Genomic DNA, 230,686 nt, shown 5'->3' with positions numbered 1-230,686 from the left:
AGAAAAAATAGATGCACTGACAGCACTAGGGGCAGAAGTTCGTCCCATCCCTGCTGTACCCTACAAAGACCCGAACAACTATGTCAAACTATCTGGCAGAGTGGCTGCTGAATTAGAAAATGCTATTTGGGCGAATCAGTTTGATAACTTAGCCAACCGCCGCGCCCACTACGAAACCACAGGGCCAGAAATTTGGACGCAGACAGATGGTAAAATAGATGCATGGACAGCTGCAATTGGTACTGGTGGTACTTTTGCTGGCGTGGCATTGTACTTAAAAGAACAAAATCCGGCGATTAAATGTGTTGTTGCCGATCCTCTGGGTAGTGGACTTTATAGCTATGTCAAAACCGGTAAAATTAACATACAAGGAAATTCCATCACCGAAGGCATAGGTAATAGTCGTGTCACAGCCAATATGGAAGGCGCACCTGCTGATGATGCTATCCAAATAGATGACAAAGAAGCTTTGCGGGTAGTTTACCAACTGCTGAGGAAAGATGGGCTATTAATGGGCGGTTCAACGGGTATTAATGTTGGGGCTGCTGTTGCCCTAGCGAAGCAGTTGGGACCAGGACATACCATTGTCACCATCTTATGTGATAGTGGTTCTCGTTATCAGTCGCGCATATTCAACCCGGAATGGCTAGCCTCAAAAGGACTTTCAATAGATTAGTTATGGGGAATTGGGCATCTCCAGAAAAGATTTAGAGACCACACAATTATACGCAGACCTAACCCCAATACAGTTCAGTTAAGCAATTTTTTCCTTCTCCCTCTTCTCTCTCTGTGTCGCGCCAGTTGCTTCAAGTCGGGGAACCCGCCCAACGCACTGGCTTCTCTGCGCCTCTGTGGTTCGTAAAAAAAACGACTTTGACAAAGAGTGCTAGCCTTAACTGAACCGTATTGGACCTAACCCACCTTCCCTACCAGGGAAACGTGAGTTCGATGAACCTCTCCCTCCCAGCCTCCCTCTGGGAAACGGAAAGGGAGGAGCAACGAAAAATTCAGCTTTTTGCTCCCCTCTCCGTGTCGGAGAGGGGCTGGGGGAGAGGTCAGCCCCAACTCTTGGAGACGCTACGCGAACGGGGAAGTCAAAAGTCAAAATTAAAAGGGAACAGGGAACGGGCAACAGGGAACAGGGAAATCCCCATAATTAAAATTAGGGGATTTGTACAAGGACGTATTTTTTCTTGCGCTACGCGTCCCCTTAAAAAATGTTTTTATTTCTTTCATAAATAAATTTAGTTGCTCTGTACCCTAAATCTTCTCCTGGCAAAGACGCTGCGCGAACGGAGCTAATTCTTGCACTGTTAAGAGTTCCCTCTTCCCTGTTCCCGCCCCTTCGGGGCTTGGTCAAATAAGACTTGTCGAACTCACGTCAGGGAAGGGGGGTTTTAAAGCTTCTCGACCCTAGCCTAACGGCAGGCTAACGCCAACGGGGAGAGGAATGGAAGCGGGATCTTTAACCTTTTATTTGTGGCATCTAGCTGGGACGTAGATATATATACTTTTTCTGTTGGCTTATCTTCTAGGAGGAAGCGCAAGAAGGAAAAAATCAGGGTTTGCTGAGGGAGTTCGTTGCAAAAACAGAAACCAGAACCGTAAACTTTGACCGCACCCATAAAATAAACTTAAAGTTTCAGCAAAGTTTCAGCAATATCCCTGATGACAATTAAATAATTTATTAATATTAGGGACTGGGTTCGGCAGGAATAGGGTTGTTAATAATCACAGATTGAGGCTAAACAATGATGGGGAGTGTAAAGTCTCAGTGGGTTTTTTGGTGCTTGCTAACAAAATTTACCCGTAACAGTTTAACTTTGCTGTTGAGTATGGTTTTGCTATCTGATGCAGTGGGGGCAACATCGAGAGGTACACCGTTGCAGATAGCACAACAGCCAGGAACAACGTCACAAGATGCAACTCGCGCTGCTGCGGAACGGGTTTATCAAGAGGGGATGCAGCTTGCTCAACAAGGTACAGCAGAATCACTGCGACAGGCGATCGCAAAATGGCAAGAAGCGCTGAAGCTTTGGCAACAAGTTGATGATAAAGGCTGGGAAGCCAGAACCCTCAACTATATTGGTAGAGTCTACGACGATTTAGGAGAAAAGCAAGAAGCGCTCAAATACTACAACCAAGCTTTACCCATAAGCCATGCAGTAGGGGACAGGGAAGGGGAAGCCACAAATCTCCACAATATTGGCAGAGTCTATGCTGATTTAGGAGAAAAGCAAGAAGCGCTCAAATACGACAACCAAGCTTTACTCATAAGCCGTGCAGTGGGGGACAGAAGAGGGGAAGCTATCACCCTCAACAATATTGGCACTGTCTATGCTGATTTAGGAGAAAAGCAAGAAGCGCTCAAATACTTCAACCAAGCTTTACCCATAAGCCATGCAGTGGGGGACAGAAGAGTGGAAGCTATCACCCTCAACAATATTGGCACTGTCTACAACGATTTAGGAGAAAAGCAAGAAGCGCTCAAATACTACAACCAAGCTTTACCCATACATCATGCAGTGGGAGACAGGAGAGAGGAAGCCAGAACCCTCAGCAATATTGGCGCTGTCTACAACGATTTAGGAGAAAAGCAAGAAGCGCTCAAATACTACAACCAAGCTTTACCCATACGTCATGCGGTGGGGGACAGAACAGGGGAAGCCGACACTCTCAACAATATTGGCGCTGTCTACAACGATTTAGGAGAAAAGCAAGAAGCACTCAAATACTTCAACCAAGCTTTACCCATACATCATGCAGTGGGAGACAGAACAGGGGAAGCTGTCACACTCAACAATATTGGCGCTGTCTACAACGATTTAGGAGAAAAGCAAGAAGCGCTCAAATACTTCAACCAAGCTTTACCCATACGCCGTGCAGTGGGTGACAAGGGAGGGGAAGCCGCCACACTCAATAATCTTGCCTTAGTCTACTCCTCATTAGGAGAAAAGCAAGAAGCGCTCAAATACTACAACCAAGCTTTACTCATAAGCCGTGCAGTGGGGGACAGGGGAGGAGAAGCTGTCACCCTCAGCAATATTGGCGCTGTCTACAACGATTTAGGAGAAAAGCAAGAAGCGCTCAAATACTACAACCAAGCTTTACCCATAAGCCGTGCAGTGGGGGACAGGAGAGGGGAAGCCACCACCCTCTATAACATGGCTTTCGTAGAACGCGATCGCGGCAACCTCCAACAAGCTCAAACATATATTCAAGCAGCTATTGAAATCGTTGAAGATTTACGCACCAAAATTGATAGTCAAGAACTGCGTACTTCCTATTTTGCCACTGTACAGGATTATTATCAGTTGTACATCGACCTGCTGATGCAGTTGCACAAAAAAGACCCATCTAAAGGATACGACGCTTTGGCACTGCACATTAGCGAGCGATCGCGTGCCAGGGTTCTTTTAGAACTCTTAACAGAAGCCAATGCCAAAATCCGTAAAGGCGTTGACCCCCAATTACTAGCAGAAGAACAAAACTTAGAGCAGCAACTTGATGCTAGAGATCAACTGCGTCAAGAGTTACTGAATAAAAAAGCACCCACAACCGCAATCCAAAACCTCGATAAGGAAATTGCCGACCTCCGTAGCCAATACCAAGAACTGCAAACCAAAATCCGTACAAGTAGCCCGAAATATGCAGCACTGAAATATCCCGAACCTCTGAAATTACCTCAAATTCAGCAACAACTCGATTCCGACACCCTGCTATTGCAATATTCTTTGGGTAAAGAACGCAGCTATCTTTGGGCTGTCACTCCTAATTCCATCAATAGCTACGAACTCCCTGGACGTGAAGCCATAGAAACATCGGCAGGAAAGTTCAAGGAAGTATTGAGAAAATGTCAAAAACCAGGTATTGACTGCCAGAACTTACCCCCAGAGCAAAAAGCCAAAGATTTTCAAGAAACTAGCCAAGCTGCAACTGAACTTAGCCAGCTGATCCTTGCGCCCGTTTCCGGAAAGTTGGGGAAAAAGCGTTTGGTAATTGTCGCAGATGGTGCATTGGAAGAAATTCCCTTTACAGCATTATCAGAACCAAATCAAATCTCTCAACTTGAAAAGTCGCCGCAGACGGGGAAATCTAATTATCAACCCCTTCTAGTTAACCACGAAATTGTAAATCTACCCTCCGTCACCGCGATCGCCACCCATAGGGAAGACTTGAACAAACGCCAAGCTGCACCCGAAATCCTAGCTGTTCTTGCTGACCCGGTATTTGCGGTTGATGACGACCGATTCACAGGTAAACCCCCAACTCTTGGCCCCGAACTCAACCTCGAACAGTCTAGTCTCCAACAATCCGCGAGAAATCTTAACCGTGCAGGATGGGGACGGCTACCAGGTACGCGCACAGAAGCCGAACAAATATTAAAACTTGTACCAGTCTCGGAAAGCTTACACGCTTTTGATTTTGATGCCAATTACAATCTAGCAACTAGTTCAAAACTCAAACAATATAGATTCATCCTCTTTGCAACACACGGTTTTGCTGACCCAATCAACCCAGAATCCTCAGGAATCGTACTTTCTCAGATAAACAAACAAGGCAAACCTAATCTTCCAAGTATCTTACGGCTGCGTGACATTTTTAACTTGGATTTGGGTGCAGATTTAGTTGTGCTGAGTGCTTGCGAAACGGGTTTAGGTAAAGATGTCCAAGGTGAAGGATTAGTAGGCTTGACACGAGGATTGATGTATGCAGGGGCAAAAAGTGCTGTGGTGTCTTTGTGGCAAGTCAATGACACCGCAACATCACAATTGATGCCCCAGTTTTACACAGCGATGTTGCAGCAAAAAGCATCTCCCATAACTGCCCTGCGTCAAGCACAACTCAAATTGTGGCAGCAATCAAACTGGCGAAACCCATACTATTGGGCAGCTTTCACGTTGCAAGGCGAGTGGAGATGAGCCGGGGAGTAGCAATCCCCATAGGACTTACGCAAAACTACACACGGTAGGGGCAATTCATGAACATTGGTGTCAACTTAAGCCTTGGCGAATGGAATTCGCGGCTACACAAACAAAGTCCACCTCCGTGGACTAATACAAAATCAAGAGTTCTTAACCCACGGAGGTGGGTTTTGCCTGTGTAGACAAGCCAGTGCGTTGGGCGGCTCCGCCGACTTGAAGCACCTGGCGCGCGGTTTCTAACCGCCCTTTTAACGTTATTACGGAGTCTTAATAGCAATGAATAGAAAATTTTTTGCCCTGTTGTTGACCGGATTTCTGATTTTCACAACTTTTAGCTATTGGTCATCAGTTCAAGCAGAAACACAGGTAAAACCACACCAAAGCATTACACCCAAATTCATCAGTTCCCAAAAACTCAAGCTAGAAGGTGATGGCAAACCTTTTATCCCTCCTGGTTTGGGACGGGGTGCCAAACCTGAGGAAAGCGACTCTAGAGGCATTCCTACAGGAATAGATAACCGTACCCCGATGTTGAGCCATAAATATCCTTGGTCGGCAATTGGTCGAATCAAAGGAACTACAGGCGATGGCAGTGGTTATTACTGCACGGGAACGTTAATTGCTGCTAATCTGGTTTTGACTAATGCTCACTGTGCTATTGACCCCGAAACAGGCAAATTAAGCACAAAAATCGAGTTTATGCCTAACGTCATCGATGGCCATTACCAAGACATAGCGGAAACCAAAGAAGTTTATTATGGAACAGATTTCAAGGAAAGTAAGGATCTTAGTCCTAATGATTGGGCAATTCTGAAAATTAACCAGCCTCTAGGTCGCAAATATGGTTATTTGGGATGGAAATCGATACCTTCTGCTACGCTGGTTCGCAAGGAAAAAGATTTCTTTTTCGTTGGCTATTCTGGAGATTTTCCTAACGACAATTATCAAAAATATTTCAGTGCCGGGCCGGGATGGACGGCAAGTTATCAGGCAGGATGCAGTATTGTCGGAGAAAAAGATGGTTTTTTATTACATGATTGCGCCACTGCTGCGGGTTCTTCCGGTAGCCCCATTGTTGGCGTAATTGGTGGCGACCCTTATATTGTGGCTCTGAATAATGGTGAAGCAAAAAATCTCCAGACTGGACAAGATATCATCAACTTTGCGGTGAAAATTTCTACCATTGAGGAGGCTACGCGGGGAAATTAGATTCGTAGATTCGTTGGTTGGGTTGAACAATAGCGAAACCCAACCTACACATTTATATTTTTTAGCCAAAACCTATAGCAGTTATCGTTTACGTGAGGTACACCCGTAGGGGCATGGCAATGCCGTGCCCCTACACCTCGTTATGTAACGTTGTACTGCATCTGAATGGGAACCGCTATACGCAGACTAAATTTCCTATATTATAAATAGTCAAAAATTTGACATTTCATGTATTTAGACCACAATTATGAGACCTAACACCCAGCCCCTTCCCTACAAGGGAAGGGGAGAAAATCAAAGCCTCTCTCCGCACTTCGTGCCGCTACGCGAACGTAGGAGAGAGGTCTATTTGTGGTTCATTTACCTGAAAATAGCTGTAAAAGCAGAGGAGCGCAAAGTTTGTCTGATTATTTCACTACGAACTTAGGCAAAGCTGTACTTAGTCATGGGTTAGTACTTACAAGCAACAAATGTCAAACATTACTCAACCATCAAACTTCCCGATAATAGACCAACCCTCTTCTGCTAAATGTGTGAGGGTTTGTCAAAATCGCACCTGTAAAAAGCAAGGTGCAGTCAAGGTTTTAGCAGCTTTTGCAGCTTTGCCAATCCCTGGCGTAACGGTAATGGCTAGCAGCTGTTTGGGACAATGTGGCAATGGACCGATGGTGCTGGTATTACCCGATATGGTTTGGTATAGTAGCGTTCAACCCGATGAGGTATCTCTACTGATAGAAAATCATTTGCTAGGTGGTCAAAGAGTCCAACAGATGCTCTATTATCGGTTTCATCCCCAGAAATCAAACTAAATTTTCAATGTCAATGTCTGCAATCTTGTTGACTGAAGCGAGGCATCCAATGAATATCCAACTGCTGCGTCAATCCTTGAAACACAAGTGGCTGAGTTACTACGAGCAAAATATTCCCTGGCTGGTAAAAATGCGAATTTGGGGCACTTATGATGGTTTGCGCCGTCCTTTGTCCGGTTTTATTTTGGCAACACTGTCTGTTTTGGAACCCCAGTTTGATGAAACACTTTCTTTTATGCTGGATCTGAATAACAATCCAGATAAAATAGTCGCCGCTTTAGGCCTCAACTTCAATCCTGATGAAGAGTTACGTTTAATAAAATCAGAGCATTCTATGGCTGCAAGCGAGTCGGCATATCAGAAGCATTGTGAGGATAAACTTATGTCATCGTTTGTAACTGCTAGCAAGATTGCACCTCACTCGAACTTGCCAGACTCTGACCAATCAGTGCCATCATTTACGGCAACTACTGAGGTAGCTCAGACACAGAAACCTAAGCTGTTAGTTGTATTTGGCACTAAAATTGCTCCAGATACTCCCGTAATAACTTCACACTCAGCCAAGATACCCTCCAGTTTACTAAGGGAACACAAACCAGTACAAACGCCCCTTGAACGCCTCTCTTCAGGAACATTACTGACAATGACCACTGAAGTTAACAGCAAAGCCAAAACTAAAACTATGCCATCTCTAGCATTAGCTACTGAGGTTTCTAGCAACAGCAAACCAATGCAATCGCCATCTGCGCGACTCCCTTTAGGCGCATTGTTGGCAATTACCACCGAGATTAACAGCAACGGCAAACCAGTGCGATCGCTAGCAATTACTACTGAGGTTAAAAGCAACGGCAAACATCCGAATATTCAACCACAAGACGTTAAAAGCAAAGTGAATTTACCAACCAGTAATGCCCGTAGTCTAGCTTCTTGGGTAGATGAATTTTGTTACGGCATGCGGGATAAAGAGGAAGATATTTTGATTTGAATTGCTTATGGGTAATCGTGAGAAACAAAGGGGATTTCGACTATTTCACCTTCAGTTTCTCCCACTTGGACTTTTAAGCCTACACCACCAGCTTTGGTGCGGATGTAACCTAGTCCAAAGTAACCATCAGCCGTTTCTGTATAACTGGTAAGTTTGCCGATCTTTTCATCTCCAAGAGCGATCGCACTTCCCACTTCCACAGGCGCACTGAGGCGAATACCCAAAAGGTGTTGTTTTACACCTTTATATGTATTTAACCGAGCAATGGTTTCTTGCCCAATATAGCAACCTTTAGTAAAAGAAATTGTTTGCCACAAACCAACTTCCAGAGGATTGTAATCATCTGTAAGTTCCGCATCTGGGGCGGGGCGGCCTTGTAAGATTCGCAAAGCATCCCAAGCGCGATCGCTCATCTCTACCGCCCCAGCTTCTAACAATTTATTCCACACCGTTTCTTTGTCAGTATAAGGGAAAGTAAAAGTGTATCCGGGAGCCGCTAACCCACTACCCACAGCAATCCGCACTCCTTCAGCCGGAGCGATTGTATATACTTTGTGACTACCGTAAGGTTGGCCGATGAGTTCGCCAATACCCAACTTTTCTAAAACAGCGTCACTTTCTGGGCCAATGAGGCTGAAGGTGTTGGTGTATTGGGTAATATCAGATAATTTCACCTTGTCGGCAGAAAAAATATATTTATCCAGCCATTCCATGAGAAACTGGCGGCGGTTAGGTGAAACCAGCAGAATTACCGCATCTTCTCGAACGTAGGCGGTTGCTAAATCAATTGTTCTGGCTGTGGAAGTCACAAAAACTGTATCACAACCTTGTCCTGGCTTGAGTATTTGGAAGTTGTTAGTACTTTGGTTGTGTAAGAAATTGAGGCGATCGTCGCCAGATACTTTGATGCGTCCCCAGGCGGTGCGATCGCATATTGCAACCCCAACTCTGGCGGCTTCGATAGCTGCTGCGTCTTGATCGTCAAGTGTAGATGTTGGCATGGTGATCAGAAGTTGCCCTGTTTCAATGTTGTCGCACTGAAAATCTTAGCAAATAAGGGTTTGCGGCTTCAATGCATCTCCGATTTTCTTCTAGCGTATAATCAAATCAAAAGAAAGCACCGAACAATAAAAACTTATGAAACGAACTTTTACTGCAAGTGTATGGCAGGAAGGTAACTGGTTTGTGGCACAGTGCTTGGAAATTGATATTGCTAGCCAGGGTGAGACTGAAACTGAGGCATTGGCTAATCTTGAGGAAGCTTTGTCACTACATTTTGAACCACCACTAGCTACTGTTCTTCCTCAAATTAAGACACTTCAGGTAGAAATAGGTGCCGCTTAAACGCCGTAGGCATCACTCTTTTTCCACCCCAGCTTGTTTACATCACTTAATCATGAAATCAGCGATCATTATAATGGTATCGAGCCTGAAGAAAATCAATTCGATTATCACTAACCATATAAACAATGCGGTCAGCTTCAGTTAGTCGGCGCGACCATAGGTTTGCATCCTGATATTTCAATTTTTCAGGTTTTCCAGTTCCAATGAAAGGATTGCGCCTGATTTCCTCAACTAGAGATAGTAGGCGGGTTGCAATTTTTTTATTTGTCTCTACCCAGTAGGTAAGGTCTTCGAGAAATTGGGAGTCGAATACCAGGTCACGTTCTGAAATCTCGTCTTGGGAAGATTCAGACTGTGGATTGTCCGAGTTGGATTTTTTACTCTTCTTCGACAAGACCAAACTCCTGGCGCAAATCGTCTATGGTTCGAGGCTGAAATGTACGGTCTTTCGCACGTTCTATGGCTGCTAAAAGACGTGCTGCATTTTCAGTTGATTGAAACAAATACGCTGTCTCTATGATGCTATTAAGTTCCGCAGTAGGAATTACGGCTACACTTTCAGCACCTTCACGATTAATAACTATAGGTTCACGGCTTTGAATTGCCTCTTCGTAAATTTTGTCAAAATTGTTGCAAGCTTCGCTGTAGTTTATCTGATGAGGCATTTTTTGTTCTTCAATTTATCTATTCTTCCATTTTGCTGTTTTTTCAACTTTAATGTGTTTGTGGCTAAAGGTATAAGGTGCGATCGCCTTTAGTGTGGCAGTGTAATCACTGAAGCAAATTTTTTCATTAGTAGTTTAAGCTGTACGTGCTTTAGCTAATCTTTTTCTCACATAATTATGTCCTCTGAACAGTTTCAAGCAGCGCATGACAGCATTTATAATGCTGGTACAGGTCTTTTACAGTATCTTCAGGAAATTCGCCAAGGCCGTCTCAGCGAAGGAGACGATACAAAAAGTTTGCAGAATGTTGAGGATGAGATCAACAAAGCCCTACACGCATTGAAAGAGCAGAAGTATCAAGTGGCTGTAATTGCAGCGATGAAAGCTGGTAAAAGTACCTTTTTGAATGCCGTGATTGGTGCTGATGTTCTGGCAAGTGAGACAGCAGCATGTACAATATGCCGTACAGATGTCCGACATATTCCATCCGGGCAAATTCCCAGACTTCTGGAATATCGAGATGGACAAAGACTACCTCTTGTTATTACTGAGGGTGAAGCTGGAGAGATTCAGCAAAAATTTCTGATGCGTACCCGTGAGATTCGAGAGAAAGGCAATCCTGATAAAACTATACGCTTTGAGATAGAACATTCTATTGAAGCTATTAGCAAACTTTCTTCCTTAGCTGGTTTCACTTTGGTTGACACTCCTGGCCCGAATGAATGGGAGTCTGGCAATTTCAACACAGCACTGAAACAAACTGCTCTGGAGGCGCTGCGAACTTGCAATGCAATTCTATTTGTTTTAAATTATGCCTCTTACAAAGATAATGCTATTTCAGATTTGTTTAAGGACATTATAGAAAATCGTAAAGAAATTTTATCCGAGAATACAGGTAAAATTTACTTCATACTTAACAAAGTAGATCAGAAAACAGAAAAAGACAGAGAAATTTCTGATGTTATAGAAGACTTGAAACGAGAGTTAACTAGCTTTGGTTTCTCAAATCCAATTATCTATCCTGCGAGTTCTAGACAAGGAGTTTTGGCGAAATTAATTCAACAAGGTAAGGCAACAGACAGTCAAATAAAAGACTTCAAAAAGTTTTTCAGTGCCAGGTATGCTATAGAAGATGAAGAAGGTAATCAAATTATACCTGCACCACATAAAATTGCGCCGCAAGCATTAAAAGATAGTGGCTTACTTACTATTCAAGAAACAGTGATTCAAACCATTACTCAAAATGCAGGTTGGAATCTTTTGAGTGATGTTTTGCTAAAAATTGAGAAAATGGCTAAAGCATCGGAAGATTCTCTTAATTTGCAGATTAATGGTTGGGAACTTGAAATGCATTCACTTAAAAATAAGGTAGAAGAATATCATATTAGAGCTGAATCAGCTAAAAAAAAGGTGAGAAATGTAAATGAATCAGTAAAGACACAAGAAAAGATATTAACCACTCAATTTAGCGAAGCGATGATCTCATTTGCTAGTGGTGCTAAGAACAAGATACAAGAGGAAATTGATCAAATTGCAAAGTCTAGTTCTGCCGAATACTCTAAATCTAACACTCCAGATATCACTGAACTGCTTCCACAGGCAAACATTCCCAGTAATAATATAAGTATGGGTATGACAGTACCTAATGCTATTCCTATCTTTGGTGGTTTTGCATTCTCTTTTGGAGTGCAGCGTCCTTTAGTAGAAGTATTAAGTAAAGTTAATCCAGCACAATTTAATAGCCACCGTTCTACTCAGTTTAAAATTGCTGATCCATACAAAATTAGAGTAGATACTGAAAAAGAGGCTCAAGAGATTGGTCGTACTATCAATGAGTTTTGTAGTCCACTTATTCAAAATTGGTGGATAGATACACAAGATCAGCTTGTCAGAAATGGAACTTTAATTAGAGAACAGTTAGTTAGGGAAATCCAAACAGATATTCAACAAATATCTAATGAACTATCTAAATATATTGGAGAATCCTTACAGGTTAAACTAAATATCAATTCTATTCAGTTTCCCACGTTTGAATTTAAAGGAATAGATGCACAAGTTAAACATCAGGTAGAAGTCTTTACAAGGACTGAAACGGAAACCAAGTACCGATCAGAACCTAAAACCGAAAAATCAGGTAGCCTATGTAAAGGTGATAAAACTTCCACAGAGGAAGTTCCATATCAAGCTACTATTCAAGTTGAAGATAAACGTTCTTTTTACGAAGTTGATTTGCGCGAAACAACCAAGCTAATCAAGCAGAAAATAGACACTCAGGTATCAGGAAGTCAAGTAGTTCTACAACGAATCATTCACAAGCAAGTTTTAGACGACTTTAAGAATGCGGAGCAACAGATCAATGACTACATCAAAAGATTTCAAGATGAGTTTGACCGCTTGTTGAAAGAACGGGAGACGAGAGAAGCCGAAGCTGAACAAATTCGTGAAACTCTTAATGTTCAAAAAGTCAAGCTGAATGAATACTTGAATGAAGTAACTGCTATTCGAGCATCCTTGGATAATTGGAAACCATTGCAAAGAATCAGATAGGCGATAGACCACTGCCCCATTCCAGATAGGCTGAAAATGCTTCATGTTACCTCATTAGCCCAAGCCGTTGGGTTTTGTTCGTATAGCCCCAGAATTCTATTCTGAGGGCTTCAACTTTCTGGTAATTTAGCAAACGCCTCTTCAACCAACTCCTTTGCCTTAGCATCCAAACCCAGCCAATCGACTTCACCGACTTCATCAATTAAACTAGTATCAATATCAGCAGCCTCCACCTGTGGGGTGTATTCAAGAAAACACACTTGATAACACAGTTCCCACAAATCGATACTCGCTTCTTGCTGTTGACGCTGCAAACGTAGATGATATCCTGGATGGGGCATCGGCAGACGAGCCAGAGTTCCTCTGATTTCATCTGCTTCTTGGGGCGTTGCAGTTTCCATTGCTTGCAATAGCTCAGTCACCAATGCTTTGATTTCATCAGTGGTGCTAGGCGGCCAAATCAGGACATCGTGATAAGTTCCCGTCCAAGAAGATTCATCAAGGGACTTGCGGATATTATCGATAACGCGAATGAAAGCAGGTTGCATGAGGATTTCAGCCTGCTGCCATGCAACTGAGTTGGTTATTTTAGGTGGCATTGGTAATAAACAGGGGCACTAAAAGAAAAATAAACAGTCTGCGTTTATTAAAAAGCTGCGTTTTTAATCTAAATCTTTTCTCAAGATAGCGGATTTCATTGAAGAAAATTTGGAGATATTTATTACCAGCTGGAAAATTAGGTAATAACTCTGGGGAGAGAATATGATAGGCAAGCTACTAGACCATCGTTACCAAGTAATTCGAGTCCTCGCAATGGGAGGATTTGGTCAAACCTACATTGCCCAAGATACTCGGCGTCCCGGCAACCCCATCTGCGTTGTCAAGCATCTTAAACCCGGAACTGACCCCAGAGTTTTTGATACTGCTAAACGTCTGTTCAACAGCGAAGCCGAAACTTTAGAAAAACTAGGCAACCATGACCAAATACCCAGGCTGCTAGCGTACTTTGACGAAAACCAAGAATTCTATTTAGTACAAGAATATATTGAAGGACATACCCTAGCTGAGGAACTTATACCTGGTAAGCGCTGGAATGAAAGCCAAGTAATTCAACTATTACAGGAAGTTCTAGAGATTCTCGAATTTGTCCATTGCCAAGGCGTGATTCACCGCGACATCAAACCGGATAATATCATCCGCCGCGCCTCAGATAATAAGTTAGTTTTAGTGGATTTTGGGGCAGTGAAGCAACTGCGTACACAGATGGTAACAGTGGGCGGACAACCCTCTGCTACAGTAGTTATTGGCACTCCTGGGTATATGCCCACAGAACAAGGGCAAGGTAAACCCCGTCCCAACAGCGATATCTATTCCCTTGGCATCATCGCCATTCAAGCATTAACAGGATTACAGCCAACAGAATTGCAAGAAGATCCCGAAACGGGGGAAATCATCTGGCGGCATTCAGTAACCGTGAACCCTCGATTGGCGGCAGTGTTGACGAAGATGGTGCGTTATCACTTCAAAGACCGTTACCAAAACGCCACAGAAGCACTGCAAGCGTGTAAAGACGCGATTAATCCTGTACCTGCACTTTCCACACCTCAAGAATCTGCCAAAAATTCCAGCTACCAAGCAACCAAATCCCAGCCTCAAGTATCTCGGCTGCAAACGGTTGCAGTTGCACCAGCAAATCCTGTCCCCGCTAAACCTGCGCCTAAAGACTCTAGTAAATCTGACCCATGGCCGCTATTAATTGCCATATTATTGGCGGGTGGTGCGGCTGCTTTGGTAGCAAATGTATATCCAAATGTCAAAAATTTAGCTGCTAATCTTACAGGTAAGGATACGTCCTTAGCAAACAAATGCTCGGCTGTTGTTGTCGGAAATTCTAATATTCGTTCTGAACCTAGTTCGATAAATTCTGATAATGTTTTGCAAACAGTTACCGATAACACCAATTTCGAGGTGACTGGCAAGCGGACAAAACGAGGTTGGATAGAAGTTAAACTTAAATCTGGTCGTTTGGCTTGGGCATCCTCAGATGTGATAATTAATAATCCAGAATGGGGTTCTTGCCTGCGCGAAAAGGGTATTGCAACTAAGATTGTAGATGATAGTAGCTTGATTGCGACTCGACCGACTCCCAAGCCACAACCAAAATTGAGGAATGTCACAACTCCATTACCAGAAAAGCCAAAGGGGTCAACTGACGATGCGGGGAAATCAGAGCGATCGCAACCTAGTGACAACAGTGCCAGTATTATAGAAAAAGCAAAAAAGAAGTATGATTCTGGGGATATAGTGGGAGCGATCGCACTTTTAAAATCAATTCCGGCAAATGCTGCTTCTGGTATTCAAGAGACAGGCAAAATGATTAACCAGTGGCAGCAAGATTGGGCTAAGGCGGAGGTGTTATCTAATGAGATCAACAAAGCAATAGATGATGGTAAATGGGATAAAGTTTTAGATTATAAAAACCATCCAGAAAAGTTGCCTAATACTCAATATTGGCGAAATAAAATAGAACCTTTATTTAAACAAGCAGCCGAAAATCTCGCAAAACAAGCACTAACTCAACTAGAAAATCAAGGTAATCAGAAGAGTACCCAACAGAAACTTCCTGATACTAAGCAACGTGCTACCAAAGAGAGTCCTAATGCCATAGAAACTCCTAAAAGCGGGTTTTAACAGTTACAGTTACGAGTTTAAAGGGCGCTTAGAAACCGCGTCTACACAGACAAAACCCACCTCCGTAGGTTTCAAACACTCAATTTTTCCTTAGTCCGTGGAGGCGGACGAGAGTTTGTGTAGCCGCAAATTCTATTCGCCCTGGCTCTAAGCTGATAATCATCTAAATTGAAATTAAATAAATAAACCTTGCAAAAAGCTTTGTTGATCATTGTGAAGTACTCCGGCTTGCTTCGCTGAAGCCGGAGCTTCAAAGATAACAACCATCATCGTTTCGCGTCTCATTCGTCGTTGCCACGTTGGGTATATCACTCTTGATATTCGGGACTAAACCCGATAATGGTCTTACACAGCGTTTCTGGTATTGCTACCTTTATCTTCTCAGGAAGAACCCGCGCAGCCGTCCGCCTTCGGCAGACAGTTTTATTACTTTTTCGTACACCCCTGTGTGGCTTATTTTTTACCGCAGGGCGTAACCATACGAACCAGTGACCGAGGTCTTTCCCCCTTTCTCTCGCTCTTAGTCTAGGCAAGCGTATTACCGCTACTGTGGCCGTTTGTTATATGAGTCGAGTGGGTGGGTCAACAACCATTTATATATTCCCATAGATATATCCACACTATAGACATATTTATGAAAACAAAGGAAGTACATATTCGTATATCAGAAAAGCGTTTCAACGAAGAGGCAGGGGGCAGGGGGCAGGGAGCGGGGGGGAATGACCCCTGACTCCTGCCGTGTAGCGGAGCGGAACATGGGTCTGAGTCCCCCACTTCTATTAAGTGGTTCTCGTTCAGGTGGGGTCGAATCCCCCTTTCTGTTCCTTCTCCCCTGCTAAGAGCTCCCTGCTCCCCTGCCTCTTTTTCAACAAACTAAAAAACCATGCCACTTTCAAGGAAAAAACAGTGACTCAAATGATTGAAGATTACATTGACAAATTGCCTAGCCACAAGATTGACGACTCCTTATCCCCACCCTATGAGTACATTGAGGGTGGGGACTTCCGCGATACGTTAAACCACAGATGCACACTGACGAATTATCTGTGTGCATCTGTGTTTATCTGTGGTTTGATTTCCCTATCCGTGCATTTCGTCGTATTCTTGGGCTTCAACTCGTCTTGCTTCCATCCGCGAAGCAGGCAGAAACTCAGCGCGACGGACTGGAACCAAGGGCGGCGTATTTCCTTGGTAAGGATGAATAACTTGTACAGTCCGGGCTGGACGCTGCCGTGGTGAGAATAAAGCCAATACCCCAGCGACGACAACACCACCACCAATGGTGAGAGTTGCGCCTCCCACAGCCCAAAGCATGGGTGAAGACCACCAAGAAGGATTTTGCGGTTGGAATGCTGCTGCTTTTTGTTGGTTATACTGCTGGGCTTGTTGCCACTGCTGCTGAGTATTGAAATTTTGGACTTGACCTTGGAGCTGTTGATTTTGCAACTTCAGTTGTTCGTTGTCGCTTTTTAAACGTTCCAACTGCATTTGCGTGTTCAGCTTCTCTACCTCTAAGCGCTGGTCAGTATTTGGGGCAGTCGGTGGCTGAATCTGACCGGGATACATTGGTTGCCCATAAGGCCCGTAAGGATACATTTGTGGCTGCATTCCTTGGGGCGCTACTACACCTGGGATTTGCGAAGCAACAGCAAAGTTAGGTTGTAGAGGGGTATTTGTTCCTTTGAGCAATACGAGAGCCGCCAGCCCAGCTACGGCGACCCCGCCGATAAACGCCATACTCTCACTCATCGCCTTTGCTCCTCAATTGCGACGTAACTATAATCATTTGTGACTGACTCACTCTCACACTCACATTCATAAATTTTGCCTACTTGATTTCACATAATACTCAAACTATAAGCGACTGTATCAGCTAGTTTTTTTACACCATGATATCTGATGTTAATATTCAAGACCATAATGGTCAAATTGTCTACCAAGGAAGGATGGAAAAACTACACTATTATACTTTTTTAATCTAGTTTACCCTTCTAATCAAGAGGAGTATCTGTGCTGGTCTTGGTAGTTTTGATGGCTGTCTTGAGACTTTGGCAAAATTGGGCGATCGCATTTAGTCCTTCTTCTGGGGTGCCTTGGGCTAATCGGTTCACAAAAGCACTACCCACGATTACTGCATCTGCGCCCCATTCCCTTACCTGACGGGCTTGTGCTGCTTCGGAGATGCCAAAGCCGACACCGATAGGTTTATCAGTAACACCACGAATTTGTTTGAGTAAATTGGACACGCGATTTTCCACTTGCGATCGCATTCCTGTTACCCCTGTCACAGTGATTAAATAAATAAATCCTTGGGAAGAACGAGCGATCGCTTCTATTCGTTCATCTGAACTGGTGGGAGCTACGAACAAGGTGAGATCAATTCCGATGGCGCTAGCTGGTTGCAGCAAGCTTGCTGCTTCTTCTAACGGTAAGTCTGGTACTACCAATCCCGCTACGCCCGCCGCCGCAATTTCCTGGAGAAATTTGTCAATTCCCCGGTGCAAAATTGGGTTGTAATAAGTAAATAGGACAATGGGCGATCGCAATTGGGGAGTAATCTCTTGCAGCATTTCTAGCACCTGCCCCAATTTGGTACCCCTTTGCAAGGCACGGGTAGCAGACGCTTGAATCACTGGCCCATCGGCCAAAGGATCGGAGTAGGGTATGCCCAGTTCTATAATGTCGGCTCCACTACGATCTAGAACCTGCAAAGCTTTTGCCGTTGTTTCTAAATCTGGATCGCCAGCAGTGATAAAAGGAATCAGAGCGCACTCACCATTGCGCCCAAGAGTTTCAAAGCAATCAGAAATCGCAGTCATTAGCATTAATCATTAATCATTGGTCATTGGTCATTAGTCGTTGGTAATTCGTAACTAACAAAGGACAAACGACAACTGACCAATGATAACTTTACACCTGAGATTGCTCTTCTTGTTCTATTTGGGCTTGAATTCGTGCCAATTCTTCGGGAGTAAGCTCATCTAGCCGCTTTTGCAGAAAGTCTTGCTCATACTGTTCCCTCTGTTCGTGGTAGGTCGTTTTTTTTCCCACCGCACGGAAAAAATAGGTGGCTAACCAGCCAACTAACCCACTGACTAGTAAGACTTGGCTCCATATACCAGCTTTCTGATTATCCAAACCGACTAGCTGCAATCCTATGTATGCCAAGCCACCGGCAGTAAAAACACCCAAGCCAATTCCAATAGCGTCAATCCGTCGCATGAGAGTTATGACCTACCAATATCGTTAAACTTGAATTTGTCGCCGTTGGGGTCGAAAATTTACAAACGGCGATAGAACCAACAAACCCGGAAAGAAGAAAAACACCAAAAAGTACATCAACATCCGCTCAATGGAGCTAGCGACATACCAACGCTGCTTCAGGTACAGCAAGATAGCAATGGGGATTACCAGAAGGTAAGCTCCAGCCAAAATCAGATACAGCAGGGCGACAATCATAAGTTTCAAGTCTTAAGCATCTGTTTTCCATCATAGGCTGAAGAGCCAAACTCAGAGAACTATAGTCATAATGCCTTCAACATAACCGCCCCAGAATTCCTCAGAACCCCTCACCACAAGCGGGGAAGGCCAGCTTTGGCGGGCTGGAGTACTTCTATTGTGGGGGTAATTCAACGGACATCATAAAAAAAGCTAATGTCATGCTATTATAAAAAGTCTACTAGCAATCAAATGCTCTAGTCAGACAAGATCGAAAACTTATCCAGATTGATTACGAGAAAACAAAAAAACTTCCAAATTTAGGAAGCGATCGCACAATCTAGAAAAATATTTTCAATCTAGTTGGACAAAAGACACAATTGATGGTGGAATAGATGAGGGGGGTATTTGCTACCTCTACAAAATAACTAGTTATAACTAGTTGCCAAACACCTGCGGGGGTGTGGCGGAATGGTAGACGCTACGGACTTAGATAACTGAGCCTTGAAGGAGAAATCCCTCAAGTGGAAGCTCTCAAACTCAGGGAAACCTAAATCTGGTGACAGACATGGCAATCCTGAGCCAAGCCGAAGAAAGTTCTGAGTGCTGAGTACTGAGTAAATTTAAAACTCTCAACTCCTAACTCATAACTCATAACTATTCGGAAGGTGCAGAGACCCGACGGGAGCTACCCTAACGTTAAGTCGAGGGTAAAGGGAGAGTCCAATTCTCAAAACCTGATCTGGTTATTATCATCAGGTAGCAGTGAAAGCTGCGGGAGAATGAAAATCCGTTGACCGTAAAAGGTCGTGTGGGTTCAAGTCCCTCCACCCCCACTAAAATTTGAAATACCGAAAGGTTTACAGATGTGACTTTACCCATAACTTTGCCGCAACGGTAAGCTTATGCTTCCAATAAAGGATGACAAGGTTATGGTTCCAAACGAATTTATTTTCGCGCTGCCCTTAAAGCAGCGCGAACTTGTTTGTCAGGAAAACATCCTGGTTTAGCCAATAGCCTTGAAGGGTAAAGTCTTTTTGCCAGAGTTCCAAGATCGCTCTTTAGTTAATTCAATGGTTCTCATACCTGGTGAATCTCTGAATGCAACTAATCAAGCTGCTTTAGCGGTCATGGATGCCCTGAAAAGCGATCGCCGTTTTGAAGTCATGATTATGATTAACTTGCCACTGGCATTAATTGGTGGGGTTATCTCTGTGGCGTTGAGTGGTGGTATTATTTCCGTTGCTTCGATGGTTGGTTTTATTACTTTATTTGGTGTAGCTACTCGCAACGGATTGCTGTTAGTCGATAACTATAATCATCGCCTCGCTGAGGGAATACCACAGTTCAATACAGTTCAGTTAATTTTTTCCTTCTCTCTCTTCTCTCTCTGTGTCGCGCCAGTTGCTTCAAGTCGGGGAACCCGCCCAACGCACTGGCTTCTCTGCGCCTCTGTGGTTCGTAAAAAAAAAACGACTTTGACAAAGAGTGCTAGCCTTAACTGAACCGTATTGCACTATAGTCAACGAAATTTCAATTGTTTAAACCCCTTATGATTTCGATAACTGAACCGAACTGTAATATAGATAGTTTGTCTATATTTATCTGTGGTTTGACAATCAGTGCATGAATTGTTGAATGAACAACAAAGAAAAATAAAAGTAGGTAAAGTTTATTATTACCTCACTACTGGACTTCTACCACACCACGAAACATATTCATTCCACAGGTGAATTGATATTGACCTGGTTGGGGAGGTGTAAATTCAATGGGAGTAACATGATTGAGAGCCAAATCTTGAGCAATATGAAAATCAGGTAACAACACTTTTTCCAAACAGCTACTAGGGTCGCTACGAAAGAAATTTAGCCGTACAGGTAGACCAGATTTCACAATTACACGAGCAGGTTCATAACCGCCATCTACATTAATTGTTAACTCCTGTATCCCTTGACCAAGATTAGCTTTTGCAGCTTTATTTTTACTCAATAGAAACCACCACAGTTCTAATCCAATTAATCCTAAACCGCCCAAAGTAACACCAATTTTTAATGCTAGTGGTTGCTCAATGCGGCGAAATTGATTGGTCTGCTCTGATGAATGTGTTGGCATTTCTGCTATTGCTACATTTGACGCAATACCAAACAGAAGCGCTAAAGCTGCAATGCTCCCAAAAATACTACTTTTGTTGAACATTTGCTAAATTCCTCCACGATTACTTGAGATATGTTTGGGTTTAAAGTTACGCAAGCGTAAGGCATTAGTCACAACAGAAACGGAACTAAAAGCCATCGCCCCACCTGCAATCATTGGGTTGAGTAACCAGCCAAAGATCGGAAACAAAACTCCAGCAGCAATGGGAATCCCAGCAACGTTGTAAATCAAGGCAAAGAAGAGATTTTGGCGGATATTCTGCATGGTGGCACGGCTCAATTGAATTGCAGTAACAATACCTTGCAAGTCTCCAGAGATCAGGGTAATATCGCTGGCTGCGATCGCCACATCTGTCCCTGTACCAATGGCAATACCCACGTTGGCTTGAGCCAGTGCTGGCGCATCATTGATGCCATCACCCACCATTGCGACAATTTTCCCCTCTGCTTGCAATGCCTGTATTTGAGACGCTTTTTGGTCTGGTCGAACTTCTGCAAAGACTCGTGTGATCCCAACTTCGCTAGCGATCGCTTCTGCTGTTTGGCGATTATCCCCTGTGAGCATAACTACCTCTAAACCTAACTTTTGTAACGTTCTCACAACTGCTACTGAAGAGGGTTTGAGTGCATCAGCAATTCCCATCAAGCCTTGAATTTGCCCATCCACAGCAATTAAAATAGCTGTCTTACCCGCAGCTTCCAGAGAGGCTTTACCCTCTTGGAGATTGTGAGTGTCGATATTTAATTCTGCCATCCAACGCTGAGTACCAATTTGTACCAAGTGGTCGGAAACAATGCCTTGAACACCACTTCCAGCGTTAGCCACGAAGTGGCTTGCCGTAGGCATCGCTGCAAATTTCTTAGCCTCTGTCAGTTCCACTTGCTGAGATTGGGCATACCTAACCACCGCTTCAGCAAGTGGATGTTCTGAATTTCTTTCTAGAGATGCTGCCAATTGCAAAAGTTTTAACTCGTTGCCATTAGCTGTGCCGTTAACTGTAACAAAGTCAGTAACAGTGGGTTTTCCCTGTGTTAAAGTTCCAGTTTTATCCAGTACAATGGTCTGGATTTTATGAGCGAGTTCTAAACTTTCAGCACCTTTAATTAAAATACCATTTTCTGCTCCCTTGCCGGTTCCTACCATGACTGAAGTTGGAGTAGCTAAACCCAAAGCACAGGGACAAGCGATAATTAGCACTCCGACTGTGGTGATTAGGGCTAACGTCAAGTTGCCCATGACGTTGAACCAAATAACGAAGGCTGCGATCGCAATCGCCATAACTACTGGTACAAACCATCCCGTTACTTGATCTGCTAAACGTTGAATTGGTGCTTTAGAGCCTTGAGCTTGTTGCACCATTTTGACGATTTGAGACAAAAAAGTGTCTTTACCAACGCGGGTTGCTCGGAATTGAAAGCTACCTGTTTTGTTAATTGTGGCTCCAATTACTTCATCCCCCGGTTGCTTTTTGACTGGCAAACTCTCACCAGTCACCATCGCTTCATCAACGTTAGAAGCACCCTCTATCACTTCTCCGTCAACCGGAATTTTTTCACCTGGGCGCACCAAAATTACATCACCAATTTGAACTTCCTGGATAGGAACATTAACTTCTTTCCCATCTCGGATTACTTTGGCATCTCTGGCTTGCAAACCGATGAGTTTACGGATAGCTTCAGAAGTTTGTCCCTTGGCGCGATTCTCAAATAGCCTGCCTAGCAGAATTAAGGTGGTAATTACTGCTGCTGCTTCATAATACACATCAGGCATCAATCCAGCAGACGTAAAAAATCCGGGAAAAACAGTAGCAAAGAGTGAATAAAAATACGCTGCACCAGTACCCATCGCAACCAAGGTATCCATCGTTGCTGTATGACGTTTAAAGGCTTTCCAGGCATTTTTGAAGAAGTCTGCACCGCACCAGAACAAAACAGCGCTTGCTAGTACCAATTGTACCCACGGATTATCTAACCATAATGCGCGAATCCCAGGCGGGTTTAGCCCTGTCATGGCAGAAATTGACCCTAGTAGAATCAAAGTGCTGAGGATTGCTCCTACAACAATTTTACGGGTAAGTCTGCGTAATTCTGCTTCACGGGCGTTTTTTTCAGCATCATCTTCTCCCGTAATCATTTCTTGTTCTTGGAGTGGGTAAGATGAGTATCCAGCAGCATCTATGGCGGCTTGGATTGTTTCTAGATTGGTGCGCTGGCGATCGTATTGAATAGTAGCCTGTTCAACGCCAAAGTTGACGTTACAATCATTCACCCCCGGAACAGAGCTAATTGCTTCTTCGATGTTGTTGGCACAGGAGGCACAACTCATGCCCCGAAGTTTAAGACTTAGAGTATCCATAGTTAAAATAATGGGATATGCCCCGCTTCTCTACGAGACGCTGCGCCTAGCTTGCTTAAGAGGAGGGGTAGGGACTAGTAGTCTGTCAAGCTAGTTTTGAGGGGTTCGTAGTTGCGCTTTAGCGCTAAAGCGCAACTACGAACTAAATTAATACCCCTCAATTTAAACTTGACGGACTACTAGTACGACACGGCGTAAAGAAAGCAACCATTTTAAATAGCCAGAAAGCCTACAAAATAAGCATTCTTTCTTTTTACTTTTGCCTTTTTACTTTTGCCTTCTTGTACTAGCCTAAAAATAAAGTACCAGTCAGATAATTGATATCAAGCAGAAAATCATAAATGATTGGTACATTATTAAATTCCCAGTCCCTTATCTGTTTGCAAGGGTTTCAGATGTTTAAAATGGTTGGCTTAGGCTATATCTTGCTCTACTTTTATTTGTCGATAGCTTTTAAGTAACAGAATAGCCAGCAGTAGTAATTGCTTCTTTAATAACTGTTTCAGAAGCATTTGTATCTACTAAGACGATTTTTGTTTTTGGATCTGCTTGAACTGTAGCAGTAGGATCAACTGTCTTAACTGCTTTAGTAATGGTGTCTCCACAAGCAGAACAAGCCATATTAGGAACTGTTATTTGGAGTGTCATAACGTTAGAAACCTTGAACTTAGATAAGAAAAAAATGGATTTAAGAAAATCAGCATTTGAAGGCTCAAATGCTTTACGGCTTTAACTAGCACGCTTCTTTGATTGCTGTTTCAGACGGCATAACTGTAAGTACACGAACCGCTACAGCTTGAGATTGTCTGAAATCTCTGACTTCATGAATTTATCATAGACTCTCTAGCTGGCTAGAGAGTCAAGGGATTTTGCAAAATTCTTTTTAATGAAGTCAAAAGTATCGCACTTTCAGCCATACCAGCCATCATTGTCGCCATTCGGTGATGGCGAGTCATTTGACGGAGGAATTCCTGATCATTTTCTAATTTAATTGTCAATGCAATACAATATACACCTAGAGGTGGGGAAGTAACAGTTTTCTTAGACTGCAACGACTATAATGCTGTAATTAAAGTTCAAGATACAGGCATTGGTATCCCGAAACACGAACTGACTCGAATTTTTGATCGCTTTTATCGGGTGAGTAGCGATCGCTCTCGTAACACTGGTGGTTATGGTTTGGGACTAGCCATTGTTCAAGCTATTGTTCAAGCATATCAAGGCAAATTAAATGTACAAAGTGAATTAGGTAAAGGCAGCACTTTTACAGTTCAATTACCTTTGGATGTTACTCCGTTTATGAAAGAAACAAACGCAGATGATTAGAGTTGGCTGTATTAAAGCGGTATTTTTAAGTATTAAGTATTATACGCACTGTATTAATACTGCATGTACAGCGCTTCCGGCTATTATGCAATACAGTTTTTCTCCTTGCCCTCTCCTATCAAAGCTTTCAGATTTGAGGATGTACCTCATAGCTGCCGGAAGTGCTGTATCTATCTTTAGACATAGAAAAATTTCATTCTGATTTCATTTTTTTGTGAAACGCTATGAATAGGGTGAACGGTAAGACATTTCAGACATTTATATACCTTCATTAATGACAAGTGATTGCTAAAAATATGTTAGCCAAGGGTAAAATTCTCTGGTTGAGGCTTTCCCGTCAGATGCTTCGACCCAGACGCTTGGCTTTCGTAGAAGCTTGCCTGATTGGTCTAGTTTCTGGGCTAGTGGCAGTTCTGTTAGGACAGGCAGTGGATTGGGCAGGCGCATTGCGAGTGCGTGTTTCTTACCTTTGGCCTGCCTACTTGGTGCTACCAGGTATTGGACTAGTAGGGGGACTTTTAGCTGGTTGGCTAGTAGAGCGTTTTGCACCGGAAGCATCAGGTAGTGGGATGTCTGAAGTGAAAGCGGTATTGGCTCGCGTACCAATGCCGTTAAATCTGCGAATTGCTTTGGTGAAGTTGATCAGCGCTACGTTAGTGTTGGGTTCGGGAATGCCTTTGGGACGGGAAGGGCCAACTGTCCAAATTGGGGCAGCTTTGGCAAATCAACTTAGTAACTGGGTACCGACTTCACCAGAGCATCGTCGCCAACTGATCGCCGCTGGAGCCGGGGCTGGTTTAGCTGCGGCTTTTAATGCACCCATTGCCGGTGTCCTTTTTGTAGTGGAAGAATTACTCCAAGATGTGTCAGGTATCACTCTTGGTACTGCGATTTTGGCTTCTTTCATCGCTTCAGTCATCTCCCGGCTCTATGGTAGCCACAACCTGGATCTAAATCATCTAAATTTAGGTCTTCCCGATACAACTTTCTTCGCTCAGGAAATCCCTTTCTACTTGATTTTGGGAGTGCTGGCGGGACTTCTAGGCATTCTATTTAATAAAGGTATTCTTGAGAGTCTAGCAATTAACCGCCGCCTGCTACATGTGAGTTTATCCTGGCGAATTGGAATCGCGGGGTTAGTCAGTGGTGTGGCGATCGCCTTTTTACCTGCTGCCTTTCGCGATCATGCTGGGCTGAGAGAAATTTTGCTTGCGGGTAATACTAACTGGTCGTTTGCCGCGATCGCTCTTTTAGTTCAGTTTACCCTAATTATTTTTACCTATGGCTCTGGAGCGCCAGGGGGTTTACTAGTTCCCACCTTAGTCTTAGGAGCTGCCCTTGGTTACTTAGTGGGTGCTGTCGAACACAGTTTACTGGGAATGAGTGCTGCGACAGTCTATGCTCATGTCGGCATGGCTGCCTTTTTTAGCGCCGTCTCCAAAGTACCAATTACAGCAGTTGTCATTGTATTTGAGATGACCACAGATTTCAATCTGGTGCTACCGCTAATGATTGCGTCTGTGGTTGCCTATTTAGTAGCAGAAAAAATTGACCATCGATCGCTCTACGACCTTCTACTAGAGTGGAAAGGGATTCACATCACCAAGGAGCCTAGCACAGAGGGACTTCTAGCACAACTGAGTGCCGTAGATGTGATGCAACGGCGTGTGGAAACTCTCTCTAGCCAAATGAGTACTGATGAAGCAGTACAGGCATTTTCCGACTCTCACCATCGCAACTTCCCAGTTTTAGAGAATGGTAAAGTTGTTGGTATTATCACTCAGAAAGATTTAGTTAATATTGCTTCGCAACAGTTAGGTGGAGATACGAGTATTAGCGAGATTATGACACCAGAGCCAGTGACAGTAACTCCCATAGCGACACTGGCTCATGTACTGCATATACTCAATCGTTATCACCTCAGCTGCTTGCCTGTTATAGAAGGTCGCAAGCTTATAGGAATTATTACTCGTAGTGATATTATCCGTGTAGAAGCAGAGCGACTGAGTGGTAATAGCGAACAAATAGAACGTAAATCAGCACCTTCTTATGTGGTTTACCAAACTCGCGCTCCAGCTACAGGCAAAGGAAGGTTGTTAGTACCACTTTCACATCCACAGACAGCCGAGACTTTACTAGAAATGGCAGTTGCGATCGCCAAAGATCGCAATTACGAACTAGAATGCCTACAAGTGATTATCGTTCCGTCTGGCCGTATCCCATCTGAAACACCAGTGGAAACTGCTAAAAGCCATCATCTTTTCCACATGGCAAGACTGTTAGGAGAGAATTGGCGGATTCCCGTTCACACCCAAATCCGAGTTGCCCATAATATTGCAGGGGCAATTTTGGAGACTGTCAAAGAACGACACATTGACTTGGTGCTGATGGGCTGGAAAGGCAGTACATCAACTCCTGGTAGAGTTTTTAGCCGAGTGGTGGATACCATAATTCGACAGGCAGGTTGTGATGTTATCTTGGCTAAATTAGATGATAAAAGATCCTTTGACCGTTGGTTGTTGCCAATGGCAGGCGGCCCTAACTCCAGCCAAGCAATTAAGTTATTACCTGCTCTGGCTTCTTTAAGTACATCACCTCAAATCAAGCTATGTCAGGTTTTCCAGCCTACTAACTCCATTCCTGACACAACATTACTAGATAAATCTGTTCACTTTCTCCAACGCCGAGTTAGTGGTAAAGTGATCGCTACTCCCGTTCGTGCCAATTCTGTTTCTGATGCTGTCCTGAAGTGCGCAGAACTTGATAATAGTGATGTGATTGTCCTGGGAGCTAGCCGTGAAAGTCTACTGCAACAAGCGATTCAAGGAAATATTGCCGAGAATATTTCTCGCAAGAGTAATTGTACGGTTATCATGGTCAAAACTTAATTACGTAGGCTTGCGCCTACCCGTATCAAATCCGCTTAATCACTTATGATATGTCATTGCGAGTGAAACAGAGTGGCAATCACTTCGGACTCCTCACATCTTGCACCTAGCCCTAGCGATTAGAAATCACGGCTATACAAACTCTCGTCCGCCTACGCGGACTAACGCAAATCAAGGCTTTTCAACCTGCGGAGGCAGGTTTTGTCTCGTGTAGCCGCGACTTCTAGGCGCCTGGTGCAAGATATAAGACTCGGCGATCGCTTCACTCCGCTATCGCTAGGGCTACTGGCAACAATTTTGGGTTTTCGAGACGCGATAAATCGCCGTCTCTACAAGTGTTTTGGTCTTATCTGAACTGTATTGATTTATAATTATCTTTTGTATTAACAGGTATATTTGTGACATCTTCCTCTCGAAATTAATTTGTTAAATATTAAGGATTAAAACCTTATAAACAAGAAAATTTAAGTTTAATCATGACTGCTTAATTTACTCTTGACTATTACTGTTCCTTGTTGGGGAAATTTTATCGTAAAACTTGTTCCACCTCCTACTTCGCTATCTACATAAATTTCTCCATGATGTATTTCTAAGCACTTTTTAACCACAGCAAGTCCTAGTCCACTACCAACAATCTTGCCTACATTATTAGCACGATGAAAAGGCTCAAATAAATGCTCTTTAAATTCGCCAGGAATTCCTATTCCATTATCTTTAACTTGGAAAAATATTGCGGATGATTCACAACTAAGAATTAAGAAAATACTTCCCTCTGGAGGTGAATATTTAATTGCATTTGAGAGTAAGTTACTCAGAACCGAATAAAGTATATTTTCGTCTAATTTGGCATGAGTACAGTTCCCTTGGCTGATAAATTTAATAGTATGCTGTTGTTGATTAGAAAATTGGAGGTCTTCTATCAAATTAATGCAAAATGCTTCCAAATCTATCAGTTCTGGATGAAATTCTAATTTCCCAGCTTCTGCCCTAGTCAAAGTTAAAATATCGGTTAGTAACTGGTTCATTGACCTAGCTGAAGATTGAATCCGATACAGATTTTTAAGTTTCTTCTCTTCCGTCCACTGCTGATTACTTTGAGCCAATAGTTGAGCCGACCCCAATATAATACTCAATGGTGTACGAAATTCATGGGATACCATTGAAAAAAAGCGTAACTTCAATTCGCTAAGTTCTTTTTCTTGAGCTAAAGTCTGTTGAATAGCTTCTGCTTCTTGGCGCTTTACTAATTGCTGATAAAGCAACGCATAAACGCCTAATAAAATGGCAAAACTCAAGAAAGTACTGAGGAATTCAATCAACATCCGGTTGCGGATATTATCTTGGGAATGTCTGACCGAGATTTGTAGTAACTGTTCCTCCCTCGCTTGCATTTGAGTAAGCGTTTCGCGGATTTGATTACGGTTTTGGTTACTTTGAGTAACTAGAGGTGCTTGAATAGCAAAGCTTGATTTACCTGCTTCTTTGAGGTTAATCGACTGTTTAGATAATTGAACTCTTTGAGCAATGAGGAATTTTAGCTTCGTTATTTGCTGCTGTTGATAAGAGTCATCAGCAAGTTGTTGCTGCAACTTTTTGACTTTGGCATCCAGGCTTTGCATTGCCTGATAGTAACGTTTGAGTTCTGATTGCTCTCTATAAAGAATATAACCCCTGCGTCCGGCTTCTCCATCGGTTAGTGTAGCGAAGATGTCAATAACATTTTTCATTACCTCATGTGTGTCCTTCACTTGATTGCTACTTTCAATTAACTGAGTAGCATTTTGGTAAGAAATCAGACTAGCTGTACCCATTAATAATAAGCTCAAGCCAAAGCCAGAGGCAATCCATTTCCTTTCCAGTGACCATTTCATAGAAAAAATTAATTAATCATTAATGGTTCAGAGTCGAATGGCACTAAGTTAAGATACAGCCCTTGCCCCAACTGGTTCCCAGCCTGGAGGCTGGGAAACCATTCTCGGAGGCGGAGCCTCCTCTTTCTTGACAAGAGGCAGAGCCTCTCGGAACTCGTTCCCAGCCTGGAGGCTGGGAACGAGGATACAATAAGTCTTTGGGCTTTTCTTAGTGCCATTCGGTTTAGAGTCCATATCTTATCCAAGACCTTGCATCAAAGTAAAGATTTTTCCAAATATTAAGCTTAGTTCAAAAATTTTATAACTACCCGATTTCTACCATATTTTTGCCTTAAATCTCCACAAATAGGTATTAAAATTCTACTTAAATTCAAGCTCCTTTGCACTAAAATATCTCCAAACAAATAAATTTAATTGTTTGTTTGGAGGATTTTAGTTTTATATATCAGGATTCATATAGGAGTGCGATTTGATTTCTGAAAAAATCTAAGTATCTGTAGGGTGTGTTATGGCGTAGCCTAACGCACCTAAATCGTTAACTGGTGCGTTAGCCTTTGGCGTAACGCACCCTACGTATATTTCAGAAATCAAATATGAGTCCTATATTTGATTTTTGAAAAACTTATTGCCACTCAAAAAGCTTTCTTTTCTATTGACTATGTAAATACCCACTAAACCCAATAAATTCTCTAAATCAAAAGATATTCCTATATTGTCATTAAATAAACTGTGATTGCTCTATTATCTCATCTCTAATTCATGTGAATTATATTGAAAAGCTAGAATTTAATCAATATTCTTGCTTTTACTACCCGATTTTTACCCGAATTCTACCCAACTTTTAGACTTTTAAGGTGTAGCGTTAGGAAAATACAAAATGAGGTATTAAAATATCATTTCCGGCTTTGGTAAATTATCATGCCTCACTGTTCAGTGAATATTGTCAATAAATATCGTTCATCATCATGAGCAAGTAGAGTGAAATTACAGAGTTCACAGAATCCCGCAGTTACAAAGCGAGAGAGTGTTTTTAGACAAGATAAAAAGAAAATAATTACTACCCATACACCAAACCAAATACTAAACACTAGACACAGACTTTTTTTAGTATGGTGTATTTTAATGGCAGCAATTTTAGGATTGGTTATCAACTTGTATAAATTACAAATTGTACAGGGAGCAAAGCTAACAGAGAAAGCACGAAATCAGCAGATGGTAACTTTACAGCCTTTTATACCTCGCCGAATGGTGGTGGATCGTAATGATAATATCTTGGCTTGTGACCGTCTTGTATATACTCTGTACGCTCATCCAAAACTGTTTAAACAATCTGATGAACAAGTAGCACAAAAACTTGCCCCAATCCTTAACAAAAATGCTAATGAATTAGTGAAAATTTTTCAAAGTCAAAAAAGTGGCATTTTACTTGCTTCTGCGCTACCAGAATCAACTGTTACTCATGTAACTGCATTGCACTTCAATGGTTTGGAGTTAACTCAAAAATACCTCCGGTTCTACCCAGAGAACGATTTAGTTGCAGATGTAGTAGGTTACGTAAATACAGACCGTAACGGTCAAGCAGGTGTGGAATACAGCCAAGAAGATTTGCTGAAACGTTCTGTGGAAACTGTACGGCTTAGTCGAACAGGTAACGGCGCATTGATGCCAGATTATGCTCCTGTGGAATTGCTGGATTTTGATGATTTGCAACTACAGCTAACTATTGATAGTCGTCTACAACGAAGCGCCCGTTTAGCTCTGAAGCAACAGATGGAGAAATTTAGGGCGAAACGGGGGGCGGTAATTGTAATGGATGCCTTGGATGGTTCCTTGCTGGCTTTAGTATCTGTGCCAACATATAACTCCAACGAATACTCTAAAGCTGATATTTCACTGTTTAAAAATTGGACAGTAGCAGATACTTATGAACCAGGATCAACATTTAAGCCTTTGAATGTAGCGATCGCTTTAGAAAATGGCGTTATAAAATCAGATGATGTATTTAAAGATCCTGGTTTTATTAAAGTAGCCAACTACACTATTAAAAATGCTGAGGAAAACAATTATCAAAAAATTAGTGTTACTCAAATTCTCCAATACTCTAGCAATGTTGGCATGGTGGAAATTATGCAGCGATTGCGTCCTTCAATCTATTACAACTGGCTACAACGCTTAGGAATAGGGCAAACTGTTGATACAGATTTGCCATTTGCAGTTAGCGGACAGTTGAAAAGTCAAGAAAAATTTGTTGCTTCACCCATTGAACCAGCAACTACCTCTTTTGGCCAAGGCTTTTCCCTCACACCGTTACAAATAGTGCAATTACACGCAGCTTTAGCTAACGGTGGAAAATTAGTTACACCTCATGTAGTCCAGGGACTAATTGATAGTAAAGGACAGATACATTACTCACCCACCTTCCCCACACCACGCCAAATTTTCTCACGCACTACAACAAAAAAGGTGATTAAAATGATGGAAACTGTGGTTGAAGAAGGAACTGGAAAAGCATCACAAATATCTGGTTATCACATAGCTGGTAAAACTGGTACAGCACAAAAAGCAAGTTCCACTGGCGGTTATAAAAAAGGCGCTTACATCACTAGCTTTTTGGGTATATTACCAGTGGAGTCTCCCCGCTATGTAGTTTTGGCAGTGGTAGATGAGCCAAAAGGAGAAAATGTTTATGGTGGTACCGTCGCCGCACCAATTGTTAAATCTGTGATGGAAGCACTTATCCCTCTTGAGGATATTCCACCAAGTCAGGTAATGAATTAAGGGTTGAAGATTATACAGAATAGGAAGAAAATAACTGGATAAAAAGTCAATCTTCTATACATATTTGTAGCTTCTTGGAGTCAAAGATGAGAGTCTTGCAAGATATCCAAAGATTGTAAAAACTAAATAAATTGTAGTTAAATTTATAAATTAGGAAATCCAATTGCCGTGTCTTCATTTAAAACTTTTGAAGAGAAACAATCAAAAATCCAGACTTTACCTAGTTTTGAGTTTTTCAAAAGAGTCGGTCAAGTAACTGGTGGCACACTCTTATCACTTACTATGCTATCAAGTTCCGTGCTAGCTGGAGGACTAGTGGGTTTAGCTATTAGTTTCCGTAATCTACCAGATGTTAGACAACTACGAAACTTTATACCCTCAGAAACAACTTATATCTATGATATTAAAGGCAAGCTTTTAACACGTATACATGGGGAAGCTAATCGCCAAGTAGTGCCTTTAGATCAAATTTCCCCCAATTTAATACGAGCGGTATTAGCTAGTGAAGATAGTCGCTTCTACGAGCATCATGGTATTAATCCCGGTGGTATTGGACGTGCTGCATTAGTCAATTTTGCATCTGGGGAAGTGCGAGAGGGTGGTTCTACAATCACCATGCAGTTAGTAAAAAATATTTTCTTATCTCAAAAACGCGCTTTTACCCGAAAAATAGTAGAAGCAGTATTAGCAATTCGCTTAGAGCAAGTTATCAGTAAAGACCAAATATTAGAGATGTACCTCAATCAAGTTTACTGGGGTCACAATAACTATGGTGTTCAAACAGCAGCACGTACTTACTTTAAAAAATCAGCGCAAAATTTGACTTTGGGCGAATCAGCAATGATGGCCGGTTTGATTCAAGCTCCAGAAGAATTTAGCCCGTTTGTCAGCATGAAGCTGGCAAAAGAAAAACAAAAAGAAGTATTGGGGCGAATGTTGGAATTAAATTGGATTACTCAACAAGAGTATAATGATGCTCTCAAACAACAAATCAAACTTGGTGAAATCAAGTCATTTCAAGGTAGCGCTTTGCCTTACGTTACCAATACTGTAGCCCAGGAATTAATTAAAAAGTTTGGGCGTGAAACGTTGCTCAAAGGAGGAATGCACGTACAAACCACAGTAGATGCAGGCTTCCAAATGATGGCAGAAGAAACTATCAAGAAGTGGCATCAAACTCTTGAAAGTGAGGGATTAAACAATAATCAAATGGCTTTAGTAGCAATTGATCCTCGCACACATTTTGTCAAAGCACTAGTGGGTGGTGTAGATTCAAAAACTAGCGAATTTAACCGAGCAACTCAAGCCCACCGTCAGCCAGGATCTTCTTTTAAACCGTTTGTTTACTATACTGCCTTTGCTAGTGGTAAATTTACACCAAATACAACAATCCTAGATACTCCAGTTAGTTATCGTGATGGCAACGGTTGGTATTATCCCCGAAACTACGATAATACATTTATGGGAGCAATACCAATTCGTACAGCCCTAGCCCAGTCTCGTAATGTCCCCGCAGTCAAAATTGGCAAAGCTGTGGGTATGAATAAAGTAATTGAAACTTGCCGTACTTTGGGAATTATGAGTCCGATGGAACCGGTGAGTTCTTTACCGCTAGGTGCGATCGGTGTGACACCATTAGAAATGGCTAGCGCTTATGCAACTTTTGCTAATTACGGCTGGCAATCACCTCCAACGATTATTGCCCGTGTTACTGACGGTAGTGGCAATGTGTTAATAGATAATACTCCTAAACCTCAGCGAGTTCTTGACCCTTGGGCATCAGCAGCAATTTTAGACGTAATGCAAACGGTAGTTAAAGAAGGAACTGGTAGAGGTGCAGATATAGGTCGTCCAGTTGCGGGAAAGACGGGTACAACTTCCTCAGAGAAAGATATTTGGTTTATTGGTACGGTACCGCAGTTAACAACTGCCATTTGGGTAGGGAGGGACAACAACCGACAATTATCTAGCCACGCGACAGGCGGAGGTATGGTGGCTCCTATCTGGCGTGATTTTATGCAGAAGGCACTCAAAGATGTACCAGTAGAAAACTTCCAGCCACCTTCTAATTTTCCTCGTCCGAAATCAAATTGAAAGTATTAAAGTTAGGTATTGGAATTTATTCTAGTTTTTTAATTTACAAATATTCTGACAATGCGGATTTTGGTAGTTGAAGATGATGTCCAGTTAGCAGAGATGCTGATGGAAGCCCTGACTGACCGGCAATATGTGGTAGATATAGCCCAAGATGGAGAGGAAGCGTGGGATTGCATCAAAGTATTGGAATATGATTTAGTAGTGCTAGATATTACCTTACCCAAACTGGATGGTGTCAGTTTTTGTCAACGCTTGCGATCGCCTACATCAGCGCGTAGCCCATCGCGTAATATCACAATACCTGTACTCATGTTAACAGCACGCGATACCCTTGGTGACAAAATTACCGGGTTGGATGCTGGAGCAGATGATTATATGGTCAAACCTTTTGAAATGCCAGAGTTAATGGCTCGTGTTCGCGCACTGTTGCGCCGCAATAGTGCCGCAACATCTTCTTCAGACTTTGGTTGGGGTAATCTGCGTTTAAATTCTAGCACTTATGAAGCCACATACTCTGACAAGCCTTTACACCTAACACCTAAAGAATTTGCTCTTTTAGAATTAATGGTTTCTAGTGGTCGGCGGGTGCTAAGTCGAGCCGGAATTATTGAGCGCATTTGGTCGCTTGATGACCCTCCGAGCGAGGAAACTGTTAAGTCTCACATTAAGAGTTTACGGTATAAACTTAAAGACGTAGGTGCTGCTGATGATTTTATTGAGACAGTTCATGGATTGGGCTATCGCTTAAAGCAGCTTTAGGAAAATACCCGATTTCTACCCGATATTTACCTCTTATCTTTACAACTGATTGTTAGACTACAATTACTGAAGTTAACCTCTTCTTTTACACTAGAACACTATTATTCTCCAAATCAATTTAATTATTGACTTGGGGAATTTTAATTTTTATCTAAAAGCAATTAGTAAACCAGCTTTTTAAATATTGAGAATTCATTAAGTCGAGAGCAACTGAGATGACTGTATCAACCATTTCTGTTGTAGTTGGAGCAAAACTGCGTAAAAAAGATTTGAGTGTAGTTTTTATTGCTGACTCTCAAGTATCGCTGGCTAAATCAAGCGCTCCCAGAATGTAGATATTTGTATCGATAAATATTGATTTGGGCAAACTAGACTTTGATTTCACCGTCATTTAGCCTTTGCTCTCTTTCTGTGGATATTTCTTGTTTTACATCCTGAATAAGTTCCATAATTTTGTCGGTCGAGTCATAGCCAGATTTGGTAAAAAGTTGATGCGACATAGTTGCAAATCCTTCGTTTGATAGCTGTTCTCGGCGATCGCTAATCCCTATCAAATGTTGAAACATTGCTAAACTTAACAGCACTGCTTTTGGTTGCCCTTCTTGGACTAAGGCGATCGCTTCTCGCTTAGAGTTGGTTTATGTGATTGGCGTCCCAAATTTGGCAGACTTCTTGGACTAAGGCGATCGCTTCTCGCTTAGAGTTGGCTTGTTGGATTAGCTGAGAAAGCTCTTGGTTGTCGCGTATATTTGCTTCTAGCATATAATTTGCCATTTTGAAGTCAGTTATAATTCTATGTTACGCGATCGCCTATTTCCTTGCTCTTAAGTTATCAGCAAAACCTCTAGCAGTTAGATAATTGAGGCGATCGCCTAAAAATTACGACTCACAGTAATAGCGATCGCCTAACTCCTCAAATCGCCAATATAAGCCCCAATTTGTTTAAGTCCCTGCAAAACTTGGATACGTTCTGATGTATTTTCAAGTAACCGATAAGTATTGGATCTAGTATATTGAGGGACATTTTGGTGGCGATCGCATTTCAAAAACAATACTTCTCTTCCGTTTGTAACCATTCCATAATAACTTGACTGTAAGTTGGGAGCGCTCAACAAATAAGTAAGTGCTTGGGGAATTCCCGCCGTAACGTCTAGTCTTGCAGGCTTTGACTCGATTACCAAAATCCAAAAACTATCTTGAATCACCAAAATATCAATCCTGCCTTGAACTGCAATAGCATTAGCTTCGTCTGCAACTTCGATATTGGTACTTACTTCTGCTTTTACCAAAAAAGGAAACTGATAGAAACCTGCTAAATCTAGCAATGGTGATATAACTACAAGCTTAACAATTTCTTCGAGAGGTGGTTCTTCTTGACTGAGATAGGTATAGTTTCGAGTGAGGCGATCTAGTCCTTGTAGTTCCGCTTCGGTTAGAGTCGGCGCATTATTTAACCATTCATCAAAAAAGCGATCGCTAGAGTCGAGTCTCAAGCCAAAAGTTTGACGGAGAGCGCCAAGGGTAAGGCTACTAGCATTTGTAATCACGGTTAAATTCTTGTAGTAATTACATGAAGTTTAAAAGTCTAGACATTTGATCTAGGCTCCAATACCTAATATACGATATATTAAGAGCAAAAGAGAGATCGCCTAAAAATCATGACTCGCCGAACAAGGCAAAAGTAAAAAGTAAAAAGTAAAAATAAAGAGGAATAAAATCGGTTTGAGAGCAACTAAATTTATTTATGGAAAAGGAAATAAAGATTTGTTTCGATACACGTAGTGCAAGAAATAAGGCATCCTTTTTAAATCCCCTAAATTTATTTATGGGGATTCTCTTTTTACTTTTTACTTTTTACTTTTATCTTTTTAAAGGAATAGCGATCGCTGTAGGGTGAGTTAATGAAGCGTAACGCGCCTTATTTTTGTTTGAATGAAAGCATTCTTTTCGGAGCAATTTCTGGTCAGTTATAATGTCAGGCAAGGATCGAGGAAATTCACAATCATGGTATTCCGTCAACCCCGCTATAGCAAAGAAGAATTCGCCCAACGTGGCGATCTAATTTATCAAACGCAAATACGCCCACAAGTCGAAGCAGGTAATCACGGGAAGATTGTGGCGATCGACCTTGAAACTGGAGACTTTGAAGTTGATGCGCGTGAAATATCTGCTTGCACTAGGCTCGAAGCCCGTCATCCAGATGCTCAAATCTGGATTGTTCGAGTTGGTTCTCGCCACGTTCGACGATTTGGTGGACGAATAAAGAGAACTGCATGATCTCAGGAATTGTTAACGCAGATTTTGAGGCGATTATCTCGCTTTCGATACGTGGCTCTGATGGAAAAATTTACACACAAGATGCGATTGTCGATACAGGCTTTAACGGTTGGCTTTCATTGCCGCCAGACCTGATTGATCGGCTAAATCTGAAATGGAAAAGAAGAGGGCGTGCTATTCTTGGTGATGGTTGTGAATGCGTTTTTAATGTTTACGAAGCAGTTGTATTTTGGGATGGACAGTATCTAACAATTCCAATTGATGAAGCTGATTCAGAACCTCTAGTTGGAATGTCATTAATGGAAGGCTATCAACTCATGGTTCAAGTCTTTGAGGACGGCAGGGTAGAAATCAGCAAAGTAAAAGCGGTCTAAAACTTCGCACCGTTAGACTGTGAAATCACAGAACTGTGAATCTTGAGGCTAATATCAACCAATTTTCATCCTTATTTCTGGCTCTCCAGAATTTTCTTCGCCTGTAAAAGTTCTTGATATTGTTCTTCGCTGACCTTTGGATACTTGAGATTCAGTTCCTTTAACTGCGTGTAAATGATACCCGCCACAACCAGACGAGTAAACCATTTGGGATCGGCGGGGATAATGTACCAAGGAGCATATTTTGTACTGGTGTGATTGAAAATATCCTCATAGACACTCATATAGTCATTCCAAAAAGTACGTTCATTGGCATCATTAACAGAGAACTTCCAGTTCTTTTCAGGTCGGTCAATCCGTTCTAAAAAACGTTTTCCCTGTTCTTCTTTAGACACATTCAGAAAAAATTTGAGGATGATAGTTCCGTTGTTGACTAGATATTTCTCAAAGTGAACCAGATTTACAGCGATTTTCAGGTAAATATACCACGCGGTAGGGGCAATTCATGAATTGCCCCTACGACAGATGTGGTTCAAATACATGAAAACTGCTGTAAATTCTTTTTATCCAAAATATAAAGTTTGATAACTTTATCAGTAGACATATTATTTACGCTCAGAGAAACTAGAGTTTTCTGAACAATACAGAATTGGTGAGTTATTCAAGATAATCCGAGAACAGCATTGAAAGTGCAAAACTCCCGATAAACGTCAAGGTAGATAAGTTTGTATCTTGAGTTTGATGGGCTTCAGGAAGAATTTCTTCAACGATCGCTACCATCAAAGTGCCTGTTGTAATCAGTTTGTCCGCGCAATCCCCAATAGCCCAGCGTCGCGCCCAGTCAAACAGGAATCAGAAATGCCGCAACTCACCAAAATCGCTGTGTTCGCGGCATATTTTGACTCCATTGTTGTGGTTACAGTATGCTCAAGTCATTTTTAGAGGACTCCTTTGTTTTGACCGTGGTGGGAGCAAAAGCCGATAAGCGAGAAGTTTCACGCGGTCAGTCACCAGAAACCAGATCACCGCATAGCCCCAGACAAACAGCGCCCACCGCCAACCGAGCGGTGTCATCAGCAGTCCATAAACGGCAATTAATGTCGCTAGTGCCTGCGTGCCGAGTACCGCGACCCACAGAATCCTTGCCGGACGGACAGACCAGAACGGGCCACGTGTACGCGCCTGAAAGATCGTCAGATGTCCTGCCACCGAGAGCATAAGATACATCAGCGTCTGAATATGCGGACGATCAAGGTGGAAAACCTGGTCACCGAGATAGAAGAGGCCAAATGCAGCGATGGGACCGACGACACCCAGCACCGTGGCGATCCCCAGCACCAAGCGCATATTCCATGCCTCGGGCTTATCCCGGTAATGAACATTGTCATAGGCGATGGATAGGATAGCACCGTCGTTGAGCAACGCCACCATTACAATCATCACTGCTGTCAATGGATAAAAGTTAAAGAACAGGATCGACACGGTCATAAACAACAGCACACGCAACGTCTCGGCGATGCGGTAGATCGCGTAGCTGTTCATCCTCTGGAAAATGCGGCGGCTCTCCTTAATCGCGTCAATAATCACCGACAGTCCGGGCGTTGTCAGCACGATGGAAGCCGCCGCCCGCGCCGCGTCTGTTGCGCCTGAAACGGCGATGCCGCAGTCGGCTTTCTTCAGCGCGGGGGCATCATTCACCCCGTCACCCGTCATACCGACGATATGTCCGTGTTTTTGCAGGACATCCACAATGTGGAACTTGTGTTCGGGGAATACCTGGGCAAAACCGTCGGCATTCTCAATGGAATCGGACACTGCTGATGTCTCTTGCTTTTCCGAGTCGCCCAAGCTCCCGGCATCGAGGATATTTGCGCCCATGTCCAACTTTTTGGCGGTTTCCTGAGCGATCGCGAGTGCATCGCCCGTCACCATCTTGACGTTTACGCCCATCTTGGCTGCGCTTGCAATAGTTGCCTTGGCATCTTCCCGTGGCGGATCGAACAGCGGCAACACGCCGAGAAACTGCCATTTTCCATCGCCCTCAGCCCGCGCCACGCCCAACGAACGAAAGCCACGGGTCGCAAATTCGTTGACTGCCTTTTCGACGGCGGACTTCACCTGTCCAGCATTGGTGGATAATGCTAGAATCACTTGGGGCGCACCCTTGGTCACTTTGAACGTTTTTCCGTCTTTGGCTTTAACGGCGGCTTCGGTGCGTTTATGCACCGGGTCGAATGGCGTGAAGTGAACCACCTCGTAAGCCTTTAACAAATCCTTGTCTTTCAGTCCGTCCACAACGGCTATATCAATGGTGTCGTTGTTTTCCGCACGCGACGCCAGCGCCCCGTTGAGGATGATTTGATCGGCAGGAACATTATTCACGCTGAACGGATCGCCCAGCGTCAGCTTGTTCTGGGTCAGCGTGCCGGTCTTGTCCGCACATAGCACATCCACGCCAGCTAGTTCCTCAATAGCGACCAATCGGCTGACAATCGCTTTTTTCTTGGAGAGCAGGCGTGCGCCAACCGCCATCGTTACCGACAACACTGTTGGCATCGCCACGGGAATCGCAGCTACGGTCAACACCAGAGCGAACTGCAACGTAGTGAGGATCGGATCGCCACGGGAGATGGCGACGGTAATAATCAACGTCACCAGAGCCAGCGCGAGAAGGATTAGGTAGTTGCCAATCTTTAAAACCGCCTTTTGAAAATGGCTGACAGTTTGCGCCTTCTGCACCAGTTGCGCCGTCTTGCCAAAGTAGGTGTTCGCACCCGTGGCATAGACCAGTGCGCTGCTCTCACCCCGACGAACGATCGAGCCGGAAAACACCGCATCGCCAGGGTTACACGTGGCAGGTAGGGATTCGCCCGTCAGCGCGGACTGATCCACCGACATGGGATCGCCGTCCAATAAGCGGGCATCTGCTGGCACTATATCGCCAAGCCGCAGTTGGATGACATCACCAGGCACCAACTCACGCGCTGGCGGGGTAATCCACTTCCCATCTCGTTTCACCTGGGTCTTGGTCGCGAGCTTCGCTTTCAGAGCAGTAATGGCGTTGCCCGCAGCACTTTCTTCCCAGAATCCCACCACAGCGTTGGTAACTAGCAGCAGCAGGATGATAAAGAAATCCGGCCAGTGCCGCACCACGCCCGAAAGAATCACCGCCACCTCGATCATCCACGGGATCGGTCCCCAGAAATAAGTGAGGAATTTCAGGAATGGATTGGTCTTCTTTTCCTCGATCTCGTTAGGACCATATTTAGTCAGGCGCTTCTTCGCCTGTGCTTGGCTGAGTCCGTCTGGCGACGACTCCAATTTTTTTTCCACCTCCGGCAGTGGCAGAGTTTTCAGATCGTCTTTCGCATCGGGCTTCGATTTGGAAGCTTTGGGCTGATCGGCAACGGGTTTGATCATGGGTATTCCTTTGGTTTATTTTTTCCTTTTTTCAGCCAAATTTAAGGGTGTGGCAGACCAAGCGGGCAATCATCAGTGCTTCATCTGTGTGAATTACGCGGACAGGAACCCTGCTAGTTACCGCAGAAATCACGTCCTCATTCGCTGCGTTTCGCTTTGCTTCGAGTTCGATGCCAAGGAAACCCAGCCCATCGCAAATCCGGGCGCGGACTGTGGGGGCATTCTCCCCGATGCCCCCTGCGAACACTAATCTGTCCACTCCGCCCAATGCCGCTGCGAATGCGCCGATCCATTTCTTGACCTGGTAGCAAAATAGTGCGATCGCGATCGCCGCCCGCTCGTCCTGCATTTCCCGATCGAGCAAGTCACGCATATCGGAACTGGTTTCAGATATTCCCAGCAACCCGGACTGGAAATTAACCATCTCATTGAATTGCTTCGCGCTCATTTGTTCAGTCCGCGCCAGATACCAAACCAGTCCCGGATCGAGATCGCCAGAACGGGTACTCATCGGCAATCCGGCGGTCGGCGTAAAACTCATACTAGTGTCCACGGGTTTGCCGTCATGTACCGCCGTTTGGGAGACCCAACTAATCGCGCTTTTATAGTCCGCCACATCTAGGGCTGCTTTCTGAGGATCGATAACCTTCCAAAACAGAACTGCATCTACGTCAACCGGCACCGTATCCTTAGTCAGAGTCTTCTCCGCCTGAAAAGAAGCGGTGATCACGCGAGTATCAATCCGGTAAGGTATGGTGTCAATGATCGGAATAATGAAAACGAGTCCAGCTCCCTTGAGAGCGAGGAATTTTCCTAACCGCAATACCACCAATCTTTCCCACTCATTCGCCACCTTAATAGCGCTCGAAAGAATTGAAGCTAACACACATCCAACACCAAGAATTACGATTAAAAGAAGTAATGAGCTAGTAGTGGTTGGATTACTTTCATCCATCGCCAGCAGACCTTTGTAGTCGGCAACCAGCATCCTTGCAGTGTCTATAAGGTCTTGTGCATTCATCTCTGACTCCTCGGAAAATTTATTGACTATTAACTGAGCTAGATAGAGGTGGGTCAGTTCTGTGATTTTCTTGGTGGTGCAGTCGTCCGAGAGTGCTATCGATCAATCTGATCAATTTATCGGCAGCCCCGTCAACGGCTTGGTCTAAGGTCGCTGCCTGATGTGTTACCGCGATGGGCTGGCGGCCTTTGAGTCGGGCTTCTATCATGCAGCGCATATCGTCATCGCCGCCCTTCTTGTCGCTGTTCTCATCGCTCAGGTGAACATCAACGTGAGTGATGCGATCGCTGAATCGGCTCAGGCTCTCTTCCACTACACCACTAACCTGAGTGGCTAGTGCTTCGTGACCTTCGATGTTATGTCCGGTATGGATTTGGATTTGCACGATGTTCTCCTGTTGTAATTGTGATTGGCTTAATGTTCAGATGGAATGACCGAATTATCAATTACGAATTATTCTCGTCCTGTCCCCCACCTCCAATTGCCGATTTCTGGCAAGTCTTCGCCGTGCTTGTCGATGTAATGCTTATGCTCGATCAACTTGTCCTGCATCATCTGCTTGAGATAGTCTCCCTGACTACCCAAATGCAGCAGACGATCCACCACGTCTTGCACCAGATGAAAGCGATTCAGGTCATTTTGCACCCTCATGTCAAAAGCCGTTGTGATCCTGCCCTCTTCCTTGTACCCCCGGACGTGGAGATTGCGATTGGTACGGCGGTAGGTCAACCGATGCACCAACCGGTATCCATGAAAGCCAAAGCCGCCTCCATACTCAGCCATTGCGGGAGGGCGTGTTTGCCAGCAACTACCACTACTTTCAAGGTTCTTCCCTCTTTATTTATCTTTATCAGGATTTGTATCTTTTATGACTAAAACAGAACAATTCGCACGATCAACCACATGATTGCTGACACTACCGACGAAAAATTCTGCGATCGCTTCCAGTGGGGCGTAGCCCATCGCAGGGTGGTCATGCCGACCCAGTACGATCAGATCAGCATTCCACTCTTGAGCAACACTGGAAATCGTTGCCCCTGGCTCACCAAAATTGTGTTGGTATTCAGCAGGAATATTTCGGGCAGTTACCTGATGACAGTATTCTTGTAATCAAGCTTTTGCCTGCTCAATCTCTAACTGTAGTGTTTCGTCGTAGAGTGATTGAGAAAATCCAGCGCTGGACGGATAGAGTCCAAACATCCCACCTGACTCGAATCCTGGATCGATCCCAGTAAAATCTACGAGGCAATCAAGGATCATGAGAATAGCGATCGCGGTTGTCCATCCAGAGCTAACAACTTGCTCATCAATTTCAGGGTCAATAGTTCTCATGTTGATCTCCTTTTGAATCAAATCCTAAATGACCGCAGAGTTCTCGAAGAATTTCTTCACTGTTGCACTCGCTCATCACTTTCTGTTGATTAACTCTCGACCTCCGCAAAATTCCTGATTAGTTCCCTGAAATGCTGACAAAACTATAACCCCTAAATGTACCACATCTCCATATCTAATTTTGATGTGTTTGCCCTGCATTTTGATGAACTTTTTACTCATAAATAAGACTCCTTTGATTCACTGTTGATGCTTGATTTAGACCAGATGCTGCAAGCGACTCAGACGCTTTGAGTAACTTTTCATCACCTCTACAGCAAACATGGGTGTTTCCTGAACAGCAAAGAGAAACTCTTCCTCATTAAGGAAAACCAGTTTGCTATCTACCTTGGCGATCGCTGTATAAGTTCTCTTTTTAACTCCTACAAGTACCCCGACATCAAAAACTTCACCCGTCTCAATGGTTTCTACAACTTTGCTATTGACTAATATATCTACCTCTCCTTCAATAATCCCATACATTTCACCACCAGGCTGTCCTTCTTCAAAGATGACTTGGCCTGCTGAAAATACTTTAGGGTCGGATTGTTTTTGAAAGATACTGACTGTTAACACAGGACTTAGCATTAGAGCAACCCCAAATTCTTTGTTTTTAAACGAAACCTTTATATAGCTTTAGGCGAACCCATAAAAGTACACTACTTTCTGTCGATTAACTATCGAACTTCGCAAATTTCCTGATTAGCTGCCTGACATATCATTAAATCAGAAAGCATCAAATACTTCTTGTATCTTGCTAGGTAAATAATTTAAATTCTATCTACTACTTTTGAATATTTTATGAGGATTTGTATAACTTATACATCAACTAAAACATTTACTAAAACACGATCTTTGACAGCAAAACGTTATACTTTTTCTTGTGAAAATAAGGGGATATCAATCACTATGGTAAAACAATTGCAATTCGCGGCATCGATCTTCAAATCCGCCGTGGCGAATTGTTTAGATTGATTGGGCCTGACGGTGCAGGTAAGACAACCGGGAGCATCCCAATTTGGCAAAAATAAAAGAATCCATATTATTCGCGAGTCTGCATCGCGAATAATATGGGAATTCAGTCTTGTCGCCTAATAAGGTTAAATAAATTACTTTTTAACCGCAGAGGCAATAGAGTTGCCAGTGCGCCCTTGCGGTTAAGAGACTTGTTCGCGTAGCTTCTCCCAGGGGGAGAAGCTACTGGCGCAACACAGAGAGAAAAAACAGATTTTAGGAGTCACCTTGAAAGGGCTAGTCCTACCTTCATATCCTTGCCAAGATATTTATAAACCAGAGAGGCAAGAGCGGTTAAGACCAAAAATGGTATTCACGCAATTATGGAGCTACGTAAGTATTGACAAGAGTGGTAGCCTGCTTTTTAATGGCATCGGGAAGAGGAGCATATCCCCGAGCAATAGCTATGTTGTTCGGGTTGGTTGTGACATTTGCTGGTGCTGGAACAGGTGGTACTCCTAAAGCCCAGTTGATGAATCCTTTAATACCAGCTGCTACCTTAGCATCTGCATATTTTCCATAAAATAGCACGTAAGATGCGCTAACAAGGGGGTAAGCATTTGCAGCTGTTGGATCAGTGACTACAAGTTTAATCCGCCGAGGACTTGCATCTTGGTCAGTCGCACCGACAAAAGCATTTCCAATTGAAGTTGGTGAGATGGGGTTGTAAGTACCTGCCTTGTTCTGTAAGACAGCAGCTTGCAGACCATTAGCTAACCGCGTAGAATTATCCACATAACCAATTGCACCAGCAGTAGTTTTGATCTTGGTGGCTACACCTCCACTTTTTGAGGCAAATTGGAAATTGGCTGGCCAAACAACTGTATTGGCTGGTAGTGGATTGGGTATACCACCAGCTTGAGCAATACTTATTTCACCAACTCCTCTGTTCCATGTAGCACCAAATACTGCCTTTAGATTACTGCTTAAAGTAAAAGTGTTAGCACTATTGTCACTACGACGTACTACAACGATGGGCTTATTTACTGCAATTATTGCGCCGCCATTATCTGCTTTAATTTTGGCATCATTCCAATTTGTGATGGTGCCGTTAAAAATACCAAGGTAAGTAGCTCGTGAAAGTTTAATTCCACCTGCTGGTACATTTAGACCAGTGGGGTTGTAAGCTAACGCAACTCCGTAGGTGATCACAGGCACTTGGATGGGGGTACCAGTATTGGGACCTGCACTAAGTGTTTCTGTTCCTGTTATGGGGTCATCACTATTTGCAAAAGAGACTGGGGGATTGATAGTTGCCCCAGTCGCAGGTGGTGGGGTTTGAGTGAAAAAAGCTGTTACCCCTGCACTACTATTAATCGAAGCATATCTGAATGTAACGAGCGGATTGACTGCTCCTGGAGGATTGAGGGTTTTAGGATTTCCAAGACCGTAGGTGTTAAACCATGAGCCTTGTGGGGCATAAGGAGAGGTAGTTCCTGTACCCACAAACAAAGTATTTATACTGCCTCCACCTGCACCATTTATGGAGGTTACTCCAGCTGGGGCAGGGGTCGTGGCGGTCTGAGCTAGAGATTTATGAGTAGCGGATTGACCTACTACTAAACCAGTTGCTATGGCAAGTACAGAAATTGAACTTGCTAAATAGGTCAATTGACGATCGCGATAAAAAGCCATATCAAGCTCCTTCAAATTAATTTCTGGTTCCACACCTTATCAAATCAAAATCAAGTGTCAAACTAGCGATTAAAAATAACCTTTTATAAGCACAGTAAACTTGCATAAAAAAGCTATTTATTAAACAAAGGTTTGCACAAAACTCTTCAGAATGTAGAGCAGATTAAAGGCAAAGCTTTAAATATGTAGAGGGTGTTAAACTATTGCTAATTTACCCTCTAACATAATTATTTGCTAGTTAAAACTCTACATTCAATGTAAGTTTGTATAAATAAACATTCAGTGGCTTTAGTAGAAGGAAATGGTTAATAGGTACTATTAATCATGCCTAAATTACCATTTTTAGTCTCTCATTCCCTTTTAAAAAGCCATGTTTAATTTTACCTACTTACTTATTTGGGATGGCAAGTTCATCTGAATTATAAAAATTACTTTCTTTAATGTAGATATGCAGCAGTTTACCACAAACTACCGCTAAGTGCGAAGTAAAGAAAGTCAGAATTTCACAGATCATTTAGGACTGCTATATGGTTAATAGCTAGTTAAATTTTGCCAATGAATTTAACATTATAATGTTAAGATTAACAGAAAGTTAAGGCAATATTAAACTTAATTAGATTATAGAATGATTAAAAAGCTTAAATATATTTTGGTAATTTAGAGGTGTTTGAAAGGTGGTTTTTATGGAAAATTTTATTCCTTTTACAGAGAAAAATAAACACCTTTCACTTAATATAGGACTTACGCTGCGCCAGGTGATATCAGCTATCCGACAGATTTGGAGCTACTAAATCAAGCTAGAAAACATACAGAAAAAATTATAGATTTTCTTTATAAAAACTCCATCCCCTTGTGGGTAGAGTTTTTAGTCAAAAGTCATTAGTCATTAGTACCAACGACCAATGACTTTTGACTAATGACTAAAGCGGCGGGGTGGCTATCCCTCTACAGACACCTGGGGTGGAGTTTCCCGCCGCTTTTTATGAACAGATAAAGGGTCAATTAGAGAAAAAACCAAGAACATATCGAAAGGTAGCAACAAAAGACTATTTAGAAGTAGCTAAAAAACGTCGCGTATCCCAAAAAGAAACAAGCATTGGAATCCGAGAGAATTCGTAATTGTATTGAGGGAAAGTTTGGACAGGCTCAAAGAAGATTTACCCTCAATCGGGTGATGGCGAAATTGTCTCATACTTCTGAAACAGCAATCGCTATTACTTTTTTAGTGATGAATCTTTCTACTCACCGAACAAGGCAAAAGTAAAAAGGCAAAAGAAAGAAAGAAAGAAAGAAAGAAAGAAAGAAAGAAAGAAAGAAAGAAAGAAAGAAAAAGAAAAATGGTTTGAGAGCAACTAAATTTATTTATGGAATGAAATAAAAACATTTATAACGATAGCGCCGGCGGCAAGCGAGTCATCGAGCGTCGTGGCGTAGCGCGTTCGCATGATTGCGTCTCGTAGAAAAAAATAAGGTGTCATTATTAAATCCCCTCAATTTATTTATGGGGATTATCTTTTTACTTTTTACTTTTTACTTCTTAACTGTCACGGTTTTTTTGTGCTTTTTTATCTCTATTTTTCCAAAATAGAACTTTCTTACAGTCTAAAATAATTGAAAATTATACCTTTGCTGTTTCTAGACAATGAAAGCTTATATCTGATCTTGCTTGAATAACTAGTCAACCCTTAAGATTGCTTTTCCATTACTTTTTCAGCAACCCCTATCTAAACCCGGATTTCTCACTTCTGAGAAAAAATCATGGGGATGAACAAAGTTTAGGGTGATTTAATTAATACATCATTATTCGTAAATTCAAGGGTTTAAGACCCCAACCATTACACTTAGTATCAGTTGAGTTGGGGTTTAAATCCCCGACTCCAACTGTCTTTAATTTTGAAGTAATAAGTAATAAGTAATGGGTATTACTCATTACTCATTATATCAAGTCCGGATAATTAGTTATGATTCCCACAGTCATTGCACCCCACCCCCAGCCCCTCCCCGCAAGCGGGGAGGGGAGACAAAGCACAGCTTTGGCGGGGTGGGGTTCTTCGGGTTTAGTAAGTATTCAAGCGGACATGATATTACTCATTTATTTAATCGTAATTTGTAGTTTTGCACTTCCTGCTAGTAAGTTTGCGGTTCGGCAAGTGTGCTTAAGAAACGGTACTTGCGGCTAGTTGCGCCGACGTATTGCAGCCGAGGACGAATCAGAACATTGTTGCTTTTCTGCTCTAAGGACTGGGCGATCCATCCGGCAATCCGTCCGGCGACGTACATCGGTACAGCCAGATCATCAGGCAATCCCAGCAGGCGGTAGGTAAGTCCGGCATAGAGGTCTGCGTTTGGTTCAACCCCATGCAGTGAGTAAGGCTCCATCGCCTTAACAATAGCTTCAATGATCGCGAGTCCGTGGGTGTCTCTGTGTTCCCAACTGAGACTGCGGGCAGCTTCACGAAAGTGACGGACGCGCGGATCTTCGGTTCGGTATACCCGATGCCCAAAGCCCATCACAGGCTGATTCCTTTCCAGGCAGTTACGCACATAGGCTTCGGCGTTGTCTGGTGTGCCGACTGCATCAATCAGTTCAAGAGCTCGCTCGGTTGCACCACCATGCAAAGATCCTGAGAAGGCCGCAATGGCTGCGGTGATTGCTGCATAAAGGTTTGCCTTGCATCCGATCGCAACACGAGCGGCAAACGCTGAAGCATTTAAGCCGTGTTCCGCGTGTGCAATGAGATCCTTGTCTACGAAGCGGACTGCACTGGGTGACGGCTCCTCCCCAAACAGCATATAGAGAAAGTTTTTAGCGTGCGACAAGGTTGCATGGGGCGCTATAGGTTCGCGTCCACTGCGGATTGCGTGATGGGTGGCAACCAGCGTTGGGATTTGTGCGATCAGACGAAGCCCAGAGCGCATAGCTGCTGCTTGCGACTCGTCTTGACCATTGCACGCCAGCGCACCCAAGGCAGAGATGCCGGTTCGCAAGACTTCCATCGGATGGGCATGAGCGAGCATCCGTACAAGATCAACGATCGCCGTAGGTAGCTCACGGTGTAATCGCAGCTCCTCTTGAAAGGCTGCGAGGGTGGGGGCATCGGGCAGTTCCCCATTCAGTAACAGCCATGCTGTCTCCTCGAACGAAGACTGTTCGACTAAATCGTGAATATTGTAGCCGCGATGTTCAAGCACGCCTCTTTCGCCATCGATGTTTGTAATTGTGCTGCGCTCAATGTAGACACCTTCTAACCCACGATGCACTGTGATGGTGGTTGGCTTAATCGCAGGGGTGACGGTAGCTGCTGACTTTGCACCCCGATCAACGCGAGTCGTGTGCTTCTGGGCGAACTCTCGAATCGCGCTAACTGAATGGAGCTGTAACATAATCTGGTCAGTAATTTTTATCCTCAGCTCGGTTTCGAGGGCAATCATCAGGGTCACATGGCTCAGTGAGTCCCATTCCCGGATTGATTGATACATTAAGTCGTTGCTGATGCGCTCAACATTGATACCAAGTACGCGGGCGATCAGCGAGTCTACTGCGGTGATGATCTCTACTTCTTCTGGTGCAACCGCCATCTGATCTTGCGATAAGATCAGGTCATGGCGAAGGTGTAAATCTAATTCATTCATCAGTATTCATCCTTGACGATTAGGTTCATGAGTTAAGTGTTCTTTGAGCCATTGTCGCAACGCTTTGCGGTCAACCTTGCCGTTTTCGTTAAGCGGCATATCGTCCCTAATGAAAATTGAGCGTGGCATGATATAGTTCGGCAGATACTGTCCTGCAATAGCACCCAGTTTTGACGAATCAGCAACTCCAGAAACGACGGCAACAATGAAGTCAGGCTGGTGTTCGTCGGGCCACGGCAGCGCCACCGCTTCGATGCAGCCCACACGACGGAGAACTGCCTCGATTTCGCCAAGCTCAATCCGATACCCACTGACCTTTACCTGCTGATCGCTGCGACCGAGGTAAACATAATGATCTGCTCGACGGATGACGAGATCCCCTGTCCGATAGTATCTGCGGGTCGTTACCGCCGATGTTTGTTTTTCAAAGAAGCACCTAGCTGTCAATTCTGGATCGCGCCAGTACTCAGGTGAGGTCTGCGGCCCCGATACACAGAGTTCGCCAACTTTGCCTGGTGCGACCTCACGGAGTGAGGCATCAACCACCAGGGGCGACAAACCGGGGTATACCTCACCAATGGGAACTAGATCGTGTACGCATTCCGCAGGCGAAGTTATGGAATTCCACCTATAAGCTGCACAGGCAATGGTGAGTTCTGTTGGTCCATAGAGATTTTCAATGATTGATTGCGGAGCCGCCGCCTGCCATGCCTCTGCGATCGCGCGGGGTAGTCCTTCGCCACAGAAGAGGCTCCAACGCAAGGTCGGCATACTGCCGGGAGTCAGTGCTACACGTTTAATTAGTAGTGCTGCAACCGAGGGAACCGAGAAGTACACTGTGATCTGATGTTCTTCAAGGAAGCGGAAGGGTGCAAGAAGTTCGATCGGTTGCATCGAACAGACGCAGGCACCACTCTCCCACGCCATGAACAGATCGAACACTGATAGGTCAAAGGTTTGGTCGAAGGTCTGAGTGAGTCGATCAGCAGGTGTTAGCCTGTAACGCGCCAGGTTCACGTTTAAGAAGGCACGAACATTGGCATGGGTGATGGGTACTCCCTTTGGAGTTCCGGTGCTGCCTGAAGTAAAAAGAAGGTATGCTAAATCATCGGGTGCGATCGCTGGCAGGGTCGATAAAGGCGAAGTTTTTGCGAGATCCTGGCGATCAAACACCAGTCCAGGCAGTGTACTTCGCACTTCCTGTCCATTTGTCGCTGGCAGCAGGATCGCTGGCTGGTGCGGCAATCCCCGCAGTAACTCAGGGAGCTGCGGCAACGACTCGTTGTCAACAAGCAGAGCATCCAGGTCAGCCTGCTCGATCATAGCGCGTGTGCGCTCCAAAGGAAACTTGGGGTTCAATGGGACAAACGCCGCACCTGCAAAGAGACTGGCTAGAACTCCCAGATATGAGGTTTCACTGCGGTAGGCGAAGATGCCGACGCGATGAGGGCGACCCTCGGCGGCGGCGACAAGGCACGCAGCCCAGCGACGAGCCGTGTCAGCGACCTCGGCATAGGTATAGATCCGCTTTCCGAGGGTCAAAGCCGCATGGTGGGGGAGGCGATCGGCATGATGAAGGAAGCCGGCACGCAGACTGTGTACATCGGGCAACTGGGTACTACTTGAAGATGAAGAGTCCGCTTGAGCAGCAACTAAAATCAGCTTTCTCGTATCAATTTGAATAGAAAACTCGCTCATAATAACTTGAGTTGGATGTCAGAAAAAGTCTTTAAACTAGGCAGAAACAGGGGTTTATGGATCTTGGGTTAGATGATAGCGATGCCGACCCAAAGGAACACACCAAGGTTTACCCGTTACTGGATCTGGTACAATTCGACAAGCTAATCCAAACACCTCTTGCACCATTTCTTCTGTGATTACATCTGCTGGATTTCCATAACCCATAACAGCGCCATCGCGTAAAGCTACTAAATTGTGAGCATAACGACACGCCTGATTCAGGTCATGCAACACCATGACAATTGTCCGCCCCTCAAGTTGATTCAAATCCCACAGTAATTCCAGCACCTCCACTTGATGCGCTAAATCTAAGAAAGTAGTCGGCTCATCCAATAATAAAATTTGTGTATCTTGTGCTAAAGTCATGGCTATCCAAGCACGTTGCCTCTGTCCACCGGAGAGGGTATCTACGGCTCTATTAGCTAATTCGTTAAGGTCTGTAGTTGTTAATGCTTTGCGGACTTGAAGCTCATCAACAGCCGTCCAAGATTGAAACCAATTATGTTGATATGGATAACGACCTTGGGCTACCAAATCTCGCACAGTCAATCCTTCTGGTGCAGATGGGCCTTGAGGGAGAATACCAAGTTGCTGTGCAACTTTGGTTGTTGACTGTCGAAAGATATCAGCGCCATTGAGATATACAGTACCAATATGGGGTTTGAGTAATCTAGCTAAACCCCGCAGGAGAGTAGATTTACCACAGCCATTGGGGCCGACTAGAGCAGTAATTTGTCCCGTGGGAATCAACAGGTTAAGACCGAATATAACAGGTTTGCCCTCGTAAGCGAGGCTCAGATGTTGAGTTTCAAGGACTGTATTCTCCATAGGGCTTTCTGATTCTTGGATAATGTGTGTAATGGTATGTGTGGGCGCTTTGTGGCTTCTGCTGGCGGATGGCTTTCTTTTTTTAACTGTGGAGTCATCACATACCAAGAGTTTCCTTCAAGTTAGCGATCGCCCTTTAAAATATGTAAATCATATTGCGATGATATATTACCAATAATATTGGGTATTTAGTGCTGCACTTGGTAAAGAAACTCTGACAAAAGACTTGGGTAAACATACATCAGTACTTTCCCAGAGGATTGCGATCGTAGGGCGGGGTAGTGTATGCTCTCCCCACCCTAGTAGTCTGTCAAGCTAGTTTTGAGGGGTTCGTAGTTGCGCTTTAGCGCTAAAGCGCAACTACGAACTAAATTAATACCCCTCAATTTAAACTTGACGGACTACTAGCTATTTAATAGTGATTTTTTAGCAGATTTTAACTGCATCCATTGGTGGTGAATTTGTTTATAAGCTTCTTCTGGAGAAATTTTCCCAGCAGTTTGCAGACTAGATATGTAGTTTACCCGTTGTGAAAACTCTTGCAGATGTGCATTAAATGCCAAATACTCTGTCTTGAATTGTCCATGGGATCATTCTTGCTAGCACATATCATCATGGGCATAGAAACTCCGCCTTTAGGTAACTCCATTAACTTGAAAAGAGAGTGCGAAAGAGGGGATTGTTCTAAATCTCTACATAATACAGCCATTAACTTTTTAGTAGTATTATGGGGTTGTTCGCCAAAGAGATGACGAACACTGCTTGCTAAAACTTGCTCACGACTCATAGTAAATACTTGTCTTTGCAGATAATAGTTGACATGCCAAGTATTAGCCGGTTGAGAAGCTACAGCCAATAAGACCAGAGATTGCACTTTTTGGGGATAGCGACGAGCAAAACTTAAGGCGATTGCACCACCAGCACCATGACCTGCTAAATGTATAGGATGAGAATACTGTCCTAAAAATTCATCCACCAAATCTACAACTTCATCTATAGAACTACCTTCATCTTGGTAGTGGCAATATTCCCATTGAGCCACATTCAGATACTGCGATATGTATCTTAGTAATGGTCGATCAAAACGCTGCAATACGTGACTAGAATTGATCCAAAGAACATCGATATCATCAGACATAAATACTCTCAAACCTCAAAATTTGGGAATAATCAATTTTTCAAGGGTGTCATTCCACTCTTGCGCTGTCAAAACTCCCGTGAAATTATGCCTTGTAGCGTTAATAGTTCACCATAAAAATGCGATCGCGACTTTAGGAAGCTTCGTAGTGTTCACACGAACATCCCTAAGCGAGTTCTAATTAACTTCAGGTTGTTGCAAAGATTCACGTCCAGTTTCATGAGATTGTATCTCTCCGTTAGAAAAAGCTGGAATGGACAAACTGAACTAGCCAGCCTAATAGCAAGCTTTTCTAGTGTTTGCCGTTTTTTTTGTCAGGTATATTAGTTTTTTGACAATTTCACTGATTTCTAGCAAATATATCATACACCTTGCCAATATTTTTAACATTTAGGAATGGGATTTAGCATCAGGGCAGCCCAATTTAGACATCGCCTTTTCATCATTTGCTGACTCACTAGGTGATCATCAAGAGAAAATCGTCAAGTAAAAATGGCACGCTTGTAAGGCGCAAACCCTTTGGGACTGACAAATAAAAAAATATCCCAAAACCGACACAAAACCCTCTCTATTTATCTTCTCTCTGTGTTCTCTGCGCGGCAGTCGCTAGCCCAGTGAGGAGTTGTTCACGTCAAAACTGTAAGATTTAGGATACTTTTTTTTAAAATTTTTATCAGGAATATATTTGATATTTTACTCACAAAGTTGGTAATATTCAGACTAGGTTAACTGACGTACCTGATGCAACAACCCCAATTCAAGGAACACGAATCTTGGGGTGAGGTTGTCATAGGGTTTTAGATCAAGGGTAATATCATGTCCGCTTGATTGCTTATTAAACCCGAAGAACCCCACCCCCAACCCCCTCCCCGCTCTTCGAGAGGGGACTATGATGTACCTCATGTGATTAGGAAATGCTATATAGGAATCCGGTTTGATTTCTGAAAAAAATTAAGTATTTGTAGGGTGCGTTATGACTTTAGTCTAACGCACCAAACCCTTGAAAATGGTGCGTTACTACGTGTTGTTCAAAAATCAAATAGTAATCCTATATCTCTTAAGCAATACAACGAAAAATTTACCGAATAAGGCAAAAGTAAAAAGTTAAAAGGCACTCATATAGCGGTTCCCATTCAGATGAAGTACAACATTATACCGCAAGGTGTAGGGGCACGGCACTGCCGTGCCCCTACGGGTGTACCTTACTAGGTCGGAAAATGCTATAAAGAAAAATGCTTAGAGAGCAACTAAATTTATTTATGGGGATTATCTTTTTACTTTTTACTTATAAAAGTCAGCCTGGCTCAGAAATAAACTTGAGAGCAATCCCATTCATGCAGTAGCGTTGACCAGTAGGGGCAGGGCCGTCGCCAAATACATGACCTAGATGACTACCACAGCGACAACAATGCACTTCAGTTCTGGTCATATTATATGATTTGTCTATAGATGTACCAATTGCCCCTTCTATGGGAGCGAAAAAACTGGGCCAGCCTGTACCACTGCTAAATTTAGTATTAGATGTAAAAAGTGGTGAATTACAAGCTGCACATATATAAGTACCCTCAGTATCTTGCTTATCAAGTGGGCTAGTACAAGCGCGTTCAGTTCCATGTTGACGCATTACTTCATACTGTTCTGGCGTTAAAATTGCACGCCACTCTTCTTCAGTTTTGGTGATTTCAAACTCACTATTTGAAGTTGTCATAACTGCCTCATAAAACTAACATGACTTATTTGATTCCAACTATTTGGTAGTATATCAAAGCAATTAATACTCATCGTTGCCGCCTTTGATACAGTAAATAGATAAAATAAGGCGCTCCCAAGGCAGCAGTGAGCAAACCACAGGGTAATTCTGTCGGAGAAAACAAAGTTCTACCCAGAAAATCTGCTGATGCTACCAATAATCCCCCGATTAAGGCGGCGACTGGTAATAAATTTTGATGTATTGATCCAACAAGTCTGCGTGCTAAATGAGGAGCCATTAATCCAACGAAGCCAATTGTACCGGCAATCGCTACACTTGACCCAGCCAGTGCCACACTCACTAACAATAATTTGCTCCTTTGCCATGTGACTCGGCTACCGAGTCCTTTAGCTACCAAGTCACCCAATTGCAGAGTATCAAGTTCCCGCGCCAGGAGTAAAGCTAAGGGAACGAAGACGACTAGCCAAGGTAGCAGTTGCCAAAGTTGCTCCCAACTTTTACCAGCAACACTACCCGCCAGCCACACCAGCGCTCTACTGACGTTGCTGATTTTACCGAAAGTCAACATCAAAGTAGTAAAAGCTCCCATAATTGCCGCGAGTGCTACTCCCACCAACACTAAACGCAGAGGTGATTTTTCCCCCGTCCCAGCTAGCAAGTAGATGAGACAGGCGACAACAAAAGCACCACCAAAGGCTGCTAGAGGCAAATACATAGTGGGTACAGCCGGGAATAATACAATCAAACTCACTGCTGCTAAGGCTGCACCTGCATTTACGCCAATGATGCCAGGATCAGCTAAAGGATTACGTGTCAATCCTTGTAAAATTGCACCGGCAACTCCCAAGCCTACTCCGATCAACCAAGAGATTAACACTCTAGGTAAACGCAAGGTAACAACAACAAAGGGAGATTCTGGATCTTGAGTTGGTAAACCAAGAACAGCTTTCACTATATCTGCCGGTGGGACAGGGTAATCTCCCAAACTGAGGCTCATTCCCAAGACAGTGAGGGTGATTAATACCACTACCAACAATACTCTAGTTACAGACTGGTTGCCGAGGATTAAATTTTGAATTTTGAGTCGCACCTTTAGTGCGCTTGAAGCGCAACTTGAATTTTGAATTGTTGTCATCTCTTCACCCGCCAACGCACTAAATACAACAAAAAGGGCGCTCCTAACATTGCTGTCATCACGCCAACAGGTAATTCTTGGGGTCTAATTAAGCAACGGGCTGCTAAATCTGCCCATACTAGTAAATCTGCACCAAACACAGCCGCACAAGGCAATACCCAACGATGATCAATACCCACCGCTCCCCGCGCCAGATGGGGAACTACCAGACCGACAAAGCCGACAGGCCCTGCTAATGCTACAGCACTTCCCGCTAGTATGACAACGCTCGATGCTGTTATCAACTTGATCCAACCTGTTTGTTGACCTAAACCTGTAGCTACCGATTCTCCTAAACTGAGAACATTGATCTGTCTACTTAAGGCAAAGGCTGTTAATAGCCCCACTATCATCCAAGGTAGGACAGTCAGAAATAGATTGAAGTTCACTCCTGCGAGAGAACCTGCTAGCCAGAAGCGAACTTCTTCCAGAGTGCGATCGCTCAAAATCAGTACACCTGTAGTAATTGATGATAGTAAGGCGGTGAGGGCTGCACCAGCGATAGTCAACTTCAGTGGTGTTGTACCCCCTTGTCCCAGAGAACCGAGGGCATAAACTGCGATCGCTGCTAACAATGCTCCTAGAAATGCTACAAGGGTAATCAGGGCTGGTGAAGATATACCTAAGCCAAAGACCATTACTACCACTGCTAAGGCTGCACCTGCATTGATCCCCAAGATCCCAGGCGCAGCTAAGGGATTTTGAGTCAGCCCTTGCATTAACGCCCCAGCTATAGCCAAACTAGCACCGACCATACTTGCAATCAGTGTACGCGGTAGGCGGATCGAGCGGATAATTATGTGTTCGGTGGAGTTATCAAAGTTGGTAAAGGCGGTAAGTATTTGGGAGGTAGAAATGTCAGCAGCACCGTAACTAATGCTGGCAAATATGCCCAGTAACAGTAATAAAACTGCTATAGCTAGGCTGAGGATACGAGTATTGTATCTTTGTGGATTGGTAGTGGTTGCGTTCATGGGTAATAAGGAATTGGCGGAGTCCGACTTTTCCAGTTTTTCTGCAATATTAAAACACTAAAAAAATATAAAAAGCTGCTAGGGCAAGGCACTCAGTATATAGCAAGAATATCATACATATAGCAAATTTACTTGCAAAGAGCAAAATTTTTTTGATATGGTGCCCGCTAGAACAACGATTCACTAATAAAACACAAGACTGATAGGCATTGCTGAATTATGGGATGATTTCGCCCAATTTAGAAGGAATTTTCATGGCTTGAACCGCCAATTCATCCCGCATTTATGCAACGCCAACTGATAAACCCTGGACGTTTGTGGGTAAGTATCAGCCAAGACCGAAGCCTTATTAAGAATAGAGTCAATAGCTTCTGCATATATCAACGATTTTATTGACGGGTTTTGCAGTAATTTAGTATACTTTATTTGGCTAATAACTCCAGTACTTATGAGCTTTATGTAGGTATTGCTGAACTGTTCGGTATACAGGTAAAAGCACTAAAAGACTTAAGAATTTTGGATGATTTGCTAATGGAAGAAGAATATAGTTACACAAATTTTGACGGGAAGAAAATTCTCAAATCTGCTGCCTACATCAACTATCATAAGCATGTATTTACCTGCTTGCTATCACAGACTGAATCGACTTGTTGATAATACAGTGAAACTATTCCGGGTAACTGTCTCCACCGACAGAACGGATTTTATCGCTACAAACGATTTATCTCAACGTTCTACGGACGTTGTACAAACAGTGTGTAAGGTTCGATTTAGGTTGAGGAGTTTTATAGAGAATTAAAACAATTGACTGGTATTGAATCGTGTCAATGTCGCAAGGGTCGTATTCAAAGAAATCATGAAAGTCTCGCGCTATTTTAGTTTGGCTTAGACTCAAAGATTTAGCTTATAAAACAGGTATTACAATCTATCAAATTAAGCATGGATTGCTATCAAATTATTTAGTTCAGCAACTTCAACGTCCAGATGTTTCCATGTTTGTCCTCTAGTTGTTTTGCGTGGGAACGAGAGTGCAAGCGCCATTGGTTGTGAAAGTTGCGTAATATCATGTCCGCTTGATTACTTATCAAACCTGAAGAACCCCACCCCGCCAAAGCTACGCTTTGTCTCCCCTCCCGAAGAGCGGGGAGGGGATTAAGTTGGGGTCTCCCCAAGTGGAGCATCTGGCGTGTGGGGTGCAATGACTATGGGAATCATAACTAAATTATGCGGACATGATATAACTCCTGTCGGTGTTCTAGGCAGCCAGGACAAATCCATGTCATCTGTGACTCGTTCCTAAGCCACTCATTTGTCATGAGAACATGATGATTTAAATTATTTAGCCGCATTAGTATTCTGATTGAGTTCTTGATTCTTGACCGTGCAACCCCTACACCCTCTCATCCAGCCATATTAAGGGTTTGCGCCTTATAAGCGTGCCATTCGGATTTGAGAATTCTCTCTTGGTGATGACCAACTTGGTTAGCAAATGATCAAAAAGCGATGCCTAATTTGGGCTGCGCCGACGCTAAATCGCATTCCTCAATGTTAAATATATTGGCTATGTGTATGATATACTTGCTGAAAATCAGCAAAATTCTCAAAACATCAACATGTTTGCCAACAAAAACGGCAAACACTAGAAAACCTTGCTATTGCCCTGGCAGGTTAACGTCTCGGCTCCGCTCGACGTTAAAGCTGAGCGTAGTCGAAGCTTTAACTTTGTCATCTGCGGCCTTTTTTTAATGGAGAGATACATACAACCTCATGAAACCGGACGTGAATCTTTGCAACAATCTGAAGTCAATTAGAACTCGCTTGGGCATGAGCCAGCAAGAATTGGCTAATATCGCAGGTGTCACCCGTCAGACTATTGGTGGTTTGGAATCGGGACAATATGCTCCTTCAGTTACCGTTTCCCTGCGTTTAGCCAAAGCACTTGGCTGCACAGTTGAAGAGTTATTCTGGCTAGAGGGGGATTTACCTGAAATTGAGGCCATTGTTGCCGAATCAGCCTCTAACCAACAGCGATCGCGTGTTAATCTAGCACGAGTTGGGGATCAATGGATAGCTTATCCCCTGGTTGGGAATGATGCTTTTCGCATCGAAATGATTCCATCTGATGGTGAGATGGTTGCAGTGAATCAGCAACCTGTTATTAGCGTCAGCGATCGCCCAGCGTTAGCGCAGTGTCTCGTAGAGAGGAAAGAGCATCACTCGCAGGGTGAAGCAAAGAGCCAGAACGGTACAAATAAAGTCCTGGTTAGGCTGCTGAATGATATAGATAAACTACAAAATACAGTTGTGATTGCTGGTTGTACACCTGTGCTTTCCCTCTTAGCAAGAGCAACTGAATGCTGGCATCCAAAACTGCGAGTTTATTATCGTTTCGCCCACAGCAAGGCGGCATTACGTAGTTTGTGCCGAGGTGAAGTTCACATTGCAGGGATGCACTTATATGATCCCAAAACTGGGGAACATAACATTCCCTTTGTGCGGGAAGCCGCAACAGGTAAGAATTTCGTTTTGATTACCCTTGGAGTTTGGGAAGAAGGATTGTTAGTCCCACCAGGAAACCCAATGGGAGTTAAAACAGTTTCCGACTTAGTAGAATTTGGCGCAACTATTGTCACCCAGCAAGTGGGTTCTGGCAGTCGGATGCTTTTAGAACGGAAACTCCTTGAAGAACGAGTGCCATTCCAGACTGTGAAAGGATTAGACCATATCGCCCACAACCATCAAGATGTTGCCTTATCTGTAGTGTCAGGAATCGCTGATGCAGGCATCAGTACGGCATCTATAGCTGCTGCCTTTGGGTTGGGATTTATTCCCCTACATCAAGCGCGATACGACTTGGTGATTCTCAAAGAATACTTGGAACAATCACCAGTACAGCAGTTTCTCAATATCTTGGGACATCGGCTAGTGCGATCGCAATTAGAGGTTCTCGGTGGCTATGACATCAGCAAGATTGGGGAAGTCGTAGCAAATATTTAAAGTCATTCATCAATGACACGCTTAAAAAGCGGAAATACTTGTGGTTCAAGCAGTTTGTAATTGCTTGCGTAATTCAATTGGGTGTGAGGGTTTGAGGAGTGTATTTACAAAAACAATTTAGCTTTTTTTGGCACAGTTTTGTGCTGTCTAGTTCTTGTTTAGCGATGTCTATACCAGTTTTGGGTCAAGAAATCCCAAATATTAACGCTGGTAAACAGCAGTTCTCATCACAAAAAACTTTAACTACAGCAATACAACCAACGACAGAGATTCCCAGTCTCAGGAAGTTGCAATTTGGCAAGAGCAGTGCCGTATATTTATTAAGGACACCCAGGAATCAGAACTCTGTTTCTCAAATAAGTCAAGCGACAACTCCTGTTGTGTCAGTTACAGATGTGAAGGTGAACAACACAGATAAAGGCATAGAGTTAATTTTAGTTACGCCCAATTCTGAGAAATTGTCCGTTTCTGGGAAAACTGAAGGTAATTCCTACATTGCGAATATACCCAATGCTCAGTTGCAATTAGCAAATGGGCAGAGTTTTCAAGTATCATTGCCAGTAGCAGGAATTGCACTGATTACAGTAGCCAATGGGGATGCTAACACCCTGCGGGTGACAGTAGTTGGGGAAAAGGGTGCGCCTGTGGTGGAGTTATTTGATAGTCAGAGTGAAGGTTTAGTGTTTGGGGTAACTCCTGCTGCATCCACAGCACAGCAGCCAAAACCGACACCAGAGAAACAACCACCCATTGAGTTAAATGTGATTGGGGAGGCTGAAGGAAGTTATAACGTTCCTGACGCGAGTACAGCCACAAAAACACCAACGCCACTACGCGACATTCCTCAATCGATTCAGGTGGTTCCTCGGCAGAGTTGGGAGGATCAAGGAGCCATTAACGCTATTGATGCTTTAAGAAGCGTCGGTGTGATCCAGGCTTTCAATTCGCCGAGCAATGGTGATGTCTTCACCATTAGGGGTTTTCAGACAAGTAACATCCTTCGCAACGGTCTTAAGGACTATATAGGAGGAGCTACAACGGGACAAACTCAACTCAACGACATTGAACAGATAGAGGTTCTCAGAGGACCTGCCTCTGTCCTTTACGGCCAAGGCAATCCAGGTGGCACGATTAATTTTATCACCAAGCAGCCCCTGAGTGAGCCTTACTTTGCTGCCAGTATGACTGTCGGTAGTTATAGTTTGTATCAACCAACTTTAGATATTTCTGGGCCTCTGAATTCTGACAAAACGCTCCTTTATCGTTTAAATGTTTCTTATTTCAATACAGAAAGCTTTGTTGACTTTTTTAACTCCCAGCGTTATCTAATTGCGCCCGTTGTTAGTTGGCAAATAGATCCCAATACAAAAGTCACTTTTGAAACAGAATTCCGATACCAGCAGCAGTTTCCGAGAACAGGACTACCTGCTGTAGGAACTGTTTTGTCGAACCCAAACGGAAAGATTCCGCTCAGTCTTAACACATTGGATGTGAACGCCAAAAACGACACTACCTCTGTTTTGTTGGGCTATAACTTGGAACATCGCTTTAATGATAACTGGTCTTGGGTGAATGCTTTTAAGGTTAGGTTTGTTGGCTTTCTAAGAGATAGTGCCAATTCTGTCACTCTAAAATCTAATGATCAGACTTTGACCCGCTCAGAGCAAACCGATATAGGAGGACCAGGTGTAGATAACGAGTATGCTCTAGACAACCATCTGACAGGTAAATTTCAAATCGGCGGTCTTCAGAATGAATTAACCACAGGCTTTGACTTGTACAGAGAACTCAATATCTACAATCGGACTACGAGTACTATTGGTTCTATAGATGTATTTAACCCCGTCTATGGTCAGCCAGTTGGTGCTGTTATTTCTACACTTAATCAAAAAACGGTAAATGATGACATCGGCCTTTACATTCAAGATTTAGTCAAGCTTGCTTCCAATCTGAAGTTAGTCCTCGGCGGACGAGGAGATTTTGTCCAGAGTAGCGTTACCAACTTTTTAAATTCAAGTCTCAATAATACTCAACCCAATCAGGCATTTAGTCCTCGTGTAGGTCTTGTCTATCAACCTATCCAACCCATCTCACTCTATGCCAGCTACAGTCAATCCTTCTCCCAGAATGTTGGCACCACCTTTGGGGGTAGTTTATTTAAACCCAGTTTTGGTACGCAATACGAAGTGGGAGTCAAAGCTGATGCCCTCCAAAGCAGGCTATCTTCAACCCTTGCTTTCTATCAACTGACTCTATCCAATGTTTTGACGACTGATCCGAATAATCCCACATTTAATGTCCAAACGGGGGAGCAACGTAGCCGAGGGATTGAACTCAATGTTACGGGGGAGATATTGCCGGGCTGGAATGTAATTGCTTCCTATGCTTACACGGATGCACGGATAACAGCGGATAATGTATATGCCATTGGCAATCGACTGCCGAATGTCCCTTTGAATAGCGCGAGTTTATGGACAACTTATACTTTTTCCAAGAGTAAGCTGCAAGGATTAGGGTTTGGCTTGGGTTTATTTTATGTTGACGAACGGGAGGGAGATTTGAACAATGACTTCACTGTCCCCAGTTATATACGTACTGATGCAGCTGTGTACTACAAAAAAGGCCACCTTAGCCTTGCACTCAACTTCAAGAATCTGTTCAATGTTCAGTACTTCACCCCCCGAACTATCCAACTTGTTTATCCTGAAGATCCATTTACGGTGCAGGGGACAGTGAGTTATAAGTTTTGAGGAAAGAAGCTGTATTAGTCTGTCAAATTCATTTTGACGGGTTGATAGTGTGAGCGTCTAGCTCACGACGCGAGCAAGATGCTCACACTACCCATCAATTTAACCTTGTGCGATGACTGTCGTCAAAACTGACGCGATCGCACTTAACCACAATCACTCTCCTACAAACTCTATCTTGTTCACTTTGTCAATATGCCTCAGTTTAAGTTCTACTTGATTGTGCTACTGACGCTCCTAGTGGTTTCTGCTTGCAGTTTCTTGAATCCTCAATTACCAAAGCGCGACATTAGCCTCGTTTCCTCAAGTCAAAGCTCACCTGTAGAAGTCCACCTAGTCCGACATGCAATGGGTCAAACTCTAGTTCCCGTCCATCCTCAACGAGTCGTTGTTATCCAACGATGGCTCGTGCAAATACCTCTAGCTCTGGGGGTCAAGCTGGTGGGCGCTCCAGGTCTGGCTTTAACCCTCCAGGGGCTAGGGTTAGATAATAAGCAACTTGGTATTGAAGACATTGGCGCGGCTTTTGCGCCGACGAACCTAGAGAAGATTATGACTCTTAAACCGGACTTGATCTTAGGCACGGTTGATGAAAACCGGGACAACTACAGTTTATTGTCCCATATTGCACCCACCGTTTTGGTTAAGATGCCAAACAGTGGAGACTGGAAAGAGTCGTTTATGCCGGCAGCAAACGCTTTGGGGAAAACTGAAGCAGCAAAACTTGTAATCGATAAATATAACGCACGCATCGCCGAGTTCAAAGAAAAAATGGGTTCCCGACTCAAAAAGACTCAAGTTTCTGTTGTGCGCCTCTCGCCAAAGCTAATTGACGCGACAACCAAGAGTTCATTCTCTGGAGTCATCTTAGAGGATGCTGGTCTAATTCGTCCTCCCTCGCAAAATCTGGATGCAAAAGGAACTAAAAAGAAAGAGGGTAGCCCTGTTGGCTACAGTGTATTTTCAGAGGTACTCAGCCAGATAGATGGAGATGTCCTATTTATCTTACGCTATGGCTTCAAAGAACCAGCAGAGTCAAACAGCGCTCTCCGTCAACTAATGGCAGAACCTTTGTGGTCAAAGCTGAATGTTGTTAGGCAGGGAAAAATTCATATAGTTGATGAATTTTGTTGGCTCGCTGGCAGCTATCTATCAGCCAATCGAGTTCTTGATGATTTATTTACCTACTTAGTAAAAGAGGCTCAAAGAATTTAATATTTTTACTTATTCTCATAATATTGCCTCCCATGATTTATTCCCTTGAATTTTATACTACACATCAGGAAATAGCTGAGGTTTTGAATATGTCAAGAGTTATTGTAACACGTACATTGCAACAGTTCGAGGCAGAAGGAATATTGTTCCGCCACAAACGCCGATTGATTCTAAAACTGTAAAATCAAGCAGCTATATTTCTCCTAGTACAACACGGCGTAAATAAACCACCCATTCAAAATCAGTGAAATGCTTGCACTGTATTAATTTTGAAAATAATTTGTCAAACGACATCATTGTTGATTTTTTCATCCCAAGGAGCAGGTTTACTAACTTGCTCCCACACAGGACTATACAAGGCTTCATGCAATTTTCGTGCCAGTTCCACCAGCCCTACATAACCAGTGTAGGCATAATGGCGTTCATGGTTAACATCCAAAAAAGGAATTTGTGCTTTTAACGCTGTATATTGATTGCCAGATCCAGCAATCAACACATCAGCTTTTGTATCCTTGAGTACCTGTAGTAATGCCGGGGGAGTTCCATCGGCCAAAACAATGCCATCTTCACCAAGCAATTGTTTAATTTTGGCTTTCTCTTCTTCTGTAGTCTTGGCGCTAGTAGTAGCAATCACTTCCATTCCCAAATCTTTGGCCGCTAAAATAAACGACCAATTTTTTACACCACCACTAGCAAGAATAATCCGCTTGCCTTTCAACTGGGCACGGTAGGGAGCTAGGGCAATATCTAGGGCTGCGTTTTCTTCTCTGATCAATAATTCTGTACGTTCTTGAAGATATTTATCCCCTAATGCTGCGGCAATATTTCGCAAGCAATGGTTTAAGTTTTCCACACCGAAGAAAGATTCTTCAACATAAGGAATTCCATAAAGTTCTTGCATTGTTTGCGCCATTGGTAGCACTAAATTTGAGCAAATGACTACATTCAACTTGGCACGATGAGCATAGCAAACTTCTTTATAGCGTACATCACCCGTAATTTTGGAGAGAACGCGTATACCCAATCTCTTGAACAGTGGTAAAACATTCCACAAATCACCAGCAACGTTGTACTCACCAATAATATTGATATCGAAAGGGGTGGTAAATTCTGGCTCTAATGTTCCGATTACATATTTCAATAAAGCCTGATTGCCGATGCGATTACCTAAATTTTTACTACCAAGAAATCCAGGCGCATTTACATAGATAACTGGAATATCAATTTTCTGTGCAGCCAGTTTACAGACACTATCGATATCATCACCAATCAAAGTGGTAATACAAGTAGCGTAGACAAAAACAGCCGCAGGATTATAGCGTTGAGCAACATCAAGAATAGCTTGGTACAGTTTCTTTCCACCACCAAAAATGACATTACTTTCACCTAAATCAGTAGTAAAAGCAGTTTGGTATAATTGAGAGCCTGATGAGAGGCTACCACGAGTCGCCCAAGGATTATGAGTACAAGCAATAGCACCATGTACCAAATGAACAACATCAGTAATACCTCTGACAGAAACCATCGCTCTCTCTAAAGGACAACCTCCTTGATTTTTACCTGGTTGTGGTGGTTTTGTGCAAGTTACTTTTTTATTGCCACCCAATTTATTTTGGTTATGTTTGCAAGCTGTTTCTTTGAGTGGTTGGTTGATTTTTGTTTGAGTATTTTTCATGCCTTTCCTGGTACTGAAGATTAATACAAAAGAGTCAAGATTTAGAATTTAGAAGGTGCGGTGTCCTTTGCCAAATTATTTGTTAGCACTATTTATTAGCCAAAATTTTCTATAAGAATTAAATAACATACATTACCTCACCCTCAATCCCTCTCCTTTACAAGCAGAGGTAGGCTAAAGACAAGATGAGGTTTTGCATTTTATTTAATCCACGTTCCTAAACAATAGCCAAAATCTTTAATCCGATTAGCGTGCATCTCAATAAGTACAGTCCTTGCTACTAACAGCACGAACGCAAAGATGAATGAAAATCTTTCTCTGGCTCTAGCTAGATTTACACTAATTTGGCAAACGACAATAGCTGATATCAAGAAATACTCTTTGAGCTTTTGTATTCTCAGAATAAAAAATCTTTGAGTTACTTGACTTAAAAATCCTAACAGAAACTTTGATTGATAATAGTAAGATGTATAACAATAGCATGAATAAAAATTGAATCATTAGGCATAAAACCAGCTATTGATAGACAGTTTTGTATAGATTAAAAGCCATAGTTATTCTGAGAAAATAGGGAGCATACCATAATCTAACAAGTAGTGCGAGCATCTTGCTCGCATAATAGATTCAAGTGAGCAAGATGTTTGTCCTTCTGACACGCTACGCGAACGCACTACAAAATAAATCTGCAAAATAGGGATGCACCCAGAAAATAAGATGTTAATTCATGGATATAGACAGACTATCTTAACTGTATATGAGGAGATAAATGATTTAAATTCTATTTCTTTAAGCAGACTTTTTAGTGAGTCAGTTAATTCAATCGACACTATCGCAGTCTCTTAGAGTGTCCAGGACAAATCTTTATTAATACCGTGGTGCGATCGCCGACTACCCCCAGAAGGGGACGAATGATGTGCTTTATCTAACTTCAAGGAGAGAATCGAATAATTTTGGTTTGGTATAAGTATTTACGTACATATACTCATCTTATAATCAGCGAAAGTATTGTTAGAATTGAGCAGAATAGAAATTATTCTTTTCTATACCAGGAGTAAGCTCATGACAACCCAACAAAACCTAGCCAAAACCGATCCACACTACCATACAGCGAAAATCAAAGGTCAGTTGAACGATCTGATAGCACACTTGCGTGAAGATATTAGCAAAATCGAAGAGCCAAAGGCTCAGGCTCTTTTTGAAACTACAGCTGAAGTTCTCAATGGTCTGGTGAATGCTTACAATGATTACGATAAACACTCAGAGGAAGCCTGGAAATAAATTATTAAGCTTCAATCTAGTGGTCTGTCAAATTCATTTTGGCGGTTAGGGAGACGCGATAAATCGCCGTCTCTACAGGGAATCTATCCGTCAATTATTTCTTGACAGACTACTAGCTGTGGGTAGCTGCAAACATAAAAGCCCAAATTTGTAGGGGTTACAAATGCAGAGGTAAGCGGAGTTAGCGCAGAGGTAAGCAGAGTTTTTCGGAAATTAATTCGTTACAAACTTGTGAAATACTGTACTAAGTGGACTATTTGAAGCAAGAATCTCCTGGAAGATTCCGCCTACAGGGGTCATAGCTTGTACCGAAAATCATTTTTCTCCTCTGCCCCTCTGCTTTCTTGCAAAGATAATTTTTCCCTCTGCTAAAAGGGTCTCAGAGCAACTAAATTTATTTATGAAAATTAAAAAAATGAATAAGGGGTTTATCCCAAAAGCAATTGATGAACTGCAAGCAGACTAAAGTTCCCCCGAACTTAGGAACTGCTACCGATCAACTACTTCCACAATCCTCCAGATACTTGTGGAGCAAGATCATCAGTTCATCAAACTATTGGTGAACTTATGGGATTTGGCTTTTTCACTAGAGCGCAAGTGCTTGGAGATCCTTTGTGCTTTAGCGATTTATATTCCCTATAGATCAAGAATATCATACATCTGGCCAATTTACTTGCGCTGGCCAATTAATTTACAAACAGTATTCGTGGTTACAATTAGTCATCACGAATTTTACAGGACTTACGCAAAATATCTCTCAAACTCTGATTTCTCCGTGTCCTCTGCGCCTCTGCGGTTCGCTATTCCGTAACTTGTGCGTAAGTCCTATTTTATTGTCCTGTAGCGCCAGATTGACAGTTAGTGAACTACAACAATTCCTTTCCCAGCACAAAAAAGCCTCTCTTGCAGATATGCAACTCCACTTTCGTATGGATGGAAATGCTTTACGAGGAATGCTGAGTAAGCTAATCCGTAAAGGTCGAGTCCGCAAAATGGAGGATGGGAAAAAGTGTGGTGGATGTTACAGTTGTGAACCAGAAGCGATTGAATTTTATGAATAGGTTTGTTAAAGTTCCGCTTTACCAACCGCAGATAACAATGTAGTCATTTTGATCAATAAACTCTATATTTAGTAACATCTTGTCAAAGAGTTAACTTTCCACTTTGCAACATTTGAAGTGCCAAAGCACGACAACTAGAGCAATCACAGCCAAATTTAGCAATAGCCACATCCCCAACAGTATCACTATTTGCATCTAGAGAAAACACTCGTGGATTCACTTGTATGTCAACAGTTTTAGTTGTTTGTATAACAGAACTATTTGTTGAAGAAGCAACGGTATCAGCAATTTTGTGCTTTAGGCTATTGTTAGTTGTATGTACAGAACGTGAACTTTCTGCGACAGCAATATGACTCATCAAGACTAACAAAGACAAAACACAAGAACTGCTAATTAGTGTCAGCGTTGTTTTATTAATCACAAAAATTTTACCTTGTCGTTTATCAAATTAGAGTCTAGCATAAGCATAAATATCTGCTATTACTAAACAATTGAAGTTTAGTCAAAATAGCTACAATCAACTTACTGAAAATACGTGCTATGAACAAGAAAGTTTTGACAATACTTGGTTGCTCTAGCTCTGTAGCTACAGCATTCCTAACTCCTTACTCTGCTCAAGCTCTCATGCCAAATAAAATACTAGGTGTAATTGCACCTGCTCCAACTGTCACTCGCACTTCCTCCCAGGAAGATTTTCCTCAAATATCTGGAATTTCAGATAGCATGGTTAAACAGTATGCACAGGTAAAGTTTGGCTGTACTTGTGCAAATTGTATGAACTTAGCACGTCAGATGCTCCAGCAAGGCGGCTCTTCCCCTACTGGCTCAACATTAGGTTCTTGAATTTTGCCTAAATTGATTTTTTCTAGGCAAAGTTAGATGGAGCTAGTCTGTAAAGCTTATATGCCTAAAGCTGCAAGCGATCGCATAAAATTGCTTGCAGTATAAATAAATGTACAAAATGGAAGGGATACGAACGCTAGCCGCAATATTCAAAGCTGGGGGTGGGGTGCAATGACTGTGGGAATCATAACTAATTATGCGGACATGATATTAAGCATTGTGCAATTGATAGCAGATACTCTTGTTAAATGAAACCTGCTTGAATGAGCCATCCAGGTTGATAGTCGTCTCAGCACTACCGAGAAACAGGTAGCCATCTGTTCTTAATTGCTGTTTTACCTTTCTTAGCAAGACTTTCTTGGTCGCTAGATCATAGTAGATTAAAACATTGCGTAAAAAGATCACGTCGATTTCAGGAAGGGATGACCAAGATTGCATCAGGTTGATCTGACGAAACTCTGCCATCTGGCGAATTTCGGACTTTATTTGCCAGTCACTATCTAGGCGATGAAAGTACTTGTCACGGAGATTTTCAGATAGTCCGCGGTTAATTTCAAGTTGGTTATAATGCCCTTTTTGGGCGCGCGCTAATACCTTGGTGGAAAAATCGCTAGCAATTAGCCTTATAGACCAATTGGTAAGTAAGGGAAAATGTTCACGAATTAGCATAGCGATACTGTAGGGTTCTTGTCCATTAGAGCAAGCAGCACACCAAATGTTTAGCGATCGCTCAATGGCTCGTTTTTTGATTAACTCTGGTAGTATGTATTGTCTCAGTGCTTCAAAAGGGTGATGATCTCGAAAGAATGAGGTTTCATTAGTGACTAACGCCTCGATTGTCTGGACATGAAGATTGTTAAAGGGTTGAGTCTTTAGATATGCCACCAGTTCAGCAATTAAAGTGAATCCTGCTGATTCTGCAATTGGCTGTAAATGTAGCTCCGCCAGATAGCTTTTATCAGCAGACAACACAACTGCTGAATGATCGCGAACTAATTGACGAAGATACTCAAAATCATCGGTGCTTACACTCTTAGTCTGTTCCATTACAGACCGGAAATAGGATTTTTATGGTCACGAATTCGGCGCATAATTTCACTTGCCATTTGGTCAAGGGTGACAATTTGATCGGCAAGTCCAGCATTAACCACAAAACTAGGCATCCCCCACACCACACTACTGGCTTTGTCTTGTGCTAGCACTTGTCCACCCGCCTCGCGGATACACTTACAGCCATGTAACCCATCTTGCCCCATACCTGTGAGGATAACTGCGATCGCCCCGGCACCATAAACCTCTGCTACCGAGCGAAACAGAACATCTACTGAAGGACGACAGGAATTTTCGCTTGGTGCTTGATGAGTAGCAAGTCGAACCACACCTTTGTCGCGTTGCACAACCAAATGAAAATCTCCCGGTGCAATCCAAGCTTGTCCAGGTTCTAATACCACTCCGGGAACCGCTTCATTGACTGGGATTTGACATTTAGAAGATAATCGTTCAGCTAATAGTTTCGTAAACATGGGGGGCATGTGTTGCACAATCAAAATGGGAACTGATAAATCGGCTGGAAGCTCTCTAAGCAATACAGTTAGGGCATTAGGTCCTCCAGTAGAAACCCCAATTGCTACAACCTCTACCCGCTTGGGATTGGTGTAAAGGGGAAAAACAACTGGATGAGCAACCGTGCTTGGTGTTGTCAATGTAGTAGTTATTGCACCAAATACTTTGATTTTGGGAATTAAATCCGCTTGAATATGTTGATTTATCGCCTCTACACTTCCTAAGTTACTAGGTTTTGTGGCATAATCTGAAGCCCCTAAAGAGAGAGCTTCGAGTGTTGCGATCGCTCCAGTCCGTGTAGAGGTACTGAACATAATCACTGGTAGGTGGGGATAGATTTGTCGAATCGCACAGAGAGTTTGTAAACCATCCATTTCTGGCATTTCGATATCCAGGATCACAATATCGGGATTGACCTGGGGAATTTTGGCAAGGGCAATGCGACCGTTAGCAGCGACTCCTACCACTTCTAGTTCTGGATCGATAGACAAAATCTTACTGATTCGGCTCCGAACTACTACCGCGTCATCAACAACTAGTACCCGAATTTTGGGCATTGGGGATTGGGGATTAGGGATTGGGGCATGGGGCATGGGGCATTGGGGATCACCCTCTGAAACTCTCTTTCCTCTGTTACCTCTGCGTCCTCTGTGGTTCGTTTTCCATTACCTGCGCGTAAGTCCTAGACTTTTATACACCACCGTAGCTCTGGGGATTAGTGGCAATGGGGGACAGTGAAAAAACTAATATATGAACTGGCTAACGACTTTCTGCAAATCTACTGCCATGCGCGATAATTCTGTGGCTGCCTCTAACGTATTACTCGTGCCAATCGTTGTACTTTGAGTATTCAATGCGACAACTGCGATATTTTTGGCAATATCAGATGTCCCTTTGGCTGCTTCAGCAATATTGCGGCTAATTTCATTTGTCGTTGCTGTTTGCTCTTCAATAGCACTAGCGATCGTGCTTTGAAAGTCGTTGATTTGATTGATAATATCAGTAATCTGAGTGATGGCTTGAACCGCAGCTTTGGTATCTGTCTGAATCGCTTCAATGCGCTGGCTAATATCTTCAGTGGCATTTGCTGTTTGTTTGGCTAATTCTTTCACTTCGTTTGCGACTACAGCAAATCCTCTGCCGGCATCTCCGGCTCTTGCAGCCTCAATTGTAGCATTGAGTGCCAGCAAGTTTGTTTGCCCAGCGATCGCAGTAATAACTTTAATTACTTTGCCAATTTCAATGCTGCTTTGACCAAGTTTATTAATTGTTTCATTGGTGCGATCGGCAGTTTTAACTGCTTGAGTCGTGACTTTTGCCCCTTCCATGACGGTCTTAGCAATTTCTTGAATGCTGGCATTCATCTGCTCTACCGCAGTCAAAATTGTACTGCTATTTTGGCTCACCTGTTCGGCGGAGCTAGATGCAGAGGTTGCCTGTTCAGCAGTTTGTTCGGCATTTTGAGTCATTTCTGTGCTGACTGCGGTCAATTCTTCTGATGAAGACGCAACTGCCGTCGCCACCTCTGCCATCTGTCTGATTGAAGACCTCAAGCTGCTAATCATTTGATTGGCATTATCTGTGAGTTGCTTAAAATCTCCAGCATTGCTTTCCTCAATTTGTTTGGCTAAATTTCCTTGAGCAACGACAAGGGTTACTTCATTAATACTTTTGATCTGCTCTCTTAAATTTGTAGACATTTGGTTGAAGTTATCAAGCAATCCTTGCCAACTCCCCTCTGCTCCTTTGACGACGGCTTGAGAGCCAAGCTTCCCTTCTGTACCAATCTCGGCTGCCAAGTGAGAAACTTCTTGGGCAAAGTTTTGGTTGAAACTTACCAATTCATTAAAAACTAAGACAATTTCACCTAGTTCATTATTCTCGACAGGTAAACGGACGCTAAAATCACCATTTTTTACAGATTTCAGTGCTAATAGTAACGCTTGCAGTTGCTCTTTTGTTACACCGTCATCAGTCGGCGAAGCTACACTATCCTCTGAGGAAGATTTAGAGTTGGCTGTTTTTGCAGCCCGATTCGTAGTCATTGCAAAGCGCTCCTCAATTAGTGGGTAACGTGATTTATCAAATTAACATTTAGAATTTTTTCGGCATCTAAAACTAGCAGAAATCCATCTGGGAGAGGGTAAGCCCCTGCTAGCATCCAACGAATTTTACCTTTTAAGGTTGTCGGTGGGAGTTGAAATGTGCTCTCTGGAAACTCTAAGACATCACCAACATTATCGACGAGCAAACTGACTACTTCATCCTCAAAACGTACAATAATATTAAATCCCTGGGCTTCATCTACAAGTTTTAGATTTAATTGTGTCTGCGGTTCGCTCATCTCTAATCGGCGTTGCAAATCGATTACAGTAATAATTTGTCCACGTAAATTAATTAAGCCACAGATATCTGGTGGGGCTAAAGGTATAGGAGTTATTGCTTGTGGGCGAATCACTTCTTGAACGTGCAGCACATTAATACCAAAATAAACTCCTTTGAGAAAAAATGTACAAATTTGTTTTTCAGCCATTAGTAATCAATTGCAGCAAATGAGGGTTAGCAATGCGAATTACAGCCTCAATGTCAAGTATTTCGGTAATTTTACCCTGAAATACAGCGCAAAAAAGCACACCCGGTCTAGTAGAGACACCTGTAATTGTCAGTGGTTCTTCTACAATGTCAAGAATCCGCTCAACCACTAGCCCAACGCTGAATTCTGAGGAGGGTGAGACAATCACTATCTGGAGAGTCTCTGCAACAGTTGCCTTAGTCCGATCATGGAGGTCATTCTCATAACTCTGGGAAAATACTTTGTTCAGGTCAATTAGTGGCAACACTTTACCATAAGACTGCACTACATACTGATTACCTACTTTCTCTACCGCAGAGCAAAGAATCTCTTCGAGCCGAAAGGCAATGGTCAATGGGATGCCCATACGAGCGCCTTCTGGCCCTTCAAACAATAATATTGTTTGACGAGCGATAACTTGGTCTTGGTCTTTTCTGGCGTTTTCAATCAATAACTGCTGCTTTTGTTTTGCGGTTACACCACATCGGTTTGCCAAACCAATAACATCAATAATTAATGTAACTGTGCCATCCCCTAAAATAGTGGCTCCGGCAAATAAAGATTCCGCCTTTAACTGTTTTCCTAGAGGTTTCACCATAATGTCTTGGATGTCTTCAATTGTGTCCACAACCAAGCCAAATTGATAGTTATCAACTTGCACAATTACCAGACTGAACATTTCCAAGTTGGTATCACTATTGGGGATTTGTAATACTTGATTTAAATAAACTAATGGTACAAGAGTGTCCCGCAAGCGATACACAGGTACATCGTAAAACATCTCAATTTGATTAACTGCCTGTGCTTCTAGGCGTACTAGCTCTTGTATACTTGCTTGGGGAATGGCATAGCGATCGCCACCACTGGTGACAATTAATGCGGGAATAATTGCCAAGGTCAGGGGAATCTTAATTTTGAATGTCGTTCCTTGTCCTTGCTGGCTATAAATTTCAATTGTGCCGTTAATTTTATCAATATTATTCTTGACAATATCCATCCCGACTCCACGCCCAGAAAGGTTTGTCACCTGTTCTGAAGAAGAGAAGCCGGGTAAGAAAATTAAGTTTATGACTTCCAACTCACTCATGGACGCAGCTTCTACGGCACTCACTAAACCCAGTTGCTGCGATCGCTTTTTAAGTTTTTCTACATCGATCCCACGACCATCATCGCCTATTTCAATATTGACTTTGCCGCTTTCATGATAGGCTCTTAAAAATAACCGTCCCACAGATGACTTTCCACAAGCAGTCCGCTCGGCTGGTAACTCAATGCCATGATCTATACAGTTACGTACTAAGTGAGTCAAAGGATCTTTAATCGCTTCAATAATGCTTTTATCCAGTTCAGTATCTATTCCCTCCATGTCAACCTTAACTTGTTTACCGGAAGCGATCGCCAAATCGCGCGTCACGCGAGGAAACTTTTGCCAAATGGTACTAATTGATTGCAGCCGAGTTTTCACGATCTCTTCCTGCAACTGGGATGTCAGAAGACTAAGGTGTTGGCAAGTAGCAGTAAAGCTACTATCCTTAAACTTGGTACTAAATCCAATCACCTGATTACGGGTTAAAACGAGTTCACCCACGAGGTTCATCACCTGATCTAGCAGGTTAACATTGACTCGGATCTGAGAAGATTCTGATGCTGTCAAGGTTGAGATTTCCGGGAATTCGTGATTGAAATACGTAGTATCAATATTTGTCTGTAACCCTTGCGGATTAACAGCAGATGCGATCGTCGCCTGCTCAGTTAACTGCAATTGAGTTAAACTCGTAATCAGTGCTGAATAATCGCGATCGCCCTCATGCCTCGTTGCTTCAATTTGGGACAGAACCTGCCGAATGCTGTCAAGTATTTGCAGTAAGGTATTGATAATCGTTGGGGTAATTGCTAGCTGGCCAGTGCGTAAAGACGAGAGCAAATTTTCTCCAGCATGAGCAAGTGATTCCAATTTGGGAAATGGTAAAAAGCCGCAGTTTCCTTTAATTGTGTGGAGTGACCGATAAATGCGAACTATGGCTTCTCCTTGTTCTGATACTTGATCGATAGAAATAATATCTTGTTCAATTTGATTCAGATTTTCATAGCTCTCAATCAGGAATGCTTCTATATCATCGTTAATTTCAGTTAACTCCATTGCCTTTTCGGTGAAAAAATTAGATCCTTGGTGTTGATGGTAATTTAACTTTAAATCTCAGCAATATACCGCTTTCAAATAATATTTAGATGTCTCATGCTGAAAAGATAATGTTATTTTAATGGTAAAGTAATAAATATGCAATGTCCTTGTTGCTATTCAACTCAAACTTTCAAGAATGGTTTTCGTCAAGGGAGACAATGTTACAAATGTAAACAATGTGGTCGTCAGTTCCTCGAATCTTACCAAGCTCAAGCAATTGTGTCTCCAGATGCATCTTAAAGGCATGAGTCTGCGAGAAATCGAGCGGGCAACAGATATTCACCACACGACAATTTTGCATTGGCTTTGTAAAGCCAGGCTTGACTTAGATGAAATTTCAAATACTTAACTAAAGTTTAGTTACACCCTATACCATTAACCTTTCAGCAGATGAATTTTAAATATTTTTAACTTAAGCAACTAAATTTAAATGATTTTTTATGGTATAAAGGTCATTTGATTAATAATATTAGTTAACTGAGATAAATCAACAATTCTTGAGCTAAAACACAAAAGGGCAGAGATAATGACATTGATTTTGATTATTGATGATGCAGCCTTTTCTCGCCGAATGATCCGGAAGTTTCTGCAAGTTGATGGTTACGAAATTATCGAAGCAACTAATGGCCGTGAGGGATTAGAATTAGTTCACCAGCGCAAACCAAATTGTGTATTAGCGGATCTACTTATGCCAGACATGAATGGGTTTGAATTTCTGCAAGCTTTACAAGATGAAAAATTAAAAATTCCCACAATTATCATCTCAGCCGATATCCAAGAAGGGGCACGCAATCAAAGTTATAGTCTTGGGGCGATTAACTTTATTAATAAACCAGCAAAAGAAAATGAATTGCGAAAAGCAGTCCAGCAAGTTATTAATACTCAGGAATAAGTTTTGATGAATGTAACAGCAGAACAACTGGATGCACTGGAAGAGTTGATTAATATTGGAATTGGTCGAGCCGCAAGTCTACTGAATGAGATGGTAGACTCTCACATTGGTCTCAAAATTCCAATTGTGAAAGTATTAACTACTGCTGAGGCTTATCAGGAATTAGAAACACGATTCCATGATGACAGCTTGGCATCTGTAAGACTAGGCTTTACAGGTTCTTTTTCTGGTGCTGCGGGCTTGATTTTTCCGACTGACAGTGCATCAACACTAGTTGCAGCCCTTACAGGTGAAGAGCGAGGATCGGCTGATCTAGACGCGGTGAAAATTGGCACTCTGAGCGAAATTGGTAACATTGTTATCAACGGGGTAATGGGTTCACTGAGTAATGTGCTCAAGCAGCATGTCAACTATGCATTACCTGTTTACTTAGAAGATACAATTGAAAACTTGTTAGTATCTACTTATGAAAGCGATTCTAAAATCTTGCTAGCACAAGCTCGATTCATAATTGAACAGTTAGAAATTGTTGGGGATATTATTTTAATCTTTCACGTAGGTACATTTGATGCGCTGCTCAATGCAATTAATGATGAAATTGCAGTAATATGATCTAGAAAACTTCCTAACCTAGCTAGATAAACATATTTAAATCTTCTGCTCAAATCCTGACGATGAAACAATGAATATCATAGAAAAAGCTCATGAAAAATTTAGCCTTTTAGATAAAATTCCTTTAGGAGCTTTTGTTCTACAGTCAGATTACATTGTTTTATTCTGGAACTGCTGCTTGGAGGAATGGACAAAAATTTCCCGAAGTCAAATTTTAGGAAATTCTCTTCATGAATATTTTCCTCATTTGAATCAGCCTCGTTATACTAGTCGCTTAGAGCAAATTTTTCAAGGCGGTCCTCCCGCAATCTTTTCTTCTCAATTGCATAAATATGTTATTCCTATACCGCTATCTCAAAATAAATATCGCATTCAGCAGACAACTGTAACTGCTGTGCCTGCAATAGACGGAAATAAGTTTTATGCCCTTTTCTCAATTGAGGATTTCACAGATTTAACTTTTCGAGTTCAGGAATATAAAAACTTACGAGATCAAGCACTAGCAGTAGCGGAAGAACGCCAGAAAGCGCAACAAGCTGCTGAAGTAGCAAACCGCATCAAAGATGAATTTCTGGCAATTGTTTCTCATGAACTTCGTTCCCCTCTTAATCCCATTTTGGGTTGGGCAAAGCTACTAAAAAACCGCTCATTAAACGAAGCTACTACTGTGCGTGCCCTTGAGACAATCGAACGAAATGCCTTACTACAGGCTCAGTTGATTGAAGACCTATTGGATATCTCCCGCATTCTTCGAGGCAAGCTAGCACTTAATTTAGAAACTGTTGATCTTGCTTTTACTATTGAAGCTGCCTTAGACACAGTGCATTTGGCAGCAGAAGCAAAGTCTATTCAAATTAATCTTGATCTCGATATAGAAATTGGACAAGTTAAAGGTGATGGTAGTCGTCTTCAACAAGTTGTTTGGAATTTACTCTCTAACGCCATTAAATTCACTCCATCCGGTGGAAAAGTCGAAGTCTACTTAAAACAGATTGATTCTCAGATAGAACTGAGAGTCTGTGATACGGGTAAAGGTATTAATCCTGATTTTCTGCCACACGTATTCGAGTATTTCCGTCAGGCAGATAGTAGTACAAGCCGAAGTTCTGGCGGATTAGGACTTGGTTTGGCGATTGTACGCCAACTTGTCGAGTTGCATGGTGGTAGAGTTTGGGTACAAAGCCCTGGTGAGGGACAAGGCGCGACATTTACAGTTTGCCTACCAGTTGTTCAACAGGGTCTGGAATTTAAAATTGAAGATCGGAACATCTCTGACGATTCCTATCCATTCTGTATGCTCCATGCTCCACTAGAAGGGGTACGGTTATTAGTTGTGGATGATGATGCTGATACGCGCGAGTTTCTTGTCTTCCTATTGGAACAGCAGGGCGCGATCGTCACGAGCGCAGCATCCGCCAGCGAAGCACTTGTTATAATAGCACAGTCAAAACCCGATTTGCTGTTGAGCGATTTGGGTATGCCAGAAGTTGATGGCTACGCTTTGATCAAAAAATTACGAGCAATGCCTGCTAATCAAGGTGGACAGATTCCCGCCATCGCTCTAACTGCTTACGCCGCAGAAACTACACAAAAACAGGTTTTAACCGCTGGATTTCAACTTCATATCACTAAACCAGCCGACCCCTCAAAACTAGTAGCTGCAATTGCAGCACTTGTTGAGGACTAAGGCGATTTACAGGAATAAATCGCCGCCGTTGGTTTCCACAACTCTTGGAGACGCTACGCGTAGCAAGATCCCCGAAGGGGTACGCTCAACCAACTGAGTGATCGAGAGTTGAGCGAAGCGATGCACTGAGCGTGGTCGAAGTGTCGAAACTCGCCAACACAGGTATTTTCTTTCTCGGAAATCACCTAACTTCTTAATCAAAAGATTTTCTGGATGTATTGTTAAAATACGTAAACAAACTACGACCTCCTAAAAGTGTTGCGAGGTCTATTGATAACCATTCTCATAATGAGAATTGCTGTGGCACTCATCAGACGCTATACCTAAAGATACACGCTTTTTACCAGTAATTTATGTGAATCTCAATTGGGGAAAGTAGTGATCTTGGAATCAAGGATTATGCCGCAATATTTTGGACAACTGCACACAACCGAAGCGCCTTGGTCAATTCTGGGAGCAGTACAAACAATACAACAGAATCAGCGCCATATCCTCTTGGAGTGCGGCGATGCTAGTCTAACAATTAGTGTGCTAGCACCAAACTTAATTCGGGTGCGGATGACCCCAACTGGTGAATTTCTATCCCGGCGTTCGTGGGCAGTGGCACTTGCGGATGAAGAATGGCTGACTGTGCCGTTTGAAGTGCAGGAAAAAGCAGAGGCTATAGAAATTAAAACTGAGCAATTATCTATTGTCGTGTCCCGCTCACCGTGTCGTATCCAGTGCTTCGACTCAGCAGGACAGCCCTTTGCCCAGGATACAGACTTAGGCATGGGGTGGCGAACTGGTACTGTTGCTGGGTGGAAACGGATTGAATCTGACGAACATTTCTATGGTTTTGGTGAACCGACTGGTTTACTCGATCAGCGATCCAAAGTGAGAACCAACTGGACATCTGATGCGATCGATTACGGGATCATGACAGACAGTATGTATCAGGCGATTCCCTTTTTCATGGCGTTGCGTCCGGGATTGGGGTACGGGCTTTTTTTCAACACTACTTATTGGAGCCGATTTGATCTGGGCGCACAGCAACCCGGAGTCTGGCAGATGGAAACTCAGGGGAGTGAACTGGATTACTACATTATTTATGGGCCCGAACCGGCGAAAATTATGCAGACTTACACCCAGTTAACAGGTAGAATGCCCTTGCCACCTCGATGGTCATTAGGTTATCACCAATGTCGCTGGAGTTACGAGTCACAAGATATAGTACGCAAACTAACCCAAGAATTTCGTCAGCGTCGCATTCCCTGTGATGTTATCTATTTAGACATTGACTATATGAACGGCTACCGGGTTTTTACCTGGAGTCCCAAGCGATTTTCTGATCCTCAAGAATTAATCCAAAACCTCAAGGAAGATGGGTTTAAACTAGTGACGATTGTTGATCCGGGGGTCAAATACGAGCCAGAAGCAGATTATAAAGTTTTTGACGAGGGATTAAGCAACAACTATTTTGTCCGAAAAACTAATGGTCAGTTATTTCATGGCTATGTTTGGCCGGATAAAGCTGTCTTTCCTGATTTCCTGCGTCCTGAAGTTAGAGATTGGTGGGGAAATTGTCAAAACAGTCTCACTGATATTGGTGTTGCCGGCATCTGGAACGACATGAATGAACCCGCACTTGATGACCGTCCATTCGGCGACCCTGGTAACAAAATTTCCTTTCCTCTTGATGCACCGCAGGGACCAACTGACGAGAGAACCACCCACAAGGAAATCCATAATCTTTATGGGCTAATGATGGCACGGGCATCTTATCAAGCATCTCAAATATCTCGTCCGACTGAACGCTCTTTTATCTTGACGCGCGCTGGATATGCTGGCATTCAACGTTGGTCGGCGGTATGGACGGGAGACAATCAATCTCTGTGGGAACACTTAGAAATGTCTCTGCCAATGCTTTGTAACCTGGGTCTATCGGGTGTTGCCTTTGTCGGTAGTGATATTGGGGGGTTTGCGGGAAACGCTACACCGGAACTATTTGCTCGGTGGATGCAACTAGGAATGCTTTACCCCCTGATGCGGGGACACTCAGCATTAACTACTGCACAACATGAGCCTTGGGTATTTGGCGATCGCGTCGAAAAAATCTGCCGCCAGTACATTGAACTCCGTTATCAACTACTACCTTACATTTACACTCTTTTTTGGTTAGCTGCAACTACTGGCGCACCAATTCTTCGCCCACTTCTGTATCATTTCCCCAATGACCCAAAAACCTTTTCTCTTGCTGATCAAGTAATGCTTGGTCCCTCCTTACTAGCGGCACCAATTTTCCGTCCCGGCGTTGAACACCGTGCCGTGTACTTACCTGAAGGTTATTGGTACGACTGGTGGAGTGGGGAGACAATTAAGGGACCAACTCACATTCTGGCATCCGCACCATTGGAGATAATGCCGTTATATGTTCGTGCTGGCTCGATTATTCCGATCGCACCAGTAATGCAATATGTCGATGAACATCCCATAGACCAAATGAGACTACGGATTTGGAAGGGCGTTGGTGAATTTACCCTTTATGAAGATGATGGTCATACTTTTGAGTACAAAACAGGAGCCTTTTGCACCACAACTTACCATGTTTATTCCGAACAACAAAAAACCATTGTTAAGATAGCAGCCAGAGAAGGTGAGTTTTCACCCATCAGACGTGAAATGATTGTGGAATTAGTCGGCGTCGGGGAACAGAGCTTTGTAGATGATGGTACAGCACATCAGTTGGAGTTTTCTACTTAGCTATAAAAGATGCATTTCGGGGAGATCCCAGAAACCTGAGTTCGACGGAAGAAAAACTCTGAAAATTGTACTACTTAACGCCTCAAGAAATTCAAAAGTTTCAAAAGATACTCAGATCACTGAATGCAAAGTTAGGAGAATCATTTCAAGAGCAGTTTCCAGCTACCTCGGTCATCTCTGAAATTCGCTCTAAATGAATTTCTGAATCGATAAATTCGCTCTAAAAAATTGAATTTATATTAGTTTAACTCTCAATCAAAAGTTGAATTCAGGAGATTGATTTGTGATTGTCAACGCTACACCTTATGGGTGGGAAATTATTTACCACCGCGCCCATGCTTTGTTAGCCGCTCAACTGGCAGGACAGTGGAGACGTAAAGATGCACCAGCACGGTTATATGAAACACTAGCTGCAATTTCTCATCACGATGATCTAGAAAAAGAGTGGGAAGAGGACAGCCCAGCCGTAGCTTTACCTACCACGCTTGTCAGGTTAGAGCCATGCAATACGATAATTAATGTACCGCCAGACTTAGCGAAGCGAGAAAGTAAATATTGAATCGCCCAGGTGCGATCGCTTGACCCTTAATTTTGTACAATTGCTCCCAAAGTGCCATTGGCTGCACGTAAATAATCATCTGGCGATAGCAGAAGCAGCATACCTCGCATCCCACCAGAAACAGTAATCTGCTCAAATAGGGTTGCTGTTTCATCAAGGTAAACTGGATAGTCTTTTTTACTAGCTAAAGCTGTCACACCGCCACGGATATATCCTGTTAGTGGCTGAACTTCTTTGAGAGGTTGTTTGAAAAGTTTTTTCGTATACGCCTGACCCTTGGAGATCCCCCTAAATCCCCTCAATTTATTTATGGGGATTATCTTTTTACTTTTTACTTTTTACTTCTTAAAATCAGACCTCTTGAATAATTACCTCTAAAACTATTATCAGCAACAGGAGGAAGAATTGCCAATTTCATGAGAAATTATGATTCAAAGCACATTTACTGACTTAGCGTACAAACTTCAGACTTTCGACACTAGAACTAAACATATCTGTAAAGATACTCATCACCGTCCGTTCTCGCAGTTTAATATTACCACTGACTGACATCCCCGATTGCAGAAGTACTTTCCGCCCATTAATCGAAATTGATTGTCGCTCCAGGCGCACCTTAGCAGGGAAACGGTAGAAAGGATAAATCTGATCTGGTGGTAGAGCATCATTTCCAATCCATACCAATTTCCCTTTGACATCACCAAATTCACTAAAAGGAAACGAGTCAACCCTCACATCCACTGTCATCCCCTCTTTAACAAAACCAATATCTTTATTGGTGATATAGACTTTAGCCACCAGAGCATCATCAGGAACAACTTTCAGAATTGGTTCGCTGGATGTCACCACAAATCCTGGTGTATGTGCCTTAAGTTCAAATACTGTACCTGAGACTGGGGAATTGATTGACTGATATTGAAGATTCATTTGAGTTTGGCTCAACTGAGATTCATTTTCCGCAATCTTCTTATTATTTTCGACTATGGCTTTAGTCAACTGAGAGTCAATTTCAGCAAGTTTTTTGTTATTATCTGCAATTTGAGTGAGCCAATCTTTACGAGAAATAGCTACAGTTGATTGCAACTTAGCTTGTGCTTGGTTGATAGCAGATTGTAAACGCAAGCCTTCTTGGGTAAGTTGGTCAATTTCCGATTGAGCGTTTCTAACTTCCTCTTGCTGCTTGAAGTATTGAATTTTAGAAATCGCCCCATCATTCATTAACGGAGTAATATTATCGAGAATTCCTTGATTCATTTTCAGAGTATCTTTTGTACTAGCCAGTTTGATTTGAGTTTGATTGAGTTGACGACTGAATTGGTCAACTTCCAGCTTTGCAGCAGTCACACGCGCATCCAATTCCAAAGAAGTGGATATTAAGCGTTCTTTTTGTTCGATGTCTAGTCCACTGGTAGAACCTGTACCATCTAGTTGAGCGCGATAGACTCGATTCTCTGCTACGATTGCGGCTCGACTTTTGGTGAGATCAAGCATTTCATTTGTCACTGGAACATCGACAGGACTAACTGTATCTGCACCTTTCATTTCAGCTTGATAAAATTTATTTTCTTGAACTAAAGAAGAACGAATTTTCTTTAAGGAATTAAGTTGAGCATTAGCAGTAGTCGGGTCAAGACTGAGAAGATGTTCACCAAATTTAACCTGCTGTCCATCTTCAACGTAAATTTCTTTAACTACGCCACCAACAGGAGCCTGTATTTCCTTAACTGCACCTGTTGGCTCTAACTTTCCAGTAGCAGAAACTGCTTCTTCAATTTTGGCGAAGTTTGCCCAGATAATTGTACCAGTTGTAACAGCCATCAAACCCCAAAGGATAGCTCTTGACCATTTGCGAGACTGTCGGAGAATTACAGGTTGGTCGAATTTAGGAATATAACGGGGTGCGGTGGTGGGTGGTTTTGGCTGAATATCGGATGTCTCAGTTGATAATTGTTCCAATTGTTGAACAGAAGTTATTGCTGCCTTTGGGGAACTACCATTGCCATTGTTTGAGTGCTGACCATTCCCATTGTCATTATTACTATTGCCATTATTAATACTCATAATTATTTAGCTGTTAGCGATTAGCGATTAGTAGTTAGCTTTAAAATAGTAGTTGTTACTACTAAGGATTGAAAAAGTGAAAGATTTTAGAGAATTGAAAGTATGGCTAAGAAGCCATCAGCTAGTACTCAAAGTTTATTTATAATAGTTTTTAGCTATTAGCTTTTTAGGTTTAAGACCCCCGTTAAAATCAAAGATTTTTAACGGTCTTCAATTAATGGCGGGTCACAAGCTAAGAGCTAAGGACTAACCGCTAGAAGCCTCTTGCTGTTGGTATAAGCAATAATAAAGCCCTGTTAAATCCATGAGTTCTGTATGAGTTCCCTGTTCTGCAATTCGTCCTTGGCTCATCATTAAAATCACATCGGCATTTTGAATTGTTCCTAGCCTGTGAGTAATGAAAAATACTGTCCTTCCCTTAAATACTTGTGCTAGATTCAAGCAAACTTGGCGTTCAGTGGCATAGTCAAGTGCGCTGGTAGCTTCATCCAGAATCAACAGTGGTGGATTTTGTAATACAGTCCGAGCGATCGCAATTCGTTGTCTTTGTCCTCCAGATAAAGCCGAACCTCTTTCTCCAACACGAGTTTCATAGCCGTTGGGCAGATTCATAATAAAGTCATGGGCGCAAGCAATCTTAGCTGCCTCCACAATTTCTTCTGCTGTGGCATCAGGCATTGTTAGAGCAATATTTTCTTGTACCGTAGTATCAAATAGCAGAGTGTCTTGCAACACCATACCGATTTGCTGACGCAGGGAGTAGAGTTCTACCTTATTAATGTCATAGCCATCAATTTTGATGCGACCAGAATCTAATTCATAAAGTCGAGGTAAGAGTTTGGTTAATGTACTTTTGCCAGCACCACTTTGTCCCACAACTCCAACAAACATACCAGCTTCGATATCAACGTGAACATTATTAAGTTGTGGGTTAGGGCTTTTAGCGAAGCTGAAAGTAACACTTTCATATTGAACTGCACCAACAATAGCAGGCATCGGGATGTTATTACGCCCAGCAATTTCTGTTTCCTGGGGAGTATCGAGAATATCAGCCAAGCGTTCTAGAGATAAAGCAGTTTCTTGGAAGTTCTGCCACAGTTGAATTAACCTTAACAAAGGACTTGTCACATAACCTGCGATAATACGGAAAGCAATTAACTGTCCCAAAGTTAGTTTTTGCTGCAATACTAAATATGCACCTACCCATAATAAAAGTAAGCTTGATAGTTTATTGAGGAAGTTAGAGAGGGAACTAGCAGTATTGCTTGTCAGAACATTCTCAAAACTCGCACTAATATATTTGCCATAACGAGATTGCCATTGCCAACGAGAATTGAGTTCGATATTTTGGGCTTTGACTGTTTGAATCCCAGAAACCACTTCAACTAAATACGATTGAGTTTCGGCATTGCGTTCGGCTTTGGTTCTAGTTTGACTGCGAATAATCGGAGCAAATACAAAAGTAATGAGTGCAAATAGCGGTACTGTTGCCAGTGCTACTATGGTTAGCAACCAGCTATAAAAAATCATTACTACAATATAAATAACAGAGAAGATAGCATCTAGAACAACAGTCAGGGCAGTACCAGTAAGGAAAGAGCGAATATTCTCTAATTCGTTGATCCGGCTGGATATTTCTCCAACAGGGCGCTTCTCAAAATAACGTAGCGGTAAACGTAATAGGTGGTCAATAACTTCCGAACCCAAACTTAAATCAATCCGGTTGGTGGTATCAACAAACAAGTTGGTACGTAGCCAAGTAATTATGCCCTCTACTATAGCCATTGCTATGAGCAGAAAACCCAGAACGTTGAGAGTATTAATCCCGTTTTGAATGATAACTTTATCAATAATTACTTGGGTGATTAAGGGATTTGCTAGCCCCAATAGTTGTACAAATAATGAGGCAATAAATACTTCAATTAAAACTGTGCGATGTTTTTTAATGGCAGGTAGGAACCAACTTAAACCAAATCGCTTTTGAGGAGTTTCTTTGGTGGGTTGCAGCAAAAGTACTTGCCCCTCTTCCCCCCAAGTCTCAGCAAAATCGGCTGGCTTTTTACGGACAATGCCTTGTTCTGGGATCGCAATAACTAATTCTTTTTCCGTGGCTTTGTAAAGAATTGCATAACTATCTTGCCAGGGAATCAAAACTGGTGTGGGTAGTTTAGAGATAGCGACGGCGGGAACATTCACCAGTTGAGAGGTCAGCCCCATTAGTTCTGCCAAAGCACCACATAATTGAATAGAAATGCTGCCTGTGCGCTGAAAATTACTAACTAAGGCACGGCGTAGGACATCGCGGCGAAATGGCATTCTTAAGTGTTGCGCTAGCATTTGGAAACAAGCAAGAGTTCCATCTACAGGCCCCCGACCGGATATGTGAGGATATTTGATTTGCGATTGCTCAATTTCTTCTGCTGATTCTGGGCTTAGGGGGGCAAATGGTGCATTTGACCAGATTCCAGTGTCTGAGTCAGAGATGAGAGAGTCCGAAAGTTCGGAGCTAAGTGAGAGAGTCGGGTCAGTAAAACCAATTAAGCGAACTGACCCAGTGATATAGGCTTGCGGTTCGGCAGGATTTAGGCGATCGCCTACTGTAAAGTTAGACCCTCTACTACTAACTAACCACAATAAGTTGGGGTCTAATTGCTGGAGTGGTGTTTTGCCTGGAGGCAAGTTAAGGATAGTAGCTTGTTTTGCAGCAGCAGTAGCAAGTTCTTTGAGATTGTCTGGAATTTTACCCCGCCGTTCAAATTCTGCCCCCAATAGGTCAAAAATTTCAATTAGGCTGCAATGCTTGAGAAAAGCGTTAGCGATGGCGGGTTCGAGTTCTATTAGACTTAAGAAATCCGAGGCTTTGAGGGTTAGGCAAAGAGTTTCAACTGACGCGATCGCAGTTTCACACGGTACACTACGCAGCAAGCTTGTCCAACCGATGATTTCTCCTGGTTTTAGTAGTTGCAGGGTATCAGGGGCAGAAGCACCAGGAGCATATCCCAATAAACGGGCTTGCCCTTGGTAAAGAATGGCTAGTCTCGCTGGTAGGGTTTCTCTGACCAAAATTGCTTGCCCCATACGGTAGCGCAAAGGCTCAAGTTTTTCTGCAATCTTCTCAACGCTGGTAATCGAAAGCTGGTCAAATGGATGAATGCTAGCGAGAAATTCTTGAATCGTGGTAGTGCTTTCTATCATCTTGTTACCAAGGCTGGGGAATTAGGAGTGGGGGAATGGGAGAAATTCCCCGCTCTCCCACTCTCCCCCTCCTCTTCATGTATGGTCAATTGCGCTTTGCTGATTTCTTCAGCTAACCAAGTTTCAAACAGATGATTAAGGAGTGTAGAGCGCATTGCATCATCTAATTGAGCCGGAATTAGCTTTTCGAGTCGCACAATCACAAACCACTCGTCCAATTTCATCGGCGGCCATAACTGTCCTGGTTGGGAAATGGTCAGTTTTTGTGCGATTGCTGGGTGGGGTTGACTTATGGTAACAGGCCCCAGCATCCCTTGAGTTTGAGCTTCTGCCCCTTGTGAATACATCGAGGCACAGTCTGCAAATGTTTGTTCCCCGGCTTTGATGCGGAAATACAGTTCTTGGGCAACTTCGGCATCAAATGTACGAATTAGGGAATAAATTACTTTGTCTAGCTGAGGCTTACATTGCAAAAAATAAGATTCTAGCTTTGTACCCCAAGTAGCTTGCTTTAATTTCTCAATTTTCAGTTCTCGCATGGCAACAGCTTCTAGTTGCTCAAGACTCATACTGTAATGTTCTAAGGCTTTTGCTATAGCTTGCGGTGTTGTCAGTTGATTGTTTTGGTAGAATTGCTCAATAACACACTCTCTTTCTGATGGAGTGAGTTCTATTAGGGAGATCGCTGTTTCAATCACCAACAAACGGCATAACTGCGGCAGCATTTGGAAACCAGCCAGCAGATGCGGAATTTTTGCGCTTGTAATTATCTGGTTGCCAATTTTCAGATGAGCCATAGGGTGCTGGAAAGTTAGGGTAGAGGAACCTATGTAATAATTTCCCTATCGCATCATCTATTGTAGGTTCTATTTATGACAATGATAGGTACACTTATATTGGACAAAAGGATAGCTCTTACATATACTTAGAAATACTTAGAAAAACCTTTAGAAATCAAACTGGTAATTAGATTGCCTAGCTATATCAGCTACTTTATCAAAAAAATATACTTAATCTAGTTAGTACTTAAGTAAGTATTGAAGCAATTTTAGGCATAATTTCGCTGGTATAAATCTGAATAACAAGAGTATAAAGTTATAAGTGACCGTAAAAAAACGTGTCCAGTGTTCAGTAATGGATGATGCGCCAAGAGGTTTCAAATCTACGTCACAATCAATTGGTGCAAAAACATAAGGATTTTCAGTAACAGTTATTAGGAAAGCATCATGAGTCAAAGCTTAATCACCCAAGAATTCGGAATTATTATTGCTGCAAAAAATCATAACCCCACGCTTCTCAATTCAGATTTTCTCAAATATAGTGGTATAGTTCCGACAGAATGGGAATTGGCTCGTCAACCAATATCTACCCCTCAGGTATCTCAAATTGCTTTCACCAACGGTGTTCTTATAGTAGCTGAACCGACGCGAGTCATATTTATAGAAGCTATTGAAGGTAAAGCAGTAGCAGAAATCATAGTTGCAGACATTGCTAAAAAATATGTCCAAACACTACCCAACGTAGAATACGAAGCTGTAGGTCTTAATCCCAGAAGCTACATGAGTTTTGACCAACAGCAAGATGCAGCCCGTCAGTATCTAGCTGAAATGCTACTGTCTCCTGGCCCTTGGCAAGAAGTTGGGACTGCACCTGTACGAGCAACACTAAACTTAGTTTATACTTTAGAGCGTTGTCCATTCTATCTCACTGTCAGTGAAGCAGCATTGCGAAATCCAGACGAAACCAGCACTCCTATTGTATTGTTCAATGGTAGTTTTAGTTATCAAGTAATTGGCGAAACCGTACCAGAACGCCTCAAAAATTTGCACCAACTTATTGATAATTGGCAAGCAGATTTATTAACTTATCAAGATATTATCAATAGCAAGTTTATCACTCAAGCTGCGGCTCACACAACTGTAGTTCCAGATGTATTCTCAATGAATGCCAGTGCAGTAGCCTAATCCCAAAGGTAGAGGATAGTTCAACTAGAAGAGCAGAACACCCTCTACTTAGTCCTGACGGTGATAATAACGATTAGCTTAAGGTAACAACAAAGGCGAACACCTAAAGTACTATTGCCAGATTCATCTTTAATATGCATCGCTACATATAGCGGTTCTCGGCCCTTGTGAGGTACAAGAACCCCACCCCCAACCCCCTCCCCGCTCTTCGAGAGGGGGCTATGATGTACCTCATCTGATTAATAAACGCTATATTCAAAAAATATTAATAACAGGCAGAGTAATTCTGCCGATATTGGGATTAGGTCAACTAGTGGATAATGCACTAGTATGACACGGCGTAAATAAAGCAACCATTTTAAATAGCCAGAAAGCCTACAAAATAAGCATTCTTTCTTTTTACTTTTGCCTTCTTGTACTAGTTGACCTAATCCCAAAAATCGGCTGAACCTTTTAAAATACAACTAAAAACAATCAACAATTTACTACTGGCGAGGAGTTAAGTTATGGGTAGTCCTGAAAATGGTGTGACCAACGGTGGTTTAATGCCACCATCTCTACTAGAAAGTGCATCTTTAAGTGCATCCCTAGATGATAATTCTGGTTTAACCGAATTACAAAAGGCACTGAAATCTTCTTCTAGTAGTTCTGATCCCATCAATTCGGAATTAGGAAAACCCTCCTTATCCAATAACCCTGCAAGTATTGGCGATAATCAACAATCAAATCCAAATCAAATTGCCAACTACACCCCTTCAAATGGGATTTTTGACAACGGACTATCCATTACCCAACCAGTTGTCGCCAAAACGACTCCCCTGTTAAAAACCAGCAACAACAATCAAAAATCTGCTACAACTCAAAGCGTAGATTCACTCACAGGTAATACAGCTGACGCTTCCCTACTTGGCATCAGCAACCCGACGACCCAAATTAGCGCCAATTCTGCCTCTGCACCTCTAAGTGTTCAAACTCAACAAAATACCAGCCAGACTGACACCCTCCCCTTCGCCATCCGTACAGATGGTACAATCAGCATTAACGGTGGTGGAGATTTTGATGGTGTCCCAACAGACCTCACAGATGATGCCCTAATTTACGCAGCTAAGGGATTTACAATTAATGGCAATCCCACCTTACCCGTACAAAGAAATGCTCAGGGAAACCCCATTCGGGATGCCAATGGCAAACTAATTCTGATCGATAGAGCTGTTACTGTTGCATCAGGATATACCACCATCAACGGAACGAACAACCAATATGCTAATTTAATCCCCCCGCAAGTAGTGGCACAGCAGACAATCACCGTGCCAGCTTATGCAGACATAAAACTTGTTGAACTCAACCGCAGAATCCCAGCAGGCACTCCCACTGTCACCTTTAACATTTCCCAAAACCCCATCAACAATGCTAACGATTGGACAAACAAGTTTCCACCTCCTGGTACTACTAGTAATCCGAAAGTTGTCAGAGTCATAGGTGGCGGACTCAACGTTCCTGGCAACCTTAGTTTAAGCAACTATGTCATTACCGTTGACCAAGGAGACATCAACTTTAACGGTAATGGTCAAAATTTTAATAATGTAGTGCTAATTGCTAATAACGGCAATATTAACTTGTCCAATGTCCAGTCCCGCGATTTGTCTGTATTTGCTTCTAGTTCTATTAACATGAACGCCGGAGCAAGATTTGCGGGTTACACCACAATTGCCAATGGTAGCAGTAGCGGCAACATTACCTTCAACGGCGCTACTACAAGTACGAACACTACCGACAATCTCAAGGTAATATCTGCTGGAGATATCACTTATAATGGTGCATCTGACACCCGTGGATTATTTTTAAGCGTCAAAAACTTTACTTTTAATGGCAGTTCAACTTTGTATGGTTCGATTAGTGCTAAAGGGAATATCATCTTCAACGGTCAAGCGACTGTGATTGGTGTCGCTGAATTGATGCCAGATATTACCCCACCTGTAATTAGTGCTACTTTAGCTCGTGATACTGCACCCTTCGGACAAACAAATCAAGATTTTATTACTTTTGACCCCACAATTACGGGAACTGTTACTGACACTAATCCCATACTTGAGTTTCGCGCCGGCTTCAATAATACGCCATCTGCCAACTATATCAGCGTGATTGCCCAACGCAATAGTGATGGTAGCTTTAGCTTTACCCGTTCTCAGCTAGAAACTATTAATGGTGGTACGCTGAGTGATGGTATTTACACTCTGCATTTACAAGCCAAAGACTTATATGGCAACCTTTCTGATACCTTTAATCTGACATTCACTCTCGATACAACTACACCTTCACCCAATAATTTAGATTTACGTACCGTTGATGATAGCGGTTCTAGTAATACTGATAAGATCACAAATAAAAATACACCATCCATTACAGGTAACGCCGAAGCTGGTGCAGTTGTTCAACTCTTAAATAATGGGCAACTCCTCGGTCAGGCAACAGCTAATAATACTGGTGTATGGCAAATTGTTACTAGTAACCTTACAGATGGTACTTATAATCTCACTGCTACCGCCACTGACATTGCTGGTAATGTCAGCAATGTCAGTGCGCCGATTGCGATCGCTATTGACAGCACATTACCTCTGTTAACGCTAAATACCCCAGTTGATACTGCACCTCTGACTCCAGGAGCTAGATTAACTGGTCGTGTCGATGGTACTGGTTCTGCTGTCACTGCATTGAGCTATCACTTTGATAATTTAGCGTCAGTTACAGTACCATTTAATAATGCTACAGGAGCATTTGACCAATCTTTGAATTTGACTGGACTTGCTAATGGGGCGCATACACTAACTATTACTGCTACTGATACAGCAGGTAATATCAAAACTACTCAATATCATGTCACAGTAGTTATTGATCAGGATGCACCTGTGATTAGTGCTTCTTTACTGCATGATACTGCTCCGAATGGACAAACCAATAGCGATCGCATTACTTTTGACCCCACAATTACCGGAACTGTCATTGATGCTAGCCGTGTAGTTGAGTTCAAAGCTGGTTTTGATAATACACTTGCAGTCAATTTTACCAATGTTACTGCTTTTCGCAACGCTGATGGTAGTTTTACCTTTGACCGCAGTCAGCTAGAAACTATTTACGGTGGCACATTACCAGATGGTTTCCACACTTTGCATTTGCAAGCAGTGGATGAATTTCACAACACATCTAATATTTTTGACTTTTCTTTCACTTTTGACAGCACGACATCAGAGCCGATTTTTAACCTCAATGCTGTATCTGACTCTGGTGTAGTTGGTGATTTACACACTTTTTTTGATACCGTAACCTTAACAGGTCTTGCCGAAGCCAATTCTACTGTAGTCTTAGAACAAACTGGCGCGGTAACAACTTCAGACAACAATGGACAATTTACCTTTGCCCACGTCTCCTTAGCAATCGGGGATAATTCCTTAATTGCACGTTCAACTGATATTGCTGGTAATCAAAATACTTTCTCCACCAATATCTACCGTTTCAGTCCACCTACAGCGATTAATTTAGCGGGTAACACAGTTGCAGAAAATAGTTCTACTGGAATAGTCATTGGTCAATTAACTAGTACTGACCCTGACCCTGGTGATACTCACACTTATACTTTAGAAGATAATGCTGGTGGGCGCTTCCGCATCGTCGGTAATCAATTGCAAGTCGCTGACGGTACATTACTCAATTTTGAAAGTAGTACTCAACACTCTGTTACAATTACTAGTACTGATGCTAATGGCTTAAGCTTAACTAAAGTTTTTGCGATCGCTGTTACTAATGTCAATGAAACTCCCAGCTTTACCAGCACACCTGTATCTACATCCAATTCAGGCAGTCTTTACACCTACAATATTGTTGCTGCTGACCCAGATGCAATTGAAAGTTTAAGATTTACTACAAATAATCTCCCAAGTTGGCTAACTTTAGTTGATAACTTGAATGGAACTGCAATTTTGAGTGGGACACCAAGAGATTTCCTCTCGAATATCAACAGCAACATTCACCTCAGTGTCACGGATGCTAGTGGATTAACAGCAATTCAAGACTTTACTATTGCTCCTAGTCTCTATGAGATAGAAGAAAACAATTTTACAGTCTTCCGTTCTCTGCCTCTCTTGATTCCAGCTACGCCTTCTATCCTTAGCTTTCAGATTAACCCTCAGTTTGACACTACTAGTGTAAATTCGATTCATGATGCAATTGATGTGGCGTTAGTTGATGCCAATGGTAATTCTCTAGTTCATACTGTTGCAAGTGAGCGCGATGCTTTCTTTAATTGGACTGAGGGTGAATCTACTGTTTTTGGTGCGGGTGCAAGTTATGATGCTGCAACTCACACTGTCAGCTTGAATCTCACTGGTATTAACCCAGGCACTAATGCCCAGTTGGTGTTTCGTCTGGTAAATAATGATGGCGACATTAGCACCAGTGTGCGGATTACTAATTTTGCTTTAATAAACGCACCCAATGGCACCCAGGCTCCTGTACAAACAGATTTTGCCAAACAAATAAGCCAGACTACAACACCTAATTTTAACTTGTTGACGGATGTCTCTAATAGTGTAGGCACTGAGTACTATCGCACTAGCTTCAATGCCGATACTCACCTTCTGTATGCAGACATCGCTTTACGTAACATCGGCTCTTACAGCGTCGATTCTCCCCTAATTGTTGCTGTCAATCATCTCAGTGACCCCACGGTGTTGGTTCGCAATCCTGATGGTTTTACACCTGATGGTCTACCTTACTATGATTTCAGTAAGTTGGTTGGCGATACTAGGTTTGACCCGAATGAGCTAACGAATCAGCGTTCTCTAATATTCTACAATCCTCAAGGAGTGCAGTTTACTTATGATCTAACGGTGTTGAGTCAGTTAAACGCTGCACCTGTGATTCTAACTCAAGCAAACAAGGAAGTTATTGCTGGTCATAACTACAGCTATGATGTTGATGCTACAGACCTCAATGGTGATTCTCTCACATATAAACTGCTGGTTGCACCAAATGGAATGACCATTGACCAAACTACTGGTTTAATTCGTTGGAATACAACAACCAGTAATATTGGCAACTCTTCAGTGCTTGTGGAAGTGGGCGATGGTCGCGGTGGTGTGACGCAGCAAGAGTACAGTTTGTCGGTAATTGATGCTCCGCCGAATCGTCCCCCCGTTTTTACCTCCACTCCTGTGGTCGATGCAGCGATTAATACTAGTTACACTTACCAAGCCAATGCTTCCGATGCTGATGATGATGGTTTGAGCTTTTCGCTACTTAGTGCGCCACAGGGGATGACAGTAGACGCGAATACAGGGATAGTGAGTTGGACTCCCACTGCAAAGCAGTTGGGAACTTATGATGTAACGCTGGCTGTGGCAGATGCAAGAGGTGGAACTGCACAGCAAGCTTTTAAAGTGCAAACGCAAGCACAGCCTGGAAATCATGCACCGATTATTATCAGTACAGCAGAAACAACTGCATATACTGCAACAGGCTATACCTATCGGGTAGAGGCACTTGACCCAGATCGCGATTCTCTAACCTACTCCCTGGCAACAGCACCTGCTGGCATGACTATTGATGCCAGCACTGGACAAATTCTGTGGACTACAAATTCCAGCAACGCAGGTATATATAATATCAGTGTCAAAGTCTTGGATGCTCAAGGTGCAAAAGATACTCAAAACTTTACTTTAAATGTTTCAAGTAACTTGCCAGGACAAATCTGGGGACGAGTTTCTGGTGATAGCAGTAATCTCCAAACAACTTCATACAACTCACAATCAATTGCACAACCGAGAACTGGTAATCGACTCCCGGCAAGTACAATTCCTCTAACACAAGTTGTTCAGTTGCCTCAAGGTTTTTACTCTTTATATGGCATAGAATACTACGAAGCAAAAGAGCAAGTTTTAGTTTCCGATGCCGGCTATACTCGCACTACCTCTAGGCTTAATCTTATTCAGCCTGACGGAACTTTAGTTCCATTTTCCAATGTTACACAAGATGCTGGCCCTGGCTCTTACGGATCTGGTATCACATCGTTGCGCTCTTTTACTACTGTGGCAGAAGATAACCTGGGCGGTTTTACAGCAGGAGACATCTTCGGCAACGCTGGAGGAGTGTATTCTGGTTTTGGATATGACCCAAATATTACAAAAATTACGGATGGGGGGGCAACAATCATTCCCAGATGGGCAACTCTGCCTACGAATCTGAATTATAGGGTACTTTCCTTGCAAATAGATACAACTGGTATATTTGGCGGGGATTTAATTGTTGAAAGTGATACTGGTGTGGATTCTAGAGGATACTTCACATTTAAACCTACACTTTTCCGAGTCAAAGCTGATGGCACTGTAACTACCCTTGCAACTCTTGACTCTCAATACGGGGGCAATTCATCTTTTGAAATAGTTCCTAATGATGTTGCAAGATACGGCCCCTTAGCTGGCAAGATTGTTGTAGCCCATAGGCAAGGATTTTCTACTGTTGATGTTGCTGGAAATGTTCAATTTATTCCTTTTCAAGGAGCAGGTGATATTCATTTAATCCGTCCAAATGAAAATTTGTTTGCTGAAAGCAACTACACCTATATTCCTCGAATTCTGTATGGTACTCCTGCATCCTATTTTGAATCAATGGTCGGAGACTTTTTGATTGATAATGGTTATTATAGTGTCTCCCGAATGTACTGGGACGGTCAAGCTCTGAAAATAGAGCCTTTAAATGCACCGCAGATGGAGGGGATAACCTTTGCACCTGTGGGCATTAACAATATTGCACCTGTTAACCCTGTAAGTTTAGCTGACTGGACTGTATACATCGATAAAAATAATAATGGTCGGCGCGACTCGGATGAGCTATTTACGAAAACTGATGCTAACGGTATTTACTCATTCACTCTGCCAGTAGGCAATTATACAGTAGCTGAAGAGTTACCAGGGGGATGGAGTCAAACTCTACCACCCCCCAATCAAGGAATTCAAGTTAGCTTAAGTAGCGGTCAAACAATTACTGGAGTTGACTTTAGTAATACTAAAAATGACACCGCACCGCTAGAAAACCAGGCTCCTCACTTCACCAGCTTTGCGCCGACTCAAGCTATTGTCGATCAAAGGGTAGTTTACAGACCATCTGCTTTTGACCCAGATGGAGATGTTTTGAGCTATGACCTATTAGTAAAACCAGATGGGATGGCGGTAGACCCCAATACTGGAATTATTGCTTGGCGTCCAACATCTGAACAAGTCGGAACTCAAGATGTAATTGTCCGGGTTCGAGATGCTAAAGGTGCTTTAGACCTACAATCGTTCCAAATTCAAGTCGGTTCTGCCCAAACACCACCTTTATTTACCGCATTACCAAAACCTGGTTCCATTGCAGCAGTAGGCGTACCCTTCCAATTCCAAATTATTGCACGCAATCCTCTATTAGATCCTATTACTTTCGAGTTAACCACAAATGCCAGTGGAGCCGTCATTGACCCAACGACTGGATTATTGAAGTGGACACCTACTGCTGTAGGAACTTATAACTTCACTCTCACAGCCAATGATGGAAAAGGAGGCAAAACAACACAATCTTTTCAACTTCAAGCACTAGCAAACGTTCCCAATGACGCTCCCATTATTACCTCCCAGCCCCTGAAAGCTTCATCATTAGGGCTTCCTTACGTCTATACTATTCGTGCTAACGATCCTAACAATGACCCTCTCAACTACAGCTTGCTAACTGCGCCTGCTGGCATGACCTTGGATAACCAAGGCAATCTCTTTTGGCAACCTACTGCTTCACAGGTAGGGCAAAATTCTGTCGCCATTAAAGTTAGTGATGGTCGAGGGGGTGAAGTCACTCAAAGCTTCGATATTAATATCGTTAGTAGTGCAACCATTCCTAACCATGCACCTCGCATCACCTCTACCCCAGTTGGTTCTGCTGTTGTTAATAAACTTTACCAATCTGAGTTAAAAGTTACCGATTCTGACAATGATCTTTTGCTTGTGAGTCTTGACAAAGCACCAGATGGAATGTTCATTGACCCACAAACCAGTATTCTGCGTTGGACTCCGACTGCAAATCAGCTTGGCGATGCCTCTGTAGTTGTGCGGGTACAAGATTCACACGGGGCATTTGATTTGCTCTCTTTTACAGTCAACGTCCGGCTTGTAAATACTCCTCCTCTAATTAACTCTACACCTGGAACCCAAGCTGCCACTGGTAAACTCTACAAATATCTTGTTCAAGCAAGTGATATCGATACTGACTCTCTTACTTACAATCTGGTAAATGCCCCAGATGGGATGACTGTTGACCCTCAAAGTGGACTCATTCAATGGACTCCTGCAAGCAATCAACTTGGTCAACAAGATATTACTGTCGCTGTTAATGATGGTTTGGGTGGCATTGCTACTCAGAACTACACCATACAAGTTAGCGCTACCCTTTCTAACTTTGCCCCGATTATCAACTCTACACCGATATACTTGGCAGCAGTTGGTAGTGCTTACCAGTATCAGATGCAAGCCTCCGACCCTGATGCTGGTGACACCTTGACTTACCAGCTAATTTCCGGGCCAACTGACATGACCATTAATTCCACTACTGGTTTGTTAACCTGGTTGTCTCCCGTCTCTGGCAATTATAAAGTTGTCCTTGAAGCAGTCGATAATCATGGAGAGTCCGCAACACAGGCTTTTACTCTGACTGCAAGAGAAAATCATGCACCTGTTATTAAATCTAATCCACTGCTAACAGCTACTCCTGGCAGTACTTACAGCTATGATGTGATAGCCAGTGATGCTGATGGCGATCGCTTATCTTACACCTTGGATCAGGCATCCCGCGATTTGGGGATGACGCTGGATACTCTCGGCAGACTGCGCTGGACACCTACTGCTGGCAATGTTGGCAGTCACACAGTTGTCATTACAGTAAATGATGCCAATGGCGGAACTGGCCAGCAACAGTATAATCTGTCGGTGGCTGCTGACGATGTAGCACCCAAGGTTAGACTTATTGCAAACTACGACCTAGTAAATCTAGGGGAATCGATAACGTTCCAGGCTAGAGCTACAGATAATACCAAGGTGGCAGGCTTGCAATTGTTGATCAACGGTACTTCTGTGGTGCTGGATGCTAATGGGATGGCTAAGTTCACGCCAACCCAAGCCGGGACGATTACCGCAAAAGCTTACGCTACAGATGCGGCTGGTAATATTGGGCAAGCAAGCTTTAATGTGGCTGTAATCGATACCAGTGATGTCAGCGCTCCCGATGTCAGCCTGAACTTGGGTGCTTACGCTAACGGTACAGTTACCGCACCTGTTGATATTAAAGGTACGGTCAGCGATGATAACCTCGATTATTACACGCTCTTGGTTGCGCCCATTGGCAGTAGCGATTTTAGAGAGATTTTCCGAGGCACAAGTACTGTTAATGATGGTGTACTGGGCAAGTTTGACCCATCATTACTGGAAAATGACAGCTACACATTGCGACTGGAAGCTCATGATCAAGGCGGGAACGTCAGCTTTGTAGAAGACACTGTTAATGTTTCTGGGGAACTGAAACTGGGGAATTTCCGGCTGTCGTTTACTGATTTGTCGATTCCTGTAACAGGGATACCCATCACGCTGACTCGCACTTATGATTCCTTGACATCGGGTACTACTGATGATTTCGGCTACGGCTGGCGTATGGAATTCAGGGATACCGATCTGCGGACTTCTGTCGGCAAACCCACTGGAGAAGTTGCAGAATTAGGGGGACAAAACCCGTTCAAAGATGGTACGAAAGTATACATTACACTTCCTGGTGGGAAGCGGGAAGGGTTTACTTTTAGACCCGCGATTGACCCACTTTCTCAGTATTTAAGGGGCGCTGGTGGTGTTGATTCTGACCCGAATATCTATCACCCCTCGTTTGTGGCTGATGCTGGCGTGACCGATACCCTCACGGTGCAAAACACCCGCATCATTCATGGCGCTGGTACTAATCAGTACTACGGTCTAGCTGGGAGTGCTTATAATCCGGCTGATGTTTATTTTGGTGGTGTTTATACGCTGACTACGAAAGAGGGCATTGTTTATCAAATTGATGCTGCTACAGGAGATTTGCTCACTGTCACGGATACGAGCGGGAACACGTTAACCTACACTGATGCGGATATTACTAGTTCTACGGGGCAAAAAATAACCTTTGGCAGAGACGCGCAGGGCAGAATTGCGACGGTGACTGACCCGGCTGGTAAGCAAATTCATTATGGGTATAACGCTCAGGGCGATTTAGTTAGTGTTACAGACCGGGAAGGTAATACTACGCAGATGGAGTATGACCAAGAGCGTAAGCATTACTTGGACAAAATCATCGACCCCTTGGGCAAAACTGGTGTCAGGAACGAGTACGGTGATGATGGACGGTTGAAGAAGATGGTTGATGCCGCAGGTGCATCAGTACAGTTAGCTTATGATCCCAGTCACTCCACTGAAACGATAACTGACGCACTGGACCATCCTACCACTTATGAATATGACGACCGCGGCAATGTAGTCACTGAGATTGACGCTCTTGGTGGCATCATCACTCGTGACTACGACCAAGACAATAATTTGCTCAAAAAAGTAGACCCAGACGGTGTTTCCACAACTTATACCTATGACAGTAAAGGAAATCCTTTAACAATAACGGATCGAGACGGAAATGTTACCCACATTACATACAATCAGTATGGCGAAACCCTTAACATCATCTCGCCTACAGGATTAATAGTTTCATCAACTTATGACAAGCACGGCAATTTGCTATCTAGAACCAATACCGATGGACAAACTACAACCTTTAGCTATGACGGTTTTGGTAGATTAATCAAGCAAACAGCGCCGGACAATGAAGTATCAACATATACTTATGATGATTTCGGGAATCCCACAGTCTTTACCGATAGTCGCGGCAACCAAGCTATTGCTACTTATGACCTCAATGGTAAAGTCAAAACTCTGTCAATGGTTTTCCCCCAAGAGAACCAAACTTTAAATACCAGCTACACTTACGATAACCAAGGACGCACTACCTCTGTAACAAATCCTCAAGGAAATGTTACCACAACCGAATATGACGCTAAGGGCAATGTGATTGCCACTACAGATATTAAAGGCAATCGGACTCAGTATTTCTATGACGATAAAGGGCAACAAGTTAAAGTCATTTTGCCCGACAACACACCTAATAACCCAAATGATAATCCCATAGTTCAAACGGAATATGACGCTGCGGGAAGAGTTATCTCGCAGACATCAGCCACAGGCTTGAAAACTCGTTATGTCTACGATGCATTGGGTAGATTGACAGATACGATTTTGCCCGACCTCACTCCTGACAATCCAGATGATAATCCTAGAGAGAAGATAGAATACACTGCGGCAGATCGCATTCAAGCGAAGATTGATATTTTTGGCACTCGTACAGAATACACCTATGATAATTTAGGTCGAGTCAGTCGAGAAAGAGATTTCTTCGGCAACAGTACTGGAAACGACACTACCTATACTTACAATATTGACGGTCAAGTGACTTCAGTCACCGATGCCAGAAATCGCACAACTCTGATTGGTATTGATGATAAAGGCAGACGCAGCGTAACTACTTACTTTGACGGCACAACATCTCAAGTTACCTATGACGCTTTAGGACGCACCAAGTCGGAAACTAATCAGCTTGGACAGACCACCAGCTACGATTATGACGTTTTTGGCAAAGTCGCGGCAATAACTAATCCACTCAATCAGCAAACTCAGTTTACCTACAACAGTCGTGGCAGTCTGGTTAAAGTTACTGATGCTTTAAATCACTCAACTCAGTACGAATATGACCAATACAATCGTCAAACCGCAGTCATTAATGCCAATGGTAACCGTACAGAAACTACTTACGACCAGTACGGGCAAGTTGCGACAAAAAAAGATGGCAATCAGCATATCACCCAGTACTTCTATGATAATCTGGGCACACTAACTTCAGTTAAATTAGCCAACCAAGCTACCACCAATTACACCTATGACAATTTAGGTAGATTAACGCAGTTTGAAGATGCTAATCATAATAAAACTACTTATGAATATGATGCTTTCAATCGTCAAGTTGCGACAAATTTACCTTTAGGACAACGTTCTACCACTACTTTCAACAATTTCGGACAAGTAGCCAACACTAAAGATTTCAATGGCGATGTCATTAATTATGCTTATGACCAATATGGACGACTAGCAAACAAGTCATTCTCTAATCCTCTGGTTGCTACGGTTAGTTATACTTATGACCCCGTTACTTCTCAAGTGAAAACTGTAACTGATGGTCGAGGAGTTACTAGTTATGGATTTGATAGTTATGACCGCGTGAATTTGATTACTAATCCTGATGGTCGAACGGTTGGTTATACTTATGATGTATTGGGTAATCTCAAGACTTTAACAACCAGTGCTAGTACGGTTAATTATTCCTACGATGTGCTTAATAGGTTAGATACGGTTACATCGGGTGGGCAGTTGGCGAAGTACGGCTATGATGCGGTAGGAAATCTAATTAGTACTGCTTTAGCCGATGGTACAACTGAAACTCGCCAGTATGATGCTAGTAATAGACTCAAGTCAATCGAAACTCGTGATGCTTTGGGTACGGTACTGTCTAGTTATGCTTATACCCTTGATGGGGTGGGCGATCGCACTAAAGTAGTAGAGGATACTGGTAGAACTGTTAACTATACTTACGATGAAGTCAATCAATTAAGGCTGGAGTCGATTACCGATCCAAATCTGGGAAATCGAACTATTGGCTATGATTACGATTTGGTGGGAAATCGCTTAAAGCGTAATGATTCTGATTCCAGCAGTGGATTAACGATGTATGTTTATGACAAGAATAATCGACTGATTTCGCAGACATCTGGAACTAAGGTCACTCAATATACCTACGACAATAATGGTTCCATGTTGACGAATGATGATGGGACTAACTCTGTTGTTTACCAATGGATTAATGATGGTGAAAATCGATTAATTGGTATGACTACAACTAATGCTAGTGGTTCTTCTCAAAGTAAATATATTTACGATGCTGACGGTAATAGAGTAGCAAGTATTAACGATGGCGTGAGAAAGAATTATCTTGTCGATCCTAGAGGTTATTCTAAGGTTCTGCAAGAGTATGATGCCAATGGTCAAGTTTTGACGAAGTATTTTTACGGATTGGGTTTAATTAAGTCTGAGAGTGGCAGTGATGAGAGATTCTATCATTCTGATGGTTTGGGTTCTACTCGCTTGTTGACTGATGGTACGGGTCAGGTTACGGATAGATATGTCTACGATGCGTTTGGGCGGTTAATCGCTCATGCTGGGGGTTCGGATAATGCTTATCAGTTTGCGGGTGAGCAGAGGGATAGCACTGGGTTGGATTATCTCAGGGCTAGATATTATAACTCAGATTTAGGCAGGTTTATCTCAAAGGATGCGTTTGCTGGACATTTGGCTAGTCCGATTAGTGAGAATGCTTATGTTTATGCTAATGCTAATCCTGTTAATTTTACTGACCCCTCTGGCTATGAATCTTTGGGAGAACTTTCTGCTGCTGAAGCGATTATAGGCATTCTCAGCAGTATGCAGTATGCGATAACAACAGGAGCTTTAGCAGGTGCTGCTTTTAATATAGTTCGTCAGGATATTCAAATTGTTGAAAGCGGTCACGAATTCGACCCTAGTGAAGTTTTAAGGAGTGCAGCCGCAGGAGCCGTTGGTGGCGCTTTGCTTAATGTTTTTCCTGAAGCTGCTATCTATTTTGCTATCCAGGGCATCCAAAGTGGTCTCAAAGAATGGGAGGCTGGCAACCGAGCTACTGGTGCTTTTGATATTGTTGCATCAATATCTCCTTTCCTCTCTAAAGGAGTCCGAGATCAGGTTTTTAGTCGTATTTCTCCAACTCTTTCCGAAGCTAATAGGGGACTCCTTAATTGGGCAGAAAATCAAGCTAAAGCATATGCAGCATTACAGTATGATTTATACCATAATGGATGGACAGATGAGACAGGCGCTGTAGGCTGGTCTGGAAATGATCCGCAAATACGTATTGAGGATGTAACTACAGGCCCACACGGACCAGATCGTCCAATACCTGACTTAGTTGCAAGATCGATAAAAGATGGTAAACCCCAAGGTAGATGGATTTCTAGGGAAGCCGCAGAAAAAGCAATTGGCGATGCAAATCTCGATTTTGACAAAATGGAGATGCACAAGCCTTATTCCATACCTATTCCAGAAAAAGCAGGGGAAATCATAAGGTTATATGATGAATATCCACCAAGCAATATTCCACAAAGTCAGAGGTATTATGGTGATCCTGCTGACAGAGCTATTGTCATACGTAAACCTGATGGAATTCATACATACCCAATTGGTCCTAATCATCGTAACTACAATGACATTGCTCCAACACTATAGAGGTTTTACAGTATGAATTTTGAAACAGCTCAGTTGATATCAAGTTTCACACCTCGCCCAAGCCATAATTTACAAGATTTTAATCCTCGGAAGTTAATAGAAAAGCTATTAGATATAGGATACCAACGCATATTGTTATCTGGGGTAATGTTGGATCAATTTAACGATGGCATATACCTATGGGTAGATGATGATGTCGATATGCTGTTAGATTGTTACTTGTATCTAGAGCAAATTATCTTGGCAAAAAAGCCATATAAGCACTTCTCATCACTTGGTGACGGATTATTAACTATTAGTTCAGAGTCTAATACGGAGATAACAAAAGTCGTATTAGAGTACTGCCCAGGTTTAGATGTAACGAATCTAGTTACACATACTACAACTGTGGCTGCTGATGAATATGTGTGGTGGTGGAGAAGTATCGCTCATGAAATACTAAAACTTGTGTCGATAAATTAGTAATATCACATTGATTCTGTAGCGATTCCACATCTACCCAAGTTGAAAAATACTACCAAGATTTATACACTGAACAAGCTCGTCTCACAGCCATTGGTAGAGGTGCTTATGCCCCCACTGATGTAGAATTCAACGTCTTGCTACGTGCTACAGATAGTAGGGGAGGACAAGCACTTCAGTATCTTAAAGTCCAATTAGTACCAAATAACCATCCCCCTGTCTTCACTTCGACATCGCCAAATAATACCCAGCCACAAATAGGTAAACCATTCCAATATCAAACCACTGCCACCGACCGCGACAATGACCCCGTAACCTTTTCTTTGGTTAATCCACCAAGTGGGGCGGTAATTAACGCCAACACTGGACTGTTAACTTGGACACCCACTGCTAACCAATTGGGCAATCAACAATTCTCCATTCAAGTTGAAGACAGTTTTGGCAATTCTAATTTGCAATCAGTCAACTTGACTGTTGTTTTAGCTCATGTTAATCATTCACCAGTATTTACCTCTACACCTCGCACAAGTACAAAAACCCAAAACCCCTACATCTACAATTTACAAGCAACTGACCCAGATAACGACCCCCTTACCTTCAGCTTAGTAAATGCACCTGTGGGTATGACTTTAAATCAAGGAGTTATTGTTTGGCAACCAACTGCTAGTCAATTCGGTAACAATTCAGTTAGCGTGCAAGTCAGTGATGGACAAGGTGGCACTACTACTCAAAACTGGACAATTCAAGTCAGCAATCAACTCTCAAACTTACCTCCTACAATTACTTCTACACCTTTTACAGTTACCTCACTTGGTAGAACCTATACTTACAAGCCTACAGCAATTGACCCAGATGGCGATCGCAAAACATGGAGTCTCGTTTCTGACACTGTGCCACCACCACAAGGTATGGTAATTGACTCACAAACTGGGACAATTGTTTGGCAACCAACGGCTAATCAAATTGGCGATACCACTGTTAGGGTTCAAGTCACAGATATCTACGGTGCTTACAACGTCCAAGAATTTACAATCCATGTTAACGGCATTAATAGTCCGCCCAAATTTGTCTCGACACCGATTACCATTGCTGGGGTCGGACAAGGTTACAGTTATCAAGCTTTGGCAACTGACTCAGAAAATGATGCCCTAAGATTTACTTTGGGTAGTAAGCCAACTGGGATGACTATTACTTCATCTGGTTTAATTCAGTGGACACCCACCGCAAACCAAGTTGGAAAATACGATATCCAAGTTATTGCTACTGATGACGAGGGTGCTAGCACTAATCAAACCTACACTTTAATTGCTGGTACTACTCCTGTTAATCATCCTCCGGCGATCAGTTCAACTCCGGTATTCTTGGCTGCTGTTGGTCATACGTATAATTACCAGGTAGCTGCCACTGACGCGGACAATAATCCGATTACTTATCAGCTGCTTTCGGCTCCAGATGGCATGACTATTGATGCCAATACGGGTTTATTAACTTGGGCTAACCCTGTGGCTGGCAGTTATCAAGTGGTTGTTGGTGCTGATGATGGTAATTCTGGTGCAGCCCAAGGTTTTACTCTGATTGCCAAAACCATTACTCCACCTATAATTCAATCTACTACTCCCCCAACTACTGCAATTCCTAATACTTTATATCGCTACGATCTGATTGCATTTGACCCTCAGGGCGATCGCCTGACTTACTCAATAGATGCCGCTTCTCAAAATTTAGGGATGATTCTTGATAGCCAAGGACGTTTAAGTTGGACACCAACTTCTGCCCAAGTTGGCTCTCATCCTATCACTCTCACTGTTTCTGACTCGGCTGGTTTTAATACTCTACAAACTTTTAACTTAAATGTCACTCCTGATACTGTTGCTCCCAAGGTGAAACTGATTGCTAGTTATGACTCGGTTAATTTAGGCGAATCAATCACTTTTCAGGCTAGGGCTACGGATAATACCAAGCTGGCTGGGCTGCAATTGTTGATCAACGGTACTTCTGTGGTGCTGGATGCTAATGGGATGGCTAAGTTCACGCCAACCCAAGCCGGAACGATTACCGCAAAAGCGATCGCTACAGATACAGCAGGTAATATTGGGCAAGCGACATTCGATGTGGCTGTGATTGATACTAGCGATGTCAGCGCTCCCGATGTTAGCCTTGATTTGGGTGCGATCACTGGTGGTACAGTTACAGGGGCAGTTGATATTAAAGGTACTGTCAATGATGATAACCTGGACTACTACCGCCTGCTGGTTGCGCCCATTGGCAGTAGCGATTTCAGAGAGATTTTCCGAGGCACAAGCACTGTTAATAATGATGTACTAGGCAAGTTTGACCCCTCGCTGCTGGAAAATGATTCGTACACTTTGCGACTGGAAGCTCACGATCAGGGCGGGAATGTCAGCTTTGTTGAAGATACGGTTAATGTGTCTGGTGAATTAAAGCTCGGTAACTTCAGGCTGTCGTTCACGGATTTGTCGATTCCTGTTACTGGCATACCCATCACGTTAACTCGCACGTATGATTCTTTGACGGCACTACTGATGATTTCGGCTACGGCTGGCGCATGGAGTTTAGAGACACAGACCTCCGAACCTCTGTTGGCAAACCCACTGGAGAAGTTGCGGAACTGGGAGGTCAGAATCCGTTTAAAGATGGTACGAAAGTATACATTACGCTTCCTGGCGGGAAACGGGAAGGGTTTACTTTCAAGCCGACGATTGACCCGCTTTCTCAGTTTTTAAGGGGCGCTGGTGGTGTTGATTCTGACCCCAACATTTATCACCCCTCATTTGTTGCTGATGCTGGCGTGACCGATACGCTGACGGTGCAAAACACCCGCATCATTCACGGTGCTGGTACTAGCCAATATTACGGTCTAGCTGGCAGTGCTTATAATCCCGCTGATGTTTATTTTGGTGGTGTTTATACGCTGACTACGAAAGAGGGTATTGTTTACCAGATTGACGCAGCAACGGGTGATTTGTTGACTGTTACTGACACTAACGGTAACACGTTAACCTATACGGATGCGGATATTACTAGTTCGACTGGGCAGAAGATTACGTTTGGGCGGGACGCACAGGGCAGGATTGCGACTGTAACCGATCCGGCAGGCAAGCAAATTCATTATGGCTATAATGCTCAGGGCGATTTGATATCGGTGACAGACCGGGAAGGTAATACTACGCAGATGGAGTATGACCAAGAGCGTCAGCATTACTTGGACAAAATCATCGACCCCCTGGGCAGGACTGGTGTCAAGAACGAGTACGGTGATGACGGGCGGCTTAAGAAGGTTTTAAATGTTGATGGTAAAGCCGTCGAGATGTCTTATGACACTACCAATTCTACCCAAACAATTTTAGATGTCTTGGGCAATTCCACAACTTATCTTTACGACGAACGCGGTAATATTCTGCAAGAAATTGATGCTAAAGGAGGTATTACCACACGTACTTATGACGATGACAATAACCTGTTGAGTGAAACTGATGCAGATGGTATTGTAACTAAATACACCTATGATAGCCGTGATAACGTTCTAACTATCGAGGATGGTGCAGGTAAAGTCATTCGCACGACCTACAACCAACGGGGTCAAGCTTTGTCAATCACCTCTCCTACAGGACTGACTGTTTTCTCAGAATATGACAGTCACGGCAACTTAACTAAGAGTACCGATGCAGATGGTTTGGTGACGACCTATAAATACAACCAGTTTGGACGCTTAATCGAGCAAGTTTCACCAGACGGTCAAGTAATGCAGTACGGCTATGATGAATTTGGCAACCCCAATCACATGGTTGATAGCAAAGGCAACGTTGTTGATTCTGTTTATGATGCCGATGGCAGAGTCAAAGATGTAACGGCTAAAGTGATTACAGACCACGGTGTAGAAAATCTTACCACCAGCTACGTTTACGACAATAATGGTCGCACTACCCAAGTTACTGACCAATACGGTAATGTTCGCAAAACTGAATACAATACTCTCGGACAAATTACCTTCACCCAAGACAGTCTGGGCAACCGTACTCAGTATTTCTATGACGAACAAGGACGAGTCACCGATGTCATCTTCCCAGACAATACACCAGATAATCCGAATGACAATCCGCAAAGTAAAACTAAATACGACGACGCTGGGCGTGTTATTCAACAAACTTCTGCGACTGGACTGATCACTCGTTACGTTTACGATCAGTTGGGCAGATTAATAGAAACAATTCTACCCGACCAAACGCCTGATAATCCCAACGACAATCCCAAGGCTTTCACCGAATACACAGCCGCCGGAAGAGTTAAAGCACAAATTGATATCTTTGGCAATCGTGAAGAGTTTTCTTATGATGATTTAGGACGACTGCAACGCGAGAAAGATGTTTTAGGTAACTACACCACATACACCTACAATCTTGGCGGTCAGATTGAGACTGTTACTGATGCCAAAAACCGTACTACTCGCTTTATTTACGATGATAAAGCCCGTGCCACACAAACAATTTACTTTGATGGCAGCAAGAGTCAAGTTGCTTATGATGGATTAGGCCGTGTTCAAACCGAAACGAATGAGTTAGGGCAAAAAACTAGCTACGAATATGATGAATTTGGTCGCGTCAAAGCAACGATTGATGCCCTAAACAATCGGACTGAATATGCTTATGACCAACGCGGTAAACTCATTCAAGTCACCGATGCTTTAGGTCATTCCACCAAATTTGAATACGACCAATACGGTCGTCAAGTTGCTATTATTGCCGCAACTGGCGAACGTTCAGGAGTTGAATATGACCGCTACAGCCGAGTAATTAGCGAAACGGATGCTAATCAACACTCCAAGCAATATTCATACAACAATCTCAGCCAACTTACTGCTATCGAGTTAGCCAATGGCGCAACTACCAATTACAACTATGACATTTATGGTAGGTTGACTGGTGTTGAGGATGCCAACAGTAATACTACACAGTATGAATACGATGCTTTTAATCGCCAAGTAGGAACTATCCTTCCACTAGGTCAGCGTCAGCAGACTGCCTACAACAATTTGGGGCAAGTCAAAAGCGATACAGACTTTAATGGCGATACCATCAATTATGCTTATGACCAATACGGGCGACTCTCTACCAAGTCTTTCTCAAACCAAAATGTGGCAGCCGTTTCGTATACTTACGACTCAATTACTTCCCAAATTACCACAGTTACAGATGGCAGAGGAGTTACCCGCTATGGCTACGATAACTACGATCGCTTGGCATCGATTACTAACCCTGACGGGCAAGCTATTGGCTACGGCTATGATGTGCTGGGTAACTTAACTAGCCAAACCACAAGTGCAGGCACTGTCAATTATACTTACGATTCACTCAATCGACTGGACAAGGTAATTAAAGCTGGTAAAACACTGGCAGATTATGACTATAACGCTGTAGGCAGTCTCATTCGCACAACCAACGCAAATGGTACGGTAGAAAATCGTCAGTACAATGAGCGAAATCAATTAAAGTACTTAGATGATCGGGACTCAGGCGGAAATATCATCTCCAGCTACAGTTACACCCTAGATGCAGTAGGTAATCGCAAAAAAGTTGTAGAAAATACTGGACGTACTGTTGAATATACTTATGATAATCTCGACCGGCTCACTCAAGAGCAAATTACTGACTCGACAAATGGCAATCGCACTATTGACTATACCTTTGACCTAGTTGGCAACCGTTTAAGCAGAACTGACTCTGCTGAGGGACTAACTACTTATGTTTACGACGGCAATAATCGCCTGACTTCTTCATCTCTTGTAAATAAAGTTACTCAGTTTACTTACGACAGCAATGGCTCTATGAAGAGTCGCAGTGATGGAACACAAACTGTCACTTATGACTGGATTAACGATGGCGAGAATCGTTTGGTTGGCGTTACCACTATTAATGCTAATGGCACTTCACACCAGCAATATATCTATGATGCGTCGGGCGATCGCGTTGCTAGTATTGCTGATGGGGTTAGAACCAACTATTTGGTAGACCCAATGCGTGGTGTTTCTCAGGTGTTACTTGAATATGACGCTAATGGTCAAGTTACTGCTGAGTATACTTACGGACTGGGGTTAATTAAGAGCGAACGGGGTGGTAATGAGACTTTTTACCACACTGATGGCTTGGGTTCGACTCGCGTACTCACAAATGCAACGGGGCAGGTTGTTGATACATATACTTACGATGCTTACGGTCGTCTGCTTTCTAGTACGGGTACTTCTTCTAATTCTTATCAGTTTGCAGGGGAACAGCGCGATAGTCTGACTGGTTTAGATTATCTCAGGGCTAGGTATTATGACGCAGATTTAGGAAGATTTATTTCCAAGGATAGCTTTGCTGGGTTTATGGATGACCCCATGAGCCAAAACAGCTATCAATATGCTAATGCCAATCCGGTCAATTTCATTGACCCGACTGGACATGAGACGATGGGAGATTTGAGCGCTGTTTTCTCAATTATTGGTACATTAGCTGCCTCAACTGGTGTCGGTGCTGGTGCTGGTTATTTGACTGGGGCTGCTTTGAATGGAGCCAGTGGTGAGGACTTGCTGAATCTGACTGACCAATGGGTGGCTGGGTTTGCTAATACTGTCAGCTTTGGTGCTTCTACAAAGGTTAGAAGCTGGCTTTATGGAGAAGTTGCAGAACAAAATCATTCTGGCTTCATGTGGAATATGGGGCAAGTGGCTGGAACTGGGGTGGCGATGATACTCGGTGCTGCCACGCCTGAGAATCTGACTTTTAGCATGGGTCGCTCTAACTGGATTGCAACTACTTATGATGCGATTGGTACTGGTGTTGGCGCTTGGCAGACTGGAACTCATTTCCGCGAAGGACAATTGGAGTGGAGTGATGCTTTTAATTTAGCGCCTTTTGCTCCATTTGCTTTCAAGGGAACTAAGCAGTTCTTTGGTGCGGCAATGGATGCTAATGGAATTTTCCGTAGTTGGGGGCGGATGAGGGTTAGTACTCTGTGGGATGATATATATGAACCTTTTCCGCTATTCCGTCGAGACAAAAATGTTGGAGCATTTCAGGATTTAGAAGTACCAATGCAGCAAAGGACTGTAAAAAAAGTTGCTAAACAGGCAGGTATAGGGCTTGATAAAATTAAGGTAAAAATAGTAAGAGATCCTGAATTAATAGGACGTGTATATGGCTATACACCTCCATCTGGAAAAGAAATTCAGCTATATCCTAGCGCATTTGAGAACTACGAAAGTCTAGTTAAAACTCTTGGACATGAAAGAACTCATGTTTATCAGGTTAAAATTTCTGGTGCAACTAATGATGCAGAGGAATTATTTTTACGTGAAAAAGCTGCATATGGTTCTGAAGATACTTGGTGGGATTACTATAGAGTAAACAATAATCAGAAGTAATTAACATGAAGAAGAATAGAAAAAATCTTTTTCACCTATGGATGTCTATAGCGACTGACATTAACAACACTTTGCCCAATGTAACAGTCTTAGCTTGTCCAAGTTGCCATAAATTGGGAGTAGATTTTCAATTTGTTGGAGATTTTCAAACTAAAATTGGTTATATGGCAATATGGTGTCCATTTTGTCTACACGGAATACATATATCCAGAGTGCGTATTCCTGAGAAAGTTCAATCGATCCCTTTTAATACGTCAGCAGAAGAAATTTCAAGACGAATTCCAAATTTTAGCCATGTAGAACCGGATGATTAAAAGTAAATAGCTATAGTTGGCAACCTTTTAAGCAGGACTGACTCTGCTAAGGGGCTAACTACTTATGTTTACGACGGCAATAATCGCCTAACTTCTTTATCTCAAGCTAGTATTGTTACCCAGTTTACTTACGACAACAATGGCTCTATGAAGAGTCGCAGTGATGGAACACAAACTGTCACTTATGACTGGATTAACAATGGCGAGAATCGTTTAGTGGGCGTTACCACCACTAATGGTAATGGCACTTCACACCAGCAATATATCTACGACGCATCGGGCGATCGCGTTGCTAGTATTGCTGATGGGGTCAGAACCAACTATTTGGTAGACCCCATGCGTGGTGTGTCTCAAGTGTTACTGGAATATGACGCTAATAGTCAAATTACCACTGAGTATACTTATGGACTGGGATTAATTAAGAGCGATCGCAGTGGCGATGAAAATTACTATCACAGTGAAACAGGTGCAATTTCTTTAGGTGGTAATAGTGGAAGTAATCCCCGTATACTTAGCAACGATGAATTGCAGCAAAGAGCTAAGGAACTTCATAACCTGTTAGCGGACGATCCTCAAGCATTTAAATTGAGAACAACTGCTGTTGGAAGAATTATCACTTCGGAAGGAGAAGCAATGACTGCTGTTTCCTCAAGCAGCGGACGTTTTTCTCAAGCACAAAAAGGAGCGATGGAAGAAGCACGAGAAATCAGAGTTCCTTCCAACAGTAAATTTCAAAGTCATGCAGAACAGAATATGATTGAATATGGTCAACGAAAAGGGTGGACAATAGAAGCAATTGGAGTCAGCCATCCAGAAGGTATTTGTCCTACTTGCCATTTAAGGATGTTACAAGGAGGAATAACACCAGCTAGTAATTTGTATGTGGGCTATAAAGGAAATATTCCTCCCTCTGCACCACTGCCTTGATAGCAATAACACTATAAATAAGATGAATCTTCAACTTTACGAATTTGATGTTTTAGAAGCAGAATTAACAAAATTATCACCTGTTCACAGACTTGCATTTGCTGCTAGCTGTTGTGAAAGGCTTTTCCCTAACTATGCTCTTGTGAAGCAAGAAGATGGTTGGGGCGATCCTTCTATCCTTAGAAATGCACTGAATGAAGTATGGTTATTTCTTGAAGGACAACCAGTAAATGCCAAACAAATTCGTCAACTATTGAAAGTATGCGAGGAAACAGTTCCCAAGGCCGATGATGTTTCAGGATCGCAGTATGATGTTGAAGCACAGGAAGCTGCTTCTGCAATTTGCTTCATTTTGGAAGCCTGTCTCGATCCAACACCAAAAAATATTATTAAAGTGCCAAAATGTGTAATGAACACAATTGATGGATATCTCTCTGCCATGAAAGATATTGAAGATCCTAATTGGTGGGATGAAAGATCACTTGAAGAGCAAAAAGAAGAATTTACTAAGCACCCGTTTGCCATGCGAGAAATCGCAAAACAAAGCGAAGATTTACAAAGTTTAAAAAATGTTGGACAATTAGATCGTAATTTTCTACAATGGCTTCGCACTTCATTTGATAATCAAGGAAAAAGTCTGATTGATTTACCTTAAGTTCTACTTTGTAGACTAATTACAGAAAGTTAGTCCTATAGTTTAACTGATAGCTTAGATTAGTCTCACGAAAGTATCGTTTAGCACTATTATACGAACTTCCTTTTAACAGAAAGATGAGTCCACTTTTGCAATCTCAAGAGTACACTGTGCAGTATTTAAGTATAGTTAAACTTCAGTGGTTACGCCACCAACTTACTCCTTGGACAAAACAGCACTTCCGAGATTTTCCTTGGCGACGTACAACAGACCCTTATGCTATTTTTGTTGCTGAGTTTCTGCTACAAAAGACTGAAGCCTCTAAAGTAGTTCCAATTTACCAAGCTTTTATCTCTCGATATCCTAGCCTAAAGACTTTAGCAATAGCATCAGTAGAAGAAATTGCTCAACTTTTACAACCATTAGGTTTTTACTTTCGAGCGCAACGTTTACATGAATCAGCTCAAGATATTGTTGAAAAATATGAAGGTAAAATTCCTAAAGTAGAAACTCAATTACTCGCCTTGCCTGGAGTAGGCAAATATACAGCACGTTCTATATGTGCTAATGCTTTTGGACAGCCGTTAGCCGTACTTGATACTAATGTTGCTCGCATATTAGAGCGATTTTTTGGTTTGCAGGGCAATCGGGTAAAATCTCGTTGCAAAATGCTTTGGAAAGCAGCTGATGAACTTGCTCCTGATACGGAAGTCGGAAAGTGGAATCTGACGTTGCTAGATTTTGGGGCTATTGTCTGTACGGCTAAAAAACCTTACTGTGTTGAGTGTCCGTTAAAAGAACATTGCAATTATATAAATTAAATTTCTCTATAGACAAATGAGTAGTCCTATGATGCCAAAATTAATCTTTGAAGAACTCGCCATAGCCATTACCGCTAAAAACCATAACCCCACTCTACTTACCCCAGATTTTCTAATTTGCAGCGGCATTGTCCCCTCAAATTGGGAGTTACTCGAACCTCCAATACTTGACTCTCAAATGTGTCGAGTACAATTTACTAATAGCACCATCATCTCGGCTCAAGTCGATACTGTTACCTTTTCACAAACTATAGAAGGGAAAGCTTTAGAAGACATCCAATTACCAACGCTGGTTCGGAAGTACATTGAAACCCTTCCTAATATAGACTACCAGGGCATAGGAATTAACCCCAGCAGTTTCTTTGCTTTTGAGGATGAAGGTGAAACTGCAAACTGCAACTATATTGTCACCGCACTACTGTCTCCAGGAGACTGGCACGAGTTTGGCAGCCAACCTGTGAGAGCAACTCTCAGCCTAGCTTATACTCTAAAACAGGGTGAATTCAACTTGAAGATCGACGACGTTAAATTGCGACGACCCGATAATACACCTCAAGCAGCTGTCTTGTTCTCCGGGAATTTTCCTTATGAGATTAGTGGAGGTAAACAAGAACGACTACAAAATTTATATAAATTAATACTAAATTGGCAAGATGATCTTAAAACTTATCGCGAACTGGTTAACCAGCGTTTCTATGAAAAATTAGTTCATTAGTTTACGTCTATAACTAAACTAGATTAACCCTTTTTTGTTACTTTGGGAGAATCCCATCGCCCAAACGGTTACGGGGTTTCAATTTACACTTTTTGTCTATAAATTCTAGTTGATGTTAGAAAATAAAGCCTCAAACCTGGATTAAATCAAAGTCTTATAATTTGGCTTCGATTATTGTTTTCCTAGAGTAACAAAACAGGGTTAATAACCTTATGGAGAAGTTGCAGAACAAAACCATTCTGGCTTCATGTGGAATATGGGGCAAGTGGCTGGAACTGGGGTTGCGATGATACTCGGTGCTGCCACGCCTGAGAATCTGACTTTTAGCATGGGTCGCTCTAACTGGATTGCAACTACTTATGATGCGATTGGTACGGGAGTTAGTGCTTGGGAAACTGGAACTCATATCCGCGAAGGACGATTAGAGTGGAGTGATGCTTTCAATTTAGCGCCTTTTGCTCCATTTGCTTTTAAGGGAACCAAGCAGTTCTTTGCTGCGGCGATGGATGCTAATGAAACTTTGCGTAGTTGGGGCAAGATGCAAGTTATTTCTTACTTGCAGAACCGTTATCGCAGTTATCAAGCAGGATGGACAAGTGAGACAGGTGCAATAAATTTACCTATTTTCCGAGGTACAGATATATCTCTTGAAAAATACATTTTTGAAGAAAGTGGATATATTTTAAGTGATGCTGCCCAGACACGGTACATGGAAAATGGTGGAAATATTAAAGATGCAATAGAACACGCTAAATCTGTACACCAAGAATGGCTAAAAATATGGGGTAATGAAAATGATTTTGCTCAAGTTCATGGATTATATGGGGGTGAGCTACCTAGAGATTTTAAACTTAGGAGAACTCTTATTTCAGTCACCTCTGAACCCGATGTAGTAGGTACATTCGGTTCAACTGTTTTTCAAGGTAATGTGCCAAAATCTATACTCATTCCTCAAACTTTTCCCGGTTCTGGAGAAAGCGAATACTTAATTCGGTATGGAACAAATGCATTAAATAAATTGTAAGTTTTGTTGAGTTCATCCCACCCCTCTTGTTGGAGAGGGCTTTCCCGCCGACTTTTTGTGATTTGTAAATATCATTATTAGTACAACAGAGGTAATTAGTGGTTTAGCTTATTTTCTACCAAAGCGATGGGCGCTATACTCTTTATTAAGAGAAGGCAAAGATTACGAGGTCGGAGGCCGGACGAAATAATTATGAATGAAAACTTTAGTTTTGGGCATAAATCCCAGTTTAAAAAGAAGAATTGTATCAAGACACGCAGCGCAAGATACAAAGTTGATTTGCTTCAATCTCACGTTTTTAAGGGTGAGTGCCCCATGAATTTATGTTTCGTGCTTTGCTACATTTTAATAACAAATTATTTAATCTTACTTAAAAGATTATGAACTCAAATAAACCTAGTATAAAACATACTTACATTGACGGACAACAAATCTTATTTCCTAGTCAGATGGACTGGGAAAGTTTACAACTAAATCCACTTATTGATGATAGTCCACTGGCTATTTTAGATTCTATTTGGTCAGCACTTGAATTTGCTCAGAAGTACCCTGAAATTCACTTGGGGCTTGGAAAAATATCATCTGGAAAGAAATGGATGCCATATATTTTTCTTGATATAGAATCAAACTTTCAAAGAGTCCACTTGGAAACTTTAACCTGTAGTTTTTGCAATTGGCGAGGAAAAACAGCTAATCCTATGATTATAGGTCTATATTTTGGAGATGGGATAAATCAAGATGATTTCACTCTTATGAAAGCTGCTGAAAGATATCCTGTGCTTCCTTGCCCCTCATGTGGCAATCGCTTGCCAAGGCATCCAATTTGGGTAGAGCCTGTGAATTATAAAGATTAATTCATGAAAGCACTGACTCGACAAATGGCGATAGCGTTCGCGGAGCGTCTCGTAGAGAAGCGCTGCTGCGAAGCGCAGATCGCACTATTGACTATACATTTGACCTAGTTGGCAACCGTTTAAGCCGGACTGACTCTGCTGAAGGGCTAACTACTTATGTTTACGACGGCAATAATCGCCTAACTTCTTTATCTCAAGCTAGTATTGTTACTCAGTTTACTTACGACAACAATGGCTCTATGAAGAGTCGCAGTGATGGAACACAAACTGTCACTTATGACTGGATTAACGATGGCGAGAATCGTTTAGTGGGCGTTACCACCACTAATGGTAATGGCACTTCACACCAGCAATATATCTACGACGCATCGGGCGATCGCGTTGCTAGTATTGCTGATGGGGTCAGAACCAACTATTTGGTAGACCCCATGCGTGGTGTGTCTCAAGTGTTACTGGAATATGACGCTAATAGTCAAATTACCACTGAGTATACTTATGGACTGGGATTAATTAAGAGCGATCGCAGTGGCAATGAGAATTACTATCACACTGATGGCTTGGGTTCGACTCGCGTATTGACAAATGCAACGGGGCAGGTTGTTGATAATTATACCTATGATGCTTACGGTCGTTTGCTCTCTAGTACGGGTACTTCTTCTAATTCCTATCAGTTTGCTGGAGAGCAACGGGATAGCCAGACTGGTTTAGATTATCTCAGAGCTAGGTATTATGACGCTGATTTAGGAAGGTTTATTTCCAAGGATAGCTTTGCTGGGTTTATGGATGACCCAATGAGCCAGCACAACTATCTCTATGCTAATGCCAATCCAGTCAATTTCATTGACCCGACTGGACATGAGACGATGGGAGATTTGAGCGCTGTTTTCTCAATTATTGGTACATTAGCTGCCTCAACTGGTGTCGGTGCTGGTGCTGGTTATTTGACTGGGGCTGCTTTGAATGGAGCCAGTGGTGAGGACTTGCTGAATCTGACTGACCAATGGGTGGCTGGGTTTGCTAATACTGTCAGCTTTGGTGCTTCTACAAAGGTTAGAAGCTGGCTTTATGGAGAAGTTGCAGAACAAAATCATTCTGGCTTCATGTGGAATATGGGGCAAGTGGCTGGAACTGGGGTGGCGATGATACTCGGTGCTGCCACGCCTGAGAATCTGACTTTTAGCATGGGGCGTGACGAATGGTTAGCAACTACTTATGATGCGATTGGTACGGGAGTTAGTGCTTGGCAGACTGGAACTCATTTCCGCGAAGGGCAATTAGAGTGGAGTGATGCTTTCAATTTAGCGCCTTTTGCTCCATTTGCTTTCAAGGGAACCAAGCAGTTCTTTGCTGCGGCAATAGACATCAATGGAACTTTGCGTAGTTGGGGGCGGATGGGGGTTAGTGCTGAGGTTGATCTTGAGTCATCTAAAGACTTGTTTAAAGTACTTTCTGATGAGGAAGCAGCAAAAATCGTAGGGGGTGGAAGACGAGATTTTTATATGGGTCCGAATCCCAACAAAGATTCATCTGTTGGTCAGCAAGTTATTGAGCGCATGAGAACAGAAGGAAAAATTAGAAATAATGGAGAACACATAGAGGTTTTAGGTGATAATGGAAGTTGGTATCACATTAATGATACTGATATGAGCCATATTAAGTCAGCAGTTGAATGGTGGAACGAAGTAGGTTATAAATATGGTAAAAAATCACCAGAAGTAAGAGATTTTATGAATGATCCTAATAACTACATACTTGAGCCTATCGGGCCTAACCGTTCTAGAGGCGGAAAAGCCAAAGAACGTTATAGACGACCTGAAATCTGAATAGCCGCAAAAATTTATGAACTTATCGAAAGATAGCCCGAAATATTATCCTGATATTGATGATAATATTTACTCTAGAATCTTAGAACTGTGTAGGCAAGGGGATGCTTATGCAGAGCTTAAAGAATTTGCAAAAGCGATTGAAAGTTATCATCAAGCTTTTGATTTGATACCTGAACCCTTTGAAGCTTATACAGCATCTACTTGGTTGTTGACAACCATTGGCGAATCATATTTACTCATGAGTGACTATGAAAATGCATCTTATGCACTTCAAGAAGCTATGTATTGTCCAAATGCAATTGGAAACCCTTATGTTCACTTAAAATTAGGACAAGCCAAATTTGAGCTTGGTAATTTTGAGCGTGCTCAAGATGAGCTTGCAAGAGCTTATATGATAGAAGGAAAGGAGATTTTTGAGAATGAAGATTCTAAATATTATGAATATTTGAAAACATTTATTAGAGAAGTTGAGTAAAGTAAAAATCCGTTATTTTTGCCGTTTAAAGAGAGCCAATTTCTGAATTTTATAGGTCAAGATTCAGCCAAGAGTATTTAATTCTAAAAAGCCGTTTTAGTGTGTCTAATCCAAAAGAACATAAATATGCTATTTGGTATTTTATGCATTACTACAGCGCATCATTACTTGTTTAGTACTATAGCCATTTTCAATCCAGTGAGGTACAGGTATACAAATAGACGTAACCCCCTAACCCTGTTCCCGAAGCGGGAAGGGGGAACAATTCAAAGCCTCGATATGATCCTAAAACTGGACAATTAATTAAAACTGATTTGCACGATCCCAGTGAGTTTTTACCATAAATTATCAGGTTCAAAAAATGACGATTGAGCATAAAGCTTTTATATTTGATTATGATGACTTTAATAACGAGTTATCCGATGTGTTGGAAAATGCTATTTGGACAGATGAAAATGAGAATTTAATAGCTTTCATTGAAAGGAACTTGTCATATTTAAAAGATCCTTACGAAGGAGAACCTTTGAATTATTATTGGAAAGAATTAATTGAGGTTGACGATATAAATGAGTACGGTGATTTTGCAATTACTAAATACTATGACCCTAAAAGTGACATAGGTATTGGCTATGGTTGGGAAAAAATTAATGATGCACTTTTACAAGAATTAAATCTAGATATATCTCCCTTACTAGGTAGGCCATTTGGTTCAGCAGAAAATTACTTCGATCCTGGAAAACTAGGTTCGTATTTTCAATCTCCAGAACAAGTTAAGGAAAATTTTAAATTGCTTGATTCATTATCCGAAGAGCAGTTAAAGACTCTACCTAATATAGCTATTGTAGAAAAAATGCTTTCAGACGCTTTAGCTTTAGAAAAAGGGTTGTACATTACATTTTAGTGTGATCGCACAGCGTCACCTACGATTGGATTAACGATGGCGAGAATCGTTTGGTTGGTGTTACCACTACTAATGCTAATGGTACTTCACACCAGCAATATATCTACGATGCGTCGGGCGATCGCGTTGCTAGTATTGCTGATGGGGTCAGAACCAACTATTTGGTAGACCCCATGCGTAGTGTTTCTCAGGTTTTACTGGAATATGACGCTAATGGTCAAGTTACTGCTGAGTATACTTACGGACTGGGATTAATTAAGAGCGATCTGCTTGCAGCAGCGCTTCGCTATCGCACTGGCAATGAAAATTACTATCACACTGATGGCTTGGGTTCGACTCGCGTATTGACAAATGCAACGGGACAGGTTGTTGATACATATACTTACGATGCTTACGGTCGTCTGCTTTCTAGTACGGGTACTTCTTCTAATTCTTATCAGTTTGCAGGGGAACAACGCGATCGCCAGACTGGTTTAGATTATCTCAGAGCTAGGAGTTACTTAATAGAGATTTACATGATAATGTAATCCATTCTGGCGGTGCTTCTCAAGCTCGACAGAGATTGGGTACAACAAGATAGAATCCTTCATTTACTGTTGAAACAAAAATTTCCATTATGAACAAATACCAACAAAAAATAAAGTTGCTTGAAGGTTATTACATCAGAAATCATAAACCAAGTTTGGATTCTTCAGAATATATAAAAAATCTTGAAAATCAGATAAGTAATAGTTTACCAGCTAATTATTTAGATTTTTTATTAAATTATGGTGGTTTTGCCTTTACTGATGTAGTGTATCCTCTTTTAGAATCAAATGAAGTAGATGATGAACAAGTACTTAGTGTATGTTTTGGTATGTTACCAGGTGATAGTTATGACTTAATTCGTAATTACCATACTTTTAAAGACAGAATTCCTCCTAATTTTTTGCCTATTGCTTGTGATAGGATGGGCAACCTTGTGTGTCTTTCTATAAATAGAGAAGATCGAGGTTATATTTATTTTTGGCAGCATGACGCGGAGGAAATAGTTGATGACAGTGAAAAATTTGGATACCCAGAAGAAGTATATCTAGTTGCCCAATCTTTCGATGAATTTATTATTTATTTAGAAAAACTTGAGGATGATGATGAATAATTCTATTAATCTTTGTTAGAAAATAAGGCGCGTTTTACCCGATTGCCATGTGCATTGCTACTCCTCCCACTTCACCAGCACCCCATCCACCGCCACCAACCCCCACTGCGGACACTTCGCCACCAGTTTCTTGATCACGATCCTCAAAGCCGGATCATCATTCCAGCACTCCTGCAAAAAGTCAAACCCCGGATTCTGCCCCCAATTTCCTGCTACTTTGAGTTTCTGCATACGCTCCGGTCGCATATTTGACCTTGTAACAATCGCCTCATGCGACCATTTTTCAGCGTTGGTGACAGGCACGCCGGAACCTTCACCCTCATGATCTGCTTTGACTTCTTCAACTGAAACCGAGTTTTCAACTAACAACGTAGCTGAATAACCCTGTTCTACCTGCTCCTGAGTTTGATTAGCGATCGCTGAACTTTGCCATTGACGTTTCCGGTAGTACCATCGCCCCATTCCACGGGAATGGCAAATACAAAGATGTCTTTACCGTTTTAGACGCCGAAAAAGCAGCAATTCAAGCCACAATTGATGCCATCATTGCAATGGGTGGCGGCGACAAGGTAAAAATTAGCTTCATCCCCTTCACCAATGATGGCACTATTCAAGACATGAATCCGGCTGCTCATACCGGACTAGTTACCTACACTACAGCCCTTGCCGACTTTGACAATAATGCCATCCCCGACTATTTACAAATACTCAACAGTTACACATCAGGGGGTAGCAGCAAATTTACTCAAGTCGTCCAAAAAATTGACACCTTAATCAACGTACTACCAGGAACGCCAAATGTTATATATATGTCAGATGGCTACGGCTATCTAGACCCAACAGTGGCAAAAACCCTAGCCAATGACGTTTTGAGTAAAGGCGGAAATCTGAATGCTTTTGCCATTGGTTCCGCATCTACCTATTCAACTTTACTTGAACTTGACCCCAATGCTATTCAAGTTGTCGATATCAACGAATTGACAGATATCTTTTCTGGTTTTGATGACCGCTACGCCAAAGAACCATTCATGAACGGCGTTACCGTCTACCTTGACCAAAATAACAACGGTCAGCTAGACCCAGGAGAATCTTATCAAATTACCCAACAGGATAAGACCCCCAATAGCTTAGATACCAACAGCAAATACTACTTTACCTTCAAGGATCTGCTACCGGGTACTTACACAGTCCGCACAATGTTACCTAGCGGCTACACCATGACCACACCCACAACAAATGTGTGGACTGATACAATTACAACCGCAGGAGAAACGGATAATAATTTATTTGGCATTACTCAAGCCACCATTATTCCTCCCAATCAAGATCCTATTTTCGTCACTACGCCACCTGCTATTACTCTAATAAAAGCAAATCTTGAACTACGTTACAATGCCTTCGCTCGTGACCCAGACGCAGATATCGTTACCTACGACTTAATAACTGCTCCCGAAGGTATGGCAGTATTGGCTCATGATGGCATTGTCGTTTGGTCTCCCACATCTGCCCAAGTCGATAAATATTACCAAGATTTATACGCAGAACAAGCCCGTCTCACAGCTATTGGTAGAGGTGCTTATGCCCCCACTGATGTAGAATTCAACGTCTTGCTACGTGCTACAGATAGTAGGGGAGGACAAGCACTTCAGTATCTTAAAGTCCAATTAGTACCAAATAACCATCCCCCTGTCTTCACTTCGACATCGCCAAATAATACCCAGCCACAAATAGGTAAACCATTCCAATATCAAACCACTGCCACCGACCGCGACAATGACCCCGTAACCTTTTCTTTGGTTAATCCACCAAGTGGGGCGGTAATTAACGCCAACACTGGACTGTTAACTTGGACACCCACTGCTAACCAATTGGGCAATCAACAATTCTCCATTCAAGTTGAAGACAGTTTTGGCAATTCTAATTTGCAATCAGTCAACTTGACTGTTGTTTTAGCTCATGTTAATCATTCACCAGTATTTACCTCTACACCTCGCACAAGTACAAAAACCCAAAACCCCTACATCTACAATTTACAAGCAACTGACCCAGATAACGACCCCCTTACCTTCAGCTTAGTAAATGCACCTGTGGGTATGACTTTAAATCAAGGAGTTATTGTTTGGCAACCAACTGCTAGTCAATTCGGTAACAATTCAGTTAGCGTGCAAGTCAGTGATGGACAAGGTGGTACTACTACCCAAAGCTGGACAATTCAAGTCAGCAATCAACTCTCAAACTTACCTCCCACTATTACTTCTACACCTTGTACAGTTACCTCACTTGGTCGAACCTATACTTACAAGCCTACAGCAATTGACCCAGATGGCGATCGCTTAACATGGAGTCTCGTCTCAGACACTGTGCAAGGTATGGTAATTGATTCACAAACTGGGACAATTGTTTGGCAACCAACAGCTAATCAAATTGGCGATACCACAGTTAGTGTTCAAGCAACAGATATCTACGGTGCTTACAACGTCCAAGAATTTACAATCCATGTCAATGGCATTAATAGTCCGCCGAAATTTGTCTCGACACCGATTACCATTGCTGGGGTCGGACAAGGTTACAGTTATCAGGCTTTGGCAACTGACCCAGAAAATGATGCCCTAAGATTCACTTTGGGTAGTAAACCATCAGGGATGACTATTACTTCAGATGGTTTAATTCAGTGGACACCTACCGCAAACCAAGTTGGAAAATACGATATCCAAGTTATTGCTACTGATGACGAGGGTGCTAGCACTAATCAAACCTACACTTTAATTGCTGGTACTACTCCTGTTAATCATCCTCCGGCGATCAGTTCAACTCCGGTATTCTTGGCTGCTGTTGGTCATACGTATAATTACCAGGTAGCTGCCACTGACGCGGACAATAATCCGATTACTTATCAGCTGCTTTCGGCTCCAGATGGCATGACTATTGATGCCAATACGGGTTTATTAACTTGGGCTAACCCTGTGGCTGGCAGTTATCAAGTGGTTGTTGGTGCTGATGATGGTAATTCTGGTGCAGCCCAAGGCTTTACTCTGATTGCCAAAACCATTACTCCACCGATTATTCAATCTACTACTCCACCAAATAATGCAATTCCTAATACTTTAAAGAGCATTATTTTGTAAATAGGTGAAGCTTTAAGTTTAACCGTTGAGTTGGTAGCGACGTTAATTTTAGCGCTTAAAAGATTGCTAGTGGCAGTCGTGAAGGGAAAATCCAGTTGTGGGATATCAAGGGGAACCAGATCAATCACTCCTTGCAGGATCACGAAGGTTCTGTCACTGCGATCGCCTTTAGTCCCGATGGGCAGAAAATTGTTAGTGCCAGTATTGACAACACAGTGCGGTTATGGTATTTGGCAGGCAACCCCATTGCTCAACCATTTTGGGGGCATGAAAATTATGTCTGGTCAGTTGCTTTTAGTCCGCGTTTTTTGAAGCTCTTAAGGCGCTGGCAGAATTGCGCGATCGCAGGCTTTACCCTGCGCTATCAGTAGGGGTCTGAATTCCCAAATGAATTGATTCTGACCGGAGCAACGGAAACGTCTCCAGGTTTGTTCCTGAATTCAGAAGCACTGAATTCTTCTTCAAGACTATTTTCCAGCAGTTGCGGTTGAGGGGATCAAGTATTTATCATACCAAGCTAAATAACGTTCTAGGACATCACGTTGATAACTCGGTTTGCTGATTCCGTGAGACTGTCCTGGATAAACTACTAACTGGGTATCAATTCCCAGACTTTTGAGTGCTTGATACATCTGTTCCGAGTTATGTAGTGGTACAGAAAAATCCCTATCACCTCCCATAAATAGTGTTGGTGTAACAATGCGGTCAGCATGAAGAAATGGGAAAGAAATTCGTAGCCATACATCGAGGTTCTTCCACGGTACACCAAGCTCTTGTTCATAGTCATCAATATATTCATCAGTACCATAGGTCGCCAGAATATTTGATTCACCAGCCCCACTGACTGCGGCTTGAAAGCGGTGATCTTGAGCAATAGTGTAGTTGGTCAACATTCCGCCGTAACTCCAGCCACCAATTCCCAAGCGTGATGGTGCAGCAATACCAGTAGCGATCGCATAATCAGCACCGGCAATAATATCTTGAGCGTCTTTGTTTCCCCAGTCTGCATAAATCGCTTTGGAGAAAGCTTCACCTCTTCCTGAACTTCCACGTGGGTTAACACCGACAACGACATAACCTTTCGCCGCAAACAGTTGCCAATTAAACTTAAACTGATTTGTGAACTGACCGACAGGCCCGCCGTGCAACATTAGCAGTGTTGAGTATTTCTTCCCTGGCTGATAGTGAGGTGGCTTGACAAGAAAGCCATGAATTTCTGTACCATCTTGACTCCTAAAGCTGATTTCATCTGTAGTTGCTAAATTCAACTGCGCTAGTAACTGATCGTTTTGGTGTGATATTAAACGCAAATTTTTACCATTAAAGGCAAAGACTGCATTTGGTTGTTGTGGCGTTGAGGAAAGTAAAGCGATTTTGCCATCGCGTCCTAAATCAAATTTGCTAATCTCTCGTCTTCCTGCTAGGAATCGCTCGATTTTGCCACCAGTTACAGGTATTTTTGCTAGGTGAACATTGCCATCATCTTCGATTAAAAACAGTATTGATTTACCATCTGTGGTAAAGCGCGGTTTGGCAACATTGCGATCAAGGTTGGCAGTCAGTAGACGGGGAGTACCACCCTCGGCGGGGATAATGGCGAGATGATGAACTGCGTACTCAATAAGTTTGGGTAAACCTCCCTGCAAATAAGCAATTGACTTACCATCTGGACTCCAAACCGGACGGCTATCCCAATCAGGAGCGGAGTCAGGCCCAATAAAGGTAGTTAGCTGACGGGCTTTGGCTCCCGATTGGGCGGCGATTGCATACAGATCCCAATTATTATTGCGATCGCTCTCTTGACCACGTTTGCTCACAAAAGCAATATTTTTGCTATCAGGTGACCAAGCAGGTAAAGACTCATTAAATGAACCTGGAGTGAGAATATCTGTTTTGCGAGTTGCTAAGTCCAATACATAAAGATGTTCTCGACTTTTATCGATAAAACCGACACCATCTTCTTGGAAGTGAAACAGATCGATAACAATCGGTGGTGGGGTTTTACCATTAAAGGGAGTTTCTGGGGCTGGTGAGGAGGCAATTACGGCTAGTCGTCTACTGTCACCAGACCAGACAAAATCGCTAACATCACCAGCAAAGTCAGATATTTTCTCGGCTTCACCGCCTGATAAATTGAGCAACCAAATTTGCTGTTTTCCAGATTCACGGCTGGAGATGAAAGCTAGATACTTCCCGTCTGGGCTGAACCGAGGGTTATATTCACTATCCTTACCGTTAGTTAAATGTAATGTTCGGGAAGCATCCCAAGAAGTCATGTAAATATGGTTATCTTGTGTATCATTTTTCAAATCGGTATTAGTTACTGTGTAAGCAATCCAGTCTCCAGTGGGAGATAGTTGGGGATCGCTAATTTGGCGAAAGGCAAACTGATCCTTGATCGTCAGCAGACGTTTTTCTTGGGCTTGAGCCGAAATATTTATACCGAGTGTCATCGCTAAAACACTACTTGCTAAAGCGATTTTTGTTAGCTTTTTCATAACTAGATATCATAACTGGGGGTTCGCACATTTTTTTGAAGTTAGAGAAATTGGTAAATAACTTGGTCATAAAGCTTTGCCCCAGCATTGCGGCTAGCCCTGGTGGGATGTCCACAATCCGGGTTAATCGTGCGGAATCGGGTTTAGGAGAAAAGTTTCTCCTAAATTAATTTCCATGTCTATCCTGCCGGTCTCTCTCCATCATTATCCTTGCCAAAGATAATCCCGTACTCAGGGGTAAAGGCAGATGCTGGTGTATCATCAATCATGTGGGCGAATTCAGTTGCACAGTCACAATGTGGGATGGAGAGTACACTCACCAAGCGCACAGCTATGCCCCTACAGTACATTCGTATTGATGCTATGGAGTAAGCCTTATTCCCTGCCTTAAGTGTGAGGATTTTATTTTTTGGGTAAGAATTTTTATATTTATATATCATCTATGCTTGAACGGTGACTTTAGTCATGGATATATTTGTGACTTTTGTAAGAATATTTTTTTCCATAAAAGAGTTTTAATAATGTGAGGTAGAAACTAAATAATCTAAAATATATTGGAATATCGGCTTTCAATAAACATCTGATAATTCCGATAAATTTATGGTTTTTCCTATTTCTATAAATGTTATTTAGTAACTCCTAATAATAGGTAATTTTCTTGGTTGAAAGAAGAAAAATGAGCTACTATGATTTTGATGAGCATTTCTGGTCGCCAAAAACTGTCTGTCTTCAATCAAAATCAGGAGATTCTAGTCGAAAATCTTCTTATAAAAACTTAATTAATATTGTCCTAATAATATTGATATCTGTATGCACAGGCTTGTTAATAACAATTTTATTTAGAATCAGCAATAGCAATCTAGATAGAAATTTTATCAATAGAAATAATGTTGATGGTAATTGCTTGATACTTAAAAATAACAGTGGATTCCAAATTTATTGCTCGAAATTAGACTAATTTTAATAATTAAAAATTCCAAATTAATCGGAGAAACATACGGGAGCATGTCATGGCGGCGATCGCTTTGTTTCCTTTAGATTTCCTCTAAGAAAGAGGGCCACACTTTACTAGCCAGTACCCGCCCGCCGTAGGCATCGCTCTTAATCAAGAGAGGAAACACCAAGCGACACCGAATAGCCCGCCATAGGTCTTACCCTGAGCCTGCGCCGTACCCCGGAGGGGAAGCAAGCTACGCGGAGCGTCTCTAAGAGTTGGGCATCGCTCCAGGTGTGTAACTTTGACTCGCTTGAATATCTGAACTACATTACTGACCGAAAGTATCTTAGTTGACACTAAATTAGCTCACTCTTTTGGATGAGAAAGAAATCAACCAATTAGGTGATATAAGTGCAGTTATTTGAGACTAATATTGAAGAATAAATTCAGAAATAAAAATTCAGAAGTAAAAATTCAGAATCCAGCAATCTATTAGTGGGAAATTCAAACGCGCCACGACGAAAGTTGACCACTAAAGAAAGCATATTTAGTGGGGTTTTAAACTAATTCCTAATTGAGAATTTGTAATTCGTAATTGAATTCTTAACTACGAATTACGTAAGCGTTGCCCATTACGAATTAGTTAAACCCCAAGATTCAGCACTTGTACTGAGCGTTGCGTTGCCCTGAGCGCGGCCGTTGGGCAGGCTCAGGGTAACACCTGCGTCTAACGCGCAGAGCGTCTCCAAGAGTTGGGTCGAAGTGTCACGCCGAAGTCTACTTTTTCGTACAAAATTCAGAGCTTTCTTCTGGCAACAGATTCTATGAATAGAGACTGCTGATTGCCAGATATCTAACTTACGGTAACTATATGAAACTGAATACCTTCATCAATTCTGCATTTGTGATTGCATCTATTGCGCTTGTACCCGGAATTGCTATAGCTCAAACAGCTAATAACGATAGTGGCAACCCTTTAGCTGTCAACTCTAACAATTTACCCACTCAATTGAAAAATAATAGCGTTCTCCAACCCTTCCAAACAGCATTTTTTGCTTATCAAGGTTACTTCAAACCAGAGGGAATTCCCAGTGCTGGTGCTTTGGTATTCCAATACAAAGGAGGAGAGATAACAGCAATTGATGTTGTGAAGGCTGCTATCAAAGCTAATAGGCTCCCAGCAAAAACTTTGAATGATACAGATTACATAAACGCTGTTGATTCTCAGCTTAGGTCATTCAGCAGGGATTAGCGGGTTGGCAGTGGTTATTCCCAAGTCTAGCGGCAACGCCCATAGGGTTTAAAAACTCCCATTTGATGAGGCTATTATATGAACAAGATTGTTTTAGCTGTTTTGGCCACCGCTTTGAGTACTGCAACTACTGTAGCTTTCTCTCAAAGTGCTAAAGCTGACTCGACCTACGGCCATCGCTCAGAATATTCTCGAGAAGATTACCGAAATCATCATCGGGGAGATCGTCATCGGGGAGATCGTCATTGGGGAAATCGTCATCGGGAAGATCGTCATTGGGGAGATCACCCATATTACTTTCACCGAGAGTATTATCCTCTAATATATTACGACGAAGGATATTATCCACAACCTCATTCTCATCTTCAGCTTATTGTTCCACTGAACTTTCGGTAGTCATTATTTAAGTGGCGCTGCTCATCAAAACCACTTGATAGCGATGGCTTGTGTAAGTTCTCTTACCTTCATAGCGCCGGGTGCAAGAGCGCCATCGCTCCTCCTGACTTTTCCTCTTGGAATTTTAGGAGGGGCGACACCGATAGCGCAGCGTTAGCGACGCAGGAGCGTCGCAGCCCGTCGTAGACATCGCTCTGACTTTATCCTCGCTTGAATTAGAGCGAGCGAGGAGTAATTTAGACTAGTTTGTGCCTATTCTTCATTATTGCTGCCAATAACGAAATCAAGCCAAAAAGTGACCAATAATTCAGATTTTCATTGACTAGGAACACAAAATTATTAGCAGGGGTTGCTACTGTATTTCCTGGTGATTCCAGCTTTTAAGCTCCCAATTGAAACTCATTTTATGACAGCAATCGAAAGTTTCTTAGTTGGCACTAAATTAGCTCACTCTTTTGGATGAGAAAGAAATCAACCAATTAGGTGAGATAAATAGACTTATTTGGCACTATTATTGAAGGATAAATTCCAAAACAAGAACATCAGAATCTAGCAATATTTTAGTGGAGAATTAAAACCCGCTCCGGCGGAATTTGACCACTAGAAACAGTATATTTAGTGGGGTTATTCAACTAACTTGTAGATAGTTTTTAATTATTAATTTAATTCTTAAATGCGAATTACCTAACCGTTGTTAGGCGTAACCCATTACGAATTAGTTAAATTACTTGATTCACCTTCAACTGAGCCTTCACGAAGTGTGTCGTAGACAAGCCGGAGTGTCACGCCAAAGTCTACTTCTTTGTACATAATTCAGGGCTTTATTCTGATGACATCCTCTATAAATAGAGACTACTGATTGCTATATATCGAACTTAGGATAACAATATGAAACTGAATACCTTCATCAATTCTGCATTTGTGATTGCATCTATTACGCTTGTACCCGGAATTGCTATAGCTCAAATAGCTAATCACAATAAGATATCTTTCATTAATCTCGGTCGAGCCGAGAATTTAGCTCGCGAAGCTGCTGAGAAGGCCAATGGCGGTTTGCAACATTATCGAGCTGAGAACTCAATGTATGGCCCCGCCGAACGTTCTCCCCATACTTATGATGGACATGGCACTTGGACTTTCACCTTTAATGGACATAGCCCTGATTCTGACACTCCTACAGTCAAAAGTGTAGTGACTGTCTCAAGAACCAGGATAGTTCATATTGACTATAACAGACATATTCGCTCAATTAACTGAGCGGTTTAATCCGCTCAACATCGCTAAAAATCAACTCATAAAGAATTTAATTTACTTAATCTCAGATAGTTGAACAAAGGAAAATTAGTTATGAAACGGATACTTGTAGGTGTATTAGTTGCTTTACCACTGTTTATTGCTGCCATGCCAAAACAGGCATCAGCATTAGTAATCGATATTGGTGGGCATCATCATCACAGGTGGATTCGTGGGCATTGGGAGAGAAGACATAACCATAGAGTATGGATTCGCGGTCACTATGAACGTTGATGAAAAAGAGGGGAAAGAAAAAACTTTTAACCTTTAAGACGAACCCAATTCCGAGTTGAAAATGCACACTCTAGTACAAGAAGGCAAAAGTAAAAAGAAAGAATGCTTATTTTGTAGGCTTTCTGGCTATTTAAAATGGTTGCTTTATTTCCGCCGATCATACTAGCAAGAGTGATGCCTTGTGGCGCATCGTCCATGAGGCTTGCGTCCCCAACCAAGAAAAGCAAGGCAATCCCGCGCCTTGCACCTTGGTTGATTTGAAACAGGGCTATGCCCTGTTGAAAGACCGGGTAGGAAAGACGCAATATCTGCTTCTACCAACTGCCCGGATTTCCGGCATTGAAAGCGCTAGCCTGCTGGCGAGGGATACCCCAAATTACTGGAAGTTCGCCTGGGACTCGCGCGCTCTCATATCGCAGCGCTTGGGACGAACGCTGGCGAGGGATGCGATAGGCATGGCGGTCAATTCCGCCTTTGGACGCAGCCAGAACCAGTTGCACATCCATATCGATTGCATAGCCCCCGACGTGCGGGCGCAACTACGCGCCCACTTAAGCGCCATTGGGTCGCACTGGGCGAATCTGCCTTTCCATCTGGATGGGCATCCCTATCGGGCCAGGCGCGTCGATTCCGCAAGCTTGCAAGGCGTGAATCCATTCGTGCTGCTGGCACAAGATGTACAACAATCCATAGTACATGACATGAAACGCCAGACTCTCGTGGTGCTGGGGGTGGTATTCGAGGATGGAAGCGATGGCTTCATCTTGCTGACAGATACGGCGGATACACTGCAAGGCGACTTCGCCCATGGGGAGGAATTGCTTGACCATGCCTGCACCATAGCTCAGAAACCTTGACGATAGGCGTTGTTGCGTGAATAGGGAAAAATGGGAAATTTTACTTAGCCCTCTTTCATCAGTCTTGGAGAAAGCAATCGCTGCAAGGCTTACGAGACTGATGCAAGTTGCGGGGATTCGCAGCTGTGGGGGTGCGTAGCTTGCCAACCTAGGCATCGTCTGTCTGCTACGTTTCCTCTCTTCTCTTCTTAGGCTGCGCCAACGAGACGCTATTCGCGAACGCTTGTATTCTGCACAGATGCTAGGGCGATCGCCTGTCTGCTACATTTCCTCTCTTCTCTTCTTAGGCTGCGCCAACGAGACGCTATTCGCGAACGCTTGTATTCGGCACAGATGCTAGGGCGATCGCATCTACTCATTACCCCGCGATCGCCTGTCTACTACATTTCCTCTAAGAACGCGATCGCCTATGCTGGGCTTTAAGAGCGATCGCACTCCCCTATCAACCTTTCCTCGCTTGATTTTAAGTTCAACATCACTTAAACAACTCCCCTTTATTAAAGCAAGAAATTTTACTATAAAAACACAAATTGCGCGTATTCACTGATGGAAGCGGCAATTTTGCATGGTTAATATGTAGCAAATAATTAGGTGAACGATGCTTAACTGTCCTGAGTGTTTAACACCAGAACAAGTACATGATTGGCTTGGAAGATTTTCCTGACTATGGATGGGCACCCGTTAAGAAGTAAAAAGTAAAAAGTAAAAAGATAATCCCCATAAATAAATTGAGGGGATTTAATAATGACACCTTATTTCTCTCTACGAGACGCAATCATGCGAACGCGCTGCGCCACGACGCTCGATGACTCGCTTGCCGCCGGCGCTATCGTTATAAATGTTTTTATTTCATTCCATAAATAAATTTAGTTGCTCTCAAACCATTTTTCTTTTTCTTGATGAGTGCCTTTTTACTTTTTACTTTTGCCTTGTTCGGTGATGATGATGATTAAAGCGATCGCCCCTTCGTGCAGAGCGTCGCTCAGTTGTCGAGGTTTGAGTTGATTGTTCATTACGCATTGAGTTGACTGAGATTGATTTTTGGTTGTGTCGTGTTAATCAAATCTCGTTATTTACCCAGGGTTATTTCATTCTAAAATCTGACATTTTATGTATTTACGAGAATACGTCATTTTAGGCTTCAGGGATTCTATCTCACGATGGCTGGAAATACCTAAATTCGTTGGTTAAATCTAGAATGAAATAGCCCTGTTATTTACCTAGAATCTTTAATAAAGCCTGCCGATAAATATTTATTCCCTCATTATTTAAATGAGCGCCATCTTCTGAACTTAAATCATCTTTCAAAGCCTGATTCTCATTTAATGATTGAACCTCTTGTAGTTCCAATGGTATATGATTTTTAATTGCAACTTGATTCATCACAGTATTGATTTGCTCTACCCGAAGATTTGTTGCGGAAATACTTGGATCTTTACTAGCGGTAACTGTTGAGTAAAAAGCGGGAATTAAGAATATTTGATTACTCCCAAGGCTTCGCACTAAGGAAATTGAATCTTGGAGTTTGTTCGCAAATAAGGAATCACTTAATCCATACCAGGCATCATTCCCTCCAATCGCAATCACAGCTTTTTCGCATTTAATTTTAGTTGGAATGAGAAGTTTTAGTTGTTCAACAAGTGAAATCCCGCTTATCCCATTTAAGGCAAAATTAAAAGTACCTTTCCCCAGAGTATTACCCATTTCGGCAGTTACAGAATCCCCAAACAAGCAAGCCTGGAATTGCTTTCCTTGAGTAGCAAATTGCTGATATTGAACTTCAAGTTGCCATAAAGGTGTAGAACTTAAGTTATCTTTAGGTGGTATTTCAATAGGAGATAGATTTAACTTACTTGCTATTTCTAAGACTCCTGGAACATTAATAACTAGTCTTTGACTAGGATATGCTTCAAGAAAGCTGATGATCCCCAAACCCTCTTGAGAATTCGCCCCGATGATCACAGCCGCGTCTAGTGCTTGTACCCCGGCTTGGTCACGACGGGCGATACCTTGGGAAACCGTAGATAGAATTTCTTTAGCTAGTTCTGTATTTAACAGCTTATCCAAAGCCCCAATATCAAGAGATGCTTTTACTTGTAGCGCCTGATGAAACTCTTTTTGTTCTTCCCGACTGAAAAATTTGAGAAAAAATTGCAAATCAGAAGAAACTTCTTGCTTTTGTGCATACTTACGTAAATCAGCAACAGGTAGGGATTCTTCAAATACACCATAGCGAAAAATAATTTTCTCAGCGGCAAAACAGGGCATTGCAGTCGGACTCAGTAATACCATGCAACTACATATACTCAGCACCAGATGACGTAAATATCTCATAAATCCTAATTGTTTGCGTAGCGTTTTCTTTTTATTGGCATTGCCGACGATACTCCCCAAAGCCGTTGGGTAGTCTTACCAACTCTACCAATTTTTGAGAGCAACGATAACAGCCAAAGCGTCACCCATAGCGCCACGGAGAGCGAGTCATTCAGCTCACTGCCCCTTAAAGTAGACATCGCTTTTTATTCAAAGAGGAAAAAATAGCAGTAGGAGTGTAGCTTGCCAACCTAGGTCTTACCCTGAGACTGCGCCGTACCCTTCTCTACGAGAGGCTGCGCCAACGGGAAGCAAGATACGTGCAGCGTCTGGGAGCGACACGCTGTTCGCGTTCGTAGAGAAGGGCATCGCTCGAGAGCAACATAAGTGCCTCAAGATTGAACTGCCTTTTTCAAATTACTCTGCTATCAATGGGTAATGATAAGTCACCAGACCATTCATTTCAAGAGCCAAAAATTATGACAAACAATATCATTGACAGAATTCATCGCTTTAACCTTGGACGCAACCCAAAACTGCTTGAATTAAAATACAAGGCAATGCGTTCTGATGTTTTTACTTTTTATCGCGGAACGTGTCATTTATTTTACGAAGACTTCCCTAAAGATTCCCCACTGAATGCAGCCCCACCAGTATGGATTTGTGGTGACTTGCATCTGGAAAACTTTGGTAGTTATAAAGGTGATAACCGATTAGTTTACTTTGATCTTAATGATTTTGACGAAGCCTGTCTTGCTCCTTGCACCTGGGATGTGGTGAGGTTTATTACCAGTGTGATAGTTGGCTCTCAGGCGCTGAAGGTGAATGAATCAGAAGCATTGCATTTAAGCAATTCCTTTCTTGATGCTTACAGCAATGCTTTAGCTAAAGGTACTCCTAGAAGTGTGGAAAAGGAAACCGCTTCGGGCTTAGTTAAAGATTTATTAAGAAGTTTAAAAAACCGCCTTCGCCCAGAATTTTTAGAGCAGCACACCAAGCAAAAGAAAGGTAAGCGGTACTTAATTATTGACAATAAACGCGTTATGGAAGCCACAGAAGCAGAACAGCAAAAAATCACAAAACTCATCTCCAATTGGCACAAATCTACACAAAAAGATGCTAATTTTTATCAAGTTTTAGATGTACAACAGCGAATAGCTGGTACAGGTAGTTTAGGGTTAGAACGTTATGCAGTTTTGGTAGAAGGTAAAGGTTCTCCTGATGGCAATTATCTCTTAGATTTGAAGCAAACAGAAACAACCTCATTACAACCCTATTTAACGCTACCTCAGCCGGATTGGTCGAGTGAATCGGCACGGGTAGTAGCTATCCAACAACGGGTGCAAGGAACCCCACCTGCTCTTTTAGGGGTAATAGTTGAGGGGAATAAATCTTATGTTTTGCGAGAGTTGCAGCCAGTACAAGATCGGGTGAGTTTACAGGCGTGGGATGGAAAGCTGGAACGTTTAGAGAAGTTGATGCAGACAATGGGTGAATTGACGGCCTGGGATCAATTACGCAGTGGTGGTAGACAAGGTTCTGCGATCGCAGATGATTTAATTAAGTTTGCTCACTTATCTGATTGGCGTAATCAAATCCTAGAGTATGCAACCAGCTACTCTTTGCAAGTAAAATTAGATTATCAAGAATTCTGTCAAAAATCATGAATCTTGCCTAGTCAAGAATCGCCATGTAATTAATTCTGTTTGGTTACTTATGCCTCTAGTATTAGAGAAAGATTAATGCGGGAGCAAGTTGATGCGCCTCACCAGAAGTCGGAGGGCAGTATTGCTCCTACTGCTTGGCGGATTTATTCCCTTACAGCTGTTGCTGCACCGGGCACGTCCTCATCTGTGGACATAGAATTTGATTATGGCTTTCCTAGTGGTCATGCTATGGCTAGTAGGGGGATATTGGTGGTGAACCTAAAGTAGTCTTCTAAAAACATTAGGTTCTGGGTGAATGTGGGATTTAGTTCGGTATCGGTGCGGACGTGGTATTTGAGTCCATAAGATTCGGCGTAAGCTTCTCCTGGTGGGCTTATCCAATTAGCCAAGGGAACTGCTAGAAAACAGTGCGAGTGAACCCACACTGCTAACGGTCAAAGCTGACAACATTCGCCGGCTACGCGAGTTGATGAATAATTCTGAGAATGAAGACTATTAAAAAATAATAATATTTTATTGGCTCACATTAAAACATTTGACATACATCTATCTTAGGTTATAGTTTATACAAGTCTATGCAGCTTGATAGTTGATTGTTTTCAACGGTGTGAACATCACACTCTTACTGACTACTATCTTTGTCAATCGATAGGGATACATTACGTAAATTAAAAAGCATGAGATTAGATTTGTAAGTATCTATCCATCCGTTTGGATAAAATTTGCTCTAGTATAGCTACCCTGGTAATACCGCAGATAAACGCTGCAATGATAGGGCAATTGAACCAGATAATTATGTTTATATTTGACAAAAAAATACATCTATATGCGTAGACGAGCAGCTTTATCTTTATTTCTAGGAGTATTAAGCTGTTCTAGCTGTTTTATCTTCAGTGGAGCAGCTCAAGTCCCATCTACTTCGCAGCAGTCCTCAATTCAGAGTGAAGCTCAAGCTGCTAGTTGGTTTGAAGCCCATCGTGCTCAACCAGCCGCTTTACGAGCATTTGTACAGCGAATGCCAAAGGGCGGAGATATCCACACTCATCTAAGCGGGGCTGTGTATGCAGAACACTATCTGGAGTGGGCTGCCACCGATGGGTATTGTGTGAATCCAAAGGCAGGGACATTAGTTGAGCCTAAAGCTTGCGGTCAGGACATTAGTTATTTTCCAGCCTCAGAATTGTTAAATAAACCAACGTCTTTTTATGATTCCCTAATAAATCGTTGGTCTACTCGCAACCTCCAATTTGCTGGAAAATCCGGACACGACCAATTTTTTGACGCTTTTGCTGGTTTTGGGGCAATATCCGACTCTGCGAGTCGTCGGGATGATATGGTCGCGTCAGTAGCAAATCGGGCAGCTTCGCAGCATATTAATTATCTAGAGTTAATGCTTACTGTTGAGGGCAGTGAAGTTCGACAGCTAGGGCGTGAAGTTGGTTGGAATAAAGATTTGCAAGAGATGCACCATCAATTGCTCAAGCGAGGATTAACTAAGCTAGTGACACTGGGCAGCCAGCAATTTGCACAGTTGCAGCGCGAAGTCCCGAAAACACTCGGTTGCGGTACTCCATCGGCACAGCCTGGATGTGGAGTGACAGTGCGCTATTTGCAGCAAACAACAAGAACAAAGTCGCCCGTTGAAGTGTTTGCTCAGTTAGCTTATGCTTTTGCACTAGCTTCATCAGATTCGCGCGTAGTTGGCATCAATCTCGTCGGTCCAGAAGACAACCCGATTGCATTGCGCGACTACACCCTGCAAATGCAAATGCTGCAATTTTTCAAACGCCAATTTCCCAATGTCAGGGTCGCACTTCATGCCGGAGAGTTAACCCTGGGGTTGGTGACCACCGAGAATTTACGTTTTCATATTCGGCAAGCTGTAGAAATGGCACAGGCATCTCGTATCGGACATGGCGTGGATCTTCTTTTTGAAGAACATCCTTTCGAGTTGATGAAGCAAATGCAGCGGCGGGGCGTGTTGGTCGAAATCTGCCTGACCAGTAATGAGGTCATTTTGAATGTCCAGGGAGATGAGCATCCTTTTATGGAGTATTGGAAAGCTGGAGTACCATTGACCCTTGCTTCCGATGATGAAGGCATTTCCCGCATCGATTTAAGTCATGAGTATCTGTTAGCGGCAACAAGATATGGTCTGGGATATAAAGACCTCAAGCGACTAGCTCGCAATAGCTTAGAATATAGTTTCGCTCCGGGAAATAGTCTCTGGAAGTCGCCTGAGTTTAAGGCAATGGTTCCAGCTTGTGAAAGCGATACCCCTCGTGCGGCCTCTGTTTCTCAAGGGTGCAGTGCTTTTTTTCACCAGAGCGATCGCGCAAGGATTCAATGGCAGCTAGAGTCGGAATTTGATCGGTTTGAGTCATTACAAAACTGGCTTTGATAAACCTCTAATGTTTATGGAGATAGCAGTAAATCGCGGTAGGACTATAAGGATTAGTTATTCACTACAAATAATTAAATTTGTCCTATGAAAGCACATATTAGATTAAAATTACGCAAAAGTTTATCAATCGAAGGTATTCTTCATTGGGTAGATTTTCTGCCAGTTGGAGTGACTGCACCTAGCCCGGATTTCTCACAAGCAATAAAAAATCAATTTACATGACCTCATGTAAGATATTTTTTTGATACATTATCAATTCAAATTTAGGCAGGGAGACAAAATTAGTATAAAACCATAGCTATAGAGTTAAATAAATGAGTAATACCCATTACTCATTACTCATTACTTATTACTTCCAAATTAAAGACAGTTGGAGTCGGGGATTTAAACCCCAACTCAACTGATACTACGTGTAATGGTTGGGGTCTTAAACCCTTGAATTTACGATAAATAAGTTCCTGGAGGGTTCATTTGCTCTGTTTACCTAGATGAGCATCATGCAGAAACTTTTCCCTCATAGCGATGCCTACGCTCATCACATTTACGTAATAAAGGTATTGTAAATACAATTTAAGCTTTCACAAAACAATGAAATAATATCATGTCTGCTTGATTACTTATTAAACCTGAAGAACCCCACCCCGCCAAAGCTACGCTTTGTCTCCCCTCCCGAAGAGCGGGGAGGGGATTAAGGGGAGCCAGTGCGGTCTTGGGGTCTCCCCAAGTGGAGCATCTGGCGTGTGGGGTGCAATGACTGTGGGAATCATAACTAATTATAGCAGTTCTCAGTTGAGTGAAATACAGACCTAACCCCCAGCCCCTTCCCTACAAGGGAAGGGGAGTAAGATTCAAAGCCTCTCTCCTTTTAGGAGAGAGGTTTGGAGAGAGGTCAAAGTGTATTGCATCCAAACGAAAACCGCTATATGCGGACATGATATAACTATGAAATTTTCAATTTTTTTGCGTATTGATTGGCTGATATAGCTCAATGAGATCGTGACTCATAAAAACAGCCTTGGGGTTTTGATAGTGTTTGTAATTCTTCCCAACTGTAATGAAGGGGTAATTCAATTGGTTTGCGATCGGCACCTAATCCCAAACTAATAGTCGGCTGAAGTTCCTCAATAAATTCTTCTGCATAAACAACCAGTTCATTGGCTGCAACTCCACCAGCGATCGCACCCGCAACTCCACCAATCGCAGCACCAACTTTACCACCAATTGAGCGACCTAGTGCGGCTCCAGCAATCCCGCCTCCTACAACTCCCAATCCTGTCGCAATCGGATGAGTATTAGAAGATGATGTTTCTCTTGAGTTTTGATTTTGCGTTTCTAAATTAGTCTGTTGATCGTTCATAAATTTGTCCATCCTAGAAATAATAAACTTTCTACTTCAAACATTCAGCTAGATGAGCGCCTACGCGCAAAGCATTTGCCATAATTGTGAGCGTGGGGTTAGCACCGGAATTTGACGGAAAGAAACTACTATCTACCACGTAGAGATTATCGACATCATGGGTACGGCAATTGATGTCAAGGACTGAGGTTTTGGGATCTGTGCCAAATCGACAACTACCACATTGATGGGCTACTGCTTGTTCTGGTAGCTGAGTGCGGGGATAAAGGCTAAATGGCAAGACGTGTTTAGCAGAGTGAGGAATTGACTTGAGTACAGATGTCCATCGGTGAATTAAGCGATCGCTTGCTTCGGTATTGTTCAGTGTATAGTCAACGTGAATCTTGTCACCCACCACCCGAACCCGATTGTTCGGATCTGGTAAATCCTCTGTCTGCAACCACCAGCCAACCGATCGCTCGGCCAACAAATGGCGCTCAAAATGAGGAATCAGCTTGACAAATGGGGCCATCAGTGGGGGTGCTTCTCCGGGAATCATATCGGCAAGTACATTACCTGTATTCTGCACCATACCCATCGGATAGGGGAAATCCGGTTCTCCCCAGTAAAAATCATTGACAGCGATGGTTTTTTGAAAGTTGGCGTGATTCACTTCTAGATGTATGGAAACTATGGCCGTTTCCAGTTGCTTCATGAAATTCCGCCCCACCTGATCGGAACTATTTGCTAATCCGTTGGGATGTTTGTCATTAGCAGAGCGTAATAGCAAAGCAGCTGAGTTGACAGAACCACAGGCAACAACCACAATATCGCTTGTGAACCAATGTTGCTCTCCTGTAATTTCAGTTTCTATTCTCGTAACCTCTCGCCCCGACTCACTGGTATGCAGCCGCAAGACTTTAGCATTAGTTAAGAGAGTAACATTGGCATACTTTTCACGAGCCGGACGAATGGCGTTGACTTCAGCATCGGCTTTTGCCTGTACCAGACAGGGGTATCCGTCAAAGGTATCGCAGCGAATGCAGGGGCTATTTAGGCGATCGCTTTCATTCAGCTTTAATCCTAGTGGTAGGTGAAATGGATAATAACCCAGTTCCCGAATGCCATCAGCAAGAGACTGCATATCTGGCTCATGACTGACTGGCGGATAAGGATATGGTTCGCTGCGAGGTGGTTCTGTGGGGTCTTCTCCTTCCTGTCCATGCACGTCATATAGCTTTTCTGCTTGCGTGTAGTATGGCTCAAAGTCTTGATACTTCAAAGGCCATTCTGGAGAAATTCCTCCCTGATGAATTACCTTTTCAAAATCTCGCTCCCGCAATCGAATTAGGGCTGCACCGTAGAGTTTGGTATTGCCACCAACCCAGTAGCCTGTTTGGGGCTGAAAGGCTTTGCCTTCCTTGTTATACCATTGCTCATCTGTATGGTAACGGTGTTTTTGATAGACTTCCTCTGGATTCCAGTTAGCTTTTTCTCTCGGTAAAAAGTCGCCTCGTTCCAGCACGAGAATTTTTTTACCTGTGGGTGCGAGGCGGTGAGCTAGTGTACCTCCACCTGCTCCTGTACCGATAATGATGATGTCGTAGTGTTCTGTGATGTTCGTCATATATGCAGGAGGTTGCAAATTATTCTTATCTCGAACTTAATTAGTCTAACTGGTTCCTAGTCAGTGCTGTTAGCGGAGCTTTCCCGTAGGGTAGCGCTTGCTACTAACTCTGCTAGCGCTTGCTACTAACTCTGCTAGCGCTTGCTACTAACTTGAGGTTGTTTGTGAATCAAATCAACTGCACCGCGCCGTAATTTTTCAACTGTTGGCATTTGGTTCAAGCGCATCAATTCAGAAATAGCTGCTGCTTCTGTATCTCGATGGCTGGTTGCAGCTGCCAAGACTTGATTGTTTTTGATGTAAAAAGCAACGAATTGCTGTTTTTGCAAATCCCCATCTACAATAATTTCATCCCAACTCTGGGCGTGTCCAATATAGCGCAAGGAAAACTTGAATTGCATCGTCCAGAAAAAGGGCAGTCCTCTAAATTTAACTGCTTTACCTGCCATATTATGAGCTGCAATTCGCCCTTGCTGTGCTGCGACTCGCCAATGTTCAACGCGAATCGATTCGCTTGTACGCCAATCGAGATAACGGGCAATATCACCTGCGGCGTAGATGCCATCACCTGCACATAAGTATTCATCAACAACAACACTGCCATCTTTGGGATGCAATTCGACACCCTTAAGAAAGTCTGTTGCAGGTTCTACACCAACGCCGACGATTACAATATCTGCTTGCAAGCGATCGCCATTATCTAAAATGACGGCTTCTACTTTGTCGCTTCCGGCAAATTCTACCGCTTTTCTCTCAAACTTAAAAGAAACGCCGTTTTCTTCATGGACTTGCTGAAAGATTTTACCGATTTCCTCACCCAGGGTTTTCTTAAAAGGTACAGAATCCGGCGAAACCACGGTTACTTGTAAGCCTTGCTGACTCAGACTCGCTGCCGTTTCCATGCCGATAAAACTGGAGCCAATGACTACCGCTTTTCCTTTTTGCTTGATGGCTGTCAAAATGCGATCGCTATCAGCAAAACTGCGTAATGTGAATATGTTTTGCAGGTCTGCGCCGGGAATATCTAGCTGGCGTGGTTTTCCGCCTGTTGCTACCAGTAAGGCATCATAGGTTAAAGAATCACCATTAGTAAAGGCGATCGCTTTATTTGTCGTTTGCACCCGTTCAACTTGGTGATTTAACAGCACTTCAATGGCGTGTTCTTGGAAGAAATCGGGCGATCGTAGGGGCATTTCCTCTGGGGATGCTTTACCAGTTAAGTAAGCTTTACTTAGTTTGGTGCGATCGTAGGGTAGCTTGTCTTCTTGAGTAATCATGACGATTCGCCCTTGATATCCAGCTACTCGCAAAGCTTGTGCGGCATGAATTCCGGCTGCACCTGCGCCTAAAATCACAAATGTCCGCCCATCAACGTTGGGGTTGAATTGCGCCATTGTGGGCGATGCCTGCGGCGGCAAGCTACGTAATTCTGGGGTTTGCTCTGGTACGCTGACAATGATATTTTCACCTTCAATGCGTACCTCATAACGAGCTAAAGAATCTAAGCCAGGTGGCTCTAGTTGATCGCCAGTCGTCACGTCAAAACAGGCATTATGCCAAGGGCAAATAACACGCTCTCCACTTAGCACCCCATCTGCCAGTGGTGCGCCATAATGAGCGCAGTGTGCGCCGACAGCATAAAACTTTCCATCGATTCGACTCAGTAAAATTTCTGTCTCGCCGACAGAAACTTGTCGCATTTCACCATCATTTAGATCGTTAATATTGGCAACAACTGCTTCTACTTGTTTCATAATCAACCCTTAAATAATTCGTAATACTTCTCTACGAGAGGCTGCGCCAACGGCTACGCTCAGTACAAGTTCGTAATTCGTAGTTACTGAATCGATGCTCTAGACCCACGGAAGTTGTTAATAATCCTGGAAAAACTTTTTCTCCTATGGTGTACTTTCGTTGCATTGACTTGCACCTTTGATGCATTGACTTGCAAAAGTTAAACCGCTTGATGTTGTGCAGTAACTTTAAAAGCGAAGCACTTTAGTCCTTACTACGAACTTATTCATTCATTGATGGACTACTAGTACAAGAAGGCAAAAGTAAAAAGGCAAAAGTAAAAAGAAAGAATGCTTATTTTGTAGGCTTTCTGGCTATTTAAAATGGTTGCTTTATTTACGCCGTGTCGTACTAGTTTTTTTAAATTTGCTTTGCTTACAAACTTGCAACTGAGCCACCATCTACCCGATAGTTGGAACCAACTACAAAGCTTGATTGCTCAGAACAAAGGAAGGCAATTACAGCCGCTACTTCTTCGGGTTTACCACGTCGCTTGAGTTCGATGTGAGGGCGATGTTCATTGAGGAAACTGTCAATTGCCTCATCAAAGCTAACACCTAGCTCTTTTGATCGCTTTTCCATCATTGCATCAGTCATGGAGGTGGCGATATAGGCGGGAGAAACTGCATTCACTAACACACCATCTTTTGCATAAGCTTTAGATAAATTTTTTGCAAGATTCAACACTGCTGCTTTGCAAGCACAGTAAGGTATTTCTTCTGGGTATGGCTGTAGTGCATCTTCCGAACTGATGAGGACAACTCTGCCCCAACCACTTTTACGCATCGCCCCAATAAAAGCGCGACAGGTGCGTACCGTCGCCATCAAGTCAACCTCAATTGTCTTGTACCACTCCTCATCAGTCAGTTCGAGGAAATCTCCCGTAGCACCTGTAATTCCTGCTGCATGAACAAGAATGTCAACGGTTCCGAAACGCTTCAGAATTTGCTCTTTGGCAGATTCGACTTCTTCAGGCTTAGTGAGATCCGCCTGAACCGTAAATATTTCTCCAAACTTTCTTAACTCCTCAGCCGCGAGTTCAAGATTTTCGGAAGTCTTATCGAGAATAGTAACCTTTACACCTTCATGGGCGAGTAGTTTAGCTGTTGCTTTACCAATGCCGGAATCACCTCCAGTAATTACAGCGACTTTACCTTTAATACCAAGATCCATAAGCTATAGCTTCTCTATTTCTTAATTAGGAACAAATTATGCCAAGCTGATTAATTGAGAAATATTCAGATAGTTTTTGCTTGCACGTTTTACTTTATGTCACAAACTATGATTTTTTCAACGCATCAATGGTATATCCCAAAAATGATAAGTTCAGCCTTTAGACATATAGCAATCGTATTTGAGTTATGGAAATTATGGAACTGTCCAGAACGCCAACAAGAGGAGAAAATCTAGAACTGAGTAACCTTTCAAAAGACGCAATCTAAAATTTTAGACTCTATCCAATGGCTGAATTTTCATTTATGCCTAAAGAAAGGCTAAGATTTCATTTGAATTTCATTTATGTTTATATATGATGTACATCATACCTATTTAATATTTATAAAAACTAAATTTGTATTAACTTGAACCTGCCATTTACCGCCAGTAACCAAGTTAAATAACAGGAGATTCCTATGGCTGAAGCCATTGAAATTTATGACGATCGCCTGCGTGCTATTGTACGTCCAGAAGCCTCACTTCAAAAGCTTGCTAACGGTGCAGTCCATAGTGAGGGGCCTGTTTACTTCCATGAAGATGATAGCGTGGTCTGGAGTGACGCTCACGGCAACCGCCTGTTACGCTGGAGTTCTACCGATGGTGTAAGCGTTTTGCGATCGCCATCTGATTATCAAAGCGGCAATTACCGCGATTTAGAAGGTCGTCTAGTTGCGTGTTCGTCTGGTCTGCGTGCTATTATTCGACGCGAACATAATGGTGAATGGAAGGTTTTAGTCGATCGCTACGACAACAAACGCCTGAACAGTCCAAATGATTTGGTAGTCAAAAGTAACAACACAATTTGGTTCACCGATCCGCCCTATGGGATCACCGAACCAAACCAAGGTTACGGGGGCGAACAAGAACAATCCGGAAGTTACGTCTATCGCTTTGACCCGGCAACAGGTGAGATTTATCCTGTAGTAACAGACATGGTGCGCCCGAATGGGTTGGCTTTCAGTCCAGATGAAAGCCTTTTGTATGTTTCAGATACAGCAGCATTTAATATTCCTGGGGGGCCTCATCATATTCGTATTTATGAGGTTGTAGATGGTCGATGTACAAAAAATGGCCGCGTGTTTGCAGTCATCGATCCAGGACAACCCGATGGACTGCGGGTTGACGAACATGGTAATGTTTTTACGAGTTCTGAAGATAGCGTGCAGATATACGCCCCTGACGGAACTCGCTTAGGAAAGATTTTTGTACCGGAGACATCTGCTAATCTGACTTTCGGCGGTAAAAAAGGCGATTCCCTTTCAGGGACACTTCGCGATCGCTTATTTATCACAGCCGGTCATTCGTTATATGTTATCGACCTTAATACTTGTGGTGTAGAGCGATGATTTATCAATTTGGGTTGGGTGTAGCGATCGCTTTTTTCCTAGCTGCATTTAATTTTCCACAGCTAAGTCCACAGTTGTTAAGTTCACTTTCTCCTGTGTATCCTGACGGATTTCCCGGATTAGCACTTTTACTACTAAGAGTTAGCGTTGGCTGGTTGTTTATATTACACGGCTATCCAAAGTTAACGCATCTTCGACAGTGGGCTGAGTCTATGAAAACACCTATCTTTCTTTGCTTTTTATCAGCTGCGTCTATGTTAGGTGGCGGAATTTTTCTCATGATTGGATTCCTCACACTCTTAGCAACTTTGCCCATTCTCTGCTCAATGATTTTTGCGATATACTTAGAGATTTCTGGAAGTAAGCCCTTTGTAGCCCAAGATCCATACTTAATTCCCAACGACCAGTATAAAGGTCCTTTAGGAAAAGGTGAACCGCCGAGTTGGGAAAAGGCGTTTATGTACTGCATTATGCTGATTGCGATCGCGGTTTTAGGTCCTGGTGCTTATTCGCTCGATGCATTGATTTTTGGACGTTGAACATTACTCATGTTTCGAGGTGGACACACGTCTATCTCCATGCTATTAGGCTAACAAGCTAAAAAGATTAATCCAGGAACTACTCGTTACGATAAGCTTAAGCATAAACATAAAGATAACACGCTACAGATTGATATTTTAGAGCAGTATGCTAAAGTAAATCGTGCCATTCCACTCTATTGCTTTTACAACTATCTTGAAAATTCTGACTTTTATAACCAAGATTTAGGAGTATATCCAAAGCGCATTCTGGTTGCAAATTATGTTAGTGAGGAAAATGTATAATACTACACTGTGCCAGAAAACTAGTTTATCAGCGCATTATTACACAGAATTGGTATTATTCACAATTAGCAATATTGCGTGTCCATCAGGGTCTTTAACTAAACAACCATGCCGATAAGGAAATGAGCGATCGCTAAACTGCACAATCCGTGATGATACAAACTGAACCCCGTTACACCGTAGCTTATCCACTAACTGTTCAAGATTATTTACGACTAACTCAATTTGCATATGTGCAATATCGCAACTTTTCCAGTCACTCGGTATAGTCCGACCTTTTCCAGGCACAATATAGTCTAACAGTTCAATTCCCATACCATCTTGAACAGGTCGCAGTCCTGTAATTTTGACTTCGGCTCCTGGTAAATTATCCAAGCGAGATTGGGTTGCACGCCAGTTGAGACTGCGGCTATCAATTTGCATTCCCAGAAGGTCGCGGTAAAAGTGTAGACTCTGCTCGGTATTGGAAATTGCGATTGCACTATGGTCGATTCCCAAAAACAAGCGATGACTGTTCTGATGCCATTTATCTTGTCCTTTATCAGGCGGAAACGAAATTAACTCTAAATCATGACCATCAGGGTCTTTAAACTTGAAGGCGCGGACACCACCAGATGCTTCATTACCAGGTGGTATTGTCTGAGGAGCAACTGAAATTGCTTCAATGGGAAATGAACGCAAGTGAGCATAAGCGCGATCCATATCACTCACCACAATTGCCAGATGTTGAAACCACAGGTCATTACTTTGTGAATCGCTGGGGATGGGTTTCCCCTGAATATTAAGATACTCCATCAACTCGATAAGTTCGTCACCTAATCGCAAAGTGACAATGCGAATTTTTGCCCCAGGTACGCCTTCTAAATCGCTGTAGTCCTGTCCTTCAAGAGTAATTTCAGAAACGAGTTCAAAAGCAAGTGCTTGTGTATAGAAATCCAAAGAGCGATTGCAGTTTGTCACCGTTAAGCCAATAGCTCTAATTCTTTGTACTTGTACATCGGTTTGACTAGACATATTCAACAGACTTTGTACTTATTCTGTACTAGCTTCGCAAAAATTCAATATGAGTCTTGTATAAGTCAATCAATATAAAAAAATATTATAAAATTTATCTCTAGCTTAAGAAAGACATTCAACTGACTTCATCCTTCATTCTTTAAAGATTTTGCCCAATAATGAAATCGGTATGAAATTTTTATAGCTCTTTCGGTAGAGATATTTATTATTCCAATAGCTAGAAGCATTTCTTCTTACAAACCTCTAAAGTGATGCCAGAATCACAAAAATATCTTTCAAAAATTAAACACATAAGTAAAGTGTGTAATTGGTATAACAAGTGTGGCATAGGATAGCTTGCTTCAATTTGGATTCAATCATAAGTTCTCTATCTCAGCTATCCTCAAACTTTGCAAGTGAAAATACATAGCAAAAATTCTCAAAAAGTATTATGAGTTATTCCCCTTATCTGCTTAAAGGTCAAAAAGCACTTGTGACAGGTGCTAGTTCTGGGATTGGTGAAGCGATCGCTCGTTATTTAGCTTTATCAGGTGCAGCAGTAGCTATTAACTATCATTCGGAAGCTGAATCAGCTCAAAAACTTGTCGATGAGATCAAAGCGGCTAATGGTGAAGCTTATGCGATTCAAGCTGATGTCAGCAAAGAAGACGAAATAAAGGCGATGTTCAGCCAAACGATCCAGCAATTTGGCACTATTGACATTTTGATCAACAATGCAGGTCTGCAAAAAGATTCACCGCTTGTAGATATGACCCTTGACCAATGGAATAAAGTTATTGGGGTGAACCTGACTGGACAATTCTTATGTGCTAGGGAAGCTGCAAAGGAATTTTTGCGCCGAGGTGTACAGCCGCATATTTCATCTGCCGCAGGTAAGATTATTTGTATGAGTTCAGTACATCAGGTAATTCCTTGGGCTGGTCATGTCAATTATGCCGCGAGTAAAGGTGGTATTAATATGATGATGCAAAGTATTGCTCAAGAACTTGCACCTCACAAAATTCGCGTCAATAGTATTGCTCCTGGTGCAATCAAAACCCCAATTAACAAATCAGCTTGGGATACCCCACAAGCAGAGGCGAATTTACTAAAACTAATTCCAGCAAAACGTGTGGGTGATGTAGAAGATATCGCCAAAGCAGCAGTTTGGTTAGCTTCTGATGACTCTGATTATGTTAATGGTACAACATTGTTTGTAGACGGTGGTATGACCTTGTATCCAGGTTTTACAGAGAATGGTTAAAATAATTCGTAATACTCGCCATTAGCGCAGCGTCTCGTAGAGAAGGGGAGAAGCAAGCTACGTAATTCGTAATGCTATTGTGATTGAGCCAGTTGCTACGGTGGGATTGCGCTTTTGGCGCGATGGCGAACAAACTCAATGGGAAGTTACCCATCTCGATGGTGAATTACAAGTTTCTACATAATTATACAGCATTTTGAAATAGTAGTTAAATCTGACTGATCAGTACAACAAATTATGGTAAAAATTCTTGGTCAAGGACAGGCTTTTGGCTCACCTGGCATCGATCCTCGATGGACTCATGCGAATAAAGATGGAGTAGGAACAGCTTACTCCACCTCTAGTAACATTTGGTTTACGATCTGGAATGGTGTTGTTACTGAAATCTACCATCCCACAGTAGACAGTCCTCAAGTTCGGGATTTACAGTATCTAATTTCTGATGGAAAAAGCTTTTTTCACGAAGAGAAACGCCATCTTGAATCAAAAGTTGAACCGATGTGGACTCATGGTTTAGGATATCGCATCACTAATTCCGATCCACAAGGGCGTTATGCTGTAATCAAAGAAGTAATTGCTGACCCTCATTTATCCTGTATTTTACAACGCACAAAGTTAACAGGAGATAGCGATTTTATTTCCCAACTCCAGCTATACGCTTTGTGTGCGCCACATCTGGAAGTTGGAGGTAGAGGTAATAATGGTTACGCTGTACAAGTTGCTGGACATCATATTCTCACAGCCGAGAAAGGAGGAAGATGGTTAGCGCTGGGTGCAACAATTCCCTTTACCCGGATTTCTTGTGGCTACGTTGGTGAAAGTGATGGTTGGACAGATTTAGCTGATAATTTTCAGATTGATTGGGAGTTTGACAGTGCTGTAGATGGCAACATAGCATTAACTGGAGAACTAAATTTAGATAGTACTAAAGAGTTTACTTTAGGACTGGCATTTGGGACAAATCTGCACAATGCAATTTCCACACTGTTTCAGTCGCTGAATATTCCTTTTGAAAAGCAGAAGCAGCAATATAACGAACAGTGGAAGCGATCGCGCGACAGCATCCATTCATTAGAAAATAGTTCTTATGATGATGGGAAGTTGTATCACAACAGCATTAGTCTGTTGTTAGCACATGAAGACAAGACTTATCCCGGTGCATTAATTGCATCTCTGGCTATCCCTTGGGGTGAAGCCAAAGACGACCAAGACCAAGGAGGATATCACCTTGTCTGGACGCGGGATATGGTTAGCAGTGTATCAGGTTTAGTGGCTGCTGGTAAAACTGATACAGCAGTGCGATCGCTAATTTATCTCGCTACGAGTCAGCAGGAAGATGGCGGTTTTCCTCAAAATTTCTGGGTTGATGGTAAACCTTATTGGACAGGTATCCAGCTTGACGAGGTAGCATTTCCCATTCTGTTAGCATGGCTATTGCACCAACAGAAAACTTGTTTAAACTTTGATATTTATCCAATGATTTTACGGGCGGCGGGTTATTTAATTCGTCATGGACCAGCTACCCAACAAGAACGCTGGGAAGAAAATAGTGGTTATTCACCATCAACATTAGCATCTAATATTGCCGCCTTAATTTGTGCTGCTCAATTTGTTCGTGAACGTGGCGATGAAGCAACAGCAAACTTTATCGAAGAATACGCTGATTTTTTAGAATCTCACATCGAAGCTTGGACAGTTACAACTGAAGGAACTTTAGTTTCTGGCATCAAACGCCATTACATTCGGATTACTCCTACAGATATTAATAATCCTCAACCCAATGAAAATCCTAACCAAGGAACTCTTTTTATCAGCAGTCAACCACCTGGTGAACCGTCAGAATTTCCCGCGAAAGAAATTGTTGATGGTGGGTTTTTGCAATTAGTACGCTATGGAATTCGCAAACCTGATGACCCGATTATTGTTGATTCTGTCAAAGTAATTGATGCAGTTTTGAAAGTTGATACATCTGCTGGTCCTTGTTGGCATCGTTACAACCACGACGGCTACGGCCAGCAAGAAGACGGCAGTCCTTATACCGGTTTTGGTAAGGGACGCGCTTGGCCTCTCTTAACAGGAGAACGGGGACATTATGAATTAGCTGTTGGCGGCGATGTCAAAACATATATCAAGGCGATGGAAGGATTTGCATCAGATACTTGTTTACTACCTGAACAGGTTTGGGATGAAGCAGATACACCTGAAAACCATCTGTATTTAGGAAAACCAACAGGTTCAGCAATGCCTTTGATGTGGGCGCATTCGGAGTATATCAAGATGTTGCGGTCAAATCATGATGGTCAGGTATTTGATTTGATTCCAGAGGTATCCAATCGATATCTAGGTGAGAGAAAACAGTGTAAATCGTTGGAAATTTGGAAGTTTAACCGTCAAATAGACCAAGTTAAAAAAGGTTATACATTGCGAATTCACGCTTTAGCATCTTTTCATTTGCATTGGTCAGATGATAATTGGCAAACCGTAAAAGATACACCTGCTACTTCTACAAAATTAGGAGTTAATTTTGTAGATATTTCTATTTCTGATCATCAGCAACAGGGAATCACCTTTACCTTTTTCTGGATTGAAAACAGCAAATGGGAAGGGTGCGATTATATGGTTGTAATTTCGTAATTTGTAATTTGTAATTTATAATTCGCGTTTCAATACATTTCGGATCAAAAAGAGCCATTATTATGCAGAATAACTCATCACCCAAACCAACAATTGAATATTGGCACGTCTGGACTGACAACGACGGTATAAGTCACCAATCCCGTTGTCAAATTGAAGACTTCATCGAAAAAGGCATAGCCCCGGATACCTCACCGCAGTGGCTTTCTAATTTGAAGCAGTCCGGTGCTACAATCACCTTTACTGTGCTACCTGTGGGATGGGTTGGTAACTGGCATGAGAATCCGAAACCCCAGTGGATCATCCCACTCTCAGGACGCTGGTTTGTGGAGACTATGGACGGACAGCGAGTCGAGATGGGGGAAGGGGAAATTTCCTTTGGAGAAGATCAGGGTACGAAAACAGACGCGCAAGGTCATAAAGGTCACTTATCTGGAACAGTAGGCGATGCGCCAGCTGTTCTAATAATGGTGCAATTTGAAGAGACTCCGACTATAGATCAATCTTGTCGATTTAGGTAAGTGGGTTAGTAGCGATCGCTTCCAGATGTGCGTTAGTGCATCCCTGAAATTACTAATTACGAACTTGTACTGAGCGTAGCCGTTGGCGCAGCCTCTCGTAGAGAAGTATTACGAATTATTTAATTGTAACCACCTACTTACTGAAAGTGCGGTGAACCTAATGCTGTGCTTGAATCTGACCTAAGTGGAAACTTGCTCCAATTCCAAGAAGCGATCGCTAACATTGAAAACCAGTATAAGAAAAGTGCTGTATGACTCCAGACGTTTTCGGTCAGCATTCCAACCATTGCTGCTAAAAGAAAAGCGAATAAAACTGAACAAAACTGTTTTTGTGAAGGATCGCTCAAGGGAGAGCGAATAATTTGCAGCAGTCGCACTAGTTGTACTCCCAGAAACAAAAGAAATAAAACCAGACCTACAATTCCTTCCTCAACTAGTGCCCGAACATAATCATTATGTGCCCAAGCAAACATAGGTCCAAGAGAATTTGTTGTTTGGAGTCCATAGCCAAGCAGGGGAAAATGTTGCCAGTGTCCGACGAGTGAAGTCCATTGAGCAATTCTCCAATTAAAGCTATTGTCATCGGACGCAGCGAGCAAGACAGCACGCGATACATCAATATCTGGATTGAGCAATGGAGTTTGTGTAATAGAAGTTAGGCGTTCTCTGCCGTAATCGGTACTCGCAAATAATCCAACCATGATAGCAAGCAATAAAATTCCTCCAAACGTTTTGGAAAAATTTAGGCGAGGAATGACCAGTGTAGCAATCAAAACTACCAGCATCCCAATGCCTACTAATACCTTAGTAGTCACCAAATAAAACACGAGTATACCAAGCAAAAGAAACCAAGGAAGGCGTTTTTGGGCAATGCTAAGTTTCCAGTAAACTAAGCCGATGAAAAAAATTAAAAAGGTTACAAATGTGTTAGCTAAACCTAATGTTCCATTAATGCGAAAATCATGCTGATTAGGATTAACCGCAAGAAACGATGGCAGAAAGTGACCAGGAACGACAAGTTGCAGAAAGGCTGTTGAGAGTGGGATAACCAGCGCGAGAAAGAGACTGTTAACGATTTGCTCCGGATGCAACCGTTCTTTCAACTGAAGTGTCAGTAGGTAAGACATCAACCAAGACAAAACTCGCACCCACTCACGAGCCGCATCTGACAAATATGTGCTACCCAATCCTAAGCCACCTAAAGGAAGCAGAACAACCCATATTCCTTGAACGACTAACCATCCTGCGAAAAAGCACCAGAAACTGTCGATATGTACAGTCTGTTTGGATAAAAGGCGAACAATCACATAGATTAGCGTCAAGGCTGAAATTCCAATCGCAAATGCACCAGTCAGTCCTTGGTCTGAAAAAGGATCAAGCGCACTTCGTAGAATTAAAAGCCCAATAACAGTCAGCTCAAAGTTTTTGAAAAAGAAGATAATAAATGCAGGAATAAATAGAATTAGACCGACATAGAGAGGGTTAACTCCAATGAGAAAGCCGGCCAAAATTCCCATCAATATGCCAATTAATCCAACCCAATATCTTGAATATGCCATTTGTATTTTTCTGATTGGCCTAAGCAGTTTTTGAGCAGTTGTGGTTTACTATTTAATGAAATTAAAGTCTTTTATTGCTAAACTTCCCAATGTCCGCGACTGCCGCCGGGTAAACTCACTAACTGACTGATTACCATCTGGATTCACTACACCCTGTACCTGTTGCCACATTTCTTGCTGTGCGATCGAAAGATCATAGGTCTGCTTTCCTGTTTTGCGAACATGATACCATTGAGTTTTATTACATATTTTGCACCAAAAAGCTTCTAACCACTCGTCCTTCAGAGGGACAGTGGACTTGTTCGATAGCAACAATAAAGCAGTCTTGCGACTAACTCCACGTTGTTGGAGCTGAACCGAGAGATCGGCAAATAAGAGATATTTTTGGCTAACGCTATCTAAATAGGAACCATCAATTGAGCAGTGGATTTTGCGTCGTTTTGAACGTTTCCGGTTAAGATCACATCTTCGCTGCATTCGATTTTACTCCAGACAACTTGGAATGGGCGATTTAACAGTATTAAGTGGGTGGAAATAAATAAGCAAGATTATGTAAACAAAGGTTGAGCAAGAAATTACGATGATGCTACGCGCCATCGACACCTACAATCTATTTACTTTTTTCCACCCACTTAACTGTCGATAACTTAATTGACGATTTTGGCAGCCAGATCCGGATCACTATATATACAAATTTTAGAAAAAAAGACTATTTACTTACAGCAGATTTTTCTCAGTATTTTCCTGGCAGTAACGCTGTAGTCTACTTTTGGATCGTAATATTTGCGTTAATTGTCAGCAGCTAATGCCTTTTTGTTGAGGTTGTTTAATATCTGAAGCAAACTAATAGTTTTATCAGTCGCAAAATTAACTGAGATTGCTTGATATTATCCTGACAGCAAAAACACGATTACTCACAATTTTATCCCTGGTTTAAAGGCTTTCCATTTTTTGGTTAACTTACTTTGGTGTTATTACTGATGCAAATATTGATTAGTCATCTAATATTCAACATCATATTATGTAAATAGACTTAATTGAGTAACTTTACAAACAATTCATACATGGCAGTATATTCCGATATTTTGAAAAGACAAGATAAATTAATGGCTTGAGCGTAAGGAATAGAGCAATTGTGCCAGCCTACTGACCGAGTAGTTTAAGCAGTTCATTATAAATGTGGGAGGTTTTTGCCATTGTCTGAATCATAACTGTGTGTGGTTAACACTTAGAGTACGACACGGGATGCCTTTTGATAAAGGGTTACAGTTCTCATCACAATACTGCACCCACCAAACCCACGAATTCAATCTACTATGCTCTGTCACCAGTTTTGCACTTTATTTAATCCTCATTTCTAAGTAAGTGACAAAGACTACTAACCCGATGGAATATAAATATCTTTAAAAACTTAAGTAAAGATACTGTAAAATACATGTATCGGCTAACCAGAGATGTTACATTACAGGAAAGCAAGGCTCATAAGTTAAATCGGGGTAAAACACGAAATTATGTAAAGCTAGATCAACAGTATAGATTATATCTACCGAGGAATACTTAGATTCTCATTACGGAAGCTATGTACAATATAGATGCTCATTTAAGGTTGTTTCGCACTCGTGAGTCAGAAAAAACCCTAATCAAAGGTTATATCTGTTGATGTGTCGCAGAAATAATCAGATTAAACGTAGATGGCTGAATATTTGAAAAATAGCAGATCATTTCAATTGGATTGCACAAATAGTAAAAGAAAAAAGTTAGTTTAGCAGAGTGAGAGAGAAAACCAAGCTTTGTTGAAATTGGATTCACAAAGCCTCATTGTTGAAAAATTTATCATAAATTAAGCATATCTTGATGCTTAGGAGTGAGCTTTGATGGTCATTTTGATCTCAGTTTCTCCAACGTAACCTTCAATTTTTTTGCATTTTTGCTGAAAAAAGGAGGTCGAATGACAGAATTCGTGTAACAAAAACTATTGGTTATTTAAACTTATCTAAACAAGTATTTTGGTGTTTCCAGCACTAAGCAATTGAAAAACTTTAAACAAATTTGGACATGACAAATACATATGAAAAACGAGAAGAAGTAGTTGCAAAGCAATTGCACATTTACTCGGATCGATGTTATTTGCCTGAAGGGATACAACATATTGCTATGTTGTATCCCTTTTGGGGCAAAAGCGATGAAGTCTCATTGAATCCCATGAGCCGTCGCTACAACACCTACATTGATGCTGCTTCTCATTTGTTCAAGCTGACTCAGCTAGAAAACGCTCAAATAGCACTGCTGCCTTTTGATTGGTCAAAATTTACCACTCATCCTGAGTCTCTAAAGATTGTTCAACAAATGTCTCAAGAAACAATCAGCCGAGGTATTCCGCTCGTTGTTTTTTACTTGGACGATGCGACCACATCTGTTGAACTCGACAATGCTTTAGTCTTTCGCACATCTATCAATCGTTCAACTCGTCTGCACAACGAGTCCGTCATTCCCGCTTGGAGTGAAGATTTTGTAGAAAACTACTGTCAGGGAAAAATACCATTGCGGAGCAAGTCTAGTCAGCCAATTGTGGGCTATTGCGGTTATGGCTCACTTATGCAGCCGAGAAATCAGCTCACAAATCAGCTACGTTTGCAACTTGGCGCAACTCCGAAAGCAGCTGACATTGTATCGAAATTTGGAATTGAACTTGTAAAACACGACTTACCCTGGCTATATGGTTCGCGGATTAGATCGCAAGCATTGTTCATTCTTTCTAAGAGTCGAGGCTTGCAATGCAACTTTAGAATTCACGATGTGCTTCATCACACCGAAAAACTGACTCTGCCTCAACGTGAGCAATTTGTCGATAACATGCTCAACAGTGACTATATTCTCTGTACTAGAGGCGGCGGCAATTTTTCCTATCGTTTCTACGAGACCCTTAGTTGTGGTCGAATTCCGGTCTTCATCAATACTGACTGCGAACTACCATTTGAGCAATATATTGATTGGAAGCGCTATTGCGTATGGGTTGAAGAAGCAGATTTGCCCTATCTAGGCGATCGCATCCGCGAGTTTCACGCTCGATTGACACCACAACAATTTCAAGACCTTCAAATTGAATGTCGGAAACTCTGGTTAGAGTGGCTTTCCCCCGAAGGCTTTTTCGCTAATTTCCATCGTTACTTTTAGAACATAATCGAACGGCTGTTACAGAACATTTATTATGACACGCATCCATGCTATCTGTTTAGCTAAAAACGAAGGCGACGTGATCGCTGAGACTTTGCAGTTTGCTAGCAACTTCTGCCATAAAATCTACGTTTTTGATACGGGAAGCATAGATGATACCTGGCAGCAAGTTCAAAAAGCTGCTAATAACGTAGTTGTTCCATTCCGACAAGAAAGTGTCCCGTTTTCTGATGGTCTACGCGCTCAAGTTTTTAATGCAGTGCGCGATAACTTGACGATCGGCGACTGGTTATATATTCTTGATGCTGATGAGTTTCTGGCAAAAGACCCACGTCAAGCAATTCGCATTGCAGAACAAGAAGGTGCCCAGCAAATTAATACGATTCAATACAACTTCCACTTTACTGAAGTAGATTGGCAAAGATATCAAAAAGGATTAGAGTCGCGGGAAACACCAATTACCCAGCGACGCCGATACTACCGCTTTACCAATATTGAGCAACGCTTGTTTAAGATCGACGCAGATTTAACCTGGTCTGAACAGAGCGATGCAGGTAATCCCCACGGCTATATGGCTCCGAAAGGACAGAAAAAACTTAAAAAGTGTTCTTATAAAATTCCTAATTGCCACTATCAATATCGCGATCCGGAGCAAATACAATTGCGTTTGAAGACACGCCGATCTGCCAGGGATGTTAACCCACATAATTTCATCCACTATTTATCACTTGATATGGATATGAACTGGGAGCGCTACATCGCTTCTAGTAAGGAGTTGAACTACTACAACAACGATCGTATCTTCCAGATTCGCCTTGATGAGCGAATTGCCATTTTCAAAGAAAGATTTGGCACCCGCGACTTTTTTCGCTTTGATTTTCTAGCAGGTTGAACAATAAGATTCTATGTTTACTTGGCTTCGTCAGCAAAAAAATACGCTTGTAACTCAATGGGCATTACGAGGTTGTAGTTCGGTTGGTACTGCGCCAAAATCTTGGGGGATTCCCCTAATCCAAAATGCTGGACAGCTAGTTATTGGTGATGACTTCAGTATCTGGTCACATTTGAGTCGTAGTCAACTGGAGGTTGGTGCTGATGGTGTGTTGCAAATTGGCAATCACGTTTTTATCAACACCGGCACCACGATTTCAGCCAAAGTTGAGGTCATAATTGGCGATCGCGTCCAAATTGCCAATGGCGTATCGATTCTAGACAGCGACTTTCATGGATTAGAAGATCGGCATAGTCCTTCCCCGGCGGAACCGATTCGGATTGAAGAGGATGTGTGGATTGCGACAAGAGCGATCGTGCTTAAAGGTGTCACAATTGGACGCGGAGCCGTAGTTGCAGCAGGTGCAGTGGTAACTTGCAATGTCGCGCCCTACACCTTGGTAGGTGGAGTGCCTGCTCGTTTGATTCGCCCTTTACAAAAGCCAGCCTATCAGCCTTTGTCTTTGTAGTCATGCCTAATTTCAGTATTATCATCCCGGTTTACAATGCCAGCGCTTATATTGAGCAGTCTTTGGCTTCAGTTTTTGCTCAAAGCTATGGTGATTTTGAAGTAATTGTTGTTGATGATGGTTCAACCGACGATACGGTTGATCGAGTACACAAGTTCTCCGATCATCAGTCGCTGCGTTATGTCTATCAAACTAATGCAGGACCTGCTGCGGCTCGCAATACAGGCTTACAACTAGCAAAAGGAGAGTTGATTGCCTTTTTAGATGCAGATGATCTATGGCATCCTCGCAAACTTGAAGCTCATTTTGAGCGAATGCAGACTTCGGGCAAAATTGGCTTGAGTTTCAACTGGTTTGAAGTTTTCTATGATCGTCCAGAAGGCGATCGCTTGATGCCTTGGTTTGCACCACCTACTAAATCTACCCTGCAATGGCAAGATTTTCTCATCCGTAACTGGACAGGAACCAGCAGCACAGTTGTAATTCGTGCCGATTGTCTCAAAGGTAGACGGGGTTTTGATGCTCGGTTTCGCACAGGTGAAGATTATCAACTCTGGTTAGAAATTGCTCAAGATGGATGGGAAGTCAGTTTTATTGCTGATGCTCTCACCATTTACCGCAAGCGTCCGAGTAGTCTCACCGTCGATTATCTCCAGATTGCCCTTGATGAACTCTTGGTCATCAAACAAGGCGTTCAAAGTGACAATCCCAGCGCTAAGGCGGCAATCAATCTAGCGATCGCTCGTCGCCAAGTAGATGTGGCTTGGGCTTACTTCCGCTCAGGTAAAAAGCAACTGGCTTGGGAATCGCTCAAACAAGGCTACCGAGCAATTCCGCAATTTATTGTTGAACGTCTGACGCGCAAATGGTTACATCGTCCCGGCAATCCTCTGATTTCTGCCAAAGTGCTATGAATACTGACCTGCCTTTAATTTCTGTTGTTGTCCCGATTTATAACGAGGAACAAGAACTTACTAACCTGCTGGATTCGCTGATGGCGCTCAACTGGCCGCCCGATCGCTTAGAGATTTTGGGCGTTGATAACAATTCAAGCGATCAAAGTTTGAGTATTCTACAGACTTATCCAATTACAGTCCTGCAAGAGCCAGTACCTGGTCCCTATGCAGCCCGTAACACAGCTATCCGCCAAGCTAAAGGCGAGTTTATCGCCCTTACCGATGCCGATTGCATTGTCAGTCCTAATTGGTTACTAGAACTTTGGCAAGCATTTGATCAGCCCCAGGTTGGTGCTGTCGGGGGTAGTTTAGTACCACGCACGATTACCAACTACGTCAATTACTTTGAAGGATGCGTTTTCAAAAGCCCAAATCATAGCCGAGGAACGGCTCGGATTCAGCCATATCTTGTGACGGCGAATGTTATGTACCGCAAAGCGGTTTTCGATGAACTCGGACTCTTTGATCAAGAAAATTTTTCTGGACCAGATGTTGAGATGAGTTGGCGGGTAGTGCAATCAGGACACTATACGCTAAAGATTTGCGAAGAAGGTCAGGCAGTCGTGGAGCACTCGTACCGCACACAACTGAAAGATTTTACTTACGTTTTAGAACGAGATGCCTATGGCTGGTTTTTTCTAACTGCAAATCATCCCCAAATGGCTCCAGTTCCACAACCACTAAAGTACTTCATCAAGTTTTTAATTGGTTTAGCCGTTTATCCTTGGACAACGATCGCTCGCGTGATTATCGCTCCGATTAAGCGATCGCCAAGATGGGAATTACCACAAGATTTGCTCCGCCTGGCTGTGTTGTGGCATCACTTTGTGGGCACTTGGACAGCAAAACTAGCTTATGAAGGACGACAAGCTCCACGCCTACTTCGTTAATTAATCATGTTGAGATTACCACCAGATATCGAAAACGCCGAACATTGGATAGTTATAGAAATCAGGGAAATAAGTATCTTATGAATCCTGTCATTAGTATCGTGATTTGCAGTCACAATCCCCAGCCTGCCTATCTCGACCGAGTTATGGAAGCGCTCAAAGTTCAGACACTTCCTCGAACCCAATGGGAGCTGCTCTTAGTTGATAACGCAAGTCTTTTGCCCTTGGCAGACTCCATCGACCTCACTTGGCATCCCCATGCTAGACACATTCTTGAACCCCAGTTAGGGACAGTCTTTGCTCGCTTCCGGGGTTTAAAAGAAAGTCAAGGAGCCATTTCAATATTTGTGGATGATGACAATGTTTTAGACCCAAATTACTTGCACCATGCGCTCAAAATTTCCGAGAATAATCCGCATTTAGGTGTTTGGGGCGGACAATCAACTGCCGATTTTCAAGGTGGAACACCAGAAGACTGGACTCATCCGATGTGGCCCTTACTGGCAATCATTCAGTTTGACAAAGATGTTTGGTCAAACCTAGATTTAGCCGAAACCATGCCTGTAGGGGCGGGTATGTGCATTCGTAAGCTGGTGGCGCAAAAGTACATTGATTTAGTACAGTCAGATCCGCGTCGCTTGAGTTTAGGGCAACGCGGTGAATTATTGCTGCGCTGTGAAGATTTTGATATTGCTTTAGCCGCGCTAGATGTGGAGCTAGGATTAGGTCGGTTTTCACGCTTAAAACTCGTCCACATCATGCCGATCGAGCGTCTGAGTGAGGGCTATTTGCTCAAGTTGGTCAAAGGAATCGTTTATTCTAGAGCGATCATGGATTTTTTAAGAAACAGACCGCAAGCTCAACTTTCTTGGCGTACAAAAGTCCGCTATTTCCTCTCCTCTTGGCTGATGAGTCCACGCGATCGCAGGTTTTTGAAAGCAACCAAACAAGCTCAACACCTGGCGGCGAAGCAAATTCAAAAAATGCAGGTCGATCCAGATGATTCCACTGTGGCTCTACCCGTTTATCAACACGTAAAAATTTAGCCATCGCTAAATTTTTAGGATTCAATCATGGACAAAATACCAGTTTTGATTTGATCTCACCTTTTCGCATTACTCCGATCGCGATCGCAAAATCGCCTTCATTAGAATGGAACCTACGCCCAAAGTTTCAGTTATCATTCCTGCTTACAATGCGATGAGTTTTCTACCCCAGGCGTTAGATACTCTCTTCAATCAAACTTTTCAAGATTTTGAAGTTCTAATTATTGATGATGGAAGTTCAGACCATATTGCAACTTGGGCTGCTGAAATCACACATCCAAACGTTAAGCTCATATCTCAAGCTAATCAAGGACAGTCAGTAGCACGCAATAATGGAATTCGATTGAGTCAGAGCGAGTACATCGCCTTTCTAGATGCCGATGATTTATGGGAACCCACTAAACTCGAAAAACAAGTATCTGCTTTTATTAAAAATCCTGAACTCGGATTAGTTGATACTTGGGTATTTGTAGTTGATGAGCAAGATAACATTCTCTCCAAACCCGAAATTTATTATGATGAAGGTAATGTTTGGCTACAAATGCTGGAATTGAATTTGGTAATGTGTGGTAGTTCCCCGATGGTTCGCCGTGAATGCTTTGAAACTGTTGGATACTTTAATCAAACCATTAAAGGGCCTGAAGACTGGCATATGTGGACGCGGATTGCAGCTCAATATCCATTTAAGATAATTTGCGAACCCTTAGTTCACTATAGACAGCATCCTCACAGTACCAGCCGCAATCTGGAGTTAATGGTTTCAAACATAATTAAAGCGATCGAAGATCTGTTTGAATCTGTGCCACTACAATTCCAGTGGAAAAAACGCCGAGCCTATGGTCGGGGATATCTTTACATTGCTTCCCTAGCTCAAAAAAGCAATAACTATCGTCAAGCGAGTTACTTTTTCTGGCGCGCGCTTTTGACCTATCCTCAGTTTTGTTTTTCCAAAGATAAACTTGGTTTCATCATTAACAATCTGATTCATTGGGGGCTAGAGCATCAGAGCAATCACAAGGTCAATAGATTGATTCAACGGATTCGAGATTATCGTTCTAAAAACAGTTTAAAAAACTTAGTTAACTATTAGGACTTCACGCTCAATTGGGTTGTTATAGCTATGGGAAAGCAAAAAGTTTATGATGCTATCGTCGTTGGTGCAGGAGCCAGTGGTGGTTGGGCTGCGAAACAACTTACTGAAGGCGGAATGCAGGTTTGCTTGCTTGATGCAGGTGAAACACCCCGCCAGAAAGAATGGTTGATTTTCAAGCAAGATATTTTACGTAAATTGAAGTATCGAGGCAAAGTCGATCAGCGATCGCTCTCGCTCCAACGCCAACCGATTCAATCCAAAACATTCGCTTGGGAATGGAATTATGAAAATTTTGTCGATGATATCGACAATCCCTACACTACCCCAGACAATCAACCGTTTATCTGGCTACGCAGCCGACAAGTTGGTGGGCGCATGGTTGTTAAAGCTCATGGGCGACAACTTTACCGACTATCGGACTACGACTTCAAAGCAGCCAGTCGCGATGGATATGGAGAAAATTGGCCAATCAGCCATGAAGACCTCGCTCCCTACTATGCTCGCGTCGAGCGCTGGGTGGGTGTGCGAGGAACTGTCGAAGGAATTCCCCATCTTCCTGATTCAGTGTTTTTTCCCCATAGAGTATTAAGCGATGGTGAAGAACTTCTCAAAGTTGCTGTCGAAAGTCGATGGAGCGATCGCCGAGTTATTCCTGGGCGCTTTGCACCGCCACCATCTACTGTCCCAATCGCTCAAAAAACCGGGCGACTGAAGCTGCGCTCAAACAGTATTGCCAGCCATATCATAGTCGATTCTGATACAGGTAAAGCCAAGGGAGTGGGAGTCATTGATCGTTACACTCACAAGAGTTACGAAATCTATGCCAAAGTCGTGATTCTATGTGCCTCATCGATTGAATCGACCCGTCTACTGCTCAATTCTACAACTCGTCAGCATCCAAACGGGTTAGGCAATTCTTCAGGTGTGCTGGGTCATTATCTGATGGATCATCTCAATTCCATAGTAGTCAGAGGCATCATTCCCAACCCAGAATCCTTTGCACGCAACCAGCCGACAGGTGGGTTTTACATTCCCCAGTTTCGCAACATTTGCGATCGACATCCTAACTTTATTCGCGGTTACGGAATACAAGGTTCGGCTGCGCGCGAAGTTCCTGAAGACTCTGATCGAGTCCCCTTCACTATGACTGCTTTTGGCGAAATGCTACCCCGATTTGAAAACTATGTCACACTAGACCCCGATCGGAAAGATGCTTGGGGAATTCCTGTTGCTCATATTTCTTGTGCCTTTTCAGACAACGAAGTTGCAATGGCTCAAGACCAGCTACAAACCCTCAAAGAAATGGCAGAGGCGACTGGGTTTTTAGTGGAATCAGAAAGTCGTACATTAGCTCCTCCTGGCACTGCTTTTCATGAAGTTGGAACGGCACGCATGGGAAATGACCCAAAGACCTCTGTGCTGAATCGCTTTAATCAAAGCTGGGATGTACCAAATTTATTTATCACCGATGGTTCTTGCTTTCCATCTCAAGGCTGTCAGAATCCAACGTTAACGATTATGGCTTTGACAGTTCGTGCCTGCGATTACATTTTAGACCAATCCCGTAAAGGGAATCTGTAAGTTCAAACTACGGTTCTCAAGGTTTTTCCGATGAAATCTCAAACCTACAATCTACTTGCAGTATCGCCTAGCGAAAAAGTTCCCTGTATTTCGGTTGCGATTTGCACTTATAACCGCGCCGATCGGCTGCAACTCGCCCTAGAAGCCTTATGCCATCAGACCTTAGAAGCATCCCGATTTGAAATTTTGGTAATAGACAATGCCTCAACGGATAGCACCCACAGCGTGTGTCAAGCCTTTGAAACGGCTCTGCCCCAGTTACGCTATGTCTTTGAGTCGGTTCAAGGGTTATCAAAAGCGCGGAACACTGCTCTACAGGAAGTGAAGAGTTCATACATTGCCTTTCTTGATGACGATGCCATTCCTTGTCCTAGTTGGCTGGCTTCGTTACTACAGACATTCCAAACTGTGCAGCCTGAACCTGTTTGTGTGGGTGGATTGATCCGCCCGCTTTGGGAGTTACCTAAACCGGATTGGGTTCGCCCAACGATGGAGAGTCTGTTTACGATCCTCGATGGCGGGGATCAGCCTCGCTGGTTCCGTCCCAATGAGTTTCCTTGGGGCGCAAATGTAGCTTACCAGCGTGATGCGCTCTTGAAAATCGGCGGCTTTCACGAGAAGCTAGGGCGCAGAGGTAAGAGTCTACTTTCCGGCGAAGAATATTTACTCAATGCTACTCTCCAAAGTCAGGGAGGGGGTTTTTATTACCATCCTGAAGCTGCGATCGAGCATTGGATTCCTAAAGAACGCATTGATCCCGAATGGTTAGTGCGGCGCAACTTTTGGCAAGGGCGCTCAGTTGCATTGATTGAAAATATGTTGGGTAAGTCGAGAACTCGACAGCAAATCAGTAGTTTGTGGAGACTCCTGCTAGCGTTGCTTGATTCTTGGAAACTTATCAACCCGTTTGAGTCAGCTTTGCAAATCCGTATTCCGTTGCAGATGGAGTTATCCCTGCGTTGGGGATATTTTGTAGAAACTTGGTTGCCTCCTTCTATTTGAGCGATCGCTGATTAAATTGTTTAGCGTTCATTGTCACGGATGATTTTGACTGCTTACTGACTAAGCAACAATTGTCAGTTTAACCATTCATACAGTTTAAGAATTTATTGTGAAAATTAGAAGCCTTCGATTGGGTCGCCGCCAACACCGCAAAAAACTCCAATGGAATTTCCCAGTGAATTCCCACTGGCAAAGCATGGAACGCCTGGTGCAGATGGGTATGAACGTTCCTCGCCAGCGTCTTTACTTGGGAATGATCGCAATGATCTTAGCGGCGCTGCTAGACGGCTTAGGCATCGGTCTCACAATTCCCTTTTTGCGGCTGCTGCTCAATGAGGGAAATGGCTTTCATCTGCCTGCGGGGATTTTGCCAGGTGTTGATCTCTGGGTAAGTCAACAGTCTAAAACAACGCTGATCGAACTTTTGGTGTTGACGATGCTAGTATCGCTTGCCCTAAAAAGCTACTTTAGCTACATGGCTGAGGTTTTAACTAGCGTTTATCGCGAGAAACTCATCGCTTTATTTAGAATGCGCCTTTACGAGAAATATATCAACGCGCCGATCGCATTCTTTGATAACCAAAAGTTAGGCACGTTGTCAAGCACCCTAGGAGAAGTGATTAGCATTAACATTATGCTGTCATTTCTGATTTCATTGATCACTGCTGGTTTTATTTTAATGGCCTATCTCGGAACTATGGTGCTGGTTTCGTGGCAACTAACGCTACTAATTGTCCTTCTGATTGGGAGTGTGGGCTTAGGGTTAAACCAACTGCTGCGTCGAATTAGAAAGTTTGGTAAAGCAGTAGTTAATGCGCGACATGATCTTAACATTCGCATTCTCGATACCTTGGCGGGCATCCGCGTTGTCAAATCTTACGCAGCAGAACGCTACGAGTTAGATCGCTTTGAACGCATCTCCAATGAAGTCACAGACACTAGCATACTAGTTGCTAAAAAAGTTGGACTAGTCGAGCCGTTGACTGAATTTTCCACTATGGCAGTAGCTATGGTGATTTTAATCGTCAGCTATGTACTGCTGATTTCGCGAGGGTTGCTGTCAACCTCCGAACTAATGGCATTCATGCTGACGCTGATCAAAGTTGTGCCAGTCACAAAACGGATTAATACCGCGCGCGGCGCAATTCATCAATATCTGCCTTCGGTGAGTATTGTGTGTGACGCACTGTTTTCTACGCAATCTGAGCAACCTCAGTCAGGCTTACGCAATTTTTCTCATCTGCGTGAGGGAGTTCACTTTCGCAAAGTCAGCTTTGGTTACAACGATGGCACAACGATTCTCAAAGATATTGATTTAGACATTCCCTGCGGTCAGACTATAGCGTTAGTTGGCTCGTCTGGAGCCGGTAAGTCAACGGTGGCAGCACTTTTACCACGTTTTTATGACGTGACAAGAGGTACGATTTATATTGATGGCGAAGATATTCGGAATTATGATGTCGCGTCGTTACGGCGGCAATTCGGAATCGTCAGCCAAGACACATACATTTTCAATGCTTCGATTCGCGATAACATTGGCTATGGTCTCGAAACGGTAAGCGATGATGCGATCCTCAAGGCTGCTTCTTTAGCCAATGCGGATGAATTCATTCAGCAATTACCGCGTGGTTATGATACCTTAATAGGCGATCGCGGTGTACAGCTTTCGGGTGGTCAACGTCAACGTCTCTCAATCGCACGCGCAATTCTGCGAGACCCAGAAATTCTCATTCTTGATGAAGCAACCAGCGCACTAGATTCTCAGTCTGAACGGCTTGTGCAAGAAGCAATTGAGCGCTTACGCCAAAATCGAACCGTCATTGTCATTGCCCACCGCTTGTCTACGATCCGCAATGCAGATTGGATCATCGTTATGAAGAACGGTGAAATCGTTGAGGCAGGCACTCACGATCAACTGCTCAACAATCGCGGCATTTACTGGTCTTTTCATAACGTGCAATCTATACCGATGTCATCATAAACCCATACAGTTGGGTTTCCCTTTTGTTTTCTTTTTAAGTAGTAAAGAACAAATTTAATCCCAATTTTAAAGAGGAAAATGAGTAGGTCTTTTTTCAAAAATACAATCGGATTCCTCTAGAAGCCGATTCCCAATCCAAAATCCCAAAGGGTATAAGTTATTGGACATCTGACCTACAGTATAGCGGCGTGCAGTTGAGTGAGATCGAAAAACTTTGCTGAAATGATTTTACAGCAAGGACTTTGGTGTTCTCATCCAATCGATAACCGCTATAACAGTGTTACTCTTGTGGTTAATTTTGTGTTCCATTGAATTCTCTACCCACTGTATTATGCACTTATCTATAAATAAGACAATGCAAGCTGCGATCGCCCGAATTGCGTTTGTTGCCTCAATGGTTGTGCTGGGCAGCTGTTTCGCTCAAAACTCGCCCTTGATAACGGTTAATGCAGCAAATGCCTCCCTTTCAGATCAACTTAGTTTCACTCAAGCCCAATATAATGCAGCTATAAATTGGGATTTTGCGGGGGAAAATGGCAAATTCCAGTCCAATCCTTCTTTACCCAGTGCAGGATATCCCTGCGGAGTACCTAATAGCAACCAATGGAAGTTTGCCATTAGCAGTAATGAAAATGTTGCGGTTCTTGTTGCAGGAAGGGGTCTGCAATTAGCAGGCGCTGGTTATGACCAAGTATACAATGCGTGTACTGGCCCCAATACTCGTAAATCTATGCCTAATGCTCGAATCGAGTTGACTGACATTGTTGTAGACTATTATTCAATCAGCCAAAATACATGGGTCAGGGCAGTCAAACAGGCTGTAAGTGGATCTGCCTTTACCGAAGACTTTGTAAATAATCAGTCCACCGGAGCTGATTACAGAGGCGAAGGACAAGAGTATAACTCTGTGCGGTCTGGGATTGGCAATGCTGCTGGTAACGCTGGAGGTACCACTGGTCGTTTTGTACAAGATGGTTCAGTTGGCTATAACTTCCATGGCTTCCCCTATAGGTTTAATATCCTCTGGTCAGACGTCAAGGCTGTGGTCGTTTCTCAAGCCATGCGTTGTATTCCCCATCAGGGTACTGATTTAAGCGATTGCAACAAATTGGGGTACATCGCGAATGTCGGTATTGATTCTTGGGCAACTACTACAAGTCCCTTTGATGGATTTGCAACTCACGGTGGAGTAAGCTCAGGAAGATTTAAGCCAGTTACCACTGATTGGCAAATATTTACCAATTACACCGGACCCAAAAATTTTGCGGGTATTACGCCTCCGCCCGTGCCTCAGTTCTAGACTATAGCATTTCTCATTTGGATGCAGTACGCTTTTACCCCACCCTCCCCGCAGTCCTACGGTGTACACACATCGCTCGTCTTGCAGGCTATCTTCAACATGGACATAAAAATCTTATTGGTATCCAGTTACTGTGGCGAGGTTAGTTAAAATTGTAAGACCTCTGGCAATACTTGTCGGTTACAACCTCTAAGGAAGGAAATAAAGCCCCTTAAAAAAGGGGCTTTGGTGGATCTAATAATTTTGTTTCATTCCTTAACCAAGCAGTATTGCTACCTCTGGTTACTCCTCTTGTTAAAAGCTAGACAGCAGATTTATCATAAATAGCTTAAGGGAATGTAAACTACTCAATGAGACTACTAGTTAAATGAATATAAATTGAATTCTTTCATGTAGTTAATCATTAAAAAAATGGCAAGAAAAATTGTTATTGCTGGCACAGCTCGCAACTGTGAAAAAGGTTTACACAAAGTATTTAAAACTTTAGATAAAATCTCAGTATTATTCGATCAATCCCAATTTATAATTATTGAGAGTGATTCTAACGATAAAACTGTAGAGATGTTAAAGGATTATCAAAGAAAAAATCCAAATATCATGATAGTTTCTTTAGGCTCTTTGTTGAATGATTTACCATTAAGAACACATAGAATTGCCTATTGTAGGAATAAGTTTTTAGAAATAATCGAGAGTTGTCATAAGTTAAGAGCCTTTGATTACCTGGGCGTTTTTGATATGGACGGGATTAATAACCTTCTTAGCCCTAAAAGTGTTTTCAGTTGCTTTGAATATGATAATTGGGATGTCATGACTGCAAACCAACTCATAAACTATTATGATATTTGGGCTTTGAGACATCCACAATGGTGCCCAGGAGATTGCTGGACTGAAATTAACGCTTGCAAAGATATATTTGGATATATACCTTGTGAGAAGTTATTTATTAAAAGACGGCAAATATTTATTCCTAAAGAGACACCACCTATCGAAGTTGAATCTGCATTTGGTGGATTTGCACTTTATAAGATGAACTCAATTTTAGGTTGTAGATATAGCGGCGGAGATGACAATAATGAAGTTTGTGAACATGTTGAATTTCATAGACAAATTAGAAAAAATGGAGGAAAAATTTACATTAATCCCCAACTAATTAATTCTTATGGAAACACACCATATGATTCCTGGTCAGATTTAATCCGCCCGAGAACTATAACCTATTTAATGAAGTCAGGGTTAATTAAAATGATCAGATAACGCTCTATAGAAATCAAAACAGTAATCTCCTTTAAACAGTTCTATTTGCCTATAGATACTGGCTTTGTTAAGGTAGGCGAAAAAACCATGTTTTTATCCTTCAAAAGTAATATTTAGTTATCACGATACACCATAATAATTCTTCATATCAGCGACTCATGCGTAGACCTGTTGTAACGGTTTTTTACCAGTTTGACCCGTGGAGCAAGAGCTTAGGTGGTATCCAAACTGTTATTCGTTCTTTCATCAAGTATGCACCTGACACTTTTGAGGTGCGGCTAGTCGGAACCCAAGTAGAGAAGCGGGTTGAACCCGGAATCTGGCAAAAAATGAATTTGATGGGTCGAAATATTCAGTTCATGCCTTTATTTACACAGCCGAAAGAAAACGGCAAAAGTTTGATTCCAGACTCGGTTCGCTATACTGCTGCATTGTTTCGTCGTTCCCTCGCGTCGGATTTTATGCACTTTCATCGGCTAGAACCGACGTTAGCAACGCGGCACTGGTCAGGAGACAAAACCCTGTTTATTCACAACGATATTCAACAACAGATCCAAACTTCTACCCAGAAAGGCAGTATCCTTTGGCAGTATTTTCCATCTGCTTATTTTGCGATTGAACGTCAAGTTGTGCCTCAGTTTACCGAAATTTTTTCTTGCAACACTGCTTCGGCAGCCTTTTACAAAGAGCGCTATCCGATGTCTGCCGATCGCGTGCAATATTTGCGAAATACGGTTGATGATGATGTGTTCTTTGCACTGTCTGCGACCGAGCGTGTACAAGCTCAACGAGCGCTTGCGCGATCGCTTGGTCTTAAAGAGCAGACTCGATTCATTCTGTTTGCGGGTAGACTGCACGCCCAGAAAGATCCTTTATTACTAATCCAAGCAATGGCAATACTTGCCGATGCCAACGCTCACTTACTGATTGCTGGAGAAGGCGATCTGGAAAACCCGATTCGCGCCGAAATTGCCCGCCTCAACTTGAGCGATCGCATCACGATGCTAGGAGGACTACCACAAAGCGAATTAGCAAAACTACAACGTGTTGCCACTGTCTTTGTACTGTCAAGCGTCTATGAAGGCTTACCAGTCGTAGTATTAGAAGCGCTCTCCAGTGGTACACCCATTGTCACAACTCATTGCGGTGAAACGCCCAACTTGCTCACGCCTCAATCTGGCGTAGTTTGCAAGGAGCGAACATCTGAAGCGCTGGCTGCTGCTATCGAGCAAGTGCTTGCCTGCCCGCAAAATTTTCCAGTAGAAGCCTGTACTGATGCGGCTAAACCTTTTCACGCCAGCGCAATCGTCAAAGACGTTTGTGCCAGAATGATGCAGCGTTGGCAGGCACGCCAAGTACACGAACGATTGTCTGTCTAAAACTGCTGATTTAACTCAGGCTTGAATAGCATTGTCTGGCGTTGCGAAATCATGGGATGATTTCGCCAAGTTTGTCACGAATTTTCAATGGTTTCAACCGCAAATTCATCCCGCATTTATGCAAAGCCGCATTGCCTCTATTCAATAGATTTTCTTTTTACTATTCTTTAAGTCTTTCATTGCCATGCAAGTTCAGCTCACAGCCAAGCTAGAAAAGTTAGCTCATGCTATTCAAAAGCGTAAGGTTTTAGGATTGTCTCCCAGCGACAAGCAAAAACGAGGAATTGAAGTCACAGTTCGCTTAATTTCTAACTTTCCAACACTTTGGGAAAGAATCACCGATCAAACTCCCAAAGGATCTTGTCAATGGGGAAACACATTGTTTTTGGGAGAAGGAGAGGCAGATCTATACGTAATCTTAAATACGAGTACGCACGATTATGCAGGAAACCCTTTACCTGCGATCGACTTACCTCCGCCAGATAAAGTGTGGGGCTTACACATGGAACCACCGGACTATGTCAAACTGTTTCGCTTGGATCAACCGAATGAACATCACAAAATTTCCCGTTTTTATACCAACTGCCCAGATCTATACGAACGATACCCAACTAAATATGTGCCTTCCCCACCCTACGTTTTGATGCATGTTGATCGTAGTTGGGACTTTCTTGCGAAAGCTTCCTTACCTCAAAAGACGGAAACGCTGTGTATGATTTCTTCGGGTCTCAAAACTCTAGAAGGGCATAAAGCGCGGTTGGACTTTATTGAACGCTTAGTTTCTAGCAATTTAGAGTTCTCGCTTTGGGGAAGAAGCAATCAATTCAATAAATATTCAAATTATCGGGGAATTGCACCAACAAAATGGGAAGTCCTTTCTCCTTGTAAATACTCGATTGTTGTCGAAAATAGTATTGTTCCTTTTTACTGGACTGAAAAAATTGCAGACTGTCTGCTTTCTTTCTCTCTACCGCTATATTATGGCAGCCCAAATGTAAACAAGTATTTACCGGAAGAGTGCTATATTCCAATTGATATTCACGATCCAAACTGCTCCCAAAAGATTAAAGAAATTATTGAATCTGGTGAATATGAAAAACGCCTCCCTGCTATCTTGGAAGCTCGCAATAAGATTCTTTATGAGCAAAATTTATTTGCTTTTTTAGATCGAGAAATAAAAGCATCTTTCTAAGATATATAGAATCAATAACTTATCCCATAATACTTTTTTGAGTCCAATTTATTTTTTAAATTGGTCTAATTTAAGTGCGGATTAGTATTATTTTCCAAAAGTTTCATTTACCTGAATAGAACATGAAGATTGCAGTTATCGGTGCAAAAGGGTTGCCCCCAGAAGAGGGCGGTATCGAACATCATTGTGCAGAAATTTATCCACGCATGGTTGCTCAGGGTCACTCGGTAGACCTCTTTGCTCGCTCTTTTTACACAAGAATGCCTGCATTTAGACAATATGATTTCAAAGGAGTTCGAGTGATTTCTCTACCGTGTCCCAAAGTGGGCGGTTCAGATGTAATCATTAGCTCAGCATTCGGCGCTATGCTAACAGCTGGAGATTATGACATTGTTCACTTTCATGCTTTAGGACCATCGTTATTCAGTTGGTTAACGCGCATGATCTCACCAGCTAAGGTTGTGGTCACTTGCCACGGTTTAGACTGGCAACGTGCGAAATGGGGAAAACTGGCGCGGTTGTCTATCTTGCTGGGTGAAAAAATTGCTGTTTCCAGTGCCCATGAAATAGTTGTAGTGTCTGGTGCATTGCAATCATACTTTATTAACAACTACAGTCGAGACTCTGCCTATATTCCTAACGCCCCAGCCAGCTATCCTGCTTCTGATACTAAATTTACTTGGACTTCCTCGTTGGGTTTGGAGCGAGGACGGTACATGGTGTTCTTAGGCCGGCTGGTTCCTGAAAAGTGCCCTGATCTGCTGATAAAAGCATTTCAATCACTTCAAAAATCAGGTTGGAAACTGGTTTTAGTCGGAGGGGATGATTCTCCCACCTTTAAAGCAAAGTTGCTCAGTTTAGCTAACAACAATCCAAATATTCTTTTTACTGGTCCACTCTTGGGTACTCGCCTGGCGGAAATTGTGAGAGGATCGGGGTTGTTTGTGCTACCTTCAGATATTGAAGGATTACCGATGGCAATGCTAGAAGCTATGGCAGAGGGTGTTCCAATTATTGCCAGCGATATTTTGCCTCATAGGCAACTTCTCGGACAAAATCGAGGCGTACTTTTCCGGAAAGGAGATGTTAATTCATGTATTGAGAAGCTAGATTGGGCAATCCATAACACTCAAGAAATTCAAAAATTCGCTGAACAAGCAAAAATTTATGTCAGCGCGAACTATAACTGGGAGCAAATTACAAACAAGTTTATTGATCTGTACAATAGAATCTTAACAAAACCACTTACTGTTCCTACTTCGACACTAGCCTCACTATATACAGATCAGGTCAAATCTGCTACATTAATGGAGTCAGGACTCGGTACTAAGTATTTGGAAGCAGACAGCTAATCTAAATTAGTGAAGATATCCACATTCGGTGAAGTCAACACAGCATTAAAAATAGACACTCTTCTACAATTTATAGCCTTGACTATTTCTCTCAAAAGCTATGAATATTGGAGAATAAAAGCTGGAAGCGACAACAATGCAATCCTGAATCCAGCCTATTAATAGCTTCGATAGCACGAAAAATATTTCTTATAACAGGAAAGATTTCATGAAAAGTATGCCAGTGTTAGCGTTCTCACTAAAACGCAATTTTTGGAGTGCGCTTGCTTCCTTTGCCTCGGTGCTCGTCGGATCATATTTGTACTTAAAAACGGCCCCACCAGTTTACGAAGGTTCAGCTCGGTTGATTCTTGATGATCGAAGAGTTAGCGTTTCTGATCTGGGCCAAGCATTAGCGGCAAATACAACCTCAGGAAATGCAAACCCGATTGCAACTGAAGCGGAATTAGTTTCCTCGAAGCGCGTTTTAAAACGAGCATTGGAGATGCTATCTCATAAAAAATTATCTCATAAAATCACCTCAATTGATAAAGTTGCTTCTAGACTCAGAGTAAAAATTGTGCCCGCTACCAATATTCTGGAATTGCGATACAAGGATTCAGATCCAGAGTTAGTTGCAGCTATGCTAAACGCGATATCTAACGCAATGGTGCAAGAAAATGGAGAGTCCATTCGTCAACAAGCTTCATCAGTTCGGAAGTTTATTGAGGGGCGAATCCCGGAGCAGCAAGAAAAGCTAGCGCGTGCGGAAACGGCTGAAAGTCGGTTCAAACAAGCTAACAGCATTGTTTCTCTGGAAACTCAAGATACCAGTTTGACTAACAGCTTAACCGCTTTGGAAGATCAAGAACGCACATTGATGGCACAACTTCAAGAAGCACAACGAAAAAGTGAACAACTTCAAAAAGTTATTGGTAGCAAAAATATTCAAAGTGCTTATACAGCATCACGTGCTGGTCAAGATGACGAACTTAAAGGTTTGCGAGTTAGGCTTGTTGAACTAGACTCGCAAATTATTGAGGCTCGGAGTCGTTTCTCCGATCAACATCCATTGGTGATTAACTTGCTTCAAAAGCGAGATGAGATACGCGCTCTATATAATCAAAGTCTTAGGCGGATTGTTCCTGTTGAATCATCGATTCCTGCAAACGAAGTTGCATCTGATGACTTGAGCCGTAGCTTGATCTCTACGTACATTACGGGCGAAATTGAGTACAACGCATTAAGAGATAAGCTAAAAGTTATCAGAAGCCAAAAAGTTGCTTTGCAATCGGATGTGACTGAGTTACCTGCTAAGCAACGAATTCTCTCTGCTTTAGTCCGTAGGCACGAACAGGAAGCCACAACTCTCAAGTTACTAGAAAATAAGTTAGAAGAAGCACGGATCGCGGAAGCGCAACTCGTCAGTAATGTTCATATTGTCGGGCTGGCTTCCGTTCCGACTTCGCCTGCAAACCCGAAGCCAATGGTTATTTTGCTGTTAGGAACAACAGCAGGTTTAGTGTTAGCGATCGGTGTAATTCTTTTGGGTGAAATGCTAAATACAAAGATTGGCAGCGCAGAGGAAGTAGAAGATCAGATTAAGCTACCAGTGTTGGGAAATCTTACCGAGCGATTACGAATACAACCGGGTCAGTTAGACCGCTTTTTGAACAATCCAAAAGCAGTTGAACCTTATCGTCGGTTGCTCAAAAAGTTACAACTCAATAACAAAAACCATCTGAAGTCTATTCTCGTCAGTAGTAGTATCAGTGGCGAGGGAAAATCGAGTGTCTGTGTCTATTTAGCAACTGTGGCAGCAATGTTGTCTAAAAGAACACTGCTGATTGATGCTGATTTGACTAATCCATTACAGCACTACTTTTTTAACTTGTCGGCTCAGCCTGGTTTGAGTGATGCTGTATGTGAAGAAGCATCGCTGCTGTCTGTGGTACAACACACTGAGATCGAGGGTCTTGATGTATTGACATATGGCGGATTCCCGAATCGTCATGCCCAAGTTATAGAAGCAACGGCGATGAAAAAATTGATTGCGACTGCAATGACCCTTTATGATTTAGTAATTATTTGTACCTCTCCTTTGCGTGATTACGCGGATACGATGACCTTAAGTGGTGAGACGGATGGAGTTGTGTTAGTTGTGCGTCCTGACTTTACACCTAAAGCGATCGCACAACAAATGATTGATGATTTACAACGCAGTGGTGCTTCGATTTTAGGAACAGTAGTGAATGTGACTCCTGACCCCATAAACCTCTTGCCTGCATCAAACAAAGAAGGTAAGCTGATGATGGAAGAAACGCCAAAACATGAGATTAAAGCAAACAAAGGCGATCACTTCCAACATATTGAGGGACAAAGGTTTTTCTAAACATATACAATATAGTATTTATACTATATTGTATAGACAATAAAATCTGGGCAAATCAGTGATTTGATTATTAATCGGAAGATTCTTCAATCATTCATACTTGATAAATCGTAATTCGTAATTAAAGCCAGTTAGTAATACCTCTGCCAATTTACAGGCTGAAGCAAAAACCACGTACAGACGAGGATAATTAAACCCAAAGATTAAGCATTAGATTAGTAATTTGAATATTTGATGTATTTCCTTTGCTGTGCATGGGTTAAACGCTTGTTTCTACCTCAAAAATGTTTAATTCCCGTTAGCATGCCGTAGGCAAAATGTCTTTAATGCAAGAATTTTGAATTCTTAACATTCTTATCTTACGCAGATTCATTTCTCTACTTAAACCTATTAGCAACATAGACTCACTTTAGTTTGTCAAGAATGATGTACCCCAAACAATTAAGTAGCATTATTCAAAGTGCTACAACTAGAGAATTACAATTTACTCCACATATCTCAGTCAAGTCTAAATTTAAGCGTTCTTTAGATATTATAGGTAGCTTACTAGGATTACTAGTTCTAGCCATTGTATTTGTACCTGTAGCGATCGCGATTAAAATTGATAGTCCCGGCCCTATTTTCTTCACTCAAGAACGCTATGGACTTCAAGGTTGCCCGTTTGTGATTCGCAAATTCCGTTCGATGGTGAGCAATGCAGAGCGATTAAAGTCTTTAGTTAACAATGAAGCTAACGGATTGATATTCAAAAACAAAAATGATTTCCGAGTAACCAAAGTGGGTCAGTTTTTGAGGCGTTCTAGTCTTGATGAACTACCTCAGTTTTGGAATGTTCTAGTAGGTGAAATGAGTTTGGTAGGAACACGTCCGCCCACACCCGATGAAGTTGTCCATTATACTAAACGCCACTGGCAACGTTTAAATGTCAAGCCTGGTTTAACTGGCGAATGGCAAATAAATGGTCGGTCTCAAGTCACAGATTTTGAACAAATAGTTGACTTAGACTTGCAATACCAAAGAAATTGGCACCGTTTATATGACTTATGGTTAATTAGTAAAACTTTTTACGTAATTTTTCACCGAATTGGCGCTTTCTAGAGTCACAACTAACAATTATGAGTTTGTAATTACTAATTCATCAGGACTTACGCATTGACAAATTAGACAACAAGTGTAGTAGGGAAAAGAAGAAAAAATATGCGATGCCTACGCTAGTCGGTAGATGAGTGGAAAGTTGGATAATTTACTCTATTGAGGGTATGGGCAATCAGAGTAACTACCAAGCCATCCCAGGCATTGTGTGATCTTGACACTTACACTCTGTTTTTATTAGCAGAATCAAAGTATCCAGGCTGCACACGTTTAGCAGATATTATGGAAGATTTGTCAAGGAGTTGAAAAAGGGACTGGGGACTGGGAAAACTTGGAAGGGGATTGGGACATAAACCTTGTTTTAAAAAAACTCTTCGAGGTTTGCGGCTAACTTTGGCGGTCTCATATCTAAGTTATTCTGTAAGGCTGAAGATATCTCACTAAATGAGGATAATCCAACAATCTGATTGTTGTTAGTATTACTCAGTTCAGAATTATCTTATAACTAGGGAAGATCAAAATATGGAAGTTAGCGCTCGTAATTCCTTAAAAGGAACTATTAAGAAAATTCACCCAGGAGCAGTCAACTCCGAGGTGATATTAGAAATTGTACCTGGGGTGGAAGTAACTGCAATTATTACCAAGGAGTCGGTAGAGCATCTCCAACTTCAAGAGGGAAAACAAGCGATCGCTGTGATTAAAGCGTCGGATGTCATAATTGCTACAGAATAGCTTGAAATAAGTAGATAAGTTGTGGCGATCGCGATCGCTACGATTATCCAACTATTTACGAATTTTCCGAGCAAGAACTGCTACCACACACCAAACATGAAGGATCGTGATAAGAATTTCGTTTGGCAAACTCCATTCGCATCAAGTCGATTGTCAGCAGTTGTGACAATAACGGTTCACTAAACTTAGTAATCAACTTTATTACCTCTAATGCACTAAGACAAGCTAGTGTCCCAGAAACAGCACCGAGAACCGCGAACCCACGTTGATCCCAATCCGGCTTTTCTGGGAACAAGCATGATAGACAAGGAGTAGCACCAGGAATAATCGTCGTCAGGTAAGCTTCCATTCCGTCCATTGCAGCTTCCACCATTGGTTTTTGCCAGCGCACGCAAGCCTCATTGAGCAAGTTCCGCTCTGTGAAATTGTGGGCGCAATCAACAGCTATATCAGCAGATTGTACTAAAGAGTCTACATTCTCTTTTGTAACGTAATCATGAACTGCTTCCACCCGAATATCAGGATTAATAGCTTGCAGAGTTTCTCTGGCTTTGAATACTCTTGGCTTACCTATCCAATCATTTGTCATCAGAACCTGACGATTCATATCATCTAGCCGTAAGTCACCACCCCGAACTAGAATTAGCCGCCCAACACCTGCTACTGCCAAATAAAGAGCTGATGTACCGCCTAATCCCCCTACACCTGTAACCAAAACCGTTGCAGACTTCAAGCGCTTTTGTCCTGCTTCTCCAAAATTGGGAAGCATCATTTGGCGGTGATAGCGTTCTAACTCACTCGGTGTTAAGTTCATCGCTTTTTAATTCTTTATCAGTCGTAAAATTTACCACCTAGTTGGTAGCAAGTATTGTAGTTGTCTATACATTTTTCTGATTTAGTACCTGTAAAGTTGGTATTTATTCCAGGTAAGAGAGCTATGTGCAAATATAGGGCAAAGTGAGGTGCTTAAAATTCAGGTGCTAAATCACATATTTAGGGGTGCGTAGGCGCAGCCCAACCTAGGCATCGCAGCCAAATAACTGTTTTTATTGAGAATCTAGGTTTGTAACTGAGAATTAAAGTCCAATCTCACCAAATCGCATTGCTCCCAAATATAGTGATGTCTACGACGGGCTACGCCTACGCGAATAATGAAATAAACCCTACAGCAAAGCTACGAGGTCTTTGAGATATTATTACTTTCTGGTGGATATACAGGAATGGCTGATGCAGGTATTACTACGGCATCTATAACTGCTGCCTTTGGGTTTTTTGGGCGGTGTGAAAGGACTCGTGCGTATATACTACCTCGCCCTACTGGTGCGATCGCTATCCCTCTAATCACTGATTAAAGAGGACATTTGTGGAAAACCCATACATATAGCCGTCGTGACGATGAATTGATTTACAGTACTTATGCCGAACTGGACTAACTTTGCCTCTCAATGTCCTCATTTCAAAAACGCCACTTTCCCGGACAGTTAACCTACCAACATGAGTACCTGCAAACTTGCCAGTGGGGAGAATTGCCCGTACCATAACGCCCGTCTGGAAACCAAAGAAAGTCTTGCAGCGTGTTCTATGCTTTATGGGAAACCCATATTTATTGGCAATCCTATGCAGACATTTGGTTATGTAGCTAATAGACTAAATAGTTTTGGTTTAGTTTATCTACATATTATTGATGGGAAAGTTGTAGTAAAAGTTACCTACCCGTAGGCGTAGCCCGTCGGAGACATCACTTTACAGGGGGCAGTTTAATTGCCCCCCCTTAATAGAATCTCAACAATTACTTTAGCCTACGGCAATAATTACGTCTGATGATTTAATTATGGCGTGGACTTCTTTACCTTCAGTAAGTTTGAGATTTTCTGCTGATGATTTGGTAATAATTGCAGTCACCTCTACCCCTGGTGCTACTTCTATCGTTACTTCAGTATTTACAGAGCCAACGATAACGTTTTTTACAGTTCCCTTGAGAGCATTACGAGCGCTAACTTGCATTTTTTGACTCCTACTGTTTTTTCTTTACACGTAAATAATAACAAGTAATTAAATTAATCTGTATGGCTACGGTTAGAAAATATATGAATTTTTACTATCAATTAATATAGAAAATATACGCAAGTAATTTAATAAATAATTTGGTAGTCATGTCTTTTTACGCCAACTTACTTGGTAATAAGGGTACTACAAAGTAGTTGTAGTTAGTCCAAGTATTTTTCAGACTGTTATCTGAATTATTACCAGGTTTTCAGCTTTTTACCATATAAGTTGGTAAAAAGCTGACAAAATTTAGTCAGTATCGGCACAGTTATTGGTAACAGTCAGTCCTGAGTAGTAATATCATGTCCGCTTGATTACTTATTAAACCCGAAGAACCCCACTCAACCGAGAACCGCTATAGTGAATCATTGATTTTGTGGATAAAAACCGAGGATATACCCTAGCTGTCTGTGAAATACGACTGCCTTGATTAATACCAAATTTTCGTCTATTTACCTGTTTGACTAGGCTTCATCATCTGATGTTTCTTCAATCTCGATTTCCCAAGGTTCTCCTTTATAATCTGGTGGAAAAAGATGGAAGAGATGAGAAAACTACTACAGGACAGAGATAACTTAAAATCGTAACGAAATCAAGACGCATTAGATCCTATTCTGCCAATAGTTTTTAAACTAATACTCCAACACTTTATGCCTAGCAATAAAATGCTAGGTTTTTTTTCGTAATATCGGACATACCCTTGTATTTTAAAGTGTCACTTATTCTGTCATTTAAAGTGACATAATTTTGGTCACTTTAAATGACACTTTATTTTAAGGGGTATATATGGCTAATTTTTTATTGGTGGTATATGTCTGTAGAAAAGTGTCACTTTATCTGTCAAAAAATCTGTCACTATTTTTGACACTTTTGTACAAAGGGTATGAGATAGCCAATAATCATACTTTTAATATTTGCTGACTGAACAAAAATTAAGAACTCACGCCAAAATCGCCTAGAATGCCTTTGTTCTGAGTCAATGGTGTATTTCTATGGTTGAGAGTATTAACGCTCTTTCCTGGCATCCACAGACAGGAGTTTCACTAATGCCAATTGAAAGTCTTAGCAATTGCGATCGCGCTGACAGCCGCTTGAACAGATTAGTTTTAACCACCTTAAGGTATTTAAATCTAATCTCTTCCGGGGCTATTACTTCCCTTTACTCCTATCCAGTTTCTCTTGAATAGCTTCTCTGCAAAATTCAGGTGGGTCGTCTTGTGCCTTTACCTCTTCCTTCATTTTCTCTGAAACTCGAAAGCTGAGATTTGCCGTTAACGGTTCCTCTCTGTCCGTTTCGTATGGATTTAAATTATCTGAGTTCCCTTTAGGGTTAGGCATTGTTGAGAGATGTAAATAACGCTTGATTAACGTGCGCGCACGAGATTAGAGTTTTAAATCGGTAGGCAATTGACCCTGAGAAAGTTGTTACCTACCGATACCACTTTTACAAATGGGTAACTCTATTTTATGTTCACACGGTCAGAACTCGAAATCAAAACCATTGCTGAGTTGAGAGATTTGTGTAGACGGTATGGCATCAAGCCAACTGGCAATGCTGGTTACAAGGTCAGTTACGTTACCTCGTTAATGGCATTCCCCTCGATTGCCCTTCACCAGCTACAGGAAGGTAAGGGATTAAGGAAGCTCACTTTTGAAGCCTTTCAAAATATCGGCGTAGCACTTGACCAAATGAATTCACCCACTGATGAGCAAGCAGCACTAATTAAGCTGACGATGGAAGGTAAACGGTTCAGTTCCCCTGACAGATGGGAGCAAGAGAAGCTTATCAACCTGTACAAGGCAAAGCAGAAACTAGAAGAGGTTGTATCCTTGCTCGGTGACTAACGCTCTTCTATGACTCTGGAGAGAGAATAATCCAAGCGATTAGAAATCGCGGCTACACAAGCAAAGTCCGCCTGCGCGGACTAACGCCAAAATAGGGTTTCAAATTTAATCTGACGAGAGTAATAAAAGAGCGCTATACCCCTTAAAATAAAGTGACACTTTTTTGGTCACTTTAAATGACAGAATAAGTGACACTTTAAAATACAGGGTATCCCTCATAAAAAATACCCCAGGAAAGCAACAATGCAATCTTGGGGTATTAGTGTGTCAGGTAACTCCTATTGAGGAATATAGTTACAAGTCGTAAAACTACCCATTGAAAAGTGCTACCTTTTGGTAGCACTAAATATGTTACTAAAAGATAGCATTCCGAGAAAAAGGTATTAATAATCAACAATTAAAAGATGGCGCAACAAGCACTTTTGTCGTTGCACCCTAAGTCGGGAAATCATAGTAAATGTTCTTGTTTTTGTGTTGCAAGCCATTGCAGTTCTAACCACAAACGAGGATCTGTCTGCTTAACTTTCGACATCGGATCTCGCAGCAGATGTGTAGCATTTAGGCAGACAACCTCAACTAATCCCGCATATTCTGCTACTTCTCTGAGTATAGATATCTGGGCTTTGACAGCAGCAATCAGATTCTCAGGGCAATAAATTGTGAAGTATGGCAGAAAGTGAACACGGGGTCTTCCCCAATAAGACTCAATGAGTTTAACATGACAGTGTTTTAGCAATTCATCGACTTGTGGGAAAGAATGAGCAATAACCGTTTTGAATTCTTTGACTAGCTCTTGTTCATACCAACTTGTGTTCATAGTTATAACTTTCCTGCTGAAAGTAACAATTGGGAATTTCAAATTGTGATTTAGTGTTTCTACGAATCACTGATAACTAAGCATTGACTAGCCTTGGTGCAAAGGTTTTTTGGGGTACTGTGTAGTACAAAAAGGTCGGCTAGGAAAACAGCTTCGGTATTTGTTCAATGTAGGTCTGAATTCGCTGATAAATAGTTAGAGTTGGTTGTTTTTAATGCTTAACCTTTGTTTCCTCCTGTAACAACAGATTGCCAATATCAAATAAAAGTTGCATGGTACCTCGATAGCCAACCTTGGTAAACTGACCATGATCTAAGCGGTCAAAAATGGGAATCCCTTGACGGTAGAGAGGAATTTTTAAGCGTTGAGCGATCGCCACTCCATGAGAGTTGGTAATTAGCAAATCAGACCCAACCGCCAATTGCTCAAAGTCTTCCAAATCGCCGATAGTAACGCTCTTGATCGGCAGTTTTTCTAACAGAGGAAAGCGTGTTGTTGTCACTGCTGCGTGAATCTCAACTCCTAGCGATCGCAAAAAAGCAACTGTTGACCAAAGTAAATCTGGTTCCAGCGCCAAAGACACTCGCTTGCAACCAAAGTAAAAGTGATTTTCCAACATCATATATTGTAACTGACGGCGTTGACGGCGATATTTTTCCGGTACGCTGACACCACTGATATCCACCAAAGCTTGCAGGAATTTATCTACAGCTGTTAGTCCCGTCAGTTCACCAAATACCTCATAGGGTATATTGAATCTCTGCTCCAAAATTTGTGCCCCAGCTCGCATACTATCACCTAGTGCCAAAGTGAATACAGAGCTACCAATTGAGCGCAACTGTGCTGCATTTGTGCCATTAGCTGTAATGGCACTAGAAGAATCTTCTATATGACCATCTAGTGATCCAGAAAGGTCAGGTACAACAATAGGTACAAGTCCAAAGGAAGTAACAATCTCTTTGATTTCCTGTACATCCCCTGGTGTGAAGGCAGAACTCGCCAAAATAGTGATTTGTGTGGTACAAGCGTCTTCCTTGGAGCCTTTTTGGGGGATTTCCCTGACTATACTCTCAACTGCACCAGCAAAGCCATCCTGTAATGTACCTTTGAAATCCGGTGTAGAGACAAGCACAATTGGTAAATAATCCAGTTCTGGGTGACGGTGGCGAATCTCCTTGACAAAGCGCCCCATATCATCGCCTCTGGTTTCCACCAGTCCAGTGCTACAAAGACCAATAATTTCTGGTTTGGATCTTTGCACCAAAGTCAAGATTGCTTGTTCAACTCTTTCCTCGCCACCCAAAATGGTTGCAACTTCGGTCATTGCTGTACTGGAAAGGGGAATCGTCTGACGGAAATGTTGTACTAATACCGCCTTAGTCAAAGCAGTACAGCCTTGAGAACCGTGTAATAAAGGCATGATTCCCTTCAACCCCAAAAAGGCTAAAACTGCACCCACAGTTTGGCTTTGCTTCAGGGGATTAACTGCAACAGATGTACTCGTAACGCTAATAATCGCCATCAAATTTCCTCCTCTGGAGAATTTCTTGCTTCCTCTACTCCTACTTCCCAGGGCGCTGGCTGGTATACTTGTTCCCACACAGGATTGTAAAAAGCAGCATACGAGAGGATGACGTTAAGTTTGGCACGATGGGCATAGCAAACTTCTTTGTAGATAGCATCGCCTGTAATTTTTGCCAAAACTCTGATACCTAAATTCTCCAATAACGGTAGAACATTCCATATTGCACCTGCGATATTATGTTCACCAATTAAGTTGATGTCATCAGGTGTACTATTCTCTGGTTCAGCTGTTCCAATAACGTGTTCTAGCAACGCCTCACCAGCAACACGGTTGCCTAAATTTTGGTTCCCAATAAAGATCGTACTTCATTGGCTTTGTCTCTTAGTTTCAAAAAGCCGTAGCGGATTTAAGCATTGTATCTGCCAAGGCGAATGTGTGGTCTTTGAGTTTATATCATTTCTCTTGGACGACATGACTGTGCAATCGAAAGTCTTGATTCCCCATATAAAAAGACTATCACATCAATTGCAAATTTGCTTGCCAAGCGCCAATTATTTTTGCGGGTGGTTACTTTTTAGCCGCTTTTTTTCGTAACCAATTTGTCTTTATAAGGCTACGGTGTATACACAAGTCGAATTACCCCCCTTAATCCCCCCGATGTATTGGGTGGAAACAGGAAATCTAGTTCCCTCACGCCACATGCTTCAAGTCGGCAAAGCCGCCCAACGCAGTGGCTCCCCAATATATCGGGGAGGGTTAGGGTGGGGTAATTCGACAGACTGGTTGTGATTCGATAACTTGTTTTTCAAACAACCTCTAAGAGGATGTTTGAAAAGTCCTCTTGTCGGTATCAAAAATTTGAGATCCCCCTAAATCCCCCTTAAAAAGGGGGACTTTGATTCCGGTTCCCCCCTTTTTAAGGCAGGGCTGTTTCATTCGTTCAGATCAGAATTTTGTCAAGAGTATCAACCAGAAAATTTAGTGAGTTGGTAATCGAAAAATTACTGTTTCAATCGGTAAATTTAAGTGCGATCGCCTGGTTTTTGACCCAATTAGAGTGTTTAAAAACCTGATTTTTTTGACTGATACGCTTGTAAATTAAGGTCTTTTGGGGAATGAATCAGCCCTGCTTTTTAAGGGGGGTTAGGGGGGATCTCAAAGTGCCTAAAATCACAGGGAAATACTTTTCAAACAACCTCTAAGAGGACTTTTGCAATAGGTCTATTCAATCAATCACTGAAGATTCAACTTAAATTCATCAAACTTTAATACTTGCGAATCAGGCTTGCGAGTATCAAAACGATAACTACTTATGGTACCAGTCCCCGTATCAAAGATACTAAAAACTGTAATATCATTACTCGCAATATAAGGCATCGGCTTTCCATTTTCGCCCAACAAGGGAGCAATTGTTGGTACTATCGGTTCTAACCCATTAGGATCACCAATCTTAACATAATCTTCTTGATATCCAATTGGCACTTCTCGCTTTCTCTCACCCCAAGCAGCACTGTAAGTATTACCCACATTAGATGTTTCTAGAAAGTGCATTCCACCGTGGCTAACAAAGCGGTTCCATAAATGGGAATGCCCATAGAATACCAATTGCACATTAGCCGCTTCCAGTATTGGGACAACATCGCGGATAATATAATCTGCGTCTTTGGGATACTCGTAACGCACTGCTTTGATATTATGATCATCCCGTTCAATTATTTGTACTGGTTGTGTATAAGGAGGAACTATATTATCACCCAAAGTATGGGGTGGATGATGGAACATTACAACTTTGTATTTTGCTTGTTTAAACTCAGGGCTGTTGAGTTCTGCCTCTAGCCAATTATACTGCTTACTGCCTTTAGCAATTGGCTCATAAATTAGCTGTCCATAACCCCAATTCTCAGGATTATTTAAATCATTTTCTGCTTCTCGATATCTACCCTTATGCTTTCCATCTAGCTTGGGAGTGCGCCACATATTCGTAGCGAACAGTACCACCAAACGCACATCACCAAAGCTAACTGCATAATACCTTTTTCCACCCTCATTACTTTTTGGTAAAGAGAAAATCTCTTCATAAGTATTAGTATTAAAAGAATTATCTATTAAAGAGTTGTTCGGGTAGATTTTTTGAGCAACGACACGGGGAATTGTATCATCAAATTCACCATTTAAACTTCCCATCCTGGCAAAGCGCCCCATTACCTCATGATTGCCAATGCAAGTAAACATGGGTGCGTGTTGAATTATTTGTCCACCAGTGTAGGTTGTCTTAACGTCGTTGTGCGTCATTTCATATTTAGCACGACCTTGTAAACCGGGAAACAAGGCACCACCACTGTTATCATCAAACCATTCTGAGGCGCGATCGCTAACATTGACCAAATCACCAGCAAACCACACTCCATCAACTCGTCCAACTGTTTCTACCACCTTTTGCAGATTTGCAGATGTCATCGGCTTTAACTGATGGTCAGAGGTAAGTAGAATTTTTAGTGGTGTATCTAACTTGGGAGTAGCTGCGAGGGTAAAAACATCACTCTCAACACTCTCGCCCTCTTTTCGCGCGCTCGTGACACGATAGTTTACCCGCACACCAGGAGTTAACCCAGTCACCTCAGCCTGATGTCGCCAAATATCACGCTGGACGGGTTTTTGATAAACTTGTCCGTCTTTGGTTTGGTTTGCAACTCTTGATTCTTGGTCTTCACGCGTGCGAGTGAGTTTGCTAGTATTTGCCTTTGCAGTGTGTTTGAGATTTTCCCCGTAGCTGACTGTGTGATTAACACCAGCAAACTCAGTAAACCAAACTACTTGCACAGAGGTTTCAGTTGGTAGTTGCAAAAATGGGTCGGTGAGCAGTTGGGGTGCTGATGTCATAATTGATTGCCCAAATGAACGCACGCTTACTAGACTAAAGCATATAACAAGCACGAGCATACCCACTAAAAAGGTTTTACGGCTGCTTACAGCGATTTTCAGGCAAATAAACAAATACACCTCTCTCCTCGGAGGAGAGAGGCTTTGATTTTCTCCCCTTCCCAACAAGGGAAGGGGCTGGGGGTTAGGTCTTGTCTGATAATTGTGGTTTAAATACATGAAAACTGCTTAAGCCTCTGAGCGTAAATTTTTGACTTGCTAATGACTAATCATTTATTGAGAAGTTAGGATGAAATCATCATCAAACTTAAGTTGAGATATTTCCAGCTCAGGCAAGTAAAAGAATCAAACATTTCCTCAAATTTTACCAATTTATAGTAAATTTAAATTACCAATCCTATGTCAAATCGTCATTATCCTCCCGCCTACTTACGCTATCTCAAAGCCAGGTTATGGAATCTTGGGCGACCTGCTTTTTGGGGAACTGCAATTTTTTTATCTTTAGTAGGGCTAATAACCTGGGAATACTGGTCAAACCCAGATATCTTCGTTTATAAGCAAAAAAAACAAGTTGCTTCACAAGAACCTGCCGATTCCTCTCTGTCAGAAGAAAACAAAGCGATCGCAGCAGATATTGATAACTTGCCAGTTTTATTTAATGACTTTGAGCAAGGAAGTCTTTCATCAACCGCAAATACCCCGAAAGAAAAGACTGAGGCAAAAAAGAGTACAGACTTATTAGATGATATAGCTAACAAACAAAAGCCTGATAGTGATACCAAGTTAAATCCTGGTTTAGCCGTTAATAGCGACAACTCTCCAGAGGTAAAAAATCCCTTTGTTGTCCAAACACAAAATTTATTGCGTACTGGGACAGGTGATAGTAATAACCAGTTTCTAGGTATCAAGACCTTAAATACACCGTCTGAAACAGCAGAGGGAGAACAAACATCCTCTGACCTGGGTATTGGATTCACTAATCAAACCAACAAAAATCAAAATGCTCTCCCTCTCAGCCCTCTGCAAGGGGCGCTCAACCAATCGACAAATCAGAAATTGTCTAGCTTCAATGGTACCGCAACTCAGACAAATACCTTGGGGCAAGTTTCTGACCCAGGAACAACGCTGATGCCACCTATCAACAGCTTACCCAGTCAAAATTCTCTACCAAGTAATGGGTTAAATACTGGCACAGGTTACACGTCAACGGGCATGAGTATACCACAAAATCCCTACGGTAATTTAAATAACGGTCAGGTATTGCCAAGTAATCGGTTAAATACTGGTGCAGGTTATACGTCAACGGGTACGAACTTGCCGCAAAATCCCTACAATAATTTAAATAGTGGTCAGGTAGTGCCGAATGTAGCACCAATAACGCCCCCAATTAACTCTGTCGCACCAAGTAATATTACACCTTACTCTAGCCCCAATCTGAGTCAAGGCGTTGTCACACCCACAAACTCTGCGGGATACGGGAATTATGGGTTGCAACAACCAACGCAACTACCACAATCTAATTATGGGAATTATGGGTTGCAACAATCAACGCAACTACCACAATCTAATTATGGGAATTACGTGCAGCAGCAACCAACACAGTCTAATTCCTTATATCTTCGCCAACTTCGAGACAAGTATAGAAGTCAGGGTCAAAACTGATTTTAACTGAATAAAATTCAGCTAAGGAGATTGTGGGCTATTTGGAATAATGGGAACTTCTGGTGTTTCGGGTTGTTGCTTTTGGCGTTGCAAATATTTACTCAATACATAAGCCATATCCCCACGGGTGACGGGTTTTAATGGGGAAATATTGCCTTGAGCATCTGTGTTAATAAATCCCTCGGTAACTACTGTAGCGATCGCTTTTCTCGCCCAAACTGGGATAGACTTTTCATCTGGATGTGTAGCCAAAATCTCATTCACAGCGTCATCAGGAAACTGAAATACACCATAAGCCTGGGCAAAAATAGCCAGAGCTTCTGCCCTTGTCACCTTTTGATTAGGGAAGAATTCATCGCCCCGATAGCCCTTCATGATGTCAGTTTTTAAGACTATCTGTATATCATTAAATGCCCAATAAGAACGAGGAACGTCTGGAATCGCTAAATTTTCTTTAGTAACAGCTTGTCTTTTATCTAGCCGAAATGCTTTTACCATAATCGACGCTAATTCTGCCCTACTCAGTAACCTTTCTGCATAAAACTTACCATCAGAAAAGTTTGTCATCCATTTGGCAGCAATTACTTGTTGAATGGAATCAGATGGGATTCCAGAAGGAGATTCTGGCGCTTGAGCAATTGCTGGCAAGTTTTGTAGTAGTGCTACCAAAGATAGAGTAATTGAAAGCTGACGCATCACCATAACCACTTTTAGCTGCTAACGTGAATTTAAAAAACTACGTTACTGAGGTTAACGCAAAATTTGGTATTCCTAATAACCTGTAACTCAGTTAGTGACGAATTTAGTGTGGGCAATGTTGCTCCAGCTATGTAAAGTGTGGCTATCAACTTTAAAAATTAGGACTGTGTTCAGAATCCCAGCACTTCCCATTATTCCAAATTCTACCAGTGTGTTCACATTCTGATTTATCGTCAATCCAAGGAATTGAAGTAGGGTAAAAGGAGCTAGATATAGGAGTCAGTGAAGACAATGCAGAAGAAAATATAGTGTAGCTAGAAGTCGATAGAATGATTAGAAATCCTATGAGGAACAAGATATTGGTAGGAGTCCAAAAGGGATATAAACTTTTTTCAGAACGTAAACGCACTTGAGAGCGACGTTCTAAACCTGCTAGCAACACCAGATAAAACCTTAATTTGGGAATTGGTACTGAAACTCTTATATCTAAAGGATGACGTGTCCAACCACGAGAGGCAAAACCACTTTTTATCGCTTCTAATTGCTCCACCGTAAAGGTATTTGCTACTTTCGGGTCAATCTCAGCGAGAAGTTGCTCAAAAGTCGGGTAAATGTACGTAGCTATGTCCATATTTTTGTATATTACAATACACTACTCTTCCACTAGTCATCTCCTTTATCCGGGATAATATGATGTTTTATTTTTTGGAAGTCCCTAATCAAGGAAATAGAAATTAGCAAAAACTTGTTTTTTACCTTTCATCTTTTGGCGTTATCTGCCCACTACTATGGACTATAGTCAGTTTTTCAGGAGTTTTGGCAATGACCGCAGCAGCAGATCCCGTAAAGTTGATGAAGCAAGAAGTTGGCAAAGCCGCCGCCGCCCTAGTCAAGTCGGGTTCCATTGTCGGGTTGGGTACGGGGTCAACTACAGCATATACGATTCAGTATTTAGGCGATCGCCTCAAGTCTGGTGAACTCAAAGATATCATTGGTATACCCACCTCCTTTCAGTCAGAAGTGCTAGCGAAGCAGTACGGCATCCCTCTCGCCACCTTAGATGCTGTTGACCACATCGATATTGCCATTGATGGGGCAGATGAAGTCGATCCGCACAAGAATTTGATTAAAGGCGGTGGTGCAGCACATACCCGCGAAAAAGTTGTAGATTACCTGGCAGAACAGTTTATTGTCGTGGTAGATAGTGGTAAGTTAGTAGACCGCTTGGGTTCTAGTTTCCCTGTACCCGTGGAAGTGATTCCAATGGCAATTACTCCTGTTACCAATGCCATCAAAAAACTCGGTGGCAAACCAGAACTCCGCATGGGTGTAAGAAAAGCTGGGCCAGTGATCACTGACCAAGGTAACTTTGTCTTAGATGTCACATTTGACTCTATTGAAGATCCAGCTGGATTAGAAAAGACATTAAATAACATTCCCGGCGTTTTGGAAAATGGTATCTTCGTTAACTGTGTCGATTTAGTTTTAGTTGGAGAAGTCAAAGATGGTCAGCCATTAGTACGGCAACTGTAAGAGTTATAGATTCTGGATTTTAGATTTCAGAGACATCTAAAATCCAAATCTTCTTTAAATTCATCGTCTTCATCGCCCCAATATGCGTAGTTTACCAACCTAGGCATCGCAGCTTTGCCCCCATCTTGCTCAATAATTATTAAATCGCCCTTTTCGCCTAACTCTGCGTTAATGAATCGTGAAGTTTCACCCCATTCTTCAAAAAGCCTAATTTTAGCTAGCGTAGTTTGGAGATATGCAAAAAATAAAACGCCCAGCCGTTTCAATAATATTGTTGGCAAAAGCCCCAACTGGGCATTTTATAGGAACAGCCGGTAAGCGTAAAACTCAGTGGCTTGAGCCGCTGAGATATAAGCGACTCGTGTGACTTTAGTCACTGTCATCTTTCTGAGACTTATCTTATGCCAGACGTGGTATTACAGGATTTTCACACCACAACCGAGAGTTAAACAATTAGATATTTACTAATCATTTTCCCTTTCGTTGCTATCATCTAGCAATTTGTCGTTTTTGTAAAGCAATAAAACTTTAGCGTATCTTCATCCAGAATTGGTATTAGCCCGTCTTCCGCTTTCGGCTTGCCGCACTCCCCGCGTTATCATCTGAGAAAGATAAAACTGTTGTGATCATGGGGAGGTCTTTCTCACTTCAGGTATTCCAACAACTAAATTATCCCCTAAGATAGACAGGCAAGAACCCTGCCCTATAACAAATGTGGGAAAATTTTTGGGAAATCCCTCAAGACTCAGGACTCGCTACTTATCTGCTCACTCAGGACTCAGGACTCTTTATGTTAGCAGGCACAATTTTGCAGGATGGAAAATATACCCTAATTCAAGAAATAGGGCGGGGTGGCTTTGGCATTACGTTTAAAGCTACGCATCACTACTTGGATCAGGAGGTGGTGATGAAAACCATCAATGAACGGCTGCAACAACATCCTGATTTTGCCAAATTTGAGCGCCAATTCCAAGATGAAGCCAGACGATTAGCTACGTGTATCCACCCAAATATAGTCAGAGTTAGTGACTTTTTTGTGGAATCTGGACTGCCTTACATGGTGATGGAATACATTCCTGGCGAAACCTTGGGAGACGCATTTGTATTACCAGGAATACCAATGCCTGAAACCACAGCAATTCATTACATCTGGCAAATTGGGGCAGCTTTGCAGGTAGTACACAACAATGGTTTGTTACACCGAGATATCAAACCAGATAATATCATTCTTCGTCAGGGAACGCAGGAAGTAGTATTAATTGATTTTGGCATTGCCAGAGAATTTAATGGCAGTGTGCGGCAGACTCATACGGGTTTGGTTTCTGAGGGTTATTCTCCCATTGAGCAGTACTTGACGCAAGCAGCACGCACACCTGCCACAGATGTTTATGGTTTAGCAGCAACCTTGTATGCACTGTTGACAGCCCAAGTTCCCATACCAGCATTATTGCGCGATCGCGAACTTATGGCTTCCCCCCGCGAACTGCAACCACACTTGAGTGCTGCTGTCAACCAGGCGGTAATGCGCGGTATGGCGGTAGAGTCTCGTTTTCGGCCAGCGACGGTTGCTGAGTGGTTACAACTGCTACCTGGAAATGGGTTGAATACGACACCGCAAGCTTTAGCTACTTACGCAGTGCCAACTGTCAATTTATCTGCACAGCAGGCAGCAACTGTAATGGGGAAAACTGCCCAAAATCGGATTAATAGACCATCTGCGTTAGCGCAGCCCAACCCAGGCATGGCTAAGGGATCAGTAGTAGCTAAAAAGCTGGGGTCATCACAGCTACTTATTGGTATAGGTGTAGCTCTAGTTGCGGCTACAGCAGGTTTTGGGATCACGAGCATATTACCCAAATCTCCGCAACAGCCAACTACAAAGCCGCTTTTTGAACAGCCAACTCCAGAACCAGGCGCGAAAGTGCCTAACTTCGATAGAACATCTTCACCCGAAGGTGAAGATACTAACACCACCTCAAGAACCGAAACAGCACCTGCGTCTAATTCCAAGCAGCGCCGGCGCAATCGTCGTTCTCCCCAGCAAGAATCTTCCCGCCCCAGCCCTACAGGAGAATTGCAACGCGGCAATTCCGAACAATCTACACCTGCACCGAGCGTTTCACCCACACCCTCGCTAGTGGAGAAACTACGGGCGATCCGCTCATCTCGTAAGGCTTCACCCGCACCATTCCCACAAAATAACTTACCCGCCTCTGGTCAAAATTCTCCCTTCCCTCAACCCGTGAGTCCGTCAAAACCTGTGGTTATACCAGCAGCACCATTAACGGAATCCAAACAATCAGATCCTTCTGCTGTAGTAGTACCAACGGTGGAAAAGCAAAATTCACCAAATAATAGTCACCCCCAGAATGTTCACAAGTTTGAGGAAAAGCCACAAGATGATAATAATTAGGGACTTCCAACAAATAAATTACCCACCCCACAAGAAGTAGTTGAGTATTTTTTGATTTGGAAGTTCCCTAGTCAATTTTAGATTTTTAACTTTGAATTTTGGTGAAGCAGCGTAGTGAGTTCAGCACCGCGCTAGCTCCTATTAACTAATTCGTCATCTTTTGAACGGAGAGGGGGGGATTCGAACCCCCGTTGAGTTTCCCCAAAACGCATTTCGAGTGCGTCACCATCAACCACTCGGACACCTCTCCAGCTATGTACTCAGACATTTGAATATCTATTCTAGATTCAAATGCTGTGAAGTCAAGGAAATCTTACTGTATTTCCTGAAATATTATAGCATTATTGCTTTTTTTGCATCACGCAATCTTCCAGGAACGCCAATGGTCAAGCCCAAGGCATTTACCCCCCTTAATCCCCCCGATATATTGGGGGGAAACCAGAAATCTCTTTCCCTCCCCTTAAAAAGGCTATAGTGTACACACATCTTTCTATAAAACCAAAACCGTTGAAGATCCCCCTAAATCCCCCGATAAATTGGGGGACTTTAAGAACTTTTTGCCCCCCTTTTTAAGGCAGGGCTGATTCATTCCCCAAAAGACCTTAATTTACAAGCGTATCAGTCAAAAAAATCAGGTTTTTAAACACTCTAATTGGGTCAAAAACCAGGCGATCGCACTTAAATTTACCGATTGAAACAGTAATTTTTCGATTACCAACTCACTAAATTTTCTGGTTGATACTCTTGACAAAATTCTGATCTGAACGAATGAAACAGCCCTGCTTTTTAAGGGGGGTTGGGGGGATCAAAACGCCTGTGGGATAACTTTAGAATACTTGTGTGTACACCGTAGCCTTAGAAAGGGGAGGGTTAGGGTGGGGTAATTCCACAGACTGATTGTGATTCGATAAACACGGTAGCCTTTTTAACGCTTGTTCGGAGGGATCATTTAAATGCCTAAAATCACAGCAAAATACTTTTAAAACATCATCTGAAAATGACTCAGAGCGCATATAGTTTTGCGTAATTCCTATAAGTAATCCAAAAATACCCAATCTGCTTTAGGTAGTGGGTATAGAGACTTCCCAGATTCCTTGGTTTCCACCATATTCTATAACATAAATCTTATTGCCGATAATCTCAGAATCAATGGGATTACTAAAACCTGCGGCAATGCGCGTAGCGTTAAGTTTATAGTTGGTATTTCCGACTTTCGTTAACTTTAAATGCAGTAAGTCTTGGCTGGCATCTTTAAAAGGGCCTGCTAATGTTTCGCCAGTAGGATCGCCTGGTGTCCAACTCAACATGAATCCATCTCTCTGGAATTCTGGACTCATTACTCCTAGTGTATCAAAAACCAAGCCTAAAGGAGAACGGTGTGCTGTAAAAGTGCTAAAATTCTGACCAACAACACTAGCATCTTTGACTTGACCATCTACAGGATCGCGGTAATTGTCTGCATCCGGGCCAAGATTAGGAATTGGTTCAATCAAGTTTAGAGGGGGAGTAGGAAAGGTTGGATCGTTACGATAGTAGCCTTTTGTGACTGCGCCAAATTTGGGGTTTAACAATCGGTCAGTAGCAGGGTTATAATTGGGGAATTGTTGTGGATTATCTGTCCCACCAATCCGCCAGGGAAAGCCGTAATTACCACCTAGACGTAGCCAATTTAATTCTTCTGACATATCGCGATCGGGACCATTTTCTGTGCCAAATAAATCCCCGTTGGGTGCAAAAGCCATATCGAAAGTATTACGTGTTCCTTCTACAAAAATATAGCCGGCTGTCTTTAAGGTTGCTCGATCGTTTGCAAGAAAGAGATTTGTACCATTAGTAGGAAGGCGGAGTATACAGGCGGTTAATCCTACTTCACGAGTATCAGGATATAGACCATCAACAGACTGAACCTCACCATGATCGGTACGAGAACCGCTATTCACATAGATATAATTACCATCTGGGCTAACAATCACGCCGTTGAAGCGATGGTCATAAGCTGTTTTGCTTTTGGGATAACCTGTACTCTTAGCTAAGACAGACCAGATACGCTGTCCTGTAGCCGAATTAATTACGCCTTTAACAATAATTGCTTTGGTCTGGTTATTCACCAGGTCTGCATTGCCAACCAAATAAATTGTCCCGTTAGGACCAATGGCCATACCTTGAGTTTCACCGACATTATGATTGCTAGAGTTGTACACAAGTGTACTAGTAGAGGAGCCTAAATTGACTTGATAAATGTCACCATTTTGTTTGAGGTAATAAAGGGTGTTGTTTCGTGGATCTTTTACAATCCGAACAGAAGGAGAGTCTGATAACGTATTCAGAATATTGCGAACCTGAATATCAGGACGCAGGGCTACAGGTGTAGGATTTACTCCAATAGTGCTATGACTTGATATAACTATTGTAAATAACAGAGTTATTGTAAATAACACTGCTTGAACGGCGAAAAAGAACCGTTTTAGAGCGAACTGATCGGTAAATCTGCGTTGAACTTGGTTGGATGATTTAGTCTTATTCATTATTTTCTTGATAAAATAGTCAGATGATTTTGTTCCTAAATCTTCTTGATGAGGGAAAAATCTTTAGAGCTTACAGGGTGGAGTTAGTAATGGCTATTATTCTATTCTTATGACAAACTGACTCCTAGGGTATAAGGAGCAGAGTTGCTGTCACTAGAGCCAGAGAAAGTTCCGCCATCTTGAGGAAATAAAGCATATTTACTCACTGAAATGGAGTATGTACCAGCACCTAGTGAAGCGGTGATTAATGACCCAAAATCAGCGCCACTATCATCGTCACTTTTCAGTAAAGTCCCAGCATTGTTAAACAGTCCGATAACTGTATCATCGGTTGTTACTGTACTGATAGTAACAGTTTTTGGACTTGCTAGAGAAAATGTAAAAAAGTCGAAATCGGGCTTGTTCCCTGGTTGAACTGTTACTAATTCACCTGAGATATTAACGTTTGAGCCGGATGATAAAGAACCCAATCCTTCAGCGCTGGCTAGTGTATTGTTTGTAGCTTGTCCAGCATTTTCCCGCTCATAGAAAAGGAAGTAGTCACTATCAAGTCTGAGGTTGACTACGCCCTGTACAATACCGATAATTTCATCTGGCTCTGCTCCAGGTTTGTCTAAGAATATTTGTGTGTTGGCTCCAACAACTTGTAGGCGGTAGTCCTTTGGGGGGCCTTTGAGTTCTATTCGATCTTCACTACTGTTGAAGTCAGTAATAGTAGCTAAGTCCCCAAAACCAGCAGTCGTAGTGTTTTTATCGTCGTAGTAGACGTTTTTAGCATCCCCAAGGATAAATCTATCTCGCCCAGCACCGCCAGTTAAGGTATCAATCTCCCCTAATCCGGGTGACAGTGGACTACCAGGCCAAGCACCGATGAGGATATCGTCTCCAGACCCACCATTGAGTATGTCATTGCCAGGTCCGCCCTGTAGACTATCATTACCATCCTCACCATTGAGGGTATCATTACCAAAATTACCATCTAGGGTGTCACTGCCTGCTCTTCCATTCAGAGTGTTGTTAGCACTATTACCAAAGATGAAGTTGTTAAGACTGTTACCTGTCCCGTTGATGGCGCCTGTCCCGGTGAGCCTCAGATTCTCTAGATTGATACCTAGTGTGTAGGTGACAGAAGACTGGACGGTATCTGTGCCTGAATTCACAGCCTCGGTAATGATATCAGCAGCACTATCAATAATGTAAGTGTCATCGCCTACTCCGCCATTTAAGTTGTCAGTGCCCAAGCCGCCATCAAGTGTATCATTGCCTAGTCCACCGATTAAACTGTCGTTTCCCGTCCCACCAAAGAGATTATCGTTACCCGCCGCACCATTTAGGGTGTCGTTACCGGAAAGACTATTGGCATTACCACCATTAGCCCAACCATATATCGTGTCATCTCCCGAAGTTCCATTTCTTGTGTCAGCAGATGTAGTTCCGTAAATAACTGCCATATTTATTATTTTTCCTGAAATTATAATTAATGCCTAAGTTCGCCCTCAGTCAAAGAACTCTTTATCAGTTCAATGTGGATTAATTTGAATTGTAAATTTAGATGCAGATAAACTTATTAACCTAGTTGATACTACTTACAAAGTATTAATTAAGGGACTTCCAAATCAAAAAATATCCCAAATTTTTTTGTGGGATGGGTGTCCGCACTACGTGCCGCTACGCGAACAGCCGGACTATACTCAGAGCGGGCAGGATACCCACCCCACAAGATGGATAATTTATTTCTTGGAAGTCCCTTATTGATTTGGTTATTCGATTACGCAAATGGTAAGTAACTAGTACAGCACGGCGTAAATCTAGCTACCATCTCAATTAACTAGACAACAAATTGCTCAAGTCCGTTGTTAAATCCAGGCAAACTTTCGCCACAGTGTACTATGTCAAATATTGATTTGCTTTGGTTTTTTTGAGAATATTTTTAATTTTTAGATGTAACTATTTAATTACCATGAGCGAAAGGTCACGTCAACTTATTTACCAAATCTTTAAAATATAGTATGTGTACTTTATGATATATTTAAAATTCTGAGAAAAACTTTCAGTAGCTGGACAAAAATATTTACAGCCATTGGGAACCTTTCACTTCTTTATAAGGCGCTCCACGAAGGTTACACTCGCTTTTGACATTGTGTAATTAATTCTGTCCGACTACTTAAACTCCAAAAATTGAACAGAAATGTTTCGTGCAGTCCCCACCTAAAAATACTATAAAAATATCTACATTTGAGGTGGGGTAAGCGAAACCAGTATAAAACGCGCAGCAACAGCTATTCTTTCATGCTATTATTCTAAGAATTAGTTTTTGCGGTACTGTAAAAGCTTTATAGCTGGAGACATAGACCAATTTCACTAATTATTTATAATCAGTAAAAAGTATTACTAATAATGACTTTTTACTAGGGTGTTCGGAAGCGAAAGTTCTAACGACACACTGAGAACGCCAGTAGCCCTGGTAACGCTCAAGAAGTATTTCAGCTTCTTAGCGCACCAATCCCCATGTATAATCTTTGATTTAGATGGGGTGCGTTCAATCTCAAGGTCAATTAATTACTTTGTTGTAACCTAGCGCGATGTGCGACTTATTCTTGAAACCCCACTTCCATTCCTCTCCCCAAAGCGGGGAGAGGCTTTAAGTCCTGCTCCCCAACGCTAGTAGGGAAGGGGCTGGGGGTTAGGTTTGAGAGAAAGTTGCACACCGCGTAACCTAACGCTCTTCTATGACTCTGGAGAGAGAAGAATCCAAGCGATTAGAAATCGCGGCTACACAAGCAAAGTCCGCCTGCGCGGACTAACGCTAAAATAGGGTTTCAAATTTAATCTGACGAGAGTAATAAAAGAGCGCTAATTGTGTTTTGAAGCGTCAGGCATAATTGCTTCCTGAATATTTACGCCGGTGAGGTTGGCTCCTCTAAGGTCGGCTCCTCTAAGGTTAGCTCCTCTGAGATTCGCTCCTGCCAAATTTGCGCTTCTGAGGTTAGTCCAACTTAAGTTAGCTTGACTCAAGTCGGCTTCACTGAGGTTAGCCCGCAACAGGTATGCACCAGTGAGGTGAGCCTTGTTCAGATTAGCTTTGTAAAGGTCAGCTTTGTAAAGATAAGCTCCCAACATTTCTGCTTCGTACAAACTTGCCTCGCTGAGGTCAGCTGCAATCAAGTTAGCTTCAATGAGATTGGCAAAAGAAAGGTTAGTCCGCATCAGCTTTGCTGCACCCAAATCGGCATCTCTCAAGTTAGCACCTCTTAAGTCAGTTCCAATTAGATTAGCATGAGCGATCGCAGCACCTCTAAGATCCACATCACTCAAGTCGGCTCCAATCAGATTGGCATGACTCAAATCAGCCTGCCTAAGAATAGCACCACTCAAGTTAGCAACACTGAAGTTAGCCGCACTCAGGTTAGCTTCAACGAGTAAGGCTTTGTAGAGGTTGGCACTACTGAGGTCAGCACCACTGAGGTTTGCTCGCACCAGTAAAGCATTACCCAAATCCACTCTTCTCAAGTTTACCCCCTGGAGGTTTGCGCCTCTGAGGTTATCGCCTTGCAGATTGGCGGCGCTGAGGTCTGGTTCAATGTGGGAATTTTTCTTTCTCCACTCAGTCCATGTAACTGCACCTGCTTTGAGTAAAGCTAGATGCTCTCGATTTGCCATTTTATCTCCTTTACTCCTGACGCCCACCCAGAGGATTTGCCCGACCTGCTACACTTTCAATGGCCGTTAACGCTCCCTGAGCACCTGCGAGAATATCCTGTTCTTGTCCACCTAAGTAAAGCCTTCCAAAGCTACCTACAGCCTGAACTTCAAGAATGTTAATCTGCGCCGCTTTTTCTGCTTCATTAGCAGCCAATGCAGCGTAAGCAGCAGGTTCCACTTCTAATACATATAGGGTTTGTCCTGCTAGTAGTAGCTGTCCCCGGCGGGTGCGATTAATCAGTTGGGTTTGATAAGCATCGATGTTGCGGATAATCTGACTAGAAACTACACGCGGTTTGAGACATTCCTCTCTTCGGACTCCCAGCGCGGCCAAAATTGCTTGACCAGCAGCTCGCGTTTCGCCTTGGGAGCTAGAATGAACTTCCAATAGTCCATACAGTCGTTCAACTACCTGTACTCCCGGACGGACAGAGGCAGCTTTTAGGGCTATATCGGTAATTTTGTTAATTTCGATACCAGGAGAGATTTCAATCCACAGTGATGTATCTCCTGGTAATGGTAAGAAGCCTTGGGCTACTGTTCCCATATATGCTGCATGTTGAGGTTGCAGGTTGTCGAGAAATACGAAACTGCGTAGTTCTATTCCCAAGATTTTGCTCTCCAGTCGTGAAGGAAAAAGGCATCTATATATGGCATAAAGGAGCGCAAATTCCGTTTAATCTATCTACACCCGTGGGTCAAATCGCAATTATAGAAGTCAATGCTTATTTAGAAGATCCTCGTCCTCGTGGGATAAAATCTACTTTGATCGCACAACCTAATTTTTGTTCAACACAGCTACTTTGTAAACACCTTGACCTTTTTACATTACCCCAGTTTTACCCCAAAATTGACTATTGGCTTAAACAGCTTGGTCTGATATTTTTACATAAACCCTCTTGCTAATTATATAGAAGTGGGAAGAATGTTTTCTTTGGTTGCGATCGCTTGAGGTCGGCTTGCTCGTCTTCATCACCTGCTGGGATGTAAACCGATGATCTTTACCCTCTGCAAATTTAGCGTTAGCCTTTGAAAAGGATGTCATAAACTGACAGCAGAACTTCCACCACAATCAGAATTACCACATACCACTCTACTCGCTGGCTACTGCTATGCTGCATGAACTCCAACACTGTTTGGGCGGTTTGGGAAATTAACTCTAGTTTGCGTTCCAAGGCGCTGTGACGCTCACGGATTTCGTATTCATCCTCCAAGCGCAGATATAAGTTTTCTAGCTGTGGGGATTCCCAGAGCAACTCCGGCTTATCAATAATCTCGACTCGACCCACAATCTTATGTTGAACTAACAGGGTAGTCCCAAGTTGACGCAGTAATTCCCGACTCTGACGCCTACTTCTGTTTTCACGCTGGAGACTAGCTGCAAAGGGTTCAATTTGATCAAATACAGTCGCTAGGCTAGTTTCGTAATGAGACAGCACAACACTCTTGGCGAGAATATCAGCGACTATCTGCAAGCGTTCTACACTAAATTCATGGAGCAAAATTTTTCCTTCTTTAACTCGCTCACTCTCGCCAACGTTGAGATGAATTTCCACTTCTTCTGTTTCCGGGTTGGCAAAAGAGTCACGAACTTGAGAGGATAGTTTGGTCAAGAAGGCTACCTTTTCTTCAGGCTCAAGATTAAACAGCACAACTGCACCATAGCCCAGAAGTACTGCACAGCCTTGTTCACCGACTGTAACCATTACTGGCATCGTCGCCAAGCAAATGTAATTCTCCAACATCTGTAAGTTAATATCTTTACCCAGGAATAGGGCTTGCGCTCTAAATCTATCTTTGTCATGAAAAAGGAGTTTTTGCATTGTTACCATTCGCTATATTTTGCCTGTTTTACTACCGGGTAGCGATCGCAATTGATGCCTGTTGTCAGAGATCGCTAAAATTTCAGCTATACTGATGCAAAAACCTGTCCCAGGGTTCAAAATCAATCATTCTCCCCTGCTAAAATTCACCAGATGAGATTTTAATCATTTCTCTGAGAGTACTGATTTTTGAGTTTTGAGAAGCAAGATAACTAAGACTTTTTCGCACTAGATTTGCTCAATTTGGATCTCACAGTCTGCTCCCACACTAATGATGCTATTTTCGGGAAAAGGAATCCAATTACCTCTAAATAGAGGTTCAGACGCAATAATTACAGATTTTGGGAAAGTCGGATCATCTCGTATCCAGTAAAGAGATGGAGGTGGTGAAGTGGTAGCAAAGCGAGAAGCTATCAGGCGATGTCCGTCACTAGAGATTATATTGAGTGAGGCTTCTACTTGATAGCGTTTTGCCATCTCCGATAACGTTAATAATGTGGTGCGTAAAGCATATTCTGGAGGTCGATGTTTGTTAATTTGACTTTGTGAAAGTAACAATGCGAAAATGTGTTCAGAGTCAGTATTGCCATTAATTTGTTCGTAAAAATCTTGGGTCAAAGTGCTGCGGATTTTTCTGTGTAATGTTTTGCGGAAATTTTCGATTAGTCCATTGTGAATAAATAGCTGTTGTTGATGGCCAAAGGGCTGACAGTTGACAAAATCTACCGATTCGTCTGGTGTAGCACTGCGGACATAAGCAAGTACACACTTGGATTCAACGTAACGGCTGAGATGGGGTAGGTTTATATCATTCCAAATAGGTAGGGTATTTTTGTAGATAAAAGGTTCGATATCTTTTTGAATATGATACCAGCCCACACCAAAGCCATCTGCATTTACCAACCCGGAGGTCATTTCGCGGGGTTGATAACTCTGGACTATCAGTGAGTGTTCTGGTTTATATAGAAGAGATTCCAAGGAAATAGGCGAACCGAGGTAAGCAAGTAAACGGCACATGATGAATATTCCACCTTCTATTAGCACAATTATTGGGCAACAGCCTTACCCGTTTTTATTCACCATCATTAGTGGTTCCCACTTATATGGTTTTCCGTCACCTGATTCTGATTATGATTTGCGTGGTGTGCATATCTTACCAGTTCAAGAAGTGGTGGGATTAGAAACTAGGAATGAAACTATTGAAGTTTCAGAAGTTCGCCAATCTTTAGAAATTGATTTAGTCACTCATGATATCAAAAAGTTCTTTTTGATGCTGCTTAAAAAGAATGGTTATGTGTTAGAACAACTGTATTCTCCTTTAATATTGACAACTTCACCAGAACATGAAGAGTTGAAAGTTATTGCCCAAAATTGCATTACCCGTCATCATAGTTACCATTATCTTGGTTTTTCTGCAACCCAATGGAAACTTTTTGAGAAAGAACATACCCATCGAATCAAGCCATTACTTTATGTATATCGAGTCTTATTAACTGGAATTTATCTGATGCAGACAGGGATAATTGAAGCTAATTTAATTAAGCTCAATGAGGTTTTTAATTTACCATATATTCCTGATTTAATCGCGCAAAAGTTAGCAGGTACAGAAAGGTCTATTTGGTCAGATATTAATGTAGATTTTCATCAAAGAGAATATGAACGTCTGCGTAATAAGTTGCAAGAAGCATATCAATCCAGTCCATTACCTGAAGCACCTTCAGCTAATATGGCTTTGCATAATTTTTTGGTCCGCCTGAGAGTGAGTAATTATAAATTATAAACTGAGAATACATAGCTCATTTTCTGGCTGTTATCTGGCGGATATATAGCGGTTCTCGTTTAAGTGAGGTACAAGAACCCCACCCCCAACCCCCTAACTTATATCTTGCACCTAGCCCTGGCGATTAGAAATCGCGGCTATACAAACTTTCGTCCGCCTACGCGGACTAACGCAAAATTAAGGGTTTGAAACCCGCTTAGGTGGTCACTGAGCTTGTCGAAGTGCGGGTTTTGCTTGGTAGCCGCGACTTCTAGCCCGGTGCAAGATATGTTGCTCTGATGTACCTTATATGGGAGCATCCCAAATGTGCAAAAACCTTGATAGCCCTCATCCCCTAACCCCTTCTCCCATCTTTGGGATTCGGGGAACTAGAATTATGTCTCCCCTCTCCCAAAGATGGAAGAGGGGCTGGGGTGAGGGAAAAGATTTAAGCTCTCATCGGGATGCTCCCCCTTATATGATTAGGAAACGCTATAAGTAAGTAGCTAACTTCTTTAGAACTTCAGATTCCAAGCAGCAAAAGCTAAAGCACCCCAACCGGCAAGAAAGGCTACGCCGCCTATTGGTGTAATTGCACCCAAGGATTTTACACCAGTTAAGCTAAGAGCGTACAAACTTCCTGAGAAAATAGCAATACCAATGAGAAATAACCATCCACTGGCGATGAGGGCGGGTTGAGGAAATTCGGTGCGACTAATTAGTAGTGCTACTAAAAAAAGTGCCAGAGCGTGATACATTTGGTAACGAGCGGCAGTTTCAAAAATTTCTAGCGATCGCTCACTAATCTTTTCCCGCAATGCATGAGAAGCAAAAGCACCAGCAGCAACTGACAAACCGCCTAAAATGGCAGCTACGCTCAAAAAAATCTGCGTCATTAGACTTAGCCGTAAGTTGAAGATCGTCATTAGTCATTAGTGAATAACAAATGACCAATGACAATTAGACATCAAAATGATATGATACAGCCCCTTCTTCGTTCACCTTAAAGTTTGCATTGAATTCTTTAGCTTTTTCATCTAAATATTGTCTGGCGTGGGCTGCGGGTAGTTGTGATTGCATGGCAAAGCCTAAAACAGTTAGGCGCCCCTGATTCTCTTGTAGCATCTCATAAAAAATCGATTGCAGGCGATCGCTAACTTGTTGATTAAGCACCTTTTTCTCCTGTCGGCTTTGACGGTACAATCCCAATGCTAACCATGTGCCCAGTGTGAGGGTAGGAACGCCAAAAATTAGACCACCGACAGCACTATTGTCATCTTGGTAAGTAGCATTTGGTGCAGTAAATTCATACGCATCTTTCACTGGTATGTACACCTTACGTGTAGCAAATTTTTCCAATGCCGCCGTTGCTGATAGCATTAAAAACATGAATCCGAGTGTCAGTAGCCAGCCGGCAGCTAATTTTTCAGCAGTCTTCATAGTTTCACATCAGATTTACACTTTGCTAGTGATTTTAACCTGACTTTCGCAAAGGTTCCAGTTCAACTTCCAAGAGTCAACTGCCCCACCCACTCTTGGGATGGGGCTTGTAACTAGGAAATATGATTTCGCGAAACATACGGGGTATTGACTGACCCCTGCTCCTGGGTCCCTTGGGTAGAGGAGAGGATATAATCATCACGGACATTTCTAGAAGCATTAAGATCCGCGTGAATGTGATGTCCACAGTTTTTACATTGGAACTTCGACTTGTGGCGATTTGTCCTTTTAATATGCTTGCAAACATTACACTTCTGGGAAGTGTAGCGAGGGTCTTGATGTACTACTTTTTTCCCTAAAGCTTCTGCCTTGTAAGCTAAGAACTGTTCTTGCTGATAGAAAGCCCAACTACCCAACCATTTATTCATTTTCTTGAGCCAGTGCGGTGGACGGGTTCCCCGGCATAAAGCAACTGGCGTGCCCCGTTGCTGGGTGCGAATGCTGGACAAATCTTCAAGCACAAAAACCGCTACATCTGGTTGGTTAGCTAGCTTTTTACTTACACAATGATTCGTGTCCTTCTCTACGAGACGCTCCGCGAACATGAACCGCTTCTCGCGTCCAGATATCGATTTTAAACGACGTTTAGAACTGCGAGTGCCTTTTTGTTGGAGCTGACGACGATTGAATAAGTAGCATCTTTGAATACTTCTAATCTGGGAACTTGAGAAAAACTGTCCATCAGAGGTTACTGCTTGATGGTAAAGTCCCCGATCAATTCCTTGAATCCCTCCACTAATTTCTTGCGGGTTATCTGATTCAAAAACTAGTCTTACCCAAAACTGCTTTGAATGCTTTGAATAAGTTAAAGTTGCACCAGAAAATTCCCAATTCTCAAAAACTTGTTTGAAGTAATCAGGAATTTCTAGGATTAATTTAACTCGTTTACCAATACAGGACAAGGTTAATTGATGTCCGCGCAATGTCATTGTGCGTTTGTCATATCTCAGTCCTGATGTTGGTTTTTTTCTGGGAATACGCTTAAATTTAGTGGCTTTGATTGCTTCTAGTGCATTGTCCCTCACAGTCTGTAACAAAGCAGAAGGCACACTTGGATACTGTAGCCTCAATAGGTGATACAGATCCTTGTGTGCCTTGTTTTTGTTAAATGTTTTGTTCTCTATTGCCCAATCGATATGTGCATTAAATATTGATGCACACTGATTCATCAGATTTAAAAATCTTTCATCTGGTAAATTAACTGGGATAGAGACGGTACGCTTCATTATTAATCGTTTCTTTCTTCGAGTAAGACTTCGCAATCATGATGGGTAATCAGCTAATCCCATGCTTGCAATTTTCCAGGCTTCATCACTAGTTTTTGCAAGAGGAATAGGCAGAGTCTCAATTAGAATCCCTCTGTACGTGTAGCTTCCAGTATGCGGGAAAAATAGAACCGAGTCTTAGTCATCGCCTTTCGTTGCAAACAAAAGCCATTACTTTCCAAGATTCTCACCACATCAGCTTCACGGTGTAAATATGCACGAGTGGCTTTACTTGGCCCAGGAAAGAAACTGCCAATTTTCTTGAGTATACTTAGGGCGCACGTCTTCGGCGCAAAACTGAGAATTATCCGCGATTGTGCTAAAGAACAGAGGTGAGATATCATCTCATCCGCTTTTTCTTGGGGGTAGTGGATAAGAACATCCAAGCAAATAACAGTATGGTAGCTACCACTCAACGATTCCAAATCCTGCACAGCAAAAGTGGGATTTTCAGCATTTCCCAAGGTTTGCTTCGCTCTATCCTTACCTTCTTCCACCATTTTTTCAGAAATATCGGTGGCATAAACTTTAGCACCATCTACCGCCAGAGGGATGCTGAGACTACCGACACCACACCCAGCATCACAGATTGATAGCTCTGGTAAATTGTTATCAGCCTTCAGCCAACCGAGAACTGTATCCACGGTTTGCTGGTGTCCATTGCGGATGTCTAGTTGAACTTTGTTGACTTCGCCATCGCCATAGATTCGCTTCCAACGGTCAAACCCTGTGGAATTGAAATACTCGCGAACAATCGTTTTGTCATCAGCTACGTTCATAAACTTTGATTTTTAGGGGTTCCCAATGCTTAAAATTATCATTGATAGGAACCCATAAGAGCGGTCTTCCAGATTTTTCTAGATATGTTGCCCATAAGTAGGGGTGTACAGATGTGCGTCTCTAATCATTCAAGGGAGAAGCGCTATTTTTTTTAAAAACTATCATTCAATTACTTTATAATTCCAGTAAAAATTTTTGTAGGTAACAATTTTAGTATTTTCAAATTTTACCATCATAGCACTGCTGATGTTTGCTTGCGGCTACAATACATTACCAAAAGTACAAACAATCCCATTCCTGCCAGATATTTAATGGCATCAGGTATGCTGGGATTAGGAGAAAAGAAGCCTTCGATCGCACCAGCAATAATCAACATTGGTACAATCCCAAATACTAGTTGCACCGCTTGAGAACCGTAAAATTTCAGTGCATCCCCACGGCGATATTTACCAGGAAATAAAATTGCTCTGGCTAATAAAAATCCCGCACCTCCAGCAAAAAAGATGGCGGGTAATTCCAAGGAACCATGCGGCAACACAAAAGCCCAAAAAGGATAAGCGAGATTATTTTGACTAACTAAAGTACCAACAGCACCAATTAATAAACCATTAAATATCATCAAATAAGCTGTGGATGCCCCAAAGGTGATGCCACCAGCGACAGCCCCAAAAGACACTGACAAATTATTGATCATGATACTGCTCGATGCCAGAGGTTCAACGCCGACAATTGACCCCATCCATAATTTATGCTCATCTCGCACCTTGTTAATCAAGCTTTCAGGTACGATCAACGACATAAAGCTGGGGTTTTGCCAGGAATACCACCAAGCCACTAATGCCCCTAATAAAAACAGCGCCGTTGCAGCCGCAATGTATACAAATGTTTTCTGGACTACATCAGGTAATCCCCATCGGTAAAATTTTAAAATTGCCTGCCATTCCTGGCGCGGGGAACCCTGGTAAATCTGCGTATAGGCACGAGTTGTTAAAGATTGTAAACTTTGGATCAAAGTATTGCCGATTTGCTGAGTGCGGGCACGTGCCAAATCTGCCGCCACTGAACGATACAAACTCGCTAACTCTCTAATTTCTGCTGCCCGTAAGGATTTTAACCCTTTTTTTTCTATCTGCCTTAATAGGGCATCCAGACGTTGCCAATTCGGTTCTCGTCGCGCAATCCAACGTTGAATATTCATTAATTTTGGTAACACTGAGTTTAACTTAGCTTAAGATAGCCTCAAATTCACCTCCGTACTTTCAAGGGAAATTTGCCATCATGTCTGAAAACTTTGGATCTTCTGGTCAGATGCAACCACTGAGTGTAGGAAATGTTGTCAGTGCTGCGGTGCGATTGTATCGTTCTCACCTGAAAGACTATTTTTTACTAGCACTGAAAGCTTACGTCTGGGTACTGGTTCCAGTTTATGGATGGGCTAAATTTTATGCTCTTTCAGCGTTGATTTCTCGTTTGGCCTTTGGCGAGTTGGTCAATCAACCCGAAAGTATTTCGTCAGGTCAGCGTTACGTCAATTCCCGATTGTGGCAGTTTTTAGTGACAATGCTGTTAATGTTTCTCATCGGTATAGGAGTTGGCTTAGGTGCTGTAATTTTATTTGCCTTGGTTGGTTTTTTTTCAGCCTTCTTAGGGTTGGGACAACAAGCAAATCCAGCTACCTATATTTTATTTATTCTGCTTACTATTGTGGTAAGTATTGTGGCACTTGTGGCAATTTTTTGGTTTTTTACACGATTCTATTTAGCAGATGTGCCCCTTGCCATTGAAGAGAATGTTGATGGGATATCAACTATTAGCCGTAGCTGGGAATTAACTCAAGGTTACGTCTGGCGAATTCTAGCTATCTCATTTGTAGCCTTTTTGATCACAATACCTGCTCAAATTGTTCTCCAGATTCTTTCTGCTGTGATTCAGGCGATTTTCTTGCCCTTAATCAATCAGAATTCTACTATTTTTGCTCCGATTTTGGCTGTGTTTATCCTGGCATTAAGTTTTGGTACTGGCGCAATAATTTTACCATTTTGGCAAGCAATTAAAGCTGTTATTTACTATGACCTGCGGAGTCGTCGTGAAGGGTTAGGCTTGAAGTTACGCGATCGCGAAGTTTAAATGACAGTAAAAAGACGATTATGCACCTTTTCAATAATGTTAAATTTAATACTCCAGAAAGCGTAGAACTAGAGTTTACTCTTGCTGGAATCGGAAATCGTGCCTGGGCTTTGCTCATTGATTATCACGTTTTGGCTGTGATTTTGGTAGGATTTTTCACAGCTTGGTCTATTATTTCAGTCCCACTAGGAGATTTTTGGGTAGATATTTTCGGTACATCTGTGACTTTGTGGTTGATGGCGATCGCAATCCTTGTCAGTTTTATTATTTACATCAGCTATTTTGTATTTTTTGAAACCTTATGGTTTGGACAAACTCCTGGTAAACGGGTTGCTAAAATTCGCGTAGTTCGAGATGATGGTAGACTCATTGGGCTACAACAAGCAACGCTACGTGCTTTACTGCGACCGTTTGATGAAACTTTGTTTATTGGTGCTTTTTTAATTATCTTAGGTCGCCGCGAAAAGCGCTTAGGTGATTTGGTTGCTGGCACAATTGTCATTCAAGCCCAAACACCCACTGCATCTGCAACATTGACAATTTCCGAACAGGCTAAAGTACTCCATGAAGAGTTAGTAAAAACTGCCGATTTATCACCATTGATGCCCGATGATTTTGCTGTGATTCGTGAGTATTTACAGCGACGTGCTGCAATGTCATTAAAGGCAAGAGCCTCACTATCTCTAAAGTTAGCCGAGCAAGTTGTAGCTATTCTTAATTTAGAAAAGTTGCCAGAAGTTGTGACACCTGATGTTTTTTTAGAAGCTGTTTACCTCTTTTATCAACAACCAGAATTTTAGGCTGGAGTTTTTATCGTCAATTCAAGGGTTTAAGACCCCAACCATTACACGTAGTATCAGTTGAGTTGGGGTTTAAATCCCCGACTCCAACTGTACTAATAATCAGTAGTCAGTGGTTAGTGAGTGGAAACTACTGACTACTGACTACTAATTACTTAAAAATCTAAAATCGGCCAGTCTGGTTCACGATAATAGCGTGTCATATTATCAAACTTCCGTAATTCGACGCGATTGATCAAAAATTCTGGCAAATCCAACAGCCATTTTTCATTTAATTCAGACAGCATCGTGCTGAAGCTTGTGCGGTCTAAGTCAGATAGAACCTCCCCAAAATAGGCTAATGTAACATGGGCTGTCAAATGATAATGCTGCTCAATACCCAAGGCAATTAACTTGGGATTTTGATAAATTGTTCGGCGAAATTTAATAATTTCCTCATAGCAGCTTTCATCCTGGGGTATTAAACAAACGGCTACAGCTCTTGGCATCAGTATCAGTCCCAGCATTTGCCATTTAATCGGATGACTCCTATTTGTCATCAATTGTTGATATTGCTGGAACATTTCGGCTAAACAAGAGTGTAACTCCTCGTCAAATTTGGGATTTTTTTCGGAGGCATCAAGGTAAGCATTGTCCCAAATTAAATCCGCTAAAGTCAGATGTAAGCTAGCAGGAGGTACAGGTACAATCAAATTACGGTTTACAGGCAACTGCAAAAGTTCCTGTTGGTAAGTCTGTAATTTGGCATAGAAAGCAGAGTTCTGTGATTCTTCTTCTGCCGGCGGGGTAATTAGCGTATAGCCAGGAAAGGATGCTGCTTCTCTCAACCCAGAATGTGGCTGAAATTTAGAAGATTCCTGAATATGCTGGGCTTGGGATCTGTAGGTTTCTGGTAGCGTCAGTCGTGCTAACCGATTTAAGTAAGTTTGATAGTTGTCGTCCAATCTTCATGGCCTCATGCTCTCACTTGATAGATTTTAGGGAAAATTACCGCGATTAACAGAATGATTTTAAAAGTATTTTATTTTTGGGAGTGGGGAGTGGGGAGTGGAGAGTTAGGAGTTAGGAGTTATAAATATTAACTCTTCACCAATGCCCAATACTTCTCTACGAGAGGCTGCGCCAACGACAACTCTTGGAGACGCTACGCGTAGCTTGCTTCCCCGAAGGGGTACGCTCAGTACAAGTGCCCAATGCCCAATGCCCAATGCCCAATAATGCCCAAAGGTTAGTCTATGCCAATCTATGTTTACTGGGGTGAGGATGATTTTGCTATGGAAAAGGCGATCGCTATGCTGCGCGATCGCGTCCTCGATCCCCAATGGATAAGTTTTAATTACACTTCGTTCTCCCCAGATCAAGCTGATGCTGCTATCCAGGGGTTAAATGAGGTGATGACACCGACATTTGGCGCTGGTGGACGGTTGGTATGGCTGATCAATACTACTCTGTGTCAGCACTGTCCAGAGAATGTATTAGCAGAATTGGTGCGCTCGCTATCTGTAATTCCCGAAAACTCATTTTTATTGCTCACCAGTCGCAACAAGCCAGATGAACGCCTCAAATCCACAAAATTGTTAAAGCAGTTTGCCACCGAGTTCCGAGAATTTCCCCTCATTCCCCCCTGGAAAACAGAATTACTGGTGCAATCTGTGACTCAAGCAGCCCAGACTGTGGGCGTGAAACTGACTGCCAATACTGCCCATTTGTTGGCAGAATCCGTAGGAAATGATACACGATTACTCTACAATGAGTTAGAGAAATTGCGGCTATATGTCCAAGGTAGCAACAAGCCCTTAGACGTAGATACGGTGACGAAGTTAGTCAGAAATACTACTCAAAATAGCTTACAATTAGCAGCAGCAATCAGAACAGGAGATACAGCTAAAGCTTTGACAACATTGGCAGATTTGAGCAATGCTTCCGAACCGGGATTACGGATAGTTGCCACACTAATTGGACAATTTCGCACCTGGTTATGGGTGAAGATTATGATAGAAGGTGGGGAGCGCAATCAACAAGCGATCGCTATTGCTGCTGATATCGGTAATCCCAAACGGCTCTACTTCTTACAGCAAGAAATCAGGCTGCTTTCAGTGCAACAGTTAATTTATTGCTTACCCCTACTACTAGAGTTAGAAGTTGGTCTCAAGCAAGGAGCATCAGAAATGTCAACACTCCAGACTAAAATAATCGAACTTTGTCAAGTCTGCCGAGGAAATTGACAATCAAATATAAAAGCTTGATGTATTGAGCCGTTGCTGGAACTTCCAACTGCGAAAGTAATTCAAAGTCCTCATAATATCCCTGATGTAGTTCTGTATCACACACTATATGAAGAAAATTTCCGATTTATTTTCCCGATCTAGCCCAAAGCGAATCCTTTACCAATCATTCTTTTTTGGCGCGATCGCTACTGTGGGTGTGATTTTCAACGCTTTTTCATTGACTCACAAAGCTGATGCTCAAACTCCATCACCAATAGTTAACAATACTGAAATCAACAGCTATGCTCAAGCTGTGCTAGCAATGGAGCCAGTACGTCAAAATGCCTTTGGAGAAATTAAAAAACTTATTGGCAATGGAGAAATTCCTAAGATTGTTTGTAACGATTCTAACAGCTTTAATGGTCTTCCCAAGAAGGCTCAAGATATCGCCACGACTTACTGTACTCGCGCTCAAAAAATTGTCGAAGATAATGGTTTGAGTATTGATAAGTTCAACAAAATTACTCTAGAATTACAAAATAATAATATTAGTTTAAAAGAGCAGGTTTACAATACCTTCTTACGTCTGCAACAACCTCCTGAGTCTCGGTAACTAGAAGGGTCTAGAACACCAATTGAGTAATCCTGAAATAACCTCTCCCCCAACCCCTCTCCGTTTCGGAGAGGGGAATTTGACTCCCCCAACGCTCCTAGGGAAGCACGGTGGTTTCATACAAGCAGAGAAAAACTAAAACTGGTTTTCAAAGCCTCTCCCCCCGTGGGGGAGAGGTTTGGAGAGGGGTAAAAAGCCATGCAACACAACGAGAAATCAAGGCTGTTGATTTTACTCATTCCCAGGCAGCAGCCCAGGAACGAGAGAACCAGAGAAGTAGCTCCCTACTGGTAGTAGCGGGCTTTTCGTCCTGCACTACTCCAGGTTTCAAAACGGACAAGGTTTAGAAAGGCTAATTTAAAGAAGTCGGAAGTTGGAAGTACAGTTTTGCAACGGGGATTTAGCGCAAAACCGGGGCGGAGGGGTCTAGGGGCGTGGTGGGGCACTCTTTAGAAGTGGCAGTTTGACTGTAAAGGTCGCTCCTTGTTCTTTACCCGGACTATCTGCGTGGACAGTACCGCCATGTAATTCTACTAAATGACGGACGATCGCTAATCCTAGTCCTAATCCGCCGTATGTTCTAGTGTTAGAACTATCAGCTTGACGAAAGCGATCGAAAACGTAAGGAAGAAAGTCAGGACTGATGCCAATGCCTGTATCAATCACCTGAATTTGAGCATATTTATCTGTTGTCTGGTGTTTTTCTTGGCCACTGACTACTGACAACTGCACCTCTACCCGCCCTCCGACGGGTGTGAATTTGATGGCATTGGATAGTAGATTCCAGATGATTTGCTGCAAGCGCTCGAAATCCCCGGAAACTTCTGAAGATTCTAGATTTTCGCCATTGATTCCTAATGCCCAACCTGAATTTGACGTTTCTTTTGAGGGAATGAGGGAAAATCTCAAATCGATTTCCTTAGAGTGGGCGGCGAAACTAACAGTTTCAATGGCTGACTCAATGATGGGAACCACATTACAAGTACCGACATTGAGGCGTAACTTGCCTCTAATCATCCGCGATATATCTAGCAGGTCTTCAATTAGCTGGCATTGCGCTTTGGCATTGCGCTCAATTGTCTCCGTAGCCCTAGCCATTTGGGTTTCACTGAGCTTGGTTCGTTGCAGTAATTGCGCCCAGCCAAGGATGGCATTGAGGGGCGATCGCAATTCATGAGATAATATTCCCAGAAACTCATCCTTCATGCGGTTAGCCTCTTGCAACTGCTCAGTTTGTTGTTGCAAAGAAGCAATTAAACTAGCCCGTTCCATTGCGATCGCTATTTGGTCGCATACTGCTTGCATCATCCCCTTTTGATTGTCAGTGAAGCTTGACAGAGTGCGGCTGCCAAAAGAAAGAGTACCTAACAGCCGTCCTTGGGCAATCAATGGGTATGCATAATAAGCAGTAATGCCTAAAGAGCAAAGCAATTTTGTTTTCGGGTCAATTGATTGCTGCACATTCTCTACAGCTATTGCACAACGCTCCTGGGCTACAGTACCGCAAACTGCTTCACCATAAGCCAACGACTTAATTTCCTTTGCCTTCTCCTCGGAAATGCCACTGTAAGACTTTAGCCGCATTATCTGAGAGCCATTTTCAACTAAATAGTTGAAATAAACATCTAAGCCAATTTGGTCTGAGAGTTTACGGTAGACGCTATCAATTAGTACTACTGGTTGTTGACTCGATAGTAAATCGCTAGCTGTGTCGAATAGTAGCTTTAGCCTTTTGTAACTTAAGGAGAGGGCTTTTTGTGCCTCCTTGAGGTTGCTAATTTCTTGAAACACCAAGATACAGGTAGCGGGATGACCGTGCATTGCTGGCAAGGTATCAGCAAATATTAGTAGAGAGCGAACACCAGAGGGAGTGTGCCAGTCCACCTCCAATCCATTCAGGCGTTCGCCAAGGGCAACCCGCACTCCTGGCATTTGCTCATTGGGGATGCGATCGCCAGCTGCATCCGTGTAGTGGTAAACTGTGTGATACTCTGCTGCGGGTACACCTTTGGGAAATTCGCCCCCAGCTAATTCGTCAGCAGAGCGATTGGCAAAAGTTACCCGCGCCGTTCCTGGTTCGATAAATAGCAGAGGTCTTGGCATCAGATTTAACACATCTTCCAGCCATTTTTGCTGATTTAGAACTACTTCCTCTATCTGCTTGCGTTCCGTAATATCCACAAATGCCCCAACGCTTCCTCTGGTTTTACCCTCTTCGTCAAACAGGGGTGCAACGGACTCCAACAGGTTAACGATTTTTCCATTGTCATGGACTATATCAACTTCAAAATCCAGAACTTCAATACCATGAGCAGCTGAGTACTGCATGGGGAGTTCCTCTGCTGACAGTTCCCTTCCTTGGCGATAGATTTTAAAGTTTGTTGGTTTTTCATCCAAAGGAGTGCTGATGGAAGCATTTATATCTGAGGATATCCCCAACTGTTTGGCAAAAGCCGGGTTGACCTTGATATTTTGGCATTGTGGATCTTCGGCAATGCCAATTCCAATGGGAATTACTTCCAACAAAGTTTGTAACTCAGTAATGCGGCGCTGTAGATCCCTATTTAGTTGTAATATTTGTTCCTTGGACTGTTTTTGCTCGCTGATGTTGCGAGTCACAGTTGCTAAGGCAATTGGCTGACCTGTATTCTTGTCTGTAACAGTGAAGATGTTGTAATCAATTGGTATCGGTTGACCTGTTTGGAGATGTCGGAAGCAAAATTCTCCCTGCCAGCGCCCTTCTAATCGCACACTCGGCAGAATATATTCTTGAAAATAGGCTTTGTCTTTGGGCATGAAGTAATCTAATACTGCTTTTTGCCTGACTTCATCTGCGCTAGCCAGCCCTACCAGCTTTTGACCTGCATCGTTGATGTAGAGTAATTGACCCTCAAGGGTAGCGATACTAATAAAGTCAGAGCTATTTTCTACCAGCGATACTAATTTTTGTTGCTCTGCTTCTGCTTGCTTGCGTTCGCTTAAGTCGAGAATAAATGCTACTGACTCTTCGCGGTTTTCTCCTAGCAGGACGTAACCAACTAAAACCGGGATGCGGCTACCATCCTGGCGAATGTATTCTTTCTCGTAAGGCGTACAAGCAGTATTGGCGCTGACTTGTGCTTCGGCGACACCTCGCTCATCCAAGTATAAATACTCTGGTGGGGTGATATTGATCCAACTAACCTTACCCGCTAACAAATCCTCCCGTGTGTAACCAATCATCCTGAGAAATTCGTCGTTTGCCTGCTGGATACCGCCATAGACATCACCAAACATAATACCGATGACGTTAGCATCGACGAAACTCCCCAATTTATCTTTGTAGGTTCTCAGTGCTTCTTGGGCGAAGTCGCGTTGCTGGCTGAGGCGTTCAATAACCGCCGCACTTTGCCAAATCAAAACAGTAAAAATTACGATGAGGACGATGGCAAACACCGATATTGCAAAGGCCGGATCGTATTCTCCGGCTCGTTGACCGACAACAATTATCCACCCCAATATAAAAGGTACTGCGATCGCGGCAAATAATAAACGACGTGCAAGTAAGCCGCCGTAAGTATCACTTGTAACTACCCTCATTAACCCCTGTTCTGCCCTCGCCCACAAAATACTTATACTTAGTAAACTGAACAACAACGCTGTGTGTAACGCCATTGATGTTGTATAAGGGGCAAGTCCATAGAGAACTTTCACTTTGTAGGCATAGCCCATAAGCGCCTGAAAGGAAATTAAAGTAGCTATCAGAGCCAAAATCTGAGCATACCAATAACTGCGGTAGTTTTTTGGATGAATCAGAATTTGTAGAGCTGCACTGACAAGTGTAAAGTTCAGTGCTGTGTTCACCCCCATTCGCCCCGGATGCGATGTCGTCAAACTGGTTGGCGAATCACGGAATAGCAGTTCGTCAATACCAAAATTCCAGCCAAACACATATTGCCAGAGTGTGAGGGTAGCAATTGTAGTGACAGCTATTGCACAAACCCTAGAAATTAGCAGAGTGGGGAATAATTTTGAATTTTGAATTTTGAATTTTGAATTGTTGTCCCTTCCTTTTAAAAATAACCACAGTGACAAACCACACAGCACAAAACACAGCGCTGTATTGACTTTCATTGTGGCAGGACTACCAGAAAAACCGCACTTGAGAACTTCAATGTCAAGCCACCAGCCAACCAGTACTAAACTGCCAACCAAAATGGTGATTGCACTTGTGGCAAAAGTCGCAAGTGTATTTGCAGGGATTTTAAATATATCTTGCAGCCGCAAGCGGTTAACATTTAACATTGAGTGTTCTCTAACCGCATCTATCTAGCATCATAAGCTTCCGTATTTCTTACGGATTAATCATTTAGCTCACTTGTATTTTAGACTCCCCATTGACTTACTTTTCATCTACCTCTATGCATATTTTTTCTGGCATATTTTAGAGTAAGAAATAACGGTAGCTCAAAAAACCACCTTTGCTATCTCCTTTTAGGCTACGGTGTATACACAAGTCTCAAGTAGCTTATAACCCAATACGCTTGGGTTAAGGGCTACTGGCAACAATTTTTGGTTTTCGAGAGGCGATAAATCGCCGTCTCTACAAGTGTTTTGTTGCTCATTCTGAACTGTATTTGTGATATAACCTAGGTTTTACCCCACCCTAACCCTCCCCGATATATTGGGGAGGGAACTAGATTTCTTGTTTCCCCTGCTTCCCCTGCCTCAAGAGCTTATCCGAGCAGTATTGGGATGCCCGCCCCAGAAGATGGATAATTTATCGTAAATTCAAGGGTTTAAGACCCCAACCATTACACGTAGTATCAGTTGAGTTGGGGTTTAAATCCCCGACTCCAACTGTCTTTAATTTTGAAGTAATCAGTAATGGGTATAGGACTACTATTTGATTTTCAAAAAGATACGTAGGGTGTGTTAGCGACAGCGTAACGCACTAAATCCTTACGAATGGTGCGTTACTAACGCACCCTACAGTACCTAATTTTGTTCAAAAATCAAATAGGAATCCTATATTACTTATTACTTATTACTCATTTATTTCTGGGAAATTCCGAGAGGGGTTTGTTGGGTAACGCTTACGCTCAACCCAACCTCCGAATATTCAAAACCTACGCAGTATTGAGAAGAGATGTTGTCTAGACATGAGTAGAAATTAGCGAAGAGTTTCTAACCCTAGCTTCTGCTTCCAGAAATTCAGCCACTTGAGCCTCAATTTCATCCCGGACAATCTGGCGATACTCCACAAAATGCTCAATTTGGGCACAAACAGCTAAGTAGCTACTCACCCCACCGGGATTATGCCGATACATACTCCACAGGTTGCGCCAGAATTGCCAGCGCGTCTGACGACGTACACCTTGGCGCCAGCAAATCACCAGCAATGCCCGGAGTACTTTCCAGTTCAATGGTTTCTTGGCAGCTTTGCCCTTTTTCGGATAGGTTGCTTCACCCAAAAGACGGAAGTGTTTGTATGTCCGCTCCAAAAATCGCTCCGGCTCATACAAATCCCAGAATGCTTGCACATATTCATCAGCGATGTCTTCTAAGGGTCGAGTTGGCACAAAATTCATCAACGTGGTTTGGTTGATGTTGGCTGATTTGCTGCGGAGTCGTCCTTCCTTTTCTAATCTATGCCAAAGGGCTGTATCTGGAAGGGCTTGCAGCATACTAAATAAGGCTGTGGGAATTGCTGTTTGCTCGACAAATTTGACAATTCGTGCGCCTGCTCCCACCTTCTCACCATCAAACCCAATAATAAAGCCTGCCATGACTCGCAACCCTGAGCGGGTAATCCTATTCACCGCTTCACTGAGGGAGTCTCGCGTATTCTGGTATTTCTGAGTGAAAGTGAGACTTTCTTCGTCGGGGGTTTCAATTCCCAGAAAAACGGCTCCAAAATTACAAGCTACCATCAAATCCATCAGTTCTTGATCTTGGGCTAAATCAACTGAAGCTTCTGTGGCAAAGGAAAAGGGATAGTTATGTTCCACCATCCAGGGCAGAAGGGACTTCAAAAATAATTTGACATTCCGCTTATTACCGATGAAGTTGTCATCCACCATAAAAATACTCCGCCGCCAACCCAATTGATAGAGGTAATCAAGTTCTGCTAAGAGTTGAACTGGGTCTTTGGTGCGGGGTTTGCGACCATATAGCACAATAATGTCACAAAACTCGCACTGAAAGGGACACCCACGGGAAAATTGCACCGACATCTCCGCATAAGCATCAAACTCTAGCAAGTCGAAGCGAGGAATGGGAGTATTGGTAACATCTGGTTTTTCACCGTCAGAACGGAAGATACCTGTGCGATCGCCACGTGCGATCGCTGCTACAAATAAGGGTAGGGTAATTTCTCCTTCGTCTAATATCAAATAGTCGGCTCCGGCGGATGTCATTTCATTGGGTAGCGCTGTTGGGAAAGGCCCACCCACAGCAACTCGCTTACCTCTCTGTTTTGCCTCCAATATCTGAGAGAGCAAATCCTCTTTCTGCACAATCATCGCCGACATAATCACCAAATCTGCCCAAGCCCATTCTGCTTCTGTACAGACGCGAACATTTCGATCTACTAGCTTGAAATCCCATTCTTGGGGTAAAATCGCGGCAACAGTCACCAAGCCTAAAGGCGGTAACATGGCTTTACGGTCTAATAAAGCCAGTGTTTTTTCAAAAGACCAAAAACTTTTGGGAAACCGGGGATATAGAAGTAAAACGTTCATATTTGATGTTTATAAACCTTGATTTTTGTTGCAGGGTAAGGCTGAACCAGTCTTGACACCACATTAAAGCAGTTTCTGTATCCAGTAGCTTTAACTTCTACTATGACTGATTCAGACAAAGCAATATCTGTTCCTTTTATAACTTGGCAAATTGGCAACTCTCAGAAAATTAACTGTGTTATTTTCAGTCTTATACAAGGTGTATTTGCACTTTCAAGCTATTTAGACGGGCTGCAACCCGTCTTTATTTATTAAACCCGGAGAACCCCACCCCACTAAAGCTGTGCTTTGTCTCCCCTCACCTTAGCAACTGTGGTGTGGTGTACACACAAGTCTGAAATAGCTGATTAACCTGGGTTTTACCCCACCCTAACCCTCCCCTTTATAAGGCTACGGTGTACACACAAGTATTCTAAAGTTGTCCCACAGGCTTTTGATCCCCCCAACCCCCCTTTTTAAGGGGGGCAAAAACTTCTTAAAGTCCGCCTTAAAAAGGGGGATTTAGGGGGATCAATCAGTGCCTAAAATTACAGTCAACCACTTTTCAAACAACCTCTAAGGGCAATTCATGAATTGTCCCGACTTTTACTCTCGTTTTCAAGTGCTTTGAGAACTTTGAGATATAACTTTTCTACTCTTTTCGTTTGAACTTCACCAAATGATGCATAGTGAGTTAAACTAGGAGCGCCATTGACTTCAACGATCGTATAATCTCCCATTGGTGATGTTATATCACTAGTAAGAATATCCACACCTGCTAATCTTAATTCCATCTCTTTTGTAATACTTACGGCTAATTTTTGAAAATCAGGATGGATATTTTCAGTGAAGTCTACTGCCTCGCCCCCAGTCGATAAATTTGCATTGTCTAAAAGATAGATTATATTATTTTTGGGTATAACAGTATTAAAATTTAGCTTCCGTCTTCGCAAGTTTTTTTTGATTCTGTAATCTTCAAAATCTATAATTTCTTTTCTACCATTTTTGATAAAAGTTTCCTGCTTCTGTTGCATAAGTTCCAAAATAGTAGCTTGAGCATCTCCTATTATAAATAAGGGAATTCTTTGATATGCCGAAACTATTTCATCATCAAGTACTACAATTCTATAGTCATTACCACTATAAAATCGCTCAACAATAAATCCTGAGGTTTTTTGCAAGATTTTCTTGGCTACTTGATAGTATTCTTGCTTGTTGTGAACCTTTGTAACAAATATTCCTTGACTGAGATTAATCGGTTTGACAATTACGGGAAATCCCAACTCTTTAGCATAATAAAATCCTGCATCTATATTCCTGGTATTAGCTATTTCTTCGCATAACTCTTCACTAAAAAATGTTTTTCCTTCAGTAACCTTGTAGCCAAATTTATTCAGAAAAAAGTTTGAAACCCCTTTGTCTTTAGCTATTGCTACTGAGCCAGAAGAATTAATACTAAACCTGCTACTACGAAAAAAGGTTTTATTGCCGTTTTTAAATATAATCAGTCCCACAAAGGGGCATTCTGGATCTAATAAAACTATCGCTCCTATTTCCTCTGCTACTTTTTGAAGTATTGATGTTACAAATGGTGTTTCCATTATCATAACTATAATTTTACCGGAAAAATTTTACCTACTTTATAGCAATTAGTCAAGATACTTTGAACTAAAAAATTCCACTTTATATTTTCCCTAAAGCTCTATTAAAAGCCTGATGAAAAATTAATTTTTTAATATATAAAGATGAAACTAAACTAACTATAAAAAACGTAAATGCCCACAAGACATCTCCGAAAATGCCGTAGGCACAATTCATGAATTGTGCCTACCAAGGATTTCGAGCAACGCAGAATTAATTTTCACTCTTATGTCTAGAATATAGTTTTACCGTAGGCGTGTAGCCCAATCTAAGCATCGCACTAGAGAAAAATTAAGAGTTTGTCCCCTCATATCTTGCACCTAGCCCTGGCGATTAGAAATCGCGGCTATACAAACTCTCGTCCGCCTACGCGGACTAATGCAAAATCAAGGTTTTCAACCCGCGCAGGCGGGTTTTGCCTGTGTAGCCGCGACTTCCAGTCGCCTGGTACAAGATATCAGCCGCCCATTAATTATCCGCACGTTATTGTTCATTTTCGGGTGAGGTCTTAATAGTACTTTTTCAGACATTGATGCTCATCTTATTACTGATTCGGACTTTACTTATGTGTGAGCCTACAAATAATGCAAACCCAATAATTGCCAAACTTTCTGGTTGAGCATTGTTGTGTCCTGGAAACAATTGCAAATTAAGGATTTGAGATTCATTATCACCTGAAAATTTCAACTTAGTTGGTCTAAAATAGAGCGCTAAGTGTTGACAATTTATAAATAATCGAATAACAAGGTGGCAGCAGCATTAAAAAAAAGCGTTAGTGCATTCCTACCTAGAAACTAATTAACGCCCCTCATTAAACTTCATACGGATAACATCATTATGCCAGAAAATACGGATAACAAAGCTTCCAAATCAGACAATCAGCCTATTGCCTATAAAGAACGCCTCAATTCTTGGGCGATCGCTCGTCTACTTCCTAATACGCAACGGGAAATTGTTGCTCGTTTCCGCAGCCGTTCTGATGCCGATGGCTATATGCGCCATCTCCCTCAGGAAATACCAAATGCTTCCTATATGGTTGTTTTTGATTGTCAACGCCAAGAAGCTGTGATTTAAAGTATCAATATAGGCAATAAGTAGATCGGCGTAAATAATTAAAGGTTTGTAGTGTATCCCTTTGGGTATCTTGCTACGCGTAGCGTCTCCTAGAGAGGACTAAAGTCCTCAAATGTTAGCATAGCGTCTCGTTGGTGCAGCCTCTCGTAGAGAAGAGAGGGCTGGAGCCGCTCACTACGAATTAATCTCAAGATTTTTTACATTAGTTAACTTACTTTGGTTTATTCTCGCCTACTTACTTAGACCTTCACGCTTCACTTAAAAATTCTGGATGTTGATAGCAATCCTATTTGATTTGCTCTCCACCAAGAGGCTCAGAACCCCGACTTATTCAAGAAGTTGGGGTTCTTTTTGTTCGTAGTACCTTCTACCATCTCAATCAACCAGACAAGGGCAATTCGTAAACTTTTGCCACAGTGTACTAAGCTGTTCCACATTTAAGTTGCATAATTAGGGCGCTCATGTTGCCCACCCACAGGAGTTATATGAATTTTGGATCTGCAAATTAGATGTGGTTTAGCTTATACCAATTCTGTATGAAGATGCGCTCAACCATATTTAAGTACAAGAAATAAAAACGAACCGCATTCGCGTTAGCGTCTCCCCTTCTCCCAAAGGGAGAGGCTAACGCCAAGGGAGAAGTCCGCATTCGCGTAGCGTCTCGTAAGAGTTGGACAGAAAGAAAGAAAGAAAGAAAGAAAGAAAGAAAGAAGTTAAAAGGGTTTGGCGCAGCCTCACAAAGAAATGGTATTAGTACAGACAATTTGCGGCTCTCAAAAAAAAGGTATTTATAATCATAAATTATTAAGTTTTTCTGCCAAGATTATATACAAATATTTTACTTAAAAATAAATTCCGTAATTGCCCCCTTGCTATTGATATTTTAGATTACTTAAAAGTAAAAGTTAGCATAATAAGACCTGAAAGTGCTGGAGGGTTAATAAGTGGTCAAACAGCACCGATATAACTGGTTCAAAGCTGTGAAATTTTTCCGCAAACAAGAATTACTAGCGCTGTTGCTGGGGATTTTCTTCTCAATCTCTGTAGTCCTATTCTCGCAGAGGCTTTTAATCAAAACTCCGGGGTTGTTAACACAAGCAATATTGATTGCAGCCTTATTGCTTATTATCACACTGACATTATCAGTCTATTTTCCCCTGGCAATGAAAGCAAGTAATCAGCAAATAACAGCAATAAATCAGGAGTTAATTCACAGGATTTTTGAACAGAAACAGCTAGAGATTGCCCTCCGCATGGGTGAAAATCGTTTGCGGCAGTTGCTGGAAACTGTGAAAGTCATCCCTTGGGAATTAGACTTGAAGACTTGGCGATTTATTTACGTTGGACCGCAAGCGGTAGACTTGCTAAATTATCCGATCGCAGAGTGGTACGAGGAAAATTTTTGGGTTAATCATCTGCATCCAGATGACAAGGAAAAATCTGTTCGTTTTTGCCAAGAAGCAACTGCTAAGTGTAAAAATCATGAATTGGAATATCGGATGTTAGCAGCCGATGGGCGAGTTGTTTGGCTGCGAGACGTTGTTAGTGTCGTTGAGGAAGCAGGAACTCCTACCATGCTGAGGGGGTTTATGTTTGATATTACTAATTTGAAGTTGGTTGAAGAAACCTTGAGACTGAGGGAAAGGGCACTGGCTGCTACCAGTAATGGAATTATTATTGCCGATGCCAGACTTCCCAATAATCCAGTTATTTACGTGAACTCAGCTTTTGAGCAAATAACAGGCTACAGTGCTACTGATGTGATTGGGCAAAACTGTCGATTTTTGCAACGCACAGATACCCAGCAACCAACACTCAATCAATTGCGCTCATCTCTTGAAGATGAAACAAGTTGCAAAGTTATTGTCCGCAACTATCGCAAAGATGGTACCTTATTCTGGAATGAATTGAGTATTTCTCCTATCCATGACGAAAATGGCAAGTTAAGCCACTTTATTGGCATTCAGAGAGATATTAGCGATGTCTACAACGAGATGTGCTTACGCAAACAAGCCGAAGCCAGTCTGCGTCGGCAAGCCCTCACCTTTGAAAACATGCATGATGGCGTGATGATTACAGATTTAAACGGAAATATTATTGACTGTAATCCTGCTGCCGAAAGTATGTTTGGCTATACCAAAGTCGAGATTTTGGCTAAACATCCCAATCTTTTTCATCCGTCGGAAGTAGCCGCAACATTAAGGGCTAAAATTTTGGAAAGAGTCAAACAGCAAGGACGCTGGTCAGGGGAAATACATTTTATTCGCAAAAATGGTAGTGAGGGAACTTGCGAAACAACCGTAGTTTCTTTACAGGATGAACAGGGGGAAACTGTTGGCACTGTTGGCATCAATCACGACATTACCGAAAACAAACGAGCTAAAGAGGCGCTGCAAAGGCAATTGCAGCGCACCCTACTACTTGAACAAATTACTCAGGAAATTCGTCAAAGTCTTGATAGCAGCAAAATATTTGAGACGGCTGCTACCCAAATTGGAAAAGCCTTTAAAGCTGATCGCTGTCTGATTCATTCTTACATTAGCGACCCTACTCCCCGAATTCCATTCGTGGCAGAGTACAATGTACTGCCCAGTCACTGCTCTATGTTGAAATTGGAAGTTCCCATAACTAACAATCCTCATGCCGAGCAGATTATGGCACAAGAAAGTGCGATCGCTTCTCCAAATGTGTACGTTGATCCTTTACTCCAGGCGGTTGAACCGATCTGCCGAGAAGCTGGGCTGAAGTCTATGCTGTCAATTCGCACGTCCTATCAGGGAGAACCCAATGGTGCGATCGTTCTACATCAGTGCAGCTATTTTCGCCAGTGGACACCAGACGAAATCGAATTACTCGAAGCAGTGGCGGCTCAACTAGGTATTGCTCTAGCACAAGCTGACTTACTAGAACAAGAAACGCGCCGACGGGAAGAACTTACCTTGAAAAACTTTGCCTTGGAGCAGGCAAAACGTCACGCCGAAGCCGCAAATCGGGCAAAAAGTGAGTTTTTGGCGATGATGAGCCACGAAATTCGGACTCCAATGAATGCTGTTATTGCCATGACAGGTCTACTGCTGGATACTAACCTCACGCCTCAACAGCTAGATTTTGTGGAAACAGTTCGCAGTAGCGGAGATGCGTTGCTCACCATCATCAACGATATTTTAGATTTCTCCAAAATTGAGTCGGGCAAACTGGAATTAGAAGAACAGCCTTTTGATTTGAGAGCTTGTGTGGAGCAGGCTATTTCCCTTGTGGCTCCGAAAGCTGCCCAAAAGGACATCGAATTAGCTTACCTAATCCAGCCCCAAGTTCCCACTCAGATCATCGGCGATTTGACTCGTCTTTGCCAAGTCTTGATGAATCTCCTCAACAATGCCATTAAGTTTACTGAAAACGGAGAAGTAGTACTTTCTGTTGAATTGGGGACTGGGGATCGGGGATTGGGGATTGGGGATCGGGGATTGGTGATAAGGGGTAATGGGGATTTGGATCAAGAAACATCTTCCCAGTACCCAGTACCCAGTACCCAATCCCCTGTACCCAGTCCCCACTCCCCGATATCTGTTGGAAAAAAGCAACTTCTCTATGAAATTCAATTTGCCATCAAAGATACAGGTATTGGCATCGCACCAGAGAACATAGAGCGCTTATTCCAACCCTTCACTCAGGCTGATGTCTCCATGACTCGACGATATGGCGGCACAGGATTAGGACTAGTGATCAGCAAGCGGCTCAGTAAGATGATGGGCGGCACCCTTTGGGTAGAAAGCCAGGGGTTTGTCGGTGGCAATCCTAGCCCTAGATGGGAAAATGGAAAATTATTATCATCTCCTGACTCTTCCCAAGGTTCAACATTCTACTTCACCATTACTACTAAAGTGGCTGCTCAGTCCGAACAAGCTGAATTAAGCACTTCGCTAGTGCAGCTTGCATCCAAGCGAATCTTGATTGTGGATGACAATCTGACCAGTTGCCAAATTCTCTCCTTGCAAGCAGAGTCTTGGAAGATGGAAACTTCTGCTGCCAAATCTGGTAAAGAAGCTTTAGCTCAACTTGCTCAGGGAACAGAGTTTGATATTGCCATTTTAGATATGCAGATGCCGGAAATGGATGGCATAAGCCTAGCTCGTCAAATCCGCAAGCAATCTGGTTGTGAAAATCTGCCTTTGGTGATTATGACCTCTTTGGGTAAAGTAGAAACTTCTTCTGACTTGAATGATGTCCAGTTTGCTGCCTCTTTGAGTAAACCCATCAAACAGTCTCAACTCTATGATGTTATTACCCGTGTTTTGGGAAATGAGCCGCTCCCAGCTAGTATTTCTGATTTTCCCTTGGTTAATCGGCATTTGGCCCATCGACTGCCACTGCGAATTCTTCTGGCAGAGGATACGCTTGTCAATCAGAAAGTTGCCCTACTGATGCTACAAAAAATGGGTTATGGGGCAGATGTTGTCACCAATGGGCTAGAAGTGCTTAAGGCTTTGCAAAAACAGCCTTATGACGTAGTGTTGATGGATGTCAATATGCCGGAAATGGATGGGTTAGAAACAACTCGGAGAATTTATCAAGAATGGAAAATAGGTTTTCGTCCCCAGATCATTGCTATAACTGCTAATGCCATGCGGGGCGATCGCGAAGTTTGTCTGGCTGCTGGTATGAATGACTACATTAGCAAACCGATTCAGCTTCAAGAGTTAGCTGAGGCACTCAGCAAATGCTCACCCCAAATAAGTTTTGAATCTACTTCTATGGGAAGACAAGGGAGAGTGATGTGCCCAGAATTGCCACCTTTGTCAGATATTCTCCAGTCAGGGCAAAACCAGACATTCAAAAGCGCCAAAATTGATGCCAAAATTCTCCAATCCTTGCGGGATATGGTCAGAGGGGATCGTGTGGCATTTGCTGAAATGATTGAGTGTTATCTTACAGAGACACCAAGATTAGTGCAAGAGATTAGCGCCGCGATCGCAACTCAGGATATCCAGACTATATGGCAGACAGCCCACCAACTTAAGTCTAGCAGTGCTTCTGTTGGTGCGCTCGCCTTGGCGGAGCTTTGCAAGGCGTTAGAAGCACAGGGACGCAGGAGTAAATTAGAAAACAGTCTAGAATTACTTCCACAACTATATGAGGAATATGAACAAGTTAAAACTGCCTTAGAAAAAGAACTTGTGAAGGAAGCATCATGAAAGCCACTGCTCAAGAAAGCCAATCTTTAATTCTAATTGTTGATGATGAACCTTTTATTCGCCTGATACTGCGGCATTTCTTGGAGCGGGAAGGCTATCAAATAGCGGAAGCTCAAAATGGCATAGAGGCAATAAAAGCTTTTAAGCAACTGCACCCTGATATCGTACTTCTTGATGCCATAATGCCGGATATGGATGGGTTCGAGTTTTGCAAGCAGTTGGAGCTTTTGGATTCTAGCAAGCACACTCCAGTTTTAATGATTACAGGACTTGAAGATCAAGAGTCAGTTGACCGGGCATTTGCAGTGGGGGCAATGGATTATGTTACCAAGCCGATTCACTGGCCAGTTTTGCGACAACGGGTAAAACGCTTGATTGAACAATCTCAGTTACAGCAAAAACTAGAAGCTGTGAATGTGGAATTGCAACGATTAGTTACCATCGATGGGTTAACTCAAGTAGCTAACCGCCGACGGTTTGAAGAGTATTTGAACCAAGAGTGGCAGAGGATGAAACGAGATCAACAGTCTCTTTCCCTGATTCTTTGCGATGTTGATTTCTTCAAATTATATAATGATACATACGGTCATCGGGTAGGCGATCGCTGTCTTCAAGAAATTGCTCAAGCTATCAAAGATATTATCAAACGTCCTGGAGATTTAGTTGCCCGTTATGGTGGGGAAGAATTTGCTGTGATTTTACCTAACACAGACACCGAGGGGGCGACTAATATTGCCGAAAAAATTTGTCATGCTGTCCGAACACTGGCAATTCCTCATCAAAATTCTCAGGTTAGTCCTCATGTAACCATTAGTGCCGGGTTTACGACAGAAATTCCTCAGCCAGATTCTGACTTGGAAGAAATGATTGCGGCAGCAGATCGGGCATTGTATCAAGCAAAAGCAGCAGGACGCGATCGCTTTGTGCAAAATATTTTACTACCCGGAACTGACATACTCCCCACCCTTGAAGGGTGGGGATTCTAGCTTCAAACAGCAATTGCAGGCATAGCCTGTCTGACATCACCTAAGCCAATGGTTGATGCCCCAACCATTTGAATATTGCGGCTAGCGTTCGTATCCCTTCCATTAATCGATTGACAGGATGGACAACGCCACTCTCTAATAGACAAATCTAGTTTTTCCAGGACGTGTCCACAATGAGAACAAGTCTTGCTGCTGGGATACCATTGGTCGATGAAAACAACCAATTTGTTTTTTTTCTTAGCAACCCATTCTAATATTTGTAGAAATTCACCAAAAGCTAAGTCTGATATTTTCCGTCCCCAAAGGCGTTGCATCCCCTTGAGGTTTAAGGTTTCAAAACACAGAACATCAAACCGATCTGTTAACTCGTGAGCTAGCTTCCAAAACCAATCACTTCTTCGGTTAGAAATATCTTCGTATTTGCGTACTAAATTCTTCCTTGCCCGTTCTCGGTTGGCTGATAGCGAAGCGTTAGCGACGTTAGGAGCGTCACCCTTTAGTTTTCTGGAATGGTGCCATTCACCCTTTACCCCTCTTTTTTATTCAGCGTTCAAAAATTCCAAATATCCATTGCTAAGTTCTTTCACCGCCAAATCATAAAATTGCTTACCGTGTTCAGGCGTTGCTAAAGCCGGATTTGATCCCATACGTCCATCTGGATAACGCACTCGAAAGTCAGCAGCGCTATAAATTTTATGTCCACTTGCAACTTCTGGTGAAAGTAGTGCTTGCTTAATCGCCTCTGGATAAACGTACTGGGTGAGGGCTATTTCACTTGGTGTTGCATGAGATCCTTCTTGATCCCCATACAATTCTTTAGCTAGCTTATATACAGAACCGCACATAAACCAGTTTGCCACTTGACATTGCACCTGTTGAGCATTAGTAATGTGCAAATCTTCTAAATGAGCGTAAGTTTCTGAAAAAGCAGCTTTTAGGGTAGCGATGTTACCGCCGTGTCCGTTAATAAAGTAGAACTTGCTAAAACCAGCTTTGGCTAAACAGGTTACATAATCTCGCACTACTTGAATTAAAGTGCTGGGGCGCAGACTGATTGAGCCAGGAAAAGCAGTATGATGCAGTGCCATCCCCACATTGATTGTCGGGCCAACGATCGCTTGAGTTACATCACCTACACCAGCTGCGATCGCTTCTGCACAAATGGCATCAGTGCCAATTAATCCCGTTGGCCCATGTTGTTCTGTGGAACCAATAGGGAAAATTATCCCCTTTGACTGCTGTAAATAAGCTTCGACTTCTTGCCAAGTACTTAAATGCAGTAACATTTTTGATGATTCTCCTCAATAATATTGCGGTGGGACGAAACCTTTTTCTGCTAAACTCCCACTAATACGATTATGAACTCTCTGGATTTTTTGTGGTGGCGATCGCACAAGATCCCCGACTTCATAAAAGTTGTCGGGGATCTATCTTCACTGCCATATTTGGTAAAAATGAGACTATCTATTTCTATGAAAATTACGCTATGGAGTCGCAACGAGTTTCCATAGATATGTATATCAGCAATTTACCGATTCTGCCACTTTATCCTCCGAGACTCGCTGCGAACCTCCGCAGAATAGAAATCTAAATTAAGTTATGAGATGTTGTGAGATATTCGTCTTTTGGATCATCAAGTAGACAAAGGGGATCACTCTTATCTATTGACTAATCAAAGTAATAATGTTTTTTCACGTCCCTTGTAATTTCCCATGTACAAGACATCCCAGCCGGAAAGATCACCAAATTGCCTTCACCCATTTGCACTGGCTGTCCACCATCAGGAGTAACAACTACGTCACCTTCCAAAAAGTAGCAAGTTTCTTGAGAATCATAAGTCCAAGGGAATTTGGAGACTTGCTTTTTCCAAATTTCCCATTTACAGACACCCAATTCATTGAGACGTTCTTCTGTGGGTTGATGCTCAATTTTAATTTCCATATAATGCCTTCTCTAGTTATGTTCAGCAGTAGGATTGAATATCCTCTCCACACTGATCTACTAGATAACACAAAGCGCGAAAACGCAAGTATACAAGTTCGTTATAAAGCGGATTCAGCTTGCACATTGGCGGAATGTGTCCTACTTTGCGACCAAAAAGCATGATATCACGCTCGAATGGACACTGAGCAGGAATCAGTTTAGCAATAAATTTGGCTAATTTCCGATTCTGAATCTCAATTTTGTCCAGCCATTGACGTAATGGTTGCAGTAAATCTAGTTTAGGTTGAGCAAATTGCTTTTCACTACCTTTTTGATTGTTTTCTTCTAAAGGTTTAATAAAAGCAGTCAGAAAAATACGCCGATTATTTGTTTTAAGCATAGTGATAGGCAAGGTTTTCCTTGTGTAGATGAACTATTTGCCGATTGGGAATATTACCATGTAATCTGTCTAGTCAATTTGCATTCCGCTTGTAAGTTAACAAGCAAAGTCAGCAGAATGCCAATAATTTACATGCATCTTTGAGGGGAAATTGTTTAACTAATTGTTATTTAAACCCACCAAATCATGAAGAACTGTCCCGTTAAATACAAAATAACAAAGAAAATATAAAAATGACATTTCTTTAACTTATGGATTTCTAATCTGGAACATAGCTATCTTATATATACTAAATATAAATGCCTGGTCTTGAAACTGCCTAGTATCTAGAGATGTAGTTTATGGCACACAAAGACCGTTTTGTTCTAACCCCATGTACATTTCGCTAGGATTAGCCCCTAATATCTCTCGATTTTAGGGTATTGAATATCCATAAATTTGTCTGATCTAGTATATAAGATAATCTGTATATTATCTAATAAGTAGCAATAATTAGGACTTAGGCAAGGGCATTGGTTATTCTCCTCAGTCGCCACTTCGCGATTATGAAAAACTTATTTCTTAAAATATCTCAAGCCTTTACGGTCTTGATATTTGTTGATATACTCTACATTCTGTTGCTCGAATTTTGACAGCGATTTAAGTGGAAATGTCTCTGGTGAATATATAGGACTATACCAAGATTGGTTATTAAAGTAATTTTGTAATTCAGCAGTGTCAAAACGGCGACCGTGAACGGCAAAAATCGAATTTCGCATAATATCTAGTTGAAAACCACTTTTACCATCCAAATCTGCATCAGTTACAAGTCTTTGAGAAAGCCAGAAGTAATTGTTGACAGCCGTGGGATCACCTGGCGGTACTGATGTTGAGGAAGGTGCAGATTGAGTAGTTGATGTAAATTTCGGACTTTCTATCACCGGGCTGGTGACAGTTGACGGTGTTTCTGAAGGTAATACCGTTATGGGTTGAGAAGATTTTGTTAACACTTGGCTAATAATCACAGATGCACCGATTAGCCCACCTGCAATCAAACTGCCGATCAGGATATTATTCTGACTATTACTACTTTGAGGGCTAGGCTGTGGTTTGACTGGCACTGTCTGAGGTGGCGGTGCAGAGATAAACTAAATGTCTAAATTCTTATCCAAAATTTCTCAAAGTTCATCAGTTTGATCAAGTTTAGTTTGTACCCATACTTCAATCACTTCTCTCAACGAAGAGGCAGGGGGCAGGGGGCAGGGAGCGGGGGGAAATGACCCCTGTCCCCTGCCTAGTTTGCGGAGCGGAACA

175 protein-coding genes, 1 tRNA gene and 10 pseudogenes (1 of these 186 cut by a window edge) are annotated in these 230,686 nt (G+C 42.4%); 97 read left to right on the top strand and 89 right to left on the bottom strand.

The window, feature by feature from the left end; genetic code table 11:
* From V7K97_RS19190 to V7K97_RS19170, 5 genes are all read left to right on the top strand, one after another.
* On the top strand, positions 1–676 hold the 3' portion of the coding sequence (locus V7K97_RS19190) for a cysteine synthase A (protein WP_334802593.1). 299 nt of this gene lie to the left of the window's left edge; the window shows 676 of its 975 coding nt (coding positions 300–975); the start codon falls outside the window, past its left edge; its stop codon occupies positions 674–676.
* 1,075 nt (positions 677–1,751) lie between these two features.
* Positions 1,752–4,922: a CHAT domain-containing tetratricopeptide repeat protein gene (locus V7K97_RS19185; RefSeq protein ID WP_334802592.1), complete on the top strand. Its 3,171-nt coding sequence runs from the start codon at positions 1,752–1,754 to the stop codon at positions 4,920–4,922.
* Positions 4,923–5,201: 279 nt separating this feature from the next.
* The gene (locus tag V7K97_RS19180; protein ID WP_334802591.1) at positions 5,202–6,134 is read left to right on the top strand and encodes a trypsin-like serine peptidase; all 933 of its coding nucleotides are present in this window, start codon (positions 5,202–5,204) and stop codon (positions 6,132–6,134) included.
* Between the two features lie 470 nt (positions 6,135–6,604).
* Entirely contained in the window at positions 6,605–6,943 is a 339-nt protein-coding gene (locus tag V7K97_RS19175; RefSeq protein ID WP_334802589.1) for a (2Fe-2S) ferredoxin domain-containing protein, read from the top strand.
* 49 nt (positions 6,944–6,992) lie between these two features.
* A complete protein-coding gene (locus tag V7K97_RS19170; RefSeq protein WP_442936874.1) occupies positions 6,993–7,928 on the top strand; it encodes a DUF5331 domain-containing protein in 936 nt (311 codons plus the stop codon).
* Positions 7,929–7,933: 5 nt separating this feature from the next.
* Here the strand turns inward: V7K97_RS19170 and ygfZ are convergent, their stop codons facing one another.
* A complete protein-coding gene (gene ygfZ, locus V7K97_RS19165; protein WP_334802587.1) occupies positions 7,934–8,929 on the bottom strand; it encodes a CAF17-like 4Fe-4S cluster assembly/insertion protein YgfZ in 996 nt (331 codons plus the stop codon).
* A gap of 136 nt (positions 8,930–9,065) precedes the next feature.
* Here ygfZ and V7K97_RS19160 point away from each other — a divergent pair, with 136 nt between their 5' ends.
* Positions 9,066–9,272 (top strand): type II toxin-antitoxin system HicB family antitoxin, encoded by a 207-nt coding sequence (locus V7K97_RS19160; protein WP_334802586.1) that lies wholly within the window; start codon positions 9,066–9,068, stop codon positions 9,270–9,272.
* A 58-nt stretch (positions 9,273–9,330) separates the two neighbouring features.
* On the opposite strand, the gene V7K97_RS19155 is transcribed toward V7K97_RS19160, so the two are convergent.
* Together V7K97_RS19155 and V7K97_RS19150 are read right to left on the bottom strand one after the other, a co-directional pair.
* Entirely contained in the window at positions 9,331–9,666 is a 336-nt protein-coding gene (locus V7K97_RS19155) for a Txe/YoeB family addiction module toxin (protein WP_334802585.1), read from the bottom strand.
* Positions 9,650–9,937, bottom strand: a complete 288-nt coding sequence (locus V7K97_RS19150; protein ID WP_334802584.1) for a type II toxin-antitoxin system Phd/YefM family antitoxin — start codon at positions 9,935–9,937, stop codon at positions 9,650–9,652. The genes V7K97_RS19155 and V7K97_RS19150 overlap by 17 nt, the downstream gene beginning before the upstream one ends.
* A gap of 177 nt (positions 9,938–10,114) precedes the next feature.
* On the opposite strand from V7K97_RS19150, the gene V7K97_RS19145 reads away from it, so the two are divergent.
* Positions 10,115–12,484, top strand: coding sequence for a dynamin family protein (locus V7K97_RS19145; protein ID WP_334802583.1), 2,370 nt, complete (start codon positions 10,115–10,117; stop codon positions 12,482–12,484).
* Between the two features lie 110 nt (positions 12,485–12,594).
* Here V7K97_RS19145 and V7K97_RS19140 read toward each other — a convergent pair whose 3' ends face one another.
* Entirely contained in the window at positions 12,595–13,083 is a 489-nt protein-coding gene (locus V7K97_RS19140) for a hypothetical protein (protein WP_334802582.1), read from the bottom strand.
* Positions 13,084–13,246: 163 nt separating this feature from the next.
* Between V7K97_RS19140 and V7K97_RS19135 the strand changes: the two genes are divergently transcribed.
* Positions 13,247–15,175, top strand: a complete 1,929-nt coding sequence (locus V7K97_RS19135; protein WP_334802581.1) for a serine/threonine protein kinase — start codon at positions 13,247–13,249, stop codon at positions 15,173–15,175.
* Between the two features lie 1,080 nt (positions 15,176–16,255).
* Here V7K97_RS19135 and V7K97_RS19130 read toward each other — a convergent pair.
* The 4 genes from V7K97_RS19130 to ndhL form a co-directional block, all read right to left on the bottom strand.
* Positions 16,256–16,924: a heterocyst differentiation related protein gene (locus V7K97_RS19130; protein ID WP_334802580.1), complete on the bottom strand. Its 669-nt coding sequence runs from the start codon at positions 16,922–16,924 to the stop codon at positions 16,256–16,258.
* Between the two features lie 242 nt (positions 16,925–17,166).
* The gene (gene trpA, locus V7K97_RS19125) at positions 17,167–17,994 is read right to left on the bottom strand and encodes a tryptophan synthase subunit alpha (RefSeq protein ID WP_334802656.1); all 828 of its coding nucleotides are present in this window, start codon (positions 17,992–17,994) and stop codon (positions 17,167–17,169) included.
* A 91-nt stretch (positions 17,995–18,085) separates the two neighbouring features.
* Positions 18,086–18,397 (bottom strand): DUF3007 family protein, encoded by a 312-nt coding sequence (locus V7K97_RS19120; RefSeq protein ID WP_334802579.1) that lies wholly within the window; start codon positions 18,395–18,397, stop codon positions 18,086–18,088.
* 24 nt (positions 18,398–18,421) lie between these two features.
* Positions 18,422–18,634, bottom strand: coding sequence for an NAD(P)H-quinone oxidoreductase subunit L (ndhL, locus tag V7K97_RS19115; RefSeq protein WP_334802578.1), 213 nt, complete (start codon positions 18,632–18,634; stop codon positions 18,422–18,424).
* 1,142 nt (positions 18,635–19,776) lie between these two features.
* Between ndhL and V7K97_RS19110 the strand changes: the two are divergent.
* Positions 19,777–19,956: pseudogene (locus V7K97_RS19110) on the top strand (efflux RND transporter permease subunit); the annotation flags it as partial.
* A 343-nt stretch (positions 19,957–20,299) separates the two neighbouring features.
* On the opposite strand, the gene V7K97_RS19105 reads toward V7K97_RS19110, so the two are convergent.
* The 4 genes from V7K97_RS19105 to V7K97_RS19090 form a co-directional block, all read right to left on the bottom strand.
* Positions 20,300–20,809: a cupredoxin domain-containing protein gene (locus tag V7K97_RS19105; RefSeq protein ID WP_334802577.1), complete on the bottom strand. Its 510-nt coding sequence runs from the start codon at positions 20,807–20,809 to the stop codon at positions 20,300–20,302.
* Between the two features lie 3 nt (positions 20,810–20,812).
* On the bottom strand, positions 20,813–23,122 hold the full coding sequence (locus tag V7K97_RS19100) for a heavy metal translocating P-type ATPase (RefSeq protein WP_334802576.1): 2,310 nt from the start codon (positions 23,120–23,122) through the stop codon (positions 20,813–20,815).
* A 453-nt stretch (positions 23,123–23,575) separates the two neighbouring features.
* A complete protein-coding gene (locus V7K97_RS19095; protein ID WP_094343062.1) occupies positions 23,576–23,770 on the bottom strand; it encodes a heavy-metal-associated domain-containing protein in 195 nt (64 codons plus the stop codon).
* A gap of 203 nt (positions 23,771–23,973) precedes the next feature.
* Positions 23,974–24,120: a hypothetical protein gene (locus V7K97_RS19090; protein WP_334802575.1), complete on the bottom strand. Its 147-nt coding sequence runs from the start codon at positions 24,118–24,120 to the stop codon at positions 23,974–23,976.
* Here V7K97_RS19090 and V7K97_RS19085 point away from each other — a divergent pair.
* Both V7K97_RS19085 and V7K97_RS19080 read left to right on the top strand, forming a co-directional pair.
* A pseudogene (locus V7K97_RS19085) lies at positions 24,101–24,448 on the top strand (sensor histidine kinase); the annotation flags it as partial. The gene V7K97_RS19090 and the pseudogene V7K97_RS19085 sit on opposite strands and share 20 nt — an antisense overlap.
* A 296-nt stretch (positions 24,449–24,744) precedes the next feature.
* Positions 24,745–27,336 carry a chloride channel protein gene (locus V7K97_RS19080; RefSeq protein WP_334802654.1) on the top strand — a complete coding sequence of 864 codons (2,592 nt, stop codon included), beginning with the start codon at positions 24,745–24,747 and terminating at the stop codon, positions 27,334–27,336.
* A gap of 470 nt (positions 27,337–27,806) precedes the next feature.
* Here the strand turns inward: V7K97_RS19080 and V7K97_RS19075 are convergent, their stop codons facing one another.
* A complete protein-coding gene (locus V7K97_RS19075) occupies positions 27,807–29,207 on the bottom strand; it encodes a sensor histidine kinase (RefSeq protein ID WP_334802574.1) in 1,401 nt (466 codons plus the stop codon).
* 1,122 nt (positions 29,208–30,329) lie between these two features.
* Here V7K97_RS19075 and V7K97_RS19070 point away from each other — a divergent pair.
* The 3 genes from V7K97_RS19070 to V7K97_RS19060 all read left to right on the top strand — a co-directional run bounded on the left by V7K97_RS19070 (position 30,330) and on the right by V7K97_RS19060 (position 34,841).
* Positions 30,330–31,985 (top strand): peptidoglycan D,D-transpeptidase FtsI family protein, encoded by a 1,656-nt coding sequence (locus V7K97_RS19070; RefSeq protein WP_334802573.1) that lies wholly within the window; start codon positions 30,330–30,332, stop codon positions 31,983–31,985.
* Positions 31,986–32,153: 168 nt separating this feature from the next.
* Positions 32,154–34,079 carry a transglycosylase domain-containing protein gene (locus V7K97_RS19065; RefSeq protein WP_334802572.1) on the top strand — a complete coding sequence of 642 codons (1,926 nt, stop codon included), beginning with the start codon at positions 32,154–32,156 and terminating at the stop codon, positions 34,077–34,079.
* Between the two features lie 60 nt (positions 34,080–34,139).
* A complete protein-coding gene (locus tag V7K97_RS19060; RefSeq protein ID WP_334802571.1) occupies positions 34,140–34,841 on the top strand; it encodes a response regulator transcription factor in 702 nt (233 codons plus the stop codon).
* A gap of 368 nt (positions 34,842–35,209) precedes the next feature.
* Here the strand turns inward: V7K97_RS19060 and V7K97_RS19055 are convergent, their stop codons facing one another.
* From V7K97_RS19055 to V7K97_RS19045, 3 genes are all read right to left on the bottom strand, one after another.
* Positions 35,210–35,407, bottom strand: a complete 198-nt coding sequence (locus V7K97_RS19055; protein WP_334802570.1) for a hypothetical protein — start codon at positions 35,405–35,407, stop codon at positions 35,210–35,212.
* A gap of 61 nt (positions 35,408–35,468) precedes the next feature.
* Positions 35,469–35,615: a hypothetical protein gene (locus tag V7K97_RS19050; RefSeq protein ID WP_334802569.1), complete on the bottom strand. Its 147-nt coding sequence runs from the start codon at positions 35,613–35,615 to the stop codon at positions 35,469–35,471.
* Positions 35,616–35,746: 131 nt separating this feature from the next.
* The gene (locus V7K97_RS19045) at positions 35,747–36,388 is read right to left on the bottom strand and encodes a type I restriction endonuclease subunit R (RefSeq protein ID WP_334802568.1); all 642 of its coding nucleotides are present in this window, start codon (positions 36,386–36,388) and stop codon (positions 35,747–35,749) included.
* A 457-nt stretch (positions 36,389–36,845) separates the two neighbouring features.
* On the opposite strand from V7K97_RS19045, the gene V7K97_RS19040 reads away from it, so the two are divergent.
* Both V7K97_RS19040 and V7K97_RS19035 read left to right on the top strand, forming a co-directional pair.
* Positions 36,846–37,118, top strand: a complete 273-nt coding sequence (locus V7K97_RS19040; protein ID WP_334802567.1) for a hypothetical protein — start codon at positions 36,846–36,848, stop codon at positions 37,116–37,118.
* Entirely contained in the window at positions 37,115–37,492 is a 378-nt protein-coding gene (locus V7K97_RS19035) for a clan AA aspartic protease (protein WP_334802566.1), read from the top strand. The genes V7K97_RS19040 and V7K97_RS19035 overlap by 4 nt, the downstream gene beginning before the upstream one ends.
* A 71-nt stretch (positions 37,493–37,563) precedes the next feature.
* Here the strand turns inward: V7K97_RS19035 and V7K97_RS19030 are convergent.
* The 11 genes and pseudogenes from V7K97_RS19030 to V7K97_RS18980 all read right to left on the bottom strand — a co-directional run.
* A pseudogene (locus V7K97_RS19030) lies at positions 37,564–37,944 on the bottom strand (polyphosphate kinase 2 family protein); the annotation flags it as partial.
* Positions 37,945–38,149: 205 nt separating this feature from the next.
* On the bottom strand, positions 38,150–38,272 hold the full coding sequence (locus V7K97_RS19025; RefSeq protein ID WP_334802565.1) for a hypothetical protein: 123 nt from the start codon (positions 38,270–38,272) through the stop codon (positions 38,150–38,152).
* A 147-nt stretch (positions 38,273–38,419) separates the two neighbouring features.
* Positions 38,420–40,912, bottom strand: a complete 2,493-nt coding sequence (locus V7K97_RS19020) for a plasma-membrane proton-efflux P-type ATPase (RefSeq protein WP_334802564.1) — start codon at positions 40,910–40,912, stop codon at positions 38,420–38,422.
* 31 nt (positions 40,913–40,943) lie between these two features.
* The gene (locus V7K97_RS19015) at positions 40,944–41,933 is read right to left on the bottom strand and encodes an SPFH domain-containing protein (RefSeq protein WP_334802563.1); all 990 of its coding nucleotides are present in this window, start codon (positions 41,931–41,933) and stop codon (positions 40,944–40,946) included.
* A gap of 19 nt (positions 41,934–41,952) precedes the next feature.
* Entirely contained in the window at positions 41,953–42,318 is a 366-nt protein-coding gene (locus V7K97_RS19010; RefSeq protein WP_334802562.1) for an HPF/RaiA family ribosome-associated protein, read from the bottom strand.
* Positions 42,319–42,386: 68 nt separating this feature from the next.
* Positions 42,387–42,695 (bottom strand): annotated as a pseudogene (locus V7K97_RS19005) (phosphoketolase); the annotation flags it as partial.
* Between the two features lie 75 nt (positions 42,696–42,770).
* Complete coding sequence (locus tag V7K97_RS19000) at positions 42,771–43,007, bottom strand: universal stress protein (RefSeq protein ID WP_334802653.1); 237 nt, start codon at positions 43,005–43,007, stop codon at positions 42,771–42,773.
* A gap of 36 nt (positions 43,008–43,043) precedes the next feature.
* Positions 43,044–43,265, bottom strand: a complete 222-nt coding sequence (locus V7K97_RS18995; protein WP_334802561.1) for a hypothetical protein — start codon at positions 43,263–43,265, stop codon at positions 43,044–43,046.
* A 75-nt stretch (positions 43,266–43,340) separates the two neighbouring features.
* Positions 43,341–43,487 (bottom strand): hypothetical protein, encoded by a 147-nt coding sequence (locus V7K97_RS18990; RefSeq protein ID WP_334802560.1) that lies wholly within the window; start codon positions 43,485–43,487, stop codon positions 43,341–43,343.
* Between the two features lie 36 nt (positions 43,488–43,523).
* Positions 43,524–43,892: a Crp/Fnr family transcriptional regulator gene (locus tag V7K97_RS18985; protein WP_334802559.1), complete on the bottom strand. Its 369-nt coding sequence runs from the start codon at positions 43,890–43,892 to the stop codon at positions 43,524–43,526.
* Between the two features lie 747 nt (positions 43,893–44,639).
* Entirely contained in the window at positions 44,640–45,953 is a 1,314-nt protein-coding gene (locus V7K97_RS18980; protein WP_334802558.1) for a substrate-binding domain-containing protein, read from the bottom strand.
* A 1,066-nt stretch (positions 45,954–47,019) separates the two neighbouring features.
* Here V7K97_RS18980 and V7K97_RS18975 point away from each other — a divergent pair.
* Positions 47,020–47,217: pseudogene (locus tag V7K97_RS18975) on the top strand (transposase); the annotation flags it as partial.
* An 863-nt stretch (positions 47,218–48,080) separates the two neighbouring features.
* On the opposite strand, the gene V7K97_RS18970 reads toward V7K97_RS18975, so the two are convergent.
* The 8 genes from V7K97_RS18970 to V7K97_RS18935 form a co-directional block, all read right to left on the bottom strand.
* Positions 48,081–49,586, bottom strand: coding sequence for a citrate/2-methylcitrate synthase (locus tag V7K97_RS18970; protein WP_334802557.1), 1,506 nt, complete (start codon positions 49,584–49,586; stop codon positions 48,081–48,083).
* A 6-nt stretch (positions 49,587–49,592) separates the two neighbouring features.
* Entirely contained in the window at positions 49,593–51,284 is a 1,692-nt protein-coding gene (locus V7K97_RS18965) for an amino acid adenylation domain-containing protein (protein WP_334802556.1), read from the bottom strand.
* 54 nt (positions 51,285–51,338) lie between these two features.
* Positions 51,339–52,154 carry an ABC transporter ATP-binding protein gene (locus V7K97_RS18960; protein ID WP_334802555.1) on the bottom strand — a complete coding sequence of 272 codons (816 nt, stop codon included), beginning with the start codon at positions 52,152–52,154 and terminating at the stop codon, positions 51,339–51,341.
* Between the two features lie 404 nt (positions 52,155–52,558).
* Positions 52,559–52,717, bottom strand: a complete 159-nt coding sequence (locus V7K97_RS18955) for a DUF7219 family protein (RefSeq protein ID WP_442936912.1) — start codon at positions 52,715–52,717, stop codon at positions 52,559–52,561.
* Positions 52,675–53,292, bottom strand: coding sequence for an alpha/beta fold hydrolase (locus V7K97_RS18950; RefSeq protein ID WP_334802554.1), 618 nt, complete (start codon positions 53,290–53,292; stop codon positions 52,675–52,677). Before V7K97_RS18950 ends, V7K97_RS18955 begins: the two co-directional genes overlap by 43 nt.
* 1,294 nt (positions 53,293–54,586) lie before the next feature.
* Complete coding sequence (gene msrB / locus V7K97_RS18945) at positions 54,587–55,000, bottom strand: peptide-methionine (R)-S-oxide reductase MsrB (RefSeq protein ID WP_334802553.1); 414 nt, start codon at positions 54,998–55,000, stop codon at positions 54,587–54,589.
* A gap of 70 nt (positions 55,001–55,070) precedes the next feature.
* Complete coding sequence (locus V7K97_RS18940; protein WP_334802552.1) at positions 55,071–56,138, bottom strand: FecCD family ABC transporter permease; 1,068 nt, start codon at positions 56,136–56,138, stop codon at positions 55,071–55,073.
* Positions 56,135–57,151: a FecCD family ABC transporter permease gene (locus V7K97_RS18935; RefSeq protein ID WP_334802551.1), complete on the bottom strand. Its 1,017-nt coding sequence runs from the start codon at positions 57,149–57,151 to the stop codon at positions 56,135–56,137. Before V7K97_RS18935 ends, V7K97_RS18940 begins: the two co-directional genes overlap by 4 nt.
* A gap of 426 nt (positions 57,152–57,577) precedes the next feature.
* Between V7K97_RS18935 and V7K97_RS18930 the strand changes: the two genes are divergently transcribed.
* The 6 genes and pseudogenes from V7K97_RS18930 to V7K97_RS18910 all read left to right on the top strand — a co-directional run bounded on the left by V7K97_RS18930 (position 57,578) and on the right by V7K97_RS18910 (position 64,292).
* Complete coding sequence (locus V7K97_RS18930; protein WP_334802550.1) at positions 57,578–57,805, top strand: hypothetical protein; 228 nt, start codon at positions 57,578–57,580, stop codon at positions 57,803–57,805.
* Positions 57,806–57,812: 7 nt separating this feature from the next.
* Positions 57,813–58,158 (top strand): annotated as a pseudogene (locus V7K97_RS32115) (IS701 family transposase); the annotation flags it as partial.
* A gap of 817 nt (positions 58,159–58,975) precedes the next feature.
* Positions 58,976–60,148: a substrate-binding domain-containing protein gene (locus tag V7K97_RS18925; protein WP_442938916.1), complete on the top strand. Its 1,173-nt coding sequence runs from the start codon at positions 58,976–58,978 to the stop codon at positions 60,146–60,148.
* 164 nt (positions 60,149–60,312) lie between these two features.
* Positions 60,313–62,898, top strand: coding sequence for a TonB-dependent siderophore receptor (locus tag V7K97_RS18920; RefSeq protein WP_334802548.1), 2,586 nt, complete (start codon positions 60,313–60,315; stop codon positions 62,896–62,898).
* Positions 62,899–63,090: 192 nt separating this feature from the next.
* Complete coding sequence (locus V7K97_RS18915) at positions 63,091–64,110, top strand: iron-siderophore ABC transporter substrate-binding protein (RefSeq protein WP_334802547.1); 1,020 nt, start codon at positions 63,091–63,093, stop codon at positions 64,108–64,110.
* A 32-nt stretch (positions 64,111–64,142) separates the two neighbouring features.
* Positions 64,143–64,292, top strand: a complete 150-nt coding sequence (locus tag V7K97_RS18910; protein WP_442936914.1) for a helix-turn-helix domain-containing protein — start codon at positions 64,143–64,145, stop codon at positions 64,290–64,292.
* Between the two features lie 101 nt (positions 64,293–64,393).
* On the opposite strand, the gene nifE is transcribed toward V7K97_RS18910, so the two are convergent.
* Complete coding sequence (gene nifE, locus V7K97_RS18905) at positions 64,394–65,785, bottom strand: nitrogenase iron-molybdenum cofactor biosynthesis protein NifE (RefSeq protein WP_334802546.1); 1,392 nt, start codon at positions 65,783–65,785, stop codon at positions 64,394–64,396.
* Between the two features lie 1,059 nt (positions 65,786–66,844).
* On the opposite strand from nifE, the gene V7K97_RS18900 reads away from it, so the two are divergent.
* The gene (locus V7K97_RS18900) at positions 66,845–67,063 is read left to right on the top strand and encodes a hypothetical protein (protein WP_094332111.1); all 219 of its coding nucleotides are present in this window, start codon (positions 66,845–66,847) and stop codon (positions 67,061–67,063) included.
* Between the two features lie 812 nt (positions 67,064–67,875).
* Positions 67,876–68,124, top strand: coding sequence for a FeoC-like transcriptional regulator (locus tag V7K97_RS18895; RefSeq protein ID WP_334802545.1), 249 nt, complete (start codon positions 67,876–67,878; stop codon positions 68,122–68,124).
* Between the two features lie 82 nt (positions 68,125–68,206).
* On the opposite strand, the gene V7K97_RS18890 is transcribed toward V7K97_RS18895, so the two are convergent.
* The gene (locus V7K97_RS18890; protein WP_334802544.1) at positions 68,207–68,545 is read right to left on the bottom strand and encodes a hypothetical protein; all 339 of its coding nucleotides are present in this window, start codon (positions 68,543–68,545) and stop codon (positions 68,207–68,209) included.
* A 119-nt stretch (positions 68,546–68,664) separates the two neighbouring features.
* Between V7K97_RS18890 and V7K97_RS18885 the strand changes: the two genes are divergently transcribed.
* Complete coding sequence (locus tag V7K97_RS18885) at positions 68,665–68,967, top strand: hypothetical protein (RefSeq protein ID WP_334802543.1); 303 nt, start codon at positions 68,665–68,667, stop codon at positions 68,965–68,967.
* Positions 68,968–69,177: 210 nt separating this feature from the next.
* Here V7K97_RS18885 and V7K97_RS18880 read toward each other — a convergent pair whose 3' ends face one another.
* The 5 genes from V7K97_RS18880 to V7K97_RS18860 form a co-directional block, all read right to left on the bottom strand.
* Positions 69,178–70,014: a CheR family methyltransferase gene (locus V7K97_RS18880; protein ID WP_334802542.1), complete on the bottom strand. Its 837-nt coding sequence runs from the start codon at positions 70,012–70,014 to the stop codon at positions 69,178–69,180.
* On the bottom strand, positions 70,014–71,123 hold the full coding sequence (locus V7K97_RS18875; RefSeq protein ID WP_334802541.1) for a protein-glutamate methylesterase/protein-glutamine glutaminase: 1,110 nt from the start codon (positions 71,121–71,123) through the stop codon (positions 70,014–70,016). The genes V7K97_RS18880 and V7K97_RS18875 overlap by 1 nt, the downstream gene beginning before the upstream one ends.
* Before the next feature lie 150 nt (positions 71,124–71,273).
* Positions 71,274–72,575, bottom strand: a complete 1,302-nt coding sequence (locus tag V7K97_RS18870) for a methyl-accepting chemotaxis protein (RefSeq protein ID WP_334802540.1) — start codon at positions 72,573–72,575, stop codon at positions 71,274–71,276.
* A gap of 17 nt (positions 72,576–72,592) precedes the next feature.
* Positions 72,593–73,063: a chemotaxis protein CheW gene (locus V7K97_RS18865; RefSeq protein ID WP_334802539.1), complete on the bottom strand. Its 471-nt coding sequence runs from the start codon at positions 73,061–73,063 to the stop codon at positions 72,593–72,595.
* A complete protein-coding gene (locus V7K97_RS18860; protein WP_334802538.1) occupies positions 73,056–75,242 on the bottom strand; it encodes a chemotaxis protein CheA in 2,187 nt (728 codons plus the stop codon). The genes V7K97_RS18865 and V7K97_RS18860 overlap by 8 nt, the downstream gene beginning before the upstream one ends.
* Positions 75,243–75,380: 138 nt before the next feature.
* On the opposite strand from V7K97_RS18860, the gene V7K97_RS32110 reads away from it, so the two are divergent.
* The 4 genes from V7K97_RS32110 (at position 75,381) to V7K97_RS18840 (ending at position 78,475) form a co-directional block, all read left to right on the top strand.
* Positions 75,381–75,524, top strand: coding sequence for an IS1/IS1595 family N-terminal zinc-binding domain-containing protein (locus V7K97_RS32110; protein ID WP_442936913.1), 144 nt, complete (start codon positions 75,381–75,383; stop codon positions 75,522–75,524).
* 286 nt (positions 75,525–75,810) lie between these two features.
* Positions 75,811–76,176: a response regulator gene (locus V7K97_RS18850; protein WP_334802536.1), complete on the top strand. Its 366-nt coding sequence runs from the start codon at positions 75,811–75,813 to the stop codon at positions 76,174–76,176.
* A 6-nt stretch (positions 76,177–76,182) separates the two neighbouring features.
* On the top strand, positions 76,183–76,788 hold the full coding sequence (locus V7K97_RS18845) for a chemotaxis protein CheX (protein ID WP_334802535.1): 606 nt from the start codon (positions 76,183–76,185) through the stop codon (positions 76,786–76,788).
* Between the two features lie 70 nt (positions 76,789–76,858).
* Positions 76,859–78,475, top strand: a complete 1,617-nt coding sequence (locus V7K97_RS18840; RefSeq protein WP_334802534.1) for a hybrid sensor histidine kinase/response regulator — start codon at positions 76,859–76,861, stop codon at positions 78,473–78,475.
* 6 nt (positions 78,476–78,481) lie between these two features.
* Here the strand turns inward: V7K97_RS18840 and V7K97_RS18835 are convergent, their stop codons facing one another.
* Positions 78,482–78,676 carry a hypothetical protein gene (locus V7K97_RS18835; protein WP_334802533.1) on the bottom strand — a complete coding sequence of 65 codons (195 nt, stop codon included), beginning with the start codon at positions 78,674–78,676 and terminating at the stop codon, positions 78,482–78,484.
* A 198-nt stretch (positions 78,677–78,874) separates the two neighbouring features.
* On the opposite strand from V7K97_RS18835, the gene V7K97_RS18830 reads away from it, so the two are divergent.
* Both V7K97_RS18830 and V7K97_RS18825 read left to right on the top strand, forming a co-directional pair.
* Positions 78,875–81,217, top strand: coding sequence for a glycoside hydrolase family 31 protein (locus V7K97_RS18830; protein WP_334802532.1), 2,343 nt, complete (start codon positions 78,875–78,877; stop codon positions 81,215–81,217).
* 283 nt (positions 81,218–81,500) lie between these two features.
* Positions 81,501–81,677 (top strand): annotated as a pseudogene (locus V7K97_RS18825) (DUF3891 family protein); the annotation flags it as partial.
* A gap of 125 nt (positions 81,678–81,802) precedes the next feature.
* Here V7K97_RS18825 and V7K97_RS18820 read toward each other — a convergent pair.
* The 4 genes from V7K97_RS18820 to V7K97_RS18805 form a co-directional block, all read right to left on the bottom strand.
* Complete coding sequence (locus tag V7K97_RS18820) at positions 81,803–82,078, bottom strand: YbaK/EbsC family protein (protein ID WP_334802531.1); 276 nt, start codon at positions 82,076–82,078, stop codon at positions 81,803–81,805.
* 148 nt (positions 82,079–82,226) lie between these two features.
* Positions 82,227–83,834: an HlyD family efflux transporter periplasmic adaptor subunit gene (locus tag V7K97_RS18815; protein ID WP_334802530.1), complete on the bottom strand. Its 1,608-nt coding sequence runs from the start codon at positions 83,832–83,834 to the stop codon at positions 82,227–82,229.
* Positions 83,835–84,080: 246 nt separating this feature from the next.
* Positions 84,081–87,029, bottom strand: a complete 2,949-nt coding sequence (locus V7K97_RS18810; protein WP_334802529.1) for a peptidase domain-containing ABC transporter — start codon at positions 87,027–87,029, stop codon at positions 84,081–84,083.
* Positions 87,026–87,826: a peptidylprolyl isomerase gene (locus tag V7K97_RS18805; RefSeq protein ID WP_334802528.1), complete on the bottom strand. Its 801-nt coding sequence runs from the start codon at positions 87,824–87,826 to the stop codon at positions 87,026–87,028. The genes V7K97_RS18810 and V7K97_RS18805 overlap by 4 nt, the downstream gene beginning before the upstream one ends.
* A gap of 429 nt (positions 87,827–88,255) precedes the next feature.
* Here V7K97_RS18805 and V7K97_RS18800 point away from each other — a divergent pair, with 429 nt between their 5' ends.
* The 16 genes from V7K97_RS18800 (at position 88,256) to V7K97_RS18725 (ending at position 121,008) form a co-directional block, all read left to right on the top strand.
* The gene (locus tag V7K97_RS18800) at positions 88,256–88,993 is read left to right on the top strand and encodes a hypothetical protein (protein ID WP_334802527.1); all 738 of its coding nucleotides are present in this window, start codon (positions 88,256–88,258) and stop codon (positions 88,991–88,993) included.
* Between the two features lie 506 nt (positions 88,994–89,499).
* Positions 89,500–103,497 carry a putative Ig domain-containing protein gene (locus tag V7K97_RS18795; protein WP_334802526.1) on the top strand — a complete coding sequence of 4,666 codons (13,998 nt, stop codon included), beginning with the start codon at positions 89,500–89,502 and terminating at the stop codon, positions 103,495–103,497.
* A 12-nt stretch (positions 103,498–103,509) separates the two neighbouring features.
* Positions 103,510–103,959 carry a hypothetical protein gene (locus tag V7K97_RS18790; RefSeq protein WP_334802525.1) on the top strand — a complete coding sequence of 150 codons (450 nt, stop codon included), beginning with the start codon at positions 103,510–103,512 and terminating at the stop codon, positions 103,957–103,959.
* Between the two features lie 137 nt (positions 103,960–104,096).
* Positions 104,097–106,703: a putative Ig domain-containing protein gene (locus tag V7K97_RS18785; protein ID WP_334802524.1), complete on the top strand. Its 2,607-nt coding sequence runs from the start codon at positions 104,097–104,099 to the stop codon at positions 106,701–106,703.
* Positions 106,704–107,152: 449 nt separating this feature from the next.
* Positions 107,153–111,379, top strand: a complete 4,227-nt coding sequence (locus tag V7K97_RS18780) for an RHS repeat-associated core domain-containing protein (protein ID WP_442938917.1) — start codon at positions 107,153–107,155, stop codon at positions 111,377–111,379.
* A 461-nt stretch (positions 111,380–111,840) separates the two neighbouring features.
* Positions 111,841–112,620: a hypothetical protein gene (locus V7K97_RS18775; protein ID WP_334802523.1), complete on the top strand. Its 780-nt coding sequence runs from the start codon at positions 111,841–111,843 to the stop codon at positions 112,618–112,620.
* Positions 112,621–112,642: 22 nt separating this feature from the next.
* Positions 112,643–113,275 carry a DUF416 family protein gene (locus tag V7K97_RS18770; RefSeq protein WP_334802522.1) on the top strand — a complete coding sequence of 211 codons (633 nt, stop codon included), beginning with the start codon at positions 112,643–112,645 and terminating at the stop codon, positions 113,273–113,275.
* 116 nt (positions 113,276–113,391) lie between these two features.
* Positions 113,392–114,075, top strand: coding sequence for an A/G-specific adenine glycosylase (locus V7K97_RS18765; protein ID WP_334802521.1), 684 nt, complete (start codon positions 113,392–113,394; stop codon positions 114,073–114,075).
* Positions 114,076–114,091: 16 nt separating this feature from the next.
* Positions 114,092–114,790 carry a hypothetical protein gene (locus V7K97_RS18760; RefSeq protein WP_334802520.1) on the top strand — a complete coding sequence of 233 codons (699 nt, stop codon included), beginning with the start codon at positions 114,092–114,094 and terminating at the stop codon, positions 114,788–114,790.
* Between the two features lie 247 nt (positions 114,791–115,037).
* Positions 115,038–115,814: a hypothetical protein gene (locus tag V7K97_RS18755; protein ID WP_334802519.1), complete on the top strand. Its 777-nt coding sequence runs from the start codon at positions 115,038–115,040 to the stop codon at positions 115,812–115,814.
* A 380-nt stretch (positions 115,815–116,194) separates the two neighbouring features.
* Complete coding sequence (locus tag V7K97_RS18750; RefSeq protein ID WP_334802518.1) at positions 116,195–116,668, top strand: hypothetical protein; 474 nt, start codon at positions 116,195–116,197, stop codon at positions 116,666–116,668.
* Between the two features lie 239 nt (positions 116,669–116,907).
* Positions 116,908–118,491: an RHS repeat-associated core domain-containing protein gene (locus tag V7K97_RS18745; protein WP_334802517.1), complete on the top strand. Its 1,584-nt coding sequence runs from the start codon at positions 116,908–116,910 to the stop codon at positions 118,489–118,491.
* A 16-nt stretch (positions 118,492–118,507) separates the two neighbouring features.
* The gene (locus V7K97_RS18740) at positions 118,508–118,969 is read left to right on the top strand and encodes a tetratricopeptide repeat protein (RefSeq protein ID WP_334802516.1); all 462 of its coding nucleotides are present in this window, start codon (positions 118,508–118,510) and stop codon (positions 118,967–118,969) included.
* Between the two features lie 361 nt (positions 118,970–119,330).
* A complete protein-coding gene (locus tag V7K97_RS18735) occupies positions 119,331–119,870 on the top strand; it encodes a hypothetical protein (protein WP_334802515.1) in 540 nt (179 codons plus the stop codon).
* 50 nt (positions 119,871–119,920) lie between these two features.
* Positions 119,921–120,397 carry a hypothetical protein gene (locus V7K97_RS18730; RefSeq protein ID WP_334802514.1) on the top strand — a complete coding sequence of 159 codons (477 nt, stop codon included), beginning with the start codon at positions 119,921–119,923 and terminating at the stop codon, positions 120,395–120,397.
* An 89-nt stretch (positions 120,398–120,486) separates the two neighbouring features.
* On the top strand, positions 120,487–121,008 hold the full coding sequence (locus V7K97_RS18725) for an SMI1/KNR4 family protein (RefSeq protein WP_334802513.1): 522 nt from the start codon (positions 120,487–120,489) through the stop codon (positions 121,006–121,008).
* Between the two features lie 57 nt (positions 121,009–121,065).
* On the opposite strand, the gene V7K97_RS18720 is transcribed toward V7K97_RS18725, so the two are convergent.
* Positions 121,066–121,470, bottom strand: coding sequence for a hypothetical protein (locus tag V7K97_RS18720; RefSeq protein ID WP_334802512.1), 405 nt, complete (start codon positions 121,468–121,470; stop codon positions 121,066–121,068).
* 89 nt (positions 121,471–121,559) lie between these two features.
* Between V7K97_RS18720 and V7K97_RS18715 the strand changes: the two genes are divergently transcribed.
* Together V7K97_RS18715 and V7K97_RS18710 are read left to right on the top strand one after the other, a co-directional pair.
* The gene (locus tag V7K97_RS18715; RefSeq protein WP_334802511.1) at positions 121,560–124,133 is read left to right on the top strand and encodes a putative Ig domain-containing protein; all 2,574 of its coding nucleotides are present in this window, start codon (positions 121,560–121,562) and stop codon (positions 124,131–124,133) included.
* A gap of 131 nt (positions 124,134–124,264) precedes the next feature.
* The gene (locus tag V7K97_RS18710; protein WP_334802510.1) at positions 124,265–124,504 is read left to right on the top strand and encodes a WD40 repeat domain-containing protein; all 240 of its coding nucleotides are present in this window, start codon (positions 124,265–124,267) and stop codon (positions 124,502–124,504) included.
* 96 nt (positions 124,505–124,600) lie between these two features.
* Here the strand turns inward: V7K97_RS18710 and V7K97_RS18705 are convergent, their stop codons facing one another.
* The gene (locus V7K97_RS18705) at positions 124,601–126,631 is read right to left on the bottom strand and encodes a S9 family peptidase (protein WP_334802509.1); all 2,031 of its coding nucleotides are present in this window, start codon (positions 126,629–126,631) and stop codon (positions 124,601–124,603) included.
* 1,808 nt (positions 126,632–128,439) lie between these two features.
* Between V7K97_RS18705 and V7K97_RS18700 the strand changes: the two genes are divergently transcribed.
* The 5 genes from V7K97_RS18700 to V7K97_RS18680 all read left to right on the top strand — a co-directional run bounded on the left by V7K97_RS18700 (position 128,440) and on the right by V7K97_RS18680 (position 131,600).
* The gene (locus tag V7K97_RS18700; RefSeq protein ID WP_334802508.1) at positions 128,440–128,820 is read left to right on the top strand and encodes a hypothetical protein; all 381 of its coding nucleotides are present in this window, start codon (positions 128,440–128,442) and stop codon (positions 128,818–128,820) included.
* Positions 128,821–128,898: 78 nt separating this feature from the next.
* Positions 128,899–129,216 (top strand): hypothetical protein, encoded by a 318-nt coding sequence (locus V7K97_RS18695; protein ID WP_334802507.1) that lies wholly within the window; start codon positions 128,899–128,901, stop codon positions 129,214–129,216.
* An 888-nt stretch (positions 129,217–130,104) separates the two neighbouring features.
* Entirely contained in the window at positions 130,105–130,473 is a 369-nt protein-coding gene (locus V7K97_RS18690) for a hypothetical protein (protein ID WP_334802506.1), read from the top strand.
* Between the two features lie 90 nt (positions 130,474–130,563).
* Positions 130,564–130,743, top strand: a complete 180-nt coding sequence (locus tag V7K97_RS18685; protein WP_334802505.1) for a hypothetical protein — start codon at positions 130,564–130,566, stop codon at positions 130,741–130,743.
* A 146-nt stretch (positions 130,744–130,889) separates the two neighbouring features.
* Entirely contained in the window at positions 130,890–131,600 is a 711-nt protein-coding gene (locus V7K97_RS18680; protein WP_334802651.1) for a CDP-diacylglycerol diphosphatase, read from the top strand.
* Between the two features lie 1,212 nt (positions 131,601–132,812).
* Here the strand turns inward: V7K97_RS18680 and V7K97_RS18675 are convergent.
* Positions 132,813–133,868 (bottom strand): alpha/beta hydrolase, encoded by a 1,056-nt coding sequence (locus V7K97_RS18675; RefSeq protein WP_334802504.1) that lies wholly within the window; start codon positions 133,866–133,868, stop codon positions 132,813–132,815.
* 524 nt (positions 133,869–134,392) lie between these two features.
* On the opposite strand from V7K97_RS18675, the gene V7K97_RS18670 reads away from it, so the two are divergent.
* The 3 genes from V7K97_RS18670 to V7K97_RS18660 all read left to right on the top strand — a co-directional run bounded on the left by V7K97_RS18670 (position 134,393) and on the right by V7K97_RS18660 (position 137,981).
* A complete protein-coding gene (locus tag V7K97_RS18670; protein ID WP_334802503.1) occupies positions 134,393–135,580 on the top strand; it encodes a DUF2252 domain-containing protein in 1,188 nt (395 codons plus the stop codon).
* A gap of 75 nt (positions 135,581–135,655) precedes the next feature.
* On the top strand, positions 135,656–135,847 hold the full coding sequence (locus tag V7K97_RS18665; RefSeq protein WP_334802502.1) for a hypothetical protein: 192 nt from the start codon (positions 135,656–135,658) through the stop codon (positions 135,845–135,847).
* A gap of 559 nt (positions 135,848–136,406) precedes the next feature.
* The gene (locus V7K97_RS18660) at positions 136,407–137,981 is read left to right on the top strand and encodes an adenosine deaminase (protein WP_334802501.1); all 1,575 of its coding nucleotides are present in this window, start codon (positions 136,407–136,409) and stop codon (positions 137,979–137,981) included.
* 988 nt (positions 137,982–138,969) lie between these two features.
* On the opposite strand, the gene V7K97_RS18655 is transcribed toward V7K97_RS18660, so the two are convergent.
* The 5 genes from V7K97_RS18655 to V7K97_RS18635 form a co-directional block, all read right to left on the bottom strand.
* Positions 138,970–139,341, bottom strand: coding sequence for a hypothetical protein (locus V7K97_RS18655; RefSeq protein ID WP_334802500.1), 372 nt, complete (start codon positions 139,339–139,341; stop codon positions 138,970–138,972).
* A gap of 31 nt (positions 139,342–139,372) precedes the next feature.
* Complete coding sequence (locus V7K97_RS18650) at positions 139,373–140,947, bottom strand: GMC family oxidoreductase (RefSeq protein ID WP_334802499.1); 1,575 nt, start codon at positions 140,945–140,947, stop codon at positions 139,373–139,375.
* Positions 140,948–141,081: 134 nt separating this feature from the next.
* Positions 141,082–142,701: an FAD-dependent oxidoreductase gene (locus V7K97_RS18645; RefSeq protein WP_334802498.1), complete on the bottom strand. Its 1,620-nt coding sequence runs from the start codon at positions 142,699–142,701 to the stop codon at positions 141,082–141,084.
* A 31-nt stretch (positions 142,702–142,732) separates the two neighbouring features.
* Positions 142,733–142,867 (bottom strand): hypothetical protein, encoded by a 135-nt coding sequence (locus tag V7K97_RS18640; protein WP_334802497.1) that lies wholly within the window; start codon positions 142,865–142,867, stop codon positions 142,733–142,735.
* A 249-nt stretch (positions 142,868–143,116) separates the two neighbouring features.
* Entirely contained in the window at positions 143,117–143,914 is a 798-nt protein-coding gene (locus V7K97_RS18635) for an SDR family NAD(P)-dependent oxidoreductase (protein WP_334802496.1), read from the bottom strand.
* Positions 143,915–144,372: 458 nt separating this feature from the next.
* Here V7K97_RS18635 and V7K97_RS18630 point away from each other — a divergent pair, with 458 nt between their 5' ends.
* Positions 144,373–145,302: an SMP-30/gluconolactonase/LRE family protein gene (locus V7K97_RS18630; RefSeq protein ID WP_334802495.1), complete on the top strand. Its 930-nt coding sequence runs from the start codon at positions 144,373–144,375 to the stop codon at positions 145,300–145,302.
* Positions 145,299–145,841, top strand: a complete 543-nt coding sequence (locus V7K97_RS18625) for a DoxX family protein (RefSeq protein ID WP_334802494.1) — start codon at positions 145,299–145,301, stop codon at positions 145,839–145,841. The genes V7K97_RS18630 and V7K97_RS18625 overlap by 4 nt, the downstream gene beginning before the upstream one ends.
* A gap of 324 nt (positions 145,842–146,165) precedes the next feature.
* Here V7K97_RS18625 and V7K97_RS18620 read toward each other — a convergent pair whose 3' ends face one another.
* On the bottom strand, positions 146,166–147,140 hold the full coding sequence (locus V7K97_RS18620) for a VOC family protein (RefSeq protein ID WP_334802493.1): 975 nt from the start codon (positions 147,138–147,140) through the stop codon (positions 146,166–146,168).
* 433 nt (positions 147,141–147,573) lie between these two features.
* On the opposite strand from V7K97_RS18620, the gene V7K97_RS18615 reads away from it, so the two are divergent.
* From V7K97_RS18615 to V7K97_RS18605, 3 genes are all read left to right on the top strand, one after another.
* Entirely contained in the window at positions 147,574–148,386 is an 813-nt protein-coding gene (locus V7K97_RS18615; RefSeq protein WP_334802492.1) for an SDR family oxidoreductase, read from the top strand.
* A gap of 237 nt (positions 148,387–148,623) precedes the next feature.
* Positions 148,624–151,020: a glycoside hydrolase family 15 protein gene (locus V7K97_RS18610; protein ID WP_334802491.1), complete on the top strand. Its 2,397-nt coding sequence runs from the start codon at positions 148,624–148,626 to the stop codon at positions 151,018–151,020.
* Positions 151,021–151,082: 62 nt separating this feature from the next.
* Positions 151,083–151,541 (top strand): cupin domain-containing protein, encoded by a 459-nt coding sequence (locus V7K97_RS18605; protein ID WP_334802490.1) that lies wholly within the window; start codon positions 151,083–151,085, stop codon positions 151,539–151,541.
* 137 nt (positions 151,542–151,678) lie between these two features.
* On the opposite strand, the gene V7K97_RS18600 is transcribed toward V7K97_RS18605, so the two are convergent.
* Together V7K97_RS18600 and V7K97_RS18595 are read right to left on the bottom strand one after the other, a co-directional pair.
* A complete protein-coding gene (locus V7K97_RS18600) occupies positions 151,679–153,100 on the bottom strand; it encodes an O-antigen ligase family protein (RefSeq protein ID WP_334802489.1) in 1,422 nt (473 codons plus the stop codon).
* 48 nt (positions 153,101–153,148) lie between these two features.
* Positions 153,149–153,577, bottom strand: a complete 429-nt coding sequence (locus V7K97_RS18595; protein ID WP_334802488.1) for a hypothetical protein — start codon at positions 153,575–153,577, stop codon at positions 153,149–153,151.
* Between the two features lie 1,578 nt (positions 153,578–155,155).
* On the opposite strand from V7K97_RS18595, the gene V7K97_RS18590 reads away from it, so the two are divergent.
* The 19 genes and pseudogenes from V7K97_RS18590 to V7K97_RS18505 all read left to right on the top strand — a co-directional run bounded on the left by V7K97_RS18590 (position 155,156) and on the right by V7K97_RS18505 (position 176,955).
* Positions 155,156–156,274: an exostosin domain-containing protein gene (locus tag V7K97_RS18590; protein ID WP_334802487.1), complete on the top strand. Its 1,119-nt coding sequence runs from the start codon at positions 155,156–155,158 to the stop codon at positions 156,272–156,274.
* Between the two features lie 34 nt (positions 156,275–156,308).
* The gene (locus V7K97_RS18585) at positions 156,309–157,166 is read left to right on the top strand and encodes a glycosyltransferase family 2 protein (RefSeq protein WP_334802486.1); all 858 of its coding nucleotides are present in this window, start codon (positions 156,309–156,311) and stop codon (positions 157,164–157,166) included.
* A gap of 13 nt (positions 157,167–157,179) precedes the next feature.
* The gene (locus V7K97_RS18580) at positions 157,180–157,734 is read left to right on the top strand and encodes an acyltransferase (RefSeq protein WP_334802485.1); all 555 of its coding nucleotides are present in this window, start codon (positions 157,180–157,182) and stop codon (positions 157,732–157,734) included.
* A gap of 2 nt (positions 157,735–157,736) precedes the next feature.
* Entirely contained in the window at positions 157,737–158,648 is a 912-nt protein-coding gene (locus V7K97_RS18575) for a glycosyltransferase family 2 protein (RefSeq protein WP_334802483.1), read from the top strand.
* Positions 158,645–159,580, top strand: coding sequence for a glycosyltransferase (locus V7K97_RS18570; RefSeq protein ID WP_334802482.1), 936 nt, complete (start codon positions 158,645–158,647; stop codon positions 159,578–159,580). The genes V7K97_RS18575 and V7K97_RS18570 overlap by 4 nt, the downstream gene beginning before the upstream one ends.
* An 80-nt stretch (positions 159,581–159,660) precedes the next feature.
* Entirely contained in the window at positions 159,661–160,626 is a 966-nt protein-coding gene (locus tag V7K97_RS18565; RefSeq protein ID WP_334802481.1) for a glycosyltransferase, read from the top strand.
* Positions 160,627–160,732: 106 nt separating this feature from the next.
* Positions 160,733–161,716, top strand: coding sequence for a glycosyltransferase family 2 protein (locus V7K97_RS18560; protein ID WP_334802480.1), 984 nt, complete (start codon positions 160,733–160,735; stop codon positions 161,714–161,716).
* A gap of 30 nt (positions 161,717–161,746) precedes the next feature.
* Complete coding sequence (locus tag V7K97_RS18555) at positions 161,747–163,300, top strand: GMC family oxidoreductase (RefSeq protein WP_334802479.1); 1,554 nt, start codon at positions 161,747–161,749, stop codon at positions 163,298–163,300.
* A 30-nt stretch (positions 163,301–163,330) separates the two neighbouring features.
* On the top strand, positions 163,331–164,302 hold the full coding sequence (locus V7K97_RS18550) for a glycosyltransferase (RefSeq protein WP_334802478.1): 972 nt from the start codon (positions 163,331–163,333) through the stop codon (positions 164,300–164,302).
* Between the two features lie 109 nt (positions 164,303–164,411).
* Positions 164,412–166,283, top strand: a complete 1,872-nt coding sequence (locus V7K97_RS18545) for an ABC transporter ATP-binding protein (RefSeq protein ID WP_334802477.1) — start codon at positions 164,412–164,414, stop codon at positions 166,281–166,283.
* 331 nt (positions 166,284–166,614) lie between these two features.
* Positions 166,615–167,583, top strand: a complete 969-nt coding sequence (locus V7K97_RS18540) for a hypothetical protein (protein ID WP_334802476.1) — start codon at positions 166,615–166,617, stop codon at positions 167,581–167,583.
* 411 nt (positions 167,584–167,994) lie between these two features.
* On the top strand, positions 167,995–168,837 hold the full coding sequence (locus V7K97_RS18535; RefSeq protein ID WP_334802475.1) for a hypothetical protein: 843 nt from the start codon (positions 167,995–167,997) through the stop codon (positions 168,835–168,837).
* Between the two features lie 158 nt (positions 168,838–168,995).
* The gene (locus V7K97_RS18530; protein ID WP_334802474.1) at positions 168,996–170,216 is read left to right on the top strand and encodes a glycosyltransferase family 4 protein; all 1,221 of its coding nucleotides are present in this window, start codon (positions 168,996–168,998) and stop codon (positions 170,214–170,216) included.
* 184 nt (positions 170,217–170,400) lie between these two features.
* Positions 170,401–171,408 carry a glycosyltransferase family 10 domain-containing protein gene (locus V7K97_RS18525; RefSeq protein ID WP_334802473.1) on the top strand — a complete coding sequence of 336 codons (1,008 nt, stop codon included), beginning with the start codon at positions 170,401–170,403 and terminating at the stop codon, positions 171,406–171,408.
* 122 nt (positions 171,409–171,530) lie between these two features.
* Complete coding sequence (locus tag V7K97_RS18520; protein ID WP_334802472.1) at positions 171,531–172,760, top strand: glycosyltransferase family 4 protein; 1,230 nt, start codon at positions 171,531–171,533, stop codon at positions 172,758–172,760.
* 298 nt (positions 172,761–173,058) lie between these two features.
* Positions 173,059–175,131: a GumC family protein gene (locus V7K97_RS18515; RefSeq protein ID WP_334802471.1), complete on the top strand. Its 2,073-nt coding sequence runs from the start codon at positions 173,059–173,061 to the stop codon at positions 175,129–175,131.
* 426 nt (positions 175,132–175,557) lie between these two features.
* Positions 175,558–176,229 carry a sugar transferase gene (locus tag V7K97_RS18510; protein WP_334802650.1) on the top strand — a complete coding sequence of 224 codons (672 nt, stop codon included), beginning with the start codon at positions 175,558–175,560 and terminating at the stop codon, positions 176,227–176,229.
* Between the two features lie 168 nt (positions 176,230–176,397).
* Positions 176,398–176,520: pseudogene (locus V7K97_RS32105) on the top strand (IS701 family transposase); the annotation flags it as partial.
* A 225-nt stretch (positions 176,521–176,745) separates the two neighbouring features.
* On the top strand, positions 176,746–176,955 hold the full coding sequence (locus V7K97_RS18505) for a TOBE domain-containing protein (protein WP_094352220.1): 210 nt from the start codon (positions 176,746–176,748) through the stop codon (positions 176,953–176,955).
* A 55-nt stretch (positions 176,956–177,010) separates the two neighbouring features.
* On the opposite strand, the gene V7K97_RS18500 is transcribed toward V7K97_RS18505, so the two are convergent.
* The gene (locus tag V7K97_RS18500) at positions 177,011–177,769 is read right to left on the bottom strand and encodes a HesA/MoeB/ThiF family protein (protein WP_334802470.1); all 759 of its coding nucleotides are present in this window, start codon (positions 177,767–177,769) and stop codon (positions 177,011–177,013) included.
* A 406-nt stretch (positions 177,770–178,175) separates the two neighbouring features.
* On the opposite strand from V7K97_RS18500, the gene V7K97_RS18495 reads away from it, so the two are divergent.
* Together V7K97_RS18495 and V7K97_RS18490 are read left to right on the top strand one after the other, a co-directional pair.
* Positions 178,176–178,307 carry a hypothetical protein gene (locus V7K97_RS18495; RefSeq protein ID WP_334802469.1) on the top strand — a complete coding sequence of 44 codons (132 nt, stop codon included), beginning with the start codon at positions 178,176–178,178 and terminating at the stop codon, positions 178,305–178,307.
* Positions 178,308–178,449: 142 nt separating this feature from the next.
* On the top strand, positions 178,450–178,674 hold the full coding sequence (locus V7K97_RS18490; protein ID WP_334802468.1) for a hypothetical protein: 225 nt from the start codon (positions 178,450–178,452) through the stop codon (positions 178,672–178,674).
* Positions 178,675–178,749: 75 nt separating this feature from the next.
* Here V7K97_RS18490 and V7K97_RS18485 read toward each other — a convergent pair whose 3' ends face one another.
* Entirely contained in the window at positions 178,750–178,959 is a 210-nt protein-coding gene (locus V7K97_RS18485) for a TOBE domain-containing protein (protein ID WP_334802467.1), read from the bottom strand.
* 1,191 nt (positions 178,960–180,150) lie between these two features.
* Positions 180,151–180,339 (bottom strand): hypothetical protein, encoded by a 189-nt coding sequence (locus tag V7K97_RS18480; RefSeq protein WP_334802466.1) that lies wholly within the window; start codon positions 180,337–180,339, stop codon positions 180,151–180,153.
* Between the two features lie 129 nt (positions 180,340–180,468).
* Between V7K97_RS18480 and V7K97_RS18475 the strand changes: the two genes are divergently transcribed.
* On the top strand, positions 180,469–180,846 hold the full coding sequence (locus V7K97_RS18475; RefSeq protein WP_334799389.1) for a hypothetical protein: 378 nt from the start codon (positions 180,469–180,471) through the stop codon (positions 180,844–180,846).
* Positions 180,847–181,294: 448 nt separating this feature from the next.
* Here V7K97_RS18475 and V7K97_RS18470 read toward each other — a convergent pair whose 3' ends face one another.
* From V7K97_RS18470 to V7K97_RS18455, 4 genes and pseudogenes are all read right to left on the bottom strand, one after another.
* Entirely contained in the window at positions 181,295–181,663 is a 369-nt protein-coding gene (locus tag V7K97_RS18470; RefSeq protein WP_334802465.1) for a hypothetical protein, read from the bottom strand.
* A gap of 211 nt (positions 181,664–181,874) precedes the next feature.
* Complete coding sequence (gene nifN / locus V7K97_RS18465; RefSeq protein ID WP_334802464.1) at positions 181,875–183,185, bottom strand: nitrogenase iron-molybdenum cofactor biosynthesis protein NifN; 1,311 nt, start codon at positions 183,183–183,185, stop codon at positions 181,875–181,877.
* Positions 183,186–183,268: 83 nt separating this feature from the next.
* A pseudogene (locus tag V7K97_RS18460) lies at positions 183,269–183,544 on the bottom strand (nitrogenase component 1); the annotation flags it as partial.
* An 877-nt stretch (positions 183,545–184,421) separates the two neighbouring features.
* A complete protein-coding gene (locus V7K97_RS18455; protein ID WP_334802463.1) occupies positions 184,422–186,068 on the bottom strand; it encodes a metallophosphoesterase family protein in 1,647 nt (548 codons plus the stop codon).
* Positions 186,069–186,467: 399 nt separating this feature from the next.
* Between V7K97_RS18455 and V7K97_RS18450 the strand changes: the two genes are divergently transcribed.
* The gene (locus V7K97_RS18450; protein ID WP_334802462.1) at positions 186,468–187,730 is read left to right on the top strand and encodes a hypothetical protein; all 1,263 of its coding nucleotides are present in this window, start codon (positions 186,468–186,470) and stop codon (positions 187,728–187,730) included.
* Positions 187,731–187,751: 21 nt separating this feature from the next.
* Here V7K97_RS18450 and V7K97_RS18445 read toward each other — a convergent pair whose 3' ends face one another.
* Both V7K97_RS18445 and V7K97_RS18440 read right to left on the bottom strand, forming a co-directional pair.
* A complete protein-coding gene (locus tag V7K97_RS18445; RefSeq protein ID WP_334802461.1) occupies positions 187,752–188,426 on the bottom strand; it encodes an S-layer homology domain-containing protein in 675 nt (224 codons plus the stop codon).
* 154 nt (positions 188,427–188,580) lie between these two features.
* A complete protein-coding gene (locus tag V7K97_RS18440) occupies positions 188,581–189,060 on the bottom strand; it encodes a hypothetical protein (RefSeq protein ID WP_334802460.1) in 480 nt (159 codons plus the stop codon).
* Positions 189,061–189,251: 191 nt separating this feature from the next.
* On the opposite strand from V7K97_RS18440, the gene rpiA reads away from it, so the two are divergent.
* Positions 189,252–189,962, top strand: coding sequence for a ribose-5-phosphate isomerase RpiA (gene rpiA / locus V7K97_RS18435; protein WP_334802459.1), 711 nt, complete (start codon positions 189,252–189,254; stop codon positions 189,960–189,962).
* Positions 189,963–189,988: 26 nt separating this feature from the next.
* Here rpiA and V7K97_RS18430 read toward each other — a convergent pair whose 3' ends face one another.
* Entirely contained in the window at positions 189,989–190,243 is a 255-nt protein-coding gene (locus V7K97_RS18430; RefSeq protein WP_334802458.1) for a hypothetical protein, read from the bottom strand.
* 509 nt (positions 190,244–190,752) lie between these two features.
* Between V7K97_RS18430 and V7K97_RS18425 the strand changes: the two genes are divergently transcribed.
* Complete coding sequence (locus V7K97_RS18425; protein WP_334802649.1) at positions 190,753–192,375, top strand: serine/threonine protein kinase; 1,623 nt, start codon at positions 190,753–190,755, stop codon at positions 192,373–192,375.
* Positions 192,376–192,540: 165 nt separating this feature from the next.
* Here V7K97_RS18425 and V7K97_RS18420 read toward each other — a convergent pair.
* From V7K97_RS18420 to egtC, 7 genes are all read right to left on the bottom strand, one after another.
* Positions 192,541–192,625 (bottom strand) — tRNA-Ser (locus V7K97_RS18420).
* 811 nt (positions 192,626–193,436) lie between these two features.
* The gene (locus tag V7K97_RS18415) at positions 193,437–194,900 is read right to left on the bottom strand and encodes a PQQ-dependent sugar dehydrogenase (RefSeq protein WP_334802457.1); all 1,464 of its coding nucleotides are present in this window, start codon (positions 194,898–194,900) and stop codon (positions 193,437–193,439) included.
* A 107-nt stretch (positions 194,901–195,007) separates the two neighbouring features.
* Entirely contained in the window at positions 195,008–196,351 is a 1,344-nt protein-coding gene (locus tag V7K97_RS18410; protein ID WP_334802456.1) for a DVUA0089 family protein, read from the bottom strand.
* Positions 196,352–197,753: 1,402 nt separating this feature from the next.
* Entirely contained in the window at positions 197,754–198,560 is an 807-nt protein-coding gene (locus V7K97_RS18405; protein WP_334802455.1) for a pentapeptide repeat-containing protein, read from the bottom strand.
* A gap of 10 nt (positions 198,561–198,570) precedes the next feature.
* A complete protein-coding gene (locus V7K97_RS18400; protein ID WP_334802454.1) occupies positions 198,571–199,212 on the bottom strand; it encodes a hypothetical protein in 642 nt (213 codons plus the stop codon).
* A gap of 412 nt (positions 199,213–199,624) precedes the next feature.
* On the bottom strand, positions 199,625–200,425 hold the full coding sequence (locus V7K97_RS18395) for an RMD1 family protein (protein ID WP_334802452.1): 801 nt from the start codon (positions 200,423–200,425) through the stop codon (positions 199,625–199,627).
* Positions 200,426–200,653: 228 nt separating this feature from the next.
* Positions 200,654–201,442 carry an ergothioneine biosynthesis protein EgtC gene (egtC, locus tag V7K97_RS18390; protein WP_334802451.1) on the bottom strand — a complete coding sequence of 263 codons (789 nt, stop codon included), beginning with the start codon at positions 201,440–201,442 and terminating at the stop codon, positions 200,654–200,656.
* Between egtC and V7K97_RS18385 the strand changes: the two genes are divergently transcribed.
* Positions 201,441–202,205: a nucleotidyltransferase domain-containing protein gene (locus V7K97_RS18385; protein ID WP_334802450.1), complete on the top strand. Its 765-nt coding sequence runs from the start codon at positions 201,441–201,443 to the stop codon at positions 202,203–202,205. The two genes, egtC and V7K97_RS18385, sit on opposite strands and share 2 nt — an antisense overlap.
* Positions 202,206–202,699: 494 nt before the next feature.
* On the opposite strand, the gene V7K97_RS18380 is transcribed toward V7K97_RS18385, so the two are convergent.
* The 5 genes from V7K97_RS18380 to V7K97_RS18360 all read right to left on the bottom strand — a co-directional run bounded on the left by V7K97_RS18380 (position 202,700) and on the right by V7K97_RS18360 (position 206,927).
* Positions 202,700–203,080, bottom strand: coding sequence for a DUF423 domain-containing protein (locus V7K97_RS18380; RefSeq protein ID WP_334802648.1), 381 nt, complete (start codon positions 203,078–203,080; stop codon positions 202,700–202,702).
* A gap of 64 nt (positions 203,081–203,144) precedes the next feature.
* A complete protein-coding gene (locus tag V7K97_RS18375; protein WP_334802449.1) occupies positions 203,145–203,624 on the bottom strand; it encodes a hypothetical protein in 480 nt (159 codons plus the stop codon).
* A gap of 113 nt (positions 203,625–203,737) precedes the next feature.
* Positions 203,738–204,910 (bottom strand): RNA-guided endonuclease InsQ/TnpB family protein, encoded by a 1,173-nt coding sequence (locus tag V7K97_RS18370; protein ID WP_334802448.1) that lies wholly within the window; start codon positions 204,908–204,910, stop codon positions 203,738–203,740.
* Between the two features lie 122 nt (positions 204,911–205,032).
* Positions 205,033–205,728 carry a magnesium protoporphyrin IX methyltransferase gene (gene bchM, locus V7K97_RS18365; RefSeq protein WP_334802447.1) on the bottom strand — a complete coding sequence of 232 codons (696 nt, stop codon included), beginning with the start codon at positions 205,726–205,728 and terminating at the stop codon, positions 205,033–205,035.
* A 233-nt stretch (positions 205,729–205,961) separates the two neighbouring features.
* Complete coding sequence (locus V7K97_RS18360) at positions 205,962–206,927, bottom strand: stage II sporulation protein M (RefSeq protein WP_334802445.1); 966 nt, start codon at positions 206,925–206,927, stop codon at positions 205,962–205,964.
* A gap of 80 nt (positions 206,928–207,007) precedes the next feature.
* Between V7K97_RS18360 and V7K97_RS18355 the strand changes: the two genes are divergently transcribed.
* Both V7K97_RS18355 and V7K97_RS18350 read left to right on the top strand, forming a co-directional pair.
* On the top strand, positions 207,008–207,856 hold the full coding sequence (locus V7K97_RS18355; RefSeq protein WP_334802443.1) for a DUF975 family protein: 849 nt from the start codon (positions 207,008–207,010) through the stop codon (positions 207,854–207,856).
* Positions 207,857–207,876: 20 nt separating this feature from the next.
* Positions 207,877–208,656, top strand: a complete 780-nt coding sequence (locus V7K97_RS18350) for an RDD family protein (RefSeq protein WP_334802442.1) — start codon at positions 207,877–207,879, stop codon at positions 208,654–208,656.
* A 155-nt stretch (positions 208,657–208,811) separates the two neighbouring features.
* Here the strand turns inward: V7K97_RS18350 and V7K97_RS18345 are convergent, their stop codons facing one another.
* Positions 208,812–209,600 (bottom strand): DUF1868 domain-containing protein, encoded by a 789-nt coding sequence (locus V7K97_RS18345; protein WP_334802441.1) that lies wholly within the window; start codon positions 209,598–209,600, stop codon positions 208,812–208,814.
* A gap of 291 nt (positions 209,601–209,891) precedes the next feature.
* Between V7K97_RS18345 and holA the strand changes: the two genes are divergently transcribed.
* Together holA and V7K97_RS18335 are read left to right on the top strand one after the other, a co-directional pair.
* Complete coding sequence (gene holA, locus V7K97_RS18340; RefSeq protein ID WP_334802440.1) at positions 209,892–210,881, top strand: DNA polymerase III subunit delta; 990 nt, start codon at positions 209,892–209,894, stop codon at positions 210,879–210,881.
* Positions 210,882–210,990: 109 nt separating this feature from the next.
* Positions 210,991–211,476: a DUF4168 domain-containing protein gene (locus tag V7K97_RS18335; RefSeq protein ID WP_334802439.1), complete on the top strand. Its 486-nt coding sequence runs from the start codon at positions 210,991–210,993 to the stop codon at positions 211,474–211,476.
* A 426-nt stretch (positions 211,477–211,902) separates the two neighbouring features.
* Here the strand turns inward: V7K97_RS18335 and V7K97_RS18330 are convergent, their stop codons facing one another.
* The 3 genes from V7K97_RS18330 to V7K97_RS18320 all read right to left on the bottom strand — a co-directional run bounded on the left by V7K97_RS18330 (position 211,903) and on the right by V7K97_RS18320 (position 219,778).
* Entirely contained in the window at positions 211,903–215,760 is a 3,858-nt protein-coding gene (locus V7K97_RS18330; protein ID WP_334802438.1) for a PAS domain S-box protein, read from the bottom strand.
* An 851-nt stretch (positions 215,761–216,611) separates the two neighbouring features.
* On the bottom strand, positions 216,612–218,198 hold the full coding sequence (locus tag V7K97_RS18325; RefSeq protein ID WP_334802437.1) for a B12-binding domain-containing radical SAM protein: 1,587 nt from the start codon (positions 218,196–218,198) through the stop codon (positions 216,612–216,614).
* A 566-nt stretch (positions 218,199–218,764) separates the two neighbouring features.
* Positions 218,765–219,778: a cyanophycin synthetase gene (locus V7K97_RS18320; RefSeq protein ID WP_334802436.1), complete on the bottom strand. Its 1,014-nt coding sequence runs from the start codon at positions 219,776–219,778 to the stop codon at positions 218,765–218,767.
* A gap of 877 nt (positions 219,779–220,655) precedes the next feature.
* On the opposite strand from V7K97_RS18320, the gene V7K97_RS18315 reads away from it, so the two are divergent.
* The 3 genes from V7K97_RS18315 (at position 220,656) to V7K97_RS18305 (ending at position 227,070) form a co-directional block, all read left to right on the top strand.
* Positions 220,656–220,892 carry a hypothetical protein gene (locus V7K97_RS18315; protein ID WP_292769779.1) on the top strand — a complete coding sequence of 79 codons (237 nt, stop codon included), beginning with the start codon at positions 220,656–220,658 and terminating at the stop codon, positions 220,890–220,892.
* A gap of 944 nt (positions 220,893–221,836) precedes the next feature.
* Positions 221,837–226,084, top strand: coding sequence for a PAS domain S-box protein (locus V7K97_RS18310; protein WP_334802435.1), 4,248 nt, complete (start codon positions 221,837–221,839; stop codon positions 226,082–226,084).
* On the top strand, positions 226,081–227,070 hold the full coding sequence (locus tag V7K97_RS18305) for a PleD family two-component system response regulator (RefSeq protein WP_334802434.1): 990 nt from the start codon (positions 226,081–226,083) through the stop codon (positions 227,068–227,070). The genes V7K97_RS18310 and V7K97_RS18305 overlap by 4 nt, the downstream gene beginning before the upstream one ends.
* A gap of 2 nt (positions 227,071–227,072) precedes the next feature.
* On the opposite strand, the pseudogene V7K97_RS18300 reads toward V7K97_RS18305, so the two are convergent.
* Both V7K97_RS18300 and V7K97_RS18295 read right to left on the bottom strand, forming a co-directional pair.
* Positions 227,073–227,582 (bottom strand): annotated as a pseudogene (locus V7K97_RS18300) (RNA-guided endonuclease InsQ/TnpB family protein); the annotation flags it as partial.
* Positions 227,583–227,609: 27 nt separating this feature from the next.
* On the bottom strand, positions 227,610–228,356 hold the full coding sequence (locus V7K97_RS18295) for a creatininase family protein (RefSeq protein ID WP_334802433.1): 747 nt from the start codon (positions 228,354–228,356) through the stop codon (positions 227,610–227,612).
* A gap of 95 nt (positions 228,357–228,451) precedes the next feature.
* Here V7K97_RS18295 and V7K97_RS18290 point away from each other — a divergent pair, with 95 nt between their 5' ends.
* Positions 228,452–228,661 carry a hypothetical protein gene (locus V7K97_RS18290; RefSeq protein WP_334802432.1) on the top strand — a complete coding sequence of 70 codons (210 nt, stop codon included), beginning with the start codon at positions 228,452–228,454 and terminating at the stop codon, positions 228,659–228,661.
* A gap of 77 nt (positions 228,662–228,738) precedes the next feature.
* Here the strand turns inward: V7K97_RS18290 and V7K97_RS18285 are convergent, their stop codons facing one another.
* The 3 genes from V7K97_RS18285 to V7K97_RS18275 all read right to left on the bottom strand — a co-directional run bounded on the left by V7K97_RS18285 (position 228,739) and on the right by V7K97_RS18275 (position 230,493).
* Positions 228,739–229,011: a cupin domain-containing protein gene (locus V7K97_RS18285; RefSeq protein ID WP_334802431.1), complete on the bottom strand. Its 273-nt coding sequence runs from the start codon at positions 229,009–229,011 to the stop codon at positions 228,739–228,741.
* Positions 229,012–229,033: 22 nt separating this feature from the next.
* A complete protein-coding gene (locus V7K97_RS18280; RefSeq protein WP_334802430.1) occupies positions 229,034–229,393 on the bottom strand; it encodes a Mo-dependent nitrogenase C-terminal domain-containing protein in 360 nt (119 codons plus the stop codon).
* A 554-nt stretch (positions 229,394–229,947) separates the two neighbouring features.
* The gene (locus V7K97_RS18275) at positions 229,948–230,493 is read right to left on the bottom strand and encodes a YARHG domain-containing protein (protein WP_334802429.1); all 546 of its coding nucleotides are present in this window, start codon (positions 230,491–230,493) and stop codon (positions 229,948–229,950) included.
* Between the last annotated feature and the right edge of the window lie 193 nt (positions 230,494–230,686).

The sequence above is a fragment of the Nostoc sp. genome, assembly GCF_036917815.1.
GTDB lineage: Bacteria > Cyanobacteriota > Cyanobacteriia > Cyanobacteriales > Nostocaceae > Nostoc.
The sequence above is the reverse complement of the archived record's forward strand: the minus strand, read 5'-3'. Positions and strand labels throughout refer to the sequence as shown.

Excerpts from the sequence above, each read along its gene's own strand:
- V7K97_RS18375 (WP_334802449.1), bottom strand. The coding sequence starts at position 203,624 with ATGAAGACTGCTGAAAAATTAGCTGCCGGCTGGCTACTGACACTCGGA.
- V7K97_RS18555 (WP_334802479.1), top strand. The coding sequence starts at position 161,747 with ATGGGAAAGCAAAAAGTTTATGATGCTATCGTCGTTGGTGCAGGAGCC.
- V7K97_RS18425 (WP_334802649.1), top strand. The coding sequence starts at position 190,753 with ATGTTAGCAGGCACAATTTTGCAGGATGGAAAATATACCCTAATTCAA.
- V7K97_RS18595 (WP_334802488.1), bottom strand. The coding sequence starts at position 153,577 with ATGCAGCGAAGATGTGATCTTAACCGGAAACGTTCAAAACGACGCAAA.
- V7K97_RS18575 (WP_334802483.1), top strand. The coding sequence starts at position 157,737 with ATGCCTAATTTCAGTATTATCATCCCGGTTTACAATGCCAGCGCTTAT.
- trpA (WP_334802656.1), bottom strand. The coding sequence starts at position 17,994 with ATGACTGCGATTTCTGATTGCTTTGAAACTCTTGGGCGCAATGGTGAG.
- V7K97_RS18605 (WP_334802490.1), top strand. The coding sequence starts at position 151,083 with ATGCAGAATAACTCATCACCCAAACCAACAATTGAATATTGGCACGTC.
- V7K97_RS18900 (WP_094332111.1), top strand. The coding sequence starts at position 66,845 with ATGACAACCCAACAAAACCTAGCCAAAACCGATCCACACTACCATACA.
- V7K97_RS18560 (WP_334802480.1), top strand. The coding sequence starts at position 160,733 with ATGGAACCTACGCCCAAAGTTTCAGTTATCATTCCTGCTTACAATGCG.
- V7K97_RS18690 (WP_334802506.1), top strand. The coding sequence starts at position 130,105 with ATGAAACTGAATACCTTCATCAATTCTGCATTTGTGATTGCATCTATT.
- V7K97_RS18670 (WP_334802503.1), top strand. The coding sequence starts at position 134,393 with ATGACAAACAATATCATTGACAGAATTCATCGCTTTAACCTTGGACGC.
- V7K97_RS18725 (WP_334802513.1), top strand. The coding sequence starts at position 120,487 with ATGAACAAATACCAACAAAAAATAAAGTTGCTTGAAGGTTATTACATC.
- V7K97_RS18950 (WP_334802554.1), bottom strand. The coding sequence starts at position 53,292 with ATGTCTGATGATATCGATGTTCTTTGGATCAATTCTAGTCACGTATTG.
- V7K97_RS18925 (WP_442938916.1), top strand. The coding sequence starts at position 58,976 with ATGAGCCAGCAAGAATTGGCTAATATCGCAGGTGTCACCCGTCAGACT.
- V7K97_RS18765 (WP_334802521.1), top strand. The coding sequence starts at position 113,392 with ATGAGTCCACTTTTGCAATCTCAAGAGTACACTGTGCAGTATTTAAGT.
- V7K97_RS18935 (WP_334802551.1), bottom strand. The coding sequence starts at position 57,151 with ATGAACGCAACCACTACCAATCCACAAAGATACAATACTCGTATCCTC.
- V7K97_RS18965 (WP_334802556.1), bottom strand. The coding sequence starts at position 51,284 with ATGAGCGAGTTTTCTATTCAAATTGATACGAGAAAGCTGATTTTAGTT.
- V7K97_RS18715 (WP_334802511.1), top strand. The coding sequence starts at position 121,560 with ATGGGTGGCGGCGACAAGGTAAAAATTAGCTTCATCCCCTTCACCAAT.
- V7K97_RS18800 (WP_334802527.1), top strand. The coding sequence starts at position 88,256 with ATGAGTCAAAGCTTAATCACCCAAGAATTCGGAATTATTATTGCTGCA.
- V7K97_RS18295 (WP_334802433.1), bottom strand. The coding sequence starts at position 228,356 with ATGTTACTGCATTTAAGTACTTGGCAAGAAGTCGAAGCTTATTTACAG.
- V7K97_RS18875 (WP_334802541.1), bottom strand. The coding sequence starts at position 71,123 with ATGCCCCATGCCCCAATCCCTAATCCCCAATCCCCAATGCCCAAAATT.
- V7K97_RS18495 (WP_334802469.1), top strand. The coding sequence starts at position 178,176 with ATGGCTGATGCAGGTATTACTACGGCATCTATAACTGCTGCCTTTGGG.
- V7K97_RS18405 (WP_334802455.1), bottom strand. The coding sequence starts at position 198,560 with ATGGCAAATCGAGAGCATCTAGCTTTACTCAAAGCAGGTGCAGTTACA.
- V7K97_RS18790 (WP_334802525.1), top strand. The coding sequence starts at position 103,510 with ATGAATTTTGAAACAGCTCAGTTGATATCAAGTTTCACACCTCGCCCA.
- V7K97_RS18805 (WP_334802528.1), bottom strand. The coding sequence starts at position 87,826 with ATGGCTCATCTGAAAATTGGCAACCAGATAATTACAAGCGCAAAAATT.
- nifE (WP_334802546.1), bottom strand. The coding sequence starts at position 65,785 with ATGAAAAATACTCAAACAAAAATCAACCAACCACTCAAAGAAACAGCT.
- V7K97_RS18520 (WP_334802472.1), top strand. The coding sequence starts at position 171,531 with ATGAAGATTGCAGTTATCGGTGCAAAAGGGTTGCCCCCAGAAGAGGGC.
- V7K97_RS18450 (WP_334802462.1), top strand. The coding sequence starts at position 186,468 with ATGTCAAATCGTCATTATCCTCCCGCCTACTTACGCTATCTCAAAGCC.
- V7K97_RS18970 (WP_334802557.1), bottom strand. The coding sequence starts at position 49,586 with ATGAATGAATTAGATTTACACCTTCGCCATGACCTGATCTTATCGCAA.
- V7K97_RS18550 (WP_334802478.1), top strand. The coding sequence starts at position 163,331 with ATGAAATCTCAAACCTACAATCTACTTGCAGTATCGCCTAGCGAAAAA.
- V7K97_RS18705 (WP_334802509.1), bottom strand. The coding sequence starts at position 126,631 with ATGAAAAAGCTAACAAAAATCGCTTTAGCAAGTAGTGTTTTAGCGATG.
- V7K97_RS18490 (WP_334802468.1), top strand. The coding sequence starts at position 178,450 with ATGAGTACCTGCAAACTTGCCAGTGGGGAGAATTGCCCGTACCATAAC.
- V7K97_RS18305 (WP_334802434.1), top strand. The coding sequence starts at position 226,081 with ATGAAAGCCACTGCTCAAGAAAGCCAATCTTTAATTCTAATTGTTGAT.
- V7K97_RS18755 (WP_334802519.1), top strand. The coding sequence starts at position 115,038 with ATGTGGAATATGGGGCAAGTGGCTGGAACTGGGGTTGCGATGATACTC.
- V7K97_RS18625 (WP_334802494.1), top strand. The coding sequence starts at position 145,299 with ATGATTTATCAATTTGGGTTGGGTGTAGCGATCGCTTTTTTCCTAGCT.
- V7K97_RS18320 (WP_334802436.1), bottom strand. The coding sequence starts at position 219,778 with ATGGAAACACCATTTGTAACATCAATACTTCAAAAAGTAGCAGAGGAA.
- V7K97_RS19130 (WP_334802580.1), bottom strand. The coding sequence starts at position 16,924 with ATGAGTGAGAGTATGGCGTTTATCGGCGGGGTCGCCGTAGCTGGGCTG.
- V7K97_RS18700 (WP_334802508.1), top strand. The coding sequence starts at position 128,440 with ATGAAACTGAATACCTTCATCAATTCTGCATTTGTGATTGCATCTATT.
- V7K97_RS19060 (WP_334802571.1), top strand. The coding sequence starts at position 34,140 with ATGCGGATTTTGGTAGTTGAAGATGATGTCCAGTTAGCAGAGATGCTG.
- V7K97_RS18915 (WP_334802547.1), top strand. The coding sequence starts at position 63,091 with ATGCCTCAGTTTAAGTTCTACTTGATTGTGCTACTGACGCTCCTAGTG.
- V7K97_RS18355 (WP_334802443.1), top strand. The coding sequence starts at position 207,008 with ATGTCTGAAAACTTTGGATCTTCTGGTCAGATGCAACCACTGAGTGTA.
- V7K97_RS19070 (WP_334802573.1), top strand. The coding sequence starts at position 30,330 with ATGGCAGCAATTTTAGGATTGGTTATCAACTTGTATAAATTACAAATT.
- V7K97_RS18630 (WP_334802495.1), top strand. The coding sequence starts at position 144,373 with ATGGCTGAAGCCATTGAAATTTATGACGATCGCCTGCGTGCTATTGTA.
- V7K97_RS19140 (WP_334802582.1), bottom strand. The coding sequence starts at position 13,083 with ATGCCACCTAAAATAACCAACTCAGTTGCATGGCAGCAGGCTGAAATC.
- holA (WP_334802440.1), top strand. The coding sequence starts at position 209,892 with ATGCCAATCTATGTTTACTGGGGTGAGGATGATTTTGCTATGGAAAAG.
- V7K97_RS19050 (WP_334802569.1), bottom strand. The coding sequence starts at position 35,615 with ATGGCAAATTATATGCTAGAAGCAAATATACGCGACAACCAAGAGCTT.
- V7K97_RS18995 (WP_334802561.1), bottom strand. The coding sequence starts at position 43,265 with ATGAGAACTATTGACCCTGAAATTGATGAGCAAGTTGTTAGCTCTGGA.
- V7K97_RS18635 (WP_334802496.1), bottom strand. The coding sequence starts at position 143,914 with ATGGATCTTGGTATTAAAGGTAAAGTCGCTGTAATTACTGGAGGTGAT.
- V7K97_RS18315 (WP_292769779.1), top strand. The coding sequence starts at position 220,656 with ATGCCAGAAAATACGGATAACAAAGCTTCCAAATCAGACAATCAGCCT.
- V7K97_RS19040 (WP_334802567.1), top strand. The coding sequence starts at position 36,846 with ATGGTATTCCGTCAACCCCGCTATAGCAAAGAAGAATTCGCCCAACGT.
- V7K97_RS18840 (WP_334802534.1), top strand. The coding sequence starts at position 76,859 with ATGAATATCATAGAAAAAGCTCATGAAAAATTTAGCCTTTTAGATAAA.
- V7K97_RS18920 (WP_334802548.1), top strand. The coding sequence starts at position 60,313 with ATGTCTATACCAGTTTTGGGTCAAGAAATCCCAAATATTAACGCTGGT.
- V7K97_RS18760 (WP_334802520.1), top strand. The coding sequence starts at position 114,092 with ATGAGTAGTCCTATGATGCCAAAATTAATCTTTGAAGAACTCGCCATA.
- V7K97_RS18860 (WP_334802538.1), bottom strand. The coding sequence starts at position 75,242 with ATGGAGTTAACTGAAATTAACGATGATATAGAAGCATTCCTGATTGAG.
- V7K97_RS19135 (WP_334802581.1), top strand. The coding sequence starts at position 13,247 with ATGATAGGCAAGCTACTAGACCATCGTTACCAAGTAATTCGAGTCCTC.
- V7K97_RS18655 (WP_334802500.1), bottom strand. The coding sequence starts at position 139,341 with ATGAACGATCAACAGACTAATTTAGAAACGCAAAATCAAAACTCAAGA.
- V7K97_RS19095 (WP_094343062.1), bottom strand. The coding sequence starts at position 23,770 with ATGACACTCCAAATAACAGTTCCTAATATGGCTTGTTCTGCTTGTGGA.
- V7K97_RS18960 (WP_334802555.1), bottom strand. The coding sequence starts at position 52,154 with ATGGAGAATACAGTCCTTGAAACTCAACATCTGAGCCTCGCTTACGAG.
- V7K97_RS19160 (WP_334802586.1), top strand. The coding sequence starts at position 9,066 with ATGAAACGAACTTTTACTGCAAGTGTATGGCAGGAAGGTAACTGGTTT.
- V7K97_RS18990 (WP_334802560.1), bottom strand. The coding sequence starts at position 43,487 with ATGAGTAAAAAGTTCATCAAAATGCAGGGCAAACACATCAAAATTAGA.
- V7K97_RS18720 (WP_334802512.1), bottom strand. The coding sequence starts at position 121,470 with ATGGGGCGATGGTACTACCGGAAACGTCAATGGCAAAGTTCAGCGATC.
- V7K97_RS18470 (WP_334802465.1), bottom strand. The coding sequence starts at position 181,663 with ATGAACACAAGTTGGTATGAACAAGAGCTAGTCAAAGAATTCAAAACG.
- V7K97_RS18740 (WP_334802516.1), top strand. The coding sequence starts at position 118,508 with ATGAACTTATCGAAAGATAGCCCGAAATATTATCCTGATATTGATGAT.
- V7K97_RS18870 (WP_334802540.1), bottom strand. The coding sequence starts at position 72,575 with ATGACTACGAATCGGGCTGCAAAAACAGCCAACTCTAAATCTTCCTCA.
- V7K97_RS19025 (WP_334802565.1), bottom strand. The coding sequence starts at position 38,272 with ATGGTAGCGATCGTTGAAGAAATTCTTCCTGAAGCCCATCAAACTCAA.
- V7K97_RS19185 (WP_334802592.1), top strand. The coding sequence starts at position 1,752 with ATGATGGGGAGTGTAAAGTCTCAGTGGGTTTTTTGGTGCTTGCTAACA.
- V7K97_RS18360 (WP_334802445.1), bottom strand. The coding sequence starts at position 206,927 with ATGAATATTCAACGTTGGATTGCGCGACGAGAACCGAATTGGCAACGT.
- V7K97_RS18685 (WP_334802505.1), top strand. The coding sequence starts at position 130,564 with ATGAAACGGATACTTGTAGGTGTATTAGTTGCTTTACCACTGTTTATT.
- V7K97_RS19075 (WP_334802574.1), bottom strand. The coding sequence starts at position 29,207 with ATGAAATGGTCACTGGAAAGGAAATGGATTGCCTCTGGCTTTGGCTTG.
- V7K97_RS18850 (WP_334802536.1), top strand. The coding sequence starts at position 75,811 with ATGACATTGATTTTGATTATTGATGATGCAGCCTTTTCTCGCCGAATG.
- V7K97_RS18500 (WP_334802470.1), bottom strand. The coding sequence starts at position 177,769 with ATGAACTTAACACCGAGTGAGTTAGAACGCTATCACCGCCAAATGATG.
- V7K97_RS18600 (WP_334802489.1), bottom strand. The coding sequence starts at position 153,100 with ATGGCATATTCAAGATATTGGGTTGGATTAATTGGCATATTGATGGGA.
- V7K97_RS18865 (WP_334802539.1), bottom strand. The coding sequence starts at position 73,063 with ATGGCTGAAAAACAAATTTGTACATTTTTTCTCAAAGGAGTTTATTTT.
- V7K97_RS18530 (WP_334802474.1), top strand. The coding sequence starts at position 168,996 with ATGCGTAGACCTGTTGTAACGGTTTTTTACCAGTTTGACCCGTGGAGC.
- V7K97_RS18510 (WP_334802650.1), top strand. The coding sequence starts at position 175,558 with ATGTACCCCAAACAATTAAGTAGCATTATTCAAAGTGCTACAACTAGA.
- msrB (WP_334802553.1), bottom strand. The coding sequence starts at position 55,000 with ATGACAACTTCAAATAGTGAGTTTGAAATCACCAAAACTGAAGAAGAG.
- V7K97_RS19105 (WP_334802577.1), bottom strand. The coding sequence starts at position 20,809 with ATGTTCAACAAAAGTAGTATTTTTGGGAGCATTGCAGCTTTAGCGCTT.
- V7K97_RS18480 (WP_334802466.1), bottom strand. The coding sequence starts at position 180,339 with ATGCCTAACCCTAAAGGGAACTCAGATAATTTAAATCCATACGAAACG.
- V7K97_RS18335 (WP_334802439.1), top strand. The coding sequence starts at position 210,991 with ATGAAGAAAATTTCCGATTTATTTTCCCGATCTAGCCCAAAGCGAATC.
- V7K97_RS18585 (WP_334802486.1), top strand. The coding sequence starts at position 156,309 with ATGACACGCATCCATGCTATCTGTTTAGCTAAAAACGAAGGCGACGTG.
- V7K97_RS18350 (WP_334802442.1), top strand. The coding sequence starts at position 207,877 with ATGCACCTTTTCAATAATGTTAAATTTAATACTCCAGAAAGCGTAGAA.
- V7K97_RS18325 (WP_334802437.1), bottom strand. The coding sequence starts at position 218,198 with ATGAACGTTTTACTTCTATATCCCCGGTTTCCCAAAAGTTTTTGGTCT.
- V7K97_RS19015 (WP_334802563.1), bottom strand. The coding sequence starts at position 41,933 with ATGAATGCACAAGACCTTATAGACACTGCAAGGATGCTGGTTGCCGAC.
- V7K97_RS18565 (WP_334802481.1), top strand. The coding sequence starts at position 159,661 with ATGAATCCTGTCATTAGTATCGTGATTTGCAGTCACAATCCCCAGCCT.
- V7K97_RS18695 (WP_334802507.1), top strand. The coding sequence starts at position 128,899 with ATGAACAAGATTGTTTTAGCTGTTTTGGCCACCGCTTTGAGTACTGCA.
- V7K97_RS18410 (WP_334802456.1), bottom strand. The coding sequence starts at position 196,351 with ATGGCAGTTATTTACGGAACTACATCTGCTGACACAAGAAATGGAACT.
- V7K97_RS19175 (WP_334802589.1), top strand. The coding sequence starts at position 6,605 with ATGTCAAACATTACTCAACCATCAAACTTCCCGATAATAGACCAACCC.
- V7K97_RS18815 (WP_334802530.1), bottom strand. The coding sequence starts at position 83,834 with ATGAGTATTAATAATGGCAATAGTAATAATGACAATGGGAATGGTCAG.
- nifN (WP_334802464.1), bottom strand. The coding sequence starts at position 183,185 with ATGGCGATTATTAGCGTTACGAGTACATCTGTTGCAGTTAATCCCCTG.
- V7K97_RS18940 (WP_334802552.1), bottom strand. The coding sequence starts at position 56,138 with ATGACAACAATTCAAAATTCAAGTTGCGCTTCAAGCGCACTAAAGGTG.
- V7K97_RS18525 (WP_334802473.1), top strand. The coding sequence starts at position 170,401 with ATGCAAGTTCAGCTCACAGCCAAGCTAGAAAAGTTAGCTCATGCTATT.
- V7K97_RS19080 (WP_334802654.1), top strand. The coding sequence starts at position 24,745 with ATGTTAGCCAAGGGTAAAATTCTCTGGTTGAGGCTTTCCCGTCAGATG.
- egtC (WP_334802451.1), bottom strand. The coding sequence starts at position 201,442 with ATGTGCCGTTTACTTGCTTACCTCGGTTCGCCTATTTCCTTGGAATCT.
- V7K97_RS19020 (WP_334802564.1), bottom strand. The coding sequence starts at position 40,912 with ATGATCAAACCCGTTGCCGATCAGCCCAAAGCTTCCAAATCGAAGCCC.
- V7K97_RS19035 (WP_334802566.1), top strand. The coding sequence starts at position 37,115 with ATGATCTCAGGAATTGTTAACGCAGATTTTGAGGCGATTATCTCGCTT.
- V7K97_RS18440 (WP_334802460.1), bottom strand. The coding sequence starts at position 189,060 with ATGGACATAGCTACGTACATTTACCCGACTTTTGAGCAACTTCTCGCT.
- V7K97_RS18395 (WP_334802452.1), bottom strand. The coding sequence starts at position 200,425 with ATGCAAAAACTCCTTTTTCATGACAAAGATAGATTTAGAGCGCAAGCC.
- V7K97_RS32110 (WP_442936913.1), top strand. The coding sequence starts at position 75,381 with ATGCAATGTCCTTGTTGCTATTCAACTCAAACTTTCAAGAATGGTTTT.
- V7K97_RS18580 (WP_334802485.1), top strand. The coding sequence starts at position 157,180 with ATGTTTACTTGGCTTCGTCAGCAAAAAAATACGCTTGTAACTCAATGG.
- rpiA (WP_334802459.1), top strand. The coding sequence starts at position 189,252 with ATGACCGCAGCAGCAGATCCCGTAAAGTTGATGAAGCAAGAAGTTGGC.
- ndhL (WP_334802578.1), bottom strand. The coding sequence starts at position 18,634 with ATGATTGTCGCCCTGCTGTATCTGATTTTGGCTGGAGCTTACCTTCTG.
- V7K97_RS18380 (WP_334802648.1), bottom strand. The coding sequence starts at position 203,080 with ATGACGCAGATTTTTTTGAGCGTAGCTGCCATTTTAGGCGGTTTGTCA.
- V7K97_RS18830 (WP_334802532.1), top strand. The coding sequence starts at position 78,875 with ATGCCGCAATATTTTGGACAACTGCACACAACCGAAGCGCCTTGGTCA.
- V7K97_RS18770 (WP_334802522.1), top strand. The coding sequence starts at position 112,643 with ATGAATCTTCAACTTTACGAATTTGATGTTTTAGAAGCAGAATTAACA.
- V7K97_RS18675 (WP_334802504.1), bottom strand. The coding sequence starts at position 133,868 with ATGCCCTGTTTTGCCGCTGAGAAAATTATTTTTCGCTATGGTGTATTT.
- V7K97_RS18590 (WP_334802487.1), top strand. The coding sequence starts at position 155,156 with ATGACAAATACATATGAAAAACGAGAAGAAGTAGTTGCAAAGCAATTG.
- V7K97_RS18810 (WP_334802529.1), bottom strand. The coding sequence starts at position 87,029 with ATGATAGAAAGCACTACCACGATTCAAGAATTTCTCGCTAGCATTCAT.
- V7K97_RS18540 (WP_334802476.1), top strand. The coding sequence starts at position 166,615 with ATGCACTTATCTATAAATAAGACAATGCAAGCTGCGATCGCCCGAATT.
- V7K97_RS18650 (WP_334802499.1), bottom strand. The coding sequence starts at position 140,947 with ATGACGAACATCACAGAACACTACGACATCATCATTATCGGTACAGGA.
- V7K97_RS18615 (WP_334802492.1), top strand. The coding sequence starts at position 147,574 with ATGAGTTATTCCCCTTATCTGCTTAAAGGTCAAAAAGCACTTGTGACA.
- V7K97_RS18735 (WP_334802515.1), top strand. The coding sequence starts at position 119,331 with ATGACGATTGAGCATAAAGCTTTTATATTTGATTATGATGACTTTAAT.
- V7K97_RS18620 (WP_334802493.1), bottom strand. The coding sequence starts at position 147,140 with ATGTCTAGTCAAACCGATGTACAAGTACAAAGAATTAGAGCTATTGGC.
- V7K97_RS18880 (WP_334802542.1), bottom strand. The coding sequence starts at position 70,014 with ATGGAACAGACTAAGAGTGTAAGCACCGATGATTTTGAGTATCTTCGT.
- V7K97_RS18415 (WP_334802457.1), bottom strand. The coding sequence starts at position 194,900 with ATGAATAAGACTAAATCATCCAACCAAGTTCAACGCAGATTTACCGAT.
- V7K97_RS18535 (WP_334802475.1), top strand. The coding sequence starts at position 167,995 with ATGGCAAGAAAAATTGTTATTGCTGGCACAGCTCGCAACTGTGAAAAA.
- V7K97_RS19055 (WP_334802570.1), bottom strand. The coding sequence starts at position 35,407 with ATGTTTCAACATTTGATAGGGATTAGCGATCGCCGAGAACAGCTATCA.
- V7K97_RS18640 (WP_334802497.1), bottom strand. The coding sequence starts at position 142,867 with ATGCAACGAAAGTACACCATAGGAGAAAAAGTTTTTCCAGGATTATTA.
- V7K97_RS18795 (WP_334802526.1), top strand. The coding sequence starts at position 89,500 with ATGGGTAGTCCTGAAAATGGTGTGACCAACGGTGGTTTAATGCCACCA.
- V7K97_RS19150 (WP_334802584.1), bottom strand. The coding sequence starts at position 9,937 with ATGCCTCATCAGATAAACTACAGCGAAGCTTGCAACAATTTTGACAAA.
- V7K97_RS18570 (WP_334802482.1), top strand. The coding sequence starts at position 158,645 with ATGAATACTGACCTGCCTTTAATTTCTGTTGTTGTCCCGATTTATAAC.
- V7K97_RS18330 (WP_334802438.1), bottom strand. The coding sequence starts at position 215,760 with ATGTTAAATGTTAACCGCTTGCGGCTGCAAGATATATTTAAAATCCCT.
- V7K97_RS18645 (WP_334802498.1), bottom strand. The coding sequence starts at position 142,701 with ATGAAACAAGTAGAAGCAGTTGTTGCCAATATTAACGATCTAAATGAT.
- V7K97_RS18610 (WP_334802491.1), top strand. The coding sequence starts at position 148,624 with ATGGTAAAAATTCTTGGTCAAGGACAGGCTTTTGGCTCACCTGGCATC.
- V7K97_RS19145 (WP_334802583.1), top strand. The coding sequence starts at position 10,115 with ATGTCCTCTGAACAGTTTCAAGCAGCGCATGACAGCATTTATAATGCT.
- V7K97_RS18980 (WP_334802558.1), bottom strand. The coding sequence starts at position 45,953 with ATGGCTTTTTATCGCGATCGTCAATTGACCTATTTAGCAAGTTCAATT.
- V7K97_RS18475 (WP_334799389.1), top strand. The coding sequence starts at position 180,469 with ATGTTCACACGGTCAGAACTCGAAATCAAAACCATTGCTGAGTTGAGA.
- V7K97_RS18280 (WP_334802430.1), bottom strand. The coding sequence starts at position 229,393 with ATGCTTAAAACAAATAATCGGCGTATTTTTCTGACTGCTTTTATTAAA.
- V7K97_RS18745 (WP_334802517.1), top strand. The coding sequence starts at position 116,908 with ATGAAGAGTCGCAGTGATGGAACACAAACTGTCACTTATGACTGGATT.
- V7K97_RS18910 (WP_442936914.1), top strand. The coding sequence starts at position 64,143 with ATGATTTATTCCCTTGAATTTTATACTACACATCAGGAAATAGCTGAG.
- V7K97_RS19170 (WP_442936874.1), top strand. The coding sequence starts at position 6,993 with ATGAATATCCAACTGCTGCGTCAATCCTTGAAACACAAGTGGCTGAGT.
- V7K97_RS18285 (WP_334802431.1), bottom strand. The coding sequence starts at position 229,011 with ATGGAAATTAAAATTGAGCATCAACCCACAGAAGAACGTCTCAATGAA.
- V7K97_RS19120 (WP_334802579.1), bottom strand. The coding sequence starts at position 18,397 with ATGCGACGGATTGACGCTATTGGAATTGGCTTGGGTGTTTTTACTGCC.
- V7K97_RS18445 (WP_334802461.1), bottom strand. The coding sequence starts at position 188,426 with ATGCGTCAGCTTTCAATTACTCTATCTTTGGTAGCACTACTACAAAAC.
- bchM (WP_334802447.1), bottom strand. The coding sequence starts at position 205,728 with ATGAACGTAGCTGATGACAAAACGATTGTTCGCGAGTATTTCAATTCC.
- V7K97_RS18455 (WP_334802463.1), bottom strand. The coding sequence starts at position 186,068 with ATGACATCAGCACCCCAACTGCTCACCGACCCATTTTTGCAACTACCA.
- V7K97_RS18660 (WP_334802501.1), top strand. The coding sequence starts at position 136,407 with ATGCGTAGACGAGCAGCTTTATCTTTATTTCTAGGAGTATTAAGCTGT.
- V7K97_RS18370 (WP_334802448.1), bottom strand. The coding sequence starts at position 204,910 with ATGAAGCGTACCGTCTCTATCCCAGTTAATTTACCAGATGAAAGATTT.
- V7K97_RS18780 (WP_442938917.1), top strand. The coding sequence starts at position 107,153 with ATGGAGTATGACCAAGAGCGTCAGCATTACTTGGACAAAATCATCGAC.
- V7K97_RS18665 (WP_334802502.1), top strand. The coding sequence starts at position 135,656 with ATGCGGGAGCAAGTTGATGCGCCTCACCAGAAGTCGGAGGGCAGTATT.
- V7K97_RS18885 (WP_334802543.1), top strand. The coding sequence starts at position 68,665 with ATGAACAAGAAAGTTTTGACAATACTTGGTTGCTCTAGCTCTGTAGCT.
- V7K97_RS18385 (WP_334802450.1), top strand. The coding sequence starts at position 201,441 with ATGATGAATATTCCACCTTCTATTAGCACAATTATTGGGCAACAGCCT.
- V7K97_RS19100 (WP_334802576.1), bottom strand. The coding sequence starts at position 23,122 with ATGGATACTCTAAGTCTTAAACTTCGGGGCATGAGTTGTGCCTCCTGT.
- V7K97_RS18845 (WP_334802535.1), top strand. The coding sequence starts at position 76,183 with ATGAATGTAACAGCAGAACAACTGGATGCACTGGAAGAGTTGATTAAT.
- V7K97_RS18505 (WP_094352220.1), top strand. The coding sequence starts at position 176,746 with ATGGAAGTTAGCGCTCGTAATTCCTTAAAAGGAACTATTAAGAAAATT.
- V7K97_RS18485 (WP_334802467.1), bottom strand. The coding sequence starts at position 178,959 with ATGCAAGTTAGCGCTCGTAATGCTCTCAAGGGAACTGTAAAAAACGTT.
- V7K97_RS18775 (WP_334802523.1), top strand. The coding sequence starts at position 111,841 with ATGAAGAGTCGCAGTGATGGAACACAAACTGTCACTTATGACTGGATT.
- V7K97_RS19180 (WP_334802591.1), top strand. The coding sequence starts at position 5,202 with ATGAATAGAAAATTTTTTGCCCTGTTGTTGACCGGATTTCTGATTTTC.
- ygfZ (WP_334802587.1), bottom strand. The coding sequence starts at position 8,929 with ATGCCAACATCTACACTTGACGATCAAGACGCAGCAGCTATCGAAGCC.
- V7K97_RS18985 (WP_334802559.1), bottom strand. The coding sequence starts at position 43,892 with ATGCTAAGTCCTGTGTTAACAGTCAGTATCTTTCAAAAACAATCCGAC.
- V7K97_RS18750 (WP_334802518.1), top strand. The coding sequence starts at position 116,195 with ATGAACTCAAATAAACCTAGTATAAAACATACTTACATTGACGGACAA.